Raw genomic sequence first — 223,688 nt, 5'->3', positions numbered from 1 at the left:
TAATCCAGCATCTCCTGGTAAACCTGAACCTCCATTGATTCCGTTTTTACCATCGATTCCGTTTTTACCGTTTAATGGTACCCATTTTGTAGAATCTTCAGGATCTCTTACGTAAACAATTCCTGTTGATTTATCAACATACATTTGAACTGTTGCGTCTAATCCTGCTTCTCCAGGTAAACCTGTACCACCAGACATTCCGTCTTTTCCTGTTACTGGAATCCATTTGTTAGGATCTTGTGGATCTCTTACATATACAATACCAGTTGTATAATCAATATACATTTGAACCGTACCATCTAATCCAGCATCTCCTGGTAAACCTGAACCTCCGTTAATACCGTTTTTACCATCAATTCCGTTTTTACCGTTGATAGCTGTCCAGGTTCCATCTAAATTCTGAACATAAACAACACCTGCTGTATGATCAGTATATATGCTAATATTCTCACCTGGATATCCTACTTCACCTTTATTACCTGGAGCACCATCTCCTCCAGCAACTCCATAAGCTTCATTAGATATGCTAATCCTATTCCATTTACTATCATACCAATAGTAATAACCAGGTTTAATGTCTGCAACTGTGGCTGTATTAAAAACCAACAAACTGTTTACGTTACCATTTTTAATCGTGGTAACATCTGTAGAGCTAGTTAATGTAACTCTTGGTATTAATACACCTTTGTCATTAGCTACAACTTCTAATTGAGAAGAAGAATTTGGCATTGGTGTTCCTATACCTACCTGAGAGTATGCAGAGTAACTACCTAGTACAAAAATTAAAGGGAGTAATTTGTTCTTCATAAGATTTAATTATTATGAGTTATTCTTTTTAAATTATAATTGGCGATTCTGTTTTAAGTTAGATCAATTAAATCAGGCTATTTATTAGCTTTCAAATCTTCATCTATTCACAACATGAACTTAAATTATTGGCAAAATTATGCTCTAAATCTTCCCTAGGACTGCCACATAAATTTTTAAAATCAGCATGAAAAGTTATAAATAACCAAAAGCGATTAGTTCTTTGTAGTATAGGTAGTTGCGTGTTTGTTTTAGAGTGTTTATAGTGCTTGGTATCAAAAAAAAAATCAATTGTATCCAATAAAAAACGGGTTTGATTTTACTTAAAAAATCAAACCCGTTTTATTAAAAGTAACGTGTTTTAGAATATCAGATTTTAGTTTGTACTTGCATCTTTTATTATTATAATAAACTCTGAACGTCTGTTTAATTCATGTTCAGCTTCGGTACATTTTACCCCATCACTACACTTATTAATTAGTTGTGTTTCTCCATATCCATCTCCCCAAATTCTATCTCGGGAAATTCCACCTTCATTTACAATATAATCAATTGTAGTTTTGGCTCTGTTTTTGGATAATTTTAAGTTATAATTATTCTTTCCTCTACTATCTGTATGAGATCTTACTTCTATTGAAATTCTTGAGCGATTTTTAATTAAATTAATCACTTTATCCAATTCAAGTTTAGATGATTTACGTATTGTATATCCTCCATAATCAAAGTAAATTGGGCTAAGTTTTAATTTATCCGTAAGATCATCTCCTTCTTTTAGGGTAACAACTTCATTATTGACAATAACTGATAACTCATTAAATAATGCTACAGGTATCTCTTTCTTCTCAGAAATTTTTTGGCCTTCTACAAGTATTCTTTCTGTACCAAATCCTTTCTTTTTAAATTCAAAATCATAATTTTTTAACGGCAATAAATCCAAAGAATATTTCCCTGATTCATCCGTAAACAATGTTTTAACTTTTTCGTTTAAATCATTATAAATTACGATTTCCACATCTCGTAACGGTTCTCCCGTAATGCTATCTTTTACTATGCCAAAATAAACAGGGTTTAGATTAAATGGAAAAACGATAGATTTTGTCTCTACGAATCTATATATATCATCATCTCCTTTTCCTCCGTTTCTGTTAGAAGAAACAAATCCTTTCTTGGATTCATTATCTATAACATAAGCAAAATCATCATTTGTTGAATTTATAGGTTCACCTACATTTACAACTACATATTTGCCTTCACTATCTTTTGCAGCAGCAAAAACATCTAAACCGCCCAGTCCTGGATATCCATCTGAAGAAAAGTATAATATTCCGCTATTATCAACAAAAGGGAATGTTTCGCGTCCGTATGTATTTATTTCATCGCCTAAGGATTCTACTTTATTAGCAAAACCACCACCTTTTTTTCTGCTTACGACATATAAATCGGTATCATTCATTTTTTTATTCCTATTGGTAACAAAAAATAATTGTTCCTCATCTGGACTTAAAGCTGGATGTGCAGACGAAGTTCCTTCCATGTTTATAGGATACGGAAGTTCTCTAATATTCACCCATTTGTTGTTTACTTTTTGAGCCTGAAAAAGTCTTAACTGACTAATCTCATTTTTAGGACTAGTCTTAGTTGTTGCATTTTTTGCTTTTTCAAAAGGAACTAAGCGTGTAAAATACATTGTGTTGCCATCTTTGGTTATAACTGGAGTACTTTGGTGGTATTTAGTATTAATGTCTCCAGAAAGTATTTTTTCATTTTCAAGTTTGCCATCTTCTGTAATTTGTGCAGAATAAAGCTTTAAAAATGGTTTGTCATTCCAATTATGTTTACGCTTAGTAATAAAACCAGAATCTTTGGCTGTAGCGTAAATTATTTCTTTATAAGCTGGAAGTTTTTCAAATTTTTTAGTTTCAACTTTTTCTACATCTTTCTTCTTATCATTGTTTTTATTTAAAACTTCTGCTTTTGTCGAAAGTTTATTATTATCTTCTTTTCTTCTTTTTTCAGCTGCTTCTCTTATCATTCTGGCCTTTTCGGCTTTTTCGAATCGGGCAATTTCAAAGGCTTGTTTAATAGCTTCTTCATTAGGAACAAATGCTGCTCCAAAATCTGATAATGCCGAATTTATTTCAGCATTTACAAGCTGATCATATCTATTCGATTGCTCTTCGATTGCTTTTAAATATGCAGTAGGATTCCATTTTTCAGCTTCTTCGGGCTTTCCAGCTTTCTCATAATACTTTCTCATTACAGACAATGCCTGCTCGTGTTCATTATTTGCTCTTAAGCATAAAGAATATCTGTAATAATACTCTGGTAATATTTTATCTCCACTTTCCATTAATTTAGCATACCATTGTGCGGCATTAGAGTAATCGGAATTAAAGAAATAGGTATCTCCCAGACGACCATATATTTCGCCTGATTTATTTCCTTTTTCAACCAATCGCTCATATAATTTTCTTGCGTCTATAAAAGAAAACTCTTCGTATTTTGCATTTGCTTTGGCAAGCTTTTTATCTTCCGATTGAGAAAAACCGATAGCACTACTTAAACAAAAAAGTAAAACAAGCACTTTGTGTATTTTTATTCCCATAATTAGTTTAATTAAGTATTATTTAGAAAAATCTTGGTGACATCATTCTTGATTTGGATCCGCCTACTAATTCAAATCTTAAAAAGATTTCATGTGATCCCGAATTGTAATTTACGAGCTTAGTAGTCTCAGCATCGTAAGAATATCCTATAAACCATGAGTCTGAAACCTGAAATCCTACTAGCCCACTTACTGATGCGTTTACTCGATATGCAAGTCCAGCTGTAAATTTTTCATTTAATAAAAAATTTGCTGAAATATCTGTTTGCAACGGCGCTCCCTGAACAACTTTAGTTAGTAAGGATGGTTTGAATTTTAGATTGTAATTTAAATCAAAAACATAACCTGCCATTAAGTAGTAATGCATGCGTTCTTTTACAACATAACTCTGTGCTTCATCTTTGGCTGATTTATCATAATGGCTATTTTCTAACATATTTGGAATAGAAAGTCCCAGATAAGATTTATCAGAATGAAGATATACTCCTGCTCCAATATTTGGCGAGAATTTATTATCGATATTATTTTGAAATCTTGGATCTGCCGGATCATAAATATTCAATTTAGTAAAATCAACATCTAGTAAATTAGCTGTCCCTTTTAATCCAAACGATAATTTATAAAATGGAGAAGTATTAATTGAGTAAGAAAGATCTACCGAGATATCGTTTTCTGTAGATGGACCTATACGATCATTAATTATCGAAACTCCTAATCCCATGTTAGCACTAATGGGAGAATGGATAGATGCTGTATTTGTAATTGGGGCTCCATCTAGTCCAACCCATTGGGTTCTGTGTAATCCAAAAACACTAATTGTACCACGAGAACCAGCATAAGCAGGATTTATATTAATCGTGTTATACATGTATTGTGTGTACTGAGCATCTTGCTGTCCTAGCATTGTACTCGAATAAGAACACAATACAGCTGCTATAAATAAATTTAATCTTTTCATTTTCATACTATTTATTAAAAATATGGGCAAAATTATAGCATCATCCTTTTTTACTACTGCCACATAAATTCATAAAATCATCATGAAAAGGTTTAAAGATTCTGTGGTTTGAAATTAGAGGTTCAAAGACCGAATGCTGCTAAGTTTAGTCTCAGTGTCAGTTCTCAGTTTCAGTAGCAGTAAACAATATCTTAATCTCAGTAAGTTTGAACCTTTGCATCTTTGTATCTTTGAACTTCTCCAAACCTTTGCTCTTTAAAACAAGAAACCCGACCACTTAATGTAATCGGGTAAACCTTAAATTAAAAAAAACAAACAAAAAATAAAATTTTTAATTTATAATTATCTGAATAATAAGTGATTTAATATGATTTAGCTTTAAATACTACATTAGGTAGATCTCCATGATATTTTTTATAGACTAATGAAAAATAGGATATTTTATTATAGCCCAATTCATAGGCAACATCACTAATTAGCTTGAAATTTCCACTTTCTAAGAGTTCTTTTGCGAGTATTAATTTTTCATTTTTGAAAAATGTAGCTGGGCTTAAGCCAAATACATTTGTATATAAGTTCCTGTATTTTGAAATTGACATATGAGCAATTTGCGATAATACTTTTACTCCTGGAAATGGCATTAAAAGATTTGACAATAAATACTCCTGCGTTTTCATAATAGAACTTAAATCTTTCTCCAAAAATAACCCAGCATTTGGCATATTAGAATTTAATCTTTCTACAAAATAGCCAAAGAGTTTGTAAGCAGCACTTTTTAATAAAAATTCATAATTTGTATCATCCATTCTTTGCTGTTTTAGATTATACAATACGACTTTGCTCCTACTATCTATATGTCCATAATAAAACATTTTTTTTATTTTATCATCAAAAACATTTTTAAAATCTTTTTCTAATACGGCATTTTTAAAATAATTTTTGATAAACGATTTGCGAATATACAATCGCAAAGAAAATGCTCTCTCTCCAACTTGCGAAACGTATGTGCTTTTAAGAAAACTATCTATAATAGCAAACCCCAGTTTAGATTTATATCCTATTTGATGCTTAATATCATCTACAAAATGTTTACTAAAATTGTCGCTCATATCGTAATAAACAATCCAAAAATCTTCTTCAGATGGCATTCGTGTAAAACGCATTGGTTTATTTAATACTAAATCAATAATAAGCACCGATACATCTGGAGAGATTTCTATAAAAAAACCAGAACCATTGGCTTTTTTTTCAGGAAAGCTCATTAATTTATTGTCAGCACTTATTGTGCATCCTAATCCGTCGACAAAATCTTGTTGCCATGCGGGTGTTAGCGATGCTGTGTGTTTAAATTCGGGTATTGTTATATCCATACATTCTTTTTAAAATAAACTTTGATATTCTTTTGGAAAAACTCCGTACATCTCATTAAATCGTTTTGCTAAATAAGAAACATTTGCATAATTTAATTTATGAGCTACCTCGTTAACAGTAAACTTGCCTGTTTCTAGTAACTCTTTGGCACGGTTTAATTTATTATTATAAAAGTAAGTTCCTGGATTTAGCCCTGAGATTTTGGCAAATAGTTTTTTATATTTTGAAGGTGACATCGCAACTTGTTCTGCCAGAAAGGTTATACCTGGAAAAGGACCTTCGATAGTATTTTGTAACATTGCCTTAGAGGCTATAATATTCTTTATGTCTACACCGATTGTTTTATCAATAACAATTTTTGTTTTATTTAACTGTTTTAGATAATCTCCTATTAAACCATATATAAGTCCTCTAAAATATATTTCGTATAATGGACTATCGTATGCTATTTTTCTAAAATCATTTATCAAAATCAAGCTCTCAATACTCATTCGGTCCAAGCGAATAATTGTATTCTTTTCAGAATCAAGAATGATATTAGCAATTGGTGCTACTTTGGTTATTTTGCTAAAATAATTTTTTAAGGCATCTTTATCAAACAAAATGCAAACAACAAATATTCGAGTTCCTTTTTTAACAACATAATCCATATTTATTGTACAATCTACAACAGATAAATTATAGTTTAATTTCCCTATCAAAGTGGCTTCATCATCCAGAAGAAAATCAACATCCAAGTTAGTGAGATAGAAATATAAACCTATAAAATTGCTATTTTCATTACGGTATTTTAATAGTACCTCTTCTTTATAATTTGTATCAATTAGCATAGCTGAAATGCCCTCTTCAAGAGGTAAAATATAATGAATACCTCTATACATTTCATTGTCTCCTTTTATGAAATTTCCTTCTATTGAGCCTCCCATAGCTTCTGCTAATACATTAATCCAGTTAAGGTGTGTATTGTAATCATGTGTAATTGTTTTCATTTTTAAAAATTGACTTTAATATTCATAAATTCTCTTTCATAAATTCTTTAAAAAAAACACTTATTTCAACTAGTTAATTAAAATTAAGAGATGAAATTTTAGTGATAATGGTTTGTATATAAACTACATATGAGTATATTGCTAAATGATATTTTATTAGGAAGTCGTTAATCTTCTGTGTACTTAATAGTGAAATTTGAATCGGTATATTCGAGTATGTAACTTCCTTTTTTTCTTAACAAACGCTTCTTTATAACAAGTTTTTCATAGATTCCAAAAGCCTCATGTTCCTTTGCTGTCAAGTCATGCTCGCAAGACCAATTTTTTAGTATATTTTTATAAACTAAATGCCCATTAACTGTATATTGCTCTTGATCTTTAATAGGTACTATTATCACACTCATTATTTATAGTTATAAATTTGTTCAGCTTCTTTGTTACTTTTAATAAATGAATGCTTCATGATTTTTTTTATAAACAATGCAATTAAAAGTACTTTGCAAAAGTATATTCGCACCCACTCTTTGAACTACCACACAGAACCATAAAATCAACATCAAAAGTTACATAAATGAAATAAGTAGCTGTCTTTTAGTTCTTTCTAGGCAAAAAAAATCCCGATTACTTTATGTAATCGGGAAATAGTATAATTGCTTTCTAATTGCAATTTATGGTATGAAATTATTTGAGTACAGTATTGGGCAAAACCCCAAAATAATCTTTATAAATAGACGAAAAATAAGTAGTTTTATTATATCCTAACTCAAAGGCAACATCGCTAATATATTTAAAATCACCGCTTTCTAATAACTCTTTTGCCAAAAGTAATTTTTCTCTTTTAAAAAATAATGCGGGGCTCATATCAAATATATTAGTATACAAGTTTCTGTATTTTGAAGACGACATGTTGGCAATATTTGCCAGAAATTCTATTCCAGGGAAAGGAATCAAAAGATTGGACAATAAATACTGCTGACTTTGCATAACTGCCTCAATATCTTTTTCTAAATGCGTTCCTGCATTAGGCATTTCTGAATTTAATCTTTCTATTAAATAACCTAATAAATTATAAGCTGTTCCTTTTAATAAAAACTCATAATTTGGATTATCTATAGTTTGCTGTTTTAAATCATGAATTATGACTTTACTTCGGCTATCGATATGTCCATAAAAGAACATTTTCTTTTTTTTATCATCAAAAACATCTCTGTAATCTTTTTCTAATCCAGCATTTTTAAAAAAAGTTTTCATATACGATTTCCTAATAAATAGCCTTAGTGAATACAGTCGCTCACCTACAGTACCTAAATAGGTGCTTTTAATATGATTATCGACAATAGCAAAATTTAGTTTTGATTTATATCCTATTTTATGGTTTACATCGTCTAGAACATGCCTGCTAAAGCTGTCGCTTAAATCATAATATACAATCCAAAAATCATCATCAGTAGGCATTCGTGTAAACCGAATTGGTTTATTTAATATTAGATCAATAATTATTACCGATATATCGGGATGAATTTCCAGAAAAGAGGATGAGCCACTAGCAATTTTTTCAGGAAAGTACATGTTTTTATCTACAACAGTACAGCCTAGCTCATCAACAAACTTTTGACGCCATTCAGGAGTTAACGAAAATATATGTTTAAATTCAGGGATTAATTCACTCATAATTCTAGCTATAATAAACTTTGGTATTCTTTTGGAAAAATTCCATACTTATCATTGAATCGCTTTGCCAAATAAGAGATATTAGCATAGTTCAATTTCTCCGAAACTTCACTAACGGTATATTGTCCTGTTCCTAATAATTCTTTGGCGCGTTCTAATTTGTTTCCGTAAAAAAATGCTCCAGGACTTAATCCTGAAATCTTGGTAAATAATTTTTTGTATTTGGATGGCGACATAAATACCTGTTCTGCTAAAAATTCGACACCAGGAAAAACCCCATCAATAGATTCTAGTAGCAAAGCTTTAGAGGCAATAATACTTTTTAGATCATCATGTATTACTTTACTAATAATGAATTTTTTACTTAATAGTTGATCTAAGTAATTACCAATTAATTTATACACAAGCCCTTTAAAATAAAGTTCAAACAATGGATTTTCGTATGGTATTTTCCTGAAATCATTTATTAAAAGATAACTCTCAATATTCATCCGTCCCATACTGATAATAGTATTCTTTTCTGCATTAAATACATCTTGGGATACAGTTCTTAGACTGGGCATTTTATCCATATACTCTTTTAATGCAACTTTATCTATAAATATGCAGATAACATATATCCCTGTTCCCTTTACAACGGCATAATCTGTTTCTAAAACACTATCAATTATTGTAAAATTGTAATCTGATTTTCCAACTACTGCGGCTTCATTATCTAATATAAAGTCAACATTATGATTGGTAATATAAAAATACAACCCAACAAAACTATCTTTATCATTCTTGTATTTTAGCAATACAGTTTCTTTGTATGTAGTATCAATTACCATTGCTGCAATCCTATCTTCCATTGGTAAAACGTAATGTGTACCAGTGTAGATTTCATTGTTACCTTTAATAAAATTACCACTCACAGTTCCGCCCATGGCTTCTGCCAGTACATCAATCCATTTTGTTTCAGTAGAATAGCAATGTTTAATTATTCTCATAATAAAAGATTTATTATAAAAGTACTAAAATTTTTAAAAAAAATGACGGCTAATTTAACTAAGACATGTACGATTAAAGCATTGATATTTAGATTGTAGCAATGTGATTCCTAAAATTATTACGCATAGTTTTTCTTAAGTTGATTATTCTAAATAAAGAAAGACGGAGACAATAGAGATGTATATAAACGATGGTAAAGAGAAATATTTAAGCTATAAACGAACCAAATTAATCCTAATGTTTTCATAATTTGTACGTTTCTATAACCGTTTAAAAAGTTAAAAATACTTATATTTACTTTTTTGGTGATAAAACCCGATTACACGAATAGTAAATTTGAGTAGGTTAAGCCGATTAATTTTAAGCAGTCAAGATGGAACAAAATACCATATCAATAGCATCATTACCTTTAGAGGATAATCCTATACCGAATAATAAAATAATAAAAGCTGATTTATTACCCAATCCAGAATCCAGGTTAGATTCTATGGAAATGAAGGAAACACCTCTTTATGATTCTAGCATTCCGTATAGAGATTTAACGGATGTTGCTAGTAAAAAAGAAAGTATTGCCCGACTGATAGATAAATTAGATGTTGAAAAAAATATTAGATATCAAAGAACTGTAGAAGATACTTATTGTAATGTGTACTCTTACGATTATTGTTATTTTTCTAAAGTTTATCTTCCTACGGTTTGGTGGACTGATGAAGCTCTGGAAAATATATTGAACGGACAAGATGTGGAAGCTGTTTTTGAGCAAACCGTAGATCGCATTTATTCTAGTGCAATACACGACTGGTTTTTACAATGGGGAGCCAGTTTTGGTTGGGAAAGAATGTTTTCTGTTGATGAAATTCAGGAAAAAGTAAATGCAAATGGTGGAATCGGAATGATTTGTGCCAAAAGAAGAGAAAAAGGACTGTCTGGACATATAGTTCCTGTTGTTCCCGAAACAGATTTACATAAGGCATATCGTGAAAATGATGTGGTAGTGTATCCGCTGCAATCGCAAGCAGGAAAGCTAAATTATAATTACTTTTCTGAGGATAGAAAAGATTGGTGGAATGATGAGTTATATTCCTCTTATGTGTTTTATTACCATGAATAAAAAAACTTTTGCACTTTATTTTTAAATCCAAAAAAAGCATATTGATTTTCAATCTGTTAACAACTTGGAAATGATAAAACAATTCACTACTTTTGCAACTTAGAAAATACTAGGAATAGCAAAAGTTGTAATTAAGCTATCCTTATGCTTAAATTATTGATATAAAAGTGATTAATAACAATAGTAATTTTATAACCTTATTATAAAATTTTAGTTTTTTTTCAATTCATCAGTCGCTACAAGTACAAAAAATCTAAAATATATTTTCCTATATTTTTAAAAGTAAACGAAAACTTTTATAATGGAGGCAACAATGATGCTCAATCCGTTACAAGGTTTCTTGTGTCTAATTTAAACTGATTAGACTCTTGTTTGCGGATAAAAAGTATCATCTTAAAAAAAGTATTATCAACCATAAAAAAGAAAATTAGTATAAATGAAAGACAATCAGACAAAAAAATATTATTGGGGAATTGGATTAGAAAACGAAACCTATTTGCAATTTGAAGACCCCCTAATAGTTTCTGGTGAATTTATACAAGAAAAAATTGGATTTGAGAAATACAGTATTGATTATAGAAAATGCTATAAACCAGAAAGCCTGGCTCCTATTTTAAAAAAAGCTTTTGGATTAAATGAAAGCTATAAAGTAAGCCGAATGATGAATAGTCATTCTCTGGAAAAACTTGATATAAACTATCAACACAAAACATTATCACCAATAAAACCATTAATTGATACTGAAAATGGTGAGGTGATCGCAGAACCACTTGATAATCCTGATTATCTTGGAAAATCTATCATGGAACTTTTCCTTGAGGATCAACCGTACAATATTCAGAGTATGATTACCCAAAGAAACAAAACAATGGGTTCTGTTCATTTTGATGGTGATTCTATCGAATTTGTAACTAAATATTTTGAAAACAGAACAATAGCCGATTCGTGCAAAGAACTAAAAGCTACCAAAAAGTTATTTATTGATAAAATTAATGAATCACGTGTATTAAACGGAAAATTAAACTTTCCGGATTATAACAATGGTCTTAATATGTTTATGACCAATCAGGAAAATTTGGTTTTGTTTAATAACGGAACGTACCATTTTCATATTACTTTGCCTTCATTAACAGAAGATAGCAGAATTGTAGATTATAATGAATTTGAAAAAACACATGCCAATGCTATTTATTTGTTGCAATGGTTTGAGCCATTTTTTATAGCTACTCTTGGAAGTCCTGATATTATGGGAGTGATAAGTGATACTTATAGCATGGACAAAAAATTTACTTTGGGCTCTATGCGCAATGCAATGTCTCGATATATAGGTGTAGGAACTTATAATAAAGCAATGCCAAAAGGTAAAATTCTGACCTATAAAGTAGATGATTTTAGAAAATTACTAAAATTTGAAAAAGAAGAAAATGTTTGGTGGCGTGATCAGGTTGAATCTGATATGGAATATGAAATGCTTTCGGAAGTTGGTCTTGATTTTAATCAGGAAAAAATGTACCAAAGTGGTTTTGAATTCAGAAGTTTTGATGAGTTTCCAGCGCAGTACTTAAACGATGTTCTTTTTTCTATAATTTTAATTTGTGAGCATTCTTTAAACTTACCCGATGTACAATGGGGACATGATAGTAAAGCATGGAATAATCTAGTTTTTAGAACTTTAAAAACGGGCTATTTAACTGAAATTAATGAAGATGAAAAGAATGAAGTTTTAAATTTATTGCAAGTATTAAATCCTGCTGATAGTAATTATAATACGCTAAAAGCTGAATTTGATGCTATCATAATGTTAGATGAATTCTTCTTTAAAATTTTGGCTGTCTTACATGATAAATACAAAGACAATAATGTTTGCTTGGATTCTATGTACGGACAAAAAACAAACTTCCCTCCTAAATGGGATAACTTTAATAAATACCAAACAGAGAAACATTTAAAGCAAATAGGTTCTTTCTGTGAGAATTAAAAATTCTTAAGAAGTTTAAAAAAAAATCATACAACGCCATAAAATTATGGTATTGTATGATTTTTTTTGACTCCTACTATTTTATAAGTACGCTTTTATACTTAGCTATATCTTTTAAGACAGTTCCGGTACCAATAACTACGGCTCTTAACGGATCTTCTGCAATATATACTGGTAAATCGGTCTTCTGAGATATTCTTTTATCAAGACCACGTAACATTGCGCCTCCTCCTGCCAGATATAATCCGGTATTATAAATGTCGGCAGAAAGTTCTGGTGGTGTTAATGAAAGTGTAACCATTATTGCATCTTCAATTCTTTGTATTGATTTATCCAATGCTTTTGCAATCTCTCTATAGCTGACTTTTATTTCTTTTGGTTTCCCTGTAAGTAAATCTCTTCCACGAACCAACATATCATCAGGAGCTTCCTCAAGTTCTTCCATTGCAGCGCCAACTTCGATTTTTATCATCTCTGCAGAAGCATCTCCGATATACAAATTATGTTGTGTTCTCATATAATACAAGATATCATTGGTAAAGACATCCCCTGCAATTTTTATCGATTTGTCACAAATTATTCCTCCAAGCGCAATAACTGCAATTTCGGTGGTTCCTCCTCCAATATCAACAATAAGATTTCCCTTTGGGAGCATCACATCTAAACCAATTCCGATAGCAGCAGCCATAGGTTCATGAATTAAAAATACTTCTTTCCCGTTTACCCGTTCACAGGATTCTTTTACGGCTCTCATTTCAACCTCGGTAATACCACTCGGAATACACACAACCATTCGTAATGCGGGAGTGAAAAAACTTTTCTTTAGTTCAGGTATATTTTTTATAAACCAACTAATCATTTTCTCAGAGGCATCAAAATCGGCAATAACCCCATCCTTAAGTGGTCGGATTGTTTTAATATTTTCGTGTGTTTTTCCCTGCATTAAACTGGCTTCCTTGCCTACAGCGATAATTTTTCCGTTTCTAATATCTCTGGCTACAATAGAAGGACTGTCAACAACGATTTTTCCGTTATATATTATTAAAGTATTAGCCGTTCCTAAATCCATAGCTATCTCCACCATCATAAAATCAAATAAGCCCATAATATTGTTTTGTTTAAGAACGGTTATTGTTGCGGCTTTATTTTCTGCAAAAAATAAAATTCAAATGCGGCAATTAAATATGTTTAAGGATGGAATCTAGTTAAAAGGCACTAAATCATTCTTATACTAAGGTAGAACAAAAGATATGATTATTATGATGATTTGTTTTTATTAAATTATTTAATATTTTCTTAGTGTTAATTATCAAATTTTTTGTAAGGATTGGTTTATACTCATGATTTACAGGGGTATCTATCTGCCAATTTAAAGCATTAAGTTACATAGTGAGATTCATGAAATTAATATTACAGCAAAAAAATAACCATAATAAGAGAAGTAAGGTCATTTAAGTTTACGCCGATTAGGAGTACTTATATTCACTTATTTTTTCCTATTATGGTTAAAAGAATTTCACTGTATTCACTAAAAATTTTAGCAATACTTAAATAAATTTCTAGCAACACTTACAGTACTTTATCTATACAGCAAAATAAATTATTTTATTGGATAGTAGTTTGCTTTTAGTGATGAGCATGTTTATCATGATTATCGCCTGTAGCTTTAGGACCTTCAGAAACATTTACTGTAAAATCTGCTGTATGAAGTTTGCCATCTATTTTAAACTGTACCCACATTCTATAAATACCCGATTTTTTTACTTGAGTCTCTGCGTAAATTGGGAAGTTTTTATCAGATATTGGATGAATATGCAGGAAGTCTTTAGTTTCTTTAGCAACCATTACAATATGAGCGCTTGCTCCAAGATACTGTTCAATATCTTTCTCCTCTAGTTTCTTACCCCCTTTTTCTACAGTAAATTTTAGTAACTGACCTCTGTCTGTTTTTAAATCATTTCCGTTAGTTAATGTAACTGTATAATTATCAACTTTAGATACTAGTTTTTCTGTTGCCGTTTTTGGTATATCCAAAGGAGTTCCTTTTACTTCAACTTCCATCATTTTGACGTTACCAGACGCACCAACTGGTTTGTAATCGGTAAATAATAAATATTTGCCTCCACCCGGAAATGTCTCGGAAACACTATAAGTACCATCAGCTTGTTCTTTTGGGTGTATATGATCAAACCATGTTAATTCTTCATTCATAACCAAAAGATGCATCTTCATTTCGTGTACTACATCCATTGTTACATTTTTACCATCTTCGGTAACTGAGATTGATAAATTTGTTGGTTTTCCAGCCTGAATTACTTCAGGATTACTAGATAACTTAACATCAAAAGCTCTATCCTTCTTTGCTGCTGAAGGTTCTAATTCCATTCCGCATTTTGAACATTTTTCTCCTTTTTTTCCTGTTACTTCAGGATGCATAGGGCAAACATAATTAGCTTCTTCATTAGCGTGCTGATGTATATCCATATCTGATGTGTTTTGTTTCTTTCCTGTATTATTACAAGCTGATAGCATAGCAATAGATGCTGTTCCGAGCAATAAAATTTTTAGTTTATTCATACTATTTTTAATTATTTTAAAGGCTTTATTACCTGTTACAAAGTTCTATGTTTCTTAGAATCTAATCATTACACTTTTTCTAGTTTTATTTGTGACATTTACAGATAATTGATTGCGAACAAAAAATATCTTATAAATATTGCAACGGTTTTAACTGCTGGAACGCAATGTATTATCATAATTCGTATCACACGGTTGAAACCGTGCGCTATGGTTAAAATAGAATTTAAGAACTAAAAAGAAAGAGCCCGATGCGATATCGAGCTCATTCCAAACTGCATAACTGTAATAATATTGACTTTTTGTTTTTAACCTCTTTTGGAGCAAGGTGTATTTACAATACTAAACAGATAAAGGTTCCGCTTTAAAACCTTTACTTTTGATGATAGCAACAATTTCATCTTCTGTTGCTCCTTCTGATTGTACTGTAAGGATTTTGTCGGCATTATCAGTGTCTACATTCCATTCGCCAATACCTTGTGCGTTGTCCAAATCAGATTTTACTTTTGCTACACATCCACCACAATTAAGGGTTGTTTTGAATTGAAGATTTTTATTTTCCATTTTTATTGATACTTTAATAATTATTTGATACCGCAAATTTCCGTCAATTATGCTTCAATTCGTTTACAATATTCCTTATTTGATTTGTGATATTTACTGATTAATAAGTAAGTCAAAAGGTTTAAAGTTATAAAGTCATAAGGACTAATGTTATTTAAAACTTCATCTTTTGAATCCTAACAGCATTTAGTATAGCTAATAGCGCAACTCCTACATCGGCAAATACAGCTTCCCACATGGTAGCAAGTCCACCTGCTCCGAGTATAAGTACAATGGCTTTTATAGAAAATGCCAGTATGATGTTTTGCCAGACTATTTTTTTGGTTTGTTTACCAATATTTATTGCCATTGCAATTTTTGATGGCATATCATCTTGTATTACAACATCGGCAGTTTCTATGGCAGCATCACTTCCTAAGCCGCCCATTGCAATTCCTGCATCACTCAGAGCAATTACTGGAGCATCGTTTACACCATCGCCCACAAAAGCTACACTGCCGTTACTGGCTTTGATTTCTTTTACTTTATTCACTTTGTCTTCTGGTAGTAAATCTCCGTAAGCATTATCTATTCCTAATTGTTTGGCAACGTAATCTACAACGGCACTTTTATCACCACTAAGCATAGTGACTTTTACATTCATGCTATGTAACTTATCGATTGCTATTTTTGCATCAGCTTTAATGCTGTCTGAGATTGTGAGATAGCCTACAAATTTCCCATCGTAAGCAATAGCAATAACCGTGTACACAATGTTTGCTGTATCTGCATCATGGCTGATATTAAATTTATCAAGTAATTTAAAATTACCAACAAGCAATTCTTTTCCGTTTACAGTCGATTTTAGTCCGTGTCCGGCTATTTCTTCCGTCCCTACTAAATTGATGGTATTATCTATCTCGCCAACATAGTCATGAATGGCAGTTGCTACAGGATGTGTACTTTGACTTTCGAGCGCATTGACCATTTTAAGGATTTTGTCTTTATTAAGCTCGGGTTTTATAATTACTTCCTGAACTTTAAAAACGCCTTCGGTCATTGTTCCTGTTTTATCAATTACAACATTCTGAATATTAGCAAGAATATCCAAAAAGTTAGAACCTTTAAATAAAATACCATTATGACTTGCTGCTCCAATACCTCCAAAATATCCTAGTGGAATAGAAATTACCAAAGCACAAGGACAAGAAATAACTAAGAATACTAATGCTCTGTACAACCACTCACTAAAGACATAATTATCTACAAATATTGCTGGCAACAACGTAATCGCTATAGAAAGCAATACGATAATAGGTGTATATACTTTGGCAAACTTACGAATGAACAATTCCGTAGGTGCTTTTTGAGCAGTTGCATTCTGTACCAGCTCCAATATTTTACTAAGTTTACTATCCGAATAGGCTGTGGTTACTTTTACTAAGCTTATAGTGCTGCCGTTTATCATACCTGCCAATACCGTTTCGCCTTTAGATTTCGTGTCGGGTTTACTTTCTCCCGTGAGGGCAGCAGTGTTAAATGAGGCACTTTCCGAAATCAGTTCGCCATCTAACCCTAATTTCTCTCCTGGTTTCAACTGGATGATGTCCCCTATTTGAGCATTTTCTGCTTTTATAATAACCGTTTTGTTATCTCTCAGTATGGTAACTTCATCTGGGCGTTGATCCAGTAGTGATTTTATATTTCCTTTGGCACGAGATACCGCAAGTGTTTGGAACACCTCGCCTACTGCATAAAATAACATAACAGCTACAGCTTCGGGATATTCGCCTATGGCAAAAGCACCAACAGTAGCAATTACCATAAGAAAGAATTCTGAAAAGAAATCTTTGTAGCGTATACTCTCAATCGCTTCTTTAATCACTGGTAACCCAACAGGAATATAAGCTATGATGTACCATGTCAATCTTATCCAGCCCGTAAACCAAGTTTGTGGAAAGTAATTATCGAAGCCTATCGCAATTAACAATAACGAGAGAGATATAATAGCAGGCAAAAATAACTGAAATGCCGTTTTGCCTTCGAGGTCGTGGCTGTGATCATGATCGTGTCCGTGACTATGGTCATGCCCGTGATCATGGTCTTTTTTAGTACTATCGCACTGGTGTTGGTACGCTTCTTTTTTTTGAGGTTTTACATGATTATCTGTAGTGCAGCATTGCTTTGACATATCTATTAGTTTTTAATTCTATGGCAAAGTTATAAGTCTGTTTTGGGAACCTGGTTGCAATTTATACTTCTGAAATCAAAAATCGTTAGTCAAAAATCTGAAATCAATTTTATTAAGTTAAGGAAAAATATATAATCTTGTATAGAATAAATTTATCGTAAAAACGCAAATTTTTTACAAACATCAATTATCCATGAGGTTGCATTTCTAGCCCTGATAGAAGGGAAAATCCTTTTTTATTGTTTTTCTCAATAAAAAAGATTTGGAATGATAGCAGGAAATAGCTCCTAAAAAATCTTTATAAAATAAATTATTTCCTGACTGTAGGGCAATTCAAGGCTTGAGATAAAGGATTTTCTAATGATATAAATACTAGTTTATTCTTGATAAAATCTAAAAAAATTTGGAGCAATTTTCGCAAATTCCTTTCATTACAAAATTGACACTTTCTAATAAAAACTTTTCAGGAAGCTGAATTGGTGGTATAGAAATACTTTCGAGACAATACGTATTATGGCAACGGTTACAATTAAAATGAACGTGTAATTCTCCAACGGTACACATACAGGTTTCATTACAAATTGAATATTTCATTGATCCAGAACCGTCGTCAATGTTATGAATAAGTAAGTTTTCATGAAACAAAGACAAGGTTCTAAAAATGGTCGATTTATTCACGGTTTCTAATTCCGTTTCCAGATCTGTCAGGCTAAAAGTTTTTTTAAATTCAGTCATTGTTTTAAATATCAATAACCGTATTGATGTTGGCTTTATATTCCTGTTCAATAATCTTTTTTCTAAGCTTTCCATTTTATACTTTATTTAGGCTTCTATTACAAATTTAAGAAAATAGCGAACGTTCCAAACGTTACAAATAATGTATATAACCAATCTCTGGTAAGTACATACAATTATCGCAAGTGTCATATTCGATAGTTGCTTTAGCCGGTTGTTCAAAATTGGCTTTTAAAAAAGCATCTGAGAACAAAGCATACGGCGGAAATTTAGCAATATGATTTTTAAGCATTTTGTGAGCTTCTACAACAGGCGCTCCGTAAAGTTTCTCAAATCTGCCAATTTTATATTTAGTAAAAGTACCATAATGCACAATGATTTTTAGGGATAAAGGAATTTCCATAGAAAGCTGTAATGATAGTCTGGCTATTTCTTTTTTAAAGTTGTTGTACATTACTTCAATTTGAGTTAATGTAGTGCCAAACGACGGTATTTTGTGGTATTTGTAAAATAATATGGCATCACCTTCAATCTCCGAAACTTCTAAGGATAATGTGTTGCTGTCTATTATTGATTTTAGCAGACTTTCGGTTATGTATTTACCGATAAACATATTGGTATTTATTACAAAATCTGTAAAACCAGATATGTCTGGAATCATCACCATTCCTGTTTTATATTGTGCAGTATCATTTTTCATAATTCGGATTACAGCTGGGCTGATTACTATTATTAATTACCAACAGTGTATCCCGCCTTTTTAATAGCTTCTATAAGATTTTCTGCAGCATCATTGTCTTCTACAGAAGCGGCTAGTTTTCCAGCTTCTATTTTTTGAATTTGAATTCCATCTATATCTTTGATAACAGTATTTACTCTAGCCTGACAATGTTCACTTTTCATATCAGGTATACTTAATATTATATTTTCCATTTTGCTTTATTTTATTATACAAATTTCAGAATTGTACCACTATTTTTCATGGTGTAATTCCTTGTTTGATTTATAATATTTACTGATTGATTGAAGAAGGTTCAGAGGTTCTGAGAGGCAAAGGTGCAAAGGTTTTCCTGTAGAGACGCACCGCGGTGTGTCTTAAAGAATGTATTTATAAAGGTTCTGAGATTCTGAGAGGCAAAGGAGCAAAGGTTTCTTGTGTACCGCAGATTTATAGAAAATTATTTTTCAAAAAAAGACCCCATTATTAATCAACTTCTAAACTATTAAAGAAGGGGATTAAAAATGAGGTCAAAAAAATGGTTTGTTTTAAGAATTTATAAAGCTCGTTTTTTGAATAGCATTTATTGTTTAAGCGTTTTTATAGAAAAAGCTGCTATAATTGCGGCAATGGCACATATAACGGCTGCGGAGAAAAAAGCCGTCTGGAAACCTGCGTTTAATGCTGCAATATCAGTTTCACCCATTGCTTTAAGAGTATTCGTTTTTGCTGCTGAAATAGCTACAACAATACCCAGTCCTAAAGCCGAACCTACTTGATAACTTGTATTAACCAAGCCAGAAGCAAGTCCCATTTCTTCGGGTTTAGCTCCAGACATTGAAGCAATAGTTCCCGGAATATAAGCCAATGACATACCAAGTGCGCCCAATAAAGATGCAGGCAAGACATTGATTAAGAATGTTCCGTCGGGCGGAATTGTGCTAAACAGAAGAAGTGATCCTGTAAGTGCGATTAATCCAGCTATTAGATTTGCTTTAAAACCAAATTTAGCCACCAACTTTCCTGTAACACCAACCATTAAAAACATGATAGCAATTGTCATTGGTAATAAAGCCAGTCCGCTATTGAAGGCAGAATAATTCAGCGTTTGCTGCAAATAAAGATTTAGAAAAAACCATAACGGAATCCATCCTGCGGCCATTAAAGCCATTACTAGATTACCTCCCGAAAGATTTGGAACTTTAAAAATGCTCATAGGTACTAATGGTTCTTTCTTCTGTTTCTGAACAATAAAGAAAACAAGAAATAATAACAAAGAAAGACCTAGTAAGCCAATGGTTTGTAAAGACTTCCACCCTGCTCCTTCTCCCGACACGATTGCATACACCATTACTACTAATGCTGTTGTAGCTAGAATTGCTCCTGCAATATCTACTTTTCCTTTGCGGGTAGCACCAGCAAATAATAAACTCTTGCTATATGCTAATACTATAAGTCCTACGGGAATATTAATTAGGAATATCCAATGCCAAGAAAGCCATTGAGTAATTGCTCCGCCAAGGAAAACTCCTGCAGAACCTCCCGCAGCGGCAGATGCTCCCCAAAAACCTAATGCTTTATTGAGTTCTTTAGGGTCAGTAAATTTAGATAATACTAAAGTAAGTGCTGCCGGAGCAATAAGTGCCGAACCTAAACCTTGTAGAGCTCTTCCTGTATTTAGCGCTGCTTCTGACCATGCCACGCCAGCCAAAAGTGATGCGGCAGAAAGGATAATGAATCCCCACATAAAAATTTTACGTGCACCAAACAAATCCGACAAACGCCCGCCGAGGAGTAAAAAACCTCCGAATAGGATAACGTATGCATTAAATATCCATTGCAAGCCACTTTGCGAATAACCAAGATCCGCTTTTATTGCGGGCAAGGCTACCCCAATAATTGAGGTGTCCATAATTACTATAAATTGTGCTGTGCAAAGCAAAAAAAGTGCCGACCATCGTTTGCTATATGGTGTAGGTTTGTCTATTGGTTGTTTATTATTTTTAGTCATATTTTTATTTAATTGTTTTAGTTAGTAATTATAGAGTTAGCAGTCCAAGGGCCTGTTGTAATTCTACATGTAGCATTCGCAGGTTATATACGGCGTTTAGGTAATTTATTTTGGCTTGTGTTAGTGCTAGTTCAGCATCTGTTAATTCAAGTCTTGAGCCTAAGCTATTTCTAAAACGATCATCAATCATTCGGTAGTTTAATTCTGCCGATTTTACCGTTGTTTCCTGAATGTCTAATTGCGTTACTGCTTCTTTCCATTTGCTTATAATCGTAGCAAGTTCGGTCTTAACTTCATCTTTTAAATCGTTTAGCAATATGTCTTCTTGCTGCGTTTTAATTTTTGCTTGATTAATCTGAGATTTAGTACGGTTACCATTAAAAATAGGTACGCTAAGCTGTAGTCCTAAGAAAGAAGTTTTTGGCCAGGCATATTCGTTAAATTCCATATCATCTGCCTGAGCTTGTATCTGATATTGCCCTATTAATGCCAGCTTTGGTAATAGTTCTGACTGAGCTGCCTTTAATTTTTTTTGCTGAAGATCAATAGTCAGTTTTTGAATATTCAAATCTTTCCTATTTTTATCAGCAATTAGCAATGCTTCATCAACTTGATAAAATTCGCCTTGACTTACTTTTATGTTATCTTCAAGGTTGTCTGTCAGTTCAATTTCTCCTGAATCTTCTAATCCGATGAGTCTTTTTAATTCAATGCCAGATACCTCTATATTATTTTTTAAATAAGAAACAGATGATTTTAAATTTGCTACAGCAATAAAACTCCTTAGCGTATCTGATTTTAGTCCTCTGCCTTGCGCAAATAGCGATTTTGAATCTTGAAGCGCTTTGATATTACGTTGATGGCTTTGTTGAAGTAAACCCAGTTGTCTATTCATCATCAGTATGTTAAGGTAGCGACTGGAAACCTGAAGTGCTACCCGACTTTTTAAATCGGCTGTTTTTTCGTCTTGAATTTTCTCGTTGATTTTAGAAGCTTTTGTAAGCTGATGTGTCGCTGGTGCAAAGATGGGTTGGTACAACGATACGAATGCATTATAAGTATTTCTTCCGCCAACAGCGAAATCCTGCACTGCTTTATCTGTGCCTACAAAGGAACCTGGGAGGAATATAACCTGCCTGTCAAAGTAATGAGAAAAGCCTGCGTTTGCCGAAATACTGGGCAGCAAACCACCTCTTGTTTCTCGGGTCATTTCTTTAGCATTTATTTCTTCTAATATTTGAACCTGTATTGCTTTGTTTCCTTGTTTTGCCATTTCTAATGCATCTGTGAGAGCCAGCTTTTTTTTCTGTGCATGCACTGCATTAGCGCTGCTTAGCAATAGCAGCGCTGTAACTATGTGTAAGATATTTGTTTTCATTTTATCTTCTTTGAGATTTAAAATCATGATTCTATGGCTGGACTGTTTGTGTCTTCAGAATCTTCTTCTACAATAACAACTTCTCCTTTTTTGCTTGACAAATAAGAGTAAACTGCCGGGATGATAAACAATGTTAATATTCCCGAAAAGACAAGTCCTCCCACAATAACAATTCCTAATGACTGGCGGCTGTTAACGGTAAGCGCAATAGGTAATGCTCCGAATATCATGGCTAGCGATGTCATTAAAATTGGACGGAAACGCTGCTCTGCTGCCTGTATTGCGGCATCGTATTTAGAAAGTCCTGTATCTTTTAGATGGTTGGCAAATTCTACAATAAGGATTCCGTTCTTGGTAATTAATCCTACCAGTGTAATAATCCCGATTTGACTAAAGACATTTAAACTCTGACCAAACCACGATAGGCTAAGAATCGCTCCTGTTACTGCCATAGGTACGGTTAACATAATGGTTAATGGATCACGAAGATTTCCGAACTGAGCAGCTAGAATCATATAAATAAGCAATAATGCAAGGACTAGTGTAAAGGCGATATTACCTTGACTCTCGTCATAATCTCGCGATTGACCTGCTAATGAACTTTTGAAATTTTCTCCTAACACTTCTTTCTTAATCTTTTCGATTTCCTCAATTCCTTCTGCAAGGCTTACCCCTTCTGCTGTTGCTGCCGATACTGTAGCCGATATATATTGGTCGTATCGATATATAGCAGCTGGACTTACTGCCTCTTCTGTTGTTATAAGGTTGTTCAACGGAATCATCTTACCTGTTGTTGAACGAACATAGATAGCGCTTAAATCACTTTTGTCATTTCTGTGTTGTCGGTCTAATTGTCCAATTACTTCATACTGACGATCGTTGCGCAGGAAATATCCGTAACGCTGTCCTGAGAATGAAAGTTGCAGCGTATGAGCTACTTCTTCCATAGATACGCCCATTAAGGCTGCTTTTTCTCTGTCAATATTTATTTTTACCTCTGGTTTATTAATCTTAAGATCAGCATCAACAAATAGAAGTTTTTTGCTTTGGCGTGCTGCTGCCAGGAATTTAGGAAGCACCGCTGTTAGACTATCAAGATTTGGCGATTGTAATACATATTGTATTGGCATACCTCCTCCATAACGACTTCCTATAGTTGGAGGTAAATAAGGAAATAAAAGAAATCCTCTAAACTTACCCGAAGCTGCACCATATTGATTGTATAAATCCTTAATACTTGATTTTCTATCTTTAGGGTCTTTAAGATAGATACTTTGTACAGCAACATTAACAGGTGCTGGAGCAGGAATAAATGAGATCGCAACCATCGAATAGGTTTGATATAAACCATCGGTAGAATCGTTTACATATTTTCCAACTTCGGTCATGTGTTTTTTCATATAATCGAAAGAAACACCTTCGGGAGCAACGGCGATTAGATTCATGTTCGAACGGTCCTCTATCGGTGCTAGCTCAGAAGGAAGTCCTTTGCCAACAAGATAAATAAGTAAAGTTGTGCCAATTAAAAATACCCACGCTAACCATCTAAATTTCATAAATGTGATTAACAAACTAGCGTATCCATTATTCATACGGACGAAAAAAGGCTCAGTCACACTATAAAACCAGCTAGGCTTTTCTTCTTTCTTCAAGAAATAAGCACTCAGCATTGGAGTAAGTGTCAGTGCTACAAAAGCCGATACCATTACAGAACCTGATACGACAATAGCAAATTCCTTAAATAGCTGACCGCTGATTCCTCCCATGAAAACAATCGGCAGAAATACTGCTGCCAACGTAATGGTAGTAGAAATAACTGCAAAATAAATCTCCTTAGAGCCTTTAAACGCTGCTTGTATGGGCGACATTCCTTCTTCTATTTTTTTGTAGATATTTTCGAGTACTACAATAGCATCATCGACCACCAATCCTATGGAAAGTACTAATCCCAAAAGGGTAAGTATATTGATAGAAAAACCAGCTATATACATAATGAAAAATGCGGAAAGAATAGAAACTGGAATCGCTAATACTGGTATGATTGTAGATCGCCAGTCTCTTAGAAATAGAAAAATAATTAATACGACTAAACCAAAAGCGATAAAGAGTGTTTCTTCTACTTCTTTAATAGATTCCCTTACAGAACGGGTATAATCAAAACCTACTATTAAGCGGTATTCAGATGGGATATCTTTTTTTAGCTGATCTAATCTTCTGTAAAATTCATCTACTACTTCTATAGCATTTGCACCACGTTGTATCTGGATAGCCACACCTACACCCACGCGGTTAAGACCTCCAGTTTCATTGATGATAGCCGTACGTTCGTTTACTTCTCCTAATTCGGCAGAGCCAATATCTTTTAATCGGATTACTCTATTATCAACTTGTTTGATGAGCATTTCCTCAAAATCTTTTACGGAAGTAAGACGTCCCATTGTACGAATACTTAGTTCGCTATTATTCCCGTCTATCCTACCCGCAGGCAAATCAATGTTTTCTCTTAATAATGCCTTACGGATATCTTCGGGAGTTAGTTGATAAGCAGCAAGTTTAGACGGCTCAAACCGAAGACGCATTGCGTATTTATGTTCTCCCACGATAGCAACATTATTGATTCCGGGGATAGACTGTATTCTGTCTTTTATTGTAGTAGATGCGAGGTGACTCACCTCTTTTATGTCTTTGGTATCGCTTTCTACTTCAAGAAATGCTACCAGATTGTCTGGCGAAGATGCTTTTTGTACAATCGGCGGATCTACATCTGTAGGAAGCTGTTTTCGTGATTTGGCAACTTTATCCCTGACATCATTTAATGCATCTTCAATATTTATTTCACGGTTAAACTCTATCGAGATAACGCTTACCTGTTCCCTGGATTCGGAAGAAATGGTGCGTATTCCATTTGCTTCCGATATAGATTCTTCCATTGGTCTGGTAAGCTTAGATGCGATTACATCTGGGCTTGCACCAGCATAGAAAGTAATTACCGAAATTACTGGTGGTTCTGTTAATGGGAATTCTCGAATCCCTAATTGTTTCCATCCTATTATTCCTAAAATAACAATGAGGAGGGAGAATACACCGGCTAAAACCGGTTTTTTTATGCTTAAAGCTGATATACTCATAACGCTAAAATTTGAATTTGATTAATTGGGTACAACGGCTTTTACAGGGGTACCATCTCCTATGCGCAGCATATTTGAAATTATGATACTATCGCCAGTCTTAATCCCAGATGTGATAACAGCATCCGTTTCTGTCCTATTACTGATGGTTACTGCCACAGGTTTTGCTACTCCATTTTTTATTACAAAAACAGCATAACCTTTATCACTTGGCGACAAAGCTTCTGTTGGTATCATTATACCTTTTGCTCCTTTCTGAGTGACACTGAAATAAACTTTTGCCGAAAGGCCTGCACGAAATTTTCCGTTTGAATTATTAGTTATGGCTTGTACTTGTAAGCTTCTGCCTTGAGCGTCAAGACCCGGTTCGGTAGCATTGATAGTAGCCGAATATTCTTGATCAGATAACTCAGAAGTAAATCTTACTTTGTTTCCTGTTTGTATCAACGGCAAGTATTTTTCTGGAACAGAGAAATTGATTTTGATACTGCTTTGATCTTGCAACATTACTAGTTCAGCTCCAGGCGATACGTAAGCCCCAAGATGTACTTTTGAAATTCCGATTTTTCCTGAAAATGGAGCTCTAATTACGGTTTTGGCTAAGTCTACTCGAAGGAGTTCTTGCTGTGCAATCAAGGATTGGTAACGCATAACTGCCTCGTCGTTTTCCTGTGGTCTTACAGTTTCGGTTTTTAAAAGATTAGCCATTCTGTCTTTAGTTAATCGAGCCAGTTCTAGTTCGGCACCAACCTGTTTTAACCGCGATCTGATGTCGGCATCATTTAGTTTGTAAAGCACAGCTCCTTGGCTTACGTAACTACCATCTTTAAATGCCACATGAGTGATCTTTTGAGGGAGTTCGCTCACAATAGAGACTTCGCGATACGGCATCATCGTTCCCACTACAACCTCTTGCTGATTGAGTTGTTTTTCTTGGGCAATTATAATGTCAACTGGTAGTTTGTTGGCATCCGCCGTTGCTGTTGCATCTTTTTCTGGTGCTTTTTCAGTTTTGTTCTCACAAGCAATCAATAAGATGCTCAACAAGGGAACTAAAATTCCCAACCTTTGTGTAGTATGTTTGTATAACATGTTCTTTTTTTTAATTATCCAACTAACTATTAAATTTCAATGTCAAAATTACAGTGAGATGCTAACGGGCTTTATACACAATTACAGGTAAGAGTTGTGAGATTTACTTTTTGTTTAGAGGTTCAAAGGTTCAAAGAAAGGTGCAAAGGTTCAGAGGTTCAGAAGTACAAAGGTTTTCGTAGAGGCGCATCGCAGTGCGTCTTAGGTTTTAGGGGAAGAAAGGTTCAAAAGAGAAAGGTTCAAAGCTTTTGAGGGACAAAGATTCAAAGACGCAAAGGTTTTCCGTAGAGACGCACCGTAGTGCGTCTTAAGTTGTGGAGAGATAGGTTTTAAGAGATAACCATTTAAAAAAAGAGCTGCAATCTTGTCTTTCTGAGGCGGAACCGAAGAATCTCCACCAGTAGCTCGACAACATTGTGTTAAGACTAGTTTGTGTCCTTCGACTCCGCTCAGGGTGACAATATTATTGGTAAAATTAGTTTTATAGGACTGAAATGATTTTTTTAAGAAGCGCTATTTATATGAGATTGTTTCTCTATAATAGCAAGCTTATCAAGCCGTATTTTTTTATAATAGGAAGAAGTAAAACCAGTATATTTTTTTAACTGGTTAGATAAATGTGCAGGACTGCTGTATCCTAAAGTATGGGTAATCTCAGACATCGATTGATCTGTATAAACAAGAAGTTCTTTTATCTTTTCGATTTTTCTGAGGATGATATATTTTTCAAGTGTTTGTCCTTCTACAGACGAAAATAAAGCGCTAAGCGTATCATAATTCTTGGTCAGTTTATTACTGATTAATGTAGAAAATTTGGTTGGTTTTCCATTTTCCAATTGCATTTTGATTCCTATTTCTACTAGTTCTTTAATCTTTTCTACAGTTTCTTCGGTTTTAGTAAATAGTAATTCAAATCCATTTTTTTTAAGCATGGACTTAATTGCCTCTTGGTTCACAGAAAAGTTGGCTGTATCTTTTATTACAACGCGGCCTAGCTCAATAGCAATGATTTCTAAATCTAGATTTAAAAATTCTTGTTCGAGAACATAAATGCATCTGTTGCACACCATTCCTTTTATTAGTAATGTCATAAAATTGATATTAATGATGCTTTTTCCATTTCCTTGAATTTTGTATTACAAATTTCCTGATAGTTGAGCTGTGTCTTATATTGCTATTCCTAATTTGATTTATAAAATTTACTGATTGTTTTAAAAAGGTTCTGAGGGACTGAGTGACAAAGGCTCAAAGATTTCTCTCGCACCGCATATTTCTTAAAAGAAAACCTCATTTTTAACCAGTTCCGAAGATGTTAAGGAAGGGAAAAAATGAGGTCAATTAAAAAACAAAATCAATTATTTATCGGGTAATCTTAGGTGGAATAAATTCTTCTTTTAATTAAGGAATAAATATAAAACGGCGGCCAATAGATTATGAAACCGCCGTTTGGCAAACGCATCAAGGAGTTTACTTTTTCCACTTTAATCGTAAGCTGTTGCTTACCACACTTACACTACTCAAAGCCATTGCAGCCCCTGCAATCATTGGGTTTAGCAAGAATCCGTTTATTGGGTATAATATACCTGCAGCAAGAGGAATACCAATAAGATTATAGATAAACGCCCAGAATAAGTTTTGTTTTATGGTAGCTACTGTTTGTTTTGATAGTCGAATAGCCTGAGGTATTTTGTTAAGATCGGATGATATAATAGTCATCTTTGCCACATCCATTGCGATGTCGCTTCCCTTGCCCATTGCTATACTTACATCGGCAGTTGCCAATGCTGTACTATCATTGATACCATCACCTACCATGGCTACAACTTTGCCTTGCTGTTGCAATTCTTTTACAAAATCGGCTTTATGCTGTGGCATTACTTCTGCTTTATAATGTTTTATTCCTGTTTGTTCTGCGATAGCTTTTGCAGTAGCTTCATTATCTCCAGTAAGCATATAGAGTTCAATACCCATACCTTGCAGATGTTTGATTGCTTCTACAGATGTTTCTTTAATTTTATCAGAAATTGCAATAACCGAAAGTGCTTGCTTGCTATTAGCAAACCAAATTACAGTCTTAGATTCTTTACCCCATGCATCAGCTTGATCCAATAATGTACTGTCAATAGTGATATTATTCTCTGCTAGCAATTTCTTGTTACCTACATAATAGGTTTCGTCCATATAGATTGCTTTTGCTCCCTTACCAGTAATACTATCAAAATGGGTTAGAACTACGTTTGGTATACTTTCGAAATTTTTTACTACGGCTTCCGCTAAAGGGTGTTCGGATTGCTTTTCGATACTAATTAAAATATCTTTTGTTACATCGTTATTATTTAGCCATTTAACACCAGTTACCTGTGGTCTTCCTTCAGTAATAGTTCCGGTCTTATCTAAGACAATTGCCGTAACTTTTCTGGCTAGTTCTAAACTTTCGGCATCCTTAATTAATATACCATTTTCGGCACCTTTGCCCACTCCTACCATAATTGCTGTAGGTGTTGCAAGACCTAATGCACAAGGACAAGCAATAACTAGTACTGTAACTGCTGCTAATAAAGCTTGTGCCACAGCATTTTCTCCTTCTAGAACTATCCAAACAATAAAAGTAAGTATGGCTATACTAATTACGATTGGAACAAAAATACCTGCAATTTTATCAACTAGTTTCTGCACAGGAGCTTTACTTCCCTGAGCATCTTGCACCATTTTGATAATTTGCGCAAGCATGGTTTCTTTTCCAACTTTAACTGCCTTGAATTGAAAACTTCCTTTTTGGTTTATAGTTCCTGCAAAAACCTTTTCGTTTTCCGTTTTCAGCACAGGAACAGGTTCACCGCTTAACATACTTTCATCTACATATGAGTTTCCTGAAGTCACCATTCCATCGACAGCAATTTTTTCTCCTGGTTTTACAAGGATAATATCACCAACATTTACGTTTTCAATTGCTATTTGTTTTTCCGTTCCGTCAGGCTGAATAACCATTACAGTTTTAGGCTGTAAACCCATTAATTTTTTAATTGCAGATGAAGTATTTCCTTTGGCTTTTTCTTCTAATAATTTACCAAGAAGGATGAATGCAATAACTACTGCTGCCGCTTCAAAATAGACGTGAGCATGTAATCCGCGTTGATGCCAGAAATCCATGAATAGCATATTAAATACACTAAATAAGTAAGCAATTCCGGTACTTAAAGCCACCAAAGTGTCCATATTGGCAGATCTGTTTTTCGTTTGTTTCCATGCATTTATAAAGAAATCTTTCCCTAACCAAAGTACTACTGGAGTCGAAAAGAACCACATAATCTCATTTCCATAAGGCATATCCATAAAGAACATACCAATCGTTACTACGGGTAACGACAATATAACTGCCCAAATGGTTTTGTTTTTTAATTTTTTGAATTTCTCGGCATGAATAGCTTCCAGAGATTCTTGCTGTTTGGTTTCGTCTACAATAAGTAAATCGTAACCAACGGCTTGCATGGCTTTTTGAAGTTTATTTGCATCTGTTAGATTAGGAAGATATTCTACAGTTAAGTTTCCTGTTGCAAAGTTTACCGATGCATCAACTACTCCCAATTCATACGTTACGATACTTTCTGCGCTGCCTGCACAAGAAGCACAAGTCATACCTAGAACAGGAAAAGTATTTTTAACAGTGGGAACATTATATCCCAAGTTTTTAATAGCCTTTACAGCATTACCAACGGTTTCATTACCTTTAACAGTAATGGCAGCTCTACGGTTGTTTACTTCTACTTTGTGAGTTTCAACGCCTTTAACCTCCGCTAATCCTTTTTCTACGATTAAAGCACAATGCTCGCTATCTACATTTTCTAGCGGAATGAAAATTGTTTCTTTACTATTATTATTTGTCGCCATATTTCACGTGTTGTAATTTACATGCAAAGTTGGCGACAATATCTATGAATTTTATTGTGTAATTATGGGTTTGATTTGTAATATTTACTTAAACCTTATCCAATGGTTTTCTTTTTTCTTCCCTAATTTGTTTAAAGTGACTTGGCGTTAACCCCGTTACCTTTTTAAATTGATTACTCAGGTACGCAACACTAGAATAATTTAAACGTAAAGCTATTTCGCTCAGCGATAACTCATCATAAACCAAAAGTTCTTTTATTTTTTCGACTTTTTGAGCGATGAAATATTTTTCTATTGTAGTGCCTTCTACCTCCGAAAATAAATTAGAAAGGTAATTATAGTCATGATTGATTTTTTCGCTCAAGATATCAGATAAATTGTTTTTTGTGTCATTATCCTGATGATGCACCAGGTCGATGATAATGTTTTTTATCTTTTCGATAATTCTACTTTTTTTATCATCAATTACCTCAAAACCTAAAGGAACTAATGCTGCTTCTATCGAATTTCTTTCGTCGGAGCTTAGTTCTTTTGTCAGGCTAACCTCTCCAAGCTTAATATTTGTAAAGTCTAAACCGAGTTTTTCGAGTTCATTTTGAACTACCATAATACAACGGTTGCAGACCATGTTTTTAACGAATAATGTACTCATATCCTTGTTAGATCAGATTTTTTATTAAATATAGTATCGACAAATCTACTATTAAAATTCAATTAACCGTTTTATAAATATCGTTAAGTTTACCGCAAAGAGCGCAAAGGTTTATAATCTGTAGGTTAAAAAGTTTAACCATTAAGACATTAAGTTTCATTAAGGATTAGCGTTAAGTTTACCGCAAAGGTCACAAAGGTTTATAATCTTTAAGGTTGAAAATTTTAACCATTAAGGATTAAGCTTAATTTTTCTTTTTTTCTTAATGGTAAAAAAATGGTCAAGTTAGGTTAATAATAAAGGACGAAAGGGTTTACGTTAAGCTTTGTACCCTTTGCGTAAACCCTAGCGCCCTTTGCGGTAAAAATATTTAGTTTATGATGTTTAGAAAGTCACAAATTTCACTCCTAAACTAAACCATCTTGACGGAAGCGGAACTGCTCCAACCTCGTAATAAGTAGTGTTGAAGATATTTTGTGCATCAACATAAATAATTACTTTTTTGATCGATTGACTTACTCTAAAGTCGTTAATCCAGTATGATGGCCCTGTTATTCTTTTATTAAAACGGGTAGCAAATAGTGCCGTAAAATTTTTATGCTGAAAATCGATTGTATTGGTTATTTGGTGCTCTAAAGAAGAAACCAGATATTTAGAATAAAGATCATCGATAACATCTTGAAATTTAAAATCTAAATAAGAATACGCCAGATTGATATTTAACCTAGAATCATTAGAAAAGTTAACTCTATAGTTGGTACGTAAATTAAAACCATTTGTATTTAGATTTCCGTAATTATTACTTTGCCAAGGCTGAGTGGTTACATTTCTTGTCCAATCTATAAAATTGCTAATCTTTCTGTAAAAATAATTGGCATTAAAACTAAAATTTTGCTTCGTGTATTTGAATCCTATTTCGCTCTGAAAAGCATTTTCGGTTAACAAATCAGGATTTCCAATATTCCCGGGACGTTGGTTAAGGTATAAATCTGTAAATGAAGGTATACGCTGACTTGTTCCGATATTTCCTATTATCTTAAATGCATCTGTTATGGCATAACTAGCATCAATTGCTGGATAAGCTTGCCATTTATAATCTGAATTATAATTAAGATAAGTACCAAAATTCACATCTAGTTTTTCAATAAATGTAGTTCTGTATTGTAGATAAATTCCAAAATTTTCTCTATCATGATCCCCAATGTTAGATGAGCTAATGTCTTCATTTCGTACTTCGGCACCAAAGCCCAGTTCTCCCCTTTTCATCTTATAGGTTGTATTAATTTCTGCAGCTATAGAGTTGGTATAATGCTGGCTTCTACCCGCTTTTAGATTAGAAATTCCATAATAACGATAATCATCATAATTATATCTGTAGCTTACTCGCGGCATCAACGTCCATTTTTCAGATAGATTATGTTTAGATTGTACAGATGCAAAGGTAGTTTGCACAACTTCACTTGAGTTTCTGTCACCAGGAGCAGCATAAAATCCATTAGCGCCAAAGCCATTGTTAATATAACCGAATGAACTTAAAATTTCATTATTGTCGTTAATCTGAAAATTACCCTGATAAAATATTTTATTATTTTCGAAAGCTGTATTGTATCGATAACCGTTGCTTTTATCATGTGAAGCAAAAAGCGAATGTTGTTGTTTCTCTTTGCTTAAAACTCCTCCTACCTGAATTCCGGTACCATAAAATGTATCTCCTGTATCTTGCGTATCTTTTTCAAAATTAGATCCAGCATACGTATTTACTAAAAAGCCAGATTTGGTTGGTTTTTTGGTAATAATATTTATGGCTCCAGTTAAGCTGTTAACACCATAAGTAAGAGCAGCTGGTCCACGAATTATTTCGATTCTTTCAATTAATTCAACCGGAATAGGCAAATTAAGCATATTGTGTGCCGTTTGTGAGTCAATAATTTTTGTCCCATTTATAAGAACAACTGTTTGCTCAAAACTTCCTCCATCTATACTTACATCGGCTTGACTCCCAAAAGGTCCTCTTTGTCTTAAATCTACACCATTGGCATATTGTAAAATTTCCTGAATAGATTTTCCTGGTAATTTTTCAATTGCAACTTTATCAATTATATATACATTTCTGTTTTTTTTAGAAATTGGAGTGCTAAATCTATTTTCGTGAATTATTACTTCGTCAATTTTAATAGTATCTTTTTGTACTTGAGCGTATAAACCAACACTCATAAAGGTTAATATAGCAAAATAAATCTTTGTCATTTGTTTTAATTTTTTGCAAAAGTAGTATCTTGCCGTACTACTAATGTGTACCAGTTTTATAAAAATGGATAGTCCGGTTCAAATTCCTTTCAAAAGTTTTATTCAGCTTAAGCCTGAAGAGTCAACTGCTATATACTTGCAAATAGTTTTTGAATTTATAAAAGCGATACAAATCGGATTACTTCCTGAAGGCACAAAACTTCCTGGAACTCGTATATTATGTAAATTATTGGAGGTTAATAGAAATACGCTTATTAAAGCTTTTCAGGATTTAGAATTACAAGGCTGGATTGAAATTTTGCCAAATAAAGGAACGTTTATCTTATCTGAAAAAAAACAAAAAAACAAAGCCGAATTTGTTCCGATTGAAGGTGAAAATGCTTCAAAAATAAGTGAACCTTTTACTTTTAAGCGTTCTACAATTCTTGAAAACCCGAAAGAAATCAGCACTTTACCCTACCAATTTAATGATGGTTTACCCGATTTACGATTGGTTCAAACTGATGTTCTGGCGAGGTTATATGTATCTAAATTAAAAAGAAAAAAGAACACAAAAACTTGGGAACAAATTCAAACTCAGTCGCATTTAAATTTTAAGACTCAGTTCTCTAATTTTTTAAATCTGACACGTGGTATTCGTATTTCAACATCAAATTTACTCACAACTACTAGCCATGAAATCAGTTTGTATCTGGTTACAAAATTACTGATTAGTCCTGGTGATAAAGTTGTTGTGGCTTCTCCGGGTTATTATATGTCGAATATGACATTATCTGATAGTGGTGCGCAAATAATTACAATACCTGTTGATAAAGACGGAATCGACACGGGGCATCTAAGGCAGATTTGCGAAAAACAGAGTATCAGACTATTATATCTTACGTCTAATTATCATTATCCTACAACAACTTCTCTTAGTGCTAAAAGAAGAATGGAAGTATTAGAATTAGCTAATAAATATGGGTTTGTTATTTTAGAAGATGATTATGATTTTGATTTCCATTATGATAATAATCCTGTATTACCTTTGGCTGCCTTAGATTCTAATGAAAGAGTAGTTTACATTGGTTCATTTGGCAGATCCTTGCCAGCAGGTTTTGGTTATGGATTTATTGCTGCTCCATCAGAATTTATCAAGGAACTAGAAAAACATCAAAACATTCTGGAACCTGAAATTGATGTTATTAAGGAACAGGTTTTAACCGAATGGATTATGGAAGGTGAAGTTCATCGTCTTTCAAAAAAAAATAAAAAAATCTATAAAGAGCGTAGAGATTATTTTGTTTCGTTATTAAAGGAAAAATTAGATGGAAAAATCAAATTTCAAATTCCTCTTCGGGGTTTGGCTATTTGGGTAGAATGGCTTGATAATTTTAATTTAATAAACTTGCAAAAACAATGTATTATAAATGGATTGTTCTTGCCGAAAACAATTTTGTATCAAACAAAAAATCTAACTGCTACACGGTTAGGATTCGGACATTTAGATGAAGCTGAAATGGAAAAGGCGGTTGCTATTTTAAGTAAATCTCTCGAAGAGATTATTTAAATATTAGTCAAAAAAAATATCCCATAAAGAAAGGCTTCTTTTGGGATATTTTTTTGATTGAAAAAGGGTTTTAAGCTACTTCTTCTACTTTTAGGATTTCTAATTTCAAATCCCCTTTTTTAGCAGGCCATTCTACTAGATTACCTACTTTGTATCCTACCATTGCAATACCTTCATCAGAAAGAATTGAAATTTTGTTTTTGCTTACTTTTGTTTTCTCAGGACCTACAAACACAACTGTTTTTTCTTCGTTTGTTGCATGATCTTTATAGGTTACTTTTCTATTTACTGAAACAATATCTTCTGGTAAATCTCTTCTTAGTACCTGTGTTGCCTTTTTAAGTTCAAAAAGTAATAATTTTTCTTCTTCTATTGTTACTTTCTTTCTTCTTACGTGATCCTTAATTAAATCGTATATTCCTGTTGTTAAAATGATGTTTTGATTTGCTGACATAACTTTCTGTTTGCTCCATTCTCATAGGTATGATATATAACTCATCATTGAACTTTTTGTGGCTCTTGGTGTGTTTGAATTCAATGATATCAGAATCCTAAATAAAAATTGAAGATTAAATAAATGAGTTGCCTTAATAAAAGGGTCCCTGTCTAGAGTTTTGACAGGGCTTAATTAATAAACTCTTTGGAACTTTTTAAGAAAGTATCATCATGCAGATATAGTAACGTGCCCATAAGGCGCATCAAGCGATTATTTTTTAAATAAAAATTTGAAGTAGTCATTACTATATTTGCTTTTAACTCTGCAAAGATAGCTATTTTTTTTGAAAGAAAAAAATTTCAAAAATAGAACTTTAATAATGTTAAATAAAACGAGGAGTCTCAAGGTCAGTTATATAGGTTTTTATATTGCAAATACTTACCTATAAAAAGTTAGGGTAAACTTAAAGTTGACTTGAATCTCTTAAAATTAAAGTTTATAGCTTATTCCTACTACTATTATTCCTTTATAACCAAAACCTAGCTCTGCAAACCCTCCTAACTTCTTCCCTACTCTTAAACCAACCGGATTTACCTGGAAACCAAATGCAGTTGCATTATCTGTATAAGCATTGGTATTATCAATTTCTTTGGTTTGCATCATGATGATTCCAGCTGCAGCCGAACCATAGAAATTTATAAAAGATGTACGAACATAACTGAATTCTATAGTGGGTAGTACCAAAAAATATTGCGCTCTACGCTTATTGTGCTCTATCCCACCAGAATTTGGAAGTTTTGTTTCAAACGATTTATCGGTTCTAAGATAACTTACATCGACCCCTATTTTTAATCTTTCAGTAATACGATTGCGATATCCTATTTCAAACATTCCAAGGGTACTATCTTCTGCATTATCGATTTTGGCTCCGTATATTCCAGAAACAATTGCATCACCAAAAGCATCCGAAAGTCCTGTTCCCATAATAAGGAATGTTGCATCACTATAACCTACGCGAAACTCGTGTTTTTCATTTTCTTGTGCTTTTGCAATAAGTGTAAAAAATAGTAGCCCTAAGATAATAATCGATTTTTTCATTTTAATTCAGTTCTAATTTATATGTTCTGTTAAGTAATTTTCTTTTTTGCAAATATAAAAACGTTTGCTTATAATGCAACTAAGTTGCGTTATAAAAAGAAATTTAATTTTAATAGTTACAAATGTATTAGTCTAAAAAATGATTTTCGATGTAATTTATCATTGTCTTTTAGTATAAATTTATTATATAAGATAAAAAACTAGTTGCTATAAACAGAGTGTCATCAACTTGTATAAACAACAAAAGCCTGAACATTGTCAGGCTTTTGTTGTTATATATACTATAAGATTTACTTTGTAGTTCCGAACATCATTATTAATTTATCACCAAGATAAAAATTTAAAGTTTGCTCTGCTACATCAAAACGTAGCTCTTTATTATCTAAAAGAGAAAGTACTTTTTGTTCAATTTTAGAAGTTTTTTCGTCAAGACATGCCATTCTGGTAGATCCTAAATTACCAAACTGAATTTGATCGTTACCTTTAAGTGTATATGTTCCAAAGAAGTTGTTACATCCAGAATTTCCGCTCACTTTTTTAGTAGCTGGGTCAAATTTAATAGATGCTCTTCCGTAATCCTGCCCTACATTTTCAAGCATGATTAATTTCCAATTGTTTTTAGCAATAAAGCTCCAAACATCATTTTGTGTAGGAATCGTAAATTCCATAATGATTTTATTTTTTGAATTTTTAAACTGTACTTTATTTTTTTTCTGTACAATTTTAAACTTTTGATCTTGTATAGCTTTAGTAAACTCTTGTTCTAATTTCATGTTCGCTTCATCACAAGCCATTAAAGTTCCTATTGATGAACCAATTTGAATTTGATTTTTTGAAGCAAGTTTAGTGTATTTTGCACTAAATCTGTTACATCCGCTTTTTCCGCTAATTGTTCCTGTAGCTGAGTCGATTGTCAAATACACATTTCCTGTAGATATTGTTTTACCATTTAAACGAGTTAATGTCATTTTAGTATCATAAATACCTTTAGCAGTTTTGGCAGCTGTTACAGGTGTTTTAGAGATAATACTTTTTAGTTTGTACGTATAAATAGATGCGTCCGCAGGAACAATTCCTTCACGTTTTGTTCTGATTACAGTAATCTCGTATTTATTTCCTTTTTCAAAATTAAAACCTTCAATGCCATTATAAAAAAGTTGATAGTCTTTTTCATTGTCATATCTTACTTGTAAGCACTCCATAGGACCTACACCTACGCAAGGTACTTTATTCTCTTTTACAAACATTTTCAGGGTCTCTTGTCCATAAGTAAATGATGAAACTAGTGTTACCATCATCAAAACAAACATGCATTTTAAATTTTTCATTCTTTTTAAATTTTGTAATACTTCAATAAGTATTGATTATTCTATGTTTTGGTTCTTTTGCATTAACTGTGCCATTTTGAAATATTTTTAAGATTTTAAAATATTTTTAAGATTTTATGGAAATTAAAATGATGACTAAATTGTCTATCTGTTATAGACAATAATTTGTTTTGTAGGGACTTATCAAATTATTAAATAAATAGATTTAAGCTAACGATTATTTTATTTTTTTTTCTGCCAACTAGAAAAAATATCTTGATTATAAAAGAACATTTTATAGAATAATATTTTTTTAGGATGTTTTAAACCCATAGCGAAGAGCAAGACTGGAGCAAGAAATGCCGTTATAATATAATTTTGCAACAGAATATTTTATAAATTTAAACACATTGACAAGAGATATTCATTATTTTATTTTAATAAATATTCTCAAAAAAACAACTTTAGGTTCGATTTTTGTTTTTACATATCTATTATTAATCTAATAAAATTTGAAATCATGAAAATATTGAAACATTTATTTATAGGAATAGCATTTCTAACGATTAGTTTTTCATCTGCTCAAGTATCAGTTAATGTTAATATTGGTACTCCACCAGCATGGGGACCTGTAGGATATACAGATGTACGATATTATTATTTGCCAGATTTGGAAATGTACTACGATATAAATGCATCTAATTACATTTATATTAGTAACGGAAAATGGATAAGAGCAAAATATCTTCCTAGAAACTATAGAAATTATGATCTTTATAACGAATATAAAGTTGTTCTTACGGATTACAGAGGAAATTCACCATATGATAATTATAGAACTCATAAAGAAAAATATGGTAAAGGTTATAAAGGTAAACCACAAAAAACCATTGGTCAAAAACCAGGTAAAGGGAATAACAAAGAACATAAGAATAATGGTAATGGCAATAATGGTAATGGGAAAGGACACGGTAATGGAAAACATTAAATCATAAAAAAAGGGTTACTCTAAAAATTGAGTAACCCTTTTTTATTTATAGAATGATATATTTTTACAACCTTACATAGGCAGCTACTTGCACTATATTATTTACAGTATTATTGCTTTTGCCAAGAACATACTGGTTCATGTAACCTGCTTCAAGATCAAATTTTGGGCTTAATCTCCAACCTAATGCCAGATAGGCTCTGTTTTGGTCAAAAAAACTATCGTTTGGAGCATTTTGTACATTCAAGAAAACTTCATTTTGTAATGCTAAGAAAGCTCCTTTGGTAAAATTGTCTGTTTTAGAGAGCGGAAAGATAGAACGTGCAAAATAACGTAAACGTTGTGCAAATTCATAACTGTCGGTTACAAGCTCGTTTTGCTCAATTATTGCTTGTCCCATAAAACGCTGTTCTAGTCTAAAACGATGTTGCAAAGTAACTGGACGATTAGCTAGTGTGAATTTTTGATTGAAAATAAATTGTTCCCATATTCTGTGCTCAGGTACCCAACCATCAATATCCATAACGCTTCTGTTATTTCCTATATAAGCATACCCTACTGTAGCAATCATATTATCTTTTATATGATAATTTAAACCTGGGCGTATAATATAAGATTGAAGATTTTTTAGTTCATCTGTAGATCTTGCTTGTCCATCAAAATGAAGACTGAATTTATCATTAAGTTTATAAGTAAAAAATACGGCACTCCATCCGGTAAATGTGTTTTGTGTTTGTGCGTTTACAGTTGTACTTAGGAATAGAATTGTTATGCTAATTAAGCTAATGAGAGGTAATCTAGAAATCATTTTTTAATAAATTATATAAGGGAATTGCTAATTTATATAATTTATAATATAGTTCTGTTCCCAGCATTGTTAATTCTCATTTTATTTATGAAAATCATATTTTTTCTAAGTTATTTTTTGCTAAAAAATGTTAAAGCAATTTCAATAATCTATTTGTATGATTTTTGAAGGGTATGAAGATTAAATTATTTTACCTAGCAATAATCTATAAAATTGGGTATTAAACAATTATAGTATATATTTCTAATTCTATTTAATTAGCAGTGAATTTTATTTCTGCTTATTAAAAAAACAGATAAATTTCCGTTTAATTATTTTTTGTTTCGAGTAATGGCAAAGTAAATTTAAAGGTACTTCCTTTCCCCGCTTCGCTTTCAGTCCAGATTTCACCTTGATGCATTTTTATAAATTCACTACAAAGTAAAAGTCCGAGTCCGCTTCCAGTTTCATTTTCTGTTCCTTTCTGGGTGACAATTTCGTTGATCTTAAATAACTTTCCTTTTATGTTATCAGGGATTCCAATGCCATTGTCTGTGATAGAAATTTCGGCCTTTTTAGGAGTTTTTTGAATTTTGACAATAATTTCTCCGCTTTTTTTTGTAAATTTAATAGCGTTACTTAGTAAGTTACGCACGATGGTATCTATCATGTTTTTGTCTGCATCCACTTCAATTAGTTCAGTAGATTCAAATGAAAGAGTGATATTTTTATTTAATGCTAAATTTTTATTTAGTTCTACGTTTTCTTTAATTAATGTGTTTAATGCAATTTTTTTAGGACTGTATTCTATCATTCCTGTTTGTACTTGCGACCAATCTAAGAGATTTTCTAGTAGTTTGTAACTGTTTTTATTCGATTGATGTAACATTTCTATGATTTCCTTAATTTCGTCTTGACTATATTCTTCAATGTTTTTAGTCAATATTTTCGAAAGCCTGAACGACGATCCTAATGGCCCTCTTAAGTCATGTGCTATGATAGAAAAAAACTGGTTCCTATCTTTTAGAAGTTTGCGGATTCTAAGATCTTGTTTTTCCTTCACTAATAATAAAAATCCAACTGTACCAATGAGAGTAAGCAAAAACAAACTAATGTTATACAAAGAGTCAAAAATATTATGGGAGAAAAAATCCTGTTGTGGATTATGATAATTGTTGATTGCTCGCATAACAACCAGAACTTCAAATGTTGCATAGCATAGCACGTAGAAAGTCCTGAAAAAGGTATATCGCTTTTCTGTAAAATAACTAATTGTAGGAGGTAAATAAATGGCAAATACTGCCAAAGACATAATTATAATGCGAGTATTGATTGTGCTCCCTAATAATACTGCGATATTAAAAACTATTGCAGTAACAATAGTAATCCCTATTTGAAGTTTATAGGACTTTTTTTCATCTGATTTAAGCATCGATAGCATTGCTATCGTTTCATAACAACAAGAAGCTAAAATAATTGTATTGGCTACATTTATAGAGATAAAATCGGGGACTATAGTCCTTAAAGCAATCAGGATCCAACCTATTGATAGTAAAAATTTTCCATATCCTAATTTTTGTATTATTTGCCTGTTCTCGCTGGTAGCATACGAAATAGAATAGCTAAAAATAAGAATGCAGATAAAAAAGTTTGCCCAAAAGTAAAGATGGAAAACAGTTTTAGAATCTAACAATAAAAGTTCGGACATTGTAGGGTTTCGTTTATTTAAAAAACTGATTGTCAAATATACAAATTATGGTCATAATCGAATGCTATTTTATAGTGAACTCGTTGTCTTTTTTGTAAAAAAGTAAATGGATAATAAATTAAAATGCAAAGAATCGTTCGCTGAGTTTTATGATAATTAGTTTTCTATAAATACAATAAATATTATAATTAAATGTTTGTTTTAATTAAGAGTTAATGAGATTAATTTAATACAGAAAAGTCATGAAAAGGATATTGTTTTTAATAATTATAATTTGTGTTTCTCTAAAGGGATATGCACAGGACGAACTTAATGGTAAATTTAAACCGATTCCTCCTAAAGATTCGAAAATTAAAGAAGTTATTCCTCCAAAAGAAATTAAACCAAAAGTTGATCCGCCAGTAATTGTAGAGAAACCAGATCCTTTACAAATTAATCCTGAGGAACTTTTTAAGGATGGTAATTTATATAAAAAAGATGCTAATGTAGAAGGTATATTTTATAGACGAAACCAGTTTTTAGGAAGTTTTAAAACAAAATCATTTACATCTACAATACGTTATCGCGATGCAGCTTTTGTAGATGGCGATAAAATAAAAGTATATTTAAATGATAAAATAGTTGTCCCTGAAGTGAGTTTGAATGGAGATTTTCAGGAATTTAAAATAGAACTAGTACCAGGGATTAATAAAATTGATTTTGAAGCTTTAAATGAAGGTTTTGCTTCGCCAAATACAGCCGAGTTTCAGGTTTATGATGATAAAGGAGCTGTAATTGAGTCAAGCCAATGGAATGTTGGTACAGGTTATAAAGCTACAATTGTATTAGTTAAAGAATAAAATCAGCATTTTTTCTAATCACTTCCCTCCTGTTTCATACAAAAGGAGATTAATTATAAGTATCCATTGATAAAGAATCTATGTAAAAAGTTTAGGACTAAATATATTATATTTACGTTTTAAACGGAAGTTACTTACTATGGAAGATTTTTTAATTGGTATTGGAAAAAGATTAAAAGAAATAAGAAAAAAAAATGCCTTAACTATAAACGAAGTTGCCAATAGAGCCGGAGTTAGTAATGGTTTGGTTTCCAGAATTGAAAATGGCAGAACAATTCCTTCATTACCAGTTTTAATAGAGTTGATTCAATCTTTGAATACCGATGTAAGTTATTTTTTTGAAGGTGTCGAAAACACTAAAAATGCCAAATACATCCATATAAAGAAAACCGATTATCAAAAAATAGAAAAGGAAGACAGAGCAGAAACTAAAGGGTTTAATTACTATCATATTTTTAGCAAAAGCATTAATTCAATTGGTTTTGAAGCTGTAATATTAGAAGTTGAACCAAACTGCAAACGAGAAAAAGTTATAACCGATGCCTGGGAATTTAAATATATTATAAAAGGCAGTGTTACCTATATTATTGATGATGTAGAAGTTATTGTTAATGAGGGAGATTCTTTATGTTTTAACGGAAGACACCCACATGTTCCCGAAAATCGAACTCAGGAAAATTGTATTATGTTAGTGCTTTATTTTTATTCTGAAAGCAATAATTAAAAATTAACCGCAAGGGCAGTGAATTTAACCGCAAAGGGCGCAAAGTTTTTCGCAAAGTTAAATAATCCTAGCTTTGCGAACTTTGTGGTTAAGTAAAAATTTAAAAAGGCTACCTCCAAAATGGAGATAACCTTTCAAAAAAAAAACAAAAAACACTATTTATATTAGTTTGCTGCAGGAAGCCAAGAGCGTCCATCTAGTGACCAAGCTGAATTAATTGGCACACCAAACCATTCAAGCGAAGAATAAGCTATATCTACCATTTTTGGAACAACTGTTTCTGCAGTACTTCCACATTTTAAAGAAGCTGTACTTGAAACCCAAGTTGGATTGTTTGCAAAAGGAATTGAAATGGCATTAGAACTAGAATCTATAAAAACGTTTCCAGAACCCGTATTTCCTTTCCAGTATCCTATAAGGTTAGCATAATCGGGATGTGAACTTGTTATAGATGAACAGGTATAGTTTAAGATTGCAGCTTCGGATAAAGCCTTGTTCCATACACGTACTTCGGCAATATTTCCGTTTACATTTGCAGGGTAAGCCAATGTTCCGTCCTGACCAATTGCTAAAGGTAATCCTGAGGTTAAACTTCCAAATCCGTTAATAATAGTTGCCTGTCCTACAAATGCACCATCCTGATATGTTTTTACCAATTTTGCTGCACGATCAACTACTAAAGTTAAATGATGCCATTTACCATCTTTAATTACTCCTCCTGATATATCAACACGATTTTGAGTATCACCAATATTTACTTTCCAACTTCCACCTGTATTTGCCGAAATTACAAATCCACGATTTTTACCACTAGCCCAGTTTTTATTTGAAACCAGAGACGGATCACTTGAATAACCCGAAGTTTTAACTCGACACTCAATTGTAAAGCTTGAAGTACCAAAATTATAAAGTGCATTATTTGTACTCGCATAAATTGCATTGGAATTAAAATTTGCAAATGATCCAGTTATTGATGTTGTCACATCTGCTGCTTTTTCAATTTTATTGGCTGCAAAGTTTTTATTATTGAAAATTGTAAAAATATTTCTTTCTTCGTAAGATGAACCGCCATGAGATCCGCTAGAGCCCGTTACTATTCCGCCATGATCAGGTGCAATAATAACCAACCAATCTTCATTGGCATAATTAGGTCTATTCTTTAAGGCTGTCAGGATTTCTCCAATATAAGCATCCGTAGTTTCTATTGAGGCTTTGTATTTAGGAACATTTAAAGAGAATCCGTAGCTGTGTCCTGCATGATCTACATCATCAAAATGCATGAATAACGCATCTGGATTATCATTTGTAAGCGCACTTACTACTTCGTTTTTTACAGCTAGATCGGTTGTAAGCGTTTTTTCGACATCAATTCCATCAACAATATAAGTGTTAATTGGAGCCCAGTGCACTATAGACATGGTTTTTAACGTAGAATTATACGTTTCAAGACGTTTTAAAAAACTTGGATATGTTGTAAAATTAGGAGTCAAAAAAGAATTATCTGTAACCTTATGTTTTAAATGTGTAACCCCGCTTAGCATTGTAGACCAGCCGTTCCCACTCCAGGTTGGAGATTCGGTTAAGGCATCAAGACTATAAACCGAGTTACTGAGTAAGCCATGTACATTTGGCGTGTTTGCTCCCATTAAGGCATCTCCTCTACAGCCGTCAATACCTATAATAAGTAACTTTTTTACTCCGCCAGTTAATTTTGTAGTTTTTACTGATTTTGCATTTGCAGCTAAATTTGCTGGTTCTTCTTGTAAAGATTCTTTAGTACAGGAAATGGTCAAAAACATACCTGCAAGAATGGTAACATAACTAAACTTTAAAAATTTTTTCATTTTATTTAATTGTTTTAGGGGTTACTATATTAATTACTGTGTGAAACTCTTTTTAGCTACAACAAGTTTTACTTAATTAAAAATGCTGTATAATGAAGCCAAAGAGGGTAATATATAATCTGGTTTTGCATTTTCTAATTGTTCTCTCGTTTGTGCACCCGATAAAACTCCAATGGTAATTCCGCATTCAGCATTTTTTCCTTCATTGATATCTATTGCCGAATCTCCAGCTTTTAATACTTTTGAGGCATCTGTAATTTCAAACAATTGCATTGCTTTAATTATCATATCGGGATAAGGACGTCCGCGCTCAACATCATCTGCAGTTATTAATGCATCGTATTGTTCGCCTTTTTTCCAGTTTAATTTTTCTAATAAAACATTGGCAACTTTACTGTTATATCCTGTATTTAGGACTATTTTTATGCCGTCTTTTTTAAGATTGCTAAGTGTTTTTTCTACACCATCAATTGGAGAAACTGGAGCAGTAAGATATTCCTGGTCTAATAGTTCTTTAAAATATTCAAATATTGTTTTGGCTTTTTCTTCATCTGTATTGTTTATATGTGCCAAAATATCTTTTATTGCCTGATACTTTTCTTTCCCTGCTCCTATCGATAAGACCAGTTCCAGAGAAACATCAATACCAAATTTGTTAATGGATTTATGTAAAGATTTATAAACTATATTTTGCTCATTAATTGTTGTTCCTGCCATATCAAAAACAACCATTTCAATTTCATTAATTTTCATTTTGTGTGTATTATTTATTTTTTTACCATTTTATATTTTCAATGCTATCTGACTCTTTGTCGAAGGAACGCGGATTATGCGGATTCGCTAAGGCGAAAACACGGATTAAACGGATTTTCTTTTGATTATTTTTAAATCAGTTTTAATCTGCGGCTTTACTTTTGTAAATCCGTATCATCCGCGTTCCATTATAGACAATTCAAGTTTGCAATACTTAATTTTTCTTAATCTCTTAATGGTTCATTTTTTTATCTGTGCGATATTTTTTCTCGCAGATTATGCAGATTTTTAATATTTTCATCATTACAGATTAAGAAGCGAGACTTAATTTTTCTAATCTCTTAATGGTTCAATTTTTTTAAATCTGTGCGATATTTTTTCTCGCAGATTATGCAGATCAAGCAGATTTTTAATATTTTTAGCATTACAGATTAAAAAACAATACTTAATTTTTCTTAATTTCTTAATGGTTCAATCTTTTTAAAATCTGTGGTTATATTTTTCAATACAGAACTTAAGTATTAAAAATTTTATCGATATTGTGCTTTGCAAATCCTGCACTTCCTGTCATTCCTTTTCCTCCAATTCCTGTTATAATGTGGATGTTATTGCCAATCGTGTGTTCAAAAATATCTTTGGTTTTGCATTGAGAATACATTCCAAACCATCTGCTTTGGATTTCGTAAGTGGGTAAATCAATAATTTTTTTAGCTTCTTCAATCATAAAATTATCTATGTCCATATTCAAATCAAATCCTAGTGTATCTATCTCTTTTGCACTAGCATATTCATGTGAATCTCCTAGAATTACGGAGCCATCCATAGCTTGTTTAAATAAGATATGAACACCATATTTTTTCTCAAAACTATTAGGGTCTTCTTTAGCTTTGATTGCTTGATAGGAAGGACATTCCTCAAAAGATTCGTATCTTCTTATCGTTAATCCCGTTAAAATTGAGCCATCTAATTTATAATTGTTTTGAGGTTTTGTTTGCAACATCTGAAGTTTAGAAACTATCAAATCGCTATTATTATAAATTTCCGGATATAATATTTTAAAGTCACTTCCGTTACAAATAATGACTTTAGAAGCCTTATATTCTATTCCTAATGAAGTCGTTGCAACTACTTCATTAGTGTGATCCTCAGTAGCGACAACCGTAGTATTGGTGTATAAATCTAATCCTAAATGAGCTATCATATATTCATGAAGCTTATGAATCATTGTATTGGGCTCGACCGTAACTTCCTGAGGAAAAAACAAACCGCCTTTGCAATAATCAGAACGTAATCCTGGGTATTTAGATAAACATTGGCTTTTAGTCAGTAATTCTGATTCGTAATCATTGGCAGCGTTAATTTGGCACAACTCTTCTATAAGTTGCATTTCTTCCTCATTTGAAGCTAAATATACCGTTCCGTTTTGGCGTAGATTGATATCGAATTTATCCTGAATTTCGTTGTATATTTTTAGGCTTTCTTTACCGAAATTCTGCCATTTTCGGTCCATTCCCGATGGAACTACCTGACCAAAGTTTCTTACTGTTGCTCCTTCTGGTTTAGTGTTTTTTTCGAGTATAGCAACCGACATTCCTTTTCTCAAGGCATGATAGGCATGAAATGTGCCTAAAACCCCTGATCCTACTATGATTAAATCATATTTATCTTTCATGTGTGTTTGTTTTATTTTTATATAGATGTGCTGCTTTTATTTAAGAATATAAAGGAGCAACAATGATTTTGAATGTTTTTTTGAATTTGCGTTTAAAGTAATTATAGGACAATACCGTTGTTAATATTCCTATAAACGACAAGAGATAAATACAAGTGGTAAAAAAGCTAAGCAGAGAAATATCCTTGTTACCAAAATTTTTAAATAGCAAGACTAAGACGCTTCCTAAGTAGCCAAAAGCATCGGCTATATAAATCAAGAATCCTGCATTTCCCTTTATTTTATACGTTGCTATCATCCTTTCAAAAAATAAACCGTTGAAAGGAATGTAACACACATAAATCCCGAAACCTGATGCAATCATCCACGGTAATGGTGTTATCATATTTTTTTGGAATAAAAATGTAGTTACTCCAATAAGTAATGAACCTAAAAACAATACCAAATGATAATTTTTGAATGCTTTGTAGTTGTTTTTCATACTCCCTAAAAAGCCTAGAATCACAAGAACTGATATTGCAATGGGAATTTCTGAGTACATATAAATAGAAATACTTTCTTTATACCCCAAAGTATCCCATAATTCTCTGGCAAAATTATCTCTGAATTCCCGCATTGCAGTAAGCATTGCATAGAAAATTATTATAATAGTTAATGGAAAAGCAAATTGGTTGAATAATAAAATGCGCTCTTTTCTTTTTAATGGTTTTCGTTTAGAACGTAAGGCTAAATCCTCTGTTGTTGGATTTGGAATTTTTTCCAGAAAAAGAGAAAATATTATTAATGGAATAATAAAAATTAAGCCTGATACAAACGGCATCCAGAATTCATTACAACCCAAAACTTTCAGAACAAATAAACCCACAGATTTTGCTGCGCCAGAAGAAACTATAAAACTAGAACATAGTATAACGCCAAGTAATTCAGTTACTTTTCGACCTTCGATATAAGAGAAAACAATTCCCCAGATCATTCCTAATGGCAATCCGTTTATAAATAAAAACAAGATATTATATGGAGCTGGTGTTACTGCAAAGCCAAGTAATGCCAATTCAGATATTAGTATAAAACCAATAAGATAAAAGGTTCTTTTGGATGATTTTAATTCGGATATGATTTTAATTCCTAAAAATTTAGAACATGTATAACCTAAAACCTGTGCTAAAATAAGTAGTATTTTATAATCAATTCCCCAAAAGGATAAATTATCAAATGTTGCTACTGTAAAGGGTTTCCTGAACGCATACATACAAAAGTAGGTGCCAAAAGCTGCTATTGATGTCTTTAATATAAATCGAAAATTGGATGCTTTTTTTGACATTAGTTCATTGTTATTAGAGTAAGAAATGATAAAAAATATTTAAGATTTTTGACTAACGTTTTTTGATTGCAGATGTGTGAAATTCTATAAAATGAATATTCTTAATTATTTATTCATGCAAATTCAAAAAGCGTTAGTCAGTACTCAAAAATCTTTTAATTTAAAATCTCATTGGTTAACATAATGTTGTCTATAAATTATATTTAAGACCTAAATTGAATCTTGCACCATAGTATTCTACTTGTTTAGGTCTGTTTGGAGTTTCACCAAAATGATACATTAATGGCTCGTTTAAGATGTTGTTTACATCTGTAAAAAGAGTAAAATGTTCGCCAATTCTATAAGAAGCTGAGAAGTCTAGAGAATTGTATTTACCATAATAAATGTCGTTTATGTCTGTGTTTTTTGCATTGGCATCAAACCCAATTGCATACGCACCTTTATGATTAAATGCTGCTCTGGCATTAAAACCTCCTTTTTCGTAGAACAATTGTACATTGTATAACTCTTTGGCTTGGTATGGAGTCGAAACTTTTCTTCCGTTAGGATTATTTGTATTTTCTCCTAAAGTCATTTCAGAGTTCATTAATGTCGCATTTATCTGAGTTCCAAAATATTTTAAGAATCCAGGTAAGAAACTAAAACGTTTTGTGATTCCGAATTCGATTCCGCCAATCCACGCATTTCCACCATTTGTAGGAGAACTGATTTCTATATTAGGAATTCCATTTATTGTACCTTGATACGTATCATCAAAAATTGGATCGGTGATTGATTTGTAAAACACTCCAGCGTTGATTACCCCTACTTCATCCAGGAAATATTCTCCCAATAAATCAAAGTTCCAAGAATAGGTTGGATTTAAATTTGGGTTACCACCTGCATATTCACCATCAATTGTATTTAATGAACCTGCTGGCGAAATATCTCCAAAATTTGGTCTGGCAAATGTTCTTGTAGTTGCAAAACGAAGATTTAAATTCTCAATTGGAGTATATTTTAAATGAAGCATCGGAAGTACAGATGTATAACTTTTTGTGTTTTTAGCATCAACAACAACATTGTTTTCAACTGTTTTACCTGTAACTTGTGTAATGGTATTAGTTACTCGAACTCCTCCTAAAACTGTTAATTTATCAGATATTGAGTAAGTTGACATTGCGTATGCAGATGAAGTAGTTTCGCCTACATTAAAGTTTCTTCCTAATCCTTTTCCTAATTCTGGAATTTGAGAATCTGCAGGGTTTAAAACTAAATTACCTTGCGAAGAATTATATAAATTGTTCATTCCGTTGGCAGACAAAACCGGACCAAAACTATTTCCTATATTAGTTCCAATTTCTTTTCTTAAATAATCTGTTCCGCCAGGCTGATTAATTAAATCCTGACTATAGTCTGATAAAAATGGTGTTGGTGATCCTGTCCAATTGTAATATTCATCTCTAAAAGTTGCAATACGATCTTTGTCAGTTAGTTTTACACCAAATTTAATTTTAAGATCTTCATTAAAAATGTGCTCGTAGTTTGCAGCAGCAATAATATTATCTCTTTCCGTAATGGTAATTTTATATAATTCTAAAGTAGAAAACTTCATTTTTGTAGGGTCAGTTTTAAAATTTGGATCTGAATAGAAATCAAATATCGATTTTGGATTATTAGGATCCAGCATTCCTCCATCTGCTGCCCAATATGCTCTAGGCCCTCCTGCACCACCACTGGCTAGTGGTACTGTATTAAAGTATTCTGGTTTAACACCAACTCCAGTTTGATTGAACTGAATTAAAAAATAACTATTGTTTTCTGCAGTTGGTATGTTACCATATTTAAAACTATTTCTATAAGAAGCCAAACTCCAATCTAAATTTCCATTCGCCAACTGATGTTTTCCTCCTAAATCAATACCTATAAATTGTGTAATTAATTCATTGTGAATATCTTGTTGTTCAACAGTTAAAGCATTTGTAGCAGAGTTAAATTTATCAAATCTAATGCGGTGTTTGTAATGAGTTTCTTTATCAGAAAGTCCTCCATAAGTTGCTTTCAAGAATATTTTATCTCTGGATGATGGGTTAAATTCCATAGCACCATTTAAACCTGTAGTTTTTCTAACTCCTGTATAATCTCTTAATTCTAAGCGATAAACACCCTGATCTCCATTTCTTCTGGCTTCATAATTATCTGTAGCCCAGTTTCTGTCCCAATAAGTAGCGTTTATAATGTATCCGAATTTTCCATTTTTACTTTTATCACCAATAGTAAGCGAACCACTATAGATTCCTTTATCCGATTTTTGATTGTATCCACTGAAAATACTTACTTTAAATGTTTTTTTGGTTGGTGCAGTTTGTGTGGTAAAATTTACGCTTCCGCCAATGGCATCTCCATCCATATCGGGTGTGATTGCTTTTGTAGCTTCAACATAAGCGATAAGGTCTGATGGGAAAAAATCAAAAGCTGTAGCTCTGGAAGTAGTTTCTTCTTCGGCTGTTGGAATTCTGTTTCCGTTTATTGTAGTTGATGACCAAAAAGGTGGTAAACCTCTCACGGAAACGAAACGTCCTTCGCCCTGATCTTTTTCGATAGAAACTCCCGACATACGTTGTACAGTTTCGGCAGCATTACGATCTGGTAACTTTCCTATTCCATCAGCAGCAATTACATTTACGATACTCATGGATTTTTTTTGCATATTTAGCGCTCTTGCCTCGCTATTGCGAAGACTCATTCCGCTTACTACAACTTCATTTAATTCTTTTGAATTTGTCTTTAAAGAAATGATTCCTAAATTCAATCGCTGATTATCTTTTATTTCAATTTTAATAATTTTTACTTCATAACCTATATAAGAAATTTGCAATTCTAAGCTTCCAGATCTTACATCATTAATAGTAAACTCTCCGCTAAAATCGGTTGTAGCATTTTGTTTATTAGATAATGTAATAGTTGCTCCAGGCAATGGAGATTGTGCATCTGTAACCGTTCCGCTAATTGTTGCTTTTTGTGCAGTAATTTTTTGCGCTAGTAGTGTAATCGAAAAGATAATAAATACCTTATATATTGTTTTCATAATTCAAATGTTTACAAATATTAAATTTTACTATGCAAATAAACATTCAATTTTATAAATAGTAAAAAAAATGATTTTATCTAATTGTTAAAAAAATGAAAACTTAAAGCGTCTATTTTCTTAATTATTCGTTAAGAAATCTTGAATTATGGAGTGTTTACTGGGGATTATTCAATAATAACTTTATTGCTTAGTTTAAGAAATGTAGAATTATTGATAAGTTTGATAAAACAATTAAGCATAGGAAATCGCAAAAGTTGCATAGATGTAAACATTTGTTTCTTTTGGTTATATAAACAGTAAAGCCCGACAGTGATGTCAGGCTTTTGAATATTTTAGGAAATATTTCTAACTAAATTAATTCCTTTTTTGTACCTCAGGAACTAATCTTCGCATGCTTTTATTGATAATGCTGCGTACTGATTTCTTTTTGAACTCATAAGCTTTGGTGCATTTCTCGAGTTCAACATATAATAACTGAAACTTATCGTACAGCGCGTCAAGCTCTTCCATGGCTTTTCGCGTCTTTTCGTCTTCAGTTTCTTCGATTTTATTTTGGGATATCTTAGACAGATATTCAAATTTATGAAATGCTGTTAGCAAAATTCGATGCTCTCTTGAGTTTATTCCTTGCATAATATGGTAATCTAAATATTGATAAACGATATAATTGTTTTAGCTATATAAACCTTAACTATAAGTTTTTGCACACTTTGCTTAAATGGACTTATATAACTTACATGGTTAACCTTTTTTAACCATATAAGTCATTTAAGAAAATGTAAGTTTTGCATACTTCGCTTAAATAGACTTACATAACTTACATGGTTAACCTTTTTAAACCATATAAGTCATTTAAGAGAATATACGTTTTTGTACACTTCACTTAAATAGACTTACATCACTTATATGGTTGCTTTATTTTTTTTATAAAACTAGAATTTAAGGCGTAAACCGCAATAAGGGATCTATATCGGTATAAATTCTGGATGTAGGCAACAATCGCAATTTTGTGCTCTCTCTTTTGCTTACATTTCCCGATATTTTTCCTAATACTGCACTCAACAGAACTTCAGAACGGTTGCCTAAAGGAAAGACTTCGAGTTCTTGTAGTTCATCTGAATATATCAATGGGTTTATTCCCTTTGAATAATTACCTTCATGTTTAGCATTAAATAATTTATAGATTGAAGGATATAATACCCAACCTTTAGTTCCTGTAATTCGATTATCTTCTATAGGAAATCCCGCTACATCTTTACCAAAGGTTTTATCGCCAATGGTAATTACATCCATATACGGTTTCAGATTATTTATGATTAATTCTGAAGCAGATGCTGTACGATTTCCGCATAATATATATACTCTATTAATGAGAGGATGCGCATTTTGTAATGCTTCAAAACTTATTTTAGATTCATTACTTTCTAATGCCTGCTTAAAGGATTGATCTACATTACCTCCATTTTTATTTCCTTCAAATTTTATAAAAAGATCATTGGCACGAACATTTGGAGCTATGGCAATACTAAGTGCTGTTGCCGATGCGATATCTCCTCCTCCATTATATCGTAGATCCAGAACGAGTTCTGTTATTGATTTACTTTTTAGATCCTGAAAAATTTGCAAGATTTGTTGTGATTGTCCAACATCAAAATGTGGAATTTGAACATATCCTATTTTTATGTTTTTATCAGTAATTATTTGATATGATATAGGTTGTAAAAAAGTGAGCCCTGATGATAAAGTAACATCTTTTGTTTTAGAAAAACCTAATTGCACTGTATAAGAGTTTATACGTAAGCTTAATTGGGACGACGCTATCATGTTTGTATACATACGATCATAATTACCCTGATTAAGATCTGTCCCGTTTATCTGAGTAATAAGATTTCCTCTTTGCAGTCCGTTATTTTTGGCTGGAGAATCTTCTAATACGTATAATACAATACCATAGTATTTTCCCTCAAACTCAACAAAGCTTACATCAAAACCAAATTTTCTTCTTAGACTTTGAGGTGCTGTATCTGGTAATGCAGGATGTAATGCATAAGAAAAAATATCATCTTTCTGTAACAGTTTTGCGAAGTACTCTTTTGGAGCAGCCGACAAATCGCCTTGGGCTGGCATAGTTTCATTCCAGCGATAATATTTTTTCATTTGTTGGTACATCCATTCATTTACATATTCGTTGGTCCCTTCATTATAGACTTGCGTCGAATGATCATCTGGCGTACAGGAAATAAATAAACACCATAGAAAAAAAGATAAGTAGGTAATAAAAATAAAGGGGCGTTTCATATTTTATGCTTGAAATTTATAAGTGTAGGTTTATTTATTAACTATTTAAAAGTAAAAAAATCAACTAAATTTAAAGTTCCCTCTACTCCTGAAAATGCGCCGCTTGCATCTTTCTTTTCATCGAGTACAATTAATCGTGATTTATTTACCGACATAGTCATCATAACAGTAACTTTTTTTCCTGTAATGTAAGATTCTGTTGTGCCATGTTTTACTAGTTCCATTATGATTGTAGGTGGTGAACTAAAAGGAAACTCTATAAACGAACTAAATTTATCTTTATCAATATTCTCGACAACTCCCAGAACCTGGCCGTTAATTTTACGGATAATTCCGTCGAGCTTTCCTTCGTATCCACTATTCGAATATTTGTTTTTGGATGGGAAAATAAATTTAAAGCCACTATTACTTGGTTTGCTTAATACACCTGGTTTTATGGATGTAATTTTATCAATCCAAATGTTTTCTTTAGCAAAAAAAGAAAGTGTATCAATAGGTGTTTTAGAGTTAAAACGATACGTACATAATAACTCTTTTGTTACTTTATTTGTAATTTCTAAAGTCTTCTCAGCGTTTCCGTAATAAACAAATTCATACTCTTTTTCGATTTTTTTTGCAAAGGCAGTTTTTTTATCCTTCCCTATTTCAATCAGTTTACCATTTGCAGTTATCTGAATGGAATCTGCTAAAGCGCTATAACCTACTATAACTACTTTTCCTGGTTGGTTGGTTTCATTGCTATAATAAGGTGTTAGCTCATCATTGGCACAAGATCCAAAAAAAGCCATTGTAATCGTAAAAAATAATGCTCTTGTTACTGTATTCTTCATATTTGTTTTTTTATTGTAGAAACTCTGTTTATCTGAAAAGCGCGAAAACTTTCTCTAATATTATTTTTTAATGAATTTTAATTTTTTAGAAATGTTATTGTTGGTTACTAAAAGAAAATATACGCCTTGTGATAAATTATCTACTGCTATACCTTCTTCTTTATATGCAGATGCTGCAACTAACATTCCGCTTGTATTGTAAATTTTTAAAGTTGTTTTTTCAGTCTTAAATTCTTCTCCTAATTCTAATTGTAAATTTCCTTCAACTGGATTTTGTTTTAATTTGCAAACCTGTGCTTTTAATTCTGATTCATCTACACCTAGCAATGATTCTGCTGTAACCGAAATTTTATCGATTTCATAACCTATAAAACCAGTTGTTGTGTTATTCCCTAAAGCAATATATACTGCTGGTTTACCAGAAAATTGTGAAATATCAACAATATAATCTTTAAATACAGCATCATCAGGGTTTGCTCTTTCTAATGTAACTGTTCCTAAGAGTGCAAATGAAGCTGGATCAGGAGATGTAGATCCATATACAAATAAATCCTGATTGCCATCATAAATACTAGTTTGTGCATTTAGTATCAGGTTAATTTTTCCTGAGTAAAAAGAGATATCCAAAAGAGGTGATATTGCTAAATTATCTTCTAAGTTTTCTAATTGTGCTCCAGTTGCAAAATCGATATTATAAGTTGCTAAAACATCAATAGTGCCATCTACTCCACCTAAAGCATTATCCCATTTTAAATTTTTTTTGGCGTTCCAATTGCTTCCATTTCCGTCTTTGTCCAATAAAGTCCAGTCTGAAGCATCGGCATCATCAAAATCATCTTCCCAAATTGTATATTGAGCAAATGATGTTCCTGTAACCATGATAAGTAATAATAAAAGTAGATTTTTTTTCATTTTTTTAGTTTTTTAAAAACATGGGCAGCTTAGTACTGCCCATGTAGAATTTTAATAATTAACCTAATGCAATTAAAAATTTGTAAACTTTGTCCAAGTTCCAGTCCAGTTAGATTCAGTTTTGAATGCACCTGTAGTACCTGTAAAGTTTAACGCTCCATCATTAAAGAATGGTTGGCTAAGAGCCCATTTTGTAGCTGGATCTGCTATAGAAGTACTTGTACCTGCACCAGTAATAGTTGTTCCTACTGGTAATAATGGGTTATCAAATCCGTGGATTGATATTCTTAAGTATGAAGAACCAGTTGGAACTGAAGGAGATTCCCAGTTGATACCTCTGTTGTATCCTGTAACTGTAACATCTGTAAGGCTGATGTTACCTGCTCTACGTACGTGAATAGCGTTTTCATATAAATCTGCTACTGTATTTGAGCTAACTCCGATAATTGATAATTGAGAAATAACAGGACGTGTAATAATTGTAGTAACAGTTCCTGTTGCATTATTGTCTAATTCTATACCATTAGAATCTGGTTTTCCTCCGCTTAAACTGTGAGTTGAATTACTATCTGCAATTGCAATTGCTTTTGTGATCTTTCCAGTGTAACCAAAATCGAAATCGAAGTTGTCATCATCTGGTGCAAATGAAACTAAGTGACTAGCATCTACTTTACCACCAAAGAATTCAAATGAATCATCTTTACCGTATGATACCTGGATGTGATCAACTACAGTTCCGCTACCTACTCCTGCAAGTGTAAGACCATTAATTTCAACATCAGTATCTAAGATACGTCCTGCAAATTCGATACGTACATAGTTTAATGCTCCTGCACTATGAGCATTATTTGTACCTCCATAATAGAATTCAGTAAAATTAGGCTGATCATCTAATCCTTCAACGATATTAGTAACTGAACCAGTGTTAACTTCTGCATCTCCTAAAAGTACTATACCTCCAAAATCTCCAGGAGCTGCTCCTGTATTTGCGTTACCATCTAATAAATTATAACTTGTAAAAATTACCGGAGCAGTTGCAGTTCCCTGCGCATCTATTTGTCCCGTTTTTGTAATTACAAGAACTCCTGTAGCTACACCAGCAGCAAGTGGCTTAGCTTTAATATAAGTACCTGGCTGAATAGTAAGTTTAGCACCGCCCTTTACAGTAATAACTCCATCAATTTCCCATACTCTATCGTTTGTCCAGGTAGTATTGGTTGTTATAGCACCACTTACCGTTTGAACTGCTGCTGGATACCCTGTGTAATCTGCTCCAGAAGCTTTCATAGAAAAAGAAGAATCTGTAGATGAATCATCATTTTGGCAAGAGCTCACAACTAGAGCTACCATTGCGAATAGAAAAAATTTTTTCATAAATAATTTAATTATTGCTATATTTGCCGCTATTACAATCTAGGCCTTTGGAGAGAGCAGCAAAATATCTTTCCTCAGGTCTTTCTCTTTTTTGGTAAAGATTTTTTTATAATTTCCCCGCTTTACCATCGGATTTTGTACCTACTATTTCCATCTTTTGCTCTTAGGATTTTTTACCGCAACAAAAGGTTATCTTTTCATTCTTTTAAAAATTTTATTGTTTAAAATTCTAAAAGACCATATAAAGTATTTCGTCATTTTTTTGCTTAATGCATTAAAACAAAAATCAAATTCAATACTTACAACTACTTATATTAGATTTTGAAAAACCAAAATATCATGCCTGATTTTATTGTTAACGGTTTCTTAATATTCAGAAATTTTAATGTGCTGTTATACTTTAGGTTAAAATATGTAATTGATTATTAATGTGTATTTTAATAATTATTATAAGTTGATTATTGAAATTAAAAGTTTATAAACTTGGTCCAAGTGTTTGTCCAGACAGCTTCTGTTTTAAATGCACCTGTTGCGCCTGCAAAATTTAATGTTCCATTGTTAAAGAAAGGCTGTAGAAGGTTCCATTTTGTAGCTGGATCTACTACAGAAGTACTAGAACCTATGCCTGTAATAGTTGTTCCAACTGGCAATATTGGGTTATCAAATCCGTGGATAGAAATTCTTAAATAAGAAGAATTGCTAGGAACCGAAGGAGATTCCCAGTTAATACCTCTGTTGTATCCTGTAACGGTAACATCTGTAAGGCTTATGTTACCCGCTCTACGTACGTGAATAGCATTTTCGTACAAATCTGCTACTGTATTAGAGCTAACTCCAATAATAGACATTTGTGAAATAACCGGACGTGTAATAAGTGCTGTTGCTTGTCCATTTGGGTTGTTATCTAATTCGATTCCATTAGAATCAGGTTTTCCTCCGCTTAAACTGTGAGTTGAATTACTGTCAGCAATTGCAATAGCTTTTGTAATAGTTCCTCTATATCCTAAATTAAAATCAAAATTATCATCATCTGGAGCAAAAGATACCAAATGGCTTGCATTAACCGTTCCTCCAAAAAACTCTATAGAATCATCTTTAGAATAAGATACCTGAACATGATCTACTATAGTACTGCTACCTACCCCTGCAAATGTTAATGCGCTTAATCCGTAATTTGAATCTATAAGCCTTCCTGCAAATTCGATTCGTACATAATGTAAAGCTCCTGAATTATGAGTATCATTGGCTCCTCCATAATAAAAATCAGACCAAGTAGGTTGGTCATCTAATCCTTCGACAGCATTTGTAGTAGAGAAAGTATTAATTCTTGCATCTCCTAATATTGCTACACCTCCAAAATCCCCAGGAACTGCTACAGTATTGGCGTTGCCATCTAATAAATTATAACTTGTAAAAATTACTGGAGCAGTTGCAGTTCCCTGTACATCAATCTTTCCCGTTTTAGTAATGACAAGCACTCCTGTTGCTACATAACTTCCTAAATATTTTGCTTTAATAAATGTGCCTGCCTGAATGGTTAGGGTTGCTCCATTTTTTACAGTAACAATTCCGCTAATTTCCCATACTCTGTCGTTTGTCCAGGTAGTATTGGTTGTAATTGCGCCACTTACAGTTTGCACCGTTGCTGGATATCCTGTGTAATCTGCTCCAGAAGCTTTCATAGAAAAAGAGGAGTCAACAGCATCATCATTGTTTTGGCAAGAGCTCACCGATAGAGCTATCATTGCGCATAGAAGTAATTTTTTCATAAAAGTATATTTATTAGATATTTGCCGCTCTTAAGAAGAAACCTTAGAAAGAGCAGCAAAATATCTTTCCTTAGTTTTTTGATAAAAATCTCACTTAAAACGAATAATTAACTGATACACTTATAGTTCTACCGCTCCAAGCTTTAAACATAACCTGATCTATGTCTTCATCATATTTTTTACTAGCATTGGCTCCTAATGAAAATTGGCTTCTAGGATTACTCCCCATCGAAAAATCTTCAAGATGTGAATAGCTATTAGCATTATTATAGGTTTGAATACCAGCATCAAACATGTTTTTTATACTGCATTTTAATTCCAGATTTTTTTCTTTAAAAAACTTATAACTTACCTGAGCATCAGTTACAGCATAAGGCATTCTGATTTCTTCTCTGGAATATTCAAATCCTACCAAAATATATTGGTCACCAATTCCATTTTGCCTCACACTAAATCCCATGCGGTCTCCTATATAGTCTAATCCTAAATTATAGGTATAAGGTGATTGTCCGTAAAGCGGTCTGTTAGCCTCATAAAGTCCACCCTCACCATCTATACGTACGTATGATGTTACTTTTGTATCATTAATAGAAACATTTCCTGAAACGAATAATTTTTCTAAAATTGGTCCTTCTCCTAAAAAAGTAAGATTTTTATAAAATTCCGCTTCTATCCCCCACAGTTTGGCGTTATAAGAATTAAGATTATAAATAATACCTGAGTTTCCGTTTACAGTACCAATAGCTTCTATAGGATCCTTAATATCTTTATGATAAACTCCAAAAGACAAAATTTCACCACCTGATGGAAACCATTCTAATTTTAAATCATAATTATTAGATACACTAGAAATCATTCCTCCAGACCAGTTTAGAATTTTGGCGTTACGAATGGGATCATAATACGGAGTACCTACTCGTTCCGAAAATTGAGGACGTAATACAGATCTATTATATCCAACTCTAACATTCATTTTATTGGTTGGACTAATTGTTAAACTAGCGGATGGTAAAAATTGCCACTTTTTGTCTTCTTTTATGAATGAAAAAACGCCAGAACCTTCAAACTGATTCGATGTTTCGCTATAAATATAACTTTCGGCTCTTGCTCCCCAAACGAGTCTTACAAAACGACCAATTTTATTATCGAGCATTAAAAAAGGGGAATGTACTTTTACATCTCCTTCATATTTATCTCCATATTTTCCGTAATCATCCCAGCCAAAACCACCATAATAATATTGCGAACCATTCAAAAATTCTGAAAGCGGCATATAAATTTCAGCTGTTTCACTCTTTTGTCCAACAGTTATAAGTTTAGCCGATCTTTGCTGATTTGTAGCTGTTTTATATGTTCCGAAATAACCTGCTTTAATATCATTTTTGCTTACTTCACCTAAATCAAAAGAATAATTTAAATTAATAGCCCAGTTATAATCCGTTTCATCATTAGAATAATTGTCCCTGCTAAATGGTAATCTATTTCCGCTGTTGTAGACTGTATTATAAGCCAATACATCGTCTCCTACTTTTTTATATGAGGTTTGTAGAAAAGTAGCATCTTTTGTGTCTTTTGTGATATTACTATAACTAGTATACCAATTAATCTCAAGTTGATCAAAACGATGATTTCCCTCAATTTTATTTTGAATAAAAGTTGTATAAATAGGATAATTAGTTTCAATTGTTGTTGGAAGATCACTACCGTCTATAATTCCGGTAATAGTATTCCCTTTTTCCCAACCCGTAATTTGAGTCAATTGATTGTTATAGATATGCATTGCGGTGTTACGAGTAGTAATTTTATGTTTACCTAGCTGAATAGCAGCATTAAACATTCCCCCCAAAGTAGAATTATAATTATAATTTGCACCTGAGTTATTAAATCCATATTTTTCAAAAATCGAATATGCTCTTCCTCCTTCTCCTTCTTGTGCAAATCTTGAGTTTTCAATAAATCTTCCTCTTTGTGTATGTTCGATGTCTATTTTTTCTTGTGTATTCTTGAAAAGTATGGATCCCACAAATCCCCATTTATTGTTATTTTTTAAATTATATGATCGCCCCAATGCAAATTGTAATGTAGTTCCTGGTGCACCATACGTTTTATAGGTAGAAAAATTATCTTCTGTAAATTTTTTAGACTGTTCTATAAATGGGCCGGAGGTTGCTTCACTAGTTGGTGGCTCTAGAGGTAACATATTAGGATAATCACGTCTTCCGTCATCAAAACCTAGGTAATCGTAATCTCCTTCTTGTTTGGTAAGTCTTTCTTTAAAAGCACTTCGGCTGTTATACGATGTACTTACCGAAAAACTTGTAAAATCTTCTTTAGGAATATCCTTTGTTTTTATCTCAACATATCCTCCTGCAAAATTAGCGTACATATCTGGCGTTGCCGACTTACTAACTACTATACTTTCTACCATAGCAGTCGGGATAATATCAAAAGAGAAGTTTTGTTGGTATGCATCTGTACTTGGCAACGTGATTCCGTCCATTACAGCTTGGTTCCAACGTTCTCCCATAGAACGAACTACAACATATTTATTATCAATTGTTGTTACGCCCGTGATACGTTTAAGCGCACTACCAACATCTTTGTCTGGTGTTCTTGCGATTTGTTCTGCTGAAATTCCATCAGAAAATTGTGCTGCTTTTTTTTGCTGTATTAGCATGCCCTGAACAGATGCTGTTGCTTGTTTATAATTCTGAATAATAATTACTTCATTAAGCGATTGCGCATCTTCTTTTAATGAAACTACTAAAGGAGTTTCGCCGCCTTCAAGCACTTTTACGCCAGTAATTTTTTGTGTTTGAAACGAAATGGCGCTAATCTCAATAGTATATTCGCCAGGCTCTAATTCTAAAACATAATTACCATCAATATCCGATTGTGCTCCCAAACTCAGTTGGGTTACTTTTATATTTACTCCGGGTAATGAAAGGCCATTTACATCGACAACTTTACCTACGATTTTGCCCTTCTTTTTTTTTTTGCCCGAATCTTTACTATTTACAGCTATATTATTTTCATTTCTTCTGAAATTTAAATTTGTCTGATTTTGTAAATCATTTAAAATTTCATCAATTGTAACATTTTCTTTTTTTAGTGTAACCAGAGGTAAACTTAGATCCAAATCTTTTTGATAAATAAATTGATACGGAGTTCTGGATTTTAAATTATCAATAATTTTTTGTGGTGTAGAGTTTTTAAAATCAACCGAAACTGTTCCGGTTTGTGAGTAAATAATGTTTGTTCCGAAGAATAATCCGAAAAACAAAATCCAAAAGGCAAATTGCCTGGAGTAATCATTGTTCATAATTGATAATTGTTAGTTTGTTATTGGTATTTATTTTAATATGAGATTTATGGTTAATATTTTTATAAAATTTTAATAGCTTCCCAGCAGCTAGCCATTAAATCATTTTTCTTATTGATTTAATACTGCTGAATTCTTTCTGTCAAAGTCTGTTTAAAAAAACTGTAGAACGGATTATCTACTTATGAGATAGGTGTCTTTGCCAGTTGTTCTTATTTTAATTTCCAGAGCAAACGCTACAGTTTGAAGCATTTCATAAAACCCTTGTCTAGTATCGAGGGTTCCCTGTATTTTAAGGTCTTTTATATTTTCCTCTAGATAGTCAACCGTAAAAGAATGGTCAAGTTTTAGTTTCTCTATAACTTGTGCGAGAGTTAACCCATCTACATAAATTAAAACCTTTTTCCATTCAGGCTCAAGCAAAGTAGTTTTTTGCTTTTCAATTTTTGCATCAGCATTATTATAAATAGCCTTATCCCCTTTTACCAAGAAAACTACATCCTGATTACTTTCTACTTTTACTTTACCAGTTCTTACATTTACTTGAGGTTCTTTGTTAGCATAAGAACTAATATTAAATGATGTACCTAAAACAGTCGTTTTTATAGCTCCCGATGTAATTACAAAAGGTCGTGATACATCTCTTTTAACTTCAAAGAAAGCTTCACCAGTTAATTTTACTGCTCTTTCATTTTTAGCAAACTCTGTTGGATATTCTATTAGAGTATTTTGATTTAGCCATACACGTGTTCCATCAGGTAAACTTATCAGGCGTATATCTTTGTTAAATGTTTTTGTTGAAGTAATTGCTACTGTAGCATTATGCGATGAAGTAAAAACCTGATATCCACTAAAAGACAAAATTATTACTGCACACGCTGCTGCAACCCAATTATAAAAGCTTTTGTATTTATTAATTGTAACGCTCTGAATGTTATCCCACATTCGGGATGCAATTTGGTCAGGAAGAATACCTCTATTAGGTATTGCGTTCCATTCTTCTTTTAATTTTTTAGATCTCATTACAATTAAGTTTACTATTGAAAATTATACATGAATTTTATCAATTCAATTACATTAGATTCCTAGTCGGGCAAATATCATGGGGCGATATTACTATTAACGTTTTCTTAATCTAAGTAACCATTTGAGGAGGATTTTTTTTGAAGTGATAAACCAAAAATAGCTTAGCCAAAAAGAAAAAAGAGAGAGTAACGAGCTACTGTAATGTCATTAAGTTAAGAGATTTGAGATTGAAGATTAGCCATTGAAGATTCAGTGTTGCAGATAGTAAGATTATCCAATTTTTTGAGGTTTCAGAGTTCTGAAATCAAAAATTGTTAATTGAAAACCACCAATCAATTTATCAAGCTTGGCTGACTTATAAAAAATAATGCAAACCAGTATAATTCATGATTATGTACTGAATTCTTTTTAAGAAATTGTAAGGTCTTTGAGATTTGGTTAGCAACCGCGCTTGGCGACATATCCATCTCTACGGCTATTTCTTTATAACTAAGATCTTCAAATTTATGTAGATTGAAGATTTTCCTTCTTTTTGGAGGGATTTTATTCAGGAGGTATTCTATTTTTTCTAGCTTAGAACTTATATCATCTTCCGTTTCAGATGCGCTATCGAGTTCTTTAATTAACTGGTCATTTTCTACAGAAAAGATTCTGTTTTGTTTTTTATACCATTTCGATATCTCTTGTTTTGAACTTTTAAACAAAATAGCTTCTAAGCTTACATTTGGGTCCAATTTGGCTCTATATTTCCAAAGGTGAATAAATACATTTTGTGTCACATCTTCAGAATCTGCGAGCTGCGACGTATATTTTTTTATAAAACAAAAAACTTTATAATGATATAGATCATAAATTTCTTTGAAGCAGGAATCATCTCCCTCTCTTAACCTTATTACTAAATTAGAACTCATATTGTAATTTTAAATCGTTAAAGAAGACCCTTACAAAAGTAAGATTAAACCTTTATCAATATTTTTGTGGTTTAGTCATTTAATAATTTATTAATATTACGCTATGTCTGTTTTATAGATTTACGCTGAATTATTTACAGGAACTATCACAATAAAAAAAGCCATCTTTTTAGGATGACTCTTTATATAGTTTAATTGAAAGATATATAGGATGAAGAAGGGAGCGGAAATATATCTTTGTCTAAAATGATACTAGCATTAAACAGAGATACTAATTTACTGGCATTAAGCGTTGTGCCTAATTGGGAATCATCCAGGTGATTAAATATTACTTCAAGAAAATTACAAAGTCCTAATACTTTTATTATAGCGGAACGATTCTCACTTTGAAACCCCATTTCTATAATCAAAGCAAAATAAGATTCCCATAATTTTTCTTTATTTTCCAGATAAGAATCACTTTTTAGATATATTAAAAAATCATTTACATTAGTATTAAAAAACACACAGGTTTGTTCTACTATTTGGGTGAAATTTTTATCTTTATTTAAGATGTTATAAAATGATTTGAATTTATTAATATTTCCTTGTAAGTCGCTAGGATTAGATACATATTGTAATTCATAAGGAGCAATTCCGTCAATATAAGCAATAGCTTCATTTTGTATTTGTTCCCTATGTCCTCTTATTTTTAACGATGCTAATTTCGCTAGGAAAGAAAAACTGGCGGAGTCTTTAGTAAAAGGTTTGTACTGAAAAAAATCTAATGTTTTTATTTCTCTATTCATTGTTTATTTATGTTTTCTAAACTAAAATTGAATGCTGGCGAGTGATTACCAGGTCCTCCACCTGTCATTACAATATCTGCACTAGTTATACCAAATAAATTTATTTGTGAATTAATCTGTGAGATTATAGCAGAGTCTAATACATCTCCTTCTTCTATTTCAGGAACAACACCTATAAAAAGTCTTGGGTAAAATTCAAAAACTGCTTTTTCTCCAGGAGCTAGGTTTGTTTTTGTAGCAATTAATCTATTGTTTCTGTAGCAGTTTGCGTTGATTATTCCAGACGGAAGCGCGTTTTTTACTTCTATCTGGCTAAGATTAGTAGCTGGTTTTGATGCAATTCTCAGTACACTGCCAGCGTTATCCTTGACCATTTCATACGCTGTTCCTTCATAAGTATAAAGCATTGGGGTAAAATTGCCGTATGAATCACAAGTAGCTACTTCATACCCCATTGAAAATGCAAAAGGATGGTTGTCTAGTCTGCTACTATTTTCTATTACCTTCCAGGCAATAGCACTTTTTTCAAATTCCTGAGCAACATTTTGTTGAAAAATAATGACATTGTTGTTATTTGCGTCATTAGATTTGTTGATGAAATTCAATTTAATTTTGTCCATTATCATAATAATTTGGGGGTTGAACTTTACTTTTTTACTTACCCTAATAATATTTGGTTTATGGATTTTTAATTTAAATACAATTTAAAACGAAAATTTAAATATCAATACCGTATTTATACCTATTTTGAAAATGTTAAATTCATACAAATAAGGATGATTATATACATAAAAAAAACAGGCAATTACGCCTGTTTTAAACTTAAATATGTAGGTTAAGACTACTTTATAAGATGGTTTCTTGCCGCCTTAAGCCCTACAAAAAACATTATAACTATCATTATTAAAAGAAAGTATAAAGATAAATTCCATGTCTCACCGTATTCATATAAACTACCAAATATGGGAGGTCCAAATGCAGCCAATAAATAACCTACCGATTGTGCCATACCAGATATTCTTGTAGCAGTGTGACTATCTGCAGTACGAAGAACAAAAAACATCATTGATAGACTAAAAGATAATCCTGAAGATATTCCGAAAAGGATAACTGCAGTATAGATATATTGTAATTGAAAGAATAGTATAAGCAAGACACTAATAAACATTCCAGCAGCAACAACAAAAATTAAGCTTTTCTGGTTAGTAAGTTTAGATGCAATAATTGGCCCAAGGAAAGTTAAGGGTAACATCGCCATTTGCATAAAAGACAAAACCCATCCACTTTCTTCTTTTACCATGCCAAAACCCTGTAACAACATCGGAAGCCAGGTTACAAGAGAATAATACATTAATGATTGAAGTCCCATGAATATACTAATTTGCCATGCCAATGGTGATTTAAATATATTTAGATTGCTCTTTACTATTCCTGTCTCTTCAATGTTTTTTGTTCTTTTTAATACGATTGGTAACCATATTAAAAAAGAAAATACAGCAATCCAAATCCAGATTCCTAAAGAGCCTTTCCAGCCAAGACCGCTTAATTTACCAATTGCTATACTAAACCCAGATGCTAGAGCTGCAGTAAGATTCATTGATACAGAATAGAAACCGATAACCATTCCGGATTTATTAGGAAATGTTTTTTTTATATATCCTGGCACTAAAACATTTCCGATGCAAATTGCAATACCAAGTATGGCAGATCCTAGAAATAGTGTTACTACCGTACCCATTATTCTTATATATAATCCTGCGATTAAAAGTGCAATCGAAAAAAGTAGAAATTTCTCCAGACTCAGTTTTTTAGATAATTGCCCAACAAGAATAGATAAGAATGCAAATGCCATTAATGGAATGGTTGTAAGGAATCCAGCCTCACTATTTGAAAGATTTAATGATTTACTAATCTCGGTTAATACAGGTCCTAGTGCTGTTAATGGCGCTCGCAATGTGGAGGCAACAAATAATATTCCGATAAATGGTAGTACGATTCCGAAACAAAACCCTGTCTTACTTTTCCAGTCTTTTTTATGCTTATTCATAATATTTTTTTTCTGCTGCAAATTTACCATGCGTATTATAATTAAATTTGCCATATATTTAATCTAAAACGACAAAAGAAAATTATATAATGCATTATGAAGAACCATGAATTAGTAGATCGTATTGCCAAAAAAGCTTACGTTTGGTTTGAAGATAATTGGATACATGACTCCAATGAGCATTCTCATAATAGGGCGCAACTTGTTTATGTAGAGAAAGGTTTTCAATACTTGCATGTGGCTGGGCGTATCTATCTCTTGCCTCAAAATCATGCTGCATGGATTCCCTCTAACCTATCACACAGAACAACTGCAGTTTCTGAAGATATAAATTTGAGAACCATTTTTTATTCCATTAATGAGGAAGATAATTTTTATGATAAGCTAAGAATTTTTTCTGTTCCTCCAGTACTTCGGGAGATGATATCTTATTGCGTAAAATGGAGTAAAAAAGAAGAATATTCGATTGAAGAGGAAGCTTTTCTGAATGCCATTTTTGTAGAGTTGCCTAGCTTTTTTAAAGGCGCAATAACTTTAAATATCGTTATCCCAAACGATGAGCGATTGTTACAAATAAGCAATTTTATTCTGGATAATATGGCAAATTATATACATATAAGTACCATTGCCGAAAACAACAATATGTCTTTGCGATCCTTAGAACGAATATTTAAGAAAGAAACAACAATTACAATTTCTAAGTATATTCAATTGGTACGCATTATAAAAGGCATCGAGTTTTTAAGTACTGGGAAATATACCGTTTCTCAAGTTGCTTATCTCGTGGGTTACAAAAGTATACAAGCATTTAGTACTAGTTTTTTTCAGATACTCAACAAAAGGCCTAATGAATTCTTAGGGTCTTGAAAATCAGTATGATTTAAAATATCTGATTCTGTCACGAGATGATTTTGCTGCTTTAAAAAAATAATTTACCTTTAAGTTTTATGAAGAGTGAATTTATTTATTCATACCAAAAAATCCCCATTTGCATACCTTCTGGAATACATTAAATAGTTTATAAAGTAACTTAAAAATACATCAAAATGCATAAAATCTTACCTACTATAATGCTGTTTTTATTTTGTTTATGTGCTTCATCTCAAACAAAACCAGTCGATAGCACAACTACAACAAAGGCAAAACCAAAGAATATAGATTTTAATGTAATGCCTTATCTTAATTATAATAGAACGCTGGATTTTATGTTTGGTGCTATTCCTATGATGATGTATAAACTCAATAAAGCCGATACTATTTCGCCTAAATCGCTATCGGGTATATCTGCAGTTTATACGACTAATAAATCATATTTTGTGGCTTCTTTTAACAAATGGTATTTTAACGAAGACAAGTGGCGAGCTCAATTTATTTTTGTAACGGGTGATCAAAATGCCCAGTTTTATGTGGATGATATCGACACGCCAGATTTTTATGATTATGCAACTAAAAAAATAGTTGTAGCTATGACTCTTCAACGAAAAGTTGTTAAATCGCTGTATGCTGGTATTGGTTATTCGTATGCCCATTATGATACAAACTATGAAGATGATATACAACCATCTTCTGTTACTCAAACAAATGGTTTGCAGCTAAATATGATGTATGATACTCGTGACGCTGTTTATTATCCGACCAAAGGTGATAAAGTAAAATTGCGTTGGATTGGCTATCCCACGTGGGTTGGTAATGATGTTAGTGCCAATAAAATTCTCTCAGAGTACAATAAATACTTTCCTATGCGAAGTGGAACTGATGTATTAGCAGCTCGTTTTTCGGGTAAGTTTGGTTTAGGGAATATTTCTTTTGAGCAGCAAGTAACTATTGGCGGAGAAGATATTAGAGGATATTCTGAGGGGAAATACCGTGGCGACGGACTAATGGCTTTACAAGCGGAATACCGTTACAATTTTAATAAAAAAATGGGGCTTGTAGGTTTTGCTGGTGTAGCAACTATTTATGGATCTGATACATCCGATTTTAATTGGAATTTATACCCTGGTGCAGGAATTGGTTATCGCTACAGAGCATTTAAACACGAGAAATTTAATGTTGGCTTGGATGCAGCTGTTGGAAAAGGCGATTGGGGACTTTATTTCAGAATCGGAGAAGCTTTTTAAATTTATTATTAGTTGCTAAGGTTCTAAGTTACTAAGTTTCTGAGTCGTAGCTTGTATAGTTCAACCACAAACTTGTCTTTCTGCGTCAGGGAGACAAGATTGGGAATAAATTATGCTTAAAGCTTTGCGACCTTTGCGTATCCCGACGCTTCGGGATTGCTTACTTTGCGGTTAAAAACGCACTAGTGCCTTCTCCATTTTAATATTTTTCCTTTTATTCTTGAACTACTTGTGGAGACCCTTCCTGTGTCAGGGAGACAAGATTGGGGAATACATTGTGGTTAAAATTAATCTTGGTCTCTTCTTTTTTTTTCAACCTTTGAGCCTTTGTTGCTTTTTTTCTTTGTTCCTCCTCTTAAGATAGCTTCTTCTCCATTTTAATATTTGCTCGTTCATAAAGTCCCTGCTCCAATGGGATTTCTTCAAATCCATATTTGCGATAAAGATGTATTGCTGACTCTAACTTTGTGTTAGAATACAGAATTAGCTTTTCTATTTTCATATCCTTTGCAGTTGTAATGCAATGCTCCAATAATAATGTGCCAATACCATAACCTTGTGCTTTATCACTGACCGCCATTTTTCCTAATTCGAAAATAGTATCGCTTTTTTTTAGAAGTGAAGCTGTCCCAACAATTTCATTATCTAATGTAGCGTAGTATATAAAACCACCTTTATCAATGATTTCTTCTTTTGGATTTGAGAGTGAAACTTCATCCGTTTTTTCAATTTTAAAATATTTTTCTAGCCAAGCGTAGTTCAGAATTTTGATAGATTCTTTGAATTTATCTGTGTAATCTATTATTTTTATTCTTGATTGAGAGTTAATTATATCTTGATTCATTTGTTTTTATATTAAATTTATTAGTTTAAGTAGATTTGTTTAAATTACTGATATATAGTTGTTTTGCTTAAAAATTAACACTAATCAAAACGAGCTGTCACAATGACAGTTCAGAGTTTTGATGGGTAACGGCATTACAAAGCATTTTTTACAATTGTGCCAAGTCGTTTTATATCTAGATTCAGTTTATCATTCCACTCTAAAGCAAAATTGAGTCGCATGCAATTATTGTATTGATCATGTTGGGTGAAAATTCTGCCGGGAGCAAAACTGATTTTTTGCTTTATTGCAATATCATATAATGAAGCGGTATCAATTTTTTTGTCAAGTTCAAGCCAAAGAAATGATCCTCCTTGTGGTTGAGAAATCTTAGTATTTTCAGGAAAATAATCTTCTACAGCACGCTGAAAATGCAGGCAATTTGTATGCAAAGTGTGCCTGAAATTTCTTAAATGATGATCATATCTTCCAAATTCCATAAAATCGGCAACTACTTCTTGATACAATGATGGCGTAGAGATTGTTTGTACTAATTTCTGTCGGATTATTTTCTCTTTAAACTGTCCCGGAGCAACCCACCCTACTCTATATCCTGGTGCAAGTGTTTTAGATACTGATCCGCACCACATCACAATTCCGGCTTCATCATAATATTTACAAGGTTTTGGTCTGGCTGCGCCAAAGAAAAGATTGCCATACAAATCATCTTCTATAAGCGGAATGTTATGATAAGTAAGCAATTCGACCAATTCTTTTTTATTTTCATCAGGCATTAAGCTACCTAATGGATTACTGAAATTACTCATAAAACAACACGCCTTAATCTTTGGGATTACTTTTTTTAAGGCATCAAGATCAACTCCTGTTGTGGGATGTGTAGGGAGCTCGATAACATTAAGTCCCATAGACTTTGCTATTTGGAGTATTCCAAAATAAACGGGACTTTCGATGGCGATGGTATCTCCTCGTTGGGTTGTGACCATTAAGCAGCTATAAATAGCATTCATAGCTCCAGAAGTAGTTACAAAATCATCTTCGGTTAGTTTACCTTCTAATACAAGCGACCATTTTGCGAGATTACGTCTCAGGTTTAAATTTCCCTGAACCAAATTATAGTCTGTTCCACTCTCCTCCAGATTTCGCGTAGCTTTAATAATTCCTTTATTGAGTTTCGCAATAGGAAGCAAACTCTTATGCGGAACTCCCAAAGAAAATTGGGTAATGCTTTTATCACCAAAAGTATTAAACACCTTAGTAATTAAGTCATCAGGACTTTTTTGGGTTTCTGATACTTTCAATTTATTCATCGAAGGAATCGAAAATTTCCTATTAGATGTATTACTTACATAAAACCCAGATTTAGGTCTTGATTCTACCAAGGATTTACTTTCTAACTCTAAAAATGCTTGCTTAACAGTATTTATGCTTACGTTGTATAATTTTTGTAGTGCACGAATTGAAGGTAGCTTATCCCCTATTTTTAGCGTTTCGGATAGAATCTGTTCCTGAATTATGTGGGCAATTTTTATGTATAAGACTTCTTTAGCCATTTCTTTAATTATTATCTTAACAAGTTATATAACCTTATTGACTAATATTTTATTAAAAAGCATTTTAAACCATGTAAGTGATTTAAGAAAATATAAGTTTTAAAACACTTCGTTTAAATGAACTTACATAACTTATATGGTTCGCTTTTTTGTGTAAACAAAGCTTAATTATTTTGTTCTAAAAACTAGCACTGATCAATCCAGTTTGTTAGTTTATCTATCGCATTTTGAACCGCATTTTCTTTGGTAGCATTATCATTAAATAAAACTTTGAAAGCTTTTTTTGCTTCTAGTTCTAAACCTTCTTTTATTTCGGATGCATTATGTTCTTTTTCTTCAAAATAATAATTAAATTCAGTTTCTCCAGAGCTATTAATTGTTACAAATCCGTAGCCTAACATTTGGTTTCCGTAATGAGCAACACTTAGCGGAAGTCCAAAATGATTAGTATTGTTTTTTTCTATATTTTGCATCAAATTTGGATTGTTTTTAGTCCTTTCTTTTGCACGGTTACATATATTTAATATGCTACCAAGGTGTGAGATATTTACAGTTCCAAATTCTAGATATTGAGCGTTATTTGTTTGAGTATTCATAAGGAGGATTTGTTTACTACAAACCTACGTACTAAATAAAAACAGGTACAGATACAGAAAAAAATTTATATACGGATACAGATTATAAATATATGCTATTTTATCGGTAAATTATTCAGGTATTTTTACCTATAAAAAAACACTTCCTTTTTATTTACTTTGAGCTAAGCGGCCACTTATAAATTATTGATTTATATGTGGCACGCGATTATTTACTAATACCCCAATTATAGTATTATGGCAATTATAAAAAGTAAAATTACACTAGGTACCACAACTAATTTAATCTTTGGATATAACCCTTCTTGGAATCCTTCGTCTCTAGATAATCAAGGCTTGTTTGTGCAAGATAAAAAAGCTTTGAAAGAGCTAGAAATAGATATAAATCCCGATAAAAAATTGGAATGGAAGTACCCAATAGTTTCTATTCACGAAGATGCAGAAAATCTTTTAAATGCTCTATTTCCATATCAAATTGATAACCCTAATGATGGTGCTCCAGATGCTGAAGTCGCTGCGGGAACAATGTTATTGCGTGATCAGGATCGCGATGAAGCACTAAAAAAACTTTCTGAGAATCTAGGTTTAGATTTAAAAGCATCAGATACCTCGTATGCTCTTGTTAAGCTAGAACGCTTATCAGCTACGGCTTTTCATCCTATCAATAAATCTGGAACAATATTACATCCTAATCCGTTATTACCTTCGACAGAATATCAGATTGAGGAAGATTTTCGCAAAAGTTTGATTAAAGTAAGAGCTTCTGATGATGAAAAAGGACAATATAATCCTGCAGAAACGACTTTAAATCAGGCAAATATTTGTATGAAGCATTTTAACGAATGGGGAACTCATTTTGTATCTGGTGTAAATGTGGGAGATATTATTTTTCAGGTGTTTGCATACAATAAAGACTCCTTTAAGAAGGTTTCGGCTAGTTTTTCTAAAAATAAATACACAGATGAAGACTCTGTTAATTTTTGCTATTTTACAACAAATGCCCTTACAGGAGCTTTTGGTTTTGTAAAGGAATATAGTAAACTCATTAGTTTTGGTAATAGCAAACTCTTAGAAAGCGACATCAAAAAGAATCTTTGGCATGATCAAAGATGGTCAGAAACCAATAGTATTTTTGAACCGTTTTTAGATGGAAAAATAAATCTTGCTAACTATAAAGAAAACGCTGTTACAAGATTCAAACTTACAACCTTGTCCGTTTTTGCAGAGTATAACCGCCGTTTGGTAATGAAGCGTATCTTAAAAGGGGCGTTAATCCAAAAATTTACGGATCGTGTTGTTCCTAACTTCGAAAAATATTTCCCGTATGATATTAAGAATGTTATCCCTGACTCCGAAATTCCGGGATTTCTTAGTACAATTGTAACAAAAGACATAAATACGTATAAAGCCAAACTAGCATTGGATGAAATGCAGTTTATAGCCAGTAATAAGGCATTAAAATTCATACTTTGTTCGCAATATCTATATTCAAAAATTGGCACGATAAGCATTCCCGGAAACTATATTAATATACTTACTCAAAGTACTAATATGGAAACTGATAAAGGCGTTGTTGTTTGCAAACTAAGTAAAGACGGTTATAAATCATTTAACCTCAATAGTAAAGTTTTTTATGGCGGAATGGTTGTTACAAAAGACGATTTTACGGAGCATTTTACCATAGTAGACGGACTAAAATTTATGCACGATACAGCCAAAATACACGGTAGATCTCTTGTACTAATTACAGATGATGTACGTAAGGAACCTAAAGAAAGTGATGTATTTCCAGACATGGAAGAAAATTTATCTTTTGCTTATTCTTTTGCCGAATCTATTATGGCAGGTTGTACTGATTTTAACGATACGAATCAAAAAAATGCATTAAACTTTGTGGCAGACACGATGGGTTGGATTACCAGTATACTTCCTCAAGTAAGTAGTAATGCAAATGTGCTAGATTTGAGAGTACGAGCAATGGATAGTGTCCGAAATGCTATGAATCCCGAATATGCTGCTTATGTACCACTATTACCGGCTAAAGAATACAAAAAACATATAGAAACTATTATACAATATTCTGACGGTATTGCTCTTGAGATACAAAAATATCAGGATATTATTGAGGTAAGAAAGACAAAGGAACTAATTATAGATGTAGGTAAATCGCTGAATGAGAATATTATTGAATCGGGTAAATTGCTTACAAAGTTCATTCAGGCAAATGCCGACCAGCAGCGTGATTTGAGTTCGTATTACAAAGAAATTATTACCCAAAAAGAGAAAGAACTCAAAAGCCTAGAAGCTAAAATTGCTACTTTTCAGAAAAATGTTGACAGTCAAAAATCTGATTTGCAAACTGCCGTACTAAACTATAAGCAGGCTGTAAGAGATTGGCAAACTCGACAAGCGATACAATTTGGTCTTGATATGGCGACGACTATTTTTTCCGTAGCTACATCTATTGCTATTCCAGCCAAATCAATCAAAGCTGTAGAGGAATTAGGACTTAAAGTGCAACAGATGCAGAAATTACTTAATATTCTGAATGCATCCTATAAAGTATTTACAACAGGGGTTAAAGGTGTTGAGGAATTGCTAAATGCGGAGAAAGCTCTTAATGAACTAAAAAATGCTTCGTTTGCTATCGAATCGAATCTGGCATGGGATGAAATGAGTGCTAATATGAAGCTTATAATCGATTCTGGACCGCCTGTACAAGAAAAGAATGATTTGATAAATGCATTCCAAATTTTGCTCCTTCGCGGAAAAGCTTTACTTAGCGCAAAAGATGCAGCAAACCAACTCGCCAAAGATATTTATAATCAGCAAAGATTAAACGTATTGAGCGAAGCGCAGCAAAAAAGACTCGATGGAATAAAAGACCAACTAAAACCGGGTAATATTCCGTCGCTAGAACCGCTTAATCTTGATTTGATTGGTATGACTGCTTCACTTCAATTCTTACGAAATCGTATGTTGAGCATGCTTTCTAAAACACTGATTTTACAAGATCAGGCACTTCAATATGAGAATCTTCAAGCGCCTACATTAATGACAGCATTTGATTTGCTGAGTTTTAAAGGTACAATTGTTAAGCAAAGCCAGAATACCTTAACTGCTTTGAATTTGCTAAATTCTATTCATCAATCTGTAACTAGTCCGATACGTATAACGGTAGAAGTGCCTGTAGGTAAATTAATCAATGGTAATGCTTATATTCTGGATATTGGTCTTGATAATGTGAATTTTAGCGAATACATTAATTGTCGTGTTAAGTCTGTAGTGGCAAGCGTTGGAACTTCGGTAAAAACAAAAAGTGGTAAATACCTTTTAAAATTAACGTATGAAGGTAATCCGTTTTTTGATCGTGCTCCCAATAGGATTCCGCGTATGTTTAAAACGCCTTCTCGTGAACGCATCTATGAATATAAATGTGATACTAACACACCTAATTTTACAGACGGCGGCGATACATGGTCTAAAGAGGTTAGCCCGATTACGCCATTCTGTAAGTGGAATATTAGTTTTCCTAAAACAGAAATTAATAAAGGAATAGAGTTAGAAGATGCATTTGTACCCGTAACACTAGAGTTTGTACTTGAGGCAAGAATAGAGGATCTACCTGGTAGATTGTTATCGGGAGTTAAAAAAGGACTTCTTGGTAATGCTCTTACCTCCGCTCCTTCTTTGCAGGATATGCTGGTATTAATGCAAGGAAAAACGGTTACAAATGGTTGGGATGTTGTTTTTAATATGGGGCTTACCAAAATTCAGGAAACTATTAACAAACAGTATGATGAATTAAAAAAAGATAAATCATACGGAGGAAAAATTAAATTAGAGTATCATTATGATGCCACATCTAAAGTGAAAACCTGGGTAAAGTTTGAAGCCGAATATGGATATCCTAAACTCTCTTTTCTTCCCAACAATCCATCCAATGTAAAGATGGAATGCATCATCCATTCTGGAAAGATAACGAAAGGATCACAATACAAATCAGAACCTATAGAATGGGATGAACCAGAAGTATCTAATCCTGGGGCTCTTATTCAAGCACAGATTCCGTTAAGCGAGGCAAAAGGAATTGTAGGATCAGGTACAATTGCAAGCGAGAATGTGTTAAGCGTAATTCTGGACATGTCACAGGGAACTTTTGTTCCCAAAAACATTAATATTGAAGGAAATGATGAAAAAGCAAGATTCAACTTGGAACTCATTTCTTATTTTACGCAGAATCCCGTAGTTTTTGTTGTTAGCTCACTAGATAAAAGTAAGATTGGTAAAATTAGCGATATGAAACCTAACCAATTTTTATTTAAAACGCTGATTACACGCAATTCTGCTAATCAAATTTTACAGCTTTTCATTATGACTAATGATAGAATTGCGGAAAGTAGTCAAACATTTCTTAATAATTTACCCGAACCTATCCCAATGGGATCAGATGTGAGTATGATTGTAAGTAGTAAAGTTTTATTTGAGAGTGTGTTGCCACAAAGTTTGGATAAATCGGGTTGGCAATTAGAAGGTACTAATCCTAAAGATACTAATAAGTCGAAGGCATGGTCGGGAAAGTTTAATCAAGGTGCGCTTACTGCAGAAGTAAATTTAAGTGCTCTGGATAGTAGCTATACAAGTCCTAGAGGTGTTGTTGAAATATCCAAGTATGCTGTTGATGGAGGAATAATTTCTGAACCAATTTCAGGAATGACTTTAACTCCTAATGGAACAAATATAAAATTAGATTTTAATCAGCAGCGCACGCAACATTTTACAGAATACTGGAAAACAATTATTTGGTTCCGTACGGAGTCTGGTACTAAAGACCATTCATCTGATTATACCTTAAATATTTCTGCTTCTATGCCTCTTACCATATCGGGTACTGGCAGAGAACAAAATATTTCATTTAAAATGACTAATCAGGATGTTAAAATTAGTGGGCATCTTTCGGGTGGTGGCCCTTGTGGTTGTGGGAATGATTTGCAGGCATTATTCAATATTCAATTGAATGAACAAATTCCGCCAAAATTAACGAAGCAACTCAATGTAAGTTTTAATGATGTTTCTGTATTTGCATTAAAGAATTTGATTTTCCCGCAAGGAAATTACATTGAATTAAAGGATGTAAATTGCCCAGGAGATTTGCTTATTACGGGTAGTATTATTTAAAAACGGGTCATTTTAAACAGATATAAAAAATTAGATAATAAAAAGAGCCATCTTTTGAATGGCTCTTTTTTGTATTGTAAACAATTTGTTTTAGTCTATTCGTTTTACCGAAAGTTTGTCTAAACAAAAGTATGCTGCAGTATTGATTCCGTAAATGGGATCTGAGTCTGTTGAAGCCATCTGGAAAATAAGATATTTAACATCTCCCAAACTAGCTAGTTTAAGAGCCGTTACATCTACCCAGCCTGTTGGCATTACAAGAGAAGTTCCTGTATGATTTGCTAATGTGTGTGTTACTGGAGCAGAGATAACTCCACTTGCATCAACACCATAAATTAATAATTCGAAATGATCACCAGAAACAAATTTCTTAGCAAAACCATCTCCATTTAAACAACCATAATAAGGCCACGGATGCATATTAATTTTCAATCCTTTAACTTGGTATGTTCCTGTATTTCCTATTTTTACCCAGTTTGAAAATCCTCCTTCAGTAAAAGTAGTTCCTTGTGGATTTTTAGGATCTAAATAACTAGACCAATAAGCTACAATATAAGGATCTCCTGTTGTTCCCGGAGTTCCTGGCGCAATTGTAGAAGAAGTATTAAAACCACTTCCTGCCATAGTTCCCCATTGGTGAGGCACCCAACCATCTGATCCACCCGGAGCAGCACCAGAACCGTAATCTTTAATATCATTTACGTTAGATACTATAAAACCATCCCAGTAGTTGTATCCCGCAGATGTAGCTGTGTGCGAAAACGTAAATATATCTACATTTAGTTTTGTGTTAGATACATAAGTGTTTTCCCAATACTTACCACCAGTTGTAGTGATTCCGCTTGCTAGTAAAGAACTCGTTAGATTAAGAGTTGTTGTAGTTCCTATTGCCGGATCAGCAAGGATTCTGCTTGTAGATGCATTTGCGCTGTTTGCTGTTGCATTTGCTCCACCATCAATTAAAACATTGTCTTCGTTGCTACAGGACGAAAGTCCTAAAAGTAAACCAACGGTCAAAAAATAAATTACTTTCTTCATTATTTATAAAATTAGGGGTTAATAATTCTTCTTTAATGTTTTTGCAATAGCATACTTTTTAAGAATATGCAGTTTTAATTATTTGCTTTTTGCAAAATTCAAATCCTCAGCTTCTTTAAAAGAACTTGTTAATAAATCTGAAGCTCCAAGCTCTGTATATGTTGACACATATACTTTAACAAAATCGATTCCAGGTAAATGCACTTTTTTTCCGTTACTATCTACAGCCCAACTAATATCTATCGAAGGATCTTTGATACCAGCATAACCCCATTCAAAAGTTCCTACATTAAAAGCAGTCCCTTCTCCATCACTTACATCTTTTACAGGCAAGTATAGTTTTGTTCCTTTTAGGGTATAAGAATCTCCTATCCATTGTGGGTAATAATTTAAACGTCTCCATTTTTTTGTTTTAGTAATAAAGTTGGATGTGTTTTTATTATCTGTCCATTTTAAATATTCTTTATCAAACTGCCAATCGGCTTTGCCTGTTACAGCCACTTTGGCTGGATCTGGCTTGAAATAAGTGATTTCGTAATTTTTTGTTGTCGTAGATTTATTATGCTCACTTCCTCCTATCTCATACCATTCATTATCATCTGCAATACCGTTTTTATTGGCATCATACGCTACATATACACTTACAGGGAAAACTTTTACAGTAGTACTGTTAGCAACTGTTTGAACAGTAAAATCTCGTTTGCCATAAGAATTAATAACAGTATGATCAAATTTTGTAACAATGTACCCGCCAAAAGTTCCAAGGTTAATATCTTCTCCCTGATTAAGACTTGCCTGAATATTTTCTAAAATTTCAGTTTTAGTAGTAAACTCATAATTATCAAGAGCATAACTTGGTGCTGGTAAATAATCTATAAGCGATAGCGCTTTTGCTGTATAGGTTTTACCTGTTTCTGAAACTTTAACTTTCGTTGAAGCTTGTTTTACTAATTTATCCAATGTTACAGTAAATTCTACAGCATAATCAGCCGCTTTAGGAGCAATAAATTGTAATGTCTTTGCATCGCCAATAATAGAATCCTTGACAATTCCATCAGTACCAGTTACTTTAACAGTCCATTTGTATTTTGCAACAGCTTCACCAGCGTTTTCAATAACAACTTCTGGATTTATACTTACAACGCTGTATCTTTCTACTGCAAAATTTGGTTCTAATTTTAATGTAACAGAAGCGTTTTTAACGGGTTCAGGAGTTGTCTCAGGCTTTGAATCATCATCGTTACTACAGCAATAAAAAGCACCAATAGCTACTAAAATCAAACTATATTTTAAATATTTTTTCATTTTCTTATTCTTTTACTTTTCTTAAATTGTATTTTTTTAATATATGAAGATCTGCTGCTCCTGCGAATCTTGTTGCCATTGATGATTGCTGATGACAAAGTCCCATTGGCTCACTAACACAGTTTACAATTTTTATAAAATTTATTCCTGGTAGATTTGCTTTATTTCCATTTTTATCTACAGCCCAGTCTATATCAATATCAGGATTTACAGCATTTACATATCCCCATTCAGGAGCTTCAAAATTCCATAGTGTAGTTTGTCCGGGACGGAGTGGTGTAAATTTTACATTTAGCCTGGTTCCTTCATATACAGCAGTATTTTGAGTTGCCCAAGCAGGGTAATATTCTTTTTTTGTCTTAGATCGTGGTAAATAATACGTTTCAGAATTATTATTTTCGCAATAAATGTGTTCACGATCTATAAATGGATCATTAGGACCACTTACTACTACAGGCTTTCCTATGGCAGGTTTATGGTATGTAATCTTAAAGTTTTTGGTAGTATTTTCTTTAGTATGCTGGCTTCCTATTATTTCGTACCATTCATCATCATCTGGTTTTCCATTACCATTTTTATCATAGGCTACAAATAGTAATCCTGGAGCTGGGGGATTGCCCTTATCGGTTAAATTTCCTCCATAAACTCTAAAATCTTTTTGTCCTGCATTATTAATAACAGTATGATCAAACCCTACAATAATAGATCCTCCAAAACCACCTAAGTCTAATGGATAACCAACACTGGTTTCATTAATCCTGCCTAATGCTACTCGCATTATATCTTCTTTTGTAAAACCATTTTTAAATAAATCATTGGCAAACATTCCCGGTGCAGGATCAAAATCGTAGATTGCTGTTATATAAGGATTGTAATTTTTAGTCTCATTAGTAACATTTACTAGTGTTTTTTTGCTTCCTTTTTTTCCATCTGCCGATACATTTAATGTCAATTCGTATGCACCTGAGTATAGTGCTATGAATCTTAAATCTTTAGAATTTCCAACAATAGAATCTGTAGTTTTATTAACTGGATTTTTAGTCATTACCCATTGATATGTTGGGTTTGTTGCAGTAGCTGAAGCATTTATATTTAAGACACTAAAGGTCCCTATATCATGTTTTTCTTGAAGTGTAATTGCTATTGTATTCTTAGCCACGTCTACTGGTTTTGAGTCATCATCATTACTACTGCATCCTATAACTAAGAATGCAAGGAATAATAAATGGGTTAATTTTTTTTTCATGGTTTCTGGTATTATAGTTTAATTTAAAATCCTTTTTTATTTATGGTCTGGTAGGGATATTTTCTCCTAAAAGATGCAAATCTGTAGCACCCATTATTTCGGTAGAAGTTTCTCCTAACCATCCGGCTTGCTGATTAAGTGCATTATAAACTTTTACGAAATCAACTCCTGGCAAATGAATTTTGTTTCCGTTTTTATCTATTGCCCAATCAATATCTATTGCAGAATCATTATCATTATTTGGGGCATTATCTGCATATCCGTATAAAAATGCGTACTGAACAAAATAGCTTCCAGTTCCGCTTTCATCAACAGCATTATCTGGTAATCTTGTACCTTTAAAAGTGATTTTTTCCTGATCTTTGAGCCATTTTGGCCAATAATCTAAGGAATGATTATAAGCGTTGTTTTGGGCTAGATAACCGTCTTTGCCTTTGTTATCTTTCCAGTATATATATTCTACATCTGTAAATTGTACTGTACCTGTACCGCCTCCTGGAACGGGAATTTTATTAGGATCAGGTCTATAATAGGTGATTTCATAATTCTGAACTGTTTTTTCCATTTTATGCCCAGCTCCTTCTATTTCGTACCATTCATCATCCGGAAGACCGTTTTTATTTTTGTCGTAGGAAACCATTATAACTCCTGCTTCACTACTCCCGCCACGCATAGTTTTATCAGGATTAGGATTGGCCTCTGCCCAAAAAGCATTACCTAAAACTCTAAAATCGCGTTTGCCTTTTACGTTTACAATTGTATGATCGAAACCAAAAACAATATAACCACCAAAGGCTCCAAGCGAAATCAGATCTCCGTTTTTCTTGGCTAGATACGTATTAGCTCTGCTTAAAATTTTATCATACGTTTCACCGTCATTCGCTGCAGGCAAATCATTTATAAACTGTCCCGGAGCAGGTTTAAAATCAAATACTTTGGCAATAAATGTTTTATAATCCTTAGCTTCCTTGCTTACGTGTACTTTAATTTTTTGTGTTTGCGTATTTCCGTTATCAGTTATAACTACTGTAAGTTCATACGTTCCTATTTCTGTTGCTGCAAATAAGGCTTCTCTTGCAGTGTTGTTTGCCAAAGAATAATTTTCTGAAGGAGAATTTGTTACGCTCCAACTGTAAGTTGCATTTGCGCTTACGGTACTATTTACAGTAATTGGTACTATTGTAGCCCTTTGTGCATTGTACTCATTGTTACCAATACCACCTGTTGGCGGATTGCTATTATCAGAACTATCGTCTCCACTAGAACAATTGGCTACCAATGCTGCTGCGAGTATAAGCAATAGCGTTCGGAAATGTTTTAAAGATTTGTTATACATGATTTTACTATTTTAGTTTTTGGTTATAAAAGCAATATGTGCAGGTATATTTCCTGCTGTAGTTTTCCATTTTAATTTTCCATCGGGTGTAAAGCAATAGATATAGCCTGTTACGACATAATTTTGTGCATCGGTGATATAAATTTCTTTGGTTTCGGGATTTACCTGTAGTCCGTAAGGAATCATTATTTGTTTATCTGTACCGTCTGTGATTATCTTGTCGCTTATTATCTTTTTGGTTTTAGTGTCTAATATTCCGTAGGTTACTTTATTACTATTAGTAAGATAGCTCCACGATACACTATAGAAATAGAGTAAATCATCTACTAAACACATTCCTAGAACCGGAATATCGAGTTGCATTTTTTTCTCATCCGTTTTGGTATCAATTACAAAAAGATTTGATGGTGTATTGTAATAATCTCCTCTGGAACTCACATAAATATCTCCTCTACTGTCTATTTGCATACTGTAAAGATTTATACCTACATCTATCTTTTTTATTTCGGTAAAAGTCTCAAGATCAATCACAGATACGGTTCTGTCATAATTAGGAACTCTATAACCTCCAGAGTTTGCTACATATAATTTTCCGTTACTTACCACCATTTGCTCTGGCTGATAACCTACATTTACTTTTCGTTTTATTTCTAATGATGTCGTATCAATTTCGGCCACAAAACCTATCTCTGCATTAGGATCTATGGCTACAGGACCAGAATAGGAACTTACATAGGCTTTGTCTTTATAAAAAGCTACATATCGGCAATTAGGAATATCAATTTTTTTGATACGTTTTGCCGACCATTTATCGATTACTTCAACTTTATTCGAACAGTTTATTACAGCATAAACCTTGTTGCCATAAATTTTTATATCGTTACCTACATCTCCCAATTCTTTTATAACTGTAGGATTTCGTTCCGAATAAATATCGGTAGTATAATTTCCGGTTCTATAATTAAATATATCGATGCTCGCCCGGTTCATCCCCATATTACCTTCGTTAAGCAGATAAAAACCTTCTATCTTGCCATCACTTCTTGGTGCAGCAACGCTTTTATCCGAAGATGGAAAAATGGTTTCTTCTTCTCTACAAGAAACAAAAGCAAGGGCTATAAATAAACCGAGAATTAATTGTGTAGTTATCTTTTTCATAGCGCAATACTTATTATAAATTTCATTGTACGTCCCGGCATCGGATAATTGTATATAACCTCATACTGCTGATTAAGTACATTGTTTACCTCTATTGTTCCTTTTATTAAATATTTGCTTAAAGCAAAAGACTTTTGTACTGCTAAATCGTGTGTGTACCAAGGCTGAATTTCATTGATTTTGATATTGTTGACATTACCATTATATCGTTTTCCTACATAAACAAAACTGTAGTTAAAATTCCAGGTTTTATAATCAGCATTTAATATCCCAGAACCACTATGCCACGGTGTATAAGGAATCTGATCTCCGTAAGAAGACAATTCTAAACCTGCAAATTTTGTATAATCTCTACTTTCAGAATAAGTGTAGGTAAGATTTGTAGCTAAGTTTACATTACCAATATGCATTCCTATATTAAGAACAGATTCTATTCCTTTTCCTTTTACTTGTCCCATATTGGTCATCATCCATCTGAATAAATTTCCTGTTGGAGCAGCCACAATTTTATCTTTGGTATTGGTATAATATCCATCAATCTGAATAGAAAGTTTGTCTAAAAAAGCATTGTTTACAGGTAAATTATAAGTAAATCCAACATCGTACTGATTCATATATTCGGGTCTCAAAGTACTAGATCCGACCATGGTATAATACAAGTCATTAAAAGTGGGCATTCTGAAAATACGTTTTGCAAATGCTCGTAAATTAAAATCGTAGTCTTTAAATGGTGTATAACCAAGGAATAATGCAGGAGTAAACTCTTTTTTGTCGGGAGCTTTTGCGTTATAGCGCACTTCTTCCTGAACATAAGTACCCACAACACTACCTAAAGCTTTAAATTGCCCCAGTCTGAAGGAACTTGCCAAAGAAAATAATGCTGTATAGCGTTGCGGAAATGAAAATTGGGTTTGAATGCCTTTTCTTGTAGCATTTAGTTTATTGTATTGAAAATCTGTAGATAACGAAACATCCCATGTAGGTAATATGTTGTACATATTTACTGCCGAGAAATATATTTCTTGTTGGTAATAACTATCGTCAGATTGTGCTCCTTCGGTTACTGTTTCTCCTAAAATATGGGCAGTATCTCTGGCAACATAATGTGTATAATCATAAGCATATTTTGCCTTTGCCTGAAATTTATATTTTTTTGTAAAATCCTTTACTATAGATGCCTGTGTGAAAAAATTTTTATCGTACTGTCTAAATCCGTCAGAAAACTTATTTTCTACAATTGCTCCCGGTGCTCCCCTATCCGAATCGTAATAATAAACTTTGGCATCCCAGGAACCATTATTTATTTTTCCGTAAAGTCCAGATTCAAATCTGAATGCTTCAATATCACTATTATGTCTTGTTGCAGTAGTATCGTAGGCTACAGTACCATCCTGATTGTTTCTTTTGTATCTAAATTTATATTGACCGTTAGATTTTATATATTCAGAACTTACGCTCATGCTTACTTTATTACTAAGCTTTTGTTCCCATCTAAAAGACGGATCAAAATAATTTATGGTCATGGTTTTAAACCGCACCAATAAATTAGTTTTTTTATCTCCTTCAAAAACGGGACGTTTGGTTCTTAAATAAATGGTAGATGCTGCTGCAAAGTCTTTTGCAGACTGAAAGATTTCACTTTTCTGACCGTTATACATGGTAAGAGATTCCATGTCGTCTAGGGAATACTTACCCAAATCAGTAACTCCGTTTTGCGCATTACCTAATTGGATTCCGTCATAAAAAACACCTACATGGTGCGTTCCCATATTACGGACATCTACAGTTTTAAGTCCGCCAAGACCACCATAATCTTTAATCTGGACTCCGGCAAAATAACGAAGCGCATCGGCAACATTATGACTGGCAAGATTTTCTAGTAATTTCCCCGAGAGGCTTTGCACAGGAATTACTTCCTGGTATGGTTTTGCCTTAAGAATTACTTCTTTTAGTTTGCGAATGCTATCATTGGTTGCTTGCGAATGAAGCAAAAATGGAGTAAATAAGATAAAAACGAATAAAAGCTTTTTGTTTGTATTATACATCACTAAATAAATTATAAAAACTTTTCGCGATGTAATAATCAAGAAGCATAATAAGAAAGTCCCGCTATAAAATAACAGGCTAATTTTCTTGTTCTTCAACTTTATTCCTCGAAAGTTTTAAACTATGTGATTTTGGCAGGTCTCCTGACTTGTTCTATCTTTAAACAACCTTCTCATCCCGAGAATCGGGACAATGGCATTAGTAACGTTTAAAGACTTATTATAGAACTTACAGTAGCGGGTCTGTTCAGGATTTACACCTGATTCCCTTTTAACTATTTCTTCTTAAAATTTTAAGAAAAAGTAGACCAAAATTTTGAGCAAATATATAACATAAGTTTATGAAAAAAAGTTCTTATTTAATTTAATTACAATTAAGACAATAAAACAAGGGCATAATCTGCTAATTTGATAATTTTCATTTATATCCAATAAATTTAAAAATATGACAATATATCAGTTTGAAAACTAGACGATTCTTGTAAAAAAACAATATCTCGATATTTCGACATCCATTTAGTTACCTCCTATTTTTTAATAAAATCTAAAATAGTTCATCATTGTTTTTTACATAAAATGTATATTTGATTTTCTCTATTTCAATATTTAGAAAGCCTTTATAAATTAGAGAAACTCAATCTTAAACTCAAAAAAATTAGCATAAAAAATGGAAGTAAAAAGTTTAGAAAACATTGATATTAAAGATCTATTAGCGGTTATTAATTTATCTTTTTCAGATTATATCGTGCCTTTTAGTCTTAATTTAGAGCAACTTAAAGCTAAGATTTCTGCCGAAAATATTAAATTAGATTTGTCTATCGGAGTTTATGCTGAAGATAAATTAGTTGGATTTATGCTGCATGCTTTAAATACTACAAACGAAGAATTTGTTGCTTATAATGCTGCAACTGGTGTTGTTCCAGATTATAGAGGAAAAGGTTTAGTTGGTAAAATGTATGATATTTTAGTGCCGAAATTAGAAAATCTTGGCGTAAAGCAAATGGTTTTAGAAGTTATAGAAGGAAATCATCCTGCAATACGAGTTTACGAAAAGATGGGTTATACAATACATAGAAAACTAGATTGTTTTAAAGGTAAAGTACCGGCATTAGATATAAATCCTAAAGTTGATATAAAGAATCTTAAAGAAACTCAATGGGAATTGTTTAAATCTTTTTGGGATATAGAACCTTCATGGCAAAACGATATTATGGCAGTGAGCAATAGTATAGAATTTAGCCAAATTCTTGGAGCTTATATAGATGCTGAATTGGTAGGTTATGCAATATATAATCCTACATCCAAAAAAATTAATCAAGTAGCTGTAGCTCCTAATTATCGTCGTAAAGGAATTGGTACGAGTTTATTTAATCATATTAACAATGCTGTGGATCAAAATGAATTATTAGTATATAATGTTCAGAATAGTTCTGCAGAAGCAAAAGGATTTATAAAAAATTTAAATATACCATATACAATTTCGCAATTTGAAATGAAAAGGAATCTTTAAGTAAAAAAGAAATACAAATTTTCGGTTGTAAAATTAATTAGGCAAAAGAATTAGTGACAATTAGTGTAATTCGTGTTTAAAATTGATTTATAATATTTGAACCTAGACGAAAGTTTACTAAAATTTGATTTTTTTTTATAATTTTTCAGCAGAATTGTATTTTTAATTATATCAGTTATTTGGAGCTGTTTTTTATAAAATTTTAAGTAAGATTATTACTCAACTTAGTCATAAAACTCACATAGTCTGAGTCTTCCATTAGGAAGAACCTATATTTTTTAGTATTTTTGCACCCTTTTTTACACAATATAATACAACAATGGCACATTCAAACAATGATTTAATCCGTTTTTTAGAAGCACAAAACCAGCTGTATCTTACCGCTCTTTCTGAAATTAAAAAGGGGAAAAAAGAAACCCACTGGATGTGGTTTATTTTTCCACAAATTACGGGTTTAGGCACTAGCGATACAGCCAATTTTTATGCTATTACCGATTTAAAAGAAGCTACAGAATTTGCAGCACACCCAATTTTAGGAAAACACCTTGTTGAGATTTCTGAGCTTTTATTGACTTTTAAAATGAAATCAGCAGAATCACTTCTGGGAGAGTTAGATGCTAGAAAATTACGTTCTTCGATGACTCTTTTTAGTTTAGTAGAAAACTGCCACCCTATTTTTCAGGAAATATTAAATGCTTTTTTCTCTGAAGAACAAGACCCACGCACCTTGTCCATTATTAATTCAATTATAGAGCAATCTATTGAAACAACTACGCTGTAATTATACAGTAATGTAATAGATTATTTACTCAAAAAAAGACACTACATTGTATTTGCTTTCGCAAATCGGTAGTGTCTTTTTAGTTTTGTTAATTAGTAAAGAAATTCATCAATAAATTCGTTTTCTTCATTGATATATAGATAATATGAACTAACATTTACGTCATCATCTTGGTGATGAAGTTCTAATCTTATTTCGATACATGGTGTCGGAATGAATTCATGATCAACTAATATTGAGATTGATTTATTTACAATCTTACTTATGTTGTCTAAATATTCTTTATCAATATTATAATAATATTTAATAGCTAAATTATAAAACTCTTCTTTCTTATCTTAAATGTCTTTATAGGAGTCCATGTTATGTATTATTAATGAAATGTAAAATATTCATTCTTTTAGTATTAGTAATAGTTACAATTTCAGAAGTACTAAAATTTATTATTATTGATAATTTATTTTTTTGATCTCTGTATTAGCTCCTCAAAGTACACATTATAATCAAATACTTCTTTGATCTTGTTGTCTTTGTATAAGGTAATATATGCTTGGTCTTTAATTTTAACTATAGAATCCCCTACTTCTACTTGATCCCAAAAATAATTTTCTAAGGGAACAACATTTGTACTTGTGAGTTTTAGCATAGGAGTACCGTGTTGTGCTGAATCAACATATTTTTCAGCTACAACACCAGAATATGACTCTCCTTCTCTATTTTTAAGTACTCTTTTATAAAAAGCTTCATTCCCAGAAAGATAATTACCTATAAAAATGAACACACCTACTAGTATTGCGAAAGCCATTAATCTAAGTATTTTTTCTGTTTTTTCAGACATATTCATTTATTTGTAAATCTTACCTTCACACTCAAAATTAAAACTCATAACAGTATCTTTTTTATGAATACTAAAAATTAATTCTCCTTTCTTTTTTATTATAGTATCACCAATAGTAATATCTTTTTTATAATTTGACCACCACATATCGCTTATATTAGAATTACAATCGTATTCTTTTTTAGTTACCGGATTTATTCCTTTATAATCAAATCGAGAATCAGTATCGCTCGGAATTTTTTGTACGATTAAAAGACATTCATCTACTCTATAATATTCAACTGTAGAGTAGCAATCTCTAATCGGACCACAAGAAAATATGCATAAAGACAAGCAAAATAAAATTGTATATTTCATGTTTTTAAAATGTTTTTTTTGGTATTGATACCTCCAATTACTCTAATATATCAATATAATATTGATTGGTAATTAGTTAATTGCATTTATAAAATATATTATACAGCATATGTAAAAAATGAAAGACGGTATTACAAAATAAAAAGCTTTAAGAGGTTTTTTAAATTTATTTTTAAGATAAAATTGAAGCACTTTTATTGCTAGTATTAAGTTAATGATGAAAAGAGGCAAGTGAAAAAAATATGATAGTATAACTTTTGATCCTCTAATATAAGTACCATAACTATTAATTCTATTATCTATCATAATAATTTCCAAAATTAGAAGGATTATTAGAATAGTAAATGAAATGTAGGAAGTTCTTAGTGTTTTATTTTTCATATAGTTAAATTCCAACCACTTTTGCTTGAATATATACAAATATAACATTGATTTACAATCAGTGTTTACAATAAGAATTAAAATAAAAAATTCCCGTTCGCTAAAACAGGAATTTATGTAGGTCATAATTGTTCAATCAGTTCTTGAATATTTATCCTATTCATATAATTGGTATCAACAAATTTATAAGTAATAAGATAATCTGTATCGATAACAAAAACCGCAGGAATAGGTAATTCGTTGTTATCGTTCTCATTATAGTTAGATAACTCTATTCCTAGACTCTTATAAGTGGGAATTACATAATTTTGAAGTTTAAAGGAAATGCCAAGTTGTTTAGCCAAAGCATTGTCTTTGTCCGTTAATAACTCAAAATCTAGTTGGTGATTATTCTTTAATTCTTTGCTATAATCAGGTTTTTGCGGAGAGATTACTACCAATTTTGCTTTTTTGTCTACAATTTGCTTTAGGTTTTCCTGTAATGCTCTCAATTCTAGATTACAATACGGACACCAACTGCCTCGAAAAAAAGCGACAATCACTTTCCCGTTTTTTAGAAGCTCTTTTAATTCTATAGTTTCATCATTTGTATTTGGAAGACTGAAATCAGGAAACCGTTCGCCTATCCCGATGCTACTTTCTTCAATCCCCTGAGTTTTCAATTCCTCTATGGATTTACTAAATATTTCTAAAACTTCTGTCGGAAGCTGTTTTGCTAAATTTTCATTTAATTCCTCTATCTGTTGTGCTAAAATCTTCATATTTTGTTTACTATTTCCGCAAAGATTTAAAAGTTAATTCAGAACCACAATACCGCATAAAATTGTCCTTATGGGATAAAAAAGTCGATTTTAAGAAAACAAAGGAATGAGCGATAGAATAAAAAAATATCAATTTGAATTTTTAACTTTTATCCGATTGCTATGACAAAATTCACTAATGCTGAGATGGCTAGTCCAATTATAATAAGCCAATGTTTAAAAGTTTCAGCGTATGTAATTAAGAACACTTCGGAGAAAAGGATTATGCTATTGATATACTATCTAAAATATTATCCACCACCATACATATAAATATCTTTAGTCTGAATATCTTTCTCTTTAACAAATTCAACTTTTTTCTTCATACTACCTAGCACAAAAGTTCCTATATAATTCTGAGGAGGAATCTTCATCCAAAACTTCCCTTTCAAAGTAACTGTTCCGTCATTCTTATTAAGAATATACCAACTACTATCACAATCAATTAATACATAGGAATTGCCGTTGTCATATAAATAACTTTTTGCTCCGGTTCCTATATCACCTTGTATCTTGATTTCATAAATATTTTCCTCATTACAAGTTATTAGTAAATAACGATCATATTCTCTCAAAATAGGATTGCTTTTCTCAATCTTAATCTTTATATTTTTTAAACCAATCTTACCCTCACATTCTATTTTTTTGTCACAAGAAATAAAAGTTAATATTAAAAAGATAAAGTATTTTTTCATTCTAATTAAAATTCATAAAAGTTAAACCTATTGCTAAGATATACGTAACGATAGCGCTGATTTACAATCAGTGTCCACAATCAAAATTAAACTAAAATTCGTTAGCTAAAATGAGATTTTAAACTAAGTCAAGATTGTTTAATGTGATTCTCTTTGTGGGTAGGAAGATTTTCTTTATCTACATAAAATATTTTAAAAATATTCAAAACAATAAAAATAATTACAAAAACATTTATTAAATCAAACACGTATGACAAACAAATAAGTTGAACTGCTAAAACTAAAACATCAAATGATAAGCTAAAAAAAGTAGGCTTTGTATAAATTAAATTTCTACTTACAAAATCATATATCAAAACCAAAAAGAAAGCTATTGTTATTATTATAAAAAATATTTTTATATATTTTTCTTCTAAAAAAATTGTAGAAATTAATAATAGAGCTAAACTTATTTGTACATAGAAGTACTTTGAAATTTTCATATTATTTAAGTTGTTATCAAAATTATACATTCAGTATTTGTATTTTAAGTTGAAAATTAAAATTAATGCAATTTATTTTAAAAGTATTAGGGATGAATATTGGAAAATTTCAATCTCACATTATATGTAAATATAACATTGATTTCCAATCAGTGCCCACAATTAAAATTAAGCTAAAAGTTCCCGTTTTAGCAAACGTAAATCGAGTTTTTTATTAGATACTCTTTGTGGGTACGAAGTCAAGTGACATTCAAACACCGTTTTTATTAGAATACTTCGGAGAATGAGGAACGTCTGACTGCATTTTCAATAATACGAAAATAGAAGTACTTTAATTATTTTCCTAATTATCAATGTATAAAAACTTGCAGATAAAACAATAAAAATTACCTTTGCTTTCCAAATGAAACTTTTGAACAACATATTACATTTAGCTTTTTTTAGCACTTATTATTATAGAATAGTATCTGCTCGGAAAGATTATGTATATATGTCAAAGTAAATCAATAAGAAAAAAGACTTTAATTATATAACCTAAAGCCCGAGCAGATGCTCGGGCTTTTTTATTTTAAAAAAAATGGAAACAATAAAGAAACTAAAAGAAAACGTAGAAATCATTCTTCCTAAAAATGGATTGGAAGAAAAAATGGAACAAGCTAAAAAAGAAAATCGAAAGCTGATCATCAAACTTGGTTTTGACCCGACTGCCCCTAACTTGCATTTGGGACATGCTGTTGTTTTGAAAAAACTAAAACAATTTCAGGATTTAGGACATCAAATTGTGATTCTGGTTGGAAGTTTTACAGCAAGAATTGGTGATCCAACAGGAAAAAATAAAAGTAGAAAACCTTTATCTATCGAAGAAGTTCAGCATAATGCAGAAACTTACCTCAATCAGTTATCTCAAATAATTGACGTTACAAAAGCAAAAATTGTTTTTAATTCTGATTGGTTAAACGAACTGTCATTTTCTGAGGTTATTAAGATTTTATCAAAAGTTACTGTTGCTCAGTTAATGCACCGAAACGATTTTAACAAGCGCTTTACCGAAAATACACCTATAGCAATGCATGAATTGATTTACCCTATTTTACAGGGATTTGACTCTGTAAAAATTAATGCAGATATTGAAATGGGTGGTACAGATCAGCTTTTCAATTGTACGATGGGCAGACAATTGCAGGAAACTTTTGAAATGAATCCTCAAATTGTTATGTGCATGCCATTATTGAAAGGACTAGATGGAAAAGAGAAAATGAGTAAGTCCCTCAATAATATCATCGGACTAACAGACGAACCAAACGAAATGTTTGGAAAAACGATGTCTATTCCCGATAGTTTGATTGAAGAGTTTTTGAATTTGACCACCGATTTTTCAATTGTAGAACAGCAATTAATAAAAGAAAGACTGGCCAACGGAGAAAACCCAATGAATATCAAAAAAATAATTGCACAAAACATCATTACACAATACCATAACAAAGATGAAGCTCAAAAAGCAGAAGATTTTTTTACCAACCAATTTCAAAACAAAAATTTTCAAGAAAAAACATTTGAGCCTATTTTATTTTCTTCCATTCAATTTGAAAATGGGGTAATTAGTTTGGTTGATTTATGTGTACAATTAAAAAAAGGACATACTAAATCAGCTATTAAAAGACTTATTGAAAGTGGAGCTGTTCAAATTGACAATGAAAAAATCACTGAACCTTACATGCATATTGAACTAAAAGTAACATCTAAAATTAAAATTGGAAAAAGAGATTTCTATGAGCTAAAATAATGATACTTCCTGATATCAAATTAGATACAATAAATAAGGAGTTCATATTTTAGCACTGATATTATTTGAATTAGTTTAAAATACTTCGGAGATGTGGGACATTCTACTCCATAATTAAACCTCGCCAAGTATTGGCGAGGTTTAATGTATTTTCTTTTGATTGTGAGTGCGAAGTCGGAGACGTTCGCACAGCGCTTCGTTAGAATACTTCGGAGAGCGGGGTAACTTTATATGTTCCACTTCCATCAAAGTCATTTTCTGAATCTGAACCTGCTAAGACTAATCCAACGTCTACCAACTTAAACTTTGAAATTATTTGTTTCCAATATATTTCATTTATCAATTCATTTTCTGAATCAACTAAATCTTCATAATTGAAATCTTTTAAAAATTCTATTAATATATCTTCTGAAATAAATACTATTAATCCTGTATCAGTCGAAAAAAAAGAGAAATCTTCTAAAATAACTTCATCATAATCTACTTTTATAATCTGATTTATATAAAAAGTACTCTCATCTGGTTTATATAGTGCAAAAGGTGTATCTGTATAAAGAAAAACCTCCTTTCTAATATCTTCTGGCAAAGAACTAGCTTTTAAAAATTCATTTTTTATATCTGTCAAATAAAGAACATCAATAATATAATATTGACTGTATACATTCAATTCTAAAGATTCATTATTAATAGACACGTTTTTCATCTTTCTTTATTTTTTATCTTTCAGGGAACATACCTATTCCCACTACCATGTACAGAGTTTAAGTGATTTTTCACACTCATTTGAATTGTGTAATCATCTATGTTTTTAATTCCTCTACTTGCAAACCATTTTCTAAAATGTTGAGAAAGGACATGATGTTTATGAAGCTTCCCAGATTTAAGTGAACCAATTATTGCTCTCTAGATCGCTCTGATATACGCAAAGATAGCGCTGATTTGGAATCAGTGCCCGCAATCAAAATTAAACTAAAATTTCGTTCGCTAAAACGGGAATTTTATTTAGGACATTATTGTTTTATGTGATTCTCTTTATGAGTGCAAAGTCTGGCGACATCCGCACAGCTTGTATAAAGAGCAATTCGGAAAGGTGGAACATTCTGCTTAATAAATGAAACCTCGCCATTTCTGACGAGGTTTCATTGGTTTAAATGATTCGCTTTGTGGGCACGGAAAGGATTTCCGCGCTATCGTTGCGCATATCCGAGCGGTCGGGTCACCTTCTCATTTGTTCCGCCAATGGACATTATTTTTACTTCTCCTTATATTTCTTTAAATATTCATTGGCAATTTCTTTTGTTTTATTATCTATTTCAGTTGAATTTAAAATTTCATATACATCATAATACGCTTGATTATAATTATATTTATTAGCCATTATAAGAGCATAATACAATGCTGATGTTCTTTTTTGCTCAGCAATATTATATATGGATTGAATTTCAAAATAGGCTATGGTGTCGCCATATTCTGTAACTCTTTTGCTCAAAGAATCCATAAGGACAAGATTATTCAATTTCTTTTGAAAGTAACTAGCTGAATTTTCAGATTCTACAATTTCATCGACGTTATTTTCTTTCTTACAAGCGGCGAAAATTATTAATAAAATAAAAAAAATTAAGGCAATTTTAATTTGTTTCATAATGATTGTTTTATTTATTTCTTACTCTTTTTAAGACGCCTGTATACAGTTCTCTACTTACTCTTACTCCATTTTTATACGAAACCATATAACTAGATCGCTCAGATATACGCAAAGATAATGCTGATTTGTAATCAGTGCCCAGAATCAAAATTAAACTAAAATTTCGTTCGCTAAAACGAGAATTTTAACTAAGTCAAGATTGTTTAATCTGATTCTCTTTGTGGGTGCAAAGTCTGTTGACATTTGCATAGCTTTTATAAAGAAATACTTCGGAGAGGTGTGACATTCTGCTCAAGAATAAAACCTCGCCAATGTTTGACGAGGTTTAATGTGTTTTCTTTTGATTGTGGGTGCGAAGTCGGAGACGTTCGCACAGCGCTTCGTTTGAACACTTCGGTGAGCGGGGGTTTCTATGAGCTAAAATAATGATACTTCCTGATATCAAATTAGATATAATAAATAAAGGTTAGTGTCTTAGCACAGATACTATTTCAATCAGATTAAAAGGCTTCAGAGAGGTGGGACATTCTACTCCATAATAAAACCTCGCCAATGTTTGACGAGGTTTAATATGTTTTATTCTCTTTGTTGATTATCGTTGTAGGTTCGAAGTCGAGAGACTTCGAAAAGCTGGGTAAATACGAACCTGATGAGATGGTGCCAGTATTGATACTGCTAAAAAATTAGCTACTATAATTAGAAACTTCGGTAGGTTATCTTTTGGGGAAAAATGCTCAAACTGATTTATTTAAAGACCTTGCAATGTTAAAGAGATTTCAAGATATTGCAACGCTTCTAGAAAAAATGCCCCAAATAGTGTCTGACTTTTTGGGGCATGTTCATAATGAAGTGGCTTTTTTGATTCTCTTTGTGGTTACAGATTGCAAATCTATGCTATCAGGTTATCTTATAGTATATTCTAGTTAACAAAAGTATTACTCCACCAATAACAAAAAACAACCAATATTTTTTAAATTTACCAAACATCTCATTGTTTTTTGACAACTTCATAGCAACTCCTGCTATTATCAATCCCATTGGAGCTATAAAACTATTTATTTCTTGAAAACTCATATTTTTTATTTTATTAAATTTAGAGACTAAAGTGATTTGAAAAAAAATACAATCGATGTTATTGCTAAAACAATTATAATAACCCAGTTTTTAAATGTTCCAATATTAGTGTCACGTTTATAAAAAACAGGATTTTCATCTCTTCCTTCTAGCCACCATTTATGGATTTTATAGTATCCAACAGTCAATACTCCAAACAAAATACTATAAAGTAAATTTTTATAATCCATTATTATATAATTTAATTATTAACCTTTTTTATTACTTCTTTAGCTTTATCGGCTGCAATGTTTTTAGTCGCTTTTTGTCCAATTTGAAAGAGCACCTTAACTCCATCTGCCACACTTGGATTGGGACCAGGTATAGCCTTATCTATAGCAATACCAGCTAACTCACCTGCAACATAACTAGCACCTCCTTCTGCTGCGTTACTATAATCACCAGATAATGCATTAGTTGCCATTTCTAGCCCAGTACCTATTAAACTAATTATCTCGCCTGCTCCAGCTACAGTTAAACCTGGAGCTGCTCCCTCACCACCTAATGGAGCAGTGGCTACAGCGCCGACAGCGGCATGTTCATAATGAAGTGGCTTTTTTGATTTTGGACATACCGAAGGTTGTTTTATTTTTATGCAATAATTAACCACCAACACATCTGATACATTACCTATTTTATCATTAACTTTGATACATTAACAAATGTTCCAATATCAATAGTTGACTTATCATTTGCTTTATGTAACAAAAAATGAAGAGTATCTATTTTAGTATTTTTGGGGTATCTTATCATAAACACTCCATTGCCTGAACCTAAATTACCAAAATGTTTTTCCTCGATTTTCCATTCTAAAAAGTATTCACTTTTCTTAAACTCTTTGCTTGTTTTTTTTAATTTCAAGACAATTTGATTATTTGAAGATAATGCAACTTTTCTTTTTTCTCCTTTTATAACTTTATAATGCCAAACTTTTTCAATCCATACAGAATCAATAATATCTAAATCTCCAGTTTGCACTTTATTTGCTGTAGACAGATAAAACCCATTTTCTTTTGAATTTAAAATTGTTGAAGATGCTTGAGGTGTTGCTGTATTGAATTCATTACAACTAATACACATTAACACTATAATGCATAGACTAATTAAAACTTTCTTTCTCATTTTCTTGACAATATTGTTCGTGGTACGTTCTTATTTGCCTGTTTTACGGAATAGTACATCTCATTTGGAACTACTCCATTATATAAAGCTGCTCCTGCAGAATAACCTCCATATACTTTATATTTATCAGGGTCAACCGTTCTTATACCCAATTTATTTAAGGTTTCATTTACGGCTTGCCCACAATTATTGAAAATAAGTGAATATTTACTCAATGCCTGTTTTGTCATTTCCTTTTCTCCTTTTTCAGCTGTGGATGATTGTATTTTAATTACTACTCCTTCCTTATATTCTGAATAATCCTTATCTGCAAAAAAAGCATTAATAGTCTTAAATGTGTCTTTTCTAGCATCTAAAGCAGTCCCACCAGTCAATGGATTATTGCCACTATTAGAATTTTCATCTTCGTCTCTACCCTCTTTTGAAATAAATACCCATCCCGTATCGTCATTACCTACTAATAAAGCATTATGTCCAAAACCGCCTGCACCTTTTGGTGCATTTACTATAGCAACATAATCTCCTTTTTTGTATTGTTCTTGTTTAGGTGTAGAAATACCGTGACTTGCCTTTGCTTGTTCAAATGATACTTCTTTATCTCCATCTTTATAAACTCCTTTTCTTCCTGAATTATGGGCATCCCAATCGTAAGTAGCTAGCATTCCATCTGGGTCAATAAAAAACACAGGATTGTTATAACAATATGTATATGGCGACCATCTTCTAGACATTTCTGCTAATGGGTCAATATTCATCCAACGTCCAAGAGCAGGGTCATAATTTCTAAAACCATAATCGTACATTCCAAGCCCCAACTCGTCTTGGAGCTCTTGTCCTAGAAACTTATACTTGTAATTTCCTGTGCGATATTTACTTCGCCCGAGCGTTTATTTCTGCGTTCCTGCGAGCAAAAACTATTTTTTAAGAACGTACTTTTTCATTTTTTTATCTGCTCAAAAATAGGGTTTAAATTTTCAATTGAAAAATAAACTTGATTGATTTTTCTTTCTTTTTTATTTCAATTGAAGAAAAAAGATTTCGTTTTATTGATGCGCTCGATTTTTGTGCAGGATTTTTTTATCCTGATGTTTCTATTTAAAACAAGTGTTTCTAAAAAATTCTGCGCAAAAATGAGCATAGCCCCACGGCGATTGAGTTATACGCAAAGACAATGAACACCCCAAGTGAGCAAAAAAAGCGTTATTTATTCCAACTTGTAGAAAGCTTTTTTTAGCGAACGGGTGGCGGTGTTGCGGTCTTGACCAGTCGCCACAGACCGAGAGGCTCTTTTTCTGAGCCGTAGGGATGTGTGCGTGCAACGGCAGCCGAAAGATGGAGCGATAGCGCAATAAATAATAAAAATCAGCTTTAGCGTACTTTTTAAGGCTGATGGCTGGGCAAAAGAGCAACCGCCAAAAAGTGTGCAGCGGTTTGTTTTTTTTCCTTATTCAAAGTGCAGCAGAGCGGAACAATTATCAATCAAAAAATAAAGAAAGCTGCACCGAACGTAAGGTAGAGAACGTGTGAAGTGAGGAGCGGGAACGGAGGCTTTTTAGCCGACTGGAAGCGAAGAACGCAACTAAGTGAACGACTGGAGAGAGACCGCTTTATTGATTTCTATTGGTTTTCTTTTGTTTATATTTGGCGTATGGATTTTATAGATACTATCAGTTTTATCGCTTCTCTTTTGACGATTTATTTGTTTTTAAACGACTTTTTAAAAAAGATATATACTACATATATATGTGGTTTATATAATCTATCGACAGCTTTTAAAAACATTAAATTGGTATAAATAATTGATACTATTGATATAAACTGGTAATAATCTATTTAATTGGATGTAGTTTTTCGATAGCTATTTTTAAAGCATTTAATCCTGTTTCTCGGTATTTTTCTGTTGTGTCCGGACTTTTGTGTCCTGCAAAATATTGAACTATTCTAAGGTTATTATTTTTGATTAATAAATTAGTAATTACACTTTGTCGGATTGTGGTGGTGGTTAATCTTTTTTTAGATTGATTTTGATACGTACTGATTAAATAATCTACATCATCTTTTGTTATTGGTGTTCCGAGTTTGCCTAATAACAAAGCGTTTTGGTCATTTCTAAAGGTTTTTAGCTTATTTCTATCCTGATTGATAAATTCGTATAATAAAAGGATTTGCTCGGCTTTTAAGGGTAAATTCCTGGCATTGGTTATTCCTGTTTCTTTTATTTTTATGATGGCTTTTTCTAAGTCTATATCGTTAATTTTCAAGCTTTCTATTTCTGCCAATCTTAATCCCTGATTGATAAGTAAACTCATTATAATTTTGTTTCTTTTGGTTAAAAACGGATAACGTTCTTTTCTTGGTTCTAAGAGTTTTTCGAGTTCTTTTTCGGTAAATAAGTCCTGTAATTGGATTGGGTTTTCTTTTGCGTCTCGTATTCGTATGGCTCTGGTGGGATTGTCTTTGCGTTTTCCTGTTTCAATCAGATAATCGTAATATTTTTTTATACTACCCAACATTACTTTTACGGTTGTTGGTTTATATTCTTTGCGCAATATTTCTATGTATTGCATTACTTTTTGATAGTTGTACTTTGGGGTATTTTTATCGTGTTTTTGGTATTTTTTTATGATATGCAGATAACTTTTTACGGAACTTTCTCTTAGGCTTTGTTTTAGATATTCTTCGATGCTCATTACTGTAATTTGTTTTTTAAGAGATTGATTCGGGTGTAAATTTGTGTGGTTGCGATTTGCTGATGTCCTAAAAAATCTCTGACCATTTCTATACTCATTTCATTCTCTAAAAGATGTGTAGCGATGCTGTGCCTGAGTGTATGTAAACAATAACATTCAGGGTTTAGGTTTTGGGTTCTTTTAAGGAGTCTTTTAAAAAGATTGTAGATATTCTGCCCTTTCATTTTAGTACCGTTTATATTGATTAAAAAGCTTTCCTGACTTTGTTCTCTATGGGTTTGAGTATCGGTATAATAGTGTTTAAAATCATCTATAATGGTTGTAGTAAGTGGTATTACTCTGCGTTTTTTACCTTTTCCTTTTCGTATAAAGAGTAGTTTTTGTTCAAAGTTTATGTCTTTTAATTCTAATAATTCTACTTCGTTTCTTCGTAGCCCACAGCCATAGCAAAGGTGTAATATTGTTTTTTCGGTTATGTTTTTGCAAGTTGCGTAGAGCTGTTGTATTTCTTGTTGTGTAAATACTTGACGCTCATTATTTACGGGTTGTTTTAGTTTTAGATTGTAGGGATTTTGGTTTATCTTTTTGGTTCTTTGTAGATAATCAAAGTATAATTTAATAGCTAGTAACTGACTGTAAATATGGCTTTGGCTTTGCTTTCCTGTTCTTCGCTGTTTAGGTTTTTCTTGTAAATACTGATGATAGTTTTTTATATGTTTATCTGTTATTTTTTCAATAGTTGCTTTAGTAAAGTCTAAGAGTTGCTTTGCATATTTGGGATAATTACTAACTACATTTTTACTATATCCTAGGTTTTCGAGTTCTTTTCTAAATTCATAAATCGCATTTGTAAACATAGCTATGATGTTTTTATGGTTGTACTTTTTTTTTCGACCGAACGCCAGTTAGTTATTAATTATAAGTTGTTAATTATTAATTGATTGCCATTGTTCTAGCGTTCGTTTGGTGTTCAGTTAGTGTTCGTTGGTGTTCGGCTTTAGGTTTTGGATTTGTTTTATAAAATGCTCTTTTAGTTTCTTGCGAACGCTTTGTATATCATCAAAATAGGAGATTCTGTATTTATAGCCTTTGTTGCCGTGTCCGTATTGTTTGATGTATTCCAGTTGTACCAATTGATTGATATAATGCTGTAATTGGGTCTTTTTAAAGCCTGTGGTTTCCATCGCTTCGAACCTTGTAAAATCATGGGCTGGGAACTTCTTTTTTAGCTTTTCAAAGAACTGTCTCAAACTTCCGTCGAGTTCATCTATTTTTAGGATGATACTTTCAAAAAGGATTTCTACAGCTTGTTCTACATCTTCGATTTGGGTTTGTATTTTTGCGTTTTGGGATTTGCGCTGATATTGGTTTAAGATGGTTATTTGTTTGATTATGGATTGGAACATTTCATTTAATCTTCGTTTTTTATGTACGTTCTCAGGGAGTTGTATTTGTGTGGCAAAAGGATTTTGTACTTCTTCGGGTTTTAAACTTCTGAGTATTTGCTGTAATAATAACTTGGCTTTTTCCTGCTCTTGTTCGCTTATTTCTCCAGCGATTCGTTTATTTTGATAGGTAATGATTCTATTGGTTTGGGCTTCGCTTTCATCAACAGCAAGCAAAAAACTACGGCTCATATTGTCTTCGTATAAATCGCCTTTGGTAGTAGCACTCAGCGAACTAAAAACACCTTTTACTTCTTTCTTTGTTGATTTAATATTGCCTTTTTTGTCTTTGATAGATACGGAACTCGAGAGTCTTTGATTGCTTATTAATTCTCGCATGGCAAACATGGCTTCTTCTTTTAATCCGTCCAAATCTTCGATGATAAGGTGTTTTCCAACTAAATCATATTCGCCCCAATTATACAAACTGCTTTCTGTTATTCTTGTAAATCTAAGTACATCTTCCTGTGGCATCAAATCGGCTATTTTACTGATTAAATGCGTTTTTCCACTTCCGCTACTTCCTTGTACAATAGCGTGTAAGGGCTGTTTGGTTTTGTAACTCGAGGCGATAATAAACAATAATAAGCGGCTGTTTTCTTCTCCGATTATTCCTGATTTCTCAATCAAAATATTAAGTTCTTGCAGTAAGTTTTTTTGTTTTAAAACATCTATTGCATTTAGATTTTGGATTGTTTTATTTTGTGATTCTTCGATTATTGGATTAGCAATTTCGGTTGTATTGTCCTCAATAGAAAAAGAAACGTTTAATGGTTTTCTTTGATTTAAAAGTTCGGTAAATATTTCTTTTTCATGTAATTGCAACGTTTCGTTAATGTCTTTGTTTGGCAGTTCAATCTTAGTAATTAATAATCTATCATTGATAATTAATAATTGATTAGCATATCGTGTTGCAGCTGTTCTTCCTGCTATATCTGTATCAAAACAAAAGATAATTTCTTCCAGTTCTGTGAGTTCTAAAATGGCTTTTTGGATTTCTTCGTTTAAACCGTTTGTGCCGTAACAAGCTAGGATGCTATACGCTGTAGGCTCTAGGCTTAAAGCTTGTATTACGCTTGCTGCATCAATTATACTTTCGGTTAAGATTAGTTTTTTTGTTTTGGCATTAGGATAGTTTGGATATAATCCGCTTCGGTTTTTTAAGTAAAAATGTTTGGCGTCTTTTTCATTTATGGTGCTTCTAAAATACAAGCTTACAATTTGGTTTACTTTGTTTTTTAATGGAAAAACAATTGATTTATTACCAAAAACATTATAAGCTTTCTCGCCTGTTTTACTGATAATGTTTCGGTCTAATAGTAATCCTATTTCTAAACAATTATTGATTAAAGTTTCATCCCGTCTTGTGCCGTGATGGAATTGTCCGCCATTAAAACCAATTTGTAAAGCTTCAATATCTAAATTTCTGCTTTTGCAATAATCCTTTGCGGGATTACTATTAAAAATACCTTTTCTAAAACTCTGGAACATTTTCTCTAAAAATGCAATATGCTCAAGGCTTTGAACTGTCGGCTTTGGACTTTCCTTTTTAGGCTTTGGGCTTGGAGCTGCTAGCACTGGGCTTTGGATTATCATTGCTATGCATTTCATTATAGCGCCTCGTTTGGTTATCTTTTCATAATCCTGAACAAACTGTATTTGGTCACCTTTTTTATCGCAAGCATGGCATTTATAAAAGTTCTTTTCTAAGTTTACTTGCAAACTTGCCGTTTTATCGTCGTGGAACGGACACAATAACATATTGTTTTTATTGGGCTGTAATCCGTAATTGTCCAATATTGTAGCTAGCGGTAGGTTTTCTTTTATTTGTTGGATTTCCATTGTTTACGGTTTTTTAGGTTTTGCTTCTCTTGGTTTTACTAGAGGTTCTATGTGTTCTATTACTAACAACTTTTCACGGATTATGATATTCACAGTATCGCCAACTTTAAAGCCAAGCTTCTCAAGCCATACACCGCTCACGCTAAGCCAAGGAACTATTTTATAACCTCGGGATAATTCTCTGTGTTTGGGCTGAAGTTTTACTTGTTTGCTGTTTCCTTTTGCCATGTTTTTACATTGTTGAAAAGTTTTTATGATACTTTTTTGTTATGCAATAATACATAATTGTTTTATCTAATAAAACTTTAATGTATTATATTTTTCAACAATGTTTTAAACAGATGTATTATTGTTTAAATTTGCATATATTTAAGTATTAAACTAATACACATATCTACTATGATAACGATAAGTGAACGCATAAAACAACTTCGCACAGAGAATAACCTAACTCAATCTGAACTGGCAGAAAAAGTAGGCTTGACTTATGTGCAAATTGGTCGATATGAAAAAGGGAAAAGTAGTCCGTCCTCCGATGTATTACAAAAACTAGCTTTCATATTAGGAACTAGTACCGATTATTTAATGAATGGTAAAACTCAACAAGTAGAAGCACAATTAACCGATATAGAACTTATAAAACAGTTTCAAGAAGTAGAAAAATTAAACCCAGAAGAAAAACATCTTGTTAAAACTTTTCTTGATGCTTTTATTACTAAAAAGAAAATTCAGCAATTAGCACAATAAAAATACTTTTATAAAATAGAAAACCACTCGGCAATGAGTGGTTTTCTATTTTAAGTGATTTCGTATTATAGACATACAGTAAGCAATCAAGCGGTCTCGCTACAGTCGTTCTCTTTGTTTCATTCTTCGCTTCCAGTCGTTCGTTCCTCTCTCCGTTCCCGCTCCTCATTGCACACGTTCTCTACCTTGCGCTCGTCGTGGCTACTTTTATTTTTTTAGCTGATTTGTATTGCTCCGTTTCTCTACGCCTTGCCTAAGGAAAAAAAACAAACCGCCACTTGTTTATTGGGCGGTTGCTCTCTCGCCCAGCCATCAACCTCAATAGGAACGCTTTCGCTGATTTTGATTAGTTGCTTCGTTTTACTGCACCTTTTCGGCTGCCGTTTCACGCTGCTAGCCCTACAGCCCAAAAAAAGGGCTTCCCGTTCTAGCGTGCCTGTACGATTGCCGCAACACCGCGTGGCGCTCCTCGGGATAATTCCGTAAAACTACATTATCCCTGCGGTGCTTCGGGGCGTTAGTCTTTGTGCATAGTTCAGTCGCCACAAGGCTAAGCTTGTTTTTTTGGATGATTTTTTTAGAACGTTTTATCTTTTAATTTCAGATGAAAATTAAAAAATATTCAAAAAAAACAAGCACAGGATTGAAGCTTATCGGGAGTGATTTGGTTTTAAAACATAAAAAAACCTCGCCAGTATTTGGACGAGGTTTAATTGTTTTATACTCTTTGTCGATTATCGTTGTAGGTTCGAAGTCGGGAGACTTCGAACAGCTGGGGGCACTTATAGTTCTTCTAATTCTGGTTCTTCCAATGATAATACTTCGATTATATCATTTGGAGTAGCAAAAATATAATTGGTTATTGATTCCTTTAAGTATATACCTGAGCTTTCATTAACTATCCAATCAACAAATTCATTATTTTGTGTTTTGAATAAACACCACTCCCTACTGTCATTTGGAAACAATGGGATAGATTTAATCCTTGCCCCTTCGTCAGCATTTCTATAAGCTACATAGTTGTCGAATTTAAACCTAAAGAGGTTAGTTTTTCCTTCTTCTCTAACTATTATTCTAAATCCTTCATAGTCATCGTAAATTCCCATTATATGAATTGTTTTAGGAAAATTGGAAATCTTTGGTTCCCATCTAATTATTTCAGTATTACTCATCGTATCTAAATTTGGTCATTTTTTTACCTTTTAAAATTTCTAAAGTAGGTCTTCCATCCTTGCTCTTTTCTCTAACATTTACAGTACTACCATCAGGTAGTGTCCCGATTCTTATTCCATTAACTTCTCTAATATTTGAAGGGTTTAAACTATCAAAATCGTTATTAGCTTCCTCAATTCCGCCTTTTTTCTCAAAGATAGTAGACTTGCCTTTAGTCTTGTCACCAGGAGTAGATGCATCAACTAAATCATCAATCTTATTTTCAAGTCTTTTTATTCCTGTTTCTTCAATTGTTTTTTCTTTAACATTATAATCTTTAATACTAAACTTTTCGTCAATACCTTTTCCATCAATTTTAAATGGTCTCTCATTTGTGTTACCTCCATAGTTAGGACTCATGTAATCAGTTAAAACAGCAAATACAGTTCCTACTACTTTACCAATAACTTTGCCTCCAGTTTTAACTGTTTCCTTTGCTACTTCCTTGACAACTTCAGTAGTGGTTTTTTGAACAACTTTCGTCTCAACTAATCCACCACCAACAAAACCTAAAACAGGTTTATTTACAACTTTTATAGGTTCGTGATTAGTAGTGTCTGGCTTCCCATTGGAAGGAGTTCCTTCCAAGCCTTCTATTTCAATTTTCCATACAGGATTATTATGAGCAAACTGATAAGTAGAAATTGACATATATTCTTCAGAAACTGGGTCAACTCCAAAAAATCTACCTATCGCATAATCGTAATTTCGGTGTCTAAACGTGTCCCAGTTCAAGCCTAACTCATCCTGACGCTCTTGTCCTAGAAACTTATACTTGTAATTTCCTGTGCGATATTTACTTCGCCCGAGCGTTTATTTCTGCGTTCCTGCGAGCAAAAACTATTTTTTAAGAACGTACTTTTTCATTTTTTTATCTGCTCAAAAATAGGGTTTAAATTTTCAATTGAAAAATAAACTTGATTGATTTTTCTTTCTTTTTTATTTCAATTGAAGAAAAAAGATTTCGTTTTATTGATGCGCTCGATTTTTGTGCAGGATTTTTTTATCCTGATGTTTCTATTTAAAACAAGTGTTTCTAAAAAATTCTGCGCAAAAATGAGCATAGCCCCACGGCGATTGAGTTATACGCAAAGACAATGAACACCCCAAGTGAGCAAAAAAAGCGTTATTTATTCCAACTTGTAGAAAGCTTTTTTTAGCGAACGGGTGGCGGTGTTGCGGTCTTGACCAGTCGCCACAGACCGAGAGGCTCTTTTTCTGAGCCGTAGGGATGTGTGCGTGCAACGGCAGCCGAAAGATGGAGCGATAGCGCAATAAATAATAAAAATCAGCTTTAGCGTACTTTTTAAGGCTGATGGCTGGGCAAAAGAGCAACCGCCAAAAAGTGTGCAGCGGTTTGTTTTTTTTCCTTATTCAAAGTGCAGCAGAGCGGAACAATTATCAATCAAAAAATAAAGAAAGCTGCACCGAACGTAAGGTAGAGAACGTGTGAAGTGAGGAGCGGGAACGGAGGCTTTTTAGCCGACTGGAAGCGAAGAACGCAACTAAGTGAACGACTGGAGAGAGACCGCTTTATTGATTTCTATTGGTTTTCTTTTGTTTATATTTGGCGTATGGATTTTATAGATACTATCAGTTTTATCGCTTCTCTTTTGACGATTTATTTGTTTTTAAACGACTTTTTAAAAAAGATATATACTACATATATATGTGGTTTATATAATCTATCGACAGCTTTTAAAAACATTAAATTGGTATAAATAATTGATACTATTGATATAAACTGGTAATAATCTATTTAATTGGATGTAGTTTTTCGATAGCTATTTTTAAAGCATTTAATCCTGTTTCTCGGTATTTTTCTGTTGTGTCCGGACTTTTGTGTCCTGCAAAATATTGAACTATTCTAAGGTTATTATTTTTGATTAATAAATTAGTAATTACACTTTGTCGGATTGTGGTGGTGGTTAATCTTTTTTTAGATTGATTTTGATACGTACTGATTAAATAATCTACATCATCTTTTGTTATTGGTGTTCCGAGTTTGCCTAATAACAAAGCGTTTTGGTCATTTCTAAAGGTTTTTAGCTTATTTCTATCCTGATTGATAAATTCGTATAATAAAAGGATTTGCTCGGCTTTTAAGGGTAAATTCCTGGCATTGGTTATTCCTGTTTCTTTTATTTTTATGATGGCTTTTTCTAAGTCTATATCGTTAATTTTCAAGCTTTCTATTTCTGCCAATCTTAATCCCTGATTGATAAGTAAACTCATTATAATTTTGTTTCTTTTGGTTAAAAACGGATAACGTTCTTTTCTTGGTTCTAAGAGTTTTTCGAGTTCTTTTTCGGTAAATAAGTCCTGTAATTGGATTGGGTTTTCTTTTGCGTCTCGTATTCGTATGGCTCTGGTGGGATTGTCTTTGCGTTTTCCTGTTTCAATCAGATAATCGTAATATTTTTTTATACTACCCAACATTACTTTTACGGTTGTTGGTTTATATTCTTTGCGCAATATTTCTATGTATTGCATTACTTTTTGATAGTTGTACTTTGGGGTATTTTTATCGTGTTTTTGGTATTTTTTTATGATATGCAGATAACTTTTTACGGAACTTTCTCTTAGGCTTTGTTTTAGATATTCTTCGATGCTCATTACTGTAATTTGTTTTTTAAGAGATTGATTCGGGTGTAAATTTGTGTGGTTGCGATTTGCTGATGTCCTAAAAAATCTCTGACCATTTCTATACTCATTTCATTCTCTAAAAGATGTGTAGCGATGCTGTGCCTGAGTGTATGTAAACAATAACATTCAGGGTTTAGGTTTTGGGTTCTTTTAAGGAGTCTTTTAAAAAGATTGTAGATATTCTGCCCTTTCATTTTAGTACCGTTTATATTGATTAAAAAGCTTTCCTGACTTTGTTCTCTATGGGTTTGAGTATCGGTATAATAGTGTTTAAAATCATCTATAATGGTTGTAGTAAGTGGTATTACTCTGCGTTTTTTACCTTTTCCTTTTCGTATAAAGAGTAGTTTTTGTTCAAAGTTTATGTCTTTTAATTCTAATAATTCTACTTCGTTTCTTCGTAGCCCACAGCCATAGCAAAGGTGTAATATTGTTTTTTCGGTTATGTTTTTGCAAGTTGCGTAGAGCTGTTGTATTTCTTGTTGTGTAAATACTTGACGCTCATTATTTACGGGTTGTTTTAGTTTTAGATTGTAGGGATTTTGGTTTATCTTTTTGGTTCTTTGTAGATAATCAAAGTATAATTTAATAGCTAGTAACTGACTGTAAATATGGCTTTGGCTTTGCTTTCCTGTTCTTCGCTGTTTAGGTTTTTCTTGTAAATACTGATGATAGTTTTTTATATGTTTATCTGTTATTTTTTCAATAGTTGCTTTAGTAAAGTCTAAGAGTTGCTTTGCATATTTGGGATAATTACTAACTACATTTTTACTATATCCTAGGTTTTCGAGTTCTTTTCTAAATTCATAAATCGCATTTGTAAACATAGCTATGATGTTTTTATGGTTGTACTTTTTTTTTCGACCGAACGCCAGTTAGTTATTAATTATAAGTTGTTAATTATTAATTGATTGCCATTGTTCTAGCGTTCGTTTGGTGTTCAGTTAGTGTTCGTTGGTGTTCGGCTTTAGGTTTTGGATTTGTTTTATAAAATGCTCTTTTAGTTTCTTGCGAACGCTTTGTATATCATCAAAATAGGAGATTCTGTATTTATAGCCTTTGTTGCCGTGTCCGTATTGTTTGATGTATTCCAGTTGTACCAATTGATTGATATAATGCTGTAATTGGGTCTTTTTAAAGCCTGTGGTTTCCATCGCTTCGAACCTTGTAAAATCATGGGCTGGGAACTTCTTTTTTAGCTTTTCAAAGAACTGTCTCAAACTTCCGTCGAGTTCATCTATTTTTAGGATGATACTTTCAAAAAGGATTTCTACAGCTTGTTCTACATCTTCGATTTGGGTTTGTATTTTTGCGTTTTGGGATTTGCGCTGATATTGGTTTAAGATGGTTATTTGTTTGATTATGGATTGGAACATTTCATTTAATCTTCGTTTTTTATGTACGTTCTCAGGGAGTTGTATTTGTGTGGCAAAAGGATTTTGTACTTCTTCGGGTTTTAAACTTCTGAGTATTTGCTGTAATAATAACTTGGCTTTTTCCTGCTCTTGTTCGCTTATTTCTCCAGCGATTCGTTTATTTTGATAGGTAATGATTCTATTGGTTTGGGCTTCGCTTTCATCAACAGCAAGCAAAAAACTACGGCTCATATTGTCTTCGTATAAATCGCCTTTGGTAGTAGCACTCAGCGAACTAAAAACACCTTTTACTTCTTTCTTTGTTGATTTAATATTGCCTTTTTTGTCTTTGATAGATACGGAACTCGAGAGTCTTTGATTGCTTATTAATTCTCGCATGGCAAACATGGCTTCTTCTTTTAATCCGTCCAAATCTTCGATGATAAGGTGTTTTCCAACTAAATCATATTCGCCCCAATTATACAAACTGCTTTCTGTTATTCTTGTAAATCTAAGTACATCTTCCTGTGGCATCAAATCGGCTATTTTACTGATTAAATGCGTTTTTCCACTTCCGCTACTTCCTTGTACAATAGCGTGTAAGGGCTGTTTGGTTTTGTAACTCGAGGCGATAATAAACAATAATAAGCGGCTGTTTTCTTCTCCGATTATTCCTGATTTCTCAATCAAAATATTAAGTTCTTGCAGTAAGTTTTTTTGTTTTAAAACATCTATTGCATTTAGATTTTGGATTGTTTTATTTTGTGATTCTTCGATTATTGGATTAGCAATTTCGGTTGTATTGTCCTCAATAGAAAAAGAAACGTTTAATGGTTTTCTTTGATTTAAAAGTTCGGTAAATATTTCTTTTTCATGTAATTGCAACGTTTCGTTAATGTCTTTGTTTGGCAGTTCAATCTTAGTAATTAATAATCTATCATTGATAATTAATAATTGATTAGCATATCGTGTTGCAGCTGTTCTTCCTGCTATATCTGTATCAAAACAAAAGATAATTTCTTCCAGTTCTGTGAGTTCTAAAATGGCTTTTTGGATTTCTTCGTTTAAACCGTTTGTGCCGTAACAAGCTAGGATGCTATACGCTGTAGGCTCTAGGCTTAAAGCTTGTATTACGCTTGCTGCATCAATTATACTTTCGGTTAAGATTAGTTTTTTTGTTTTGGCATTAGGATAGTTTGGATATAATCCGCTTCGGTTTTTTAAGTAAAAATGTTTGGCGTCTTTTTCATTTATGGTGCTTCTAAAATACAAGCTTACAATTTGGTTTACTTTGTTTTTTAATGGAAAAACAATTGATTTATTACCAAAAACATTATAAGCTTTCTCGCCTGTTTTACTGATAATGTTTCGGTCTAATAGTAATCCTATTTCTAAACAATTATTGATTAAAGTTTCATCCCGTCTTGTGCCGTGATGGAATTGTCCGCCATTAAAACCAATTTGTAAAGCTTCAATATCTAAATTTCTGCTTTTGCAATAATCCTTTGCGGGATTACTATTAAAAATACCTTTTCTAAAACTCTGGAACATTTTCTCTAAAAATGCAATATGCTCAAGGCTTTGAACTGTCGGCTTTGGACTTTCCTTTTTAGGCTTTGGGCTTGGAGCTGCTAGCACTGGGCTTTGGATTATCATTGCTATGCATTTCATTATAGCGCCTCGTTTGGTTATCTTTTCATAATCCTGAACAAACTGTATTTGGTCACCTTTTTTATCGCAAGCATGGCATTTATAAAAGTTCTTTTCTAAGTTTACTTGCAAACTTGCCGTTTTATCGTCGTGGAACGGACACAATAACATATTGTTTTTATTGGGCTGTAATCCGTAATTGTCCAATATTGTAGCTAGCGGTAGGTTTTCTTTTATTTGTTGGATTTCCATTGTTTACGGTTTTTTAGGTTTTGCTTCTCTTGGTTTTACTAGAGGTTCTATGTGTTCTATTACTAACAACTTTTCACGGATTATGATATTCACAGTATCGCCAACTTTAAAGCCAAGCTTCTCAAGCCATACACCGCTCACGCTAAGCCAAGGAACTATTTTATAACCTCGGGATAATTCTCTGTGTTTGGGCTGAAGTTTTACTTGTTTGCTGTTTCCTTTTGCCATGTTTTTACATTGTTGAAAAGTTTTTATGATACTTTTTTGTTATGCAATAATACATAATTGTTTTATCTAATAAAACTTTAATGTATTATATTTTTCAACAATGTTTTAAACAGATGTATTATTGTTTAAATTTGCATATATTTAAGTATTAAACTAATACACATATCTACTATGATAACGATAAGTGAACGCATAAAACAACTTCGCACAGAGAATAACCTAACTCAATCTGAACTGGCAGAAAAAGTAGGCTTGACTTATGTGCAAATTGGTCGATATGAAAAAGGGAAAAGTAGTCCGTCCTCCGATGTATTACAAAAACTAGCTTTCATATTAGGAACTAGTACCGATTATTTAATGAATGGTAAAACTCAACAAGTAGAAGCACAATTAACCGATATAGAACTTATAAAACAGTTTCAAGAAGTAGAAAAATTAAACCCAGAAGAAAAACATCTTGTTAAAACTTTTCTTGATGCTTTTATTACTAAAAAGAAAATTCAGCAATTAGCACAATAAAAATACTTTTATAAAATAGAAAACCACTCGGCAATGAGTGGTTTTCTATTTTAAGTGATTTCGTATTATAGACATACAGTAAGCAATCAAGCGGTCTCGCTACAGTCGTTCTCTTTGTTTCATTCTTCGCTTCCAGTCGTTCGTTCCTCTCTCCGTTCCCGCTCCTCATTGCACACGTTCTCTACCTTGCGCTCGTCGTGGCTACTTTTATTTTTTTAGCTGATTTGTATTGCTCCGTTTCTCTACGCCTTGCCTAAGGAAAAAAAACAAACCGCCACTTGTTTATTGGGCGGTTGCTCTCTCGCCCAGCCATCAACCTCAATAGGAACGCTTTCGCTGATTTTGATTAGTTGCTTCGTTTTACTGCACCTTTTCGGCTGCCGTTTCACGCTGCTAGCCCTACAGCCCAAAAAAAGGGCTTCCCGTTCTAGCGTGCCTGTACGATTGCCGCAACACCGCGTGGCGCTCCTCGGGATAATTCCGTAAAACTACATTATCCCTGCGGTGCTTCGGGGCGTTAGTCTTTGTGCATAGTTCAGTCGCCACAAGGCTAAGCTTGTTTTTTTGGATGATTTTTTTAGAACGTTTTATCTTTTAATTTCAGATGAAAATTAAAAAATATTCAAAAAAAACAAGCACAGGATTGAAGCTTATCGGGAGTGATTTGGTTTTAAAACATAAAAAAACCTCGCCAGTATTTGGACGAGGTTTAATTGTTTTATACTCTTTGTCGATTATCGTTGTAGGTTCGAAGTCGGGAGACTTCGAACAGCTGGGGGCACTTATAGTTCTTCTAATTCTGGTTCTTCCAATGATAATACTTCGATTATATCATTTGGAGTAGCAAAAATATAATTGGTTATTGATTCCTTTAAGTATATACCTGAGCTTTCATTAACTATCCAATCAACAAATTCATTATTTTGTGTTTTGAATAAACACCACTCCCTACTGTCATTTGGAAACAATGGGATAGATTTAATCCTTGCCCCTTCGTCAGCATTTCTATAAGCTACATAGTTGTCGAATTTAAACCTAAAGAGGTTAGTTTTTCCTTCTTCTCTAACTATTATTCTAAATCCTTCATAGTCATCGTAAATTCCCATTATATGAATTGTTTTAGGAAAATTGGAAATCTTTGGTTCCCATCTAATTATTTCAGTATTACTCATCGTATCTAAATTTGGTCATTTTTTTACCTTTTAAAATTTCTAAAGTAGGTCTTCCATCCTTGCTCTTTTCTCTAACATTTACAGTACTACCATCAGGTAGTGTCCCGATTCTTATTCCATTAACTTCTCTAATATTTGAAGGGTTTAAACTATCAAAATCGTTATTAGCTTCCTCAATTCCGCCTTTTTTCTCAAAGATAGTAGACTTGCCTTTAGTCTTGTCACCAGGAGTAGATGCATCAACTAAATCATCAATCTTATTTTCAAGTCTTTTTATTCCTGTTTCTTCAATTGTTTTTTCTTTAACATTATAATCTTTAATACTAAACTTTTCGTCAATACCTTTTCCATCAATTTTAAATGGTCTCTCATTTGTGTTACCTCCATAGTTAGGACTCATGTAATCAGTTAAAACAGCAAATACAGTTCCTACTACTTTACCAATAACTTTGCCTCCAGTTTTAACTGTTTCCTTTGCTACTTCCTTGACAACTTCAGTAGTGGTTTTTTGAACAACTTTCGTCTCAACTAATCCACCACCAACAAAACCTAAAACAGGTTTATTTACAACTTTTATAGGTTCGTGATTAGTAGTGTCTGGCTTCCCATTGGAAGGAGTTCCTTCCAAGCCTTCTATTTCAATTTTCCATACAGGATTATTATGAGCAAACTGATAAGTAGAAATTGACATATATTCTTCAGAAACTGGGTCAACTCCAAAAAATCTACCTATCGCATAATCGTAATTTCGGTGTCTAAACGTGTCCCAGTTCAAGCCTAACTCATCCTGACGCTCTTGTCCTAGAAACTTATATTTATAATTAACTTGTAAATTATCCGTATTATAACCCTCGTGCTTCAATCCAAAAGGGTAATAATTGTTTTCTTCAAGAATCTCAAGAACGTTTTGGGCATTTTTTTTGTAACTCACGCGAACATTTCCTAAATGGTCCGTATAATTAAACACATAATTATAGTTATCTGCTCCACTTGCAGGTGTATTGTTTATATAGCCCTCTGCTGTTGGGAAAAACTGTAACGCATTATCTTTATACTGGAATCCTCCTAGATAAATGGTCTTTGTTATAATCCCATTATCGCTAACTGTTTTACCCAATTTTTGCCCTGCTGCGTTGTAAATATACTCAATCGTATTTGTCCCTCCAAATGTTATTTTGGTTGGCAAATTAAGATGATTGTAGCGTATCTCGATAATATTTTTATTTTTATCACTAATCATATTTCCATTAGCATCATATGTATAATCATCTCCGGTTTTGTTACCGTCTATAAATCCTCTTGCATCATTACCTCCTGAACCATCTGTAACTTTTAGGAGTTGGTTAGGACTATCTAATTTATAATCATACGTTAAAGCATCTATTTGCATTTTTCCTAATTGCTGATCCTGAAGGCCAAAACGATTCAGTGACATGATATTTCCGTTCTTATCATAGGTAAGGTTCTCATCATATGCATTAGTGATAAGTCCTGATTTCTGATAAATAGAATTCAATAAACGATTTAACCCGTCGTATTGATAACCGTACTTTCTTAATAGTCCCCCGTCAGATTGTGTTTTCCAATACGTTTCGGCAATGTTACCATTGTACAATGATTTTACATTTGGGTCGGTAGTTTCTTTATTGTAATTAATTTTAAAAGCAAATAAATCGACTGGATCTGATTCTTGTTGCAAATTATCTGTTTTGTTTATTCCAGTTAACCACCCTCTTATATTATAACTATAATCAACCTTTTGTAGAGGGTTACCAGTACTTTCACCTACCTTTTTAGCTTTAAGTTGTCCTAAATCATCATAAATATTCTCTGCAAGAAGCTGTACTACTCCTCCATTAATTTGATGCGTATGAGTTAGTAAGCGGTCTTGTGCCGAATAAGTGAATTCCTCTTTTATGGTAAGTTCTACAGCTCCTGTTGAGAGCTTGTGTTTGGTTATGGTGTATAATGGTTTTCCTGTAAAATCTAGTTTACTATCAGTAGTAGTATAGCCTCCTAAATAATTTTGAGTATAACTACGTATCGGTCTTGCTTTGCTATCATAAAAAGTACTAGTAGTTTCTCCAGAAATAACAAAAGCTGATGTAAGTGCTCTTATCCAACTACCTGTTGCCAAACCTTTGACATTAGCCAAAACATCTTGTCCTTCGATACTTGTAGCTACAGTCGAAACATTAGGATAATCATAAGTATCATAATAGTTTACTGTAAGAAGCTTGAAACTAGTTGGCGCAATAAGATTACTATAATTGGCAGCAACTCCATCAATTGTACCTGAAGTTTGCTTTGTTTCGAATAATACAGTAGCTGAATTTTGGCCATCTTGCATGGTTTTCCGGCTTGTACTAGTTGAAGTTGAATTTAACCAACCCGTATAAATTGGTCTACCAAAAGTATCGTATTTGGTAATTAACCAACCTATTGTTGTTTCTCCTTTAAAGGGAGAATTTGCTGGTCCTGTGGCTACAGGACGATCCAATTTATCGTACACAATAAACTCCCATTGTTTTCCTGGTAGTTTCTTCTCGACCAAACGGTTACGATAGTCGTATTTGTACTGGTAACATAACCCTTTTAAAACTTCGTCACTTATAGCTCCATCAGCTTTTGGAGGAATTACATAAGTTAGATTCCCGTAATCATCATATACATAATAGGTATCGTGTTTTTGTTGCGATTCGTAGGTTCTCTTTAAAATTACCTTGCCTTCTCTATCTTTAAATTCTACTGTGCTTCCTGAAGTTTCAGAAGGATTAGAAGAGGAATTCTCATCATAAGTTACCGTTTTAGATAACTCATTAGCATCGTAAAATAACCCATTATCCGAAAAGGAAATATCAAATATTCCCGCCGAAGCATTCCAGCTTGTAGCTGCTTTATATAATTTTACTTCACTACCTGAATTAGTTTGGTAATCCAATTTAATTTCATGTCCACCACCCATAGCCCAGTCTGTTCCTGGGGCAGCTTGTTTTAGAACTCTGCTAAGAGGAGATGATTCTAATTCCTTTACAGAAAAAGGATTTGCTGTATTTTCATATTTTTCTGTACTATAAAAATTAATAGTATTTGCATCTGCGTTTGCTTCATAAGCCATATTTACAGATGTTGCAACATAGGGCAAGTATTCATGTGTTTGTCTTCCAAAATCATCGTAACCAATATATGTTATAATGTCTTTACCCGAATTGGATTGCTGATTAGCAATTTGTTGAATTGGCCTACCCAGCCCATCAAAATAAGTAATACTAGTTTGAGCTTGATTAGGTGACGGATTCGCTAAAACAGTTTTAACTGGTTCTTTGTAATTAGTTGTTATAATAAAATTATGATCTGATGAAGGGTCTTTAATACTAGAACAATCTGAATCTGAACCATAAAGCAATGGACAATTATCGGAGTAATTATCTACATAATTCCCAGCCGGTTTGGTGCATTGTTGCACAAAATTAGAAGGATCTCCTAAACCGTCTTCTTCATTATCAGCATACCATTTTGTATTGGGATTTATGAGAATAGCTTTATCATCGCAATCTGAAGCGTTGGCTACATAACCTGTAGGTTGAATACTGTAATACAGGCTTACATTTGGATTCCCATAGGTATCTTTATCAAAATCCTCATAAAATGTTTGTGGAGGAATATTAGTAATATTTCCAGTCCGATCATTATAGTCTGAATTATTGGCTACATATCCTGTAGGCTGAATACTGTAATACAGGCTTACATTAGCATTCCCAAAAGTATCTTTATCAAAATCTTCATAAAATGTTTGTGGAGCTATATTAATAATATTGCCTGTCCTATCATCATAATCAGAATTATTGGTTACATATCCTGAAGGCTGAATACTGTAAAACAGGCTTACATTTGGATTCCCAAAAGTATCTTTATCAAAGTCTTCATAAAAAGTTTGTGGAGGAATATTAATAATATTTCCTGTCCTATCATCATAATCGGAATTATTGGTTACATACCCATCGGGCTGAACACTACATCTAACAGTCACATTCAGATTTCCAAAAGTATCTTTATCGAAATCTTCATAAAAAGTTTGCGGAAGAATATTTGTGATACACCCTGACTCATCATCATAATCACTAGCATTGTCTACATAACGATAGGGTGGGATACATCTTTCTACCGTAGTTGTACTTCGTCCATAAGTATCTCCATCTTTGTCATAATACCAAGTCCTAACATACTTATATGCTGGATTTCCGTCAGCACAATCGTCTGAATTTTGAACATACCTGTCTGGTTTTGTACAACTTTGGATAAATACAGAAGCATCACCAGCTCCGTCTCCATCATTATCATAATACCAAATAGTATCAGGATTTACGAATTTATTCCCATCGTCACAATCTCCAAACTTATCAGCATACCCTTCAGGTTTTGTACAATTCAATACAAAATTTGCAGCCACACCAAAACCATCACCATCCACATCACGATACCATCTTGTATATTTATCGATTTCTGGATTATCATCATCACAGTCGCCTGCTCTCCTTACATAATTTTTAGGTGCAGCACACCCTCTAAATGTTATATTATCGTTTCCACTACCATCGTCATCGTTATCATAGTACCAAACTGTATCAGGGTTTAAATCTGTAGCGGCATCATTACAATCATTTGCATTATCTACATAATCTGTAGGTTGCGTACAGCTTGCTACCGTTACTGCCCGATTTCCAAAACCATCGTGATCTCCATCAAAATACCAAACCGTCTTTGGATTTATTAATTTTTCTCTATCATTACAATCCTGATTATTGGTTACGTAACCCTCGGGCATTACACTACAGTATATTGTCTCGATCGCACTACCATAAGTATCCTTATCGAAATCTCTGTAAAAAGTCTGTGGTGTAATATTGGTAATCGCTCCATTGGCATCATCAAGATCCCATGGATTTGCTACATAGTCTGTAGGTTGTAAACAACTGGTTGTAGTAATTGTACGATTACCAAAGCTATCGTGATCACCATCAAAATACCAAACTGTATCTGGATTTACTAATTTTTCTCTATCATTACAATCCTGATTATTAACCACATAGCCAGGTGGTTTTAATGTATAAAACACACTTGAATTGGGATTCCCATAAGTATCGCCATCTATATCCTCATAAAAATACTGGGTAGGAGGCCTACTGGTAATATACTGATTGTTATCATCCAGATCATTACCCTGAGATACATATCCCTCTATTGCTTCTGAACTCATGATATATTTAGTGGGATCCCCGCATTTATCTCCATCAGCATCTCTATACATTTTAACAGGACGGTCACCGCCACCACCTCCGCCTGGAGGAGCAGCTTTAAGACTTTTATCCTGTCCATATCCTAATGAAACGATCAATAGTAATAAGAAACTGTATATATATTTTTTCATCGTTCTCATACTAGTTTTTATAATGATATTGGTTTTCTGACAAAATGTTTCCCTGACTGTCTTTTACTACTTTCAAACGATTAAATTCGTCATATTCATAATAGGTAGTTAAGCCTTTAGGATCTGTTACAGTACTTACTCCTATTAATGGTTTATAAGTATAGGTTGTAATCATTGCATTGGGTAAGTTATTCCTAAATGTATTTTCGTTTGTTGCGTACGCCGCACTTGCCTGATCGTAAGTTGCATTTTCAACCTTAGCGATGGGTTTTGTTTTATTATATCCCCAAATAATAGCAACTGGTGTACTACCTTCTAAAGTATATTGGAGTATATTCCCTACATCATCATATTTATCATATGTAATTTTTCTTTCTAAAGAATTTGCTGTAGAAAGGGAATTAGGAAATTTGGCAGCATAGATAAACTTTGGCAACAATAAATTACCCGTTGAGGCATCCTTTGCATATTCTGTTTTTTGCTCGGATTGCTTTGTACCACCTCTAAAAGTTTCTGTTTTCAGTGGGGTATCAATTCTATTTGTTGTTATCATCTCAGAAACAAAAGGTTCTGCAACCAAATCCTGAGGATAGTAATACTTGGTTTCGAGATTCTCTTTTAATGAAGATTTGGTACTTTGCGAAGTCAGCTGAAGATGTACAGGATTGTTATATTCATAATTTGTAACAGTTGTTATAGGATTGCCCCCCTTAGGGTCATATTTTATAGAAATGGATGATTCCAGATAAAACCAGTAGGATTTTGTTGCATACTCTACTATACTCAAATAATCAACAAATGCAATAACTGAGAAAAGATCATTGAAATGTTTTCGAACATTATATCCCTTTACTTCATTACTATAAGAAGAATCTAACTTGTACTTATTTACATTTTCGGCTACAACTACAAACGGAACACCAACAATTTTTTTCTGAAGTAATTGTGATTTTCTCTCCAAACCGTTATCCCATCCGAAATTTGTGGGTGGTGCACTTTTGATATCAACCAGCCCTAAAATCTTACTATTTCCATTGATTTCATTATCAACAATTAGTGGTTGCGCTTTAGTGTCAAAATTATCAACCCAACTATCTCTGTGTATAACAAATTCTTTCATTTCTCCTCCATTCTCAAAAGCATCTCCTCCTTCACTAACTGTTACATATTTATAATAACAATTACTACTTCCTGTATCAAACAAAGAAATGATACTACTAGAACTAACCACAAGATTACTATTATCGACAAAATTAGTACCTATTGCAGGTCCACCTCCATCGTTTTTGCAGATATTTCTTACGAGTTCTATATCGACATAAAGAGGAGTCTTTCCTTTATCTCCCGAAGAATGATTCAAATCCGCTATACTAGCATAGTAATATCTTTTATAATTGGCTTTAGCCAATGGTTCAGCTAAATCTTTTGTGGATTTAATTCGTACACCTCCTGTTTCTATATTTGTAGATGTCGTTACTGAGGCGGTAGCATAATAGCTAATATCTGCTCTTGCTGAAGCCCCGTTTCCATTTTTAGAAAGAAGAAGCGTATATGTTTTACCTGCTTTTGCATCAAAATAAAAAATATTATCAACAATATCATTATCTCTACCAGTTAAAAAAATAAAACCACCTTCATGATAGTAAGGGGTGTTAAACTGAGACTTTTCATAAAATCTAGGGCAATCTTCTGAAGGATCTGTACAAATTATTCCCATTGAGGCACTATAATGTCCTGTATTTCCTGGGTCATTTTCATCTTTTCCTGGTGCGGGACCATTACCTGCATAAACAACACTACCTATAAGTTCAATTCTTTGATCAATAGGTGAAGTGATATTTATAGTTTTTGCTACATTGTTTGTTTCTTCTTTTGTTTTTCTTAAGAGTAGTGTAGTTTTTTTAGGATAAGTCGTTTTCTCTCCCCAATAGGTATTGCTCTCATAATCAAATTCCGTATATCCCTTGGTTGGATAAATAATTTTATTAAGTAATCCTATTTTAGCAAGATTTGCATCAGGTTCTTTATCGGCACCATTGTACTCTATATTATCTAAACCTATATCAAAATCTTTTATATTTTTAGGTACTAAATTGGTATTATCCTTACCATTATAATACCCCCAGTGATCCTGACTTGTTGAGAGTCTTCTAGGAAAACTAGTCTGGTTTATATACTCAAAAGCATATTTTTTACTTGGATCGTTGAAAGTGATATTTTGCAAAAAAACACGTTCGTTGGGAGTTTTTAAATAATTGAAGCTTATTTTTTCAATCACAAGCCCATCGGCATTATATTGCGTAATGGTTTCGATTTTGCTATTTCCATCCACTTCCTCATTAACCCCCGAAGCAGTATAAGCAAAAGTTACATAACCGTCACTATTATTATTGCTACTTATTTTGTTTACTCGTTTCCCAATAACTTTCATATTAAAAGAAACAATACCGCTAAGAGCTGCAGCGCTACTGTATGGAGTACCAGCATTACAAGTATTTTGCATCGGGGGATATGACATCTTAAGTGTTTGAGAATTGGAAGCAGTGTAATCCATATTTGCTCCATCATAAGTAAGATAAATCTCTGATCCGTTTGGGTGTACTATCTTACTTAAATACCACGCCGTTACACTGGCACTTATTACCGAATGTCCTTCTCCCTGACTCCTAAAAGTTGTTGTTTCCTTTTCGGTAAAATAATATTTAACCCCATTGGTGGTTGTCAATAAAAAATCGGTATTATTCGTGATTTTTTCTATTTTAATTTTTTGATTATTTACTAAAACAGGTACGCGATTTTTATCATATGTAAATTTCCCTGAGTTACCATTAAAATTAAAAGAATATACATCGCTTTCTGTGTCGGCATTGTCCTGTCCGGCTGCTTTGTAAAATTTTACTTTTTCAACATCGGATGCATTATAAAAATTATCCGGTGGATAAACCATTGTTTGCAAATCATCTGATTTATCTCTTACGGTCCGGGTAATAACTCCTCCAAAATTAAGATTCCAACCCAATCCCACATTCGAAGCAACTTCATCTACCTTAATTCCGTTAGAGCCATAAAAAAGCGACATCGGAGATTCTAAATCTTTAGTTTTAAAACTTATTAATGGAACTGAAATATTTGCCGCTCCTGTAAACATTCCAACAGGAACGTTACCATATTTACCTAATTCCCCAGCTACAGGTGATGGTGGTGTTATATTAGGCATGAATTTACTATCATCAGACTGTGCAACACTATGTAAGGTTGTAAAAATGAGCAACAAGAAAAATATATGTTTAATCCTGTTGGTGGTATGTATTGTATTCATTATGATTCTTTTAATTTTTTCCTCTTCTTATTACTTTCACACCATCACTCTGTACATTAGTTTTTATGTTTATTACATAAATACCTTCAGGATAACGGCTTAAATCTACTGGAACGGTTCGCTCAGTAATACTAAATTGTTGCAAGATGCGACCCGCCATGTCTACAACCGTAGCAGTACCGGTCTCATACTCATATCCTATAATAATATTGGTAAAGGTTACTACTGGATTAGGAATGGCTTCCACGCTTATTTTAACTTTTTCGAGTTTGGTTTTGTCTTTGAGTTTTACAACCCAAAAATCATTTCCTCCTATACTTCCGTTTTTATCCTTAGAAGCGCTGGAATTTGAGGTTCCTGCCATAAGATACCCACCATCTCTGGTTTCTACAAGCTTACGAAGGATATCCTCTCCTGCACTTCCTACTGTTTTCTTCCAAAGTTCTTCGCCTTTATCATCTATTTTTAGAGCGATATAATCATTGATCCCTTCTTTATCTTTGTCTATCAAACCAGTTACTTTGCCCACAATACCTTCTTTAGGAGATTTTTTTTCGCTTTGAGCATAACCTCCAATTAGGTAGGTATTGTCTTTATTTTCTACTAATGAGGTTAAGATATCTACTTTGCCAAAATCATAGGTTTTACTCCATATTACTTCTCCTTTTTCATCTAATCGTAATACCCAATAATCGGTACCATTACCAACCGTACCTCCCAAAGTAGTAAGGGGTTGAGTACTATTAGAATTCCCTCCTGCTATATAACCTCCATCTTTTGTTTGGTGAACTACATACAACTGATCATCGCCATTGCTTCCATATGTATTTTGCCATTCTATCCCACCTACATCGTTAATTTTTATAATCCAGTAATCTCCTATTCCTTTATTGGGTTGGTTTTTGTCTCCTGATAGTGTGGAATTAGAATATCCTCCTAAAATATATCCTCCGTCTTGGGTTTGCTCCATACTTCTTAATAAATCAGCATACTGACCTCCATAGGTTTTTTGCCACTCTACTACTCCAGCTTTATCCAATTTCACGATCCAATAATCCATGTTTCCACGGCTTTTTTCAGATTTAGCGTATATATCTGTTTTTGCATCCAGAGGTAAAGATTTTGAAGTTATTAATGCTGGGCTTGAACTTGAAGAACCTCCAAGCATATACCCACCATCTTTGGTCTGAAAGGCACATAAAAGTTCATTTTGTCCACTACCGCCAATCGTTCGCTGCCAAAGCTCTTCGCCTTTGGCATTTAGTTTTATAACCCAAAAATCGGAAATACCTTTACACGGATCTTTCTTTTGGAAATCATTTGGCGAGCTTGAAGTTCCTGCAAGGATAAAACCGCCATCACTTGTGTTTTTTATGCTTTGTAGTAAATCAAAACCGCTTCCTCCAATGCTTTTTTGCCAATCGAGGTCGCCTTTTTCATCCATTTTCCAAATCCAATAATCCAAATCGCCATGATTATTATCGGTTTTATTTCCTGTTTTGTCAGATAAAGAACTGCCTGCCAATATAAAACCATAATCGGCTGTGGGTTGTGCATCAAAAAGATAATCTGCATGTTTGCCTCCATACGATTTTTCCCAAAGTATGTCTTGAGATTGCATGAATAACGGGCAAACAAATAAGAGTAGTAAGTAGTTTTTTTTCATATTAAAACTGGATTAAGATAAATTCAGCTATATAATACATAATACTGTTAAATAGCTATAATTTGCGCAATGATAGTTCTGCTATTCTGAAGATACAATACCCACTTTTAGTGATTTTATTATAAAATCATCAAAAAAAAACCTTATATACTGATAATTAGTTAATTATAAAAAACATCAATACATATAATAAATAAAACATTAACATAATAAAATAATGTTAGGAAGAATAAGCGTACAGTTAAAAAGTCTATTCTTGCTTCAGTTACATTTATTTTAAGCAATAAACAGTTAAAAGTCAGCATACTTAAAATCATAAACTAAAAAAGCTGATACATTACGTATCAGCTTTTTTCTAATAAATCTTGCAACAATCTGCATAAGCTTTACTTTCCCTCACTACCAAAATAATTTTCAAACAAAGCCAACTGATTAGATAACGCTTTGCTCCAATAATTTGTATCGTGTGCGCCCAGAGATTCTATATAAAGATGTTCAATTTTTTCATTTGTTAGGAGTTTATGAAAATCTCTATTCATATCAATCATTTGGGCATCTTCTGTACCACAATCAAATATATAAAACTGATTTGAGGCTTGCATTTGTTTCGTTTTATCAAATGTTAAATATTGTTTTGGTAAGCTTTTAAATTCACCTAAAAATTTATCTACTTGATAATTATGGAAACTTTCTCCAAATCGATTAAAATCTAAAGCGCCACAAGAACTTCCTACTATCGAAAAAATATTTTGATACGCAATTCCGATGTTTGTTGCACCGTAACCACCCATACTCCATCCTAAGATTCCTCTAAATTTTCGGTTTTGGATTGTTGGATAATTGGCATCGATATAATCAACTAATTCTTTCCCAATAAAGGTTTGATATTGCGAAGATTTATCCACAGGACTATCTACATACCAACTATTAAAATTACCATTGGGTAGGACATAAATAGTCTTATTTTTTTGAGATTTCCTTACAAGATCAGGAATATCCTGCTTGTATGTTCTATCAGGATTACCGCTATAACCATGGAGTATATAAATGGTTTTATATGTTTCACCATCTACAAGATTTGGTGTAATAATTACGGTTTCAATTTCCTTATTCATCTTTTTGCTATATACATTCTTATGAATGATTTTCTGAGCAGAAATTGATACAGATAAGGCAAGTAATCCAACTGTGGTAAGTAATGTTTTCATTTTTTTATTTTTTATTTATAAGGCAAAAGTCAGATATATAAAAAGCAAAAAAGTTTACAAATGTTGATGGATTAAAAGTTTATTTCTTTACGAATTCGACTTAACTGAGTTGGTGTAATACCTAAATACGATGCAATATGATGTTGTTTTAACCGCAGGAACAAATGTTGGTTTTCATATAATTCGATATAGCGCTGTGTAGCCGATTCCCATTTTAAGTTAATTTCTAAAGGCTCTTTTCTTACCACCCAATTTCTCTCTAGATAATTGATGTGAAATAATGCTAGATCATGATGTTTTTTAATCAATTCGCGAAAAGCATTTGCAGGATAAACAATCAATTCTACATCTTCTAAGGCTATGATATTAAAATTACTGGGTTTCTCTTCAATAATTGCTGCTGTAGATGCTACAAAGTTATTCTCTTCAAAAAAAATTTTATAAATCGTATCCCCATTTTCATCAATAGTATAATAACCAAGTAAGCCTTTCTGGACAAAATAATAATACAATGCCAGATCTCCTGCCTGAAGTATTAATTCGTTTTTCTTAAAATGTTTTACTCTGCAAATCCCCAACAAAGCTTGCGAAGTTTCATCGGAGATAGGATAATATAAATTGATTTGTTTTAAGAAGTCTTCCATAATTGTTTTAAATGAGTTTTATTAAATCAATCCCCATTTATGAGCAACAAATTTACTCATTATTGATTGACTATTTTCTCTAATAAATGATTGAATTAACTTGAATGGACGCATAAAACATGATGTTTACACAAATTCGAAACATTTATGATAAAATTTGAAAGTTCGTTTTCTAACTCCCGTCTAACTTCGCTTAATTAAAGATTTAGAACAAAAGATTATAAATAAAAATATCAAACCATGAAAAAAACCTTTAGCCTATTTTTAGCAATCACTACCATTACCATAAGCTCCTTTGCCAAACCTAAACAAGATGATCCCTCTTTTGATTGGTTCAAAAAAACAACTGAGGTAATTCATTTTCAATTAAATAAAGCGGCTCAAACGTATAAACCAGGCAAGAACCCACGTTCTGTAAATCCTGATGGATCAGTAAGATTAGCTGGTTTAACCGATTGGACAACTGGATTTTTCCCAGGAAGTCTTTGGTACGGATATGAACTTACTGGTGACAAAGTAATGGCAGAAGAAGCTAAAAAGTTTACCCTAGCTTTAGATTCTATCAGAAATATAAAAAACACCCACGATGTTGGTTTCATGCTTTATTGTTCTTACGGAAATGCCTATAGAATTACTGGTGATAAAACCTATCTTCCTGCACTTGCCGATGGTGCTGCAAATCTTTATGCTCGTTTTAACCCAACAGTTGGAGCTATTCGTTCTTGGGATTTCGCTTGGTTGCATTACCCTGTAATTATCGATAATATGATGAATCTTGAGTATTTATATTGGAGTGCCATTGAGTTTAATAAACCAGATTATGCTAAGGCAGCAAGCACTCATGCATTGACAACAATGAAAAATCACTACAGAAAAGATTATAGCTCGTATCATTTAGTTGATTATGATCAAAAAACGGGCAAAGTATTACGCAAAGGGACTCATCAAGGTGTTACCGATGATTCGGCTTGGGCTCGTGGACAAGCGTGGGGACTTTATGGCTATGCTATGTGTTATGAAAACACCAAGAATCCTAAGTTTTTGCAACAAGCCGAAAATATTGCTTCTTTTATCATGAATCATCCGCGTATGCCTAAAGATAAAGTACCAGTTTGGGATTTTGATGTACATAATGCAATGGATACTGCAGAACTTGCACCAAGAGATGCTTCGGCAGCTGCAGTTATTGCATCAGCTTTACTAAATTTAAGCACTCAGGTAAAAGACGGAAAAAAATATGCCGATTATGCCGAAGACATTTTGAAATCATTATCATCAGATGCTTATTTGGCTAAACCGGGTGAAAACAGTTATTTTTTATTAAAGCATAGTGTGGGTGCATTTTTATATAATTCAGAAATTGATACACCACTTGATTATGCAGATTATTATTATTTGGAAGCTTTAAAGAGATATGCTACTATCAAAAAAATAGATTTTTCGAAAAAATCATAATTTAATAATTTAAAAATGAAGATTAAAAAAAATACATTCATTTTAGCATTTATCTTACTTCTTGTGCAAAATATTTTTGCGCAAGAAGCAAAAATTAATCAATCAAGTTTTGAGAATATTAATCTTGACAGCAAAGGACTTGAAAAAGTAAAAGCATTAGTCGTTTCTAAAAAATATGAAGATGCAGCCGCAGCGCTTTTAAAATATTATAGAACTCGTACTGGTGTTAAATCTCTGGATTTTAATCCTGCTGATAAAGAAAAATTAGCTGGCAAAAAGGTAAATGCTAATACATTAGAGCTTGCCAACAATATATTATTACACAAGTTTAAGCCCCATAAAGGATATCCTGCTTACGATTATGGCAAAGATATTAACTGGCAATATCGTCCGGTACAAGATCAGTTGGTAACGACTTTTTTGCATCGTACAGCTTTTTGGGAACCATTAGGGATTGTATATAATAGTACTGGTGATGAGAAATATGCCCAGGAATGGGTACTCGAAGTACGTGATTGGATTAAGAAAAACAAACAAGGAGCATATCCTGATGATAAAGATTATGCCTGGAAGGCATTTGTTGTTTCTTTTAGACTTAATCATTGGTCGGGTTATTTTAATATGTTTTTAGATTCGTCAAATTTTACGCCCGCTTTTTTAATGGAATTTTTAAACTCCTATAATGAACAGGCAAATTATGTAATGGCAAATTACACCGATATAGGTAATCATCGATTGTATGAAGCACTTCATTTAATGTATGCAGGAAGTTCATTTCCAGAATTAAAACAAGCTATAACTTGGCGTAAAAGCGGTATTGAAGTATTAAACGAAGAAATTAAAAAACAAGTATTACCAGACGGAGTTCAGTTTGAGCTATCCCCTTCTTACCATATCGGAAGTATTAAAATATTTTTGGATGCATTGCAAATTGCCCAATTAAACGGTGCTGAAAATGAGTTTCCGGAAAGTTACCGCAATCTGGTAGAAAAAATGATTCTTGCTGTGGGCAAATATTCATTTCCAGACTATACGTTTCCGTTATATGGTAATTCGTTTTTAACGAATAAAACTATGATGCTCAAAAATTATGAGAAATGGGCTAAAGCTTTCCCACAAAACGAACAGATTAAATATTATGCAACAGATGGTAAATCAGGAAAACAACCTGATTATCTTTCTAGTAGTTTGCCTAATGCAGGTTTTTATGCTTTTAGAAATGGCTGGGATTTGGCAGCAACAATAATGCAAATTAAAGTTGGGCCTCCTGCAGAGTTTCATTCACATCCAGACAATGGTAATTTTGTTCTTTGGATAAAAGGACTTGATTTTACTCCCGATTCAGGTAGTTTTATCTACGCCAATGTTGGTAATCAGGAAAATTCAAAAAGAGATTGGTATCGTTCTACCAAAGCGCATCAAACCCTAACTATTGATAATAAAAATATCATAAATGATGCTAAAGTAATAAAGTGGCAACCAGATGGTAATCTTCAGCAGCTTTCTTATATAAATCCTAGTTACAAAGATTTAGATCATCAAAGAAGCTTTCTTTTTATAGACAAAACTTTTTTTGTGATTATAGACAGAGCAATCGGGAGCGCTACAGGTAATTTAGGAATTCATTATAATCTAAAAGAAGATAGTAAAGCCACTTTAAATACCTCAAACAATAGCATTATTACTAATTATAACGACGGTAATAATCTCTTGATTCAAGTGTTAGATAAAGATAAAGTAAGCCTAAAAGAAGAATCTGGTTTTGTATCGTACCAATATCAAAAAGAAACTAGCCGTCCGGCTTTTGTTTTCGAAAAAAATAAAAGCGATACTACAACTCAAGGTTTTATTTCGATACTATATCCATACAGTGGTACTACTGCACCAGTTGTAAAAATTACTGAAAATGCAGCACATAATCTATCTAAAGGAATAATTGATATAATACTAACTATTGATAATAAAACTAGCATTATTAAAGAAAATTTAAACTTCTAAAAAAGTATAAAAACCTGATTTAAAATTAAACAATGAAATACCTTTATAAGTAAACTATTTTGATGTGTTTGATGAGTTAAAGTTGATAACGGATGAATGGCTAAGAATACAGAAAATAATAAATGAAACTATTTAATAAATAATCTTATGCGTAAAAAATTATTTTTATCCGGATGGCTAATTGCCATAGTATTCAACTTTTCGTACGCTCAAATGAGTGATATAAATAGTATTAAAACAAAATATAGAAATTGGCTTACGGGAGAAAATCTTGATTATTCGAAAACTCAAGTTAATGAAAGATACAGCCGATTCCTGAGCAACGGAATTGCAGCCAAAAATCTATCTGCATATAATTTTGCTAATCCGGGACCTGTTTGGAATTTTACTGTAAGTGCAGATCAAAATGCATATCAGATTCTTGTAGAACAAAAACTAATTAGACTTGTATTTTTATATCAGTTAAAAGGTTCAAGTACCACTCCTAATCCAGATTATCATAGTCCGGCACTTAGAGATATAATCCTGAGTCTTTTTAATTATATGAAAGCAAAAGGAATAAGTAGTACAACCAATTTTGATTACGTCTCAATTCCTGCTACCGAAGAGATTATTACCAGTGGTCATGGTGTATGCCTGCGTTCTTCGGGATATGCAACAGCAATTTTCTTGATGAAAGACGAACTAGTTGCAGCAGGAGAATTTACGCATCATATGGGAGCACTTAATGCGCTTACCGCTTTTATAGCGCCAGAATTTCAACCGTTTAATTTTACAAATCCAGGTTTTAATACAGATGTTATTCGTTCGTCAGTTCAACAACGACTTTGTTATGTTTTGGCTCAGGATGATTCAGACAATTCCAGACTTGCTAATATGGATTTCCTAAAGAGATTTATTAATAATGCCTTAAAAATCGGCAATGGATGGAACGATTGTATTAAACCCGATTTTATTACTTATCATCACAGAGGAGCGTATGCTAACACCTATGGTGTAGAGGCTTTACAGCAATCTTCTATCATGAATATGATGCTGAAAAATTCGGCGTATGAATTAAACACAGAAGCACAAAGCAATTTAAAAAGTGCTATTTTAAACTATAGCAAATTCAGTAAAGATTTCGAAATGCCTTTAGGACTTGCCGGAAGATTCCCTACTAATACTGATGCAATAAATGATTTAAGACAAGCTTTGGCATTTTTGTATGTAACAGATCCTGCTAGTAATCAAGATGCAGGAAGAGAGTTTGTACGACTTTGGGATATATCTGTAACTGCTAATACTGCTTTGTTAAGACAGAATGCCTTATCGATTACCATGATTTATACTCCTAGTGGTGTAATGGATATTTTGCAAACTTTAAACTCAGGACTTACTCCTCTTCCCGAAATAACCGAAGCACAGTTTAGTTTTCCGTATGCGGGATTAAGCGTTCATAAGTATAACGGATTTCAGGTAAGTGCAAAAGGAACAAGCAAGCATATTTGGCATTTTGAGAATTCGAGTACCGAAAATGTTTTTGGAAGATACACTTCTGCAGGAGCTTTGGAGTTACTTACAAAAGGAAGCCAAATGACCCGTGCTACAAATGGTTATATAGAAAATGGCTGGGATTGGTCGCACGTACCTGGAACAACAGTAGCATATCTTCCGTTAAGTACACTCGCAATTGGTACAATGAGAGAAATGAACGGAAAGTCTTTTCTGGCTCATGCATCTCTTGATAATAATGGAGTTTTTGGTATGGATTATAAAGATTTTAATTCCGCAACAGGAATGACAGCCTTAAAATCTAATTTCTTTTTTAAGGATATCATACTTTGTTTAGGCTCTAATATTCAGGACACAAACGGAACCTTTCCTATTCATACTACTTTGTTTCAAACTGCTCTGGCAGATACCAACACTCCTACTTACGTAAATGGAAATTCTGCTACAGGAACTAGTTTTACGATTACACAAACTGGTGGTGATTTTTGGGCAACCGATGCAATTGGAAATGGTTATGTAATTCCTGCAAATCCTGGCAATACCGAGGCTATTACAGTTACCAGATCAGCACAAATCTCTCGTAATAATGCCAATACGGTTAATACTACAGGTAATTTTGCTACAGCATACATAAATCATGGTATTGCTCCTACTGCTGGGAAATTTCAGTATGCAATTGTAATGCAAGGAGGTCAAACGGCGACACAACAACTGGCTAATAATTTTGCTTCTTATTTTAAAATTCATCAACAAAATAATCAGGCGCATATTGTTGAGTATGTACCAGACGCAATATTTAGTTACGTTATTTTTAACCCAACGACTGTATTTGCTTATGATGCAGTGATAAGTGTAAATAAACCAGCTGTAGTAATGACTCAAAAAACAGATGGAGGAAATAAATTAAAAGTAAGTCTTACGAATCCAAATCTGGGGTTATTATCAGCTACCGAAACTTATAAATGGAGCCAGATTAGTGGTCAAAACGCAATACTAAACAGAGAACCACAAACCGATGTTGTTACACTTACTATTGCAGGTAATTGGGTTTTGACATCGCCAACAAATAATGTAACAGCGGCTATTAATGGTACTAATACCGATATTAGTTTTAGTACTATTAACGGTTTAACTATACAAACAGAATTGATAAACTCATCTCTAGGAACTAAAAATCCTAAAGACGAAGATGCAAACGGATTAAAAGTAATTGTTGCTCCCAACCCAACGCAAACAGACTTTAAGATAAACGTAAAAGGAAATTCTACACAAGGAATTTATGTACTTGTATTTGATGCTTTAGGAAGAAAAATAAAGACTTTAAAATCCGATTATAATCAAACAATTGTACTAGGGAGTGATCTTAATTCAGGAATATATTTTGCCGAAATACATCAGGGTAACAATAAAAGAACAGTAAAACTGATAAAACAATAAATAAAAACATTAATCAATTTAATGAATAAATAAAGACATTAAGAAGCTATTTTTGACGTAAAATATCAATATAAATAGCTACTTAATTATTACAGAAATTAAATCTATTTAATTAAAAACCAATGATAAATTTAAAAAGAACAGCAGCATTATTTTTTATGCTAATGACATTTTGCTTAACCAATGCACAAGAAGCGCCTATTACCAAGGCAAGTTTTGACAACATTAATCTTGCCTATCCCGGTTTAGAAAAAGTAAACAAACTTTTTACTGAAGCAAAGTATGATGATGCAGCCAAAGAATTACTTACTTATTACCGCAATCGTAAAAACATCAAACATCCTGATTTTAATGTTGGTGATGAAGCCCGTTTTAGAGGAAAAGATATTGGCAAAGCCAATCAGGAAAAAGCAGACAATGCCTTATTACATAAATTTCAGCCGCATAAAGGATATGGATTTTTTGACTATGGCAAAGATATCGATTGGGATTATTGGCCTATAAAAGACAATGAAATTCGCTGGCAATTACACCGCGTAACTTGGTGGCAATCTATGGGAATGGCATATCGCGTAAGCGGAGATGAGAAATATGCCAAAGAATGGGTTTTCCAGTTTCGCGATTGGGAAAAGAAAAATTATTTAGGAAGATCTAAAGGAAATGATAGTATCGCTTGGCGTCCGTTAGAAGTTTCTGAGCGTATACAGAGTTTTCCTGGAACATTTAATTTATTTGTAGTTTCGCCAAACTTTACTCCAGCATTCTTATTAGAATTTTTAAATAGCTTTAATAAGCAAACAGCTTATATCCCTGAACATTATAGTAAAGAAGGAAATCATTTATTGTTTGAAGCACAGCGTGTATTAGGCGCAGGAGCATTTTTTCCTGAATTTAAACAAGCTGAAGAATGGCGTAAAAGCGGTATCGAAATCCTGAACCGCGAAATAAAACTACAAGTATTTGCCGATGGTGTACAATGGGAACTTTCACCAACGTACCATGTAGGTTGTATCGAAATTTTTACAAAAGCATATAATTCTGCAAAAATGGCGGGTGTAGAAAAGGAATTTCCAGAATCCTACATTAAAACAATCGAAAAGATGGTTTATGTTACAGCCAATATATCTTTTCCTGACTATAACTATCCTATGTTTGGTGATACTTGGGTTGTTGATAAAAAAGTAAGAATCAAACAATTTTCAAGTTGGTCAAAAATGTTCCCTCAAGATGGGCTTATCGAATATTATGCTACAGAAGGAGCATCAGGTAAATTACCTGATTATCTATCGAATGCATTCCCAAATGGAGGTTTTTATACGTTTAGAAACGGATGGGATAATAAAGCAACCATACTAGTTTTAAAAGCTGGACCACCTGCAGAATTTCATGCACAACCTGATAACGGAACTTTTGAACTTTGGGTAAAAGGACGCAATTTTACACCAGATAGTGGTTGTTATATTTACAGCGGAGATGCCGAAGTTACCAAAATGAGAAATTGGTTCCGCCAAACAAGAGTTCATAGTACGCTTACCTTAGATAATCAGAATATGGTTATTACCAAAGCGGAGCAAAAGAAATGGAAAACGAGTAAAAACCTGGATATACTAACGTATACAAACCCTAGTTATACAAGTTTAAACCACGAGCGTAGTGTACTTTTTATCAACGAAAAATATTTTATAATAATTGATAAAGCAATAGGTAAAGCAACAGGGAATTTAGGAGTACATTTTCAGTTAAAAGAAGATAGTAAACCTGTTTATGATAAAGCCAATAATAGAGTATATACTACATATGCAGATGGTAACAACCTATTAATTCAGTCATTAAATAGTGATAAAGTTATTCTTAACGAAGAAGAAGGAAAAGTATCCTATTCATACGCAAAGGAAACGGCAAGACCAGCTTTTGCTTTCGAGAAACCAAAGAATGATGACAAAACACAACAATTTATAAGTGTTGTATATCCTTACGATGGCAATAAAGCTCCTGAAATCAGTATTAAACCAAATACAGGTAATGATTTTGAAAAAGGAAACATAGACCTGAGTATTATCATTGATGGTAAAAAAAGTGATATAAAAGCTAGTTTGAATGACTAAATCATTCTAATTATAAACAAGTAGTTCAATTTGTTAAAGCGTCTAGAAAGTAATTTTTAGGCGCTTTTTTTATGTCTCAAACATATCTGTGAGCTAAAATGGTACGCGGATGACGCAGATTTACATAAGTAAAGACGCTGATCCCGAAGCGTCGGGACGGATTTTAAAACAATCTAAATCTCGTCAGAAACTTTGTATTGTGATGAGAGAAAATCAGTTTTTATCCGTGTTTTCGCTCTAGCGAATCCGCGTCATCCGCGTACTAATATGGACATTGTATATCAAGTTACTTGCGGAGATTGCTTCGCCAGTTTGCTATCGCTCGTGTCTTCCTTCGTAAGGATGACAATTTTGTGGTTATTTGGAGCTAAAAACGTAGGCGAAAAATAAAATAGTTATTTGAAAAAAATCCGCCCCGACGCTTCGGGATTGTGTTTTCGCCCTAGCGAATCAGTTTAATCCGCGTGCCTATATAGACAATCTGCGCTATAAAATTAATAGAAAAACTCGTAAAACTTTGCGGAATCTGCACCTAAAAAAGGCACTTTATGAGCAGGAAACAACTCATCAGAATTTCATTTTTCTAAAATTTTGAATTATTTATTGTTAAATAGATTTAAAAAAATCAATCCCATATAAAAAAGAGAAATGTAATATCAAATTCTCAATCAAAATTGCAATAAAAGTAGTACTTAATTGCTTCTATTGATCAAATTTGCTTAACATTTCATTAAATTTTATTTAACCATTCTCCCCTACTTTCTATCTCAAAATTGTCCAGTAATAGCGGTGTTTTCTTCAAAAATTGAAGCAAAAATAGTTTAAGTTTTTTCTTGTTTTTCCTTTGTTTAAAGGGCGTATTAATCAAATTCAATAGTATTTTGGACGTATTCAAAACATTGATGTACCCTTGATGTATATATTTGTTTTTGTTAAACCAAAATCAAATTTAAATAAGCCACAAAATGAATAAACCAACACACCTCCGTTTTTATTTACCAGACGCAAAACTCCCCAGCGTTTTTCTCCCAGTTAACAAATTGTTATAATTTATTAAACTGATAACAATTCAATAATTGATTAAAAAAAAATAACCACATTAACTAACACTAAAAACCCAACTTATGATAAAAACTAATTTAGAGTTTCTATAAAGCTCATGAAAAATTATTTGATGAATATCTTTTGAGAAATAACAAAATTTATAAATCAAAATCGAATATCAATTTAAATAATATCAATTAGGAAATAAGAGGGTAAAACTTATTCCAGTTTAAACAAAAAATATGAAAAGGACTATATTTTTATTTTTGTTGCTACTAGTTTGTAAAGTTACGTACGGACAGACTATAACCGTAAAGGGTGTTGTAACTGATAGCCAACAATTACCATTGCCAGGAGCAACAGTTTACGAAAAGGGAACTAAAAACAGTACGATTACATCTATGGATGGAGAATATCAAATTAAAGTAAAACCAGATGCAACATTGGTATTTAGTTTTATGGGAACCAAAACTGCAGAAATAAATGTAAAAAACAGAACAACTATAAATACAAAATTAGTAGATGATGCTAATAATCTAGACGAAGTAGTTGTTGTAGGTTACGGAACAAAATCAAGAAAAAATCTTACGGGAGCTATATCATCTTTAAAAGGTGAAGAAATTGCAAAAATGCCAGTGCAAAACGTTGCGCAAGCTTTGCAAGGTCGTATAGCAGGTATGCAAGTTACAATGGCCGATGGAACGCCAGGATCTGAACCTTCGTTAAGGATTAGAGGAGGAACATCTATTACACAAAGTAACGAACCATTGTATGTTGTAGATGGAGTGGCTCAAACTGGCGGGTTAGGCTTTATTGATCAAACAGATGTAGAATCTGTAGATGTTTTAAAAGACGCTTCCTCTACTTCTATTTATGGAGCTCAAGGTGCAAACGGAGTTGTTCTTATAACGACTAAAAAACCAAAAGGCGGAAAACTTACAATTGGTTATGATACTTATGGAGGAATAAAAACGATTGCCAGAAAACTTGACGTAATGAATCCGTATGATTATGTTCAATTAATGTATGAAGGAGCGACTGACGATGCAAAATTGCAGAAATTCACGAAAAATTTTGGAACATATGATGAATTAGCATCTCTTTATCAAAACAGACCGGGTATTAACTGGCAAGACGAAATTTTCGGAAAAGCTGTAGAAACTCAATATCATAAAATAAGTTTTAGTGGTGGCGGAAGCGAAACTAACTTCAATGCTTTTTATTCTGTAAATAATGATCAGGGTATCATGCTAGGAAGCGAATCGGTAAAAAATATTGCAAAATTGGCAGTAACTCATAATGTGAGTAAAAAATTAACTGTTAGCGCAATTGTTAACTATTCCAATCAAAAAATAACAGGATTAGATACAGGCGAAGGTGGAAATGCAAGATTAAGTATGTTGCAAACTTTGCTACAATACCGCCCTACAATAGGGAAAAATGGTGTAGATGAAGATCTTAAAACCCTTGTTGTAGATCCATTTGATAATCAGGATTCACCTATATTTCAGAGTCCATCAATTACAATAGATAGTCAGAAAAGAGAAGCGATTAAAAAGTCTCTTAATATGAATTTTCAACTTCAGTATAATTTAACTCCTAAGTTGGTATATCGCGGATTAGTTAGTTATACAGATAATAATAATAGCGACAAATATTTTAACGATGCCAGAGGTATTCAGGCTATCAGAAGCGGCGGACCTAATGGTGGAGTTACTTACACCACATCTAACCGTTTAAACTATAACAATGTCCTAACGTACAGTAATACCTTTGCTAAAAATCATAAGTTTGATGTTACAGCAGGTCAGGAATATATTTATAATTATTCTGAAGGAATTAATGCAAGTGCAAGTGCTTTTCCAGATGTAAACTTAGGATGGGATAAATTACAATTAGGTACAATTGCCGGAATCCCAACATCATATGCTGAGGATGATAAAATGTTGTCATTTTTTGCAAAAACAAGTTATGCATTCAAGAATAAATATTTATTTGCAGCAAGTATAAGAGCCGATGGATCTTCAAAATTTGGTGCAGATAACCGATGGGGTTATTTTCCTTCAGTATCTGCTGCATGGAGAATTATCGAAGAAGATTTTATGAGAAGCATACCTGAATTTTCAGATTTAAAACTTCGTGTAAGTTATGGTGAAGCTGGAAACAACCGAATTGCAAATTATGCAGCATTAGGTATTTTTAATTTAGGATCCTACCCTATTAATAATCAATCAAATATTACAGCGTATCAAAATAATATTCCTAACCCACAATTAAAATGGGAAGCTACAAAATCGACTAATATAGGTTTAGATTTAGGATTTTTTAAACAACGCATCTCACTTACAGCCGAGGTATATGAAAACCGTTCTAAAGATTTACTTTATAACACACGTGTACCAGCAAGCTCTGGTTTTAAAAAACAGTTTCAGAATATTGGAGCAACTTCTAATCGTGGTTTAGAATTTACATTGAATACTGTAAACATCAAAAAAGCCGATTTTAGTTGGAATACAAGTTTTAATATCGCCTTTAATGAGACTAAAGTACTTGCTTTAAGCGAAGGAGAAAACTCTTTAATAACAAATAGTTACACCAATGCAAATGACTATATACTTGAAGTAGGAAGACCAGTTGGAGTTATGTACGGTTATGTAAGAGATGGTTTGTATCAGGTAAGTGATTTTGATTATAACCCTACGCTTAATACCTATACTTTAAAATCGGGGGTGGTTAGCGATAATGTTGTGGTACAACCTGGATTTATAAAATTTAAAGATATTAGCGGGCCAAACGGTGTGCCAGATGGTGTAATTAATGATCTTGACAGAACTGCAATAGGAAATTCTAATCCTAAATATACAGGAGGTTTAAATAATACATTTAGCTACAAAGGATTAGATCTTAGTATATTTTTAGATTTCTCAGTAGGTAATGATATCTATAATGCAAATATGCTAAACAATTCAAGGCTTAATCAGGAAAACCTAAACACATTTGCGGTATATGCTGATAGATGGACAACTATTAATTCAAGCGGACAACGTGTTACTAATCCTGCCGAACTAGAAGCTCTAAATGCTGGGAAAAAGAATCCTGCTTTTAATGGTAATTCAACAGGACGTTTGTATAGTGATATTATAGAGGATGGTTCATTCTTGAGAATCAACAATATAAGTTTAGGATATACTTTTCCGAAAAAATGGTTGAGTAGTACGAAAATTTCAAACTTAAGAATTTATTTTACTGCTAATAATGTGTACGTATTTACCAAATATTCAGGGTATGATCCAGAAGTAAGTGTTATAAATAGCGCCATAACAAGAGGAGTCGATTTTAGTGCTTATCCAAGAAGCAAAACCTTCCTTACAGGTTTAAATATCTCACTATAATTTAAAGTTAAAAAAAATGAAAAAATATATATTTTCCTTTAGAACAATCGCAATAGCTGGGATAACTTGCCTACTATTACCGCTTAATTCTTGCGAAAAAGAACTAGAAGTAACACCATACTCCTACTTTACAACGGATGCTTTTTTTAGTAATATAAATGAAGCCTATATGGCAACATTAGGAGTTTATGAGCCAATGTCATCTGTAGATAGTTATGGTTGGAATATGTCTTTAACTTTTGATGCCGATACAGATATTGGTCAATTAAGCGGAATAGGTTCTGATGATTGGCGTACTGTAGCACATTACCAGGGAATTTCTCAAACAAACACATTCTACCTCGTATGGAGTAAATTATACGAAGGTATAGACAGAGCAAATGTGGTGATTGAGAGAATACCTAAAATGGATTCGTATTTAAATGGAAGTCAAGCTGAAAAAGATCAGCTAAACAGAATGATTGGTGAAGCAAAATTTTTGCGTGGTTTTTACTATTCAGAGTTAGTACGTTTATGGGGAGATGTTCCTTTTAAAACAAAAAGCTCACAACCAGGAGATAATCTTAGAGGAGGACTTGTAGATCGTTATGAAATATACACACAAATCATAAAAGATATGCAAGAAGCTGCGCTTGTCTTGCCAGTTCAAACACCAGTAGATGAACGCGTTAATAAATGGGCTGCAAAAGCCATGCTTGCCAGAGTAGCTCTTTTTGCAGGGGGATATTCCTTAAATGCAGATGGAACGATCAAACGCCCAGCTAATTACAAAGAATATTACCAATTAGCACAAAAGGAAATTAATGATATTATGGCGCAAAATCCATATAAATTAAACCCATCTTATTCTAAAGTATTTAAAAACCAATGTCTGCACGTTTTGGAACCTACCGAAAACATTTTTCAGGTTGCATTTTTTAATTCTGCCGGAGCAAAAGAGAACGGATCTTGGGTTGGATATTTTAATGGAGCATTAACATCAAACGGAGTTTATCCTACTAGTATAGGCAGATGCTTAGTACCAAAACCATTTTATAATAGCTTTACCGAAGGAGATCAAAGACGAGATTTCTCTATAGCAACCTATACAATTAATGCACAGGGAAATAAAGTAGCCCTTTTAACCGCAAAACAAGACGAAAGCTGGACAGCTGCAAAATGGAATAGAGAATATCAAACTAATTCTACGCAAGAGAGATCTTATACCCATATAAACTGGGTGGTGATGCGTTATTCAGACTTATTGTTAATGCGTGCCGAAGTAGAAAATGAATTAAATGAAGGACCAAATACTATTGCTTATGATGCCATTAATCAGGTAAGAAAAAGAGCTTTTGGTGGTGATATAGCAGGTAGCAGAATTGCTATTGATTTAAAAAACAAAGGAACAGGATATACATCGGCAGCCAATGTTTTAATAAAAATTACTGGTGGCGGTGGTACCGATGCTGCGGCTGCAGTAGTTACACTAGCGAGTGGTGGTATTAGTGCAATTGGTATGTTACGTTCAGGAGATGGATATACATCTGAGCCTACTGTAACGATTACCAGTGTAGACGGAAAAGGTTCTGGAGCAACTGCTGTAGCAAGAGTTTTACCAAAACTAACAACTACAGAAATGAATCTTACAACAGGATTAAGCAAAGCTAATTTTCTTAAAGCATTACAACAAGAGAGAGCTTGGGAACTTAGTAACGAAGGTATGCGTAGAGCCGATTTAATAAGATGGGGAATTTTGGCAGATAAAATAGCCGAGACAAGTGCAGCAGTAAAACTGATTCGTTCGGGTTATTTTTATCCATCTGTAACAAACTTTGTAAGCGGTAAGCATGAATTATATCCGTTTCCTCAAAATGAAACAGATGTAAATAAGTCAATTACGCGTCAGAATCCTAAATATTAATTTATAAACTTATGCGTAGAATAATAGTTTTATTAGTCATTTTTTTTCTTCCACTTTATGGGCAAGCACAAGTAGATGTTCACGAAGCTTCTGGCGAATACGAATATCCTACAGATCCATTAGTTCGTGAAAAATTAGACAAATGGCAGGATTTAAAATTTGGAGTTATTTTACACTGGGGACTTTACAGTATAACCGCCATGAATGAATCGTGGCCTTTAGTTAACGAACTTTGGAAAAGAAGAGATACTACAAAAACATACGAAGAATATAAAAAATGGTATTGGGATCAATCAAAAAGCTTTAATCCTGTTAAATTTAATCCCGAAAAATGGGCTGAAATTTCTAAAAATGCAGGAATGAAATATCTGGTATTTACTACCAAACATCATGAAGGCTATTCGATGTTCGATACTCAACAGAGCGATTTTAAAGTTACCAATGGGCCATTTGCAAACAACCCAAAAGCCGATGTAACCAAATATATTTTTGAAGCATATCGCAAACAAGGTATGATGATTGGCGCTTATTTTTCTAAACCCGATTGGCATTCAGAATATTTTTGGTGGCCACGTTTTGCAACAGTAAATCGTAATGCAAATTATAACACAAACGAATTTCCAAAACAATGGAAAAAATTTAAAGATTTCACTTACAATCAAATAGGGGAAGTTTTAGGCAACTATGGCAAAGTAGATATTTTATGGTTAGATGGTGGTTGGGTTAGAAATCCTCAGCCAGGAGAAATGGAAAAATCATATGTACAAAGTAGCAAATCCTACTATCCTCCCTATCCGCAAGATGTAGATATGCCTAGAATAGCTAAAATGGCAAGAGAAAAACAACCTGGGATTTTAGTAGTAGACAGAACCGTACATGGATCTTATGAAAACTATCGCACACCAGAATTAACTATCCCAAAAGTACAATTAAAAGATCCTTGGGAAACTTGTCTTACCATAGCTAAAGGTTGGGGATATACAAAAAAGGCTCCAATAAAATCAGGTACTTGGATAATCCAAACGTTGGCAGAAGTTGTAGCCAAAGGTGGTAACCTACTTTTAGGCTGGGGACCAACCGCTGAAGGTGAATTTCCAGAATATATTAATAAACCATTAGAAGAAATTGGTGCTTGGCTTAAAGTAAATGGTGAAGCCATTTATGGAACACGAATCACTGAAAACTATAACGATGGTTCGACTTGGTTTACACAATCAAAAGATGGGAAAAAGAAATATGCTATTTCTTGTATAAAAGAAGGAACAACCATTCCTGCAACATTAAAATGGAAAGGAAATATCCCAACAAATGGAAAAAAAATAAAACTAATTTCTACAGGTAAAAATGTGGTTTGGAAACAAGAAGGAGATTCTGTTGTGATAGAAATACCAAAAGAATTAGTAGGAAGTCAAACAGCTGCTTTAGCTTTTGCATTTTAAAAAAATCAATCTAATAAAAATTATGATTATGAAAAACATACTATTGATATTAAGCTTCGCCTTAATGACTACAGTTACATTTGGACAAAGTAAACCTCAAAATATGAAAATGTTAAGAGATTCCATTTTTACAGTCATGAAACTTAGTGATGAAAACAAACTCAAAATGCATAATTTAATTGCAGAGAATGGAAAAACTCAAAAAGCAATAAAAGAAGATGCAACACTTACCGAAGAACAAAAAAAAGAAAAACTACAAGCTTGGAGAAAAGAGATATCTGTAAAAGAAAAATCAATTCTAACTCCAGAAGAATTCCAAATATGGAGAGATTTTGGAAAATCATTAAGCGATAAGTCTAAGAAATAATAATTGTCAATTGAATCTTTTCTAGTGAATTACCAAACTAGAAAGTTGCTGAATACGGGTTTTAATTGAATTTAATATCATTTTGAACAAAATTAAAACCCTATTTAAGCATTGATGATTAAATTCGTTTTGTGGTTTTAAAGGGTAGCAAAAAAAATAATCTATTAATATAAGTAGATATGAAATTTAGAATAAACATTTTGCTTTTATGCGTACTAGGATTGATAATTACTCCATTAATGAGTATTGCTCAAACCAAAGAACGTCCAAATATTCTCATCATCATGACCGATCAGCAAACTGCTGATGCGATGAGTATTGCGGGTAACAAAGACTTACATACACCCGCAATGGATAAGCTGGCACAAAACGGAGTTCGTTTTACCAAAGCTTATTGTGCGCAACCACTGTGTACGCCATCCCGTACAGCAATCTTTAGCGGAAAAATGCCTTATGAAACTGGTTTTATTGGCAATGCACCAGAAAAAGACGGACAATGGCCAGATGATTTATTAATGATGGGCAAAATCTTCCAAAACGGAGGATATAAAACAGGTTACGTAGGCAAATGGCATTTACCAGTTCCTACTACAAAAAAGAGTCAACATGGTTTTGAATATATCGAGAACACCAATTTTCAAGATTATAATGATGCAGCTACACCATCATTTTGTGCTCGATTTATCAAAGAGAATAAAAACACCCCATTCTTGCTAGTAGCTTCATTTTTAAATCCTCATGATATTTGCGAATGGGCAAGAGATGAAGATTTAAAAATGGATGTATTGGCCAAAACACCTCCAGTTGATCAGTGTCCGCCATTGCCGATTAACTGGAGAATTCCAGATAACGAACCACAAATAGTACGTGATCAGCAAAAAGTAAGTGCCCGCACCTATCCTACTGTAAACTGGAGCGGAGACCAATGGAGACAATACCGTTGGGCATATAATCGCTTAGTCGAAAAAGTAGATAATTATATAGAAATGGTATTGGCATCATTAAAGAAATATGGTATCGAAAAAAATACCATCATTGTTTTTACAGCAGATCATGGTGATGGTTATGCAGGCCATAGCTGGAACCAAAAGCAAATATTATATGAAGAAGCCGCAAAAGTTCCTTTTATCATTTCAAAAATAGGACAATGGGAACCTCGCACCGATGATATGTTGGTTTGTAATGGTATCGATATTATCCCAACTATTTGTGGATTTGCCGGTGTAGAAAAACCTGCCTATTTAAAAGGAATTGATATTAGTAAAAAAATTGAGAATCCAGCGCTAAACTTACGTGATACACTAGTTATAGAAACTGATTTTGCCGATAACGAAGAATTATTAGGTATAAGTGGACGTGCCGTAATTACTAAAGATTATAAATATATCGTTTACAATAAAGGAGAGATTAAAGAGCAACTTTTTGATTTAAGCAAAGATCCGGGAGAAATAACTAATCTGGCAGTAAATAAATCACATAAAAAGAAACTCGTAGAAATGCGCAATTATTTAAAAAATTGGTGCAAAATAAATGGAGACACTTTCGTATCAGGATTATAAATCAGATGAAAAGAAAAGAATCATGATAAAGAAAAAAATAATTGCTTTGTTATTGTTAATCACGTTTAATGCGTTTAGTCAACAAGAACCAGCAACAATCAAATTAAACGCAGAAAAACTGCATTCGAGAGTACGTGAATGGCCTTATCCTATAAACGGAATAACAGTGCCAACTAATGCTCCAGCTTTACTCTGGCCTGCAACCAATGGTAAAACCATGGTAAAACCGATGGAAAGCGGAAGTGCAGTACCAGAAGATCCTAATATTGGCAATGTGCGTTACAAAGTAATGTTGGCAAGTGATAAAAAATTTACAAAAGAGCTGCTTACTAGTTCAGAACAGCGTTGGGCTGTTTATCCGTTACATCAATCATTAAAACCAGGAAAATGGTACTGGAAATATGCGTATGCTTTAAAAGGTAGCAATCAATGGACCTGGTCTACTGTTTATGATTTTGTAATTGATGCTAAATATTCCAATGAAAAAGTATCTCCACCAATAACCGAAGTTCTAAAACGAAACCAAGGTTCACATCCCCTATTATGGGATATGAACCGCATAGGTGAAGATTTTTATAAAAATAATCTAGAAAATCCTGAAGCCAAAACGTTTATCGCTTTCGCTGAAAAACTGATGTTAGCTCCTCTTCCTACAGAAAAACCTCAAAGAGTAATTGATACAACGGGGAAAAATGCACTGGAAAAAAAGTTAATTATTGAAAGAATGTACCATGGTTTTGGAGATGCCGTAGGTACACCAGTCCGTAATTTGTGTATTGCGTATCAATTAACCAAGGACAAACGATTTATCTTAGATGCAAAACGCAGAGCATTAAATATTGCTAATATGGATCCTGATGGTTTAGCCACAGGAGATGATTTTACAAGCGGTGCAGTTCTCGAAGCGTTAGGTTGGTTTTATGATGCAGGATATGATTTTTTAAATCCACAGGAAAAAGAATTATTCAAAAATATAATTACACTTAGAGCACAAAGAGTTTATAATCATTTGCCAAACCGTTTTGAGTTGCATGTAAGTGACAATCACGTATGGCAAATCACCATGCGCAATTTAGCCATTGCAACAGTCGCAGTTATAAATGATGTACCCGAAGCCAAAGAATGGCTTACGTATATGTACGAAGTCTGGTCGGCACGTTTCCCAGTATTAGGCACAACCGATGGAGGTTGGCATGAAGGGAATGGCTATTTTAGAGTAAACTTTAAATCTATTATCTACCTTTCTCAAATGTTTGGAGATTTTAGTGGCGTAGATTATTTTAAACTACCATGGATGCAAAATTTACCTTATTATATGTTATATACACATCCTAATGATGGGGCAAGTACCGCTATTGGGGACATGTGGGAAAACATACCGTATATTGTAAAAGGAGAAGCTTGGTTTGCAGATGCGCTTACTTATAAAATAGATAACCCGTATTTAAACTGGTATGTAGATAGAATAAAAAAAGATCATCCAGACTATTTTCGAGGCACAGATGATTACTTATTATTTAGATTATTAAACTTTAAACCAAATAGAAATTTACCTGTTTCTTCGCCTACTGATTTGCCTAAAACCCGCAAGTTTGGTGATGTCGGAGTAATAGCAATGCACGAAGATTTGGCTAAAGCCGATAAAACACTAAGTAGTTATTTATTCAGTAGTCCATTTGGAGCTTCAGGACATGGACATGCTTCGCAAAATGCGTTTACAGTAAACTTTAAAGGAAAAGTAATCTTTGGAGGAACTGGGTATTATAGCAACTTTAGCGATAAGCACAACCTTTTGTATTATCGTACATCCAAGGCATATAATACAATTTTGGCGGATAGTTTGAGTCAGAAAATTGGAGAAGAAGGTTACGGATGGACACCACGTGCTATTTCGGGACAACATATACAATATGCTTTAGGTGATGCAAGTAACGCTTATGGCGAAATTAAAAGTGAATTTTGGCTGAATAGATTCAATCAAATTAATGTAGTTCCAAATAAAGAAAATGGTTACGGAGATCCGGGAGTAACATTATATCGCCGACATATGTTACAACTAGATGGTGGATATATTGTATTGTATGATGAACTAGAAGCTAAGAAACCTGTAAAATGGACAACACAATTTCATTGCCCCTATTACACAATAGAGGCACAAAATACCGAAAACGCAAGCCAACAAAACTTTACAGTAAAAACAGATTTAGGTAGCGTAACAGCAAGTGTTTTTGCTAATAGTCCTTTGAATATGAAGGTACACAACAAGTTTTTTGAAGCAGCGGTTAATTGGAACAAAGTAACCAATGATACAGGCGAAATAAAAGATTTTAAAGACCAATGGCATGCAGGAATTACATCCGAATCTAAACCGAAATTCAGATATTTAACCATTATACAAGTTAAAGATGGTAAAACTGAAGTAATTAAAACGGTTTCAAACGTAGATGGATTATACAATTTACAAGTTGGAGATTGGGAAATACAAGCACAATTAAATGGAGAAAAACCAGCGGCATTACAAGTAGCTGGCAAAGCAGTAAAATCATTATTTAATTATGGTGGTATATCAATTAAATTTCAAGGAAAAACATATATCCCTAAAGTTATGGGAAGTTCTATTTTGTTAGAAATGGAAGGTTCTAAAGTAAACAAACAAGAGGTTGTAGATGAATTACCAGATGTAGCTAAATACGATAAGAATTAAAAAAGTAAACCATACAAGTTATGTAAGTTCATTTAATCGAAATTTATTATATTTTTAAAGTAAAAAAATAGTTAGATTACTTCAGCTTAACGCATTGAATAGCCTCCTGCTTTAGCTGGGGTTTAAGAAATGATGATGAATAATATGGCTTTAGCCAAAATAAAAATGAAAATAGAATTTGTGAAAATCATCACAATTTAATTACAATACCTACAAGGTCAAAAAAAACCTTGCAAGATAAAAACAAGAATTATTTAAACTACCATGAAGAAAAAGATTGCTATAATAACCCTTTTGTGCACTGTGCTTTTTGCAATAAAAAGTCACGCCCAAGTGCAAGACCGATATTTTCGCAATATTTCGGTTGATAAAGGCTTATCGCAAAGTTCAGTTTTTGCAATTCAGCAAGATCAACTCGGGTTTATCTGGATTGGAACTCAAGATGGTTTAAATCGTTATGATAGTAAAGGTTTTAAAGTATACAGACCTATAAAAGGAGCTAAAAATAGCTTACAATCCTACTACATCCGAAGCTTGTTTAAAGATCATAAAGGGCAATTATGGGTTGGAGGAAACCAAGGAATTAGCGTTTATAATTACGATACAGACAATTTTGTTAATTATAAACTTCCGCGTAGTCTTGGCGAATGGTACATATCATCAATAACAGAAGATAATGCGCATAGAATCTGGGCTACATCTATAGCAGGAGATGTGTTTATGCTTACTCCCGAAGCCGAAAATTTCACTACAATAAAGTTTAATGCTTCATCACACGAAGTAAAAAAAATAGCCTATATCGGCGTTTGGCAACAACAAATTATTTTAGGAACAGATGTTGGGCTTTTTAAATTAAAACCAAAAACACACGAGTTAATCAAAATTAATCTAGGAGCAAAAAAGCCTTATGTTAATGATGTTTATGTAGATGGAAAAAAATTATGGGTAGCAACCGAAGGATATGGAGTAATACAATATAATAGCCAAAATGGGCAAGCCACTTCCCTCCTGCACAACTCAGGAACAAACAGTATAGTCGATAATAATATAAGATGTGTTGGTAAAGATACCGAAGGAAATATTTGGCTAGGAACTTTTAAAGGGCTTACAATTTTTAATCCTAAGGCAAATTCTTTTGCAAATTACTACCATCAAATATCACAGCCTTACACCATTAGTCAGAACTCGGTGCGTTGTTTCTTTAAGGATAATCAAAACGGAATTTGGCTAGGAACGTATTATGGTGGACTCAATTACTATCATAAAAACGATATTAAGTTCAATTTACTAAGCCAAAACTCAGGTAAACCTTCTTTAAATGACGAAGTTATCGGTGTTATAAAGCAAGATCCAAAAGGTAATTTTTGGATTGGAACGAATGACAAAGGAGTAAATTATTGGAACAAAAATAACAATACAATTAGCTATTATTCAAACAGTGAGAATAACCCAAATAGTCTAAGTTCTAACAATATCAAAGCCATTGCTTTTGATGATAACGGCAATGTATTAATTGGGACTCACAACGGCGGATTAAATTTATTGAACCCAAATAGTGGTCATGTGCAGCGCTTTCGCCACGACGAAAACAATCCAAGTTCTATTGCGGGCGATTTAGTTTATAGTATTCTTAAAGATCATAAAGGGCGTATTTGGGTAGGAACAAGATCAGGATTAGATCAATTTCATCCAGAAACAAAATCATTTACGCATATTCATTTAGATAAAGCCGGAAAACGACCAACTTCTGATGATATTACTTTTCTTTATGAAGATAGTAAGCATAGAATCTGGATTGGAACTACCAACGGAGTTACGCTGTTTTATCCTGATAATCTATTATTTGGAAACATCGGACACGGAAAAGTCAGCGAAGATATTGTCAATTGTATTACCGAAGACAAAAAGCACAGAATATGGATTGGTACTAGAGAAGGATTGAGTTTATATAATGAAACGCAGGAATCTTTTATCAGTTTTAAAACAAAAAACGACTTTGTAAAAGGAACTATTTACGGCATAATTCCAGATGAAGATAATAATTTATGGATTTCGACTAATAGCGGATTAATTAAATTTAATCCCGACAGTGGTTCTATACAAACTTTTGACGAAAGTGACGGACTTCAAAACAAGCAATTCAATGAGTATTCATTCTATAAAGCCAAAGATGGAATGTTGCTTTTTGGTGGAATAAAAGGTATTTCTTATTTCTATCCTGCAATGGTTAAGCAGCAATTGCTTCCGCTAAAACTTAGTTTTACAGGACTGGAAGTTTTAAATAAAACCGTTGCTGTAGATGATGAAACAAATATACTGGAACAACATATTGATCAGGCCGAAGAATTAGAGATTGGACCAGAATACAAGCAATTCAGTATCTTTTTTAATACATTTAATTACATATCTGCCAATCGCACACATTATTATTACAAACTAGATGGACTCGACAAAGATTGGCAACGTACCGATGAGCTAAAAATAAGCTATAGCAATTTACCAGCAGGAAATTACAATTTGCAAATAAAAGCAATGGGACCTAACGGAGAAATGAGCCCAATAAGAAGTTTAAAAATTATAATTCTTGCTCCATGGTATAAAACAATATGGTTTTATTTATTGCTGTTGGCAATTATTGGTACAGCGGCATATATTGCTTTCAGAATGATTACTGAGCGTATAAAAGCGTTGCAACAATTAAAACTAGAACGAATAGATAAAGAAAGAGTGAGTTATATTAATCAGGTAAAAATGGACTTTTTTACCAATGTATCTCACGAACTAAGAACACCATTAACATTGATTTTGGCGCCCCTGGAAGATTTATTAAAATCACCATTTGCAGATAAAACATCCAAAAAGAAACATGAACTCATGTTTATCAATGCCAAAAGATTATATAACCTGGTTGATCAATTATTTGAGTTTAGAAAAACCGAAATGGGAACGCGCCAACTTAAAGTAGGTAAAAGTGACCTTGTGAGTTTTACCAATGAGATTTTTGAATCCTTTAAACCACTTGCCGAAAAAAATCACATTCATTACACCTATCATTCATCAGAAACGCAACTTATATTTTCTTTTGATAAAGATGCCATGGAGAAAATTTTGTTTAATCTACTTTCAAATGCATTTAAATACACCCAAAGTGGTCAAAGCATAAAAGTTGAATTAATAAAGGAAAATGAAAAAGTATTTATAAAAGTAGCAGATACAGGAGTTGGAATAAGCGAGGATGATTTGTCTAAAGTATTTGATCGTTTTTATCAGGTAAATAATAAAGAAATGAATTTGGGTTCGGGCGTTGGTTTAGCTTTTACCAAACGATTGGTGGAACTACATCATGGCGAAATCATTGCCGAAAGTACAAAGGAAAAAGGAACTGTTTTTACTGTAGCAATTCCTACTTCAGAAACTGTATATATAAATGATTCGCGTGTAGAAGATTCTGTATATGAGTTATCTATGGTAACAGACGATAATCTTGTTATAGAAGATAATATACTCCTGCAGGAAAATGAAATTTTAATAGATGAAACTGCCGATGGAGATCAAATAATCAAACTGCTTATTGTAGATGATAATAAAGAGATTCTGGATTACCTGCAAGATTATTTGGGCAAGATGTATGAAATTGTAGTTGCTTACAACGGACAGATGGCGTTGGAACTATTAGAAATTCAACAATTTGACCTCATTATTAGCGATGTAATGATGCCAGAACTAGACGGATTACATTTTTGTAAACGTGTAAAACAGAACATCAATACATCACACATTCCATTAATGCTTTTAACTGCTAAAACGGAAACGAGTCAGCAAATAAAAGGATTAGAAATGGGAGCCGATGATTATATCACAAAGCCATTTTCGCCAAATTTGCTTGCCGCCAAAATTGCAAACTTATTACGTTCCCGTAAACGATTAAAAGAATACTATTCGGCTGGAAAAGAAATGGTTCCCGAAAATATTGCTTTTAATGCCCTTGACGAAGAATTTTTAAAACAAGCCATAAATATTGTCGAAGAACATTTAGCCGATTCGGAATTTACAGTAGATAAATTCAGTAAAGAAATCGGAATGAGCAGATCCAACCTTTATTTAAAATTAAAGGCAATTACAGGAGAATCGGCTATGGATTTTATAAAAAGAATACGATTTAAAAAAGCAGTCGAGCTAATGCAAAACAAGCGGCATACTATTGCGCAAATTACTTATATGTGCGGTTTTAACTCGCCTTCGTATTTCTCAACAGCATTTAAGCAATACTATGGTTGTATGCCAAGTGAGTATTTAGCCAAGCTAAATGATGAAAAATAATATTACCAAAATACAGTGTAAAAAACTGAAATTTCAATAATACAAAACAAACCAAATTATTATGAATACCAATTTTGAAAGCCGTTTTGCAGTAAGTCCAAAAGAAGCAAAACAAATGGATACAGAAACATTACGCGAAAATTTTTTAATCGAAACTATTTTTAGCGCAGAACAAGTAAAACTAACCTTATCACATTACGATAGATATATTATTGGTGGAGCAATGCCAGTAAACCAAAAAATTGTATTACCTAATCCTACCGATTTAAAAGCGGAATATTTTCTAGAAAGAAGAGAAATCGGAATCATTAATGTAGGAGGAAAAGGAATTATTACCGCTGATGGCGAAAGATTTGAAATAGATTTTAAAGAAGCTTTATATCTGGGCAAAGGGATCAAAGAAGTGGTATTTGAATCTGTAGATGCTAATTCTCCAGCCAAATTTTATTTAAACTCTGCTCCTGCTCACCACAAATATCCATCAAAAAAAGTGACAAAAGCCGATGCTGAGATTGTAGAATTAGGAACTATGGAAACGGCAAATCATCGCATTATAAATAAATTGATTGTAAATAGTGTGGTACAAACCTGTCAGGTTCAAATGGGAATGACAGAGCTAAAATCAGGTAGCGTTTGGAATACTATGCCAGCACACACACATGATCGCCGTATGGAAGCTTATTTCTATTTTGAAGTACCCGAAAATCAAAGTGTTTGCCATTTTATGGGACAACCACAAGAAACAAGACATATCTGGATGCAAAATGAACAAGCCGTAATCTCTCCTAATTGGTCAATCCATTCAGGATCAGGAACCTCTAATTATACCTTTATTTGGGGAATGGCTGGAGAAAATTTAGATTATGGAGATATGGATCATTGTGCTATTAACGATTTAAAATAAGTGATTATGAAATTGATTAAACTCTTTCTTTACCTTGCTTTTGTCTCGCCATTAGGTGTTTTCGCACAAGCAAAAGCAACAATTACCATTCAGAATAATTCGGCTCAGGAGCGAAAAGAAGCTGTTGTAGCAATAAAATGGGCAACGGTTTTATCACGTTATCCTCAAATAGATACAGCAAATTTTGTTGTGATTAATCAGGCGACAAAAAAGCAAGTTCCTTTTCAGTTAGAACACCGCGGACTTTCCACAATTCAAAATCTTTTAGTACAAGTTAATGCTAAAGCAAAAGCGTCACTTATCCTGGTAATACAAAAAGGTAAACCAGAAACTTTTGCAACCAAAACTTATGCGCGTTATGTACCAGAACGCAAAGATGATTTTGCTTGGGAAAATGACAAAATAGCCTTTCGTGCCTACGGTAAAGCGATAGAAAACACAAAGGAAGATGCTTCTGGATTTGATGTTTGGGTAAAAAGAACCGATAAAATGGTCATTAACGAACGTTATAAAATTGGAAATTATCATATCGATAGTGGCAACGGAATGGATTATTACCACGTTGGCCCTACATTGGGCGCAGGAAATATGGCACCATATGTAAATGACAGTATTCGCTATTCGGGAAATTATCGTAAATGGTTAGTGCTGGACAATGGTCCTTTGCGCAGTACATTTCAATTAACTTACGATACCTGGATTGTTGGAGGAATAGAAGTTAAAGCTACAAAAATCATTTCTATAGATGCTGGATCACAACTTAATCGTGTAGAAAATACCTATACTTTTAATGGAAATAAACCTATGGAAGTTGTAGTTGGCTTAAGTAAAAGACCAGAAGCTGGAGTTATTTCATTAAATGAACAACAAGGTATTATGGGATATTGGGAACCTACATTTGGTGAAGACGGAACTACTGGAGTTGGTTCTATACTAACTACACCAGTAAAAAGTATGTGGGTAGATAAAACACAAATATTAGGAAAAACGACCGTTGTAAATAATGAACCTATCGTGTACTACACAGGAGCAGCTTGGAATAAAGCAGGAAAAATTACCGATGCAAAACAATGGTTTACTTATTTGGATAATTTTTATCAGCAACTAAAAAATCCATTAATTGTAAAAGTCGAATAAAGCTACAGTAGCACTCAAATAAAAACTTTAGATAAATATACCTAGTCAGCACATTAAATTGAAGTTGATAGCCATACTTATGCCTTTTTTGAAAAGAATTTAGCACATTCCTGCAAGGTTTTAAACCAAGAGTATAAGGAACTTTGATAAAAACTCAAATTTAAAGTTGGTCTGCGCATTTTTGTCATCTCAACGAAGGAGACTCGAGCCGATAGCGAACAGACGTAGTAAATCTCCACGAGTAGCTCGACAATTTAAGAAAAAAACTGTGAGTTAGTTTCATACGGAGATTTCTCCTTCGTCGAAATGACAAGTTTGGGGATTATTTTGTGTAAAACTAAAGCCGCTTAGACCTTTGGTTTTAAACCTTGTTGGTATAATTTAAGAATACAAGAATAATACCTAACAGGTTTTTAAAACCTGTTAGGATAACAATAACTCAGAATACTTATTAACTATAAAAAAGAAAAAAAATGTCAATTAACTTATTTGATTTAACAGGGAAAACAGCACTTATAACAGGAGGAGTTCACGGTCTGGGAATGGCAATGGCAAAAGGTCTTGGACTTGCAGGTGCTAAAATTGTAATAAATGATCATTCATCACAAGAAGCTGTAAATAATGCAGTTGCAGAATATAAATCTGTGGGAATTGAAGCTTACGGATATATTTTTGATGTTACCGATGAAGCTGCTGTAATTGAAGCAATAAACAAGATAGAAGCCGAAGTTGGACCTATAGATATTTTAATTAATAACGCAGGAATCATCAAAAGAACTCCAATAATAGAAATGGAAGTTGCAGATTTTGAAGCAGTAATAAAAGTAGACTTAACAGGACCTTTTATCGTTTCTAAAAATGTTGCCAAAGGAATGATTATTCGCGGAGGCGGAAAAATTATAAATATGTGCTCTATGATGAGCGAACTTGGTAGAGACTCCGTAAGTGCTTATGCTTCTGCAAAAGGAGGATTAAAAATGCTAACCAAAAATATGGCTACGGAATGGGCTAAATTTAATATACAAACTAACGGAATTGGTCCTGGATATTTTGCTACAAGCCAAACTGCACCGATTAGAGTAAATGGACATCCTTTTAATGAATTTATTATAGGCAGAACGCCAGCTGGTCGTTGGGGAGATCCTGAGGATTTGCAAGGAGCAGCAATATTTTTAAGTTCAAAAGCAAGTGATTTTGTAAACGGCCATATCGTGTATGTAGATGGTGGAATACTTGCTACAATAGGAAAACCATCAAACGAAGCATAATTTATCATGGGTAAAGTACTTTGTTTTGGGGAAATCCTTTTACGATATAGCATGGGGGAAAATTTTCCCAAACAACAGGATATGTCTGCTTATGTAGGTGGTGCCGAAAGTAATGTTGCATTGGCACTGGCAAGATGGAATGTTCCTGTAGCCTATTGTACCGCCCTACCCGACCATTTTTTGTCGGACACCATTCTTGCTTATTATAACAAAATGGGGGTTGATACAACTGCAATTATAAAATCTGGAGAAAGAATTGGTACCTATTATCTTAATCAAGGAGCAGATGTTAAGAATGCAGGCGTAATTTATGACCGTAAATATTCTTCTTTTTCAGAACTAGAACCGTCAAGCATAAACTGGGAAGAAGTATTTGAAGGTGTTTCCTGGTTTCATTTTACAGCCATTGCACCAGCCTTAAATGCAAAAATTGCTGCACTTTGTGAAGAAGCTTTACTTGTTGCCACAAAAAAGGGAATTGCTATTTCTTTGGACTTGAATTACAGAGAAAAACTTTGGAAATATGACTCAGAACCTAACGAAGTAATGCCTAAACTAGCTAGTTACGCTCATGTAATTATGGGGAATATTTGGTCGGCAGAAAAAATGCTCGAAATAAGTATTAATCAGCAATTAATAGCATCCGAAAAAGAAATTCATTTAGTAGAGCAAGCCAATGCAAGTTCTCAAGAAATCTTGGCAAAATATCCTAATTGTAATATCGTTGCGAACACTTTCCGCTTTAGTAAAGAAGATAGTGTAACCTATTTTGGAACATTGTATCAAAAAGGAAATAGTTATAAAAGCGAAACTTTGTTTGCTGCAAATACAATAGACAAAGTTGGAACTGGAGATTGTTTTATGGCTGGACTTATTTATGGAATATTACATAGAAAAGAGCCACAACAAATAGTAGATTTTGCTGCAAGAGCAGCCTATCAAAAATTATTTATAAAAGGTGATGCTACAACATCCCGAGTAGAAGAAATCGAACAGTTAATAAAGCAAAATGAATAAGTCAGAAAAAGTTATTCAACAAATCATTCATTCGGGTTTGTTGCCTTTATATTATCATGAAAGTAAAGATTTAAGTGTAAGCATATTAAAAGCTTTATATCAATCAGGTATTCGTATTGTAGAATATACAAATCGAGGTAAAAATGCTTTAATAAACTTTGAAGCATTAAGGACTATAGCTTCACAAGAAATGCCGGATTTATTGCTAGGAATTGGTACTATAAAAACAGCTGAAACTGCCAAAGAATTTATAGACTTAGGAGCTGATTTTATAGTAAGTCCTATAGTTTCTGCCGAGGTTGCAAAAATTGTTTTAGAGCATAATTTAGCTTGGATTCCGGGTTGTTTAACACCTACAGAAATTCATCAGGCACAAGTTTATGGAGCTAGATTAGTAAAAATATTTCCAGGGAATTTAGTTGGAGCATCTTATGTGCAATCTATAAAAGATATTTTTCCTAATCTTCTTTTTATGCCTACTGGCGGAGTTGAACCAGAAGAACAAAACCTAAAATCATGGTTTGATGCAGGCGTATCTGCTGTAGGTATGGGAAGCAAACTCTTAAAAACCAGTGCAATTGAAGAGAATAATTTTGATGCACTTTCGGATTATATTACAAAAGTTACCATTCTAATTCAATCTTGTAAACATTCTTAAAATGAATATAACTTCAGAAAAAAGAGTTCGATATGGCATCTTAGCCCTATTGTTTTTTGGAACAACCATTAATTATATCGACAGGCAAGTAATTGGTTTGTTAAAGCCCACATTAGAGAAAGAATTCCATTGGACAGAAACTGATTATAGCAATATTGTTATGGCTTTTTCAGCAGCATATGCCATTGGTCTTATAGGTTTTGGAAGATGGATTGATAAAATCGGAACTAAGCTAGGATATGCTGTATCGGTTTTCTTTTGGAGTGTTGCTGCCGTAGCACACGCATTTGCCAAAAGTACGTTTGGTTTTGGATTAGCAAGAGTTGGTTTAGGCGTAGCCGAAGCAGGTAATTTTCCTGCAGCAATAAAATCTGTAGCCGAGTGGTTTCCTAAAAAAGAACGTGCTCTTGCAACAGGAATTTTTAACTCGGGTGCCAATGTTGGTGCTGTGGTTGCTCCTATTATGGTTCCTGCAATTTTAGGTGCTTATGGTTGGCAAGAAGCATTTGTTATTACAGGAGCTATTGGCTTTATTTGGCTGATTTTTTGGTGGAAATACTATGAAACTCCTGCTAGACATAAAAAAATATCAAAAGAAGAATTTGACTATATCCACAGTGACAATGAGCTAGTTTCAGAAACTGAAGTACCTGTAAAATGGACAGCTTTATTTAAAGTAAAACAAACGTGGGCTTTCATCTTTGGGAAACTATTGACAGATCCTGTTTGGTGGTTCTTTTTGTTTTGGTTGCCTTCATATTTTTCCGAAACATTTAATCTTGATTTAAAGAAACCAAGTTTACCATTGGTAATTGTTTATACAGCCACAACTATTGGTAGTATTGGAGGCGGTTATTTATCTTCATATTTAATAAAAAAAGGATGGAATGTACAACGAGCACGCAAAACAACCATGTTTTTCATTGCCGTTTGTGTATTGCCGATAATGTTGGCACAGTTTACCAAAAATATATGGGTAGCTGTTGGCTTAATTAGTTTGGCAGCAGCAGCTCACCAAGCTTGGAGTGCCAATATTTTTACAACAGTATCTGATTATTTTCCTAAAAAGGATATCAGTTCAGTTGTAGGTATCGGTGGCATGGCAGGTTCAGTTGGAGGTATTCTTTTCCCTCTGGCAATAGGAATCATCTTAGACCATTATAAAATCTTAGGAAATATTACTGCAGGTTATAATATCATATTTATCATGTGTGGTTCTGCCTATTTATTGGCTTGGATAGTGATGCATTTTTTAACCAGTAAGAAAAATGACTAGCTATTTATATTGTCTATAAAGGAACACGGATGATACAGATTTACAAAAGTAAAGACGCGGATTAAAAACGGATTTTGAAAAATAATTTTGAAATCCGTATCATCTGTGTTTTCGCTTAAGCGAATCCGTATTATCCGCGTTCCTTTCGAAAAGAGTTCATATAGAATAATCTTCTTATCCCGTCCCGACGTTTCGGGATCGAAACTATATATTGAAATGAATTACGCCCAATGGGTAAAATAAATTTAAAATGATAAAAAGCATAATAGACAAATCAACTGGTTTCGAAAAACGATTCGAAAATATTGACACGGTAGTTTTTGAGAATTCCACCGATGCATCCAAAGCAGTTGCGCAGCAAATAGCGGCACTTATCAAGTCAAAACAAGAGAAAAACGAATCATGTGTATTAGGATTAGCAACAGGATCATCCCCAAAAGGATTATATGCTGAGCTAGTACGTTTACACAAAGAAGAAGGATTAAGTTTTAAAAACGTAATCACTTTTAACCTGGACGAATACTATCCAATGGAGCCAGATTCAGTAAATAGCTACGTAAGATTCATGAAAGAATTGTTGATGGATCAAGTCGATATTTTACCTGAAAATTATCATATTCCAGACGGACTTTTAACAAAAGAAGAAATAGCAGATTATTGCGCAGATTACGAAGCTAAAATAGAAGCTCTGGGCGGAATCGATCTACAAGTTCTTGGAATTGGAGCAAATGGACATATCGGATTCAACGAATCAGGTTCCTTACAAAACTCAAAAACAAGATTAGTTGCATTAGACCATATTACCAGAGTTGCAGCAAGTAAAGACTTTTTCGGGTTAAACAATACGCCAAGAACAGCCATTACACTTGGAGTAAAAAAGATAATGGAAGCTAAACAAGTTATTCTATTAGCTTGGGGAGAAGGAAAAGCAGACGTTGTAAAAAAATCTGTAGAAGGAGAAGTTACTAATAGAATTCCTGCGTCATTTTTGCAAGAGCATAACAATGTGGTTTTTGTTTTAGACAAAGAAGCCTCATCAAAACTAACAAGAATCAACAGACCATGGTTAGTAGAGAAAATTGTTTGGACAGACAAATTAACCCGTAAAGCTGTTTTAGGATTAGCGCTAGATTTAAAGAAACCAATCCTAATGCTTACCGATGCCGATTATATCGAAAACGGAATGAGCGATTTACTAGCCGATTCAGGACCAGCATACGATATCAATATTAAGATATTTAATAAACTGCAAAATACCATTACAGGATGGCCAGGAGGTAAACCAAATGCAGATGATACCAAACGACCAGAAAGAGCAGAACCTGCAAGAAAAAGAGTATTGATATTCAGCCCGCATCCAGATGATGATATCATAAGTATGGGAGGAACATTCATGCGTTTGCAAGAGCAAGGACATGAAGTAAACGTAGCATACCAAACCTCTGGAAATATTGCAGTTGCTGATGATGAAGCTTTGCGTTTTGCAAGATTCGTTACCGATTACAACGAGAAATTCGGAATCAAAAGCGCCGAAGCAGAAAATATTTATCAAAAAGCAGTAACCTTCTTAACCAATAAAAAGAATAGTGAGATAGATATTCCAGAAGTTCGCTACATAAAAGGATTAATCAGAAAAGGAGAAGCACGCTCAACAAGTCATTTTGTAGGTTTGCCAGACGAACAAATTCATTTTATGGAACTTCCATTTTATGAAACAGGAACAATCGAGAAAAAACCAATTGGAGAAGAAGATATTCAACTTACAATGGCTTTAATCGAAAAAATCAAACCACATCAAATCTATGCTGCAGGAGATTTAGCCGATCCACACGGAACACATAAAGTATGTCTAGATGCTATTTTTGAAGCAGTAAAACGATTAAAACCAAAATCATTTATGGATGATTGTTGGTTATGGTTATACCGTGGCGCATGGCAAGAATGGGGAATTGACGAAGTCGAAATGGCAGTACCAATGAGTCCTGATCAGGTATTAGCAAAAAGACATGGAATCTTTAAACACCAATCTCAAAAAGATGGAGTTGTGTTCCAAGGGTCAGATGCACGTGAGTTCTGGCAAAGAGCCGAAGACAGAAATGCAGAAACAGCCGAATTATACAACCAATTAGGTTTATCGCGTTACGCTGCAATGGAAGCTTTCGTGAGATGGCATTATTAAAAGGTTCTAAGGTTTTTCGAAAAGGTTCAAAGGTTCAAAGGCTCGAGGAACAAAGGTTTAAAAGGATAAAAAAATCTAATTATTTTTTCAAAGTAATTCAATAAAAAAGAGCGCTTTAGCGCTCTTTTTTATCAATTATCAATTATTAATTATCAATGTTTTGCTTTAGATCCAAACGGACAACGCTTTATAAGATAATTGATTGTAGCGTGGTAAGCATCGAATCCGGTTCCAAAAGAATTTCTAGATTCCGAGTATAAGTTCGATCCTTTATCGTTATAAATATTCAGATTAATTTTAGTTTCATAATTAATCATTGTTGTGGCATTATTAGAGTTATATGCTGAACCTGATGATTTAGTAGTTTCTTTTCGACCTTCTTTATTTTGGGTTTCTTTATCATTATAACTAGAAACACCACTTCCGTAAGACGAAGTTCCTTTATTAGTTACAGTGGCAATTCCGTATAGAACATTTTCAACCCCTAGTAATACGGCCATTTCCTGAGGAGTTATCGATTTTAAATTAGCATGTGTAATTTTATTCTTAGCCAATATACTATTTGTTGTAATAGGGTCTTGCAAGTCTAAACCATAAGTATTGTCTTTAACAGACAAATAACCTTCTGCTTGCAACTGCTCAGCCATCGAATTAACATTAAGTGAAGGATCATTAGAAATGAACTCAAAGGGCAATATAGCTATTCTCCCTCTGCGATCTGTAGATGTAGAAACTGGTGAAATTGTTTCGGAACCAGCCGTTTTATTAACTACTTCCGTTCTTCCGCTGGCAAATACGATTACATTTATATCTGCCTTTTTAAATTCATATTCTAGGGATTCTCCCTTAAATATAAACTTAATGGCATTATCTTTAACCGATACAACTTTGCCTTCTCTTTTTTCTCCATTTACCATAATAACAGTATCAACTTTATCCTGAGCAGACATGGTAATTACACTGCAAAAAAGGATTATAAAAAAAGTGATTTTTTTTAAAATAAGAATTTTCATTTTTTCAAAGATTAAATTTTTAAGAATTAAAACCAATCTAAATGCATAAAGCAAAATCTTTAATCAAGACAATAGTCGCGTATACAATTGTTAAAAAAAATGTTATTTGTAGATAAATTGATACTATAAAAATAATTATTTTTTTATTAAAATCCAATATAAACCCATATTAATCATAGGTAAGCACTAGTTTTATCAATCGATTGCGCAAGTTAAATTTTTCTTAAATTAAGGTTTTACCCCATAAAAGGATAATCTGTGTAACCTCTTCCTGTACCACCACCAAATAAAGTATGATTATCTGATATTTCATTTAGTGATGTATGTAATTTGACTCTTTTTGGATAATCGGGATTCGTAAGAAATTTTCTTCCAAAGCCAATTAAATCAACCAAATTGTTTTCTATTAATTTTTCACCTTCTTGAGGGGTTTTATTACCGGTGGCAATAATTGTATTTTTAAATTTAGCTCTAAGTTCTTTCCTGAAATCATTTGAAATTTGTGGAGCATCATCCCAATCCGCTTCACAAAGATGAATGTACGCAATATCTAATTTATTCAATTCCTCTGAAGCTAACATAATAGTTTCCAGAATCTCAGGATCATTCATATCTTTAAAGCTTATAAAAGGAGAAAGCCTTACTCCTGTTTTTTCTTTTCCAATAACTGATGCTACTGCTTTAGAAATTTCAATTAATAATCGAATTCTATTTTCTTTTGAACCACCATATTTGTCGGTTCTTTTATTACTATTACTTCTTAAAAACTGATCGATTAAATAGCCGTTTGCTCCATGAATCTCTACACCATCAAAACCTGCTTCTATAGCATTTTTAGCACCCTGAACAAATTCTTGGATTACGTTATCGATATCAATCTTAGTCATTTCTCTAGGTTTTTCTACAGGAATAAAAGTAGCATCCCCATTTGGAGCACCATCAAAAATATAAACGTTGGTATTTTGTGCCAGTAAAGCCGAAGGAGCAATAGGTTGCAATCCATTTACTTTAGAACTGCTTACCCTGCCTACATGCCATAATTGAAGAAATATTTTGCCTCCTTTTTTGTGTACAGCATCTGTTGTTAGTTTCCATCCTTCTATTTGTTCCTGACTATATATCCCTGGAGTTTTTGCATATCCCATACCTTGCATAGAAATTTGCGTTGCTTCGGTAATTATAATACCTGCCATACTCCTTTGAGCATAATATTCTGCCATTAATGCATTAGGTACATCTCCGGGTTGTGTAGCTCTAGAACGTGTCATAGGAGCCATTAAAAAGCGATTTTGTAATTCGATTCCTTTTAAGTTATATTTCTGAAATAATTCTTGATAATTCATTTTTATGTCAATTTAGAATTGTAATTTATTTTTTGAATTCTACTGTTGAAAAAATCAATGTTGTTTCTCCAGTATTTTTTAAATTATGAATGAAAAAATTCTCTTCATTAAGCTTATCAAAATAAACTGTATCTCCTTTTTCATAAATTATTTCCTTTACAGAACCATCATTATAGTAAGAAATAGATTTGCCAGATGAGAGTGCTGTCCAGAAATAGCGTAAACAATGTTTATGAAACGGAAGTTCTTTTCCTGCAGGTAAATGAATAGTCCAAACTTTAAATTCTTTATTTTCAAAAACTAATTTTTCACCTACTGTCCTATTGTTTTCAGCATTATTAAGTTCATCGCGTAATTTATTAGTCCACAGTTCCCAGGTTCCTGCAGGATTTATTATTGTAGCTTGCATGTTTATCTTTTAATTTAAAATTCAATAGCAATCTTTCCTATTGTTTTTCCAGATTCCAATAGTTGATGCGCCTTTTTTAAATTATCAGCCGTAAGACCAGTTAATGTTTCATTCAAAGTAGTTTTAAGTATTCCATTATCTAATAAATCAGCTATTTTATTGAGAATATTATGTTGTTCTTGTATATCATTTGTTTGAAACATAGAACGGGTGTACATTAATTCCCATGAAAACGAAACGCTTTTGTTCTTTAATTTATTCAAGGCAACAGGGTCACTGCTTCCGGTAATAGAAGCAATATGTCCTTGAGGTTTAATAAGCTCCACCATAATATCCCAATAAGAATTTGTATCAACAAAATCGAGAATAAAATCAACATTTTCGAATCCTAATTCCCTAACAGCAGAAATCAAGTTTTTATGATTAACCACATAATCGGCTCCTTGCTCTTTACACCAAGCAATAGTTTCCGGACGAGATGCTGTGGCGATAACAGTTAAACCTGCTATTTTTTTAGCCAATTGTATGGCAATAGAACCAACTCCTCCTGCCCCTCCAATTATTAAAACCGTTTTACCTTTATCCTTTTCAGGGTTAATACGAATGCGGTCAAAAAGTATTTCCCAAGCTGTTAAACCTGTTAAAGGGATAACGGTAGCTTCAGCATTCGTAAGAGATTTTGGTTTTCTGCCTACAATGCGCTCATCTATAATTTGATATTCTGCATTGCTACCTTGTTTCGTAATATCTCCTGCATAATATACTTCGTCACCAACTTTAAATAAGTTTACATTTTCACCAACAGCTTCTACTATACCTACAGCATCCCAGCCGATAATTTTTGGAGTTTCTAAAACTGTATTTACAGCACTATTCTGGCGAATTTTAAAATCTACTGGATTTACAGATACCGCATTGATTTTTACCAATAAATCATTTGCACCTGGTATAGGTTTAGCAGTTTCAAATTCTAAAAAACTATTTTGTTCAGTTATTGGTAGTGATGTTTTAAATCCTATTGCTTTCATAATTTTAATTGTTTTATTTATTATTCATTTCTAAAAACAGCTTCAAGCAAGACTCCTGTCGGAGTATGCAAAAAGATTCTTTTTTCATTAATATCCTTTAATTCCATTGTACTATAATCCACAGCTAGTGAATCTAATTTTGACTTAAATTTTTCATATCCATTCATAAAAAACGCAGTATGATCTATTGCTTCGGCAGCATAATTACTACTTTGCTGAAATCTTAAATTAGATTGAATCATATGAACTATTGGGGCATTACCTTCGTATAACCAATAACCAGGAATAGATTTTTCGATCACATCGGGCCGTTTCCCTTCTTTTAAATCAAATACAGAATTTTGTGTTGTCTATATCCCTTGTTCGAATGGTAGTATGATCAATGTGCATGGAAATTATAATTAGTTATTAAACTTTTCTTCGGCATTATCGATAGGCGTTTTAGGATCATTTTGAACCATCTTAGCGATATCATCCTTTCTCATAAATACGACTCCTTTTTTAGTTTTTGTATATTGAATAAAGGTATCCATTGCTTTAACCATCGCTGGAGTTCCGCCTATTCTGTCATGAAAACTAATAGACATCATTCTTCTTTTGGTAGCTCCTTCTTCATAAAGTTGGTCAAATTCCATTTTTAATTGAGCCAAAAATTGATCTGGACTCCAATGTTTGCCTTCTACATTTACAATATCATTATTACGAAGTGTATATGGCATTACGACAAAGTTTTTACCATTTACTTTAGTGATAAAAGGTTCATCACGACTTAAATCATCGATATGATATAAAAAACCAAGTTCTTGCAATACTTTTAGAGTGTTTGGACTTCTGCGTAACCAGTTTGCATTATATCCAACTCCCCTTTTACCAGTAATAGATTCTACAGTATCAATCCCTTTTTTTACAAATGCTAATTCATCAGCATAACTCATATTCCATTGATTACTCCATGACATTCCATGAGCAGCGATTTCATGACCACCATTTGCAATAGCTTTTGCAATTTCGGGATATTTTACAGCAGCTTCACCTACTACATGCGAAGTAACTTTAATATCGTATTTCTTCCATAAATCCAGCATTCTGTAAATCCCTTCATTTGCTCCATAGCGAAACCAACTTTCGGCAGGTAAATCTGGTTGTCCTTTGGGCAATGGACTTCCGGAAAACGGACTTTCTGCTCCTTCTGGTTGGCCTCCTGTTTCGAATTGCATGGATACTGAAATTACTAATTGAGCTCCATTTGGCCAATTTTTAGTAGTGTTTTCTTTTTTTGTCTGTGCATTAAATGATAAAAATAACATCATGAAAATTGAAGTTATTATTGTTTTGAAAAAAGTTGAATTCATTTTTTATAAGTTTAAAATTTTTAACAAAGTTAATATGGTTCTACAGCTGTTTTGTTGTAAAATATCATTGAATGTTTGTAAATTTCGATTAACCGGTTAGATTTGTTTTTATAATCTTTATAGAATACAATTTCATATTAAATTTGAATATTAATAACAAGTAAACAAAATAATAAGTGCTTAAAATTAAATAACATACGATTAATTTAATAATCTATATAAAAAGAAAAGCACACAATAAAATTATAAAAAATTATTGTGTGCTTTCTTTTACCTAAACTAGTACAAGTATGTTTTATTAATTGGGATTTTTGTTACCCAAATAAAGCAGTTCCGCTACTCATTCTCTCTAATAATCCCATGCAAAGTGAGCATGTAAATAGCGTAATTGCAATTGCCATTAATCCAAAAATCATTAACAAATTTCGAATAGATCCTTTTGCTAAATTTTGTTCATTATCTTTTGAAATGTATTCATAGATATTTTTGAAATTTTTATAGATGATAATTCCCGTAAAACCTATCGCAAAAAATATCACTGCTGCTATAACAGTCAATACATAAAAACGAAATTGATTACTATGAATAAAAACATCACTAAGCGTAATTAAACTTAGTATAAAAAAAGCTACTACAGCCGTATAAACAGAAATCTTGAAGAATGTAAACATAGTTGCTTTTAAGTATTTAATTAGTCTATTTTTTAAAACGATAAATATAATAAGGTGGTTTGCCCTCATCACCAGCTCCTGTAAATGCAGGCGAACTATCAAGTTGGTTTACTGAAATATACATCCATCCATCTGGACCTTGGTAAACATTATCAGGCCATAATATTTTTTCATTATCTTGTATAATATTGGTTAATTTACCTTTAGCATCTAGTTTGGTAATTGCATGTTCTTGCAAGTTAGTAAAATAATGATTGCCATCTGCATCCGTAATTGCTCCATCACTAAAAGGTTTGCTTCCAACTCTTTCTATCGAATTACCAATTACAGCATCACTTTTACCATCTCTTAACAGTTTTGCAGACACTTTATACCAAGAAGAACCATTCATAGCTCCAAAAAATATAGTTTCTCGATCATTCGAAAGTGTAATTGGATCAATAGCCACACGAGCCGGTTTACCGCCAAAATGGGTAACCTTACCTTTAATAATCATATCTTTATCTTCTGCTTGCAATGAAGTATGTCCGCTAAATCTACGAACATTTTTAGTTTTTAAATTCAGTACAATAATTCCAGGATTGGCAATATCTGCTAAATAAGCAAAACCATTCTTTTCGTCTATTGTTACATCTTGAGTAAAAGTTCCTTTGGGAGCTACAGATGAAGGTAATTCTATTTTTTGAGTTACTTTATTTTTGCTAATATCAAAAGCCCAAAGCCTTGTTTTACCAAGTTCAAGTCCCATATCGATAACCCATAATTGATTGTTTTTATCAAAAATAAGTCCTAGCATAGCATCAAATGTAGCATCAGTAGCTTTTTTGCCATTCTTCTGAAAATTTTCAGATGGATAAGGAATTGCTTTACCATTTACAATTTCTACCAATTGTATTTTTTGACTTCCTAGCGGGTGTATCGTTGCAAATACACGACCTTCTGCCGATACTGCTACATCCCCCGGACGTATATCCATTGCTGCTACAACTTCTAGATTGTTATTAGTTTTATTAGCGTTCCCAAAATAACTTGCAGTACCTTCTATCCAGTCTTTACGAGGAGGAGCAAAAAAGTCAACATCGAGTGTTCCATCTTCAAGACATTCAAATTGATGTGGTATATTCCCTGGAATTATAAGTACTTCTCCAGCCTTAACGATATAATCTTTGCCTTGCATAGTTACTTTTACGCTCCCTTTTGTAATGTAAGATGTTTGTTCATTAGGATGCTGGTGCAAAGGTACTTTTGCTCCTTTATCCATCTTAAATAAAGCTAACATTCCTTGCTCTCCATATACATATTTTCGTTGTAATTTATCTCCCAACTGTTCCCAACCCAAATCATCAAACTTAATATGTTGTATCTCTTTTGTATTTTGTGCTGTCATACTATTCGTAATCAAAGTCATTACAGCGATTGCCAATATTGTTAATTTTAATTTTATCATTTTTATTGTATTTAATTATTTGAAATAGATTTTCCCCTCAATTATTAATAAGAGCTTTTGGCGTTACTTTGCTGCGGCCAGGGTTTATCAAAAGTTTTATTTTGCTTTGGCAAAAGAATCTCATAACCTGATTTTTCGTCTATACTAATTTTTATTTTTACAGAAGATAATTCTCCAGAAACTAAATGTCCCCCATATGTTTTATCATCCGATATAAAGTGAAAATGAAACGGTGATAAATCTATAGCTGCAAAAGATGGTGGATTATAAAAGCCAACCAGAGTTCCCGAAATATTTCCTTTTTTGTATAAAGGCCTTGTTTTCATTAACTCAGCTAAACCTGTAGTATCCCAATCTTCGAGTTTATTTGCGCCACCCACTACAATAGATTCAAAAACACATTCTATTCGTAATGCATACGGCTTATTTGCAGATGGGAGTTTGCTTATGATTTCTTTTTGGAGCATTTCAATATTTTTAATACCACTCACCTCAAATTCTTTGTCAGCTCTAAAAAAAGCAACAGATGCAAATGGAACTTCTCGTTCAACTTCTGCTTTTGTAACACGTCCATCCGAAGCTATACGATAAAAAACACCATCCAAAGCAATCATTTCACCATCGAGATGATTATATGTACCTAATCCAAAACTTCCTTTAGCAGCAAGTGATTTTATACTAAGATCGCCTATGTAAACACTGTTTCGCATTGCGTCCATTACAGAATAATGGAAAATTGGCTTCTCTTCCTGAACTTGCCCATTTACTACCAAGAAACTAGCAGTAGTAATTAAAGAAGCTATTGTTGTTAATTTTTTTCTCATTGTTTAATTTATTATTCTGTTTATACAGAAAGAATTATAAAAGCAAAGATATTTTTTAACAACTAAGATATATTGTAGATTTTCATTGTATTTTTGTATAAATTAATCATCAGTATATGAAACGTTTTAGTAGCTATCATTCCTTAAATGTATTTAGATTACAGCTCGACGAATGGGAATTTCCAACACACAAACACAATTTTTATGAATTCATTTTTATAGAGAAAGGAAGTGGTAATCACATTCTAAACGAAACCATGTTCAATTATAAAGAGGGAGATGCCTTTTTATTAAGACCAGAAGATTCCCATTCTTTTGAGATAGAGGAAAATACAAGCTTCATTTTCGTAAAATTTACAGAGCAACTTTTTATAGAAAAACTTGAAGGAGGCAAAACTGCCAAATGGATGGAAATAATTAAAGTTCTTTTACAAAATCCATCTGCTGTAGATGGAACTTTGATAACAGATGAAGAAGATAAAAAACATATTTGCAACTTATTGAAAATACTATTAATTGAATTTTCAAAAAAATGTGCCTACAGTCGTGAAGTTGTATTAGAGCTTTTTGGCGCAGTAATGATGATGGTTGCAAGAAGCCATTCTACTTCTAAACACGGGGATCAATGCCCTAGTAATACAGAACTTGATAAGCTAAATCAAATATTAGGTTATACCCGTCTACATGCGTTAGATGCTGAAAAAATGCGTATTGAAAATATAGCAGAGTTATTTGCCATGTCCCCTAACTATATTAGTATTTATGTAAAAAAACACAGTGGAGTTTCTATTCAGCAACATATTATTCAAACAAAATTAAAAGCTGCTGATCAATTACTTAAAAATGGGCGCCATAATGTAAATGAAATAGCTGCCAAATTAGGATTTACAGATGCAAGCCATTTTAATAAAATATATAAAAAATATAAAAAAGTAAGTCCTACCGGATTCATGAAACCATGATAGATTTTTACAATCTTAAAAAGTCCAAAAAGTGTTATTTTGTCCTAAATCAGGAGAATTATGTTTTTGACTTATTTAATAAAATAACTAAATAAACTTACCTTTGCGACACTGCTTTATATTCTAAATGAGAGTTTTACAAATAATTAAAACCTTTTTTTATCTCAAAAAACAATTGCTCAAATAGTGAATATTTTAAAGTTCTATTCAAAAAATACACCTATTCCATATGTTTTCATTATTTAAATCCCGTTATTATTTAAAAGATTTAATACCTAATCATTATATTGATATTCATAACCATCTCTTACCTGGAATTGACGATGGGGCTAAAACAATCGAAGAAACTAAAATGCTTATTTCAGGCATGAAAAAAATCAATATTGCAGGTGCGATAGCTACACCGCACACTTTTGCTAAATATTGGAATAATACTCCCACAAGTATAAAAACCGCATATAATGTTGCTATAGAATCTGAAGAAGAAAAATCTTTTTTAAAAGGATATGCTAGTGAATATATGTTAGATAATACTTTGATCGAACGATTGAGTAAAGAAAATCTTTTATGCTTACAGGATTCATACATTTTAGTAGAACTATCACTTGTAAGCTGTCCATTAGACTTGTATGAAATGCTATTTGAATTAAAATGCAAAGATTATAAAATTATAATAGCGCATCCTGAACGTTACTTTTATTTTCATAAGCATATTGATAAATTTGAAAAATTAAAAGCATTTGGTGTTTATTTTCAGCTTAATTTATTGTCGTTAACTGGCTACTACGGCAGGGAAGTTCAGAAAACTGCTGAACGTTTAATCGAGAAAGATTTATATGATTTTACAGGTACAGATATCCATAATGAAGAGCAAATGAACCAATTTTCAACTGAATCAATTTACTTCAATAAGAACAAAATTGGTGATTTGATGCAGAAGAATAATATCTTTTACAGGGATTAATTTCTCTTTATCATGTTCCAATTATAGCTTAAAATAAAAAAGGTCCTCATATAAATGAGGACCTTTTCGGTTAAAGCATATTTAATATAGATTCAACTACTTCTTAAATAAACGCTTAAATAACGTTTTCTTTTCAACATATCTGCCATAACCATAATTATGACCATAATTATACCCACTGGCAATATCATTAATTACATACCCCATATTATTGAGTTTTTTGTCTTCATTAAGTTTACTAGAATAAGAAATTAATTTTTTCTCCGTCATTCCTGAGCGTACAACATACAAAGTAGTATCTGCATATTTAGAAATAATTAATGAATCTGAAACTAATAATGTAGGTGGCGTATCAAAAACTATAATATCGTACAGTTCTTTTATTTCATTTGCAAAAGTTGTAAATCTTTTACTCGATAATAAAAGTATCGGATTAGGTGGTATATCTCCAGATAACAATACATCAAAAGAAAAATCGTTTGTTTTATTCTTATAGAGTAAATCCTGCCATTCCAATGAACTGTTATGTAAATAATTAGATAATCCTTTATTATCAAGTTTAGATTGATCTAAATGTTTATGTAATTGTGGGTTTCTTAAATCTGTACCAACAATAAGTATTTTTTTACCTAATTGAGCAAGAGTATTAGCTAAATTAAATGATACAAAAGTTTTCCCCTCGCCTTTAATAGATGAAGTAACAAAAAAGATTTTTCCTTTTTTAGTATCATCAAATGGAGTAATAAATTCGGTGTTATGAACTAACGTTCTAAACGCTTCCAATACTTCTAAATTAGCTTCATTATTTTCATTTTTATTTTCTTGTAATGAAGGTAATTCTCCAAGAATAGGGATATGATAGTTTATTTTTTCGATATCATTAGTACTGTATATCTTATTGTCAAATTTAAAAAGCAGATACAAAGCGCCAAATGGAATAAATAAACCTAACATTAAGGCCATCAAAAAGACAAAACTTGTTTTGGGATAGATAGGAATATTATTTGTTATGGCATAATCTATAATTTTGGTATTAGGTACCGTAACAGCTAGATTAATAGAAGCTTCTTCTCTTTTTTGAAGCAATAATAGATATAAGTTTTCTTTTAGATTTTGCTGACGTTCTATACTACGTAATACTTTTTCTTTTTCGGGTAACGTCGAAAAAGCACCATCTGCAGTTCGCTGAGCTAATACACCTTGATTACGAGTAGTTTCTAATTGTTGCTTGTAGCCTTTTATAGAATTTATAATATTATCTTTTTGATTCTTGAGAGAACTTAACACAACTTGAACTGATGGGTTATTGCTACCAGCACTCGTTTGTAGTTTTTGATATTCTAATATTAATGTATTATATCCTGCAATTAACTGATTTATAGTGGCATTTTGAACTCCAATATCAGCAGGCAAAAGATCAAAACCAGACTGTTTAAATAAATTATCCTGAAGTAGTTTTACCAATAATAATTGAGATTCTACATCAAAGAGTGCTTGTTCCTTGTCTGACTTTATTTTTATACTCACTCCAGCATCTTCTTGAATAAAACTTAGATTGTTGCTTGTTTTGTAGTCCTTTTTAGATATTTCTATCGCATCTAATTCTTGCTTTAAATACACAAACCTATTATCAACAAAATCAATTGTTCTTCGGGAAACTTGTTGGTTATCCTTAATTCCATCCTCTTCAAATACTTTAATTAAATTATTCAAGATAACTTGAGCGTGTTGTCCATCAGAATTTTTTAAAACTAACGAAATGATATCACTATCTTTCCCCATTGCAGTTACCTGTACTGCTTTAGTTAGCTCTAATGTTGCTACTCTAATAGGCTTTAAAATTATCTGATACGTATTGTCAACAAATGAGTTTATACTTTCATTCGCAGATGGCTGGATTGTAATCGGGAAATTAGGAAGCGGTTTATTAAGCCAATATCCTTTAGTTTTCAATGTCTTTCCTGAATCTGTGTCTAAAATTGTATATCCTGTTTTAGTAATACTTATGTCATACCGTATTATATCTGATAAACTATCTTGTGGTAGCGCATAATTGATAACAAATGGTGGATTAAAATTTATTTTAGAATTTATTTTTCCTTTTGAAATATAAATTACATTCAATTTTAAATTCTGCACTACTTGTTCAGAAAGACGATATGAGTTAAAAAGAGCAATTTCATTTTCTAAGTTAATAGCAGATTTACTAAATACTTTGGACATGTCCAGAGAAAAATTAGTGTTTTTTTTATCATCTATAAGCTTAACTTTCGCTTCTGTTGTATATATAACATCAGCATAACGCAAGAATGTAAATGCGATTATTAATGAAAGCAATATTGAGCCTAAAAACCAAGGCCAATAGCGCAAATATTTTTTAAACGCCTCAGTAATATTTATTGAGCTTTCATTTTCGTCTAAGCCCAAAAAACTATTTTTGTTTGTATTTTTATTCATGTCTAAATTATCGTGTTAACAAAATAACAGTGCTTAATACCAATGAAGCAATCGTTAATATGGTAGCTGCATTTCCTATATAGCCTGATGATTTTACTTTAGAATTATTAGGATTTACGACTAGTACATCGTTCTGTCTGATAGTATAATCTGGATTATTCATCCAATCGGTCGTAGTAAGATCTAAGTGCTTAATAGTACGTATCCCTAATGCTTCTCTAATAAGTATAATATCTTTTCTTTTACCATTAATAGTTAAATCTCCTGCATATCCTAGAGCTTGAGGTAAAGTAAGGTATTGCTCTGTAAAAGAATATGTTCCTGGTTTATTTACCTCTCCTAGTACTGTAACTTTAGCATTTAAAAGACGAATGCTTACCGTAGGATTTATCAAATGACCTCCTACCTCTAATACATTCTTTAGCTCTTGTTCCAGCTCAGAAGTACTTTTATTGACTACAGGAATTTCACCTAATACAGGAAAAACAATTGTGCCTTGCGGAGATACTAAGTATCCTTGCAATTTTATTGTCTCAATATTAGACATACTGTTAGAACCTAATTGTTGAATATTATAAGGAATAACTGTTTCTGGAACTTTTGCTCCCACAGTAATACTTAAAATATCGTTTGGTTGTATTAATGAACCTGCATACTCAATACTACTTGATTTGTAATCAGCACTGTCTTGAAAATATAAAATGTCTTTTTTGGAAGCACAGGATTGCAAAAGCAAGAGAATGGATGCCAGTGCGTAAATGTATTTATTCATGATTTTATTTATTTATTTATTTATTGTTTAAAGCTTATTAAACTGGAGTAAAGCAAAAAATCGAATTAAATGAATTTGTCTTTTTATGCGTAAAGGCTGACATACTAAGCGATAAGCCCATTCTAGATTATTATTTATCCACCATTTTGGTGCTCGTTGAACATGGCCAGTAAATACATCAAAACTCCCGCCTAATCCTTGATAAGTTGCTTTATGTCTCTTTTGAATTTCTTCCATGAGCAATTCTTGCTTAGGAGAACCCATTGCTACGAAAACAATATCAGGTTGTTTCTCGACTATATCTTTTATTAGATTTTCTTTTTCTTCATCCGTTTTTAAAAAACCATTTCTGTAATTTAAAATCTGAATCCCTGTAAAATCTTTTTTTAAATTTGCCACGGTAGCTTCAATTACTTCATCTTTTCCTCCAACTAAATAAAATGTTTTAGTAGTATGATATGCAGCAATTATGTCTAACCAAAGTTCGCATCCTGGAATTTTTACTGCTTTTTTAAAACCTTTTTTGCGAAGTGCCCAAACCGCTCCTATTCCGTCAGGATATCCTAAATTTCTGTTTATAATAGAGCGACTTTTATTAGTTGCATGGAGTATTTTTTCTGCGTTTACTGCAACTAAAATTTTATGATTAAAAACAGCATAATTTATAAGTTCAATTCTAGATTGAGGAGCATAAATATTAACACCATTTGAAAAACTTGATTCCATAAATTAAAATTAATTATGTGATTATTATGTTATCCAGTAACTATCTGGATTGATTAATAAAATATGTTGTACCTGTTTTTTTAATTGAAAGCTTTGTTCTAGTTTAAATAAAATTCGATATCAGTTTCAATTTTATTCACAACTGAACTAGCCAAAAAACGATTAATAGCATATTGGTGATTAAATAAAGCTGAGTTCTTAGTTTTTTCAGAATCTAAAATGTATTTTTCTAATTCAAAGGCAAATGATTCCGGAGCTAAATCAGCTACTAAACTGCCCATTTTTTTTGTATCAAAAAAATCATTTAGCCCTCCGACAGGCCTTGTTATTATAGGCAAACCAAATGCCATTGCTTCTAAGACAGATGTTGGCATTCCTTCACCGTAAGTTGGTAAAACATAAATGTCAGATTTACTATATTCCTTAGCTACATCCATTCCATGTAGTGGTCCCGTAAAGTTTACATCTTTGATATTCTTTTTATTGACAAATTCTTTAGCCTCATTCAATAAACCTCCTGATCCTACTATTGTTAATGTGAGCCAATCATATTTTGTTTTTAATATGATAAATGCATTTATAGCTATTAGTATCCCTTTTTCTTTTTCGATTCTTGCCAAAAAAAGAATGTTTGTTACTTTTCCAGTCCTTTCATTAATATTAAAGTCTTTTATTAATTTATCATCTACTTTAGTAGTTGTTAATAAAATCGGACATGTAATTCCCATTTCTAATAATTGCTCTTTAAATGAAGATGACAATACATATATGAATGTGGATTTATTATAGACAAATTTAAAAAGTGATGGTTTTTTAATTATTATTCTAGCGTATTTTTCATCCCATCCATGTATAAAAGTTATTACATCAATCATTAATATTTTTGCGAGTAGTAAGTACAAACCATCACGTATAATTTGATATCTTCTAAGCGATGGATTTATAATTACTACATCTGGTCTTTTAAAAATTAGCTTTAAAATATATTTAATTAGATCATAAAAAAAAGTGATATAAGCCGGAATATTTTCTCTTTTACCATAATACTCGTATTTAATAGTATTATCCCATAAATTATTTAGTCCTAAATAATGATTTGCTACACCTCCAAGCAATTTGGGATGTGGTGAAATAATTAAGATGTTTTTTTTCATTTTTTGTAAAATTGGGTAATACTCAGGACTTAAAATACTGTTAAGCATTTCAAATAGAAGGATATGATATTTTGAATTCGACCATCTAGATTTTCAGAATAGTCTATAATTTTATATGATGAATATGACTTTATAAAGTCAATTAGATTTAATGCAAAGAGTATTCAATTACTAGAAATTGTTTTAGTATGTGTTTTAGTTTAAACTATCGATATCAACTAAAACTATATAGTTTAATTCCGTCTAATTTATTTCTAAATACTACTCCTAAAATCCACATATAAGAAATTGAAATTGCTCCAAGAATTGATGTTTCAAATGAATAAGTATAATAATCGATAAGGACAATAATTAAAATTAGTATACTAGTTAGATAGAGATGCTTACTCTCAATATCATTCTTAATATTTTTGTTTTTTATTAATATCCAGAATAAATTAATAAATATGGAAGTGTAAAAAAACAATCCTAAAAAACCAACTTGCAAAAGCATTTGTAGAAATCCAGTTCTTGCACCATACCCAACACCATATAAGCTTTCAGTAATCTCATCTGAAGTTTTATCCTTTACATCATCATTAAAACCGGATTTTACTAAATGTCCAGCTCCAAACCCAAAGAGAGTATTATAGCTTTCTTTAGATAGCATTAAATTTACCAAATAAGCAGGTGCTTCACTTCTCCCAATGTTATCTTCTATACGCCCTCCAGATGTATATTCTTGTGAGTATACTACAATATATTCAAGGTCAAATGAGCCTCCAATTTTATTTTCTGGATTTAATGAAGGGATAACTCTTGCAGAAACATAAAATATCATGCATATTGATATTAGAGCAATAAAAAGCTTCTTTAAAATATTTATTTGTCCATCCTTAAATTTGACCATTAAAAAATAAAGTGCCAATAAATAAATAAAAGGGAAATAGGCTATAGTAGCCCTCTTTCCTCCTGTTAATGAGAAAAGAATAAACCCTAAAACTGCTACTAAATATATTTTTTTTGAAGTCAAAAAGTATCCAACTATACAGTATGCCCCTCCTAAAAGAGCTATTACTGTAGTTATACTTCCTCCTCTATTAGCGATAGTGCCGATAAATTCTTCGGCAATACTTCCTAAAACAACGACCTTTATTATTCCTGCAAATATTTGTGAAACATATAAATAAATAATGAGTTTAGTTAAAAGGTTAACCTGTCTTGTAGAAAAACTAGAATTTATTAGTATGTAGAAAAATATGATGACAGGTAAATAATCTCTAAAAAATAATGCAAGTTGCACTATTTCAAGATTATTTATAATATACGATACAATCGAGACTATAATGAATCCTAAAAAAAGCCATAGAGAAGGGAATCTATAAACTTTTTTTTCAGAGAAAAATGCCTCTAAGAATAGTAACAAAAATAAAAACTCCATCATTAATTTTGTCACCGTAGGTGACATTCCTAACAAATCTAGAGTTCCTCTGGAAAACGAAACAAAGAATAGGAGACCGTAAATTAAATCTCTCTCTGTTTTATAATTTTGAAAAAACCATATGATTACTGGAATAACCGAAAGATAACAAAGTATCATTAATGGATGCTCCCCTACAGTAAAATGTACTTGACTCATAAGTCCTAAAAATTTTAAAAGCTTATATTGTTAAATCCTCTTATATTGAGGTATAATTTTTTTAGGAAAAAAGAATAAAAAAGCAATCCAAATTGAAAGATCAGATGAAAACTGATAAATTAATCTTTCAAAAAAATATTTTATTTTATTAGCTTTACTTTTAATAGTTAATGTATGCATGATTGATCTAGTTATTAAAATTAACATGCAGACTGATAAAACGATCCATGAATTATAAAAAAGTATTGCCAATAGCAAAAAGATTGCTGAATAATTTGACCGAATAAATCTCTTTATAACATAAACATCTAATAAATGTTCCCTAAGAATTATAGCAGGATAAAGCGTATAACCTGAGAAAAGCATATTCCACATTCGCTTTTCATTTCTATAATCTATAGTATGATGCAAACATATAAGCTGTGGGATTCTAATTATTTTTACATTTTTCTTCCTTAATCGAATTGCTAAGTCTAAGTCTTCATTTACTTTAAATTTAGAATTCATCCCTCCTACTTCAATCCATTTTTCTTTAGTTATCATAAAAATCCCTCCATTTTCAGAAAGTATTTCGATATCCTTTGGGATAACGTTTGTATAAGTTCGAGGAGATTTTGTTATAAAAGTTCCTTTATCATCATAGAAATAATCATCTAGATGTCCAGTTACATATTCTGAAACTAATCGATTTTTTTCATTAAAAATGTATTTAAAAAAATCTTGTTGAATTTCCATGTCACCATCCACAAAAAAAAGAATATCACCGGTGGATTCATTAGCTCCAATATTTCTGGCAACGGCAGCATTACATTGCCCAATAACTTTAAAAATTTTTATATTTTCATAAATCAAAGCTCTTTCAATGCTATCATCTGAAGAATTAGAATCAACATAAATTACTTCGAATTTAATTTGGCTAGAATCAATTATTTTATAAATACTTTCCAAGCATTTTGTCAACCTCCATCCTTCATTCTTTCCAATTATTATTATACTTATCATTTAATTAAGATTATCTAATAAAAATTTAGTCGACTTTTCTCTTTCCTCTTCAAGTATTAAGTTTACTTTATCCCAATCTATTTTTTTAGATAGCAATATTGGATCTATTTTTTCTGAATCTAATACAAATCTATCTTCGAGGCCAAACTTTTCGAGTAAAGATTGAAATCTGCTTAAGCCTCTTCTTTTGTTTCCTATAGCGATGAATGGTTTATTAAATAAAATAGAAAACACACATCCATGAAACGAATCTGTAATCACAAATTCAGCATCATCAAAACCTTTAAGCCATTTTGTTACTGAAGGAAAAACTACTTCATCTAAATTATTAATTGATTCTTTAGTGAATTTAGTTTTAGGCATTATTGAAAAAGGCGTAAGATTTAATTCTTTACTTATTTGTTCGATATAATTTTTTTTAATTCCTGTGGTATCTAAAAAATACGACATTAGTTTGCCCTCACTAATTGACTCATTCTCATCTGTTATTAGTTTTTTATAAACTTTTACATCTAATAGCATAGTTGGATCTAAAACTTGCACAGCATTAACACCTAGATGCTCTTGACATAATTTAATTCCAGATGATTCTCTTACAGATACAGAATCAAAATTACTCGCTAGTTTTGAAATCAAGCTTCTTTTATTTTGATCAATTTCAAATTCAGATGTGCCAAAAGAAGCTGCATAGGAGATTCTTTTAATGTTTTCAAATTCTATCGCAAAATCTAAAAAATAATTAGTAATACAGGGAGAATAATCTTGCCTCCATACTTGATCACTTCCCACAATAAATGCATCAAAATCTAATTTTTTCAGATTATTCATGCCTTTTGTATCGTATATTTCATGCGTGATTGGAAAGATGAACTTCGATTTAAAATGACTTATTTTGCCATAAATGTATCTGTATTCAAATTCATTCATTGATAATGGAATATCCTTCTTAGTAGTTATATGTCTATAAAAAATATTTTTTACTAGTTTTATTAATTTTGGTTTAACTCCAGGTTTAGAATATAATCTATTAATTATCCAAGTATCATGTCCTAAGCTTTTTAATTTTTGCTGTAAAGCAAAAGCTTGTAGTAATCCTCCATAATTATTAAGTAAAGGCTGGGTAAGAATTCCAATTTTCATTTATAATATTTTTTTGTAAATTAAATTGTCGTCCTGCTTTGGTAAAAAAAGCATTGTGACTAAAATTAAAATGCTAGATATTTTTATATTTATAGATTTCATCGAGGTCTCTACGTTGAGATAATGTAATCTTAAAATCCTCTTTTGCAATTCCGATAGGAATCATACAAATAATTTTTTCTGATGCTGGAATATTAATTACACTTGAAAGTTTTGCTTCATCCTTAGAGGTTTTACCCCAATTTGCTGGACAATTTGCAATTTGATAAAAATGTAAACAGTATAATAAGTTCATTAAAAAAATTCCACCATCTATGTATAATTGATTTCTTTCTCCAACGGAAAAAAAGTAATTTCTATCTGATGAAACTATTAGTAGTTGGTTTACATTTTCTGTATGTCCTGTAAAACCATTTTGGATTGATAAAACTTTATCAATTTTAACTTTGTCTTGTAGTAAATAAACCTTAGAACTCTGTCTATTACAAACAGAAGGAGCATTTAATGCCAGAGAAATTGCTTTTTCTATTAATTCAGTATCAATTAATTCTCCTGTAAAATCTCTTATACTCTTTCTAGATGAAGAAAAATCATAAAAGTTACTCTGATTATGCATATAAAAATCATCTTTTTTATACTCGATAGCACCACTAAAAGATTTATCGTAGGCATCTGATAGAATTTTTTTATAAGAGGAATATTGTTCCTGACTAAAATAATCATCAATCTTCACATCAATTTTTAGGTGAAATTCATAGTATTCACACATTACTTGATATGCAACTCTTATTTGAGAAAGATTAGATTTTTTTATAACAGTTGCATCATTAAGGAAAATGTGCAAATTTTTAATTCTTTCTTGAGCAAAACGAGGTCTAATTTTTTGATATAGAAGTCCTTTTTCAACTGAATGATAATATAGAATGATTTTGGCTTCTTTTTTATTAAAATTATCTACCTTAAAAACATTAGAATATTTATAATATAGTTGAAGATCAATGATGTAATTTAAAAGTAATTCTTTAAAATTTATTACAAATGAAATACTATTTGCTCCGAATATTTGCTTAATTATTTTTTTTAAGGATATCATTTTTTATTGAATATATATTTAGAAATAAGAATTTTTTCTTGTTTTTCTAAACCAATAATGTAAATTATTAAAACACATATAAAAACTATAAAGCTAGATTTTATGAGGAAAAGCATAAATTGATTTTCTATGCTTAAAAAATGTAAAACACTAATTATTAAAAAATTAGATAAAGCTGTCACAACAAAAATTTTAAATAAAACTCTTTTTACAAACAATGTTATATTAAAACTTAGCATTTTTTTTAAAAAGAATAGGCGAAAAATTAGAGACAGAATATTAATCGAAATCATTACATAAAATACCACTACAGGGTCTTTGTACAACCTAATGAAAAAGTAAGATATCGGTAAGGATAGAAAAATTAGAGATCCAATAATAATTTGGTACCATTTAATTTTTCCTGTTGCTTGTGATCCTGTTATTAAAGGTCCAGAAATGCAATCTATCAATAAACTTATTAAACAAAGAATTACAAATATTGAAATATATTCAGGTGTTTTTTTAAGCCAAAATTCTAATATAAAATCTATATTATATACTATTGGACAAACAATTAAAAACATCAAAAAATAGGAGAACTTAGAGCTTTGAAAGATTAACTTTTTGCTTTGTTCAATATTTCCTTGAGCATAATTTTTAATAATCTGCGGATTAACAGCCATTTGGAAATTAGTAACAAATAAACTAACTGCCGATTGAACTTGAAGCGTAATACCATATGTAGCATTTAGTACCGTTCCAAAAAATAGATTTAGAATAACGTTTATACCTTGACCTCTGGCAACTGAAGCAATGTTTCCGAATAAATTCCATCCTGAATAAGCAATCAATTTATGATATAATTCTTTTTCAAAATAAAACTGATACCTACTTTCTGAATAATATCTCTTACAATAAATTTTGTGAGACATTCTTATAATAAATGCCACTAAAAATAATAATCCAGCATATAAAATCAGTTTATCGAAAGAAAAGATAACAAGTAAATAGACTATTATCAACTTCAAAATAACTTCTACAAAACTCATAATTGCATAAATTCCCATTTTTTCACGGGCGATAATTAATGCATCATATGGTACTTGTATTATTCCTAAAAAAAAAGTAAAAATTGAAAACTGATATACCCAATTAACTGCTGTCATTCTTTCTGCGGGCAAATTCAGCGTATTATTTACAAACCAAAGCCCAAATGTCTCGGCTAATACTAAAATTAAAAGACCTATGATTATATGTATGTTTAACGTTGCATTAAACGTTTTCTTTAATTGCTCTGAATCATTTTTGCCAATATCAAAAGACAAAAAACGTTGTGTAGCCGAGGTCATTGCGCTATTGAAAAAACCAAACAAAGTTATGATTCCTCCCACTACACTATAAATACCGTAATCTTCTACCCCTAATGTATTTAAAATTATTCTGGAAGTATAAAGAGTTACTCCCATTGTAAAAAACATTCTTATATAAAGAAATACGGTGTTTTTTGCTATAGTTCTGGAATTCAATATTTTGGTTTTTAAAATTCTATTCTTAGACTTCTCCTTTTAAATTAATTTATTAAGGAGATCAGAAATGATTTGCTGTTTATGTGCCGAAAACTTGTAAAGCACCACAGAAATCTAAAACCTCTTTGTCCTCAGTAATTTTAATTTCTTTAAATTCTTTGTGATTAACTAGAAATACAATTATATCTGCTGAACGAGCCGCTTCATCATAATTGGTTAATTTAAAAACTTTGTGTTCTGTAATGTTTGGTTCTACTATAAAATATTCTCCATTATTATCATCTTGCAATACCTTTTGTACTATATATTTAGCTGGAGATTCTCTTAAATCATCAATATTTGGTTTAAATGCTAATCCCATAAGAGCGATACTAGCTTTTCTTCCATGTTTTAATTCAAATTTTAGTTTAGTAGATTGAATTTTTTCAGCACACCAAAATGACTTAAAATTGTTAATTTCTCTGGCTGTGTTTATTATTTTAGATTCTAGCGGATATGTTGAAACCAAAAAGTATGGATCTACAGCGATACAATGTCCTCCAACACCAGACCCAGGTTGTAGAATGTTTACTCTCGGGTGTTTATTAGCAAGAGCAATTAATTCCCAAACATTTATGTTTGCTTTATCGCAAATCAATGACAATTCATTAGCGAATGCAATTTGTACATCTCTTGACGAGTTTTCGACTAATTTGCACATTTCTGCAGTTCGTGCATTTGTAGCGTGTAATTTAGATTGTACAAATCTTGTATAAAAGGCAATTGCTTTTTCTGTTGATTTATCATCTATTCCGCCGATTACTCTATCGTTATATACCAATTCATACATAACATTTCCAGGTAATACACGCTCAGGGCAATAAGCAATATCTAAAAAACCCTCTAATTCAGGTCGTTCACTAAAGATAAAATCTCTCATTTTTTCAGTAGTTCCGATTGGAGAAGTAGATTCTATAATATACAAATCTCCTTTCTTTAAAATCGGGATAATGCTTTTTGTAGCTGCTTGAACAAATGAAATATCCGGTTCATTTCTTCCTTTAAAAGGTGTAGGAACAACTATTAAATAGGTTGAAGCTTCTACTGGCGTTGTAGCAGCTTTTAAAAAACCTGCTTTAACAGCATTTTCAACAGCAATATCTAATTGTGGTTCTACAATGTGAATTTTACCCATATTTATAGTATCTACTACTGTAGGGTTAATATCGACACCTAGTACACGGATATTTTTAGACGCTATTAATGCTGCTGTTGGTAGACCTATATAGCCTAAACCAATCATTACAACTTCTGGTTGATTCATTGTTATTATTTTTTATTCGTGAGTTTATCTCGCTATATTATTTCTGTGCCTTCTAATTCTGCAATAAAATTTACAATTCTATTACTCGCATTCCCATCACCATAAGGGTTATGTAAAGAACTCATGCTTTCAAAACGATCTTTATTATTTAAAAGATCCAAGGTTTCTTTTATAATCAATTCTTTATCAGTTCCAACTAGTATTACAGTTCCTGCTTCTACCGCTTCCGGACGTTCGGTAATATCTCGCATAACTAGGACTGGTTTCCCTAGACTAGGTGCTTCTTCTTGTACACCACCACTATCAGTAATAATTAATTTAGATCGATTCATCATCCAAATAAAATCTTCATAAGCTAAAGGATTAATAAGTAATACATTAGGAATATCAGATAAAATTCGATTTACAGGTTCTTGTACCTTAGGATTTAAGTGAACTGGATAAACAATTATTCGGTCCAGATTATCCATTGCTATAGTTTTTAATGCTTCACATATACGGATAAATCCATCTCCATGATTTTCTCGTCGATGCCCTGTCACGAGAATCATTTCTTTTTTACCAAGCTTTGATGATAACTCTTGAATTAAACTACTTGGTGCTTGATTTACTTTGTCTATACTCTGTAGTAATGCATCAATAACTGTATTTCCTGAAATTATGATTGAATCTTCAGCAATGTTTTCGTTTAATAAATTTTGCTTAGACAATTTGGTAGGTGCAAAATGATAATCTGATAAACGTCCTGTTATCTGTCTATTTATTTCTTCTGGAAACGGCGCCCATTTATTATGGGTTCTTAGACCAGCTTCAACATGGCATATTTTAGCACCGCTATAAAAAGAAGCGATACTTCCTGCCATAGTTGTTGTGGTATCTCCATGTACAAATACATAATCTGGTTGAAAATCTTCTAACACAGATTTCATGTTAATAATTATATCCGATGTTAAGCTATATAAGTCTTGATTTGGTTTCATTAAATCAAGGTCGTAATCTGGAGTAATGTCAAAAAAGTTTAATACTTGATCTAACATTTCTCTATGTTGAGCTGTTACACATACTTTCGTAGTAAATGTTTTTGGATACTTCTTAAATTCTTTAACCAATGGGGCCATTTTAATTGCTTCAGGACGAGTTCCGAATACAATAAGTACTTTTGCCATTTTAATTATTTTAATTATTATGTTATAATTTGAATTTTAGATATTCTCTAAAGAATACTTTTTATCATACTAATTATCTTGACTTCCTCAATGTTAAAGGCAGATAGACAATAGAAGAAATGATAATAATTAAGAATAAAGCAAGATTGATATTTACGTTCTGTAGTAAAAATGCGCTTAGAATTACAATTAAGGATAATGATGTAATAATAATTGTTGCTTTTATATGTGTCAATCCTGAATCTAAAAAGTAATGGTGAATGTGATTACGGTCAGCTTTAAAAGGGCTTTGGCCATTTTTAATTCTAATAATAAAAACTCTTAAAGTATCTGTTAAGGGTAAAGAAAGAAATGCTAAAATAAAAATAGGTCCATTATCTAGTGAAAACGGAATTGCCAAAGTCTCATTTATTGTTAAGAAATTGATAGATTGATACATTATAATAAAACCAATTACCATACTTCCGGTATCACCCATAAAAATTTTTTGAGTTTTGGAAACATTAAATTTAAGAAAGGCAATTAGTGGACCTATCAAAGAAAACGAAATCAGCATTTGCGTGAATTGTCTATTTGCTAAAAAATAAAATCCGAAAAATAAACTAATTATTAAGGCAATTGCGCCAGCCAAACCATCAATACCGTCTATTAGATTGTAAGCGTTTATAACAACTACAAAAGCAAAAAAGGTAAAAATGATTGAGATAACATATGGAAGTTCATGAATACCAAAAATTCCATAGAAATTGGTTATATATATATCTGAAAACAGAATTAAAATTCCTGCTGCAAAGAATTGCGCTATTAATTTTTTTAAAGGAGAAATGACTAATAAATCGTCCTTGATACCAATAAAGAATAAAATTAAAAGGGAGGCTGTTAAATCTAATAAGGTATCTATTTGTAAATATTTATTTAAAATTGATCCTAAAAATGCAAACGTCAATGTAAAGCCAAAGAAAATCCCTACTCCACCCATAGTTGGTGTATTATATAGGTGTGAACTTCTTTCTTCTGGTATTTTAGATAATTTTTTTACAGAACTTAAATGAATCAATATAGGAAATAGTTTATAAGACGCTAAAAAAGAAAAAAGTACTATTATAAAAGCTCCTAAAAAGTAGTAATTCAGAATATATGTCATTAACATTTGCATAAAACTTATAATAAAATCGTGTTTTTAATTTATTTAGATTTGATGTTTATCGGATATAGATAAACGCAATTTCGATAACAACTAAAAAGACAAAATGGATAGAATATTTAAAATATAGAAAAGGGTCCCCCGTAGCCAGTCACATTTTGGCTATTATTTAGATATATTATTAAGAAAATCAAGCAGATCAAATCACAGGTAAATACTTTAAAATACAGTACTTAAAAAGGAGTCTTTCATGCTGTTTTTAGCACCAATAGATAGTAGCTAATTTTTTACAAAAGTACTTGTAAGCTTAAAAAAAAGACTGAATTAAAAGTGGCATAATGTCCTAAATAAGGACATCTTATTCGGAAAAAGAGTTGATTAATAGAAAAATTAGATATATACACTAAATCTTATTTAGCATATATTATTTTGAATAAATTTTGCAGCACAAAATCAACTAATTTATTCTTTTTTTGATTTAGAAGTTATCAAAAAAACGTTTATATAAACAATAAAGACCTCACAAACAACAACATAGATACTGTTCAAAATATTGATATGGTTCATTTTTTTACTAAAATTAAGTTCTCAAACAATTATTTTGAAAAAACTTATTATAATATTTTAATGATTTATTGTGGCTTTTTAATTTTCATTTCCTAATTAATTTTGCGTATAATTTATTAACAATTAAACAGATACATTTTTTTGAATGATTTATTGCTTTAAAATGTATTTACAAAAATTAGTTTCTCATGAATAAAAATATATCAGAAAATATCAGAACTATACGCGAAATGAAAAATCTTACAAGAAAATTTGTAGCTTCTGAGATGGATATGAGTATTAGTGGATATGGTAAAATTGAACGTGGTGAAATTGATTTAACAATTTCTAAATTATCAAAAATAGCTTCCGTTTTTGGAGTTTCATTAAATGATTTATTATTCCTTGATATATCTTATTTTTTTAATAAGAGTTATAACAAATCTTCTAATCATGATTATGTAGATAATAATATAAAAAAGCATGATTTTATATTTGGACAATTACAAACATCGTAATTTAAATAGTCCTTTGATACTACCTACCTATATATACTATAGGTAGAAAAACTTCCTGAGTTTAGATTCTTATAATATTCCTCTACCCTACTTTAGAAATTCAGTACTTATTGAATTTCGTAACTATCGCTTATCTCTCCATTAATACTATCCAAATTGCTTAGAATTTAGTATTCCGAAAATGCTCCTTTGTAAGCCCAAAGCTATAACTGGAATACATCAATGGCTATAACATTTTAGAACAACACCCTTTTTTATTAATTACATTAAACCTGTTAAATTAAGAGTAAAAAAACACTTAATATAATTTTAAAGTTAATTTATTTGGATTATTTCATATTAAAACAGAATAATATAGTATAATCACATTTTAAACTATTCAGATATCTTTGGTCTCATTATTAACAAACCCCAAAAAAAAATTATGAAACCAAAATTATTATTATTTGTGGCGTTTATTTTTGTTCTTAAAATTAGTGCTCAAGGGCTACCCTGCAGAACAAAAGAAGAAAATGACAAAATTTACAAACAGAACCCCAATGCATTAAAAGAACGGCAAAACTTTGATGCATTTACCAAAAAGTTTAGTGCAGAACGGAAATCCAAGACTTCCAAACTACTACAAACATCCTACGTAATTCCCGTTGTTTTTCATATATACGGAGATGTTCAAAGTGGAAAAACCATTACCTACGAAAAAATAGTAAATCATCTTGCTCAACTTAATGATGATTTCAATGGTCGAAATGCTGATTATGCAACAGTTGATCCATTTTTTCAACCCAGAAGAGGTACATTAAACATTGAGTTTAAACTTGCTAAAATTGATCCGAATGGAGGCTGTACCTCGGGAGTCGTCTTTCATTCTGCCAAAAACGGGTATGGCAACGGTAGCGGATATGATGATCAAATTGCAGCCGATGCATGGGATAATACAAAATACATGAATGTATATATCCAAAATGATCTTTACCAAGATGGAGCTCTCAATAACTCAGGAGTAGCTTGGTACCCTGACTCTGGTATGACTGCTGACAATACAGCCCGTGTAGTCTTTAATGGAGCTTATTTATATGATAACTCCTATAGTAAAGAATTTTCAGCTACACTAACACATGAATTTGGGCATTTCCTCAATCTAATACACACATTTGAGGGTGGTTGCACAGGCACAGATCAAGTAGCCGACACTCCTCTTGAAGACGGATTACATACCTTAGCCTGCACTCAAGGAACAAATTGTAACGGCGACAGAGTGAATAATGAAAATTACATGGGTTACAATGGCGCACAAGGATGTTATAAAATGTACACTCAGGGGCAAATAGATCGGATGCTCGCTGCCTTAGAACATCCCGCAAGAAAAACCCTTTGGCAAGAAAGTAATCTCATTGCAACGGGAGTTAATTATACAGGAAGCTTATTAACTGTGAATAAAAGTTCTTTTAAAGAAGCTGTAGTAAATGATGGATCTTTTGACACATCATCGATAATAACACTATCAGGAACAAAAACACTTGCAATTAGTTCTGGAACTATGCTAGCGGGAACACATTTTACTCACACATTCCCAGCAGGAATTACACCAGTACTTACTGTTAACTCCAATTCTCAAATAACAGTTACCTTAACAGGAAAAGCAACAAATCATTTATTAACTAATAATACTAAAGGGGCAATCTCATTTTTGCCAGCAGCATTTACAGGAGGCACAACAGGTTTATCTTGTACAAGTATATATTTCAATTTCAATTTTGTAAATCCCTATGGGATTTTTTTTGTTGATATGCCTGACGTAACTGTTTCATCAGCCCTAACCTGGAAATATTTTGAAATAGAAAAAGGAGATGATCCAGCTTTTGGAGGTTGGAGATTTGCAACCAATGCGCTAAAAATTGAAACTTATGCTAAAAAATTAGTATGTCAAACCGGAACTAAAAATATTTCGCTATTAGCTCCAAATACTCAAGTAGGTCCTGCAAGCAATTTTACAGCACCGGGAGCTTATCCCAACCAATTAGATTTACGTACTGCAGCTTATACAAACTGGGACGGGAAATCTGGATATGTTGGTTTTGATTATCTTATTGATGGTTTAACTTGCTATGGATGGTTTAAAGTTACCGTTGCAGCAAATGGAGACGGTTATACAATCTCTGAATATGCTTATAATACACAACCAGGTGCAACAATCAACACAGGAATGACGGCAAAAACTGCTGTTGTGTTATCTGCAAATACACTATATGAGGCTGATGCTAACGATGGTGGCATAACATCAAGCACTGAGATTTCGCTGTCGACCAATAATGGAACTTTTACCAAAAGTACGGGAACATTTACCGCTGGAACTGATTACACAATATCGGGAGTACCAACTGGTTTAACAGCTGTTTTAACATTACAAAGTAACTCTAAAGTAGCGCTTACTTTTACAGGAAAAGCAAATCCACATTTACCTGCCAATGATGCTGCTGTTGTAGTTACATTTAAAGACACTGCAATAACTGGCGGAATTATAACTGTGGATAATCCTGCAAAAACAATAAATATAAAATTCGATGCTCCTTATGGAATTGTTTATGTAGATAATCCTGATTTTATAGTTTCTCCTGCAATCACTTGGAAATATATAGATTTGGGTATTGGTGACAATACCGAATATGGTGCTTGGCAATTTGCTGCCAATGCATTAAAAATTGAAACTTACGGCAAGAGATTAGTCGGAATAACTGGAACAAGAAATATTACAAAAATTGCTGCTGGTACATCTATAGGTGCTTCAAGTACTTTTGTTACACCTGGCGCAGCATACCCTGATCAATTAGATTTACGTACAGCAACTTATACAGCTTGGGACAATCAAACTGGTTATGTAGGTTTTGAATACACTAGCAGAGGAAGAACTTGCTACGGTTGGTTCAAAGTAAAAGTTACAGCTAGCGGAGATGGATATGCTATTACTGATTATGCTTACAACACTAAACCTTTTGAAGCTATAATAGCTGGAGCTACAAGCGGAACAACAGTTGCAGCGCCAACAAATTTAGTAGCAACTCCAAACTCTACTACGCTTCAGGCTGTATTAACATGGACTGATAATGCTACTAACGAAACTGCTTATACTGTTGAAAGAGCTTCGGCAGACGGTATTTATAGTGTTATTGCAACACTTGGAGCAAATGTTGCTACCTATACAAATACTGGATTAACAGCTGGAAATACATATACTTATAAGATAAGAGCAAATGCTAATACGACATATTCTGATTATTCTAATGTCGCAACGGCAGTATTAACAGCTACTTCACCGTATTGTAGTGCGCAAGGTGCAAATCAATATGAGTATATTAAAGATGTTGTAATAGGAAGTTTTACAAATTCATCTGGTGCGAATGCTTCCGGATATGGAAACTACACTTCTCAGAATATTACATTAACTCCAAACGCAAGTACACCAGTTAGTTTAACTCCAGGTTTTTCTAGTTCTAATTATACTGAATCTTGGGGAATTTGGATAGATTACAATAAAAATAACACATTCGAAGCTTCAGAGAAAGTAATTACTGGACTTTCGTCGAATGGTACAGTTACTGGTAATTTTACGGTGCCAAACGATGCTACTGGAACAACCAGAATGCGTATTGTAATGAAATATAATTCGAACCCAACTGCTGTATGCGGAAGTATTGGCGATGGAGAAGTTGAAGATTACACCGTAACTTTTGGACCATCAAATCCAAATCCTGTAACTCTGGCAACTCCTACAAACATTACTAATTCGGGAATTTACGCTCAAGGTTTTTATGCTTCATGGACACAAGTCGCAAATGCAACAAGCTATGAAGTACAATTATACAAAGCTGCAACTGGATGGGCAATCCAAGGAACATCGACTACGTATTATTTGTGGGTTCCAAAACAAGGAACAGAAACCGCTTATAGATTTAGAGTAAGAGCTGTTAATGCTGCTGGAACAAGCGATTGGAGTAGTTATCTTGATATAACTCTTCCTCTTGCCGGAGCTGAAGCTAATGATTCACTAGCAGGAAATAAATCCTTTTCGATGTATCCAAATCCTGCTTCAGATGTAGTTAATTTCTCTTTTGAAAATGTAAATAGTACTACTGCAATAATTACCATTTACAACAATAACGGCGTTGTAATAGATACTGTACGCAATGCATCTAGTTATACTATCAAGAATTTGCCAACAGGTATTTATCATGTTATACTTACCGATGGGGCTTATAAACAAAGCAAAAAATTATTAGTGAAATAAAATTTGCTAATACTTTATAAGGAATCATAAAACTAAAACCGCTGAAAATTATTTCTCAGCGGTTTTTTTATATGTTGTAAAGATCTACAAGAAAATGAATCGTAAATAATAGCAAGCCTTCTTTTTTATAGTTCCCGTCAGATTGATTGGTTTAATGGTAATTCAAATCTTTTACAACTTCACCGTTTTCCATTTGCCGGTTCTAAAAACTAAAACACTGCTGGTTGCCAATACAATTTCCGAAATTAGGATGGCAATAAATATTCCTTTTGGTCCCCATTCATAATAAGTCCCCAGTAAATATGATAACGGAAGCTGGATCATATAAAACATTAGGATATAAAGTACGGTCACCGTGTTTACGCTTCCGGCTGCATTTAATGCACGGGAGATTACCATGGTGTAACCGAAGAAAAAGTAAGCAATAGCCATATACTGCAAATAGGTACTTGCATAAGAAAGGATTTGCTCATCATGGGTAAAAAATCCTGCCAGAGTTTTAGCATAGAACAATAAAAAAATGGCAATTAGCCCCAGAAAACACATATTAAACGCTCCTGTTTTCCATACCGAAGCTTCTGCCCTTTCTGGCTGTCTTGCACCTAGGTTCTGTCCGGTTAATACACCAGCCGCATTAGCAATTCCATAGGCAGGTAAAACGCTAAACATAATAATTCGATTGGCAATAATATAGCCAGCCAGTACATTTTCACCAAGTTTTGCAACAATCACAATCATTAAAAATCTACTTGAAGAAGGCACCAGGTTCTGAATCATTCCGGCAGTTGCAAGTTTTAGGATTCGTTTCATCAGGGCTGGAACCATCAACATCTGTCGTTTTCCTATAATAATTGTGCTATTATTTTTAAACAGATACCATAACTGATAGCCAACACTAAAGACATTTGCAATCACCATAGCCACTGCAGCTCCCAATAAACCCAGTTTCGGAAATGGACCCAATCCGAAGATTAGTACCGCGCACAGCAAACCATTTAAAACATTCGAAAATGCAAGGGTTCGCATAGCCATCGAGGCATCTCCAGAACCTCTAAACACTCCGTTAATCAAAATACGCATGATCATAAAAATGAGTCCTGCAAACATAGTTTTAGAAAAAGTATTGCCGTAGCTCACCAAATGATCTGATCCACCTGCAAAACGCATAATCTCCTGGTTAAAAATTACGGCTAAAACGCTACATATCACAGAAAGGAAAATCCCTAAATAAATGACCTGCATTGCAGTCTGTCCTGCTTTACGAGGTTTTTGTTCTCCTACCCTTCTTGAAATCATTGCTGTTGCCGCAATACTCAAACCCATCGCTACTGACTGAATAAGAATCACTACAGAGTTAGTAATCCCTACGACTGTAATGGCATTTTCGCCCAGACTGCTTACAAAAAGAAGATCTACTAAAACAAAAAGCGACTCCATACTGAGCTCTAACATGGTAGGTACAGATAATAAAAAGGTCGCCCTGTTTACATTTCCTGTGGTAAAATTCTTTTCAGTTCCTTGCAATGCAATCCTGAATAAAGTAAATATTGAACGTATTTTTACAAGCACAATTATTTGGTTTAAAAGAGAAATATTAAGATTTTTTTGGAGAATGGCAGCGGTACTAAAATACCCGGATCAATCCTCTCTGGTGGGGTGATTATCTGCCTTTATTTTTTCGTAAGTGAAGTGCTAAACCGCACCCTTATTATCACAGCTGCAAATTCTTCTTTTAAAATTTAGCTTAACTATTGTTTCGCATGGTTTTCAGGATAATTTCAAACCTCTTTATTAAATATGCCAGGAAACTTTTTTATCTATAGCAGTTCTTCTTTTGGTTACAGAAAGTGCCGACTCCTCAGGGAAACCTATAAAAAATAGTCCTAAAGATTGCTCATTGGCCTCGAGACCAAAGGTTTTTACATACTCTATCGCAGCACCACTTGAATCCCAATAGGAACCCAACTGATAAGAAGTTGCACTAATAGCCATATTTTGCACTGCGCAGGAAACGGCAGCCAGTTCTTCCCACTCGGGAATGTTCACTTTGGTGCTTTTAGAAAGAATCACTCCGATCAGACACGCCGCTTTAAGTGGGTATTTTTTTAGATAATTATACTTTGCCGCTTTTTTTTCGACATCAGCAATATCCTCATACAGATACTTATAATAGTCTGCCGTATAATTTCCATATTTTTCAAGTTGACTTCCTTCAAGCACAATAAATCTCCAGGGTTCTGTCATTTTATGAGTAGGCGCCCATGTTGCATTGATTAGAATTTCCTGCAATACTGTATCTGAAAGACTTCCTCCTACATAAGAATCAGCATAAATACTTTTTCTAAATCTAATTAGCTGAGTTGCAACTTCAGATGAAGAACCTATGATACTTGTTTCCATAAACTTTAATAAAGATTTAGTGATAATTTAGATTAAATTAAGTACGAAAAATATGCAAAATAAATTTTGTTATTTAAAATTATTATAAATAGCTTTGCTGAACTAAATTATTATTTATAATTAGAATAAATAAGAACAAGGCAAATATATATAGTAATTCTCATAAAAACAATATAAATCTTGTTATCACATCAAAAAAAACCTATGTAATCTACTACAGAACCAGACAGCCTAACAAAACACAACCTTCTAATATTAACTAATTACCCCATAATTATGAAAAATAGAACTACTAGCTTCCTACTCTTAACGGAAAAGATCATTATCAAAATTTTAACAGATTAAAGCAATCAAGTATAGCACTTAAAAAAAACTTATCTGATCAAAAAAAAACACTTTGAAAAACTAATCATATCCATTAAACCATACCCAATGAAAGAAAAATCCCGAATCGTAAGACATGAGAACGGTCAATTAAATCCTCAACTAGTCACATCACATCTTCAACCTGAAATATGGGAAAAAGTAAACAGAATACAGCTAAGAAAAATGCTATGTGAGTATTCACATGAATTATTACTTAGTCCTCAATTACAGAATACTAACGGAGTATGGGGGCTTTACTGCCTTAATACACAAGATGGAATAACAGAATATCAATTTCGTGCACAAATACTTGCATTAGATCATTGGCATATTGACACAGACTCAATTACTAAAACTGTAAACGGAAATCCAGAACCTCTTGATGCTATCGCTTTTCTTCTTGAATTTACAGAAGAATTAGGCTTTACTGATCTAAATCTGCCTACTTACCTTGAAGAAGTAATCAGTTGTCTCTATGGTAGTGCTTATATGCATACTAATAGTGAGCTTTCTGCTAAAGATCTAACAGAAGCAAGTTACGCTGATGTAGAGCATGCTATGACTGCCGGACATCCTTGTTTTGTAGCCAACAGTGCCAGAATTGGCTTTGATGCAGTAGATTATCAGAATTACAGCCCAGAAGCAGCGACACCGCTTTCGTTGGTTTGGGTAGCAGGCCATAAAAATTACACTGAATTTACGAGTATTCCTCCTCTTAGTTACCAACAAGTTATGGAGCAGGAATTAGATCCAGACTTAAAAGCATCATTTGATTCGATTCTTACAGAAAAAGGACTTCAGCCAGAAGATTATATCTTTTTCCCTATCCATCCATGGCAATGGCATAATAAGCTGATTTATTTATTTGCGCCAGATATTGCTGCATCAAAATTGGTTTGTTTAGGTGATAGTAAAGATTTATATATGCCGCAACAATCGGTACGTACATTTTTTAACGTAAGTAATGTTAAAAAATTTTATGTTAAATCAGCTCTTTCCATTCTTAATATGGGCTTTATGAGAGGACTTTCGCCTTATTTTATGCGAACAAACCCACCAATTAGCGAATGGGTTGCGAACCTTGTAGATAATGATCCTTATCTTCAGAAAAAGGGTTTTACTACCTTAAAAGAAATTGCTGCAGTTGGATACACCAATGCGTACATAGAAGAAGCTATAAAAGTAGATTCTCCTTATAAAAAAATGTTGTCTACATTATGGAGAGAGAGTCCGATGGACAAAATAGCAAATGGTGAACGTCTTATGACTATGGCTGCACTGCTTCACATAGATACAAATGGAAACTCATTGCTGGCGGAATTAATTAAATCTTCTCCTTTGGATGCAAAAGGATGGCTTCAAAGCTATTTGCAATCTTATCTTAGCCCGCTTTTACATTGCTTTTATTACCATGATATGCGTTTTATGCCACACGGCGAAAATCTGATTCTGGTATTCCGTGACAATGTTCCGGTTAGAGCAATTATGAAAGATATTGGTGAAGAAGTAGCTATTGTAAATCAAGAAAAAGAATTGCCAGAAACTGTCAAACGAATCATTATCAATGTTCCTGAAGATCTTAAAATACTATCAATTTTTACTCAGATATTTGATTCTTTCTTCAGATACCTAAATCATGTATTGGTAGAACATGTAAATCTGCCTGAAGAAGATTTTTGGAGTCTTGTAGCAGAATGCGTAACAGAATACCAATCAGAATATCCTGAACTGGAGGATAAATTCAGAAAGTATGATTTATTTGATTCAGAGATCATTAAAACGTGTTCAAATAGATTGCAAATGCAAAACAGCACAAAAATGCTTGACGCTACCAATCCCTTCAAGAACCAACAATTTGCAGGCACTCTGAAAAATCCACTTTCCATTTATCAGACAAAATTAATCTAGCCCTTCTTTAAAACTATAATACGCTAAAATCATGAATATAGATACGCAAATCTCACCAATACAAGCATCCAGCCATTTAGAAAAAACAGTTTGGGACAAAGTAACTCGTTTGCACCTTAGAAAAATACTTGCCGAATTTTCTCATGAACGACTAGTTATTCCAAAGCTAATCGGAAATAAAGACGACTGGGAAATCTATCAACTGGCAAGTGCAGACGGAAAGAACGTCTATCAGTTTAATGCTAAAATTCTAGCTTTAAACCATTGGTATATTGATACGCCATCCATTGAAAAATTTACTGAAGGAGAAACTGCTACATTAGACGCACTAAGTTTCATCATTGAATTTAAGGCAGAACTTGGAATTCCTGAAGAGTCTTTGCCTGTTTACCTAGAAGAGGTATGTAGCACACTTGCCGGAAGTGCTTATCTTAATTATTATGGTAAACCCAATTCAAAAGAACTATTGGACGCTGGTTATCAGCAAACTGAATCTACCATGACAGGTCATCCTAGATTCATCGCTAATAATGGAAGAATCGGTTTTACATCCAGCGATCACAGGGAATATGCTCCGGAAGCTGCCGCACCGTTTTCTTTAGTCTGGCTTGCTGGTCATCGCTCGACTGCTGTGTTTACTGCCGTCCTGCCTTTAGATTATGATAAAGTAATGCTACAGGAACTTGGTGAAGAAACGTTGAAAAATTTTAACGATCAACTTCTTGAAAAAGGGTTAAATCCAAATGATTATTTTTATATGCCGGTGCATCCTTGGCAATGGTTTAATAAACTAGCTAATATATTTTCAGCAGATATCGCGACTAACAGACTGGTTTGTATGGGGTACAATGCCGATAAATACCAGCCACAACAATCAATACGAACATTCTATAATATTACTAATCCTGAAAAATTCTATGTTAAAACGGCTTTATCTGTTCTTAACATGGGTTATGTACGTGGGCTATCTCCTAAATTTATGTTGTCTAACCCACCAATAAATGAGTGGATTTACAACTTGGTAAAAGATGATAATTACTTACAATCGAAGGGATTTATCATTCTGAGAGAAATCGCCAGTTTGAGTTTTGCGCATCAATATTATGAAAAAGCAGTTCCGGGTGATACTCCTTACAAGAAAATGTTCGCCTGTTTATGGAGAGAAAGCCCAGCCGATAAAGTCTCTGAAAATCAACGTTTAATTACAATGGCAGCATTACTTCATATTGATAATGAAGGCAAAGCTTACCTTCCGGAATTAATACAGGCATCTGGTTTAACAACTTCAAATTGGTTAAGACAGTACTTTAGCTGTTATTTGAGTCCTTTACTTCATTGTTTTTACAAATGGGACATGGTTTTTATGCCTCATGGCGAAAATTTAATCCTGATTCTGGAAGATCATAAGGTTGTTAATGCCATTATGAAAGATATTGGTGAAGAGGTTTCATTACTTAACTGTAGTTTAGAGATTCCAGAAGAAGCTTTGAGGCTTGCTGTTAACGTACCTGATGATCGCAAAACGCTTCCTTTATTTACGCAGGTATTCGATTCTATATTCAGATTTATAGCTGCAATACTTGTAGAACATGCTGATTTTCCAGAAGATGAGTTTTGGAAGCTTGTAGCAGAGTGCATCTTAGATTACCAATCTGCACATCCTGAATTCAATGAATCTTTCCAAAAATTTGATCTGTTTGTCAATGAGTTTAGCCCTGATGCTCTAAACAAATTACAACTGAATAATAACAGACAGTTGAGAAATCGTGCCAATCCATTTCAAAACCTGCCTTATATCGGTATCGTAAAAAATCCGGTAACACCATTTTACATTAATTAATTAATAAATAATAATTTCGTGAATTATTTTACATCATTAAACAAGTACATACCCTCGCTGCTTATTACTGCTGCGTTCTTATTATTGTCTTTACAAACTAAGGCACAACAAACCCAATTAGGGGTCATCAAGGGTCAGGTTATGACAGAAGATGGAAAGAAGGTGCTGTACGGCACTGTTAACCTAAATGGAAAATACAGTGTAAAAATAGACAAGGATGGTTGGTATATGTTTGATAAACTTACATCGAAAAATAATACGCTTACTGTCAATATAATGGGGTTAGCCCCACAGACAAAAACAGTTACCGTAGAAACTGGGGAGGAAATTTTATTGGATTTTAACCTTACCGCTAATGCCGAAATTCTTAATGAGGTTTTTATTGTAGGTAACAAATATAAAATTACTTCAAAAAAGAAAAGTGAGTATGTGTCGAGGCTTCCAATTTCAAACCTTGAAAATTCACAAGTTTATAGTGTAGTAGACAAAGAACTAATCAAAGAGCAAATGGCTTTAACAGTCGAAGAATCTTTTAGAAATGTTCCGGGAGCTGCACCTGCAAAAACGGGGGCTGGAATGCCCTCTTTTTTCTCGAGAGGTTTTCAAACCAGTGAAAATTTCCGTAACGGAATGGCAACTTATCTGCGCACAGGTGTAGATCTTGCTGCTGTAGAACGTGTAGAGACCTATAAAGGTCCAAGTTCTACTCTTTTCGGAGCGCAGATGACATCATTTGGAGGAATTGTTAATTACATTACCAAAAAACCATACGATCATTTTGGAGGCGAAATAGGCTATACCATGGGAAGTTGGGACCTAAACCGTATGACATTAGACATTAATACCCCGGTTAAAGATGCCGAAGGTTTACTGGTTCGACTAAACGTAGCTCGCCAGACCGAAAATACCTTTCAGGATCAGGGTAACTCTGCTACTTTACTTATTGCGCCAAGCATTACTTATCAGGTATCAGATCGCTTGAAGTTTACGCTTAATGCTGATTTTCAAAGTGTACAAGGAATTGCTCCGGGCGGATGGATTACCTCTCCTACATTGGGTCTCAGTAGCTTTAAAGATCTTAATCTGGACTACCGCATATCACTTAATGACAACTCTCTCGCAAGTAAACAGGCTTCTACTAACGTATTACTTGATGCAGAATACAAAATTTCTGACCAATGGACCTCTCAGTCCAGATATGCTTACGGTGGTGGTTCTTATGATGATCTTTATATTTTTGATTTCATCTGGCAAAATAAATCATCTGTTGATCGCGTATTAAGGGCATTTACGGATGAAAAAACAGTGCGAAAAAACTTCCAGCAAAATTTTACCGGAGATTTTAAAATCGGGAACCTCAGAAACAGACTTGTTGTAGGTTTTGATTATTTATCCAGTTACAGATCAACTCGATATGACGGATTGGGATATGGTGGTAAAGTATTTGAACCGGCAAACCTCGATAATCTAGGTGCAACACCAGTGATTCGAATAGAGGACGTTGAATCCATTTTAGCAAAAAGAAACACGGGACAAAACCAGACAAAAGAATCTACTTATAGTGTTTATGCCTCTGATGTTCTAAATATAACTGATCAGCTTTTGGTTATGGCCAGTTTACGTGTAGATCGTTATATTGGTGATGGAACAACAAATACAAAATCCCGCACAACTGTAGGTAACTACAATCAAACCGCACTTTCTCCTAAATTTGGTCTTGTATATCAAATTGTTGAAGATAAAGTAGCGGTTTTTGGTAATTATATGAATGGATTTAAAAACATAGGCAGCAAACTTCAGCCAAATGGAGAAGTTTCTGTTTTTAAACCTCAGGAAGCTGCACAACTGGAAGGTGGTGTTAAACTTGATTTATCAGACAAACTCAATGCAACTGTAAGCTATTACCAGATTGATGTAACAAACAGTTTAAGAAATGATGTAACAACTCAAGGGACCTACGTTATCCAAGACGGAACGCAAAAAAGTAAAGGGCTTGAAATAGAAATTATCGGAAGACCTTTTTCAGGTTTCAACTATGTAGCCAGTTATGGATATAATGACAATGAGTTTACCAAGTCAGCCGAAAATGTAATGGGCAAAAGAGCCGCTGGTACTCCAAAAAATGTGGTTAATCTTTGGGCAAGTTACACTATTGTTAATGGTAAAGCTCAGGGATTGGGACTGGGAATTGGAAATTCTTATGTTTCTGATGCTTTTATTGACAATACAAATACGTTTACTCTTTCCTCTTATAATCTTCTTGATGCTACCCTATTTTACAACCGTCCGAAATATCGAATTGGTATTAAAGCCAATAACATTCTGGACAAACAATATTGGGTGAGCGACGGTTATTATGCACGTCCACAAAAGCCAAGTAATTTTATGATCAACTTTACTTATAAATTTTAATTAGATGGAGCATATCGATCAGCGCGCTTTCAAATCCCAAAGAATACTATTGGGAGTAGTAATGACTTTTGCGATTCTGGATCATACCCGACTGTTTTTTCATTACTGGAACACCAATCCGGCAGATTTAGATCATACCACTTTCACTTTGTTCTTTACCCGATTTATATCACATTATTTTGCCCCAGCAGTTTTCTTTATAGCCGGTATTGAATTATTTCACTGGATGGGTAAGAGAACCAAAAACCAAAATGTATGGCAGTTATTCAAACTTGGCAGTGCACTGATCCTTATTGAAATTTTCGTAAACAATTTTTTGTATACGTTTGATCCCTATTATCGTACGATTGGTGTCTTTATCATTGGTTCATTAGGTTTGTGCCTGTACTGTATGGCAGGGTTGCAATACTTCAACAGAAAATTGATCTTATCGATCGCTTTAACTATTATAATAGCTCATCATTTACTGGATTCTTTGCAAATGAAAGGAGATTCTATAAATGCTATCATCTGGTATTTGTTACACCAACAAAAATTTATACCTCATGGTCAGAGTTTATATATCGTAAATTATACACTACTCCCCTGGTTTGGTGTTCTTTTACTGGGTCATTTTTTTGGATTCTTTTGTAGGTCAGAAAGTTCGCCAGTAATTCGAAAAAAAGTACTGTTGTACAGTGGTTTTACTCTTATTGGATTATTTTTCTTATTACGTGGCCTAAATGGTTACGGAGAATCTATCCCGTGGAAAACAGGAAATTCAAACCTAATCAACTTACTGTCGTTTTTCAATCTCACGAAATATCCAGCTTCATTGGATTTTCTGGCGATCACATTAGGTCCGATTTTCTTGTTCTTAGCTTATGCAGAAAACTGGAAAGGCAGAGTTGTCAGTTTCTTTTTTACTTTAGGACAGATTCCTTTGTTTACCTATCTGTTCAGTACCCTCATTATTCATTTAGCAGCTATGATTTGGTTATGCTTTAATGGAAAACCATTGCAAACGATGGTAATAACGACTGCTTCTTATGGTAAAGATAGTCCATTACTTAATTATGGATACTCTTTAGCTACGGTCTATATTTTGTGGATTGTATTCGTTCTGATCTGTTATTTCATGATAAAAAAAATAAAACCGATGCAACAAGATTTACTATAAAAATTGTTAATAGTACATTCCAGGAAATAAAAAATGCAGAGAACATATTGACTATGATCTCTGCATTTTTTTATTCTGGTTAAATTTACCAAGTCATAAAAAACAAAAACAAAGTACAATTTTTGACTCCTTGGTTTTATTAAGTATCTAAAATAAGGTACTAAAAGTATATTTAAGAGATTGTGCAGTGAACAAATACGAATAAGAAACTTTGATTCTTAACTGCAAAAAAATAAGCGGATCCACCCCTGAACCCGCTTATCATTCTATTTAACAAAAAAAAACATTTACTTTCACCTTAATCACTTTAAATTAAAGCTACAGTACTTTTTATTGGATAATTCCAATCTATTATATCTAAACCGATTGCAAAGCTTTATAATAATCCTCACGTGTACAAAACTCAAGATGTGCTTTTTTATGAGGCAGATCAATTTCGGTTTGGAATACAAATCCGGCTTTTCTATTCAATGCATGAATTTTATGATTTCGTGCATCAGGTTCAACAACAACACGTTGATTTTTGGCATCACAAAAAATAAAATCCAGTATTACGGTAAAAATCGTCCAGGTAAACTTGTTTACGGGTATTTCTAAGGGCGCTACTAAAATATGCATCCCTTTATCCCCTTTTTCTACCTTATAATACGCTCCAATACTATCTGTTTCGGGATTGTAACATTCTAATAAAAAGGAAATGTCACCGTTAAAAATCCCCATGTAAACATCAGTTTTCTCTAGAATTTCGCGGTATGAATCGTACACTTCCTGCAAAGAAAATCCATTCATTCCCCAATAAACCGCATAATCACGATTCACCCAGTCATGAAGCAAAGGCGTGTCAGTCTCTAAGTCTATTGGACGCAATTCAAAAGCGCCCATACCAGGAATTGTTTTGACAAAAACAATATCAGAAACAGCTTTATCTTCTATATCAATTATTTTATTATTCATCATCTCTTATCGAGTTAAACTTATTATTATTTTTAATGGGAGTCACATAATCTGATCTTACACTTTTCTTCAAAATGGTAAAACAACAACCAAGATTATCTCAGCCGATTACGGTTTTGTTATTGAATACCTTCTAGCCGTTGAACCGGAGCAGTGTTTACAGAATCTCTTCAAAAACATTTGACTCTACAACTTCAGCTACAGCAACTCCAAATTCCTGAAAAGCAATTTTTGTTTCAACTGCATAATGCTCAACACCCGTAATTTCTTTGATAATATAAGAATTTCGGTAACAAACCATTCCTAAGTCGGGTGTAACAAATCCGTGTGTGTGTAATTCTGCATTCTGAACAAAAACTTCTCGTCCATTTTTATCAATACTGTAATTTCGATTGGCAGCAAAACGTCCTTTATCATCCCATTGGATTCTGTCCGTAATTCCTTCGAGGAAAGGCGGCAATTTATAACCGTAACCTGTTGCCAGAACTAATGCGTCGGTAACATGACGGTATTTTTTATCTTGTTCGACCTGATGTAATTCCAATTCAAAAGATTGTTTACTTTCGTCAAAATCTGCTTTTATGCAAGTGGCATTTGTTCTTAAATTCACATCAATTTCTCCAATCACTTTTTTAGCATAAATAGTGTCGAAAATAGTTTCAATCAGGTCTTTATTAATTCCTTTGTAAAGCAATTTCTGCTCTTTTAACAGATAATCTCTCTTCTCAGCGGGAAGATTGTAAAAGTAATCCACATATTCAGGAGAAGTCATTTCTAAAGTAAGTTTGCTGTAATCCATTGGAAAGAAACGGGACGAGCGCGTAATCCAGTTCAACTGATATCCGTACACATCAATTTCCTGCAATAAATCATTAAAAACTTCGGCAGCACTTTGTCCGCTTCCCAAAACGGTAATCGACTTTTGTTTTTGTAATGCTGCTTTATTCTGTACGTAGGCAGACGAATGAATTGCTTTTCCTTTAAGAGTTTGACAGGATTTAGGAATATGTGGTGCAGTTCCAGTACCTAAAATTATCTTTTTAGTCTTGTAAAAAGTAACCTTACTTGTTTTGGTGCAAACTGTACTCACAATATAAACAGACTCATTATCATCATATTCAATCATCGAAACTTCTGTATTAAAAAATACATTTGGGAGTTTCTTAATTGCCCATTGGCAGTATTGGTTATATTCGTTTCTTAACAATAAAAAGTTTTCACGAATGTAGAACGAGTACATTTTGCCCTGCTCTTTTATATAATTCAAAAAACTAAACGGGCTAGTTGGATCTGCAAGTGTTACTAAATCAGCCAAAAAAGGAATCTGAAGAGTCGTGTCCTGCAATAACATTCCGGGATGCCAGTTGAAAGATTCATTTTTATCAAAGAACAAACCATCTAGATTTTCAATTGGCGCTGTAAGACATGCCAGACTCAAATTAAAAGGTCCAACACCAACAGCTATAAAGTCGTATATTTTATTTTCCATAAGGGGTATTAATTTATCAATGTATATTCCTGACCGTGAAAAACGATTAAATTTATAATTTCTTCAATATCGGCCTGAGTTGTAAGAGGGTTAAGTAGTGTGAATTTCAGAAATACTTCATTATAGACTTTTGTACTCGTTATAATGGCTTTTCCTTCATTAAAAAAGGCTTTACGGATGTAACTGTTTAAGCTGCAAAAAGATCCTTCATCTGTTTTCCAAGGTTTATAACGGAACACAATTGTGCTTATTTCAGGATTATGAATTACTTCAAAGTCATCTCTCCTTCTTAAGAAATCTGCGGTAAAGAGAGCATTATCAATCGCTTTGTCCATGTAGGTGCTTAGTCCCTTTGTTCCAATTATCCTTAGGGTAAACCATAATTTTAAGGCATCAAATCTGCGGGTGGTCTGTATTGATTTCTTCACCATGTTTGGAATTCCCTCGTCTTCCTGCTCTTTTGAGTTCAGGTAATCTGCATGGTATTTTATATAATCTACATACGATTTGTCTCTCATAAAAAAACCACTTGAACTTACTGGCTGATAAAAGGTTTTGTGATAATCTATAGTAACAGAATCTGAAAGCCCAATGCCTTCCAATTTATTGTTATGCTTCTCACTGATCAATAATCCACCGCCATAAGCCGCATCAACGTGAAACCATAATTTATTCTCTTTTGCTATTGCAGCAATTTGGGTTAAGGGATCAATTGAACCAAAATCTGTAGTGCCTGCTGTACCCACAATTGCTATTGGAATATTTCCTAAATCTTTCTGCTGCTGAATTACTTTTTTCAAAGCCAGAACATTCATTTTAAAATCAGTATCAACAGCCACAGGAACAACTGCATTTTGGCCTAATCCTAATAAACTTAAATTCTTCTTTAAGCTAAAATGACTCACTTCAGAACATAAAACTCTAAATTTTGATGCATCCGCAGGAAGCCCATCCATTTTAGGGTCCATATTGTAATTCTTTTTCACAAAATGATCTCGCGCTAAAAGTAATCCCATCAAATTCGACTGTGTACCTCCGCTTGTGAAAATTCCATCTGCTCGTTCCGGATAACCTAATTTTTCAATCGTCCAGTCTATCAGCTTCAATTCGATAAAAGTGCCTCCGGTACTTTGATCCCAGGTATCCATTGACGAGTTTAAAGAAGAGATAAACGCTTCTGCAACAAGTGTAGGTATCAAAATTGGGCAGTTTAAATGAGCTATGTACTTTGGGTCATGAAAATGAATACAATCATTCAGGTAAATGTCTTTAAGCTCGTCTAAAACATATTCTAAACTGTTTCCTTGATTCTTTTCGTCAAGTACTATTGCATCAATTTTTTCTTTAATCGAAGAAATACTTGCGCCTGTAAAAGGAGTATCTCTGCTTTCTAAATGATTTGCAATTAGTTTAATTGTTTTTTTCATACTCTTCTTGTAAAGAGAAATGGCTTTTTTATTATTAGAAAAAATGTGCTTGACATGTTTTTTTTCTAAAATCTCTTTTAATTCAATTGTGCTTATCTGTTCACGTGCTTCCATTGACTTATTTTATTTAGATTCATTCTAAAGAATAGTTTTTAACAAAAGTATATCCCATGAAAACTAAAGTCAATACTACACGAATAGTAAATAAAATTATACAAAAGAGGTATTAGCAATACTACATATGTAGTATAAAATAGATAAAAAAAACACTATTTATTTAGTCTTGAATTATATTATTTTTCTGTCAATTGCATATAAAATAAGCTCTGGGGTGGTATGTCTGCCAGTTTTTTTCATAATATTTTTCCGATGAGTTCTAAATGTATGAATACTTATAAAAAGGTCAGAAGCAATGCTTTTCCCATCATTACCTTTAGCAATCTGCTTTAAAATTTCTGACTCTCTAAAAGTTAGTTTCTCTTTTAAATCTGATGCTGGTGAAATAAGCACATCTACGAGAAGATTTAGTATTTTCGGACATAAGTAACGTTCACCGTTTTCGATTTTATACAAAGCATCAAAAATAGTCTGCTCCTGACAGTCCTTTGAAATAAATCCATCAATATTTTCTTTCAGAAAACTACTGATCGTTTGTTTATTCTTAAAGTATGATAAAATGATAATTTTACAATTTGGAGAATTCAGCCGCAGCTGCTTAAAGTCATCATCGTAAAATAAAAAAATATTATTCGGATCGATAATTAAGTACTCAACTGTATTTTTCTCTAGATGAGTAATCAACTCATCTTTAGAACCTACCACGGTTAAATTTGATTTCTTCACAAACTTTTTCAGGGTCTGTTTCAATCCTATTATATGCAAGTTTTCAGAATCTGCAATCAGGAAATTTTTCATTATTTAGGTTGTTTAGATTTGGTCTAAACAAAAATAACAAATAAATCTCACATTATTGTATTAATTTTTCGCACTTATGCAAATACAAAGAAAGAAACTAAGTACAAAAAAAGAAACCTTAATGACAAGTTTGAGGAATTGTACGCGGATAAAACAGATTCGCTAGAGCGAAAACACAATCCCGAAGCGTCGGGATTGATTTCAGATGTGTTATAGTACGCGGATAAAACGGATTCGCTAGAGCGAAAACACTGATAAAACGGATTTCTCGATATTGCTTTTAAAAATCTGCTTTTATCTGTGTCTTTATTTTTGTAAATCCGTGTCATCCGCGTTCTATTATAGCCAATTCTAGAACAGACGAATTAAATTCTATCTAACTCTTTGTGTATAGCACGCGGATAAAACGGATTCGCTAGAGCGAAAACACGATCCCGAAGCGTCGGGACGGATTTCTCGATATTGCTTTTAAAAATCAGCTTTTATCTGCGTCTTTACTTTTGTAAATCCGCGTCATCCGCGTTCCCTTTTAGACAATCTTTGTCAAAAATACATGGCTTAAAAAACTTAACTTAATGGCATTGCCCGAAGCGTCGGTACATATTTCTCTATATTACTAATAAAATCCGTGTTTTATCCGTGTTTTCGCTTTAGTGAATCCGCGTCATCCGCGTTCCCTTTTAGACAATTTTTGTAAAGTTTCTTAGAGCCTTAGAACCTTTGTCGCTCAGAATCTTAAAAAAAAGGTTCCTGATAAAAATACCAGGAACCTTTTTTTATATTACTTAATAGATTGTCTTAGAAACTGTAACCAACAGCTAGATTAAATCTTGATCCATTTCCTCTTGTATAATTGGCATTTGTACCGTAAAATTGAGAAGTTGTAGTGTAATAATCTGTGTTAAGTAGGTTTTCAATACCTAATTTTACTCTAATTTGATCGGTTACTTTATAAGCTGTAGCCAAGTTCCATAAGTTGAATGAATGAATCGGACCTTCACCAATTGCATAAGCTCCTTTGGCATTTGGTTTAAAATAATCGCGATCTCCAACATACATCCAATATATTTCTACGTTTAATCTTTCGTTTCCAAATTTTGCGTAACCAGTCATTTTAACTGGAGGTATTCTGTTTGATTTTAAATAAATATCATTCTCTCCATAAAAATGACCATCACCATCTTTATCGCCTCTTCCTTGTACATAGGCGTAATTTCCTCCTACAGTAAGTTGTTTTAATACTTGATAATCTGCCTGAATCTCATAACCCCATACACGCTCTGGTAAACGTTCTGCAAGTAAGAAACCATCAACTTGTATCAAGTTTGTTCCTAGTTTAGAAGTACTGTAATAATAAGCTGCACTTAAATTAAACTTCCCTAATTGGCTGCTAAAACCACCTTCATAATTATTTACGATAATTGGTTCAGTTTCTAATTTAGAGATAGCATCTTGTTTTGCTGCCGTAAGAACTCTACCTAAATCAAATACGGAGAAAGCTTGAGAAAAACTGATGAAAGGGTTGAAAAACTTAAACTTAGAATATCTTATACCTGTATTAAAAACAAATGCATCATAATTAAGTTCGCCACCTTTTACGGCAACACTTCCCGCACCGTTTGCTCCTGTAGCAAGAGTGTTATAATCATCAATATTTATTTTGATATTTTCGATACGTAAACCAGCTTTTACTGTCCAATCCTCAAATAATTGAGTCGATAATTGTGCGTAAGGAGCTAGATTAACCATATCAATGTTTGGAACCCATACTCTACCGTCGACTAATTTTTGATTTGTTTTATCGTTTAGTAAATCAAAACCATAAGTAACATCTCCCGTAAAGTTTGACGAAACTACAAATGGTGTATTTAAATAAACTCTTAATCCTTTTTTGGTAGATGCTGTTTGTGATTGTCCAGACCCATAGAAAAAGGCAGAATTAGAGAAAATAGTCAAGAAATCCTGAAAATATAAATTAGCCGTTAAACTAGTATTACCAAAAATCTCTTTGTTTGAATATTGAAGATTTGCATTGTGATTGTAACGTGTACCTTCATCAGCACCAGGTCTGTTTCCTAATACACCAATTGCAGGGCTAATACCATAAACTCCATTTTTAAGTACAAAATCAGAATCTTGATTAGAACTGAAGTAATTGTACATTAATTCAATTCTTTGTTTTTCTGTAAGATCATATCCTAATTTGGTAAACACATTATATGTTTTGGTTTCACCCAATCCGTATTCTGGAGATATAACTTCTCCTTCTCCATCACGAAAAACACCAGTCTTTTCATATACACCACCTACGATATAATTGAAATTTTTGATTTTTCCATAAAACTGTTGTAAAAGTCTATATCCTACAACGCTATCCCCTTTAATGTTTCCAGTAGTACCAGCTTCACTATATCCTGCAAATTTCTTTTGTGTCTTGCCCGATTTTGTAATATAGTTAATCAAACCTCCATCGGCTCCATTACCATAAATAGCTGTTGCTCCTTTTATAACTTCAATACGTTCGATTACCGAAGGATCAATAGAGCGTAATTCTCTACCTGCCGATTTTAATGGTGTCGATTGCGGAATCCCATCGATAAGAACCAAAGGATTTCTTCCTCTAAGAGTTTGTCCGTAATTACCAGTATTATTAGTCGCAGAACCTAAACCTGGAACTGCAAAAGCAAGAACATTAGCAATATTTGGACTTACAATTGATAAGTTTTCGATACTCTTAGCATTAATTACCGTTACAGATGAAGGCGTTTTAGATAAAGTTTCTACTTTTCTGCTAGCCGAAACAATTATTTCATCAAGCTCTGATCCATTATCTCCAAAATTTGCGCCTAATGCCTGATCTTTATTTGATACTTTTAATATTAAATTAAGTGTTGTGGTTTGATTTTTAGAGACACTAATCTCTTGTTCTATTGTTTCGTAACCTTTTAAGGATGCCTGTAAAGTATAGATATTAGCGATTATTTTGTCAAATTTAAAGCTACCATCACTACCAGTCGAAGTGCTATATTTTGATGCTTTAAGAATAATACTTACTCCTGTTAAGGGTTTGCCACTTGAAGTTGTTATTTGTCCTTTAATTTTTCCTGGGCTTTGTTGCGCGAAAGATGTTAAGACCGAAAATAAAAAACAAATTATAAATATAAACTGTGATATTCTTAAGTTGAGATACTTCATTAATTTTTAAATTTGATTGGTTATCTGTTTTTAATAGTTCTAAATAAAAACAGCGCAAATGTAAATATTAATAATCCTTTAACAAAAATTATTTAGATTAATTCTATATAATTTTTGTTAAAAAATCACCTCAATTAGCTTCAATATCAAATGCCTAAATTTTTATAGAATGCATTAGAAATATTAATATTTAGAAAGAATAGAAATCCTGGTACCACTCACCTATCACAGTCATTAATATCAATTTGGTTTTAAATATTCATTTTTGTAATTTCATTTTTTATAACCTTAAATTATGTATCTACAAGTATTGTATTTCTTTTTTAGAAGAGAGCAAAATTTGTTATCGGAATTAATTAAATGAAAACACCTTATCAAATTTCAGATTTTATAGAACAAGCAGACGAAAATGGTTACGTAGCGCTTAAAGTATTTTGTAATAAAGTTTTTAGACTAAATGACGATGCGATTTCTGGATTTTTTGATTCAGAATATAGATTTTATGACTCCCCTAGATCTCAGGCGGCTCGAAAAGATATACGAAATAACATCTCTTTTATCGAGATTATTAAGAAAAGAAGAGCTACTGGAGAAACTTATACCGTAAGAAAAGTTAATGGTGGAATATATAAAGATGATTTGGAATATTTTATTGCACAAGCCAAAATTGCAATACTGGAAAATGATCAACTATTTGACAAGGTCTACGAGCAATATGCTTTACAAAGAAATGAAAAAGTAAGAATAAATCTGGAAAAATACGGATCGCGAAAAGAGGAATGATTCATTACTCCTCTATCTCTTTACTTTTCTGCCATGGAAATTTCCCTTCGATTTCTACCTCGAGTGATAAACTCAAAAAAGTTCTAATTAATACAATAACTCCTAACGAAAGGACACGATCCATTGTTGGTTCGGTTACAACTGTGCCGATAATATCTCCTGCAACAAGGATTTCTAGACCTAACAAGATTCCTTTGCCAAGTTCTTGTCTTAATATTTTATAGGAACGTGGAGTTGTTCCCTGAAGTGAAAAAATGAACTTACCCATCGCTAGCACAATCCCTATAATTATGGTGATAATACCAGTTATTTCAATTCCTTTCGCTACATATTCTATGTATATTTTTACTACTTCCATGTTTATCTTATTTTCAATAAATTAGCATAGACTAATGTAAGAAATTAACATCACATTAATCTATATATCTTTTTATGAAATAGGGTTGGAATGAACAGACATTTCTTTTCTAAAATAAACTTGCTCTTGATTGCTATTCTTGCTATTATCTTCTTCATAATCGAATACTTGATATTCCAGAGATTCCAATAATTCAATCAAAATAACATCATCTTTAAAAGCTTTAATCCATATTAAATCATATTTTCTTTGATTAGCAACTTTTTCAGCACGCTTGAGTAGTACCATTAAATCATCTTTTCCAAAATAAACAATATGGTCAATACCAACAGGTTTATTCGCACCAAGATTTTGATTAGATAGTCTGGATGAGTTAAGCTTCATAAAACCTAAAGGTGTTTCGTTATCATAAACCATCATCATTTCGACCGAAAAATCATTTTGTATTTTAAAGAGTTTAGGAATAGAAAGGTTTTCCTCTACATATTTCTCTCCTAATACTTGCGATTGATTAAATAAATTGGAATAGAATTTAATTGCCTGATTTTCTATCCATCCCGCATTATCATTTATTATAACTACAAATTTTGCAACTTTTGACATAATTTATTTTTTATTTACACATTGTCAGTAAAATTATCATGGTACAAAGTTGCGTTGATTTGTTTTATCAATAAAGAGCCAAATGTCCTATATGTTGGTCGTAAAGTCGTTTTTAGAGAAGCTTAACCATAAAGAAATTTACCGCAGAGAACGCAAGGGAAAAACGCAAAGTTCGCAAAGGTTTATAATCTGTAGATTAAAAAAGATTAACCATTAAGACATTAAGATTCATTAAGGATTAAGCTTAATTTTTCTTTTTTTCTTAATGGTGAAAATTATTTTTGATGGTTGTGTTAAGTTTAACCGCAGAGCACACAAAGTTTTATTGATTAAGCTTTGCGAACTTTGCTTAAATCTTGGTATACTTTTCGGTTAATTTCCAACTATAAACTACAATCTTGTCACCCTGACGGAGGAAGGGTCTCCGCAAGAAACTAACACAAACTATTTCCAGATTATCGAGCTACTCGTGGAGATTCTTCGTTCCTCAGAAAGACAAGATTGTAGTGAGTTAGATTGTCTAAAACTTTGTGAACTTTGCGATTTTCCCTTGCGTTCTCTGCGGTTAAACTTAACACAACCATCAAAAATAATTTTTACTATTAAACTTAATCCTTAATGAATCTTAATATCTTAATGGTTAAACTTTTTAATCTACAGGATACTTTGCGGTTAAATCTAACAACTTAATGTCCATTATTTTTACGATACTCCAAAGGAGAGAAACCTGTATAATTCTTGAAAAATTTGCCAAAAACAGACTGATTAGAAAAGTTCAGCATTTCGCTTATCTGATTAATTGTTAAGGTCTTATCTTGCAGTAATACTTTTGCTTCAAGCACTATAAAATCATCAATCCAATCTCCTGCCGTTTTCCCACTATTCTTTTTAATGACTTCAGATAAATATTTACGTGTAACATTTAAACTATCTGCATAATACCCTACGGAACGTTCTCTTAAAAATTCTTTAGCAAGGATTTCTTTGAATTTTTCAAACAATGGATTTTGATCGTAGTTATCGCTAATAGTTTGTTTTATAGCATCAAGTTCGAATACTAATATATAGAGATAACTTCTTAAAATTGAAGATTGATTGTTGTTATCGCCGTTAAGTGTATCACTAATTAAATCAAATATTTTCCCAAATTTAATTTTAGCACCTTTCTCAAGGCTAAATACATGCATCTGACTATTAACGAAAAAATCATATTGATTCAGGAAGAAAACATTTGCCTGATTTTTAAGGAAGAATTGCGGTTTAAAAAAGATGATATCCATTAAAATTTCATCGCTGTTTTTGGTAAAACTTCTTATTACCGAAGGGCCTAATGTGATTATTGCTGGTGCGTGAATTACAATTTTTGTAAGCCTTGTTTGCATTATAATACTTCCTTTTTTAAGAAATTCTATTGCATAACTTTCTGCTCGATAAGGTTCGTCGATGTAAGGATGATCATTTATTTGTACATAAAAATAATCGTTTTTGTTTTCCTCAGTTGTAAACAAGCTTGTATGATGCTCAAGTGAGTATGTTATAATTTTGTTCATTAATGAGAAATTGGAAGCTAATTTATAGCCAAATATAATTAATGCTAGACGAATACTTAAATATAGCTACAATAAAAAGAAAACAAAATTTATTATCTTTACTACTATGATGGAAATAGGTATAGATAGTTTTGCCTCTGCAATGTACGGGGACAATAATACGCTTAGTAGCGTAGATGCAATGGAGCAATTATTACAAAGAATTGAACTAGCTGATCAGGTAGGTCTTGACATATTTGGTATTGGCGAGCATCACAAAAAAGAATTCTTAGATTCTGCTACAGCAGTTATTTTGGCAGCAGCTGCAGCAAAAACAAGCAATATTCGGTTATCAAGTGCCGTGAGTGTTTTAAGTGCTGCTGATCCTGTGCGTGTATATCAAAGTTTTGCTACTCTGGATTTAATTTCCAAAGGACGAGCAGAAATTGTCGTTGGGCGTGGATCATCAATAGAAGCTTATCCTCTATTTGGATTTAATCTTAATGATTACGACCAACTTTTTAAAGAGAAATTGGAGCTTTTGCTACAAATACGAGATAATGAGTTTGTTACTTGGTCAGGAAAATTTCGTCCTGCTCTAAATAACCTTCCTGTTTATCCACGTGCATTACAAGAAAAATTACCCATTTGGCTAGGCGTTGGCGGAACTCCAGAATCTTTTGTAAGAGCAGGATCTTTAGGATTACCATTAATGGTTGCTGTTATTGGAGGTCAAACACATCGTTTTCGTCCGTTAATTGATTTATATAGAGAAGCAGGTAAAGCAGCAGGATTTACTGCCAAAGAATTAAAAGTAGGCTTGCATTCGCCAGGTTATGTAGGTAGTACAAATGAAAAAGCAATTGCCGATTATTATCCGGGGTATGCCGAACTTTGGACTAAACTAGGAAAAGAACGAGGCTGGCCGCCTGTTACAAAAGCACAGTTTGATAGTCTTATCGACGAAAAAGGGGTTTTGGTTGTAGGGAATCCCGAACAAGTAGCTGAGAAAATTTTGAGACATAGTGAATCTCTTGGCGGTGTTTCAAGATTTACATTCCAAATGGATAATGCAGGACTTACACATTCCCAATTAATGAATGCAATAGAATTAATTGGAACAAAAGTTATCCCATTAATTAGAAAGGCAGAATAAATTTTATTTTGCGTCTGAATAAAATTAACACATAGAAACATAGATTTTTTTAGTTACAAACAAGGCGTTTCAATTAGTCAAAACACACATAGTTAGCTATGTGAAAAAATTATGATTTTCTATAAGGTGCTTTAGATATTCATTTTAAATCTATGTTTCTATGTGTTAAAAATCATTTTGCAATATATATTGGGTTAGACGCACTGCGGTGCGTCTCTACCTAGATATTGTTGAATATCGTTTTGCGATATGTATTGTGTTAGACGCACTGCGGTGCGTCTCTACCTAGATACATTAAACAGGAAAGGTAGCCTAGTGACTACCTTTTTCTGTTTAACAAATGTTTGGGCTTTTACTCTCCACTATTCATAAACGTCATTAAAAGTGTGTACGCATTCTTAGTCACAACTTTGGATGATGCATTTATTAGAGAAGATTTAATTTGGCGAAAGCCTTCATTGGTCGTTCCTGGTTCTACCGGAATCATTTTATAATTATTATTTCCTGTAGAAGAAAAAACAAAGAATTTGCCTTGCCATCTTACAACAGCATCTTCTGGAACGGTAAGTGCTTTTTCGTTTTCAAATTCTGCTTCAGCATTAATAAAAAGCCCCGGAAGTAATGAGCTATCGTATTTATTCATTTTACAAATAACTTCGGCAGCGCGATCTCCGTTAAGACTTTGATTTATGTAAGCGATTTTAGCTGTATATTTCTTTGAAGGATTACTATTAGTAAAAGCTGTAACAGATTGTCCTACAGAAAGTAAGTGAATATCTTTTTCAAAAGCATTCATAACAAGAACGATATCACTTGTTTCCATTAATTCAAACAACATATCCGTTGGAGATATGTATTTCCCCACATTTACATTAACCTTAGTTACCAGACCATTTATAGGCGAAACAATAGATACCGTTTTACTGATATTTGAGGCTGTAAGTGTTCTTACATTAATCCCTAATAAAGTTAGTTTCTGTGCCAATGATGCCATATTTATACGCTGAGTTTGCATTTCGGTAGCAGTTTGTTCGTATAATTTATCGCTACTTGCTTTCTTGGCATTAAGTTCTTTTTGTCTGTTATATTCGCTTTGCGATAATTGAAACTTTTCTTTTGCAGTAAGATAATCCTGTTGCAGTTGTATGTATTGCATATCTTCTACTACTGCTAATAACTGGCCTTTTTTAACATGCATTCCAGACATTAAACTTGTTTGTTTAATATATCCTCCTAACGGAATACTGATGCTTACAACACTTTTGGGCGGTACAGTAACTGTTCCCTGAAGCGTTAATATTTCTTTTACATTTTTTTCTTGTGGGTTCCCTACAATCAATCCAGCATTTTTTACCTGATCATTAGTTAATTGAATGCTGTTTTCTTGCTTATTGACTTCAGCATTATTTTGTTCTTCTTTTTTGTCGCTTTTGCAGGATACTATAAGCAACATGCCTAAAATTGCGGTTATATATGTTCTCATTATATTATAAATTATTAATGGTTTGCAGATTAATTATGGCTTTATTATAATCATTAATCCTGTCTAGATATTCACTTTTTATTGTAATTGCTTGGTTTACCACCAATACCCATTGTAGATAATCAATATCTCCATTTTCTAACTGACTATTGGCAGCATCAATTATAGTCGATGCATTTTTAAGCCCATCATTCTCATAATAATTAAGACTTTCTTTATACTTCTCTACCTCACTTATAGCATTCGAAATATCCGTTTTCACTTCAATTTTTGCTGCTTCTGCCATTGTTTTATACGTTTCGTATTCTGTTTTAGCAGCTTTATTTCGTGCTGATTGACTTGTATAAAACAACGGAATAGATAATCCCAGATTTACATAACTAAACCTATGGCTGCTATCATAATATACTTCTTGCCCAGCATCATTGGTTTGAGCACCTATTATACTCAAATTATTATATCCCAATGTAATATCTGGTAGCATCTTAGCTTGTTCTGTTTTCCATTTCCATTTTGCAGTTTCGGCAATATGATTGGACAGTTTTATTTGTGGCAACTCTGCCGAATTTGATTTTTCGTTTAACGAAACATTAAACTCATTCTTGATATTAGTTGCTGTAGGAACATGAATTATACTATCCTGAAGAACAGCATTAAAAGATCGTATTGTTATATCTATATCTCTGTTTACCATTGTAAGCTGGTTGGTATAGAATTGTCTTGCCGATTGAGATGCGCTTTTTTCAAGCACATTTGTTTCTCCGGCTCTATAACGCAAATCCGATTTCTGTTCCATTAATCTGTAAATAGAATCGGCGTAAGCCAATAGTTCTTTTTTACTATTTAGCCAGATATAGGAATAAAAGAGATTCCTCACATTCGATTTAATTTGCTGTGCCGTTAACTGAGATTCAGCTTTGGCAGCATTATACCCTTCTTTTAAAGCCTTTTTCTGATTGCTATAAACAGTTGGGAAAGCAAATGTTTGGCTAATGCCGAAACGAGTGTCGTTAAGACCACTGTTAAACTGACCATAGTCTGCATCTAAAGTAGTTTTCGGGATATCAAAAGCCGATTTTTGGAGTTGTTCTTTTGATTTTTCGTTCAGTTGTGCCGATTTCACTCTTTTGTTATTCTGAATCGCAATAGACAATGATTCATCAAGAGATATAGGTCGTTGTTGTGCCTGAACTGAAGCTGTAATTAATAAACCAACAAGTAATAATGTCAATTTATCGATTTTATGTTTCTTCATTTTTTTAGTAAATACTTTGGTATGATATGTCATTAAATAAATAGACGGAAGCACGAACAAAGTAAGTAAAGTTGCTGTTATTAATCCTCCTATAACTACTGTTGCAAGTGGACGTTGAACCTCTGCACCTGCACCATTACTTAAAGCCATTGGCAAGAAGCCTAACGATGCTACAGCGGCTGTCATTAATACGGGACGCAACCTGTTTTTTGTTCCTGTAATGATAATTTGGAACGGATCAGTGATTTCGCCCAGCTTCTGTATTCGGTTAAACTCCGATATCAAAACAATTCCGTTAAGTACGGCTACTCCAAATAATGCAATGAAACCAACTCCTGCAGATATACTAAAAGGCATATCGCGCAATGCAAGTCCAAATACCCCACCAATTGCCGATAAAGGAATTGCTGTAAATATTATAATTCCTTCTTTTAGAGATCGAAACGCAAAATATAGCAATGCCAAAATCATAAATAATGCAGCTGGTACAGCAACACCTAGACGAGATTTTGCTTGTTGTAAGTTTTCAAAAGTTCCTCCGTAAGTGATATAATATCCTGGATCAAATTTTATCTGCGCATTTACCTTTTTCTGTAATTCTTCTACAATCGATTCTACATCCCGACCTCTAACATTAAAACCAACAATGATTCTTCTTTTAGCGTCTTCTCGTTGTATTTGGTTTGGACCTTCAATTTCTTTTACCGATGCTACCTGATAAAGCGGAATTTGCATTCCTGATGGTGTTGCGATTAAAAGATTACGTACATCAGATATATCTTTTCGTCCGCTAGCTTCAACTCTAACAACCATATCAAATCGTTTTTCTCCTTCATAAATACTACCAGCGACTGCACCTGCAAAAGCTGCATTTACGGTTTGGTTAATATCAGAAACATAGATTCCGTATTTAGCCATTTCGGCCCAATCATAGTCTATAACGATTTGTGGCATTCCTGTAACTTTCTCCACATATAGATCTGTCGCCCCTTCTACAGTTTTACCAATATTGCCTAATTTCTCGGCATATTCAGCCAGTTTATCAAGATCTTCTCCATAAATTTTACATACAACATCTTGTTTTGCACCAGTCATAAGTTCGTTAAAACGCATTTGAACAGGAAATTGAAAACCAGTCGTAACTCCGGGAGCAACTTGTTTTACTGTTTCGGTCATTTTATCTGCCAGTTCGGAGAAAGATGAAGCACTTGTCCACTCCGATTTATCTTTTAAAACAATAATCATATCCCCGCCTTCTATTGGCATTGGATCCGTAGGAATCTCGGCACTACCAATTCTCGATACTACTTTTTCGACCTCGGGATAATTGCTTTTAAGAGCAGCCGAAATTTTCTGAATTGTTTCTGTAGTTGTCGATAGGTTTGTTCCTAGTAGCAAACGTGTTTCTACAGCAAAATCTCCTTCTTCTAGTTGTGGTATAAACTCACCACCCATTCGTGTAAACAAAAACATTGCAATACCAAATAAAACAAATGCCGAGATAACGATAGATTTTCTTACTCGTAAAGCTTTAGTTAGCCAGTTTTCATAATACGATTCTAACCTTGCCATAATTCGGTCGGAAAGATTAGGTTTATGGTTTACTTTTTTACTTATAAATAAAGAACTAACCATTGGCACATAGGTAAGCGATAAGATAAATGCTCCTAAAATGGCAAAAGCAACGGTTTGTGCCATTGGTTTAAACATTTTACCTTCTATTCCTTCTAATGATAAAATAGGAAGATAAACGATAAGGATAATTATTTGTCCAAATACAGCTGCGTTCATCATACGACCTGCCGAACTAGCAACTTCTTTGTCCATTTCTGGTTGCGAAACACTATCTACGTTTTTATACTTTTTAGTGCTGTGCATATGATGTAATATGGCTTCGACTATAATTACAGCACCATCAACTATTAAACCAAAATCTAGAGCACCAAGACTCATTAAATTTCCGCTTACGCCAAAAGTATTCATCATGATAATAGCAAATAACATTGCTAATGGTATCACCGATGCTACAATAAATCCTGCACGCAGATTACCTAAAAACAGCACCAATACCAAGACAACAATCAATGCCCCTTCGATAAGATTTTTTTGAACTGTACCAATAGCATTATCAACCATTTTGGTACGGTCTAGAAAAGGCTCTATTTTTAAACCTTCTGGCAAAATCTTTTCAATTTCGGCAACACGTTTTTTTACATCTACAATAACATTATTTGCGTTTTCACCTTTAAGCATCATAACAATTCCACCTACAGATTCTCCCAGATCATCTGTGGTTAAAGCTCCATAACGTATCGCCGAAGACATTTTTACATCAGCAATATCTTTTATAAGAATTGGTGTTCCTGCTTGGGTATTTTTTACAATAATATTCTGGATATCACTTATATTTTTGGTAAGACCAACGCTACGGATATAAAGTACTGTTGGCCCTTTCTCTATATAAGCTCCTCCTGTATTCTCATTATTACTACTTAAAGCTGTAAAAACCTCTTTAATAGTAAGACTTTGGGCTTTTAATCGTGCTGGATTTACGGCAATTTCATATTGTTTTAATTTCCCCCCAAAAGTAGCTACATCAGCAATTCCGGGAGTTCCTAAAAGTTGTCTTCGAATTGTCCAATCCTGAATTGTTCGCAAATCCTCAAGAGAATACTTGGCTTCGTAACCCGGTTGTGGTTTTACAACATATTGGTATATTTCGCCCAATCCAGTTGTTGCAGGAGCCATTTCGGGTTTACTGGCATTTTTGTCTATTTCTACTTTTTGTAAACGTTCGGCAACCTGCTGACGCGCCCAATACACATCTGTATCATCATCAAAAACAATTGTAATTAACGAAAGTCCAAAACGCGAAATACTACGACTTTCTTTAAGTTGCGGAATATTACTTATCGCCTGTTCTATCGGGAATGTTATAAGACGTTCAACATCTTCGGCTCCTAAGGATGGAGCGGTTGTAATAATTTGTACCTGATTGTTTGTGATGTCTGGTACGGCATCTATTGGTAAACGACTAACTTCATACACGCCATAAATAATCCATAGCAATGTAAAGACGCCAATTACCAGTTTATTCTTAACTGAGAATTGTATTATCTTATTAAGCATAATTTGATTTAATTTTTAGATATAATAATGCTATAGCTGAGACTTATAAATGTCTTAACTACAATAAAAATTTGAAAAATTAAATTATGCTATAGGAGGTCTAAATACCGAAAATAAGGCAGGGTTAGAATACAGGTTGGATGTATAAGGAATAATAGCAGACTCTTTAAGTCCAGTATTAAAAGGTATATAAATGGTGTGTTTATCTGTAGGTATAAATACAAGCTGTAATGAATAACCACTTATATTTTTAAAAGGAAGTTGCATATCGCGATCACCATCATTATCGTTTAGATCATCGCCCCAATAATGCATGGCCAAAAAATCAATAAAACTTACATTTCCTATTTGCTGATGTTCCTTAAAGTGCTCAAGTAATACAGGCAATTTATAAAATTGCTGAAAGAAGCCAATGTTAGACGCTATTAAGAAGATGAATATGTAAGGAATAACTTTTCGCACTTCACAAATTTACTTTTTATGACAAAACAATCCCAATTTTAAATTGGGTCTAAGCCATTTTTATTGATTTAAAGAGAGAAGCAAAATGCAATTTATTTTATTTCATTAATACGAGCAAAACATTAAACTATTTTCAATTAATAAGCACTTTTCGTTTATTATAAATAAATATAAGATAAAACCTAACAACCTGTTAATAAGATAACTCTTAAGGCTAATTATTGCTGCATCAATAAAGTAGCTATATAAAAAAAACAGGTAAAAACACGTATTGCTACACTATCTCCTTTATATACTTTAGCTAGACAAAGGTATTGATTACCAGTTATTTATAATCATTCTACGTAAGTAAAAATCAAAAAAATAATGTAATCGAAACCTAAATTATTAATTAACACCTAAATCCCCCAAACCAATCTTATGGAACCTATCCCCTATTCTAAACTTTTTTTAGAAGCTTCGGCATTACTTACCGGTTTTAGTAAAACAGAACTTAAGTCTACTGGAATGCAGGAAAGTTATTATAATACCATTCTTAAAAATATAAATAAAGAAGACGTTGATTACTTCTTTATCGATTTTAATAAACTACTCATCGATTCTAAGCAAAATGCAAAAACAATCGAGCATACTCTGGCTACACAGTTTATGCCTACATCTTCTTATGGCAATCTAGCTCAAAGTATTATTGTTCTTTGGTATACAGGAAATTGGAAAGGGAATGTAGTATCATCAGCTTCATACATACAAGGCTTAATGTGGGATGCGATACATGCACACCCGCCTGGAGCCAAACAACCAGGGTATGGTTCATGGTCAGATCTTCCTCTTTCAGTTAAACAATCAACTGCTAAAAAAGTTTCAAATGGAAAATAATAGTTATGATGTGGTAATTGTTGGATCTGGAATAGCTGGATCAATAGTAGCAAAATTGCTCACCAATGCAGGAAAAAAAGTATTGATGCTCGAAGCTGGATTAACAGCAGGTATAGCTATGGATCAGGAAGCTAATTACAAAAATTATCAAGACTATCTTACTACTTTTTATACTGCTTCCGCAAAAGTACCAAACTCACCTTATCCCGATGTAAAAGATGCACAATCTATAAATGTATTAGACTTACAGGTGATGCAAAAAAACAAGCCGTCTACTAATGGGTATTTAGTACAAATGGGACCATTGCCTTTTGCAAGTGACTGTACCCGTGCTCCTGGTGGTACGACCTTACACTGGTTAGGTACAACACTCCGAATGTTACCGAATGATTTTAAAATGAAATCAAAATATGGTGTTGCTGTAGATTGGCCTATTAAATATGAAGATATGAACCGTTACTACGAAATGGCCGAAAATGAAATTGGTGTTTCTGGAGATGTAAAGGATCAAAACTATCCTATTGAGCAAAAAAGTATCTATAATAAGGATTATGTACTTCCTATGAAAGGCATCCCGATAAGTTATCTCGATAAAGTAATGACTGATGTAATAGACAAAAACAGTAAAATTATACTTAATGATAAAGCATACAAATTGTATTGCATTAGTACGCCACAAGGTCGGAATTCTATTCCTAATACAGATTATGATATTGATGGAGTAGCTTGGAATCCGGGTACAAAGAAACTGGATATAACCCGAAGCAAATCAAAAGTAGATTATAATCCTGTGGGGTCAAACTGGGATCCTTATACTGGGCAACGTTGCGAAGGTAATGCAAGCTGCGTTCCTATTTGTCCTGTGCAAGCTAAGTATAACGCATTAAAAACGCTTAGAAAGTGTGATATGGGAAATCTCTCCATAAAAACACAAGCTGTAGCTTCCCGATTATTAATAAACGAAACTTCTAACTGGATAAACGGTGTTGAATATAAAAAATATGCAAACGGTAACTCTAGTAAATACGAAACATTTACTGCCAAAGGAACAATATATGTAATGGCTGCTAGTGCCATAGAAAATGCCAAATTACTACTTGCTTCGGGTGCTGCCAATAGTAGTGATCAGGTGGGTCGTAACTTAATGGATCACATGACGGTATTACGATGGGGACTTGCCAAAGAACCTATTTATCCGTATCGCGGTCCGGGTTCTACTACCAATATTCCAACATTTCGTGATGGAGAATTTCGTAAAGACCATGCTGCATGGATATTACCATTGGATAACTGGGGTTGGGCATGGCCTACATTTTCTCCGGGATCAGATGTAAGTGAGGCTGTTAGCGAAGGTGTATTTGGTAAAAAACTACGTGATAGAATCGAAGATCGTGTTACCCGACAATTCTTTACTCACTTTGAATGCGAACAAGCTCCAGACCCAAACAATCGTGTAACAATTGATCCTGTATACAAGGATAATATCGATAATTACAGACCTGTTATTCACTACAACGCAACGGAGTATATGCTAAAAGCTTTTGAAGCATCAGGAATTGTTTCTGAGCAATTGTTTGACCAATGTGGTATTAAAGATTTTACAAAGTACAAACCCGGAGTAGACCCTGATTATGTAACCTATAAAGGCAAAGGATACAGTTTTGCAGGTGCTGGACATATTGTAGGAACTCACCGCATGGGATTTACTAAGCAAGACTCAGTAGTAGATACAGATATGCGTACCTGGGATCATGAAAACCTTTTTCTTGTGGGCTGTGGCAATATGCCTACTCTAGGCACCTCCAACCCTACTCTAACAATGTCTGCCCTGACTTTTAAAGCCGCAGAAGCTATTCTTAAACAACTTGAACAATAATTAAATCATGGAAAATAATTTCTTTCAAAAAAATAATCCGAAGCGTCAGAAACTAATCAAGCCTCTCACCCATTTGGACACGCCACAAGAAATCGCAAACTCGATTGCTCTGCAAGGTGACGCTTTGCAAATTAAAGATCTTCCTGTTCAACTAAAAATGTCTCAGGATGATGTCATGAACTATATCAAGGATATAAAACATCTTCAGCGATGTCTTAGGACTGCGTTACAACTAGAACTTTCGACAATACCACCTTATCTATGTGGACTTTACACCATAAAAGAGGGGAGCAATGTCGAGGCTGCTGCGTTAATACGAAGCGTAGTTGTAGAGGAAATGTTGCACATGATATTAGTATCTAATATTCTTAATGCAATCACTGATCCCAAAAGTATAAAAAAAGGTGAAAAACTTTTTAATGTAAAAGATATCATCCCTTCCTACCCTACTTTTTTGCCCGGAGATATTCGACCAGTTGTTCCCGAAGGAGCGCCAGCGTTTAAAGTACACTTGCTTAAATTTTCTAAAGAAGCATTAGAAGAATTTTCTACAATCGAAAGACCATCGGATCCTAATGCGCCAATTACAAAGAATTTTGATAGTATAGGACAATTTTATGAAGCCATACGATATGGTTTAGAACGTCTGAACCGAGAATCGGAAGGCAAAATATTTAAAGGTGATCCTAAACGCCAGATAACTCCTGAGCATTATTATGGTAGTGGTGGTAAGATTACAAAAGTTACAAACTATGAAGAGGCTGAAGAAGCCATTGATGAAATCGTTGGTCAAGGTGAAGGTATAGACGGAACTATTGCTACAGATCATGTAATGTTTGGAGAAGATATTGAATATGCACATTACTTTAAGTTTCAGGAAATAAGTTATGGGCGTATGTATAGTGCCAATGACACTAATTTTCAGATGCCAGTAAGAAGCGTACCTACAGGCCGCCCGTTTACCGTAAGTTGGTCATCGGTTTATAATATGAAAGCAAATCCTAAAATGAAAGATTATAAGGACAATCCCGAACTATTACAAAAAGCCATCGATTTTAATAAAGTATATGTAACGCTTCTCAATAATATAAACGATGCTGTAAGCGGTCATCCCGATTTACTAATTAAAGGTATTGCTGTAATGTATGACCTTAAATATAAAGCGCTGGAATTATTAAATATTCCATTAGCAAATGGAGAATGTGCTGGACCAACATTTGAATATGTAGAAGTATAATATTTTAATTCATCTATAAACTAAACACAAACCAATTATGTATTATCCTCTAATCGCAAAATGGACCATTTTACCTGGAAATGAAGTTAAAGCAACTGCAGCTTTAAAAAAACTTGCTCAGGATGTAAATGAAAAAGAACCCGAAACATTATTGTATATGGTACATATTCCTAATTTTAATGAAAAAAGTTTACCCACGCCTCCTGCTGGCGAAGTTGTATTCTGGGAAATCTACGAAAATCAAGATGCTTTTTTTAAACATGTAGAAGGGCCAATATTTAAAGAATTTGTAAAGACATACGGCAACTTATTCTTAAATGATTTTAATGAACGAGTATTTATGATTACAGAAGTTTTGACGCAGATTGAGGGATTTAGCCGAAAAGCTTTTTAAACTCATAATCTGCCGATGAGATTAATCCCTTTTAAGTATGCTGCAGAGGTGCCGTAAAGTCTGGAATTGTTGCAGGAATAGAAATGAACGTGAAAAAATCATTTAGCAAAAAACATTCAAATGTGCTGTACAGCCTATTGTCTGACATAATTAGATGATTCCTGACCTTTTTTTGTAAAAAAAATCACCCTATTAATTGAAAAAAACCTTCGTTTTTAGTGTAATTTTAAGCTATTATTATGTTTTAAAGCCCCTAAAACATTAGGATTGTGTGCTTTGAAAAAAAATATTGATTTTAACAGCAAATTATTTAGTACTTACGAACAAAATTTTACTTTTGCGCCTTAATTAAATAAAAGCATTATCATGAACGACTTATTCGCCAAAATCACGACAGAATTCGAAACATTCAAAAATGAATATGAGTCTTTAATGGACAAAGGTGTGAAAGCAGCTGGACCAAGAGCTCGTAAATCAACTTTAGAATTAGAGAAATTATTAAAAGAATTTAGAAAAGTTTCTGTAGAAGAATCTAAAAAATAAATTTATTCTCAAGTTAAAAAGCCCTCCTGAATTTGTTTCTGGAGGGCTTTCTTTTTTTACTACAACACTGAAATTATATTCTATTAATATTTAACTATTTAGTGATGGAAAGTGAGGCAGAACTTCCTCTGCCAATTCATCAATAATTTCTGGTATTGGTCGTTTACTGAACTGAATACCTAATGCTGCATGATTTACACCAGCTTCTTGCCATTCTGATAATAAATCGATAAGTCCTAATCTTCCTGTTTTTAGTACAAATCCTCCTCTTAGTGGTGTTCTTGGGAAATATGGATCTTCATCCAACTCAATCCATTCGTTAGTCATATGTGGTTTGAATTGCTGGTTCGGAATAAGTTCTCTCCAAGCATTTATTTTTTCGCCCAAGCGAATCGTATCATTTTTATGAGCTGTAGCTCCTGGATATGTAATCCAGCCATCGCTATTATTTGCTATCCATTCTAATGATTGCTGACTTGATCCAGTAACAAGAGCCGGAATGGATTTTGCCACAGGTTTAGGAAGCAGATCTACACCATTTAGATAAGCTAATTCAGAATTTATTTTAGGAAATGATTCTTGGCTTATTTGACGGAATTCTTGTAATATTTGTCTAAAACGTTCCCCACGTTTTTCAAAAGGCAGTCCGAATGCAGGAAATTCGGCAGCACGATCGCCAGAACCAACTCCAAGGATTAATCTGTTATTTGATAATTGATCCAAAGATGCAGTAATTTTAGCCAAAGCGATTGGATGCCAAAAAGGCAATACGATACTTCCTGTACCTAAAGCTACATTTTTGGTTTGTCCCGCAAGGTATGAGAGATAGGTAAATGCATCATATACCTGACCAGCATCGCCAAAACTAGGATCAAACAATGG

160 protein-coding genes, 3 pseudogenes and 1 riboswitch (1 of these 164 cut by a window edge) are annotated in these 223,688 nt (G+C 32.9%); of the genes and pseudogenes, 47 read left to right on the top strand and 116 right to left on the bottom strand.

Annotated elements, in window-relative coordinates; all coding sequences use genetic code 11:
- The 8 genes and pseudogenes from SHI72_RS14990 to SHI72_RS14955 all read right to left on the bottom strand — a co-directional run.
- A pseudogene (locus tag SHI72_RS14990) lies at positions 1 to 807 on the bottom strand (hypothetical protein); the annotation flags it as partial.
- A 376-nt stretch (positions 808 to 1,183) separates the two neighbouring features.
- On the bottom strand, positions 1,184 to 3,412 hold the full coding sequence (locus SHI72_RS14985; protein ID WP_323490488.1) for an OmpA family protein: 2,229 nt from the start codon (positions 3,410 to 3,412) through the stop codon (positions 1,184 to 1,186).
- Positions 3,413 to 3,434: 22 nt separating this feature from the next.
- On the bottom strand, positions 3,435 to 4,370 hold the full coding sequence (locus SHI72_RS14980; RefSeq protein WP_323490487.1) for a type IX secretion system membrane protein PorP/SprF: 936 nt from the start codon (positions 4,368 to 4,370) through the stop codon (positions 3,435 to 3,437).
- Positions 4,371 to 4,732: 362 nt separating this feature from the next.
- Positions 4,733 to 5,740: an AraC family transcriptional regulator gene (locus SHI72_RS14975; protein WP_323490486.1), complete on the bottom strand. Its 1,008-nt coding sequence runs from the start codon at positions 5,738 to 5,740 to the stop codon at positions 4,733 to 4,735.
- Positions 5,741 to 5,749: 9 nt separating this feature from the next.
- Positions 5,750 to 6,730, bottom strand: coding sequence for a helix-turn-helix transcriptional regulator (locus SHI72_RS14970; RefSeq protein WP_323490485.1), 981 nt, complete (start codon positions 6,728 to 6,730; stop codon positions 5,750 to 5,752).
- 167 nt (positions 6,731 to 6,897) lie between these two features.
- The gene (locus tag SHI72_RS14965) at positions 6,898 to 7,134 is read right to left on the bottom strand and encodes a hypothetical protein (RefSeq protein ID WP_323490484.1); all 237 of its coding nucleotides are present in this window, start codon (positions 7,132 to 7,134) and stop codon (positions 6,898 to 6,900) included.
- Positions 7,135 to 7,411: 277 nt separating this feature from the next.
- Complete coding sequence (locus SHI72_RS14960) at positions 7,412 to 8,401, bottom strand: AraC family transcriptional regulator (protein ID WP_323490483.1); 990 nt, start codon at positions 8,399 to 8,401, stop codon at positions 7,412 to 7,414.
- 8 nt (positions 8,402 to 8,409) lie between these two features.
- On the bottom strand, positions 8,410 to 9,390 hold the full coding sequence (locus SHI72_RS14955; RefSeq protein ID WP_323490482.1) for a helix-turn-helix transcriptional regulator: 981 nt from the start codon (positions 9,388 to 9,390) through the stop codon (positions 8,410 to 8,412).
- Between the two features lie 374 nt (positions 9,391 to 9,764).
- On the opposite strand from SHI72_RS14955, the gene SHI72_RS14950 reads away from it, so the two are divergent.
- A complete protein-coding gene (locus tag SHI72_RS14950) occupies positions 9,765 to 10,502 on the top strand; it encodes a hypothetical protein (protein WP_323490481.1) in 738 nt (245 codons plus the stop codon).
- Between the two features lie 436 nt (positions 10,503 to 10,938).
- Positions 10,939 to 12,480: a hypothetical protein gene (locus SHI72_RS14945; protein ID WP_323490480.1), complete on the top strand. Its 1,542-nt coding sequence runs from the start codon at positions 10,939 to 10,941 to the stop codon at positions 12,478 to 12,480.
- Between the two features lie 76 nt (positions 12,481 to 12,556).
- Here SHI72_RS14945 and SHI72_RS14940 read toward each other — a convergent pair whose 3' ends face one another.
- The 15 genes from SHI72_RS14940 to SHI72_RS14870 form a co-directional block, all read right to left on the bottom strand.
- Positions 12,557 to 13,585, bottom strand: a complete 1,029-nt coding sequence (locus SHI72_RS14940) for a rod shape-determining protein (RefSeq protein ID WP_039112085.1) — start codon at positions 13,583 to 13,585, stop codon at positions 12,557 to 12,559.
- Positions 13,586 to 14,106: 521 nt separating this feature from the next.
- The gene (locus SHI72_RS14935; RefSeq protein ID WP_323490479.1) at positions 14,107 to 15,057 is read right to left on the bottom strand and encodes a heavy metal-binding domain-containing protein; all 951 of its coding nucleotides are present in this window, start codon (positions 15,055 to 15,057) and stop codon (positions 14,107 to 14,109) included.
- 342 nt (positions 15,058 to 15,399) lie between these two features.
- Positions 15,400 to 15,621, bottom strand: coding sequence for a heavy-metal-associated domain-containing protein (locus tag SHI72_RS14930; protein ID WP_039112086.1), 222 nt, complete (start codon positions 15,619 to 15,621; stop codon positions 15,400 to 15,402).
- A gap of 154 nt (positions 15,622 to 15,775) precedes the next feature.
- Positions 15,776 to 17,791, bottom strand: coding sequence for a heavy metal translocating P-type ATPase (locus SHI72_RS14925; protein WP_039119723.1), 2,016 nt, complete (start codon positions 17,789 to 17,791; stop codon positions 15,776 to 15,778).
- A 393-nt stretch (positions 17,792 to 18,184) separates the two neighbouring features.
- The gene (locus SHI72_RS14920; RefSeq protein WP_323490478.1) at positions 18,185 to 18,601 is read right to left on the bottom strand and encodes a Fur family transcriptional regulator; all 417 of its coding nucleotides are present in this window, start codon (positions 18,599 to 18,601) and stop codon (positions 18,185 to 18,187) included.
- A gap of 58 nt (positions 18,602 to 18,659) precedes the next feature.
- Complete coding sequence (locus SHI72_RS14915; RefSeq protein ID WP_323490477.1) at positions 18,660 to 19,226, bottom strand: DUF2652 domain-containing protein; 567 nt, start codon at positions 19,224 to 19,226, stop codon at positions 18,660 to 18,662.
- Between the two features lie 32 nt (positions 19,227 to 19,258).
- On the bottom strand, positions 19,259 to 19,459 hold the full coding sequence (locus SHI72_RS14910; RefSeq protein WP_323490476.1) for a heavy-metal-associated domain-containing protein: 201 nt from the start codon (positions 19,457 to 19,459) through the stop codon (positions 19,259 to 19,261).
- Positions 19,460 to 19,827: 368 nt separating this feature from the next.
- Positions 19,828 to 21,255, bottom strand: a complete 1,428-nt coding sequence (locus tag SHI72_RS14905; protein ID WP_323490475.1) for an MFS transporter — start codon at positions 21,253 to 21,255, stop codon at positions 19,828 to 19,830.
- A 28-nt stretch (positions 21,256 to 21,283) separates the two neighbouring features.
- The gene (locus SHI72_RS14900) at positions 21,284 to 22,633 is read right to left on the bottom strand and encodes a TolC family protein (protein ID WP_323490474.1); all 1,350 of its coding nucleotides are present in this window, start codon (positions 22,631 to 22,633) and stop codon (positions 21,284 to 21,286) included.
- A gap of 23 nt (positions 22,634 to 22,656) precedes the next feature.
- On the bottom strand, positions 22,657 to 25,761 hold the full coding sequence (locus tag SHI72_RS14895) for an efflux RND transporter permease subunit (RefSeq protein ID WP_323490473.1): 3,105 nt from the start codon (positions 25,759 to 25,761) through the stop codon (positions 22,657 to 22,659).
- Between the two features lie 21 nt (positions 25,762 to 25,782).
- Positions 25,783 to 26,853 (bottom strand): efflux RND transporter periplasmic adaptor subunit, encoded by a 1,071-nt coding sequence (locus SHI72_RS14890; protein WP_323490472.1) that lies wholly within the window; start codon positions 26,851 to 26,853, stop codon positions 25,783 to 25,785.
- A gap of 503 nt (positions 26,854 to 27,356) precedes the next feature.
- Positions 27,357 to 27,944, bottom strand: a complete 588-nt coding sequence (locus SHI72_RS14885; RefSeq protein WP_323490471.1) for a helix-turn-helix domain-containing protein — start codon at positions 27,942 to 27,944, stop codon at positions 27,357 to 27,359.
- A gap of 376 nt (positions 27,945 to 28,320) precedes the next feature.
- Positions 28,321 to 30,741, bottom strand: a complete 2,421-nt coding sequence (locus tag SHI72_RS14880; protein WP_323490470.1) for a heavy metal translocating P-type ATPase — start codon at positions 30,739 to 30,741, stop codon at positions 28,321 to 28,323.
- 88 nt (positions 30,742 to 30,829) lie between these two features.
- The gene (locus tag SHI72_RS14875) at positions 30,830 to 31,393 is read right to left on the bottom strand and encodes a helix-turn-helix domain-containing protein (RefSeq protein WP_039119733.1); all 564 of its coding nucleotides are present in this window, start codon (positions 31,391 to 31,393) and stop codon (positions 30,830 to 30,832) included.
- Between the two features lie 384 nt (positions 31,394 to 31,777).
- On the bottom strand, positions 31,778 to 33,640 hold the full coding sequence (locus tag SHI72_RS14870) for a TonB-dependent receptor plug domain-containing protein (RefSeq protein ID WP_323490469.1): 1,863 nt from the start codon (positions 33,638 to 33,640) through the stop codon (positions 31,778 to 31,780).
- A gap of 64 nt (positions 33,641 to 33,704) precedes the next feature.
- Between SHI72_RS14870 and SHI72_RS14865 the strand changes: the two genes are divergently transcribed.
- Positions 33,705 to 35,189: a PLP-dependent aminotransferase family protein gene (locus SHI72_RS14865; RefSeq protein ID WP_323490468.1), complete on the top strand. Its 1,485-nt coding sequence runs from the start codon at positions 33,705 to 33,707 to the stop codon at positions 35,187 to 35,189.
- A gap of 70 nt (positions 35,190 to 35,259) precedes the next feature.
- Here the strand turns inward: SHI72_RS14865 and SHI72_RS14860 are convergent, their stop codons facing one another.
- The 3 genes from SHI72_RS14860 to SHI72_RS14850 all read right to left on the bottom strand — a co-directional run bounded on the left by SHI72_RS14860 (position 35,260) and on the right by SHI72_RS14850 (position 38,051).
- The gene (locus SHI72_RS14860) at positions 35,260 to 35,643 is read right to left on the bottom strand and encodes a GreA/GreB family elongation factor (protein ID WP_039112096.1); all 384 of its coding nucleotides are present in this window, start codon (positions 35,641 to 35,643) and stop codon (positions 35,260 to 35,262) included.
- Positions 35,644 to 36,114: 471 nt separating this feature from the next.
- Positions 36,115 to 36,723 (bottom strand): hypothetical protein, encoded by a 609-nt coding sequence (locus SHI72_RS14855; RefSeq protein WP_323490467.1) that lies wholly within the window; start codon positions 36,721 to 36,723, stop codon positions 36,115 to 36,117.
- A 290-nt stretch (positions 36,724 to 37,013) separates the two neighbouring features.
- Positions 37,014 to 38,051: an META domain-containing protein gene (locus tag SHI72_RS14850; RefSeq protein WP_323490466.1), complete on the bottom strand. Its 1,038-nt coding sequence runs from the start codon at positions 38,049 to 38,051 to the stop codon at positions 37,014 to 37,016.
- Between the two features lie 499 nt (positions 38,052 to 38,550).
- Here SHI72_RS14850 and SHI72_RS14845 point away from each other — a divergent pair, with 499 nt between their 5' ends.
- On the top strand, positions 38,551 to 39,018 hold the full coding sequence (locus SHI72_RS14845) for a hypothetical protein (RefSeq protein WP_039119736.1): 468 nt from the start codon (positions 38,551 to 38,553) through the stop codon (positions 39,016 to 39,018).
- A gap of 64 nt (positions 39,019 to 39,082) precedes the next feature.
- Here SHI72_RS14845 and SHI72_RS14840 read toward each other — a convergent pair whose 3' ends face one another.
- Positions 39,083 to 39,826, bottom strand: coding sequence for a DUF2490 domain-containing protein (locus tag SHI72_RS14840; RefSeq protein WP_323490465.1), 744 nt, complete (start codon positions 39,824 to 39,826; stop codon positions 39,083 to 39,085).
- Between the two features lie 307 nt (positions 39,827 to 40,133).
- Complete coding sequence (locus SHI72_RS14835; protein WP_323490464.1) at positions 40,134 to 41,513, bottom strand: HAMP domain-containing sensor histidine kinase; 1,380 nt, start codon at positions 41,511 to 41,513, stop codon at positions 40,134 to 40,136.
- Positions 41,514 to 41,755: 242 nt separating this feature from the next.
- Between SHI72_RS14835 and SHI72_RS14830 the strand changes: the two genes are divergently transcribed.
- Together SHI72_RS14830 and SHI72_RS14825 are read left to right on the top strand one after the other, a co-directional pair.
- A complete protein-coding gene (locus tag SHI72_RS14830) occupies positions 41,756 to 42,352 on the top strand; it encodes a hypothetical protein (RefSeq protein ID WP_039112100.1) in 597 nt (198 codons plus the stop codon).
- Positions 42,353 to 42,491: 139 nt separating this feature from the next.
- Positions 42,492 to 43,076 carry a helix-turn-helix domain-containing protein gene (locus SHI72_RS14825; RefSeq protein ID WP_086894288.1) on the top strand — a complete coding sequence of 195 codons (585 nt, stop codon included), beginning with the start codon at positions 42,492 to 42,494 and terminating at the stop codon, positions 43,074 to 43,076.
- Positions 43,077 to 43,240: 164 nt separating this feature from the next.
- Here the strand turns inward: SHI72_RS14825 and SHI72_RS14820 are convergent, their stop codons facing one another.
- From SHI72_RS14820 to SHI72_RS14740, 17 genes are all read right to left on the bottom strand, one after another.
- Positions 43,241 to 44,920, bottom strand: coding sequence for a DUF4983 domain-containing protein (locus tag SHI72_RS14820; RefSeq protein WP_323490463.1), 1,680 nt, complete (start codon positions 44,918 to 44,920; stop codon positions 43,241 to 43,243).
- Between the two features lie 72 nt (positions 44,921 to 44,992).
- A complete protein-coding gene (locus SHI72_RS14815) occupies positions 44,993 to 45,673 on the bottom strand; it encodes a phosphonatase-like hydrolase (RefSeq protein ID WP_323490462.1) in 681 nt (226 codons plus the stop codon).
- A gap of 514 nt (positions 45,674 to 46,187) precedes the next feature.
- Positions 46,188 to 47,345, bottom strand: coding sequence for a TIGR03364 family FAD-dependent oxidoreductase (locus SHI72_RS14810; RefSeq protein ID WP_323490461.1), 1,158 nt, complete (start codon positions 47,343 to 47,345; stop codon positions 46,188 to 46,190).
- A 40-nt stretch (positions 47,346 to 47,385) separates the two neighbouring features.
- Positions 47,386 to 48,666 carry a DUF5690 family protein gene (locus SHI72_RS14805; RefSeq protein ID WP_323490460.1) on the bottom strand — a complete coding sequence of 427 codons (1,281 nt, stop codon included), beginning with the start codon at positions 48,664 to 48,666 and terminating at the stop codon, positions 47,386 to 47,388.
- A 190-nt stretch (positions 48,667 to 48,856) separates the two neighbouring features.
- Positions 48,857 to 51,733 carry a TonB-dependent receptor gene (locus SHI72_RS14800; protein WP_323490459.1) on the bottom strand — a complete coding sequence of 959 codons (2,877 nt, stop codon included), beginning with the start codon at positions 51,731 to 51,733 and terminating at the stop codon, positions 48,857 to 48,859.
- Positions 51,734 to 52,090: 357 nt separating this feature from the next.
- Positions 52,091 to 52,369, bottom strand: a complete 279-nt coding sequence (locus SHI72_RS14795) for a hypothetical protein (protein WP_323490458.1) — start codon at positions 52,367 to 52,369, stop codon at positions 52,091 to 52,093.
- A 306-nt stretch (positions 52,370 to 52,675) separates the two neighbouring features.
- Positions 52,676 to 54,034: a S41 family peptidase gene (locus SHI72_RS14790; RefSeq protein WP_323490457.1), complete on the bottom strand. Its 1,359-nt coding sequence runs from the start codon at positions 54,032 to 54,034 to the stop codon at positions 52,676 to 52,678.
- Between the two features lie 41 nt (positions 54,035 to 54,075).
- On the bottom strand, positions 54,076 to 54,864 hold the full coding sequence (locus tag SHI72_RS14785; RefSeq protein ID WP_323490456.1) for a hypothetical protein: 789 nt from the start codon (positions 54,862 to 54,864) through the stop codon (positions 54,076 to 54,078).
- 60 nt (positions 54,865 to 54,924) lie between these two features.
- On the bottom strand, positions 54,925 to 55,776 hold the full coding sequence (locus tag SHI72_RS14780; RefSeq protein ID WP_086894281.1) for a T9SS type A sorting domain-containing protein: 852 nt from the start codon (positions 55,774 to 55,776) through the stop codon (positions 54,925 to 54,927).
- A 72-nt stretch (positions 55,777 to 55,848) separates the two neighbouring features.
- The gene (locus SHI72_RS14775; protein ID WP_323490455.1) at positions 55,849 to 57,150 is read right to left on the bottom strand and encodes a hypothetical protein; all 1,302 of its coding nucleotides are present in this window, start codon (positions 57,148 to 57,150) and stop codon (positions 55,849 to 55,851) included.
- Positions 57,151 to 57,617: 467 nt separating this feature from the next.
- On the bottom strand, positions 57,618 to 58,919 hold the full coding sequence (locus tag SHI72_RS14770; RefSeq protein WP_323490454.1) for a hypothetical protein: 1,302 nt from the start codon (positions 58,917 to 58,919) through the stop codon (positions 57,618 to 57,620).
- Between the two features lie 94 nt (positions 58,920 to 59,013).
- A complete protein-coding gene (locus tag SHI72_RS14765) occupies positions 59,014 to 62,241 on the bottom strand; it encodes a TonB-dependent receptor (RefSeq protein ID WP_323490453.1) in 3,228 nt (1,075 codons plus the stop codon).
- Between the two features lie 174 nt (positions 62,242 to 62,415).
- Entirely contained in the window at positions 62,416 to 63,264 is an 849-nt protein-coding gene (locus SHI72_RS14760; RefSeq protein WP_323490452.1) for a FecR family protein, read from the bottom strand.
- A gap of 335 nt (positions 63,265 to 63,599) precedes the next feature.
- Positions 63,600 to 64,178, bottom strand: a complete 579-nt coding sequence (locus SHI72_RS14755) for an RNA polymerase sigma factor (RefSeq protein ID WP_323490451.1) — start codon at positions 64,176 to 64,178, stop codon at positions 63,600 to 63,602.
- Positions 64,179 to 64,369: 191 nt separating this feature from the next.
- Positions 64,370 to 64,966: a hypothetical protein gene (locus SHI72_RS14750; protein WP_323490450.1), complete on the bottom strand. Its 597-nt coding sequence runs from the start codon at positions 64,964 to 64,966 to the stop codon at positions 64,370 to 64,372.
- The gene (locus SHI72_RS14745) at positions 64,963 to 65,586 is read right to left on the bottom strand and encodes a hypothetical protein (RefSeq protein ID WP_323490449.1); all 624 of its coding nucleotides are present in this window, start codon (positions 65,584 to 65,586) and stop codon (positions 64,963 to 64,965) included. Before SHI72_RS14745 ends, SHI72_RS14750 begins: the two co-directional genes overlap by 4 nt.
- 221 nt (positions 65,587 to 65,807) lie before the next feature.
- A complete protein-coding gene (locus SHI72_RS14740) occupies positions 65,808 to 67,013 on the bottom strand; it encodes an MFS transporter (protein WP_323490448.1) in 1,206 nt (401 codons plus the stop codon).
- 96 nt (positions 67,014 to 67,109) lie between these two features.
- Between SHI72_RS14740 and SHI72_RS14735 the strand changes: the two genes are divergently transcribed.
- Entirely contained in the window at positions 67,110 to 67,880 is a 771-nt protein-coding gene (locus tag SHI72_RS14735) for an AraC family transcriptional regulator (protein WP_086894274.1), read from the top strand.
- 179 nt (positions 67,881 to 68,059) lie between these two features.
- The gene (locus SHI72_RS14730; protein ID WP_323490447.1) at positions 68,060 to 69,133 is read left to right on the top strand and encodes a BamA/TamA family outer membrane protein; all 1,074 of its coding nucleotides are present in this window, start codon (positions 68,060 to 68,062) and stop codon (positions 69,131 to 69,133) included.
- Positions 69,134 to 69,488: 355 nt separating this feature from the next.
- Here the strand turns inward: SHI72_RS14730 and SHI72_RS14725 are convergent, their stop codons facing one another.
- The 3 genes from SHI72_RS14725 to SHI72_RS14715 form a co-directional block, all read right to left on the bottom strand.
- Positions 69,489 to 69,977 carry a GNAT family N-acetyltransferase gene (locus SHI72_RS14725; protein WP_323490446.1) on the bottom strand — a complete coding sequence of 163 codons (489 nt, stop codon included), beginning with the start codon at positions 69,975 to 69,977 and terminating at the stop codon, positions 69,489 to 69,491.
- Between the two features lie 134 nt (positions 69,978 to 70,111).
- Entirely contained in the window at positions 70,112 to 71,527 is a 1,416-nt protein-coding gene (locus SHI72_RS14720; protein ID WP_323490445.1) for a PLP-dependent aminotransferase family protein, read from the bottom strand.
- Between the two features lie 185 nt (positions 71,528 to 71,712).
- Complete coding sequence (locus SHI72_RS14715; protein ID WP_323490444.1) at positions 71,713 to 72,123, bottom strand: hypothetical protein; 411 nt, start codon at positions 72,121 to 72,123, stop codon at positions 71,713 to 71,715.
- Positions 72,124 to 72,360: 237 nt separating this feature from the next.
- Between SHI72_RS14715 and SHI72_RS14710 the strand changes: the two genes are divergently transcribed.
- The gene (locus SHI72_RS14710) at positions 72,361 to 77,301 is read left to right on the top strand and encodes a hypothetical protein (RefSeq protein WP_323490443.1); all 4,941 of its coding nucleotides are present in this window, start codon (positions 72,361 to 72,363) and stop codon (positions 77,299 to 77,301) included.
- Between the two features lie 90 nt (positions 77,302 to 77,391).
- On the opposite strand, the gene SHI72_RS14705 is transcribed toward SHI72_RS14710, so the two are convergent.
- From SHI72_RS14705 to SHI72_RS14680, 6 genes are all read right to left on the bottom strand, one after another.
- Positions 77,392 to 78,339, bottom strand: coding sequence for a DUF4465 domain-containing protein (locus SHI72_RS14705; protein ID WP_052250143.1), 948 nt, complete (start codon positions 78,337 to 78,339; stop codon positions 77,392 to 77,394).
- A 78-nt stretch (positions 78,340 to 78,417) separates the two neighbouring features.
- Positions 78,418 to 79,644 (bottom strand): hypothetical protein, encoded by a 1,227-nt coding sequence (locus SHI72_RS14700; protein WP_323490442.1) that lies wholly within the window; start codon positions 79,642 to 79,644, stop codon positions 78,418 to 78,420.
- 4 nt (positions 79,645 to 79,648) lie between these two features.
- The gene (locus SHI72_RS14695; protein ID WP_323490441.1) at positions 79,649 to 80,890 is read right to left on the bottom strand and encodes a hypothetical protein; all 1,242 of its coding nucleotides are present in this window, start codon (positions 80,888 to 80,890) and stop codon (positions 79,649 to 79,651) included.
- Between the two features lie 40 nt (positions 80,891 to 80,930).
- On the bottom strand, positions 80,931 to 82,226 hold the full coding sequence (locus SHI72_RS14690) for a cell surface protein (RefSeq protein WP_323490440.1): 1,296 nt from the start codon (positions 82,224 to 82,226) through the stop codon (positions 80,931 to 80,933).
- 12 nt (positions 82,227 to 82,238) lie between these two features.
- Positions 82,239 to 83,384, bottom strand: a complete 1,146-nt coding sequence (locus SHI72_RS14685; protein ID WP_039119764.1) for a YncE family protein — start codon at positions 83,382 to 83,384, stop codon at positions 82,239 to 82,241.
- Positions 83,381 to 85,429 (bottom strand): TonB-dependent receptor, encoded by a 2,049-nt coding sequence (locus SHI72_RS14680; protein ID WP_323490439.1) that lies wholly within the window; start codon positions 85,427 to 85,429, stop codon positions 83,381 to 83,383. Before SHI72_RS14680 ends, SHI72_RS14685 begins: the two co-directional genes overlap by 4 nt.
- Before the next feature lie 116 nt (positions 85,430 to 85,545).
- Positions 85,546 to 85,757, bottom strand: a riboswitch (cobalamin riboswitch).
- Between the two features lie 339 nt (positions 85,758 to 86,096).
- On the opposite strand from SHI72_RS14680, the gene SHI72_RS14675 reads away from it, so the two are divergent.
- Both SHI72_RS14675 and SHI72_RS14670 read left to right on the top strand, forming a co-directional pair.
- Positions 86,097 to 86,939, top strand: a complete 843-nt coding sequence (locus SHI72_RS14675; protein ID WP_323490438.1) for a GNAT family N-acetyltransferase — start codon at positions 86,097 to 86,099, stop codon at positions 86,937 to 86,939.
- 319 nt (positions 86,940 to 87,258) lie between these two features.
- Positions 87,259 to 87,720, top strand: coding sequence for a DUF1810 domain-containing protein (locus SHI72_RS14670; protein ID WP_323490437.1), 462 nt, complete (start codon positions 87,259 to 87,261; stop codon positions 87,718 to 87,720).
- 457 nt (positions 87,721 to 88,177) lie between these two features.
- On the opposite strand, the gene SHI72_RS14665 is transcribed toward SHI72_RS14670, so the two are convergent.
- The 4 genes from SHI72_RS14665 to SHI72_RS14650 all read right to left on the bottom strand — a co-directional run bounded on the left by SHI72_RS14665 (position 88,178) and on the right by SHI72_RS14650 (position 90,791).
- Positions 88,178 to 88,558 (bottom strand): hypothetical protein, encoded by a 381-nt coding sequence (locus SHI72_RS14665; RefSeq protein ID WP_123912174.1) that lies wholly within the window; start codon positions 88,556 to 88,558, stop codon positions 88,178 to 88,180.
- A gap of 6 nt (positions 88,559 to 88,564) precedes the next feature.
- Positions 88,565 to 88,915, bottom strand: a complete 351-nt coding sequence (locus tag SHI72_RS14660) for a hypothetical protein (protein ID WP_323490436.1) — start codon at positions 88,913 to 88,915, stop codon at positions 88,565 to 88,567.
- 503 nt (positions 88,916 to 89,418) lie between these two features.
- Positions 89,419 to 90,057, bottom strand: a complete 639-nt coding sequence (locus tag SHI72_RS14655; RefSeq protein WP_323490435.1) for a peroxiredoxin-like family protein — start codon at positions 90,055 to 90,057, stop codon at positions 89,419 to 89,421.
- A 290-nt stretch (positions 90,058 to 90,347) separates the two neighbouring features.
- Positions 90,348 to 90,791 (bottom strand): hypothetical protein, encoded by a 444-nt coding sequence (locus SHI72_RS14650; RefSeq protein WP_323490434.1) that lies wholly within the window; start codon positions 90,789 to 90,791, stop codon positions 90,348 to 90,350.
- Between the two features lie 1,059 nt (positions 90,792 to 91,850).
- On the opposite strand from SHI72_RS14650, the gene tyrS reads away from it, so the two are divergent.
- A complete protein-coding gene (gene tyrS / locus SHI72_RS14645; RefSeq protein WP_323490433.1) occupies positions 91,851 to 93,056 on the top strand; it encodes a tyrosine--tRNA ligase in 1,206 nt (401 codons plus the stop codon).
- A gap of 199 nt (positions 93,057 to 93,255) precedes the next feature.
- Here tyrS and SHI72_RS14640 read toward each other — a convergent pair whose 3' ends face one another.
- The 11 genes and pseudogenes from SHI72_RS14640 to SHI72_RS14590 all read right to left on the bottom strand — a co-directional run bounded on the left by SHI72_RS14640 (position 93,256) and on the right by SHI72_RS14590 (position 103,141).
- Complete coding sequence (locus SHI72_RS14640) at positions 93,256 to 93,759, bottom strand: hypothetical protein (RefSeq protein ID WP_039112131.1); 504 nt, start codon at positions 93,757 to 93,759, stop codon at positions 93,256 to 93,258.
- A 549-nt stretch (positions 93,760 to 94,308) separates the two neighbouring features.
- Positions 94,309 to 94,698 carry a hypothetical protein gene (locus SHI72_RS14635; RefSeq protein ID WP_323490432.1) on the bottom strand — a complete coding sequence of 130 codons (390 nt, stop codon included), beginning with the start codon at positions 94,696 to 94,698 and terminating at the stop codon, positions 94,309 to 94,311.
- Between the two features lie 900 nt (positions 94,699 to 95,598).
- Positions 95,599 to 95,775 carry a hypothetical protein gene (locus tag SHI72_RS14630; protein ID WP_323490431.1) on the bottom strand — a complete coding sequence of 59 codons (177 nt, stop codon included), beginning with the start codon at positions 95,773 to 95,775 and terminating at the stop codon, positions 95,599 to 95,601.
- A 26-nt stretch (positions 95,776 to 95,801) separates the two neighbouring features.
- Positions 95,802 to 96,005, bottom strand: a complete 204-nt coding sequence (locus SHI72_RS14625; protein ID WP_323490430.1) for a hypothetical protein — start codon at positions 96,003 to 96,005, stop codon at positions 95,802 to 95,804.
- A gap of 11 nt (positions 96,006 to 96,016) precedes the next feature.
- Positions 96,017 to 96,424 carry a hypothetical protein gene (locus tag SHI72_RS14620; RefSeq protein WP_323490429.1) on the bottom strand — a complete coding sequence of 136 codons (408 nt, stop codon included), beginning with the start codon at positions 96,422 to 96,424 and terminating at the stop codon, positions 96,017 to 96,019.
- Between the two features lie 20 nt (positions 96,425 to 96,444).
- Positions 96,445 to 96,936, bottom strand: coding sequence for a hypothetical protein (locus tag SHI72_RS14615; protein ID WP_323490428.1), 492 nt, complete (start codon positions 96,934 to 96,936; stop codon positions 96,445 to 96,447).
- Positions 96,933 to 97,784, bottom strand: a pseudogene (locus SHI72_RS14610) (RHS repeat-associated core domain-containing protein); the annotation flags it as partial. The pseudogene SHI72_RS14610 and the gene SHI72_RS14615, both read right to left, overlap by 4 nt.
- A gap of 981 nt (positions 97,785 to 98,765) precedes the next feature.
- On the bottom strand, positions 98,766 to 99,626 hold the full coding sequence (locus tag SHI72_RS14605; protein WP_323490427.1) for a tyrosine-type recombinase/integrase: 861 nt from the start codon (positions 99,624 to 99,626) through the stop codon (positions 98,766 to 98,768).
- Positions 99,626 to 100,483, bottom strand: a complete 858-nt coding sequence (locus SHI72_RS14600) for a tyrosine-type recombinase/integrase (RefSeq protein ID WP_323490426.1) — start codon at positions 100,481 to 100,483, stop codon at positions 99,626 to 99,628. Before SHI72_RS14600 ends, SHI72_RS14605 begins: the two co-directional genes overlap by 1 nt.
- A 117-nt stretch (positions 100,484 to 100,600) precedes the next feature.
- Positions 100,601 to 102,913, bottom strand: coding sequence for a CHC2 zinc finger domain-containing protein (locus tag SHI72_RS14595; protein WP_323490425.1), 2,313 nt, complete (start codon positions 102,911 to 102,913; stop codon positions 100,601 to 100,603).
- Between the two features lie 3 nt (positions 102,914 to 102,916).
- The gene (locus SHI72_RS14590) at positions 102,917 to 103,141 is read right to left on the bottom strand and encodes a SymE family type I addiction module toxin (RefSeq protein ID WP_323490424.1); all 225 of its coding nucleotides are present in this window, start codon (positions 103,139 to 103,141) and stop codon (positions 102,917 to 102,919) included.
- Positions 103,142 to 103,312: 171 nt separating this feature from the next.
- On the opposite strand from SHI72_RS14590, the gene SHI72_RS14585 reads away from it, so the two are divergent.
- Positions 103,313 to 103,660 (top strand): helix-turn-helix transcriptional regulator, encoded by a 348-nt coding sequence (locus tag SHI72_RS14585; protein ID WP_323490423.1) that lies wholly within the window; start codon positions 103,313 to 103,315, stop codon positions 103,658 to 103,660.
- Between the two features lie 782 nt (positions 103,661 to 104,442).
- On the opposite strand, the gene SHI72_RS14580 is transcribed toward SHI72_RS14585, so the two are convergent.
- The 6 genes and pseudogenes from SHI72_RS14580 to SHI72_RS14555 form a co-directional block, all read right to left on the bottom strand.
- Complete coding sequence (locus SHI72_RS14580) at positions 104,443 to 104,832, bottom strand: hypothetical protein (RefSeq protein WP_323490422.1); 390 nt, start codon at positions 104,830 to 104,832, stop codon at positions 104,443 to 104,445.
- Positions 104,825 to 105,646 (bottom strand): annotated as a pseudogene (locus tag SHI72_RS14575) (RHS repeat domain-containing protein); the annotation flags it as partial. The gene SHI72_RS14580 and the pseudogene SHI72_RS14575, both read right to left, overlap by 8 nt.
- Before the next feature lie 981 nt (positions 105,647 to 106,627).
- The gene (locus SHI72_RS14570) at positions 106,628 to 107,488 is read right to left on the bottom strand and encodes a tyrosine-type recombinase/integrase (protein WP_323490427.1); all 861 of its coding nucleotides are present in this window, start codon (positions 107,486 to 107,488) and stop codon (positions 106,628 to 106,630) included.
- On the bottom strand, positions 107,488 to 108,345 hold the full coding sequence (locus tag SHI72_RS14565; protein ID WP_323490426.1) for a tyrosine-type recombinase/integrase: 858 nt from the start codon (positions 108,343 to 108,345) through the stop codon (positions 107,488 to 107,490). The genes SHI72_RS14570 and SHI72_RS14565 overlap by 1 nt, the downstream gene beginning before the upstream one ends.
- 117 nt (positions 108,346 to 108,462) lie before the next feature.
- Positions 108,463 to 110,775 carry a CHC2 zinc finger domain-containing protein gene (locus SHI72_RS14560; RefSeq protein ID WP_323490425.1) on the bottom strand — a complete coding sequence of 771 codons (2,313 nt, stop codon included), beginning with the start codon at positions 110,773 to 110,775 and terminating at the stop codon, positions 108,463 to 108,465.
- A 3-nt stretch (positions 110,776 to 110,778) separates the two neighbouring features.
- Complete coding sequence (locus SHI72_RS14555; RefSeq protein WP_323490424.1) at positions 110,779 to 111,003, bottom strand: SymE family type I addiction module toxin; 225 nt, start codon at positions 111,001 to 111,003, stop codon at positions 110,779 to 110,781.
- 171 nt (positions 111,004 to 111,174) lie between these two features.
- On the opposite strand from SHI72_RS14555, the gene SHI72_RS14550 reads away from it, so the two are divergent.
- On the top strand, positions 111,175 to 111,522 hold the full coding sequence (locus tag SHI72_RS14550; RefSeq protein ID WP_323490423.1) for a helix-turn-helix transcriptional regulator: 348 nt from the start codon (positions 111,175 to 111,177) through the stop codon (positions 111,520 to 111,522).
- A 782-nt stretch (positions 111,523 to 112,304) separates the two neighbouring features.
- On the opposite strand, the gene SHI72_RS14545 is transcribed toward SHI72_RS14550, so the two are convergent.
- The 6 genes from SHI72_RS14545 to SHI72_RS14520 all read right to left on the bottom strand — a co-directional run bounded on the left by SHI72_RS14545 (position 112,305) and on the right by SHI72_RS14520 (position 124,959).
- Positions 112,305 to 112,694: a hypothetical protein gene (locus SHI72_RS14545; protein WP_323490422.1), complete on the bottom strand. Its 390-nt coding sequence runs from the start codon at positions 112,692 to 112,694 to the stop codon at positions 112,305 to 112,307.
- Entirely contained in the window at positions 112,687 to 118,122 is a 5,436-nt protein-coding gene (locus SHI72_RS14540) for a DUF6443 domain-containing protein (RefSeq protein WP_323490421.1), read from the bottom strand. Before SHI72_RS14540 ends, SHI72_RS14545 begins: the two co-directional genes overlap by 8 nt.
- 10 nt (positions 118,123 to 118,132) lie before the next feature.
- A complete protein-coding gene (locus tag SHI72_RS14535) occupies positions 118,133 to 121,441 on the bottom strand; it encodes an RHS repeat domain-containing protein (protein ID WP_323490420.1) in 3,309 nt (1,102 codons plus the stop codon).
- Between the two features lie 10 nt (positions 121,442 to 121,451).
- Positions 121,452 to 123,107, bottom strand: a complete 1,656-nt coding sequence (locus SHI72_RS14530) for a T9SS type A sorting domain-containing protein (RefSeq protein WP_323490419.1) — start codon at positions 123,105 to 123,107, stop codon at positions 121,452 to 121,454.
- A gap of 386 nt (positions 123,108 to 123,493) precedes the next feature.
- Positions 123,494 to 124,315, bottom strand: coding sequence for an alpha/beta hydrolase (locus tag SHI72_RS14525; RefSeq protein WP_323490418.1), 822 nt, complete (start codon positions 124,313 to 124,315; stop codon positions 123,494 to 123,496).
- Between the two features lie 71 nt (positions 124,316 to 124,386).
- Complete coding sequence (locus SHI72_RS14520) at positions 124,387 to 124,959, bottom strand: Crp/Fnr family transcriptional regulator (RefSeq protein ID WP_323490416.1); 573 nt, start codon at positions 124,957 to 124,959, stop codon at positions 124,387 to 124,389.
- 240 nt (positions 124,960 to 125,199) lie between these two features.
- On the opposite strand from SHI72_RS14520, the gene SHI72_RS14515 reads away from it, so the two are divergent.
- From SHI72_RS14515 to nagB, 18 genes are all read left to right on the top strand, one after another.
- A complete protein-coding gene (locus SHI72_RS14515; protein WP_323490415.1) occupies positions 125,200 to 126,414 on the top strand; it encodes a glycoside hydrolase family 88 protein in 1,215 nt (404 codons plus the stop codon).
- A 15-nt stretch (positions 126,415 to 126,429) separates the two neighbouring features.
- On the top strand, positions 126,430 to 128,412 hold the full coding sequence (gene hepC, locus SHI72_RS14510; protein ID WP_323490414.1) for a heparin-sulfate lyase HepC: 1,983 nt from the start codon (positions 126,430 to 126,432) through the stop codon (positions 128,410 to 128,412).
- Positions 128,413 to 128,559: 147 nt separating this feature from the next.
- Positions 128,560 to 131,343, top strand: coding sequence for a chondroitinase family polysaccharide lyase (locus SHI72_RS14505; RefSeq protein WP_323490413.1), 2,784 nt, complete (start codon positions 128,560 to 128,562; stop codon positions 131,341 to 131,343).
- A 122-nt stretch (positions 131,344 to 131,465) separates the two neighbouring features.
- Positions 131,466 to 133,448, top strand: a complete 1,983-nt coding sequence (gene hepC / locus SHI72_RS14500; protein ID WP_323490412.1) for a heparin-sulfate lyase HepC — start codon at positions 131,466 to 131,468, stop codon at positions 133,446 to 133,448.
- Between the two features lie 1,286 nt (positions 133,449 to 134,734).
- Positions 134,735 to 137,884, top strand: a complete 3,150-nt coding sequence (locus tag SHI72_RS14495; protein WP_323490411.1) for a TonB-dependent receptor — start codon at positions 134,735 to 134,737, stop codon at positions 137,882 to 137,884.
- Positions 137,885 to 137,900: 16 nt separating this feature from the next.
- Positions 137,901 to 139,787, top strand: a complete 1,887-nt coding sequence (locus SHI72_RS14490) for a RagB/SusD family nutrient uptake outer membrane protein (protein ID WP_323490410.1) — start codon at positions 137,901 to 137,903, stop codon at positions 139,785 to 139,787.
- An 11-nt stretch (positions 139,788 to 139,798) separates the two neighbouring features.
- Positions 139,799 to 141,226, top strand: a complete 1,428-nt coding sequence (locus tag SHI72_RS14485) for an alpha-L-fucosidase (RefSeq protein WP_323490409.1) — start codon at positions 139,799 to 139,801, stop codon at positions 141,224 to 141,226.
- Between the two features lie 28 nt (positions 141,227 to 141,254).
- Positions 141,255 to 141,593, top strand: a complete 339-nt coding sequence (locus SHI72_RS14480; RefSeq protein WP_323490408.1) for a hypothetical protein — start codon at positions 141,255 to 141,257, stop codon at positions 141,591 to 141,593.
- Positions 141,594 to 141,772: 179 nt separating this feature from the next.
- Entirely contained in the window at positions 141,773 to 143,152 is a 1,380-nt protein-coding gene (locus tag SHI72_RS14475; protein ID WP_323490407.1) for a sulfatase, read from the top strand.
- Positions 143,124 to 145,856, top strand: coding sequence for a DUF4962 domain-containing protein (locus tag SHI72_RS14470; RefSeq protein ID WP_323490406.1), 2,733 nt, complete (start codon positions 143,124 to 143,126; stop codon positions 145,854 to 145,856). The genes SHI72_RS14475 and SHI72_RS14470 overlap by 29 nt, the downstream gene beginning before the upstream one ends.
- 264 nt (positions 145,857 to 146,120) lie before the next feature.
- Positions 146,121 to 150,176, top strand: a complete 4,056-nt coding sequence (locus SHI72_RS14465) for a hybrid sensor histidine kinase/response regulator transcription factor (protein ID WP_323490405.1) — start codon at positions 146,121 to 146,123, stop codon at positions 150,174 to 150,176.
- Positions 150,177 to 150,237: 61 nt separating this feature from the next.
- Positions 150,238 to 151,080 carry a 5-dehydro-4-deoxy-D-glucuronate isomerase gene (gene kduI / locus SHI72_RS14460; protein ID WP_323490404.1) on the top strand — a complete coding sequence of 281 codons (843 nt, stop codon included), beginning with the start codon at positions 150,238 to 150,240 and terminating at the stop codon, positions 151,078 to 151,080.
- A gap of 6 nt (positions 151,081 to 151,086) precedes the next feature.
- Positions 151,087 to 152,217: a DUF4861 family protein gene (locus tag SHI72_RS14455; RefSeq protein ID WP_323490403.1), complete on the top strand. Its 1,131-nt coding sequence runs from the start codon at positions 151,087 to 151,089 to the stop codon at positions 152,215 to 152,217.
- A gap of 473 nt (positions 152,218 to 152,690) precedes the next feature.
- Complete coding sequence (locus SHI72_RS14450) at positions 152,691 to 153,485, top strand: gluconate 5-dehydrogenase (protein ID WP_323490402.1); 795 nt, start codon at positions 152,691 to 152,693, stop codon at positions 153,483 to 153,485.
- Between the two features lie 6 nt (positions 153,486 to 153,491).
- Positions 153,492 to 154,502 carry a sugar kinase gene (locus tag SHI72_RS14445; protein WP_323490401.1) on the top strand — a complete coding sequence of 337 codons (1,011 nt, stop codon included), beginning with the start codon at positions 153,492 to 153,494 and terminating at the stop codon, positions 154,500 to 154,502.
- Entirely contained in the window at positions 154,495 to 155,160 is a 666-nt protein-coding gene (locus SHI72_RS14440; RefSeq protein ID WP_323490400.1) for a bifunctional 4-hydroxy-2-oxoglutarate aldolase/2-dehydro-3-deoxy-phosphogluconate aldolase, read from the top strand. The genes SHI72_RS14445 and SHI72_RS14440 overlap by 8 nt, the downstream gene beginning before the upstream one ends.
- A gap of 1 nt (position 155,161) precedes the next feature.
- Positions 155,162 to 156,436: an MFS transporter gene (locus tag SHI72_RS14435; RefSeq protein WP_323490399.1), complete on the top strand. Its 1,275-nt coding sequence runs from the start codon at positions 155,162 to 155,164 to the stop codon at positions 156,434 to 156,436.
- Positions 156,437 to 156,686: 250 nt separating this feature from the next.
- Positions 156,687 to 158,615: a glucosamine-6-phosphate deaminase gene (gene nagB / locus SHI72_RS14430; RefSeq protein WP_323490398.1), complete on the top strand. Its 1,929-nt coding sequence runs from the start codon at positions 156,687 to 156,689 to the stop codon at positions 158,613 to 158,615.
- A 152-nt stretch (positions 158,616 to 158,767) separates the two neighbouring features.
- Here the strand turns inward: nagB and SHI72_RS14425 are convergent, their stop codons facing one another.
- The 9 genes from SHI72_RS14425 to SHI72_RS14385 form a co-directional block, all read right to left on the bottom strand.
- A complete protein-coding gene (locus tag SHI72_RS14425) occupies positions 158,768 to 159,628 on the bottom strand; it encodes a hypothetical protein (RefSeq protein ID WP_131450977.1) in 861 nt (286 codons plus the stop codon).
- A gap of 236 nt (positions 159,629 to 159,864) precedes the next feature.
- Positions 159,865 to 160,971 (bottom strand): alkene reductase, encoded by a 1,107-nt coding sequence (locus tag SHI72_RS14420; protein ID WP_323490397.1) that lies wholly within the window; start codon positions 160,969 to 160,971, stop codon positions 159,865 to 159,867.
- Positions 160,972 to 160,996: 25 nt separating this feature from the next.
- Entirely contained in the window at positions 160,997 to 161,380 is a 384-nt protein-coding gene (locus tag SHI72_RS14415; RefSeq protein WP_323490396.1) for a hypothetical protein, read from the bottom strand.
- Positions 161,381 to 161,394: 14 nt separating this feature from the next.
- The gene (locus tag SHI72_RS14410; protein ID WP_323490395.1) at positions 161,395 to 162,408 is read right to left on the bottom strand and encodes a zinc-binding alcohol dehydrogenase family protein; all 1,014 of its coding nucleotides are present in this window, start codon (positions 162,406 to 162,408) and stop codon (positions 161,395 to 161,397) included.
- A 20-nt stretch (positions 162,409 to 162,428) separates the two neighbouring features.
- A complete protein-coding gene (locus tag SHI72_RS14405; RefSeq protein WP_323490394.1) occupies positions 162,429 to 162,710 on the bottom strand; it encodes a hypothetical protein in 282 nt (93 codons plus the stop codon).
- A gap of 99 nt (positions 162,711 to 162,809) precedes the next feature.
- Entirely contained in the window at positions 162,810 to 163,760 is a 951-nt protein-coding gene (locus SHI72_RS14400) for a polysaccharide deacetylase family protein (protein WP_323490393.1), read from the bottom strand.
- Between the two features lie 314 nt (positions 163,761 to 164,074).
- Entirely contained in the window at positions 164,075 to 164,431 is a 357-nt protein-coding gene (locus tag SHI72_RS14395) for a hypothetical protein (RefSeq protein ID WP_086896248.1), read from the bottom strand.
- 25 nt (positions 164,432 to 164,456) lie between these two features.
- On the bottom strand, positions 164,457 to 165,878 hold the full coding sequence (locus SHI72_RS14390) for an L-dopachrome tautomerase-related protein (RefSeq protein ID WP_323490392.1): 1,422 nt from the start codon (positions 165,876 to 165,878) through the stop codon (positions 164,457 to 164,459).
- A gap of 44 nt (positions 165,879 to 165,922) precedes the next feature.
- Complete coding sequence (locus SHI72_RS14385; RefSeq protein ID WP_323490391.1) at positions 165,923 to 166,702, bottom strand: acetolactate decarboxylase; 780 nt, start codon at positions 166,700 to 166,702, stop codon at positions 165,923 to 165,925.
- Positions 166,703 to 166,818: 116 nt separating this feature from the next.
- Between SHI72_RS14385 and SHI72_RS14380 the strand changes: the two genes are divergently transcribed.
- Entirely contained in the window at positions 166,819 to 167,664 is an 846-nt protein-coding gene (locus SHI72_RS14380; RefSeq protein WP_323490390.1) for an AraC family transcriptional regulator, read from the top strand.
- 229 nt (positions 167,665 to 167,893) lie between these two features.
- The gene (locus SHI72_RS14375) at positions 167,894 to 168,628 is read left to right on the top strand and encodes a tyrosine-protein phosphatase (protein ID WP_323490389.1); all 735 of its coding nucleotides are present in this window, start codon (positions 167,894 to 167,896) and stop codon (positions 168,626 to 168,628) included.
- A 96-nt stretch (positions 168,629 to 168,724) separates the two neighbouring features.
- Here the strand turns inward: SHI72_RS14375 and SHI72_RS14370 are convergent, their stop codons facing one another.
- From SHI72_RS14370 to SHI72_RS14315, 12 genes are all read right to left on the bottom strand, one after another.
- Positions 168,725 to 171,085, bottom strand: a complete 2,361-nt coding sequence (locus tag SHI72_RS14370) for a GumC family protein (protein WP_323490388.1) — start codon at positions 171,083 to 171,085, stop codon at positions 168,725 to 168,727.
- 7 nt (positions 171,086 to 171,092) lie between these two features.
- Positions 171,093 to 171,857 (bottom strand): polysaccharide biosynthesis/export family protein, encoded by a 765-nt coding sequence (locus tag SHI72_RS14365; protein WP_323490387.1) that lies wholly within the window; start codon positions 171,855 to 171,857, stop codon positions 171,093 to 171,095.
- A 27-nt stretch (positions 171,858 to 171,884) separates the two neighbouring features.
- Positions 171,885 to 172,583, bottom strand: coding sequence for a WecB/TagA/CpsF family glycosyltransferase (locus SHI72_RS14360; protein WP_323490386.1), 699 nt, complete (start codon positions 172,581 to 172,583; stop codon positions 171,885 to 171,887).
- 98 nt (positions 172,584 to 172,681) lie between these two features.
- Positions 172,682 to 173,737, bottom strand: a complete 1,056-nt coding sequence (locus SHI72_RS14355) for a glycosyltransferase family 4 protein (protein ID WP_323490385.1) — start codon at positions 173,735 to 173,737, stop codon at positions 172,682 to 172,684.
- A gap of 214 nt (positions 173,738 to 173,951) precedes the next feature.
- The gene (locus SHI72_RS14350; protein ID WP_323490384.1) at positions 173,952 to 175,355 is read right to left on the bottom strand and encodes a hypothetical protein; all 1,404 of its coding nucleotides are present in this window, start codon (positions 175,353 to 175,355) and stop codon (positions 173,952 to 173,954) included.
- A gap of 30 nt (positions 175,356 to 175,385) precedes the next feature.
- Positions 175,386 to 176,357, bottom strand: a complete 972-nt coding sequence (locus SHI72_RS14345; RefSeq protein ID WP_323490383.1) for a glycosyltransferase — start codon at positions 176,355 to 176,357, stop codon at positions 175,386 to 175,388.
- Positions 176,358 to 177,497 carry a polysaccharide pyruvyl transferase family protein gene (locus tag SHI72_RS14340; RefSeq protein WP_323490382.1) on the bottom strand — a complete coding sequence of 380 codons (1,140 nt, stop codon included), beginning with the start codon at positions 177,495 to 177,497 and terminating at the stop codon, positions 176,358 to 176,360.
- A 73-nt stretch (positions 177,498 to 177,570) separates the two neighbouring features.
- Positions 177,571 to 178,590: a nitroreductase family protein gene (locus SHI72_RS14335; protein ID WP_323490381.1), complete on the bottom strand. Its 1,020-nt coding sequence runs from the start codon at positions 178,588 to 178,590 to the stop codon at positions 177,571 to 177,573.
- Entirely contained in the window at positions 178,587 to 180,098 is a 1,512-nt protein-coding gene (locus SHI72_RS14330) for a lipopolysaccharide biosynthesis protein (protein WP_323490380.1), read from the bottom strand. The genes SHI72_RS14335 and SHI72_RS14330 overlap by 4 nt, the downstream gene beginning before the upstream one ends.
- A gap of 79 nt (positions 180,099 to 180,177) precedes the next feature.
- Positions 180,178 to 181,401, bottom strand: coding sequence for a UDP-N-acetyl-D-mannosamine dehydrogenase (gene wecC / locus SHI72_RS14325; RefSeq protein ID WP_323490379.1), 1,224 nt, complete (start codon positions 181,399 to 181,401; stop codon positions 180,178 to 180,180).
- Between the two features lie 32 nt (positions 181,402 to 181,433).
- On the bottom strand, positions 181,434 to 182,567 hold the full coding sequence (gene wecB, locus SHI72_RS14320; protein ID WP_323490378.1) for a non-hydrolyzing UDP-N-acetylglucosamine 2-epimerase: 1,134 nt from the start codon (positions 182,565 to 182,567) through the stop codon (positions 181,434 to 181,436).
- Between the two features lie 73 nt (positions 182,568 to 182,640).
- Entirely contained in the window at positions 182,641 to 183,624 is a 984-nt protein-coding gene (locus tag SHI72_RS14315; RefSeq protein WP_323490377.1) for an MraY family glycosyltransferase, read from the bottom strand.
- Between the two features lie 842 nt (positions 183,625 to 184,466).
- Here SHI72_RS14315 and SHI72_RS14310 point away from each other — a divergent pair.
- Together SHI72_RS14310 and SHI72_RS14305 are read left to right on the top strand one after the other, a co-directional pair.
- The gene (locus tag SHI72_RS14310) at positions 184,467 to 184,775 is read left to right on the top strand and encodes a helix-turn-helix domain-containing protein (protein WP_052259493.1); all 309 of its coding nucleotides are present in this window, start codon (positions 184,467 to 184,469) and stop codon (positions 184,773 to 184,775) included.
- Between the two features lie 424 nt (positions 184,776 to 185,199).
- On the top strand, positions 185,200 to 189,057 hold the full coding sequence (locus SHI72_RS14305; RefSeq protein WP_323490376.1) for a M43 family zinc metalloprotease: 3,858 nt from the start codon (positions 185,200 to 185,202) through the stop codon (positions 189,055 to 189,057).
- Positions 189,058 to 189,228: 171 nt separating this feature from the next.
- On the opposite strand, the gene SHI72_RS14300 is transcribed toward SHI72_RS14305, so the two are convergent.
- Positions 189,229 to 190,626 (bottom strand): MATE family efflux transporter, encoded by a 1,398-nt coding sequence (locus SHI72_RS14300; protein ID WP_323490375.1) that lies wholly within the window; start codon positions 190,624 to 190,626, stop codon positions 189,229 to 189,231.
- Positions 190,627 to 190,848: 222 nt separating this feature from the next.
- Positions 190,849 to 191,457 (bottom strand): nitroreductase, encoded by a 609-nt coding sequence (locus SHI72_RS14295; protein WP_323490374.1) that lies wholly within the window; start codon positions 191,455 to 191,457, stop codon positions 190,849 to 190,851.
- Between the two features lie 432 nt (positions 191,458 to 191,889).
- On the opposite strand from SHI72_RS14295, the gene SHI72_RS14290 reads away from it, so the two are divergent.
- From SHI72_RS14290 to SHI72_RS14275, 4 genes are read left to right on the top strand one after another with little or no spacing between them, the layout of a single operon-like run.
- Positions 191,890 to 193,731, top strand: coding sequence for an IucA/IucC family siderophore biosynthesis protein (locus SHI72_RS14290; protein ID WP_323490373.1), 1,842 nt, complete (start codon positions 191,890 to 191,892; stop codon positions 193,729 to 193,731).
- A gap of 31 nt (positions 193,732 to 193,762) precedes the next feature.
- Positions 193,763 to 195,571: an IucA/IucC family siderophore biosynthesis protein gene (locus SHI72_RS14285; RefSeq protein WP_323490372.1), complete on the top strand. Its 1,809-nt coding sequence runs from the start codon at positions 193,763 to 193,765 to the stop codon at positions 195,569 to 195,571.
- Positions 195,572 to 195,589: 18 nt separating this feature from the next.
- Complete coding sequence (locus SHI72_RS14280) at positions 195,590 to 197,983, top strand: TonB-dependent siderophore receptor (RefSeq protein WP_323490371.1); 2,394 nt, start codon at positions 195,590 to 195,592, stop codon at positions 197,981 to 197,983.
- A 49-nt stretch (positions 197,984 to 198,032) separates the two neighbouring features.
- Positions 198,033 to 199,142, top strand: a complete 1,110-nt coding sequence (locus tag SHI72_RS14275) for a hypothetical protein (protein WP_323490370.1) — start codon at positions 198,033 to 198,035, stop codon at positions 199,140 to 199,142.
- Between the two features lie 357 nt (positions 199,143 to 199,499).
- Here SHI72_RS14275 and SHI72_RS14270 read toward each other — a convergent pair whose 3' ends face one another.
- From SHI72_RS14270 to SHI72_RS14250, 5 genes are all read right to left on the bottom strand, one after another.
- The gene (locus SHI72_RS14270) at positions 199,500 to 200,099 is read right to left on the bottom strand and encodes a GNAT family N-acetyltransferase (RefSeq protein WP_323490369.1); all 600 of its coding nucleotides are present in this window, start codon (positions 200,097 to 200,099) and stop codon (positions 199,500 to 199,502) included.
- Between the two features lie 154 nt (positions 200,100 to 200,253).
- Entirely contained in the window at positions 200,254 to 201,585 is a 1,332-nt protein-coding gene (locus SHI72_RS14265) for a lysine N(6)-hydroxylase/L-ornithine N(5)-oxygenase family protein (protein ID WP_323490368.1), read from the bottom strand.
- An 8-nt stretch (positions 201,586 to 201,593) separates the two neighbouring features.
- Entirely contained in the window at positions 201,594 to 203,012 is a 1,419-nt protein-coding gene (locus SHI72_RS14260; protein WP_323490367.1) for an aspartate aminotransferase family protein, read from the bottom strand.
- Positions 203,013 to 203,300: 288 nt separating this feature from the next.
- Complete coding sequence (locus tag SHI72_RS14255) at positions 203,301 to 203,927, bottom strand: response regulator transcription factor (RefSeq protein WP_323490366.1); 627 nt, start codon at positions 203,925 to 203,927, stop codon at positions 203,301 to 203,303.
- Positions 203,928 to 204,725: 798 nt separating this feature from the next.
- Positions 204,726 to 207,122 carry a TonB-dependent receptor gene (locus SHI72_RS14250; protein ID WP_323490365.1) on the bottom strand — a complete coding sequence of 799 codons (2,397 nt, stop codon included), beginning with the start codon at positions 207,120 to 207,122 and terminating at the stop codon, positions 204,726 to 204,728.
- A gap of 360 nt (positions 207,123 to 207,482) precedes the next feature.
- Here SHI72_RS14250 and SHI72_RS14245 point away from each other — a divergent pair, with 360 nt between their 5' ends.
- Positions 207,483 to 207,905 (top strand): hypothetical protein, encoded by a 423-nt coding sequence (locus SHI72_RS14245; protein ID WP_323490364.1) that lies wholly within the window; start codon positions 207,483 to 207,485, stop codon positions 207,903 to 207,905.
- Positions 207,906 to 207,909: 4 nt separating this feature from the next.
- Here the strand turns inward: SHI72_RS14245 and SHI72_RS14240 are convergent, their stop codons facing one another.
- The 3 genes from SHI72_RS14240 to SHI72_RS14230 form a co-directional block, all read right to left on the bottom strand.
- The gene (locus tag SHI72_RS14240; protein ID WP_039118854.1) at positions 207,910 to 208,263 is read right to left on the bottom strand and encodes a DUF1622 domain-containing protein; all 354 of its coding nucleotides are present in this window, start codon (positions 208,261 to 208,263) and stop codon (positions 207,910 to 207,912) included.
- 72 nt (positions 208,264 to 208,335) lie between these two features.
- Positions 208,336 to 208,866: a hypothetical protein gene (locus SHI72_RS14235; RefSeq protein ID WP_323490363.1), complete on the bottom strand. Its 531-nt coding sequence runs from the start codon at positions 208,864 to 208,866 to the stop codon at positions 208,336 to 208,338.
- Between the two features lie 686 nt (positions 208,867 to 209,552).
- Positions 209,553 to 210,416 carry a helix-turn-helix domain-containing protein gene (locus SHI72_RS14230; RefSeq protein WP_323490362.1) on the bottom strand — a complete coding sequence of 288 codons (864 nt, stop codon included), beginning with the start codon at positions 210,414 to 210,416 and terminating at the stop codon, positions 209,553 to 209,555.
- 109 nt (positions 210,417 to 210,525) lie between these two features.
- On the opposite strand from SHI72_RS14230, the gene SHI72_RS14225 reads away from it, so the two are divergent.
- Entirely contained in the window at positions 210,526 to 211,551 is a 1,026-nt protein-coding gene (locus SHI72_RS14225; RefSeq protein ID WP_323490501.1) for an LLM class flavin-dependent oxidoreductase, read from the top strand.
- Positions 211,552 to 211,903: 352 nt separating this feature from the next.
- Here SHI72_RS14225 and SHI72_RS14220 read toward each other — a convergent pair whose 3' ends face one another.
- From SHI72_RS14220 to SHI72_RS14210, 3 genes are all read right to left on the bottom strand, one after another.
- The gene (locus SHI72_RS14220; protein WP_323490361.1) at positions 211,904 to 213,034 is read right to left on the bottom strand and encodes an efflux RND transporter periplasmic adaptor subunit; all 1,131 of its coding nucleotides are present in this window, start codon (positions 213,032 to 213,034) and stop codon (positions 211,904 to 211,906) included.
- A gap of 4 nt (positions 213,035 to 213,038) precedes the next feature.
- Entirely contained in the window at positions 213,039 to 217,418 is a 4,380-nt protein-coding gene (locus SHI72_RS14215) for a CusA/CzcA family heavy metal efflux RND transporter (RefSeq protein WP_323490360.1), read from the bottom strand.
- 84 nt (positions 217,419 to 217,502) lie between these two features.
- Positions 217,503 to 217,805, bottom strand: a complete 303-nt coding sequence (locus SHI72_RS14210; protein WP_240474748.1) for a hypothetical protein — start codon at positions 217,803 to 217,805, stop codon at positions 217,503 to 217,505.
- Positions 217,806 to 218,300: 495 nt separating this feature from the next.
- Here SHI72_RS14210 and SHI72_RS14205 point away from each other — a divergent pair, with 495 nt between their 5' ends.
- The 5 genes from SHI72_RS14205 (at position 218,301) to SHI72_RS14185 (ending at position 222,806) form a co-directional block, all read left to right on the top strand.
- Positions 218,301 to 218,756 carry a hypothetical protein gene (locus SHI72_RS14205; RefSeq protein WP_323490359.1) on the top strand — a complete coding sequence of 152 codons (456 nt, stop codon included), beginning with the start codon at positions 218,301 to 218,303 and terminating at the stop codon, positions 218,754 to 218,756.
- Positions 218,746 to 220,632: a GMC family oxidoreductase gene (locus tag SHI72_RS14200; protein ID WP_323490358.1), complete on the top strand. Its 1,887-nt coding sequence runs from the start codon at positions 218,746 to 218,748 to the stop codon at positions 220,630 to 220,632. Before SHI72_RS14205 ends, SHI72_RS14200 begins: the two co-directional genes overlap by 11 nt.
- A gap of 7 nt (positions 220,633 to 220,639) precedes the next feature.
- Entirely contained in the window at positions 220,640 to 221,869 is a 1,230-nt protein-coding gene (locus tag SHI72_RS14195; protein ID WP_323490357.1) for a ferritin-like protein, read from the top strand.
- A gap of 37 nt (positions 221,870 to 221,906) precedes the next feature.
- Complete coding sequence (locus SHI72_RS14190) at positions 221,907 to 222,263, top strand: putative quinol monooxygenase (protein ID WP_323490356.1); 357 nt, start codon at positions 221,907 to 221,909, stop codon at positions 222,261 to 222,263.
- Between the two features lie 366 nt (positions 222,264 to 222,629).
- Positions 222,630 to 222,806 carry a histone H1 gene (locus SHI72_RS14185; protein ID WP_035625350.1) on the top strand — a complete coding sequence of 59 codons (177 nt, stop codon included), beginning with the start codon at positions 222,630 to 222,632 and terminating at the stop codon, positions 222,804 to 222,806.
- Positions 222,807 to 222,896: 90 nt separating this feature from the next.
- Here the strand turns inward: SHI72_RS14185 and SHI72_RS14180 are convergent, their stop codons facing one another.
- Positions 222,897 to 223,688, bottom strand: partial view of an LLM class oxidoreductase gene (locus tag SHI72_RS14180; RefSeq protein ID WP_323490355.1) — the 3' portion only. 192 nt of this gene lie beyond the right edge of the window; 792 of the gene's 984 nt are visible here — the last part of the coding sequence; the start codon falls outside the window, past its right edge; its stop codon occupies positions 222,897 to 222,899.

Source organism: Flavobacterium sp. PL02, assembly GCF_035013205.1.
Classification (GTDB): Bacteria; Bacteroidota; Bacteroidia; order Flavobacteriales; family Flavobacteriaceae; genus Flavobacterium.
Note: the sequence above shows the minus strand (reverse complement) of the source record. Positions and strands in the feature narration are given on the sequence as shown.

What these genes read in the sequence shown, in the direction of transcription:
- SHI72_RS14965 (WP_323490484.1), bottom strand. Translation starts at nt 7,134, where the DNA reads ATGAGTGTGATAATAGTACCTATTAAAGATCAAGAGCAATATACAGTT.
- SHI72_RS14855 (WP_323490467.1), bottom strand. Translation starts at nt 36,723, where the DNA reads ATGAAAAAATCGATTATTATCTTAGGGCTACTATTTTTTACACTTATT.
- SHI72_RS14410 (WP_323490395.1), bottom strand. Translation starts at nt 162,408, where the DNA reads ATGAAAGCAATAGGATTTAAAACATCACTACCAATAACTGAACAAAAT.
- SHI72_RS14655 (WP_323490435.1), bottom strand. Translation starts at nt 90,057, where the DNA reads ATGAAGATTTTAGCACAACAGATAGAGGAATTAAATGAAAATTTAGCA.
- SHI72_RS14705 (WP_052250143.1), bottom strand. Translation starts at nt 78,339, where the DNA reads ATGAAGAAAGTAATTTATTTTTTGACCGTTGGTTTACTTTTAGGACTT.
- SHI72_RS14830 (WP_039112100.1), top strand. Translation starts at nt 41,756, where the DNA reads ATGAAAAGGATATTGTTTTTAATAATTATAATTTGTGTTTCTCTAAAG.
- SHI72_RS14935 (WP_323490479.1), bottom strand. Translation starts at nt 15,057, where the DNA reads ATGAATAAACTAAAAATTTTATTGCTCGGAACAGCATCTATTGCTATG.
- SHI72_RS14670 (WP_323490437.1), top strand. Translation starts at nt 87,259, where the DNA reads ATGGCACATTCAAACAATGATTTAATCCGTTTTTTAGAAGCACAAAAC.
- SHI72_RS14685 (WP_039119764.1), bottom strand. Translation starts at nt 83,384, where the DNA reads ATGAAAAAGATAACTACACAATTAATTCTCGGTTTATTTATAGCCCTT.
- SHI72_RS14675 (WP_323490438.1), top strand. Translation starts at nt 86,097, where the DNA reads ATGGAAGTAAAAAGTTTAGAAAACATTGATATTAAAGATCTATTAGCG.
- SHI72_RS14885 (WP_323490471.1), bottom strand. Translation starts at nt 27,944, where the DNA reads ATGACATTACTAATAAAAGGAATGGTGTGCAACAGATGCATTTATGTT.
- SHI72_RS14540 (WP_323490421.1), bottom strand. Translation starts at nt 118,122, where the DNA reads ATGAAAAAATATATATACAGTTTCTTATTACTATTGATCGTTTCATTA.
- SHI72_RS14835 (WP_323490464.1), bottom strand. Translation starts at nt 41,513, where the DNA reads ATGTCCGAACTTTTATTGTTAGATTCTAAAACTGTTTTCCATCTTTAC.
- SHI72_RS14445 (WP_323490401.1), top strand. Translation starts at nt 153,492, where the DNA reads ATGGGTAAAGTACTTTGTTTTGGGGAAATCCTTTTACGATATAGCATG.
- SHI72_RS14570 (WP_323490427.1), bottom strand. Translation starts at nt 107,488, where the DNA reads ATGAGCATCGAAGAATATCTAAAACAAAGCCTAAGAGAAAGTTCCGTA.
- SHI72_RS14305 (WP_323490376.1), top strand. Translation starts at nt 185,200, where the DNA reads ATGAAACCAAAATTATTATTATTTGTGGCGTTTATTTTTGTTCTTAAA.
- SHI72_RS14295 (WP_323490374.1), bottom strand. Translation starts at nt 191,457, where the DNA reads ATGGAAACAAGTATCATAGGTTCTTCATCTGAAGTTGCAACTCAGCTA.
- SHI72_RS14220 (WP_323490361.1), bottom strand. Translation starts at nt 213,034, where the DNA reads ATGAGAACATATATAACCGCAATTTTAGGCATGTTGCTTATAGTATCC.
- SHI72_RS14475 (WP_323490407.1), top strand. Translation starts at nt 141,773, where the DNA reads ATGAAATTTAGAATAAACATTTTGCTTTTATGCGTACTAGGATTGATA.
- SHI72_RS14290 (WP_323490373.1), top strand. Translation starts at nt 191,890, where the DNA reads ATGAAAGAAAAATCCCGAATCGTAAGACATGAGAACGGTCAATTAAAT.
- SHI72_RS14225 (WP_323490501.1), top strand. Translation starts at nt 210,526, where the DNA reads ATGGAAATAGGTATAGATAGTTTTGCCTCTGCAATGTACGGGGACAAT.
- SHI72_RS14395 (WP_086896248.1), bottom strand. Translation starts at nt 164,431, where the DNA reads ATGTTTACATTCTTCAAGATTTCTGTTTATACGGCTGTAGTAGCTTTT.
- SHI72_RS14585 (WP_323490423.1), top strand. Translation starts at nt 103,313, where the DNA reads ATGATAACGATAAGTGAACGCATAAAACAACTTCGCACAGAGAATAAC.
- SHI72_RS14880 (WP_323490470.1), bottom strand. Translation starts at nt 30,741, where the DNA reads ATGGCGACAAATAATAATAGTAAAGAAACAATTTTCATTCCGCTAGAA.
- SHI72_RS14850 (WP_323490466.1), bottom strand. Translation starts at nt 38,051, where the DNA reads ATGAAAAATTTAAAATGCATGTTTGTTTTGATGATGGTAACACTAGTT.
- SHI72_RS14770 (WP_323490454.1), bottom strand. Translation starts at nt 58,919, where the DNA reads ATGAAAAAATTACTTCTATGCGCAATGATAGCTCTATCGGTGAGCTCT.
- SHI72_RS14700 (WP_323490442.1), bottom strand. Translation starts at nt 79,644, where the DNA reads ATGAAAAAATATTTAAAATATAGTTTGATTTTAGTAGCTATTGGTGCT.
- SHI72_RS14515 (WP_323490415.1), top strand. Translation starts at nt 125,200, where the DNA reads ATGAAAAAAACCTTTAGCCTATTTTTAGCAATCACTACCATTACCATA.
- SHI72_RS14195 (WP_323490357.1), top strand. Translation starts at nt 220,640, where the DNA reads ATGGAAAATAATTTCTTTCAAAAAAATAATCCGAAGCGTCAGAAACTA.
- SHI72_RS14970 (WP_323490485.1), bottom strand. Translation starts at nt 6,730, where the DNA reads ATGAAAACAATTACACATGATTACAATACACACCTTAACTGGATTAAT.
- SHI72_RS14595 (WP_323490425.1), bottom strand. Translation starts at nt 102,913, where the DNA reads ATGGAAATCCAACAAATAAAAGAAAACCTACCGCTAGCTACAATATTG.
- SHI72_RS14930 (WP_039112086.1), bottom strand. Translation starts at nt 15,621, where the DNA reads ATGGAAAATAAAAATCTTCAATTCAAAACAACCCTTAATTGTGGTGGA.
- SHI72_RS14740 (WP_323490448.1), bottom strand. Translation starts at nt 67,013, where the DNA reads ATGAATAAGCATAAAAAAGACTGGAAAAGTAAGACAGGGTTTTGTTTC.
- SHI72_RS14520 (WP_323490416.1), bottom strand. Translation starts at nt 124,959, where the DNA reads ATGGAAGACTTCTTAAAACAAATCAATTTATATTATCCTATCTCCGAT.
- hepC (WP_323490414.1), top strand. Translation starts at nt 126,430, where the DNA reads ATGAAGATTAAAAAAAATACATTCATTTTAGCATTTATCTTACTTCTT.
- SHI72_RS14745 (WP_323490449.1), bottom strand. Translation starts at nt 65,586, where the DNA reads ATGGACAAAATTAAATTGAATTTCATCAACAAATCTAATGACGCAAAT.
- SHI72_RS14590 (WP_323490424.1), bottom strand. Translation starts at nt 103,141, where the DNA reads ATGGCAAAAGGAAACAGCAAACAAGTAAAACTTCAGCCCAAACACAGA.
- SHI72_RS14640 (WP_039112131.1), bottom strand. Translation starts at nt 93,759, where the DNA reads ATGAAAAACGTGTCTATTAATAATGAATCTTTAGAATTGAATGTATAC.
- SHI72_RS14355 (WP_323490385.1), bottom strand. Translation starts at nt 173,737, where the DNA reads ATGAAAAAAAACATCTTAATTATTTCACCACATCCCAAATTGCTTGGA.
- SHI72_RS14605 (WP_323490427.1), bottom strand. Translation starts at nt 99,626, where the DNA reads ATGAGCATCGAAGAATATCTAAAACAAAGCCTAAGAGAAAGTTCCGTA.
- SHI72_RS14665 (WP_123912174.1), bottom strand. Translation starts at nt 88,558, where the DNA reads ATGTCTGAAAAAACAGAAAAAATACTTAGATTAATGGCTTTCGCAATA.
- SHI72_RS14420 (WP_323490397.1), bottom strand. Translation starts at nt 160,971, where the DNA reads ATGAATTATCAAGAATTATTTCAGAAATATAACTTAAAAGGAATCGAA.
- SHI72_RS14900 (WP_323490474.1), bottom strand. Translation starts at nt 22,633, where the DNA reads ATGAAAACAAATATCTTACACATAGTTACAGCGCTGCTATTGCTAAGC.
- SHI72_RS14390 (WP_323490392.1), bottom strand. Translation starts at nt 165,878, where the DNA reads ATGATAAAATTAAAATTAACAATATTGGCAATCGCTGTAATGACTTTG.
- SHI72_RS14975 (WP_323490486.1), bottom strand. Translation starts at nt 5,740, where the DNA reads ATGGATATAACAATACCCGAATTTAAACACACAGCATCGCTAACACCC.
- SHI72_RS14385 (WP_323490391.1), bottom strand. Translation starts at nt 166,702, where the DNA reads ATGAGAAAAAAATTAACAACAATAGCTTCTTTAATTACTACTGCTAGT.
- SHI72_RS14635 (WP_323490432.1), bottom strand. Translation starts at nt 94,698, where the DNA reads ATGAAACAAATTAAAATTGCCTTAATTTTTTTTATTTTATTAATAATT.
- SHI72_RS14730 (WP_323490447.1), top strand. Translation starts at nt 68,060, where the DNA reads ATGCATAAAATCTTACCTACTATAATGCTGTTTTTATTTTGTTTATGT.
- SHI72_RS14235 (WP_323490363.1), bottom strand. Translation starts at nt 208,866, where the DNA reads ATGTCAAAAGTTGCAAAATTTGTAGTTATAATAAATGATAATGCGGGA.
- SHI72_RS14910 (WP_323490476.1), bottom strand. Translation starts at nt 19,459, where the DNA reads ATGGAAAATATAATATTAAGTATACCTGATATGAAAAGTGAACATTGT.
- SHI72_RS14720 (WP_323490445.1), bottom strand. Translation starts at nt 71,527, where the DNA reads ATGGCTAAAGAAGTCTTATACATAAAAATTGCCCACATAATTCAGGAA.
- SHI72_RS14205 (WP_323490359.1), top strand. Translation starts at nt 218,301, where the DNA reads ATGGAACCTATCCCCTATTCTAAACTTTTTTTAGAAGCTTCGGCATTA.
- SHI72_RS14425 (WP_131450977.1), bottom strand. Translation starts at nt 159,628, where the DNA reads ATGAAAATTCTTATTTTAAAAAAAATCACTTTTTTTATAATCCTTTTT.
- SHI72_RS14375 (WP_323490389.1), top strand. Translation starts at nt 167,894, where the DNA reads ATGTTTTCATTATTTAAATCCCGTTATTATTTAAAAGATTTAATACCT.
- SHI72_RS14260 (WP_323490367.1), bottom strand. Translation starts at nt 203,012, where the DNA reads ATGAAAAAAACAATTAAACTAATTGCAAATCATTTAGAAAGCAGAGAT.
- SHI72_RS14345 (WP_323490383.1), bottom strand. Translation starts at nt 176,357, where the DNA reads ATGATAAGTATAATAATAATTGGAAAGAATGAAGGATGGAGGTTGACA.
- SHI72_RS14875 (WP_039119733.1), bottom strand. Translation starts at nt 31,393, where the DNA reads ATGAGTACATTATTCGTTAAAAACATGGTCTGCAACCGTTGTATTATG.
- tyrS (WP_323490433.1), top strand. Translation starts at nt 91,851, where the DNA reads ATGGAAACAATAAAGAAACTAAAAGAAAACGTAGAAATCATTCTTCCT.
- SHI72_RS14925 (WP_039119723.1), bottom strand. Translation starts at nt 17,791, where the DNA reads ATGTCAAAGCAATGCTGCACTACAGATAATCATGTAAAACCTCAAAAA.
- SHI72_RS14530 (WP_323490419.1), bottom strand. Translation starts at nt 123,107, where the DNA reads ATGAAAAAAAACTACTTACTACTCTTATTTGTTTGCCCGTTATTCATG.
- SHI72_RS14865 (WP_323490468.1), top strand. Translation starts at nt 33,705, where the DNA reads ATGGATAGTCCGGTTCAAATTCCTTTCAAAAGTTTTATTCAGCTTAAG.
- SHI72_RS14240 (WP_039118854.1), bottom strand. Translation starts at nt 208,263, where the DNA reads ATGGAAGTAGTAAAAATATACATAGAATATGTAGCGAAAGGAATTGAA.
- SHI72_RS14795 (WP_323490458.1), bottom strand. Translation starts at nt 52,369, where the DNA reads ATGCAAGGAATAAACTCAAGAGAGCATCGAATTTTGCTAACAGCATTT.
- SHI72_RS14980 (WP_323490487.1), bottom strand. Translation starts at nt 4,370, where the DNA reads ATGAAAAGATTAAATTTATTTATAGCAGCTGTATTGTGTTCTTATTCG.
- SHI72_RS14190 (WP_323490356.1), top strand. Translation starts at nt 221,907, where the DNA reads ATGTATTATCCTCTAATCGCAAAATGGACCATTTTACCTGGAAATGAA.
- SHI72_RS14360 (WP_323490386.1), bottom strand. Translation starts at nt 172,583, where the DNA reads ATGGAATCAAGTTTTTCAAATGGTGTTAATATTTATGCTCCTCAATCT.
- SHI72_RS14940 (WP_039112085.1), bottom strand. Translation starts at nt 13,585, where the DNA reads ATGGGCTTATTTGATTTTATGATGGTGGAGATAGCTATGGATTTAGGA.
- SHI72_RS14230 (WP_323490362.1), bottom strand. Translation starts at nt 210,416, where the DNA reads ATGAACAAAATTATAACATACTCACTTGAGCATCATACAAGCTTGTTT.
- SHI72_RS14200 (WP_323490358.1), top strand. Translation starts at nt 218,746, where the DNA reads ATGGAAAATAATAGTTATGATGTGGTAATTGTTGGATCTGGAATAGCT.
- SHI72_RS14660 (WP_323490436.1), bottom strand. Translation starts at nt 88,915, where the DNA reads ATGAAATATACAATTTTATTTTGCTTGTCTTTATGCATATTTTCTTGT.
- SHI72_RS14365 (WP_323490387.1), bottom strand. Translation starts at nt 171,857, where the DNA reads ATGAATAAATACATTTACGCACTGGCATCCATTCTCTTGCTTTTGCAA.
- nagB (WP_323490398.1), top strand. Translation starts at nt 156,687, where the DNA reads ATGATAAAAAGCATAATAGACAAATCAACTGGTTTCGAAAAACGATTC.
- SHI72_RS14565 (WP_323490426.1), bottom strand. Translation starts at nt 108,345, where the DNA reads ATGTTTACAAATGCGATTTATGAATTTAGAAAAGAACTCGAAAACCTA.
- SHI72_RS14250 (WP_323490365.1), bottom strand. Translation starts at nt 207,122, where the DNA reads ATGAAGTATCTCAACTTAAGAATATCACAGTTTATATTTATAATTTGT.
- SHI72_RS14310 (WP_052259493.1), top strand. Translation starts at nt 184,467, where the DNA reads ATGAATAAAAATATATCAGAAAATATCAGAACTATACGCGAAATGAAA.
- SHI72_RS14805 (WP_323490460.1), bottom strand. Translation starts at nt 48,666, where the DNA reads ATGTCAAAAAAAGCATCCAATTTTCGATTTATATTAAAGACATCAATA.
- SHI72_RS14485 (WP_323490409.1), top strand. Translation starts at nt 139,799, where the DNA reads ATGCGTAGAATAATAGTTTTATTAGTCATTTTTTTTCTTCCACTTTAT.
- SHI72_RS14680 (WP_323490439.1), bottom strand. Translation starts at nt 85,429, where the DNA reads ATGTATAATACAAACAAAAAGCTTTTATTCGTTTTTATCTTATTTACT.
- SHI72_RS14625 (WP_323490430.1), bottom strand. Translation starts at nt 96,005, where the DNA reads ATGGATTATAAAAATTTACTTTATAGTATTTTGTTTGGAGTATTGACT.
- SHI72_RS14535 (WP_323490420.1), bottom strand. Translation starts at nt 121,441, where the DNA reads ATGAATACAATACATACCACCAACAGGATTAAACATATATTTTTCTTG.
- SHI72_RS14455 (WP_323490403.1), top strand. Translation starts at nt 151,087, where the DNA reads ATGAAATTGATTAAACTCTTTCTTTACCTTGCTTTTGTCTCGCCATTA.
- SHI72_RS14215 (WP_323490360.1), bottom strand. Translation starts at nt 217,418, where the DNA reads ATGCTTAATAAGATAATACAATTCTCAGTTAAGAATAAACTGGTAATT.
- SHI72_RS14710 (WP_323490443.1), top strand. Translation starts at nt 72,361, where the DNA reads ATGGCAATTATAAAAAGTAAAATTACACTAGGTACCACAACTAATTTA.
- SHI72_RS14615 (WP_323490428.1), bottom strand. Translation starts at nt 96,936, where the DNA reads ATGAGAAAGAAAGTTTTAATTAGTCTATGCATTATAGTGTTAATGTGT.
- SHI72_RS14480 (WP_323490408.1), top strand. Translation starts at nt 141,255, where the DNA reads ATGAAAAACATACTATTGATATTAAGCTTCGCCTTAATGACTACAGTT.
- SHI72_RS14815 (WP_323490462.1), bottom strand. Translation starts at nt 45,673, where the DNA reads ATGAAAATTAATGAAATTGAAATGGTTGTTTTTGATATGGCAGGAACA.
- SHI72_RS14760 (WP_323490452.1), bottom strand. Translation starts at nt 63,264, where the DNA reads ATGAGATCTAAAAAATTAAAAGAAGAATGGAACGCAATACCTAATAGA.
- SHI72_RS14380 (WP_323490390.1), top strand. Translation starts at nt 166,819, where the DNA reads ATGAAACGTTTTAGTAGCTATCATTCCTTAAATGTATTTAGATTACAG.
- SHI72_RS14825 (WP_086894288.1), top strand. Translation starts at nt 42,492, where the DNA reads ATGGAAGATTTTTTAATTGGTATTGGAAAAAGATTAAAAGAAATAAGA.
- SHI72_RS14650 (WP_323490434.1), bottom strand. Translation starts at nt 90,791, where the DNA reads ATGAAAAAATACTTTATCTTTTTAATATTAACTTTTATTTCTTGTGAC.
- SHI72_RS14690 (WP_323490440.1), bottom strand. Translation starts at nt 82,226, where the DNA reads ATGTATAACAAATCTTTAAAACATTTCCGAACGCTATTGCTTATACTC.
- SHI72_RS14505 (WP_323490413.1), top strand. Translation starts at nt 128,560, where the DNA reads ATGCGTAAAAAATTATTTTTATCCGGATGGCTAATTGCCATAGTATTC.
- SHI72_RS14560 (WP_323490425.1), bottom strand. Translation starts at nt 110,775, where the DNA reads ATGGAAATCCAACAAATAAAAGAAAACCTACCGCTAGCTACAATATTG.
- SHI72_RS14715 (WP_323490444.1), bottom strand. Translation starts at nt 72,123, where the DNA reads ATGAATACTCAAACAAATAACGCTCAATATCTAGAATTTGGAACTGTA.
- SHI72_RS14285 (WP_323490372.1), top strand. Translation starts at nt 193,763, where the DNA reads ATGAATATAGATACGCAAATCTCACCAATACAAGCATCCAGCCATTTA.
- SHI72_RS14890 (WP_323490472.1), bottom strand. Translation starts at nt 26,853, where the DNA reads ATGTTATACAAACATACTACACAAAGGTTGGGAATTTTAGTTCCCTTG.
- SHI72_RS14780 (WP_086894281.1), bottom strand. Translation starts at nt 55,776, where the DNA reads ATGAAAAAAAATCTACTTTTATTATTACTTATCATGGTTACAGGAACA.
- SHI72_RS14860 (WP_039112096.1), bottom strand. Translation starts at nt 35,643, where the DNA reads ATGTCAGCAAATCAAAACATCATTTTAACAACAGGAATATACGATTTA.
- SHI72_RS14490 (WP_323490410.1), top strand. Translation starts at nt 137,901, where the DNA reads ATGAAAAAATATATATTTTCCTTTAGAACAATCGCAATAGCTGGGATA.
- SHI72_RS14600 (WP_323490426.1), bottom strand. Translation starts at nt 100,483, where the DNA reads ATGTTTACAAATGCGATTTATGAATTTAGAAAAGAACTCGAAAACCTA.
- SHI72_RS14270 (WP_323490369.1), bottom strand. Translation starts at nt 200,099, where the DNA reads ATGATGAATAATAAAATAATTGATATAGAAGATAAAGCTGTTTCTGAT.
- SHI72_RS14955 (WP_323490482.1), bottom strand. Translation starts at nt 9,390, where the DNA reads ATGAGAATAATTAAACATTGCTATTCTACTGAAACAAAATGGATTGAT.
- SHI72_RS14895 (WP_323490473.1), bottom strand. Translation starts at nt 25,761, where the DNA reads ATGAGTATATCAGCTTTAAGCATAAAAAAACCGGTTTTAGCCGGTGTA.
- SHI72_RS14550 (WP_323490423.1), top strand. Translation starts at nt 111,175, where the DNA reads ATGATAACGATAAGTGAACGCATAAAACAACTTCGCACAGAGAATAAC.
- SHI72_RS14950 (WP_323490481.1), top strand. Translation starts at nt 9,765, where the DNA reads ATGGAACAAAATACCATATCAATAGCATCATTACCTTTAGAGGATAAT.
- SHI72_RS14470 (WP_323490406.1), top strand. Translation starts at nt 143,124, where the DNA reads ATGGAGACACTTTCGTATCAGGATTATAAATCAGATGAAAAGAAAAGA.
- SHI72_RS14350 (WP_323490384.1), bottom strand. Translation starts at nt 175,355, where the DNA reads ATGAGTCAAGTACATTTTACTGTAGGGGAGCATCCATTAATGATACTT.
- SHI72_RS14800 (WP_323490459.1), bottom strand. Translation starts at nt 51,733, where the DNA reads ATGAAAACAATATATAAGGTATTTATTATCTTTTCGATTACACTACTA.
- SHI72_RS14545 (WP_323490422.1), bottom strand. Translation starts at nt 112,694, where the DNA reads ATGAGTAATACTGAAATAATTAGATGGGAACCAAAGATTTCCAATTTT.
- SHI72_RS14755 (WP_323490451.1), bottom strand. Translation starts at nt 64,178, where the DNA reads ATGAGTTCTAATTTAGTAATAAGGTTAAGAGAGGGAGATGATTCCTGC.
- SHI72_RS14870 (WP_323490469.1), bottom strand. Translation starts at nt 33,640, where the DNA reads ATGACAAAGATTTATTTTGCTATATTAACCTTTATGAGTGTTGGTTTA.
- SHI72_RS14525 (WP_323490418.1), bottom strand. Translation starts at nt 124,315, where the DNA reads ATGAAAACATTACTTACCACAGTTGGATTACTTGCCTTATCTGTATCA.
- SHI72_RS14245 (WP_323490364.1), top strand. Translation starts at nt 207,483, where the DNA reads ATGAAAACACCTTATCAAATTTCAGATTTTATAGAACAAGCAGACGAA.
- SHI72_RS14960 (WP_323490483.1), bottom strand. Translation starts at nt 8,401, where the DNA reads ATGAGTGAATTAATCCCTGAATTTAAACATATATTTTCGTTAACTCCT.
- SHI72_RS14810 (WP_323490461.1), bottom strand. Translation starts at nt 47,345, where the DNA reads ATGAAAGATAAATATGATTTAATCATAGTAGGATCAGGGGTTTTAGGC.
- SHI72_RS14920 (WP_323490478.1), bottom strand. Translation starts at nt 18,601, where the DNA reads ATGGAAAGCTTAGAAAAAAGATTATTGAACAGGAATATAAAGCCAACA.
- SHI72_RS14630 (WP_323490431.1), bottom strand. Translation starts at nt 95,775, where the DNA reads ATGAGTTTTCAAGAAATAAATAGTTTTATAGCTCCAATGGGATTGATA.
- SHI72_RS14465 (WP_323490405.1), top strand. Translation starts at nt 146,121, where the DNA reads ATGAAGAAAAAGATTGCTATAATAACCCTTTTGTGCACTGTGCTTTTT.
- SHI72_RS14945 (WP_323490480.1), top strand. Translation starts at nt 10,939, where the DNA reads ATGAAAGACAATCAGACAAAAAAATATTATTGGGGAATTGGATTAGAA.
- SHI72_RS14265 (WP_323490368.1), bottom strand. Translation starts at nt 201,585, where the DNA reads ATGGAAAATAAAATATACGACTTTATAGCTGTTGGTGTTGGACCTTTT.
- SHI72_RS14415 (WP_323490396.1), bottom strand. Translation starts at nt 161,380, where the DNA reads ATGCAAGCTACAATAATAAATCCTGCAGGAACCTGGGAACTGTGGACT.
- wecC (WP_323490379.1), bottom strand. Translation starts at nt 181,401, where the DNA reads ATGAATCAACCAGAAGTTGTAATGATTGGTTTAGGCTATATAGGTCTA.
- SHI72_RS14185 (WP_035625350.1), top strand. Translation starts at nt 222,630, where the DNA reads ATGAACGACTTATTCGCCAAAATCACGACAGAATTCGAAACATTCAAA.
- SHI72_RS14555 (WP_323490424.1), bottom strand. Translation starts at nt 111,003, where the DNA reads ATGGCAAAAGGAAACAGCAAACAAGTAAAACTTCAGCCCAAACACAGA.
- SHI72_RS14450 (WP_323490402.1), top strand. Translation starts at nt 152,691, where the DNA reads ATGTCAATTAACTTATTTGATTTAACAGGGAAAACAGCACTTATAACA.
- SHI72_RS14495 (WP_323490411.1), top strand. Translation starts at nt 134,735, where the DNA reads ATGAAAAGGACTATATTTTTATTTTTGTTGCTACTAGTTTGTAAAGTT.
- SHI72_RS14370 (WP_323490388.1), bottom strand. Translation starts at nt 171,085, where the DNA reads ATGAATAAAAATACAAACAAAAATAGTTTTTTGGGCTTAGACGAAAAT.
- SHI72_RS14845 (WP_039119736.1), top strand. Translation starts at nt 38,551, where the DNA reads ATGAAAATATTGAAACATTTATTTATAGGAATAGCATTTCTAACGATT.
- SHI72_RS14820 (WP_323490463.1), bottom strand. Translation starts at nt 44,920, where the DNA reads ATGAAAAAATTTTTAAAGTTTAGTTATGTTACCATTCTTGCAGGTATG.
- SHI72_RS14985 (WP_323490488.1), bottom strand. Translation starts at nt 3,412, where the DNA reads ATGGGAATAAAAATACACAAAGTGCTTGTTTTACTTTTTTGTTTAAGT.
- SHI72_RS14580 (WP_323490422.1), bottom strand. Translation starts at nt 104,832, where the DNA reads ATGAGTAATACTGAAATAATTAGATGGGAACCAAAGATTTCCAATTTT.
- wecB (WP_323490378.1), bottom strand. Translation starts at nt 182,567, where the DNA reads ATGGCAAAAGTACTTATTGTATTCGGAACTCGTCCTGAAGCAATTAAA.
- hepC (WP_323490412.1), top strand. Translation starts at nt 131,466, where the DNA reads ATGATAAATTTAAAAAGAACAGCAGCATTATTTTTTATGCTAATGACA.
- SHI72_RS14905 (WP_323490475.1), bottom strand. Translation starts at nt 21,255, where the DNA reads ATGACTAAAAATAATAAACAACCAATAGACAAACCTACACCATATAGC.
- SHI72_RS14695 (WP_323490441.1), bottom strand. Translation starts at nt 80,890, where the DNA reads ATGAAAAAAAAATTAACCCATTTATTATTCCTTGCATTCTTAGTTATA.
- SHI72_RS14840 (WP_323490465.1), bottom strand. Translation starts at nt 39,826, where the DNA reads ATGATTTCTAGATTACCTCTCATTAGCTTAATTAGCATAACAATTCTA.
- SHI72_RS14725 (WP_323490446.1), bottom strand. Translation starts at nt 69,977, where the DNA reads ATGAATCAAGATATAATTAACTCTCAATCAAGAATAAAAATAATAGAT.
- SHI72_RS14735 (WP_086894274.1), top strand. Translation starts at nt 67,110, where the DNA reads ATGAAGAACCATGAATTAGTAGATCGTATTGCCAAAAAAGCTTACGTT.
- kduI (WP_323490404.1), top strand. Translation starts at nt 150,238, where the DNA reads ATGAATACCAATTTTGAAAGCCGTTTTGCAGTAAGTCCAAAAGAAGCA.
- SHI72_RS14750 (WP_323490450.1), bottom strand. Translation starts at nt 64,966, where the DNA reads ATGAATAGAGAAATAAAAACATTAGATTTTTTTCAGTACAAACCTTTT.
- SHI72_RS14785 (WP_323490456.1), bottom strand. Translation starts at nt 54,864, where the DNA reads ATGAAGAATACAGTAACAAGAGCATTATTTTTTACGATTACAATGGCT.
- SHI72_RS14790 (WP_323490457.1), bottom strand. Translation starts at nt 54,034, where the DNA reads ATGAAACGCCCCTTTATTTTTATTACCTACTTATCTTTTTTTCTATGG.
- SHI72_RS14335 (WP_323490381.1), bottom strand. Translation starts at nt 178,590, where the DNA reads ATGATATCCTTAAAAAAAATAATTAAGCAAATATTCGGAGCAAATAGT.
- SHI72_RS14915 (WP_323490477.1), bottom strand. Translation starts at nt 19,226, where the DNA reads ATGAAAAATGATACTGCACAATATAAAACAGGAATGGTGATGATTCCA.
- SHI72_RS14440 (WP_323490400.1), top strand. Translation starts at nt 154,495, where the DNA reads ATGAATAAGTCAGAAAAAGTTATTCAACAAATCATTCATTCGGGTTTG.
- SHI72_RS14765 (WP_323490453.1), bottom strand. Translation starts at nt 62,241, where the DNA reads ATGAACAATGATTACTCCAGGCAATTTGCCTTTTGGATTTTGTTTTTC.
- SHI72_RS14435 (WP_323490399.1), top strand. Translation starts at nt 155,162, where the DNA reads ATGAATATAACTTCAGAAAAAAGAGTTCGATATGGCATCTTAGCCCTA.
- SHI72_RS14400 (WP_323490393.1), bottom strand. Translation starts at nt 163,760, where the DNA reads ATGAATTCAACTTTTTTCAAAACAATAATAACTTCAATTTTCATGATG.
- SHI72_RS14775 (WP_323490455.1), bottom strand. Translation starts at nt 57,150, where the DNA reads ATGAAAAAATTTTTTCTATTCGCAATGGTAGCTCTAGTTGTGAGCTCT.
- SHI72_RS14340 (WP_323490382.1), bottom strand. Translation starts at nt 177,497, where the DNA reads ATGAAAATTGGAATTCTTACCCAGCCTTTACTTAATAATTATGGAGGA.
- SHI72_RS14255 (WP_323490366.1), bottom strand. Translation starts at nt 203,927, where the DNA reads ATGAAAAATTTCCTGATTGCAGATTCTGAAAACTTGCATATAATAGGA.